The sequence below is a fragment of the Kribbella orskensis genome, assembly GCF_004342085.1.
GTDB classification, from domain to species: domain Bacteria; phylum Actinomycetota; class Actinomycetes; order Propionibacteriales; family Kribbellaceae; genus Kribbella; species Kribbella orskensis.
In genome coordinates this window covers 222,254-448,308 of sequence record NZ_SLWM01000001.1, presented here as the reverse complement: position 1 = coordinate 448,308, position 226,055 = coordinate 222,254, and the positions used below count along the sequence as shown (strand labels likewise).

General features: G+C 68.5%; 227 protein-coding genes, 1 tRNA gene, 1 other RNA gene, 4 pseudogenes and 1 riboswitch (2 of these 234 running past the window's edge). Of the genes and pseudogenes, 138 read left to right on the top strand and 95 right to left on the bottom strand.

From position 1 onward, the window contains the following. The 4 genes in view from EV644_RS02270 to EV644_RS02255 are tightly spaced (each overlapping or abutting the next) and all read left to right on the top strand, a layout consistent with a single transcriptional unit that may run on beyond the window. Positions 1–427, top strand: the end of a protein-coding gene (locus EV644_RS02270; protein WP_132187192.1) for an ATP-binding cassette domain-containing protein. It extends 461 nt beyond the left edge of the window; 427 of the gene's 888 nt are visible here — the last part of the coding sequence; the start codon falls outside the window, past its left edge; the stop codon is at positions 425–427. Beyond that, positions 424–1,434 (top strand): Gfo/Idh/MocA family protein, encoded by a 1,011-nt coding sequence (locus tag EV644_RS02265; protein ID WP_132187193.1) that lies wholly within the window; start codon positions 424–426, stop codon positions 1,432–1,434. Before EV644_RS02270 ends, EV644_RS02265 begins: the two co-directional genes overlap by 4 nt. After that, positions 1,431–2,297 (top strand): sugar phosphate isomerase/epimerase family protein, encoded by an 867-nt coding sequence (locus tag EV644_RS02260; RefSeq protein WP_132187194.1) that lies wholly within the window; start codon positions 1,431–1,433, stop codon positions 2,295–2,297. Before EV644_RS02265 ends, EV644_RS02260 begins: the two co-directional genes overlap by 4 nt. Next, on the top strand, positions 2,294–3,790 hold the full coding sequence (locus tag EV644_RS02255; RefSeq protein WP_132187195.1) for a CoA-acylating methylmalonate-semialdehyde dehydrogenase: 1,497 nt from the start codon (positions 2,294–2,296) through the stop codon (positions 3,788–3,790). The genes EV644_RS02260 and EV644_RS02255 overlap by 4 nt, the downstream gene beginning before the upstream one ends. On the opposite strand, the gene EV644_RS02250 is transcribed toward EV644_RS02255, so the two are convergent. The 3 genes from EV644_RS02250 to EV644_RS02240 form a co-directional block, all read right to left on the bottom strand. Beyond that, entirely contained in the window at positions 3,791–7,207 is a 3,417-nt protein-coding gene (locus EV644_RS02250) for a glycoside hydrolase family 84 protein (protein ID WP_132187196.1), read from the bottom strand. Between the two features lie 265 nt (positions 7,208–7,472). Continuing rightward, a complete protein-coding gene (locus EV644_RS02245) occupies positions 7,473–8,474 on the bottom strand; it encodes a Gfo/Idh/MocA family protein (protein ID WP_132187197.1) in 1,002 nt (333 codons plus the stop codon). A gap of 14 nt (positions 8,475–8,488) precedes the next feature. Then, entirely contained in the window at positions 8,489–9,628 is a 1,140-nt protein-coding gene (locus EV644_RS02240; RefSeq protein ID WP_132187198.1) for a phytanoyl-CoA dioxygenase family protein, read from the bottom strand. Between the two features lie 95 nt (positions 9,629–9,723). Here EV644_RS02240 and EV644_RS02235 point away from each other — a divergent pair, with 95 nt between their 5' ends. Continuing rightward, complete coding sequence (locus tag EV644_RS02235) at positions 9,724–10,767, top strand: LacI family DNA-binding transcriptional regulator (protein WP_132187199.1); 1,044 nt, start codon at positions 9,724–9,726, stop codon at positions 10,765–10,767. A gap of 601 nt (positions 10,768–11,368) precedes the next feature. Beyond that, a complete protein-coding gene (locus tag EV644_RS02230) occupies positions 11,369–11,668 on the top strand; it encodes a hypothetical protein (RefSeq protein ID WP_132187200.1) in 300 nt (99 codons plus the stop codon). A gap of 14 nt (positions 11,669–11,682) precedes the next feature. Here EV644_RS02230 and EV644_RS02225 read toward each other — a convergent pair whose 3' ends face one another. Next, the gene (locus EV644_RS02225) at positions 11,683–12,666 is read right to left on the bottom strand and encodes a LacI family DNA-binding transcriptional regulator (protein WP_132187201.1); all 984 of its coding nucleotides are present in this window, start codon (positions 12,664–12,666) and stop codon (positions 11,683–11,685) included. A 102-nt stretch (positions 12,667–12,768) separates the two neighbouring features. Between EV644_RS02225 and EV644_RS02220 the strand changes: the two genes are divergently transcribed. The 3 genes from EV644_RS02220 to EV644_RS02210 are packed head-to-tail and all read left to right on the top strand — an operon-like array spanning position 12,769 to position 15,373. Further along, on the top strand, positions 12,769–13,806 hold the full coding sequence (locus EV644_RS02220) for a Gfo/Idh/MocA family oxidoreductase (RefSeq protein ID WP_132187202.1): 1,038 nt from the start codon (positions 12,769–12,771) through the stop codon (positions 13,804–13,806). Further along, complete coding sequence (locus tag EV644_RS02215; protein WP_132187203.1) at positions 13,803–14,576, top strand: TIM barrel protein; 774 nt, start codon at positions 13,803–13,805, stop codon at positions 14,574–14,576. Before EV644_RS02220 ends, EV644_RS02215 begins: the two co-directional genes overlap by 4 nt. 53 nt (positions 14,577–14,629) lie before the next feature. Beyond that, positions 14,630–15,373 (top strand): GntR family transcriptional regulator, encoded by a 744-nt coding sequence (locus EV644_RS02210; protein ID WP_132187204.1) that lies wholly within the window; start codon positions 14,630–14,632, stop codon positions 15,371–15,373. 39 nt (positions 15,374–15,412) lie between these two features. Here EV644_RS02210 and EV644_RS02205 read toward each other — a convergent pair whose 3' ends face one another. Together EV644_RS02205 and EV644_RS02200 are read right to left on the bottom strand one after the other, a co-directional pair. Continuing rightward, entirely contained in the window at positions 15,413–16,669 is a 1,257-nt protein-coding gene (locus tag EV644_RS02205; protein WP_132187205.1) for a hypothetical protein, read from the bottom strand. Between the two features lie 24 nt (positions 16,670–16,693). Further along, entirely contained in the window at positions 16,694–17,194 is a 501-nt protein-coding gene (locus EV644_RS02200; RefSeq protein ID WP_132187206.1) for a SigE family RNA polymerase sigma factor, read from the bottom strand. A 287-nt stretch (positions 17,195–17,481) separates the two neighbouring features. Here EV644_RS02200 and EV644_RS02195 point away from each other — a divergent pair, with 287 nt between their 5' ends. The 8 genes from EV644_RS02195 to EV644_RS02160 all read left to right on the top strand — a co-directional run bounded on the left by EV644_RS02195 (position 17,482) and on the right by EV644_RS02160 (position 23,018). Continuing rightward, on the top strand, positions 17,482–18,759 hold the full coding sequence (locus EV644_RS02195) for a TadA family conjugal transfer-associated ATPase (RefSeq protein ID WP_132187207.1): 1,278 nt from the start codon (positions 17,482–17,484) through the stop codon (positions 18,757–18,759). Then, positions 18,759–19,619 (top strand): type II secretion system F family protein, encoded by an 861-nt coding sequence (locus EV644_RS02190; protein WP_132187208.1) that lies wholly within the window; start codon positions 18,759–18,761, stop codon positions 19,617–19,619. Before EV644_RS02195 ends, EV644_RS02190 begins: the two co-directional genes overlap by 1 nt. Further along, positions 19,616–20,554 carry a type II secretion system F family protein gene (locus EV644_RS02185; RefSeq protein WP_132187209.1) on the top strand — a complete coding sequence of 313 codons (939 nt, stop codon included), beginning with the start codon at positions 19,616–19,618 and terminating at the stop codon, positions 20,552–20,554. Before EV644_RS02190 ends, EV644_RS02185 begins: the two co-directional genes overlap by 4 nt. Before the next feature lie 14 nt (positions 20,555–20,568). Continuing rightward, positions 20,569–20,766 (top strand): hypothetical protein, encoded by a 198-nt coding sequence (locus EV644_RS02180; RefSeq protein ID WP_132187210.1) that lies wholly within the window; start codon positions 20,569–20,571, stop codon positions 20,764–20,766. Between the two features lie 80 nt (positions 20,767–20,846). Further along, positions 20,847–21,200 carry a TadE family protein gene (locus EV644_RS02175; protein ID WP_241997813.1) on the top strand — a complete coding sequence of 118 codons (354 nt, stop codon included), beginning with the start codon at positions 20,847–20,849 and terminating at the stop codon, positions 21,198–21,200. Continuing rightward, on the top strand, positions 21,197–21,685 hold the full coding sequence (locus EV644_RS02170) for a hypothetical protein (RefSeq protein ID WP_132187212.1): 489 nt from the start codon (positions 21,197–21,199) through the stop codon (positions 21,683–21,685). The genes EV644_RS02175 and EV644_RS02170 overlap by 4 nt, the downstream gene beginning before the upstream one ends. Positions 21,686–21,762: 77 nt before the next feature. After that, positions 21,763–22,161, top strand: coding sequence for a pilus assembly protein TadG-related protein (locus tag EV644_RS02165; protein WP_132187213.1), 399 nt, complete (start codon positions 21,763–21,765; stop codon positions 22,159–22,161). Positions 22,162–22,223: 62 nt separating this feature from the next. Further along, positions 22,224–23,018: an SDR family NAD(P)-dependent oxidoreductase gene (locus EV644_RS02160; protein WP_132187214.1), complete on the top strand. Its 795-nt coding sequence runs from the start codon at positions 22,224–22,226 to the stop codon at positions 23,016–23,018. A gap of 18 nt (positions 23,019–23,036) precedes the next feature. Here EV644_RS02160 and EV644_RS02155 read toward each other — a convergent pair whose 3' ends face one another. After that, the gene (locus tag EV644_RS02155; RefSeq protein ID WP_132187215.1) at positions 23,037–23,885 is read right to left on the bottom strand and encodes an NAD(P)H-binding protein; all 849 of its coding nucleotides are present in this window, start codon (positions 23,883–23,885) and stop codon (positions 23,037–23,039) included. Between the two features lie 69 nt (positions 23,886–23,954). Here EV644_RS02155 and EV644_RS02150 point away from each other — a divergent pair, with 69 nt between their 5' ends. From EV644_RS02150 to EV644_RS02140, 3 genes are all read left to right on the top strand, one after another. Next, entirely contained in the window at positions 23,955–24,590 is a 636-nt protein-coding gene (locus tag EV644_RS02150) for a TetR/AcrR family transcriptional regulator (RefSeq protein ID WP_132187216.1), read from the top strand. Between the two features lie 128 nt (positions 24,591–24,718). Continuing rightward, positions 24,719–25,840, top strand: coding sequence for a peptide chain release factor 2 (gene prfB, locus EV644_RS02145; RefSeq protein ID WP_132187217.1), 1,122 nt, complete (start codon positions 24,719–24,721; stop codon positions 25,838–25,840). Between the two features lie 31 nt (positions 25,841–25,871). Then, entirely contained in the window at positions 25,872–26,654 is a 783-nt protein-coding gene (locus tag EV644_RS02140) for a pentapeptide repeat-containing protein (protein ID WP_132187218.1), read from the top strand. Here EV644_RS02140 and EV644_RS02135 read toward each other — a convergent pair. Then, complete coding sequence (locus tag EV644_RS02135) at positions 26,651–28,078, bottom strand: MFS transporter (RefSeq protein WP_132187219.1); 1,428 nt, start codon at positions 28,076–28,078, stop codon at positions 26,651–26,653. The genes EV644_RS02140 and EV644_RS02135 overlap by 4 nt on opposite strands. A gap of 113 nt (positions 28,079–28,191) precedes the next feature. Here EV644_RS02135 and EV644_RS02130 point away from each other — a divergent pair, with 113 nt between their 5' ends. Beyond that, positions 28,192–29,046, top strand: coding sequence for a helix-turn-helix transcriptional regulator (locus tag EV644_RS02130; RefSeq protein WP_241997815.1), 855 nt, complete (start codon positions 28,192–28,194; stop codon positions 29,044–29,046). Between the two features lie 80 nt (positions 29,047–29,126). On the opposite strand, the gene EV644_RS02125 is transcribed toward EV644_RS02130, so the two are convergent. Further along, complete coding sequence (locus EV644_RS02125) at positions 29,127–30,035, bottom strand: LysR family transcriptional regulator (RefSeq protein WP_132187220.1); 909 nt, start codon at positions 30,033–30,035, stop codon at positions 29,127–29,129. A 73-nt stretch (positions 30,036–30,108) separates the two neighbouring features. Between EV644_RS02125 and EV644_RS02120 the strand changes: the two genes are divergently transcribed. Then, positions 30,109–31,011: an EamA family transporter gene (locus EV644_RS02120; RefSeq protein WP_132187221.1), complete on the top strand. Its 903-nt coding sequence runs from the start codon at positions 30,109–30,111 to the stop codon at positions 31,009–31,011. Between the two features lie 155 nt (positions 31,012–31,166). Here EV644_RS02120 and EV644_RS02115 read toward each other — a convergent pair whose 3' ends face one another. Then, positions 31,167–31,895: a TIGR03943 family putative permease subunit gene (locus EV644_RS02115; RefSeq protein ID WP_132187222.1), complete on the bottom strand. Its 729-nt coding sequence runs from the start codon at positions 31,893–31,895 to the stop codon at positions 31,167–31,169. Further along, positions 31,892–32,974, bottom strand: coding sequence for a permease (locus EV644_RS02110; protein WP_132187223.1), 1,083 nt, complete (start codon positions 32,972–32,974; stop codon positions 31,892–31,894). The genes EV644_RS02115 and EV644_RS02110 overlap by 4 nt, the downstream gene beginning before the upstream one ends. Positions 32,975–33,137: 163 nt before the next feature. Here EV644_RS02110 and EV644_RS02105 point away from each other — a divergent pair, with 163 nt between their 5' ends. After that, positions 33,138–34,310, top strand: a complete 1,173-nt coding sequence (locus EV644_RS02105) for a serpin family protein (RefSeq protein WP_132187224.1) — start codon at positions 33,138–33,140, stop codon at positions 34,308–34,310. Between the two features lie 20 nt (positions 34,311–34,330). Here EV644_RS02105 and EV644_RS02100 read toward each other — a convergent pair whose 3' ends face one another. Next, positions 34,331–34,870 carry a TetR/AcrR family transcriptional regulator gene (locus EV644_RS02100; RefSeq protein ID WP_132187225.1) on the bottom strand — a complete coding sequence of 180 codons (540 nt, stop codon included), beginning with the start codon at positions 34,868–34,870 and terminating at the stop codon, positions 34,331–34,333. Beyond that, on the bottom strand, positions 34,867–35,382 hold the full coding sequence (locus EV644_RS02095; protein WP_132187226.1) for an SRPBCC family protein: 516 nt from the start codon (positions 35,380–35,382) through the stop codon (positions 34,867–34,869). Before EV644_RS02095 ends, EV644_RS02100 begins: the two co-directional genes overlap by 4 nt. Before the next feature lie 162 nt (positions 35,383–35,544). Here EV644_RS02095 and EV644_RS02090 point away from each other — a divergent pair, with 162 nt between their 5' ends. The 5 genes from EV644_RS02090 (at position 35,545) to EV644_RS02070 (ending at position 39,733) form a co-directional block, all read left to right on the top strand. Next, positions 35,545–35,730 carry a hypothetical protein gene (locus EV644_RS02090; RefSeq protein WP_132187227.1) on the top strand — a complete coding sequence of 62 codons (186 nt, stop codon included), beginning with the start codon at positions 35,545–35,547 and terminating at the stop codon, positions 35,728–35,730. 181 nt (positions 35,731–35,911) lie between these two features. Then, entirely contained in the window at positions 35,912–36,754 is an 843-nt protein-coding gene (locus tag EV644_RS02085; RefSeq protein ID WP_132187228.1) for a nitrilase-related carbon-nitrogen hydrolase, read from the top strand. Between the two features lie 48 nt (positions 36,755–36,802). Further along, complete coding sequence (gene hydA, locus EV644_RS02080) at positions 36,803–38,209, top strand: dihydropyrimidinase (RefSeq protein ID WP_132187229.1); 1,407 nt, start codon at positions 36,803–36,805, stop codon at positions 38,207–38,209. A gap of 27 nt (positions 38,210–38,236) precedes the next feature. Continuing rightward, positions 38,237–39,229: a TIGR03842 family LLM class F420-dependent oxidoreductase gene (locus EV644_RS02075; protein ID WP_132187230.1), complete on the top strand. Its 993-nt coding sequence runs from the start codon at positions 38,237–38,239 to the stop codon at positions 39,227–39,229. A gap of 75 nt (positions 39,230–39,304) precedes the next feature. Further along, positions 39,305–39,733: a cytidine deaminase family protein gene (locus EV644_RS02070; protein ID WP_132187231.1), complete on the top strand. Its 429-nt coding sequence runs from the start codon at positions 39,305–39,307 to the stop codon at positions 39,731–39,733. Here the strand turns inward: EV644_RS02070 and EV644_RS02065 are convergent. Then, the gene (locus EV644_RS02065) at positions 39,726–40,262 is read right to left on the bottom strand and encodes a winged helix-turn-helix transcriptional regulator (RefSeq protein WP_132187232.1); all 537 of its coding nucleotides are present in this window, start codon (positions 40,260–40,262) and stop codon (positions 39,726–39,728) included. The genes EV644_RS02070 and EV644_RS02065 overlap by 8 nt on opposite strands. A 29-nt stretch (positions 40,263–40,291) precedes the next feature. Between EV644_RS02065 and EV644_RS02060 the strand changes: the two genes are divergently transcribed. Then, positions 40,292–40,699: a VOC family protein gene (locus tag EV644_RS02060; RefSeq protein ID WP_132187233.1), complete on the top strand. Its 408-nt coding sequence runs from the start codon at positions 40,292–40,294 to the stop codon at positions 40,697–40,699. Positions 40,700–40,719: 20 nt separating this feature from the next. Continuing rightward, positions 40,720–40,959: pseudogene (locus EV644_RS47630) on the top strand (YciI family protein); the annotation flags it as partial. A gap of 73 nt (positions 40,960–41,032) precedes the next feature. Here EV644_RS47630 and EV644_RS02050 read toward each other — a convergent pair. Then, entirely contained in the window at positions 41,033–42,391 is a 1,359-nt protein-coding gene (locus EV644_RS02050; RefSeq protein ID WP_132187642.1) for an FAD-binding oxidoreductase, read from the bottom strand. Positions 42,392–42,454: 63 nt separating this feature from the next. Between EV644_RS02050 and EV644_RS45965 the strand changes: the two genes are divergently transcribed. Further along, positions 42,455–42,637, top strand: coding sequence for a hypothetical protein (locus EV644_RS45965; protein ID WP_241997817.1), 183 nt, complete (start codon positions 42,455–42,457; stop codon positions 42,635–42,637). Positions 42,638–42,689: 52 nt separating this feature from the next. Here the strand turns inward: EV644_RS45965 and EV644_RS45960 are convergent. The 3 genes and pseudogenes from EV644_RS45960 to EV644_RS45950 form a co-directional block, all read right to left on the bottom strand. Continuing rightward, positions 42,690–42,905: pseudogene (locus EV644_RS45960) on the bottom strand (carbohydrate ABC transporter permease); the annotation flags it as partial. A gap of 69 nt (positions 42,906–42,974) precedes the next feature. Next, positions 42,975–43,229: a type 2 periplasmic-binding domain-containing protein gene (locus EV644_RS45955; RefSeq protein ID WP_241997821.1), complete on the bottom strand. Its 255-nt coding sequence runs from the start codon at positions 43,227–43,229 to the stop codon at positions 42,975–42,977. Then, a complete protein-coding gene (locus EV644_RS45950; protein ID WP_241997823.1) occupies positions 43,154–43,345 on the bottom strand; it encodes an extracellular solute-binding protein in 192 nt (63 codons plus the stop codon). The genes EV644_RS45955 and EV644_RS45950 overlap by 76 nt, the downstream gene beginning before the upstream one ends. A gap of 447 nt (positions 43,346–43,792) precedes the next feature. Here EV644_RS45950 and EV644_RS02035 point away from each other — a divergent pair, with 447 nt between their 5' ends. After that, positions 43,793–45,055 (top strand): MFS transporter, encoded by a 1,263-nt coding sequence (locus EV644_RS02035; RefSeq protein ID WP_132187235.1) that lies wholly within the window; start codon positions 43,793–43,795, stop codon positions 45,053–45,055. Here EV644_RS02035 and EV644_RS02030 read toward each other — a convergent pair. Together EV644_RS02030 and EV644_RS02025 are read right to left on the bottom strand one after the other, a co-directional pair. Continuing rightward, complete coding sequence (locus EV644_RS02030) at positions 44,997–45,437, bottom strand: SRPBCC family protein (protein ID WP_132187236.1); 441 nt, start codon at positions 45,435–45,437, stop codon at positions 44,997–44,999. The two genes, EV644_RS02035 and EV644_RS02030, sit on opposite strands and share 59 nt — an antisense overlap. After that, positions 45,434–45,754 (bottom strand): ArsR/SmtB family transcription factor, encoded by a 321-nt coding sequence (locus EV644_RS02025; protein WP_241997912.1) that lies wholly within the window; start codon positions 45,752–45,754, stop codon positions 45,434–45,436. Before EV644_RS02025 ends, EV644_RS02030 begins: the two co-directional genes overlap by 4 nt. Before the next feature lie 173 nt (positions 45,755–45,927). Here EV644_RS02025 and EV644_RS02020 point away from each other — a divergent pair, with 173 nt between their 5' ends. Then, positions 45,928–46,161 (top strand): PIN domain-containing protein, encoded by a 234-nt coding sequence (locus EV644_RS02020; RefSeq protein WP_369410480.1) that lies wholly within the window; start codon positions 45,928–45,930, stop codon positions 46,159–46,161. 10 nt (positions 46,162–46,171) lie between these two features. Here EV644_RS02020 and EV644_RS02015 read toward each other — a convergent pair whose 3' ends face one another. Continuing rightward, a complete protein-coding gene (locus tag EV644_RS02015; RefSeq protein WP_132187237.1) occupies positions 46,172–47,221 on the bottom strand; it encodes a carbohydrate kinase family protein in 1,050 nt (349 codons plus the stop codon). A gap of 167 nt (positions 47,222–47,388) precedes the next feature. Here EV644_RS02015 and EV644_RS02010 point away from each other — a divergent pair, with 167 nt between their 5' ends. The 9 genes from EV644_RS02010 to EV644_RS01975 all read left to right on the top strand — a co-directional run bounded on the left by EV644_RS02010 (position 47,389) and on the right by EV644_RS01975 (position 53,452). Continuing rightward, entirely contained in the window at positions 47,389–47,736 is a 348-nt protein-coding gene (locus EV644_RS02010) for a hypothetical protein (protein ID WP_241997825.1), read from the top strand. Then, positions 47,729–47,893, top strand: a complete 165-nt coding sequence (locus EV644_RS44355; RefSeq protein ID WP_158292718.1) for a hypothetical protein — start codon at positions 47,729–47,731, stop codon at positions 47,891–47,893. Before EV644_RS02010 ends, EV644_RS44355 begins: the two co-directional genes overlap by 8 nt. Positions 47,894–48,144: 251 nt before the next feature. Then, a complete protein-coding gene (gene ftsE / locus EV644_RS02005) occupies positions 48,145–48,834 on the top strand; it encodes a cell division ATP-binding protein FtsE (protein ID WP_132187239.1) in 690 nt (229 codons plus the stop codon). 22 nt (positions 48,835–48,856) lie between these two features. After that, positions 48,857–49,768, top strand: a complete 912-nt coding sequence (gene ftsX / locus EV644_RS02000; protein ID WP_132187240.1) for a permease-like cell division protein FtsX — start codon at positions 48,857–48,859, stop codon at positions 49,766–49,768. 223 nt (positions 49,769–49,991) lie between these two features. Beyond that, entirely contained in the window at positions 49,992–51,269 is a 1,278-nt protein-coding gene (locus EV644_RS01995) for a M23 family metallopeptidase (protein WP_241997827.1), read from the top strand. A gap of 21 nt (positions 51,270–51,290) precedes the next feature. After that, on the top strand, positions 51,291–51,761 hold the full coding sequence (gene smpB, locus EV644_RS01990) for an SsrA-binding protein SmpB (RefSeq protein WP_132187242.1): 471 nt from the start codon (positions 51,291–51,293) through the stop codon (positions 51,759–51,761). Between the two features lie 121 nt (positions 51,762–51,882). Next, positions 51,883–52,443 carry a DUF1707 and DUF4870 domain-containing protein gene (locus tag EV644_RS01985; protein WP_132187243.1) on the top strand — a complete coding sequence of 187 codons (561 nt, stop codon included), beginning with the start codon at positions 51,883–51,885 and terminating at the stop codon, positions 52,441–52,443. Positions 52,444–52,552: 109 nt separating this feature from the next. Continuing rightward, positions 52,553–52,931: a transfer-messenger RNA gene (gene ssrA, locus EV644_RS01980) on the top strand. Between the two features lie 335 nt (positions 52,932–53,266). Beyond that, a complete protein-coding gene (locus tag EV644_RS01975) occupies positions 53,267–53,452 on the top strand; it encodes a hypothetical protein (RefSeq protein WP_132187244.1) in 186 nt (61 codons plus the stop codon). A gap of 652 nt (positions 53,453–54,104) precedes the next feature. Here the strand turns inward: EV644_RS01975 and EV644_RS01965 are convergent. From EV644_RS01965 to EV644_RS01935, 6 genes and pseudogenes are all read right to left on the bottom strand, one after another. Next, positions 54,105–54,608, bottom strand: a pseudogene (locus EV644_RS01965) (transposase); the annotation flags it as partial. Positions 54,609–54,732: 124 nt separating this feature from the next. After that, a complete protein-coding gene (locus EV644_RS01960) occupies positions 54,733–55,314 on the bottom strand; it encodes a dihydrofolate reductase family protein (RefSeq protein WP_132187246.1) in 582 nt (193 codons plus the stop codon). A gap of 63 nt (positions 55,315–55,377) precedes the next feature. Beyond that, entirely contained in the window at positions 55,378–56,847 is a 1,470-nt protein-coding gene (locus EV644_RS45110; RefSeq protein WP_199239599.1) for a helix-turn-helix domain-containing protein, read from the bottom strand. Between the two features lie 257 nt (positions 56,848–57,104). After that, positions 57,105–58,283 carry an SGNH/GDSL hydrolase family protein gene (locus tag EV644_RS01945; RefSeq protein WP_132187247.1) on the bottom strand — a complete coding sequence of 393 codons (1,179 nt, stop codon included), beginning with the start codon at positions 58,281–58,283 and terminating at the stop codon, positions 57,105–57,107. Between the two features lie 166 nt (positions 58,284–58,449). Beyond that, positions 58,450–59,163 carry an SRPBCC family protein gene (locus EV644_RS01940; protein ID WP_132187248.1) on the bottom strand — a complete coding sequence of 238 codons (714 nt, stop codon included), beginning with the start codon at positions 59,161–59,163 and terminating at the stop codon, positions 58,450–58,452. Then, positions 59,160–59,732, bottom strand: a complete 573-nt coding sequence (locus tag EV644_RS01935; protein ID WP_132187249.1) for an ArsR/SmtB family transcription factor — start codon at positions 59,730–59,732, stop codon at positions 59,160–59,162. The genes EV644_RS01940 and EV644_RS01935 overlap by 4 nt, the downstream gene beginning before the upstream one ends. Before the next feature lie 159 nt (positions 59,733–59,891). Here EV644_RS01935 and EV644_RS01930 point away from each other — a divergent pair, with 159 nt between their 5' ends. The 3 genes from EV644_RS01930 (at position 59,892) to EV644_RS01920 (ending at position 63,922) form a co-directional block, all read left to right on the top strand. Next, the gene (locus EV644_RS01930) at positions 59,892–60,803 is read left to right on the top strand and encodes a nucleotidyltransferase domain-containing protein (protein WP_199239598.1); all 912 of its coding nucleotides are present in this window, start codon (positions 59,892–59,894) and stop codon (positions 60,801–60,803) included. Beyond that, positions 60,793–61,563, top strand: coding sequence for a nucleotidyltransferase domain-containing protein (locus EV644_RS01925; RefSeq protein WP_241997830.1), 771 nt, complete (start codon positions 60,793–60,795; stop codon positions 61,561–61,563). Before EV644_RS01930 ends, EV644_RS01925 begins: the two co-directional genes overlap by 11 nt. A 232-nt stretch (positions 61,564–61,795) precedes the next feature. Then, positions 61,796–63,922, top strand: coding sequence for an alpha-galactosidase (locus EV644_RS01920; RefSeq protein WP_132187250.1), 2,127 nt, complete (start codon positions 61,796–61,798; stop codon positions 63,920–63,922). Between the two features lie 122 nt (positions 63,923–64,044). Here the strand turns inward: EV644_RS01920 and EV644_RS01915 are convergent. The 3 genes and pseudogenes from EV644_RS01915 to EV644_RS44350 all read right to left on the bottom strand — a co-directional run. Next, positions 64,045–64,854, bottom strand: a pseudogene (locus EV644_RS01915) (IS630 family transposase); the annotation flags it as partial. After that, positions 64,855–67,101: a hypothetical protein gene (locus tag EV644_RS45105; RefSeq protein WP_199239660.1), complete on the bottom strand. Its 2,247-nt coding sequence runs from the start codon at positions 67,099–67,101 to the stop codon at positions 64,855–64,857. 194 nt (positions 67,102–67,295) lie between these two features. Further along, positions 67,296–67,442, bottom strand: a complete 147-nt coding sequence (locus tag EV644_RS44350) for a hypothetical protein (protein ID WP_158292717.1) — start codon at positions 67,440–67,442, stop codon at positions 67,296–67,298. A 319-nt stretch (positions 67,443–67,761) separates the two neighbouring features. On the opposite strand from EV644_RS44350, the gene EV644_RS01910 reads away from it, so the two are divergent. The 3 genes from EV644_RS01910 to EV644_RS01900 are packed head-to-tail and all read left to right on the top strand — an operon-like array spanning position 67,762 to position 70,206. Next, complete coding sequence (locus tag EV644_RS01910) at positions 67,762–68,283, top strand: DUF1707 SHOCT-like domain-containing protein (protein ID WP_132187251.1); 522 nt, start codon at positions 67,762–67,764, stop codon at positions 68,281–68,283. After that, positions 68,280–68,693, top strand: a complete 414-nt coding sequence (locus EV644_RS01905; protein WP_132187252.1) for a hypothetical protein — start codon at positions 68,280–68,282, stop codon at positions 68,691–68,693. Before EV644_RS01910 ends, EV644_RS01905 begins: the two co-directional genes overlap by 4 nt. Beyond that, a complete protein-coding gene (locus EV644_RS01900) occupies positions 68,686–70,206 on the top strand; it encodes a multicopper oxidase family protein (protein ID WP_241997832.1) in 1,521 nt (506 codons plus the stop codon). Before EV644_RS01905 ends, EV644_RS01900 begins: the two co-directional genes overlap by 8 nt. Before the next feature lie 118 nt (positions 70,207–70,324). Here EV644_RS01900 and EV644_RS01895 read toward each other — a convergent pair whose 3' ends face one another. The 8 genes from EV644_RS01895 to EV644_RS01860 all read right to left on the bottom strand — a co-directional run bounded on the left by EV644_RS01895 (position 70,325) and on the right by EV644_RS01860 (position 77,166). Then, positions 70,325–70,561, bottom strand: coding sequence for a hypothetical protein (locus EV644_RS01895; RefSeq protein ID WP_241997833.1), 237 nt, complete (start codon positions 70,559–70,561; stop codon positions 70,325–70,327). A gap of 211 nt (positions 70,562–70,772) precedes the next feature. After that, on the bottom strand, positions 70,773–71,867 hold the full coding sequence (locus tag EV644_RS01890) for a sulfite oxidase (RefSeq protein ID WP_132187254.1): 1,095 nt from the start codon (positions 71,865–71,867) through the stop codon (positions 70,773–70,775). Between the two features lie 118 nt (positions 71,868–71,985). Further along, the gene (locus tag EV644_RS01885) at positions 71,986–72,594 is read right to left on the bottom strand and encodes a response regulator transcription factor (RefSeq protein ID WP_132187255.1); all 609 of its coding nucleotides are present in this window, start codon (positions 72,592–72,594) and stop codon (positions 71,986–71,988) included. After that, positions 72,591–73,736, bottom strand: coding sequence for a sensor histidine kinase (locus EV644_RS01880; RefSeq protein ID WP_132187256.1), 1,146 nt, complete (start codon positions 73,734–73,736; stop codon positions 72,591–72,593). Before EV644_RS01880 ends, EV644_RS01885 begins: the two co-directional genes overlap by 4 nt. A 36-nt stretch (positions 73,737–73,772) precedes the next feature. Further along, complete coding sequence (locus EV644_RS01875) at positions 73,773–74,507, bottom strand: ABC transporter permease (RefSeq protein ID WP_132187257.1); 735 nt, start codon at positions 74,505–74,507, stop codon at positions 73,773–73,775. Further along, a complete protein-coding gene (locus tag EV644_RS01870; RefSeq protein WP_132187258.1) occupies positions 74,504–75,403 on the bottom strand; it encodes an ABC transporter ATP-binding protein in 900 nt (299 codons plus the stop codon). Before EV644_RS01870 ends, EV644_RS01875 begins: the two co-directional genes overlap by 4 nt. Positions 75,404–75,517: 114 nt before the next feature. Further along, entirely contained in the window at positions 75,518–76,372 is an 855-nt protein-coding gene (locus EV644_RS01865; RefSeq protein WP_132187259.1) for an EamA family transporter, read from the bottom strand. Between the two features lie 155 nt (positions 76,373–76,527). Beyond that, entirely contained in the window at positions 76,528–77,166 is a 639-nt protein-coding gene (locus EV644_RS01860) for a TetR/AcrR family transcriptional regulator (protein ID WP_132187260.1), read from the bottom strand. A 66-nt stretch (positions 77,167–77,232) separates the two neighbouring features. Here EV644_RS01860 and EV644_RS01855 point away from each other — a divergent pair, with 66 nt between their 5' ends. From EV644_RS01855 to EV644_RS44345, 3 genes are all read left to right on the top strand, one after another. Continuing rightward, a complete protein-coding gene (locus EV644_RS01855; protein ID WP_132187261.1) occupies positions 77,233–78,714 on the top strand; it encodes a flavin-containing monooxygenase in 1,482 nt (493 codons plus the stop codon). 68 nt (positions 78,715–78,782) lie between these two features. Beyond that, positions 78,783–80,096 (top strand): hypothetical protein, encoded by a 1,314-nt coding sequence (locus EV644_RS01850; RefSeq protein ID WP_199239597.1) that lies wholly within the window; start codon positions 78,783–78,785, stop codon positions 80,094–80,096. Further along, positions 80,093–80,233: a hypothetical protein gene (locus EV644_RS44345; protein ID WP_158292716.1), complete on the top strand. Its 141-nt coding sequence runs from the start codon at positions 80,093–80,095 to the stop codon at positions 80,231–80,233. The genes EV644_RS01850 and EV644_RS44345 overlap by 4 nt, the downstream gene beginning before the upstream one ends. Positions 80,234–80,302: 69 nt before the next feature. Here EV644_RS44345 and EV644_RS01845 read toward each other — a convergent pair whose 3' ends face one another. Further along, on the bottom strand, positions 80,303–81,058 hold the full coding sequence (locus tag EV644_RS01845) for a MerR family transcriptional regulator (protein WP_132187262.1): 756 nt from the start codon (positions 81,056–81,058) through the stop codon (positions 80,303–80,305). A gap of 103 nt (positions 81,059–81,161) precedes the next feature. Between EV644_RS01845 and EV644_RS01840 the strand changes: the two genes are divergently transcribed. The 6 genes from EV644_RS01840 to EV644_RS01815 all read left to right on the top strand — a co-directional run bounded on the left by EV644_RS01840 (position 81,162) and on the right by EV644_RS01815 (position 89,296). Further along, positions 81,162–82,967 carry a hypothetical protein gene (locus EV644_RS01840; protein ID WP_132187263.1) on the top strand — a complete coding sequence of 602 codons (1,806 nt, stop codon included), beginning with the start codon at positions 81,162–81,164 and terminating at the stop codon, positions 82,965–82,967. A gap of 70 nt (positions 82,968–83,037) precedes the next feature. Beyond that, positions 83,038–84,009, top strand: a complete 972-nt coding sequence (locus EV644_RS01835; protein ID WP_241997836.1) for an alpha/beta fold hydrolase — start codon at positions 83,038–83,040, stop codon at positions 84,007–84,009. A gap of 134 nt (positions 84,010–84,143) precedes the next feature. Next, positions 84,144–85,322: a CaiB/BaiF CoA transferase family protein gene (locus EV644_RS01830; protein WP_132187264.1), complete on the top strand. Its 1,179-nt coding sequence runs from the start codon at positions 84,144–84,146 to the stop codon at positions 85,320–85,322. A 242-nt stretch (positions 85,323–85,564) separates the two neighbouring features. Then, on the top strand, positions 85,565–87,139 hold the full coding sequence (locus tag EV644_RS01825; RefSeq protein WP_132187265.1) for a sugar ABC transporter ATP-binding protein: 1,575 nt from the start codon (positions 85,565–85,567) through the stop codon (positions 87,137–87,139). Between the two features lie 104 nt (positions 87,140–87,243). Next, positions 87,244–88,263 carry an ABC transporter permease gene (locus EV644_RS01820; RefSeq protein WP_132187266.1) on the top strand — a complete coding sequence of 340 codons (1,020 nt, stop codon included), beginning with the start codon at positions 87,244–87,246 and terminating at the stop codon, positions 88,261–88,263. A gap of 25 nt (positions 88,264–88,288) precedes the next feature. Then, positions 88,289–89,296, top strand: a complete 1,008-nt coding sequence (locus tag EV644_RS01815) for a substrate-binding domain-containing protein (RefSeq protein ID WP_132187267.1) — start codon at positions 88,289–88,291, stop codon at positions 89,294–89,296. Between the two features lie 83 nt (positions 89,297–89,379). Here EV644_RS01815 and EV644_RS01810 read toward each other — a convergent pair whose 3' ends face one another. Beyond that, positions 89,380–90,375 carry a LacI family DNA-binding transcriptional regulator gene (locus EV644_RS01810; RefSeq protein WP_132187268.1) on the bottom strand — a complete coding sequence of 332 codons (996 nt, stop codon included), beginning with the start codon at positions 90,373–90,375 and terminating at the stop codon, positions 89,380–89,382. Positions 90,376–90,494: 119 nt separating this feature from the next. On the opposite strand from EV644_RS01810, the gene EV644_RS01805 reads away from it, so the two are divergent. Genes EV644_RS01805 through EV644_RS01795 form a run of 3 tightly spaced genes read left to right on the top strand, consistent with a single transcriptional unit; the run spans position 90,495 to position 92,886 of the window. After that, a complete protein-coding gene (locus EV644_RS01805) occupies positions 90,495–91,925 on the top strand; it encodes an NAD-dependent malic enzyme (RefSeq protein WP_132187269.1) in 1,431 nt (476 codons plus the stop codon). An 11-nt stretch (positions 91,926–91,936) separates the two neighbouring features. After that, complete coding sequence (locus tag EV644_RS01800) at positions 91,937–92,332, top strand: VanZ family protein (RefSeq protein WP_241997838.1); 396 nt, start codon at positions 91,937–91,939, stop codon at positions 92,330–92,332. After that, a complete protein-coding gene (locus EV644_RS01795; RefSeq protein ID WP_132187270.1) occupies positions 92,329–92,886 on the top strand; it encodes a YqgE/AlgH family protein in 558 nt (185 codons plus the stop codon). The genes EV644_RS01800 and EV644_RS01795 overlap by 4 nt, the downstream gene beginning before the upstream one ends. A 683-nt stretch (positions 92,887–93,569) precedes the next feature. On the opposite strand, the gene EV644_RS01790 is transcribed toward EV644_RS01795, so the two are convergent. Further along, a complete protein-coding gene (locus EV644_RS01790; protein ID WP_132187271.1) occupies positions 93,570–93,833 on the bottom strand; it encodes a DUF3039 domain-containing protein in 264 nt (87 codons plus the stop codon). Between the two features lie 140 nt (positions 93,834–93,973). Between EV644_RS01790 and EV644_RS01785 the strand changes: the two genes are divergently transcribed. The 3 genes from EV644_RS01785 to EV644_RS01775 all read left to right on the top strand — a co-directional run bounded on the left by EV644_RS01785 (position 93,974) and on the right by EV644_RS01775 (position 96,853). Beyond that, a complete protein-coding gene (locus tag EV644_RS01785) occupies positions 93,974–94,546 on the top strand; it encodes a Uma2 family endonuclease (protein WP_132187272.1) in 573 nt (190 codons plus the stop codon). A gap of 60 nt (positions 94,547–94,606) precedes the next feature. Continuing rightward, entirely contained in the window at positions 94,607–96,400 is a 1,794-nt protein-coding gene (locus EV644_RS01780) for a DEAD/DEAH box helicase (protein WP_439649145.1), read from the top strand. Between the two features lie 102 nt (positions 96,401–96,502). Continuing rightward, a complete protein-coding gene (locus EV644_RS01775; protein ID WP_132187274.1) occupies positions 96,503–96,853 on the top strand; it encodes a hypothetical protein in 351 nt (116 codons plus the stop codon). 18 nt (positions 96,854–96,871) lie between these two features. On the opposite strand, the gene EV644_RS01770 is transcribed toward EV644_RS01775, so the two are convergent. The 3 genes from EV644_RS01770 to EV644_RS01765 form a co-directional block, all read right to left on the bottom strand. Then, positions 96,872–97,354, bottom strand: a complete 483-nt coding sequence (locus EV644_RS01770) for a cupin domain-containing protein (RefSeq protein WP_132187275.1) — start codon at positions 97,352–97,354, stop codon at positions 96,872–96,874. Positions 97,355–97,426: 72 nt separating this feature from the next. After that, positions 97,427–97,564: a hypothetical protein gene (locus EV644_RS44340; RefSeq protein ID WP_158292715.1), complete on the bottom strand. Its 138-nt coding sequence runs from the start codon at positions 97,562–97,564 to the stop codon at positions 97,427–97,429. Positions 97,565–97,582: 18 nt separating this feature from the next. Beyond that, positions 97,583–98,428, bottom strand: a complete 846-nt coding sequence (locus EV644_RS01765) for a helix-turn-helix transcriptional regulator (RefSeq protein WP_132187276.1) — start codon at positions 98,426–98,428, stop codon at positions 97,583–97,585. Between the two features lie 102 nt (positions 98,429–98,530). On the opposite strand from EV644_RS01765, the gene EV644_RS01760 reads away from it, so the two are divergent. After that, positions 98,531–99,256 (top strand): SDR family oxidoreductase, encoded by a 726-nt coding sequence (locus EV644_RS01760; protein WP_132187277.1) that lies wholly within the window; start codon positions 98,531–98,533, stop codon positions 99,254–99,256. 46 nt (positions 99,257–99,302) lie between these two features. On the opposite strand, the gene EV644_RS01755 is transcribed toward EV644_RS01760, so the two are convergent. Continuing rightward, the gene (locus EV644_RS01755) at positions 99,303–99,491 is read right to left on the bottom strand and encodes a hypothetical protein (protein ID WP_132187278.1); all 189 of its coding nucleotides are present in this window, start codon (positions 99,489–99,491) and stop codon (positions 99,303–99,305) included. A 113-nt stretch (positions 99,492–99,604) separates the two neighbouring features. On the opposite strand from EV644_RS01755, the gene EV644_RS01750 reads away from it, so the two are divergent. Further along, positions 99,605–100,840: an MFS transporter gene (locus tag EV644_RS01750; protein ID WP_199239596.1), complete on the top strand. Its 1,236-nt coding sequence runs from the start codon at positions 99,605–99,607 to the stop codon at positions 100,838–100,840. On the opposite strand, the gene EV644_RS01745 is transcribed toward EV644_RS01750, so the two are convergent. Beyond that, positions 100,841–101,584 (bottom strand): hypothetical protein, encoded by a 744-nt coding sequence (locus tag EV644_RS01745; protein ID WP_241997840.1) that lies wholly within the window; start codon positions 101,582–101,584, stop codon positions 100,841–100,843. Positions 101,585–101,640: 56 nt separating this feature from the next. Between EV644_RS01745 and EV644_RS01740 the strand changes: the two genes are divergently transcribed. Further along, positions 101,641–102,285 carry an IclR family transcriptional regulator gene (locus EV644_RS01740; protein WP_132187281.1) on the top strand — a complete coding sequence of 215 codons (645 nt, stop codon included), beginning with the start codon at positions 101,641–101,643 and terminating at the stop codon, positions 102,283–102,285. A 22-nt stretch (positions 102,286–102,307) separates the two neighbouring features. Here the strand turns inward: EV644_RS01740 and EV644_RS01735 are convergent, their stop codons facing one another. After that, positions 102,308–102,781 (bottom strand): Lrp/AsnC family transcriptional regulator, encoded by a 474-nt coding sequence (locus tag EV644_RS01735; protein WP_241997841.1) that lies wholly within the window; start codon positions 102,779–102,781, stop codon positions 102,308–102,310. 160 nt (positions 102,782–102,941) lie between these two features. Here EV644_RS01735 and hppD point away from each other — a divergent pair, with 160 nt between their 5' ends. The 6 genes from hppD (at position 102,942) to EV644_RS01705 (ending at position 108,909) form a co-directional block, all read left to right on the top strand. Continuing rightward, positions 102,942–104,144: a 4-hydroxyphenylpyruvate dioxygenase gene (hppD, locus tag EV644_RS01730; RefSeq protein WP_132187283.1), complete on the top strand. Its 1,203-nt coding sequence runs from the start codon at positions 102,942–102,944 to the stop codon at positions 104,142–104,144. 167 nt (positions 104,145–104,311) lie between these two features. Continuing rightward, positions 104,312–104,782 (top strand): hypothetical protein, encoded by a 471-nt coding sequence (locus EV644_RS01725; RefSeq protein ID WP_132187284.1) that lies wholly within the window; start codon positions 104,312–104,314, stop codon positions 104,780–104,782. Between the two features lie 43 nt (positions 104,783–104,825). After that, positions 104,826–106,199 carry an FAD-binding oxidoreductase gene (locus tag EV644_RS01720; protein ID WP_132187285.1) on the top strand — a complete coding sequence of 458 codons (1,374 nt, stop codon included), beginning with the start codon at positions 104,826–104,828 and terminating at the stop codon, positions 106,197–106,199. Positions 106,200–106,301: 102 nt separating this feature from the next. Further along, entirely contained in the window at positions 106,302–106,958 is a 657-nt protein-coding gene (locus tag EV644_RS01715; RefSeq protein ID WP_241997843.1) for a hypothetical protein, read from the top strand. 6 nt (positions 106,959–106,964) lie between these two features. Then, a complete protein-coding gene (gene cseB, locus EV644_RS01710; RefSeq protein WP_132187286.1) occupies positions 106,965–107,663 on the top strand; it encodes a two-component system response regulator CseB in 699 nt (232 codons plus the stop codon). Between the two features lies 1 nt (position 107,664). Further along, positions 107,665–108,909, top strand: coding sequence for a HAMP domain-containing sensor histidine kinase (locus tag EV644_RS01705; RefSeq protein WP_132187287.1), 1,245 nt, complete (start codon positions 107,665–107,667; stop codon positions 108,907–108,909). A 137-nt stretch (positions 108,910–109,046) separates the two neighbouring features. Here the strand turns inward: EV644_RS01705 and EV644_RS01700 are convergent, their stop codons facing one another. The 3 genes from EV644_RS01700 to EV644_RS01690 all read right to left on the bottom strand — a co-directional run bounded on the left by EV644_RS01700 (position 109,047) and on the right by EV644_RS01690 (position 115,045). Continuing rightward, complete coding sequence (locus EV644_RS01700) at positions 109,047–112,832, bottom strand: endo-alpha-N-acetylgalactosaminidase family protein (protein WP_241997844.1); 3,786 nt, start codon at positions 112,830–112,832, stop codon at positions 109,047–109,049. A gap of 159 nt (positions 112,833–112,991) precedes the next feature. Next, positions 112,992–114,194 (bottom strand): fumarylacetoacetase, encoded by a 1,203-nt coding sequence (gene fahA, locus EV644_RS01695; protein WP_132187288.1) that lies wholly within the window; start codon positions 114,192–114,194, stop codon positions 112,992–112,994. Then, the gene (locus tag EV644_RS01690; protein WP_132187289.1) at positions 114,191–115,045 is read right to left on the bottom strand and encodes a hypothetical protein; all 855 of its coding nucleotides are present in this window, start codon (positions 115,043–115,045) and stop codon (positions 114,191–114,193) included. Before EV644_RS01690 ends, fahA begins: the two co-directional genes overlap by 4 nt. A 101-nt stretch (positions 115,046–115,146) precedes the next feature. On the opposite strand from EV644_RS01690, the gene EV644_RS01685 reads away from it, so the two are divergent. Together EV644_RS01685 and EV644_RS01680 are read left to right on the top strand one after the other, a co-directional pair. Beyond that, the gene (locus tag EV644_RS01685; RefSeq protein WP_132187290.1) at positions 115,147–116,337 is read left to right on the top strand and encodes a homogentisate 1,2-dioxygenase; all 1,191 of its coding nucleotides are present in this window, start codon (positions 115,147–115,149) and stop codon (positions 116,335–116,337) included. 389 nt (positions 116,338–116,726) lie between these two features. Then, positions 116,727–117,353, top strand: coding sequence for a hypothetical protein (locus EV644_RS01680; RefSeq protein WP_132187291.1), 627 nt, complete (start codon positions 116,727–116,729; stop codon positions 117,351–117,353). Positions 117,354–117,428: 75 nt separating this feature from the next. On the opposite strand, the gene EV644_RS01670 is transcribed toward EV644_RS01680, so the two are convergent. Further along, on the bottom strand, positions 117,429–118,226 hold the full coding sequence (locus EV644_RS01670) for a polysaccharide deacetylase family protein (protein WP_199239595.1): 798 nt from the start codon (positions 118,224–118,226) through the stop codon (positions 117,429–117,431). A 174-nt stretch (positions 118,227–118,400) separates the two neighbouring features. Here EV644_RS01670 and EV644_RS01665 point away from each other — a divergent pair, with 174 nt between their 5' ends. The 5 genes from EV644_RS01665 (at position 118,401) to EV644_RS01650 (ending at position 122,538) form a co-directional block, all read left to right on the top strand. Further along, the gene (locus EV644_RS01665; RefSeq protein WP_132187292.1) at positions 118,401–120,278 is read left to right on the top strand and encodes a bifunctional metallophosphatase/5'-nucleotidase; all 1,878 of its coding nucleotides are present in this window, start codon (positions 118,401–118,403) and stop codon (positions 120,276–120,278) included. Between the two features lie 183 nt (positions 120,279–120,461). Continuing rightward, positions 120,462–120,596 carry a hypothetical protein gene (locus EV644_RS47050; protein WP_255511271.1) on the top strand — a complete coding sequence of 45 codons (135 nt, stop codon included), beginning with the start codon at positions 120,462–120,464 and terminating at the stop codon, positions 120,594–120,596. A 23-nt stretch (positions 120,597–120,619) separates the two neighbouring features. Further along, positions 120,620–120,970, top strand: a complete 351-nt coding sequence (locus EV644_RS01660) for a VOC family protein (RefSeq protein WP_132187293.1) — start codon at positions 120,620–120,622, stop codon at positions 120,968–120,970. A 117-nt stretch (positions 120,971–121,087) separates the two neighbouring features. Then, the gene (locus EV644_RS01655; protein ID WP_132187294.1) at positions 121,088–121,867 is read left to right on the top strand and encodes an SDR family NAD(P)-dependent oxidoreductase; all 780 of its coding nucleotides are present in this window, start codon (positions 121,088–121,090) and stop codon (positions 121,865–121,867) included. A gap of 92 nt (positions 121,868–121,959) precedes the next feature. After that, entirely contained in the window at positions 121,960–122,538 is a 579-nt protein-coding gene (locus tag EV644_RS01650; RefSeq protein ID WP_132187295.1) for an isochorismatase family protein, read from the top strand. Positions 122,539–122,684: 146 nt separating this feature from the next. On the opposite strand, the gene EV644_RS01645 is transcribed toward EV644_RS01650, so the two are convergent. Continuing rightward, positions 122,685–123,653, bottom strand: a complete 969-nt coding sequence (locus EV644_RS01645) for a hypothetical protein (protein ID WP_132187296.1) — start codon at positions 123,651–123,653, stop codon at positions 122,685–122,687. Between the two features lie 273 nt (positions 123,654–123,926). Here EV644_RS01645 and EV644_RS01640 point away from each other — a divergent pair, with 273 nt between their 5' ends. From EV644_RS01640 to EV644_RS01620, 4 genes are all read left to right on the top strand, one after another. Beyond that, positions 123,927–124,778 carry a phosphotransferase enzyme family protein gene (locus EV644_RS01640; protein WP_132187297.1) on the top strand — a complete coding sequence of 284 codons (852 nt, stop codon included), beginning with the start codon at positions 123,927–123,929 and terminating at the stop codon, positions 124,776–124,778. Between the two features lie 185 nt (positions 124,779–124,963). Continuing rightward, complete coding sequence (locus EV644_RS01635; protein WP_132187298.1) at positions 124,964–125,320, top strand: YciI family protein; 357 nt, start codon at positions 124,964–124,966, stop codon at positions 125,318–125,320. 75 nt (positions 125,321–125,395) lie between these two features. Next, a complete protein-coding gene (locus EV644_RS01630) occupies positions 125,396–126,040 on the top strand; it encodes a class I SAM-dependent methyltransferase (protein ID WP_132187299.1) in 645 nt (214 codons plus the stop codon). A 564-nt stretch (positions 126,041–126,604) separates the two neighbouring features. Then, positions 126,605–127,372, top strand: a complete 768-nt coding sequence (locus EV644_RS01620) for a sulfite exporter TauE/SafE family protein (RefSeq protein WP_132187300.1) — start codon at positions 126,605–126,607, stop codon at positions 127,370–127,372. A 41-nt stretch (positions 127,373–127,413) separates the two neighbouring features. On the opposite strand, the gene EV644_RS45100 is transcribed toward EV644_RS01620, so the two are convergent. From EV644_RS45100 to EV644_RS01605, 5 genes are read right to left on the bottom strand one after another with little or no spacing between them, the layout of a single operon-like run. Next, positions 127,414–127,623 carry a YdcF family protein gene (locus tag EV644_RS45100; RefSeq protein WP_199239594.1) on the bottom strand — a complete coding sequence of 70 codons (210 nt, stop codon included), beginning with the start codon at positions 127,621–127,623 and terminating at the stop codon, positions 127,414–127,416. Then, a complete protein-coding gene (locus EV644_RS45095) occupies positions 127,617–127,952 on the bottom strand; it encodes a hypothetical protein (protein WP_199239593.1) in 336 nt (111 codons plus the stop codon). Before EV644_RS45095 ends, EV644_RS45100 begins: the two co-directional genes overlap by 7 nt. Continuing rightward, positions 127,903–128,163, bottom strand: coding sequence for a hypothetical protein (locus EV644_RS45090; RefSeq protein ID WP_199239592.1), 261 nt, complete (start codon positions 128,161–128,163; stop codon positions 127,903–127,905). Before EV644_RS45090 ends, EV644_RS45095 begins: the two co-directional genes overlap by 50 nt. 39 nt (positions 128,164–128,202) lie before the next feature. Further along, positions 128,203–129,507 carry an ADP-ribosylglycohydrolase family protein gene (locus tag EV644_RS01610; RefSeq protein WP_132187301.1) on the bottom strand — a complete coding sequence of 435 codons (1,305 nt, stop codon included), beginning with the start codon at positions 129,505–129,507 and terminating at the stop codon, positions 128,203–128,205. Between the two features lie 58 nt (positions 129,508–129,565). Next, positions 129,566–130,564 (bottom strand): hypothetical protein, encoded by a 999-nt coding sequence (locus EV644_RS01605; RefSeq protein WP_132187302.1) that lies wholly within the window; start codon positions 130,562–130,564, stop codon positions 129,566–129,568. Positions 130,565–130,702: 138 nt separating this feature from the next. Between EV644_RS01605 and EV644_RS01600 the strand changes: the two genes are divergently transcribed. Beyond that, positions 130,703–131,938, top strand: a complete 1,236-nt coding sequence (locus EV644_RS01600) for a D-arabinono-1,4-lactone oxidase (RefSeq protein ID WP_132187303.1) — start codon at positions 130,703–130,705, stop codon at positions 131,936–131,938. Between the two features lie 3 nt (positions 131,939–131,941). Here the strand turns inward: EV644_RS01600 and EV644_RS01595 are convergent, their stop codons facing one another. Together EV644_RS01595 and EV644_RS01590 are read right to left on the bottom strand one after the other, a co-directional pair. After that, on the bottom strand, positions 131,942–135,628 hold the full coding sequence (locus EV644_RS01595; RefSeq protein WP_132187304.1) for an AAA family ATPase: 3,687 nt from the start codon (positions 135,626–135,628) through the stop codon (positions 131,942–131,944). Then, positions 135,625–137,094: a lipase/acyltransferase domain-containing protein gene (locus EV644_RS01590; RefSeq protein ID WP_132187305.1), complete on the bottom strand. Its 1,470-nt coding sequence runs from the start codon at positions 137,092–137,094 to the stop codon at positions 135,625–135,627. The genes EV644_RS01595 and EV644_RS01590 overlap by 4 nt, the downstream gene beginning before the upstream one ends. Before the next feature lie 137 nt (positions 137,095–137,231). Here EV644_RS01590 and EV644_RS01585 point away from each other — a divergent pair, with 137 nt between their 5' ends. Genes EV644_RS01585 through EV644_RS01575 form a run of 3 tightly spaced genes read left to right on the top strand, consistent with a single transcriptional unit; the run spans position 137,232 to position 142,443 of the window. Next, positions 137,232–138,284: a LacI family DNA-binding transcriptional regulator gene (locus EV644_RS01585; RefSeq protein WP_132187306.1), complete on the top strand. Its 1,053-nt coding sequence runs from the start codon at positions 137,232–137,234 to the stop codon at positions 138,282–138,284. Beyond that, the gene (gene yicI / locus EV644_RS01580; RefSeq protein WP_132187307.1) at positions 138,285–140,516 is read left to right on the top strand and encodes an alpha-xylosidase; all 2,232 of its coding nucleotides are present in this window, start codon (positions 138,285–138,287) and stop codon (positions 140,514–140,516) included. Further along, positions 140,509–142,443 (top strand): beta-galactosidase, encoded by a 1,935-nt coding sequence (locus tag EV644_RS01575; RefSeq protein ID WP_132187308.1) that lies wholly within the window; start codon positions 140,509–140,511, stop codon positions 142,441–142,443. Before yicI ends, EV644_RS01575 begins: the two co-directional genes overlap by 8 nt. Positions 142,444–142,638: 195 nt before the next feature. Here EV644_RS01575 and EV644_RS01570 read toward each other — a convergent pair whose 3' ends face one another. Both EV644_RS01570 and EV644_RS01565 read right to left on the bottom strand, forming a co-directional pair. After that, positions 142,639–143,181, bottom strand: coding sequence for a MarR family winged helix-turn-helix transcriptional regulator (locus EV644_RS01570; RefSeq protein WP_241997845.1), 543 nt, complete (start codon positions 143,179–143,181; stop codon positions 142,639–142,641). Continuing rightward, positions 143,178–144,467 carry a nicotinate phosphoribosyltransferase gene (locus tag EV644_RS01565; RefSeq protein WP_241997914.1) on the bottom strand — a complete coding sequence of 430 codons (1,290 nt, stop codon included), beginning with the start codon at positions 144,465–144,467 and terminating at the stop codon, positions 143,178–143,180. The genes EV644_RS01570 and EV644_RS01565 overlap by 4 nt, the downstream gene beginning before the upstream one ends. Before the next feature lie 173 nt (positions 144,468–144,640). Here EV644_RS01565 and clpS point away from each other — a divergent pair, with 173 nt between their 5' ends. From clpS to EV644_RS01535, 6 genes are all read left to right on the top strand, one after another. After that, positions 144,641–144,928 (top strand): ATP-dependent Clp protease adapter ClpS, encoded by a 288-nt coding sequence (clpS, locus tag EV644_RS01560; RefSeq protein ID WP_132187310.1) that lies wholly within the window; start codon positions 144,641–144,643, stop codon positions 144,926–144,928. Beyond that, positions 144,925–145,482: a DUF2017 domain-containing protein gene (locus EV644_RS01555; RefSeq protein ID WP_132187311.1), complete on the top strand. Its 558-nt coding sequence runs from the start codon at positions 144,925–144,927 to the stop codon at positions 145,480–145,482. Before clpS ends, EV644_RS01555 begins: the two co-directional genes overlap by 4 nt. 58 nt (positions 145,483–145,540) lie before the next feature. Next, on the top strand, positions 145,541–146,518 hold the full coding sequence (locus EV644_RS01550; protein WP_132187312.1) for an aldo/keto reductase: 978 nt from the start codon (positions 145,541–145,543) through the stop codon (positions 146,516–146,518). A gap of 70 nt (positions 146,519–146,588) precedes the next feature. Further along, on the top strand, positions 146,589–147,032 hold the full coding sequence (locus EV644_RS01545) for a M67 family metallopeptidase (RefSeq protein ID WP_132187313.1): 444 nt from the start codon (positions 146,589–146,591) through the stop codon (positions 147,030–147,032). A 52-nt stretch (positions 147,033–147,084) separates the two neighbouring features. Next, the gene (locus tag EV644_RS01540; protein WP_132187314.1) at positions 147,085–147,363 is read left to right on the top strand and encodes a MoaD/ThiS family protein; all 279 of its coding nucleotides are present in this window, start codon (positions 147,085–147,087) and stop codon (positions 147,361–147,363) included. Positions 147,364–147,376: 13 nt separating this feature from the next. After that, a complete protein-coding gene (locus tag EV644_RS01535) occupies positions 147,377–148,324 on the top strand; it encodes a PLP-dependent cysteine synthase family protein (protein ID WP_132187315.1) in 948 nt (315 codons plus the stop codon). Positions 148,325–148,358: 34 nt separating this feature from the next. On the opposite strand, the gene EV644_RS01530 is transcribed toward EV644_RS01535, so the two are convergent. Further along, entirely contained in the window at positions 148,359–148,724 is a 366-nt protein-coding gene (locus tag EV644_RS01530) for a hypothetical protein (RefSeq protein WP_132187316.1), read from the bottom strand. 180 nt (positions 148,725–148,904) lie between these two features. Between EV644_RS01530 and murI the strand changes: the two genes are divergently transcribed. From murI to EV644_RS01515, 3 genes are all read left to right on the top strand, one after another. Next, complete coding sequence (murI, locus tag EV644_RS01525) at positions 148,905–149,708, top strand: glutamate racemase (RefSeq protein ID WP_132187317.1); 804 nt, start codon at positions 148,905–148,907, stop codon at positions 149,706–149,708. Between the two features lie 63 nt (positions 149,709–149,771). Then, a complete protein-coding gene (locus EV644_RS01520) occupies positions 149,772–150,518 on the top strand; it encodes an MBL fold metallo-hydrolase (RefSeq protein WP_132187318.1) in 747 nt (248 codons plus the stop codon). After that, the gene (locus EV644_RS01515) at positions 150,518–150,895 is read left to right on the top strand and encodes an alpha/beta fold hydrolase (RefSeq protein WP_132187319.1); all 378 of its coding nucleotides are present in this window, start codon (positions 150,518–150,520) and stop codon (positions 150,893–150,895) included. Before EV644_RS01520 ends, EV644_RS01515 begins: the two co-directional genes overlap by 1 nt. Positions 150,896–150,982: 87 nt before the next feature. On the opposite strand, the gene EV644_RS01510 is transcribed toward EV644_RS01515, so the two are convergent. After that, positions 150,983–152,164 carry a Gfo/Idh/MocA family protein gene (locus EV644_RS01510; protein WP_132187320.1) on the bottom strand — a complete coding sequence of 394 codons (1,182 nt, stop codon included), beginning with the start codon at positions 152,162–152,164 and terminating at the stop codon, positions 150,983–150,985. 145 nt (positions 152,165–152,309) lie between these two features. Here EV644_RS01510 and EV644_RS01505 point away from each other — a divergent pair, with 145 nt between their 5' ends. The 4 genes from EV644_RS01505 to EV644_RS01490 all read left to right on the top strand — a co-directional run bounded on the left by EV644_RS01505 (position 152,310) and on the right by EV644_RS01490 (position 155,159). Continuing rightward, a complete protein-coding gene (locus EV644_RS01505) occupies positions 152,310–153,185 on the top strand; it encodes an SGNH/GDSL hydrolase family protein (RefSeq protein WP_132187321.1) in 876 nt (291 codons plus the stop codon). Between the two features lie 69 nt (positions 153,186–153,254). Beyond that, entirely contained in the window at positions 153,255–153,971 is a 717-nt protein-coding gene (gene rph, locus EV644_RS01500) for a ribonuclease PH (RefSeq protein WP_132187322.1), read from the top strand. Beyond that, positions 153,968–154,573 (top strand): RdgB/HAM1 family non-canonical purine NTP pyrophosphatase, encoded by a 606-nt coding sequence (gene rdgB / locus EV644_RS01495; RefSeq protein WP_132187323.1) that lies wholly within the window; start codon positions 153,968–153,970, stop codon positions 154,571–154,573. Before rph ends, rdgB begins: the two co-directional genes overlap by 4 nt. A 1-nt stretch (position 154,574) precedes the next feature. After that, positions 154,575–155,159 (top strand): bestrophin family protein, encoded by a 585-nt coding sequence (locus EV644_RS01490; protein ID WP_132187324.1) that lies wholly within the window; start codon positions 154,575–154,577, stop codon positions 155,157–155,159. A 198-nt stretch (positions 155,160–155,357) separates the two neighbouring features. On the opposite strand, the gene EV644_RS01485 is transcribed toward EV644_RS01490, so the two are convergent. The 3 genes from EV644_RS01485 to bcp form a co-directional block, all read right to left on the bottom strand. Continuing rightward, positions 155,358–155,438: transfer RNA gene (locus tag EV644_RS01485), tRNA-Leu, on the bottom strand. 67 nt (positions 155,439–155,505) lie between these two features. Then, entirely contained in the window at positions 155,506–157,104 is a 1,599-nt protein-coding gene (locus tag EV644_RS01480; RefSeq protein WP_241997846.1) for a substrate-binding domain-containing protein, read from the bottom strand. A gap of 447 nt (positions 157,105–157,551) precedes the next feature. After that, entirely contained in the window at positions 157,552–158,019 is a 468-nt protein-coding gene (gene bcp, locus EV644_RS01475) for a thioredoxin-dependent thiol peroxidase (RefSeq protein WP_132187326.1), read from the bottom strand. A 170-nt stretch (positions 158,020–158,189) separates the two neighbouring features. On the opposite strand from bcp, the gene EV644_RS01470 reads away from it, so the two are divergent. Genes EV644_RS01470 through EV644_RS01460 form a run of 3 tightly spaced genes read left to right on the top strand, consistent with a single transcriptional unit; the run spans position 158,190 to position 159,898 of the window. Continuing rightward, positions 158,190–159,233 carry a glucose 1-dehydrogenase gene (locus EV644_RS01470; RefSeq protein ID WP_132187327.1) on the top strand — a complete coding sequence of 348 codons (1,044 nt, stop codon included), beginning with the start codon at positions 158,190–158,192 and terminating at the stop codon, positions 159,231–159,233. 39 nt (positions 159,234–159,272) lie between these two features. Further along, positions 159,273–159,557 carry a DUF3618 domain-containing protein gene (locus EV644_RS01465; RefSeq protein ID WP_241997847.1) on the top strand — a complete coding sequence of 95 codons (285 nt, stop codon included), beginning with the start codon at positions 159,273–159,275 and terminating at the stop codon, positions 159,555–159,557. Then, positions 159,554–159,898, top strand: a complete 345-nt coding sequence (locus tag EV644_RS01460; RefSeq protein ID WP_241997848.1) for a GroES family chaperonin — start codon at positions 159,554–159,556, stop codon at positions 159,896–159,898. Before EV644_RS01465 ends, EV644_RS01460 begins: the two co-directional genes overlap by 4 nt. Positions 159,899–160,918: 1,020 nt before the next feature. Here the strand turns inward: EV644_RS01460 and EV644_RS01450 are convergent. Next, the gene (locus EV644_RS01450; RefSeq protein WP_132187329.1) at positions 160,919–161,296 is read right to left on the bottom strand and encodes a DoxX family protein; all 378 of its coding nucleotides are present in this window, start codon (positions 161,294–161,296) and stop codon (positions 160,919–160,921) included. 94 nt (positions 161,297–161,390) lie between these two features. Here EV644_RS01450 and EV644_RS01445 point away from each other — a divergent pair, with 94 nt between their 5' ends. The 9 genes from EV644_RS01445 to EV644_RS01405 all read left to right on the top strand — a co-directional run bounded on the left by EV644_RS01445 (position 161,391) and on the right by EV644_RS01405 (position 170,277). Further along, complete coding sequence (locus EV644_RS01445; RefSeq protein WP_241997849.1) at positions 161,391–161,927, top strand: MarR family winged helix-turn-helix transcriptional regulator; 537 nt, start codon at positions 161,391–161,393, stop codon at positions 161,925–161,927. Positions 161,928–162,038: 111 nt separating this feature from the next. Next, positions 162,039–162,635 (top strand): TetR/AcrR family transcriptional regulator, encoded by a 597-nt coding sequence (locus EV644_RS01440; protein ID WP_132187330.1) that lies wholly within the window; start codon positions 162,039–162,041, stop codon positions 162,633–162,635. Between the two features lie 45 nt (positions 162,636–162,680). After that, a complete protein-coding gene (locus tag EV644_RS01435; RefSeq protein ID WP_132187331.1) occupies positions 162,681–163,643 on the top strand; it encodes an alpha/beta fold hydrolase in 963 nt (320 codons plus the stop codon). Further along, entirely contained in the window at positions 163,640–164,749 is a 1,110-nt protein-coding gene (dapC, locus tag EV644_RS01430) for a succinyldiaminopimelate transaminase (protein ID WP_132187332.1), read from the top strand. Before EV644_RS01435 ends, dapC begins: the two co-directional genes overlap by 4 nt. Positions 164,750–164,848: 99 nt before the next feature. Then, the gene (locus tag EV644_RS01425) at positions 164,849–166,282 is read left to right on the top strand and encodes a M15 family metallopeptidase (protein ID WP_132187333.1); all 1,434 of its coding nucleotides are present in this window, start codon (positions 164,849–164,851) and stop codon (positions 166,280–166,282) included. Positions 166,283–166,299: 17 nt separating this feature from the next. Further along, entirely contained in the window at positions 166,300–167,049 is a 750-nt protein-coding gene (locus EV644_RS01420; protein WP_132187334.1) for a hypothetical protein, read from the top strand. A 43-nt stretch (positions 167,050–167,092) separates the two neighbouring features. Continuing rightward, positions 167,093–168,247 (top strand): amino acid deaminase/aldolase, encoded by a 1,155-nt coding sequence (locus tag EV644_RS01415; RefSeq protein WP_132187335.1) that lies wholly within the window; start codon positions 167,093–167,095, stop codon positions 168,245–168,247. After that, on the top strand, positions 168,244–169,545 hold the full coding sequence (locus tag EV644_RS01410) for a D-arabinono-1,4-lactone oxidase (RefSeq protein ID WP_132187336.1): 1,302 nt from the start codon (positions 168,244–168,246) through the stop codon (positions 169,543–169,545). Before EV644_RS01415 ends, EV644_RS01410 begins: the two co-directional genes overlap by 4 nt. A 9-nt stretch (positions 169,546–169,554) precedes the next feature. Then, complete coding sequence (locus tag EV644_RS01405) at positions 169,555–170,277, top strand: PIG-L deacetylase family protein (RefSeq protein ID WP_132187337.1); 723 nt, start codon at positions 169,555–169,557, stop codon at positions 170,275–170,277. 180 nt (positions 170,278–170,457) lie between these two features. Here EV644_RS01405 and EV644_RS01400 read toward each other — a convergent pair whose 3' ends face one another. The 4 genes from EV644_RS01400 to gnd all read right to left on the bottom strand — a co-directional run bounded on the left by EV644_RS01400 (position 170,458) and on the right by gnd (position 173,924). After that, entirely contained in the window at positions 170,458–170,871 is a 414-nt protein-coding gene (locus EV644_RS01400; protein ID WP_132187338.1) for a hypothetical protein, read from the bottom strand. Positions 170,872–170,980: 109 nt separating this feature from the next. Beyond that, complete coding sequence (locus EV644_RS01395) at positions 170,981–171,538, bottom strand: DUF6817 domain-containing protein (protein ID WP_132187339.1); 558 nt, start codon at positions 171,536–171,538, stop codon at positions 170,981–170,983. A gap of 261 nt (positions 171,539–171,799) precedes the next feature. Further along, on the bottom strand, positions 171,800–172,288 hold the full coding sequence (locus tag EV644_RS01390) for a DUF6319 family protein (protein ID WP_132187340.1): 489 nt from the start codon (positions 172,286–172,288) through the stop codon (positions 171,800–171,802). A 196-nt stretch (positions 172,289–172,484) separates the two neighbouring features. Further along, complete coding sequence (gnd, locus tag EV644_RS01385; RefSeq protein WP_132187341.1) at positions 172,485–173,924, bottom strand: NADP-dependent phosphogluconate dehydrogenase; 1,440 nt, start codon at positions 173,922–173,924, stop codon at positions 172,485–172,487. A 248-nt stretch (positions 173,925–174,172) separates the two neighbouring features. On the opposite strand from gnd, the gene EV644_RS01380 reads away from it, so the two are divergent. From EV644_RS01380 to EV644_RS01370, 3 genes are read left to right on the top strand one after another with little or no spacing between them, the layout of a single operon-like run. Further along, positions 174,173–177,406, top strand: coding sequence for a DUF2961 domain-containing protein (locus EV644_RS01380; protein WP_132187342.1), 3,234 nt, complete (start codon positions 174,173–174,175; stop codon positions 177,404–177,406). Beyond that, the gene (locus EV644_RS01375) at positions 177,406–179,061 is read left to right on the top strand and encodes a family 43 glycosylhydrolase (protein WP_132187343.1); all 1,656 of its coding nucleotides are present in this window, start codon (positions 177,406–177,408) and stop codon (positions 179,059–179,061) included. Before EV644_RS01380 ends, EV644_RS01375 begins: the two co-directional genes overlap by 1 nt. An 11-nt stretch (positions 179,062–179,072) precedes the next feature. Further along, on the top strand, positions 179,073–179,609 hold the full coding sequence (locus EV644_RS01370; RefSeq protein WP_241997850.1) for an isochorismatase family protein: 537 nt from the start codon (positions 179,073–179,075) through the stop codon (positions 179,607–179,609). A gap of 4 nt (positions 179,610–179,613) precedes the next feature. Here the strand turns inward: EV644_RS01370 and EV644_RS01365 are convergent, their stop codons facing one another. Then, entirely contained in the window at positions 179,614–179,964 is a 351-nt protein-coding gene (locus EV644_RS01365) for a hypothetical protein (RefSeq protein ID WP_132187345.1), read from the bottom strand. A gap of 148 nt (positions 179,965–180,112) precedes the next feature. On the opposite strand from EV644_RS01365, the gene EV644_RS01360 reads away from it, so the two are divergent. The 4 genes from EV644_RS01360 to EV644_RS01345 are packed head-to-tail and all read left to right on the top strand — an operon-like array spanning position 180,113 to position 182,420. Continuing rightward, positions 180,113–180,565 carry a hypothetical protein gene (locus EV644_RS01360; protein ID WP_132187346.1) on the top strand — a complete coding sequence of 151 codons (453 nt, stop codon included), beginning with the start codon at positions 180,113–180,115 and terminating at the stop codon, positions 180,563–180,565. Then, on the top strand, positions 180,562–181,791 hold the full coding sequence (locus tag EV644_RS01355; RefSeq protein ID WP_132187347.1) for an NRAMP family divalent metal transporter: 1,230 nt from the start codon (positions 180,562–180,564) through the stop codon (positions 181,789–181,791). Before EV644_RS01360 ends, EV644_RS01355 begins: the two co-directional genes overlap by 4 nt. Before the next feature lies 1 nt (position 181,792). Continuing rightward, positions 181,793–182,092, top strand: a complete 300-nt coding sequence (locus tag EV644_RS01350; RefSeq protein ID WP_132187348.1) for a hypothetical protein — start codon at positions 181,793–181,795, stop codon at positions 182,090–182,092. Further along, complete coding sequence (locus tag EV644_RS01345) at positions 182,079–182,420, top strand: PRC-barrel domain containing protein (RefSeq protein WP_132187349.1); 342 nt, start codon at positions 182,079–182,081, stop codon at positions 182,418–182,420. The genes EV644_RS01350 and EV644_RS01345 overlap by 14 nt, the downstream gene beginning before the upstream one ends. Before the next feature lie 15 nt (positions 182,421–182,435). Here the strand turns inward: EV644_RS01345 and EV644_RS01340 are convergent, their stop codons facing one another. Both EV644_RS01340 and EV644_RS01335 read right to left on the bottom strand, forming a co-directional pair. Next, on the bottom strand, positions 182,436–182,837 hold the full coding sequence (locus EV644_RS01340) for a VOC family protein (RefSeq protein WP_132187350.1): 402 nt from the start codon (positions 182,835–182,837) through the stop codon (positions 182,436–182,438). A gap of 39 nt (positions 182,838–182,876) precedes the next feature. Continuing rightward, a complete protein-coding gene (locus tag EV644_RS01335; protein ID WP_132187351.1) occupies positions 182,877–183,626 on the bottom strand; it encodes an SDR family NAD(P)-dependent oxidoreductase in 750 nt (249 codons plus the stop codon). Between the two features lie 92 nt (positions 183,627–183,718). Between EV644_RS01335 and EV644_RS01330 the strand changes: the two genes are divergently transcribed. Beyond that, a complete protein-coding gene (locus EV644_RS01330) occupies positions 183,719–184,315 on the top strand; it encodes a TetR/AcrR family transcriptional regulator (protein WP_132187352.1) in 597 nt (198 codons plus the stop codon). Between the two features lie 3 nt (positions 184,316–184,318). Here EV644_RS01330 and EV644_RS01325 read toward each other — a convergent pair whose 3' ends face one another. After that, a complete protein-coding gene (locus EV644_RS01325; protein WP_132187353.1) occupies positions 184,319–185,146 on the bottom strand; it encodes an NAD(P)H-binding protein in 828 nt (275 codons plus the stop codon). Between the two features lie 101 nt (positions 185,147–185,247). Here EV644_RS01325 and EV644_RS01320 point away from each other — a divergent pair, with 101 nt between their 5' ends. Both EV644_RS01320 and EV644_RS01315 read left to right on the top strand, forming a co-directional pair. Further along, on the top strand, positions 185,248–186,090 hold the full coding sequence (locus EV644_RS01320) for a class I SAM-dependent methyltransferase (RefSeq protein ID WP_132187354.1): 843 nt from the start codon (positions 185,248–185,250) through the stop codon (positions 186,088–186,090). A 281-nt stretch (positions 186,091–186,371) separates the two neighbouring features. Further along, on the top strand, positions 186,372–187,811 hold the full coding sequence (locus EV644_RS01315) for an HNH endonuclease signature motif containing protein (RefSeq protein ID WP_241997851.1): 1,440 nt from the start codon (positions 186,372–186,374) through the stop codon (positions 187,809–187,811). 224 nt (positions 187,812–188,035) lie between these two features. Here EV644_RS01315 and tyrS read toward each other — a convergent pair whose 3' ends face one another. From tyrS to EV644_RS01300, 3 genes are all read right to left on the bottom strand, one after another. After that, entirely contained in the window at positions 188,036–189,235 is a 1,200-nt protein-coding gene (gene tyrS, locus EV644_RS01310) for a tyrosine--tRNA ligase (protein WP_132187355.1), read from the bottom strand. Between the two features lie 166 nt (positions 189,236–189,401). Further along, entirely contained in the window at positions 189,402–189,632 is a 231-nt protein-coding gene (locus tag EV644_RS01305) for a hypothetical protein (RefSeq protein WP_132187356.1), read from the bottom strand. After that, on the bottom strand, positions 189,629–189,817 hold the full coding sequence (locus EV644_RS01300) for a hypothetical protein (RefSeq protein WP_132187357.1): 189 nt from the start codon (positions 189,815–189,817) through the stop codon (positions 189,629–189,631). Before EV644_RS01300 ends, EV644_RS01305 begins: the two co-directional genes overlap by 4 nt. Positions 189,818–189,898: 81 nt before the next feature. Between EV644_RS01300 and idi the strand changes: the two genes are divergently transcribed. The 3 genes from idi (at position 189,899) to EV644_RS01290 (ending at position 191,741) form a co-directional block, all read left to right on the top strand. Further along, positions 189,899–190,543 (top strand): isopentenyl-diphosphate Delta-isomerase, encoded by a 645-nt coding sequence (gene idi, locus EV644_RS01295; RefSeq protein WP_132187358.1) that lies wholly within the window; start codon positions 189,899–189,901, stop codon positions 190,541–190,543. 67 nt (positions 190,544–190,610) lie between these two features. Then, positions 190,611–190,760 carry a hypothetical protein gene (locus EV644_RS44335; RefSeq protein ID WP_158292714.1) on the top strand — a complete coding sequence of 50 codons (150 nt, stop codon included), beginning with the start codon at positions 190,611–190,613 and terminating at the stop codon, positions 190,758–190,760. Positions 190,761–190,835: 75 nt separating this feature from the next. Beyond that, complete coding sequence (locus EV644_RS01290; protein ID WP_132187359.1) at positions 190,836–191,741, top strand: GNAT family N-acetyltransferase; 906 nt, start codon at positions 190,836–190,838, stop codon at positions 191,739–191,741. A 10-nt stretch (positions 191,742–191,751) separates the two neighbouring features. Here EV644_RS01290 and EV644_RS01285 read toward each other — a convergent pair whose 3' ends face one another. Next, on the bottom strand, positions 191,752–192,759 hold the full coding sequence (locus EV644_RS01285) for a 2-dehydropantoate 2-reductase (protein WP_132187360.1): 1,008 nt from the start codon (positions 192,757–192,759) through the stop codon (positions 191,752–191,754). A gap of 321 nt (positions 192,760–193,080) precedes the next feature. Here EV644_RS01285 and EV644_RS01280 point away from each other — a divergent pair, with 321 nt between their 5' ends. From EV644_RS01280 to EV644_RS01270, 3 genes are all read left to right on the top strand, one after another. Then, positions 193,081–194,151, top strand: coding sequence for a sigma-70 family RNA polymerase sigma factor (locus EV644_RS01280; protein WP_369410479.1), 1,071 nt, complete (start codon positions 193,081–193,083; stop codon positions 194,149–194,151). 197 nt (positions 194,152–194,348) lie between these two features. Further along, positions 194,349–194,762, top strand: coding sequence for an SgcJ/EcaC family oxidoreductase (locus EV644_RS01275; protein ID WP_132187361.1), 414 nt, complete (start codon positions 194,349–194,351; stop codon positions 194,760–194,762). A 204-nt stretch (positions 194,763–194,966) separates the two neighbouring features. After that, positions 194,967–195,374 carry a helix-turn-helix domain-containing protein gene (locus tag EV644_RS01270; protein WP_132187362.1) on the top strand — a complete coding sequence of 136 codons (408 nt, stop codon included), beginning with the start codon at positions 194,967–194,969 and terminating at the stop codon, positions 195,372–195,374. Between the two features lie 134 nt (positions 195,375–195,508). On the opposite strand, the gene EV644_RS01265 is transcribed toward EV644_RS01270, so the two are convergent. The 5 genes from EV644_RS01265 to EV644_RS01245 are packed head-to-tail and all read right to left on the bottom strand — an operon-like array spanning position 195,509 to position 201,234. Further along, entirely contained in the window at positions 195,509–196,468 is a 960-nt protein-coding gene (locus EV644_RS01265) for an ABC transporter permease (RefSeq protein ID WP_132187363.1), read from the bottom strand. Positions 196,469–196,481: 13 nt separating this feature from the next. After that, entirely contained in the window at positions 196,482–197,405 is a 924-nt protein-coding gene (locus EV644_RS01260) for an ABC transporter permease (RefSeq protein ID WP_132187364.1), read from the bottom strand. Next, positions 197,402–198,451 carry an ABC transporter ATP-binding protein gene (locus tag EV644_RS01255; RefSeq protein ID WP_132187365.1) on the bottom strand — a complete coding sequence of 350 codons (1,050 nt, stop codon included), beginning with the start codon at positions 198,449–198,451 and terminating at the stop codon, positions 197,402–197,404. Before EV644_RS01255 ends, EV644_RS01260 begins: the two co-directional genes overlap by 4 nt. Beyond that, positions 198,448–199,428: an ABC transporter ATP-binding protein gene (locus EV644_RS01250; RefSeq protein ID WP_132187366.1), complete on the bottom strand. Its 981-nt coding sequence runs from the start codon at positions 199,426–199,428 to the stop codon at positions 198,448–198,450. The genes EV644_RS01255 and EV644_RS01250 overlap by 4 nt, the downstream gene beginning before the upstream one ends. 3 nt (positions 199,429–199,431) lie before the next feature. Continuing rightward, positions 199,432–201,234 carry an ABC transporter substrate-binding protein gene (locus tag EV644_RS01245; protein ID WP_132187367.1) on the bottom strand — a complete coding sequence of 601 codons (1,803 nt, stop codon included), beginning with the start codon at positions 201,232–201,234 and terminating at the stop codon, positions 199,432–199,434. 168 nt (positions 201,235–201,402) lie between these two features. On the opposite strand from EV644_RS01245, the gene EV644_RS01240 reads away from it, so the two are divergent. The 3 genes from EV644_RS01240 (at position 201,403) to EV644_RS01230 (ending at position 205,267) form a co-directional block, all read left to right on the top strand. Continuing rightward, positions 201,403–202,086: a response regulator gene (locus tag EV644_RS01240; RefSeq protein ID WP_132187368.1), complete on the top strand. Its 684-nt coding sequence runs from the start codon at positions 201,403–201,405 to the stop codon at positions 202,084–202,086. Between the two features lie 2 nt (positions 202,087–202,088). Further along, positions 202,089–203,504 (top strand): HAMP domain-containing sensor histidine kinase, encoded by a 1,416-nt coding sequence (locus EV644_RS01235; protein WP_132187369.1) that lies wholly within the window; start codon positions 202,089–202,091, stop codon positions 203,502–203,504. Positions 203,505–203,668: 164 nt separating this feature from the next. Further along, on the top strand, positions 203,669–205,267 hold the full coding sequence (locus EV644_RS01230; protein WP_132187370.1) for an ABC-F family ATP-binding cassette domain-containing protein: 1,599 nt from the start codon (positions 203,669–203,671) through the stop codon (positions 205,265–205,267). A gap of 770 nt (positions 205,268–206,037) precedes the next feature. Here the strand turns inward: EV644_RS01230 and EV644_RS01225 are convergent. Further along, entirely contained in the window at positions 206,038–207,606 is a 1,569-nt protein-coding gene (locus EV644_RS01225; protein WP_199239590.1) for a transposase, read from the bottom strand. A 577-nt stretch (positions 207,607–208,183) separates the two neighbouring features. Between EV644_RS01225 and EV644_RS01220 the strand changes: the two genes are divergently transcribed. The 4 genes from EV644_RS01220 (at position 208,184) to EV644_RS01205 (ending at position 211,985) form a co-directional block, all read left to right on the top strand. Further along, the gene (locus EV644_RS01220; protein ID WP_241997855.1) at positions 208,184–209,245 is read left to right on the top strand and encodes an RNA polymerase subunit sigma-70; all 1,062 of its coding nucleotides are present in this window, start codon (positions 208,184–208,186) and stop codon (positions 209,243–209,245) included. A gap of 385 nt (positions 209,246–209,630) precedes the next feature. Beyond that, positions 209,631–210,119 (top strand): hypothetical protein, encoded by a 489-nt coding sequence (locus EV644_RS01215; protein WP_132187371.1) that lies wholly within the window; start codon positions 209,631–209,633, stop codon positions 210,117–210,119. Between the two features lie 7 nt (positions 210,120–210,126). Further along, on the top strand, positions 210,127–211,347 hold the full coding sequence (locus EV644_RS01210) for a sensor histidine kinase (protein WP_241997857.1): 1,221 nt from the start codon (positions 210,127–210,129) through the stop codon (positions 211,345–211,347). Continuing rightward, entirely contained in the window at positions 211,344–211,985 is a 642-nt protein-coding gene (locus EV644_RS01205) for a response regulator (RefSeq protein ID WP_199239589.1), read from the top strand. Before EV644_RS01210 ends, EV644_RS01205 begins: the two co-directional genes overlap by 4 nt. Before the next feature lie 49 nt (positions 211,986–212,034). Here the strand turns inward: EV644_RS01205 and EV644_RS01200 are convergent, their stop codons facing one another. Further along, complete coding sequence (locus EV644_RS01200) at positions 212,035–212,310, bottom strand: DUF1905 domain-containing protein (protein WP_132187373.1); 276 nt, start codon at positions 212,308–212,310, stop codon at positions 212,035–212,037. Positions 212,311–212,403: 93 nt separating this feature from the next. Between EV644_RS01200 and EV644_RS01195 the strand changes: the two genes are divergently transcribed. Then, positions 212,404–212,928, top strand: a complete 525-nt coding sequence (locus EV644_RS01195) for a GNAT family N-acetyltransferase (RefSeq protein ID WP_132187374.1) — start codon at positions 212,404–212,406, stop codon at positions 212,926–212,928. On the opposite strand, the gene EV644_RS01190 is transcribed toward EV644_RS01195, so the two are convergent. The 9 genes from EV644_RS01190 to EV644_RS01150 all read right to left on the bottom strand — a co-directional run bounded on the left by EV644_RS01190 (position 212,882) and on the right by EV644_RS01150 (position 224,707). After that, a complete protein-coding gene (locus EV644_RS01190; RefSeq protein WP_241997860.1) occupies positions 212,882–213,940 on the bottom strand; it encodes a cation diffusion facilitator family transporter in 1,059 nt (352 codons plus the stop codon). The two genes, EV644_RS01195 and EV644_RS01190, sit on opposite strands and share 47 nt — an antisense overlap. Then, positions 213,937–214,347 carry an ArsR/SmtB family transcription factor gene (locus EV644_RS01185; protein ID WP_132187375.1) on the bottom strand — a complete coding sequence of 137 codons (411 nt, stop codon included), beginning with the start codon at positions 214,345–214,347 and terminating at the stop codon, positions 213,937–213,939. Before EV644_RS01185 ends, EV644_RS01190 begins: the two co-directional genes overlap by 4 nt. A gap of 97 nt (positions 214,348–214,444) precedes the next feature. After that, positions 214,445–216,760, bottom strand: coding sequence for a 5-methyltetrahydropteroyltriglutamate--homocysteine S-methyltransferase (gene metE, locus EV644_RS01180; RefSeq protein WP_132187376.1), 2,316 nt, complete (start codon positions 216,758–216,760; stop codon positions 214,445–214,447). 127 nt (positions 216,761–216,887) lie between these two features. Further along, a riboswitch (cobalamin riboswitch) is annotated at positions 216,888–217,099 on the bottom strand. A 95-nt stretch (positions 217,100–217,194) separates the two neighbouring features. After that, positions 217,195–219,363 carry a glycoside hydrolase family 31 protein gene (locus EV644_RS01175; RefSeq protein ID WP_132187377.1) on the bottom strand — a complete coding sequence of 723 codons (2,169 nt, stop codon included), beginning with the start codon at positions 219,361–219,363 and terminating at the stop codon, positions 217,195–217,197. A 1-nt stretch (position 219,364) separates the two neighbouring features. Further along, positions 219,365–220,492, bottom strand: coding sequence for a glycoside hydrolase family 15 protein (locus EV644_RS01170; protein WP_132187378.1), 1,128 nt, complete (start codon positions 220,490–220,492; stop codon positions 219,365–219,367). After that, positions 220,489–221,739, bottom strand: coding sequence for an ABC transporter substrate-binding protein (locus EV644_RS01165; RefSeq protein ID WP_132187379.1), 1,251 nt, complete (start codon positions 221,737–221,739; stop codon positions 220,489–220,491). Before EV644_RS01165 ends, EV644_RS01170 begins: the two co-directional genes overlap by 4 nt. Before the next feature lie 28 nt (positions 221,740–221,767). Continuing rightward, positions 221,768–222,628, bottom strand: coding sequence for a carbohydrate ABC transporter permease (locus tag EV644_RS01160; RefSeq protein ID WP_132187380.1), 861 nt, complete (start codon positions 222,626–222,628; stop codon positions 221,768–221,770). Continuing rightward, positions 222,621–223,502: a carbohydrate ABC transporter permease gene (locus EV644_RS01155; protein WP_132187381.1), complete on the bottom strand. Its 882-nt coding sequence runs from the start codon at positions 223,500–223,502 to the stop codon at positions 222,621–222,623. Before EV644_RS01155 ends, EV644_RS01160 begins: the two co-directional genes overlap by 8 nt. After that, the gene (locus EV644_RS01150; protein ID WP_132187382.1) at positions 223,499–224,707 is read right to left on the bottom strand and encodes an ROK family transcriptional regulator; all 1,209 of its coding nucleotides are present in this window, start codon (positions 224,705–224,707) and stop codon (positions 223,499–223,501) included. Before EV644_RS01150 ends, EV644_RS01155 begins: the two co-directional genes overlap by 4 nt. Before the next feature lie 306 nt (positions 224,708–225,013). On the opposite strand from EV644_RS01150, the gene EV644_RS01145 reads away from it, so the two are divergent. Then, on the top strand, positions 225,014–225,298 hold the full coding sequence (locus EV644_RS01145) for a hypothetical protein (protein ID WP_132187383.1): 285 nt from the start codon (positions 225,014–225,016) through the stop codon (positions 225,296–225,298). An 86-nt stretch (positions 225,299–225,384) separates the two neighbouring features. Beyond that, a protein-coding gene (locus tag EV644_RS01140) for an epoxide hydrolase family protein (RefSeq protein WP_132187384.1) crosses the window boundary here: on the top strand, positions 225,385–226,055 show its 5' portion. 499 nt of this gene lie beyond the right edge of the window; 671 of the gene's 1,170 nt are visible here — the first part of the coding sequence; the start codon lies at positions 225,385–225,387; its stop codon lies beyond the right edge, outside the window.

The following is a 226,055-nucleotide window of genomic DNA, read 5'->3' as shown; positions in this document are numbered from 1 at the left end:
GGTCGGAATGCTGTCCGGCGGTCAGCGCCAGTGCATCGCGATCGCCAGGGCGATCTACTTCGGCGCCAAGGTGCTGATCCTGGACGAGCCGACCGCCGCGCTCGGCGTGAAGCAGTCCGGCGTGGTGCTGAAGTACATCGTCAAGGCCCGCGACGCCGGCCTGGGAGTCGTCTTCATCACCCACAACCCGCACCACGCCTACCTGGTCGGCAACCACTTCGTGGTGCTGAAGCTGGGCCGGGTCTCGCTCGACACCCATCGGGCCGACATCAGCCTGGAGCAGCTGACCAACGAGATGGCCGGTGGGTCCGAGCTCGAGGCGCTCAGCCATGAGCTGCGCGGCGTCGACCCCGAGCTGGTCGTCGAGCGAGTCGAGGGCAACGGACAGGTCGCGGTCGAATCTCCACTGGACAAGGGGGCGGGATGACGGAGCTGAGAATCGGCATCATCGGCGTCGGGATGATGGGCGCCGATCATGCCGAGCGGGTCGCGCGGCGGACCTCCGGCGCCCGGCTGGTCGCCGTGTCCGATCCCGACGTGGCCCGAGCGACCACCCTGGCGACGGCGCTCGACGGCGTCCGGGTGATCGACGATCCGCTGGCCCTGATCGGCGATGCCGAGGTGGACGCGGTGATCATCGCGTCCCCCGGCTTCGCTCACGCCGAGCAGTTGATGGCGTGCCTGGAGCACGGAAAGCCCGTGCTCTGCGAGAAGCCCCTGACGATGGACGCCGAGTCGTCCTTGCGGGTGGTGGAGGCCGAGCACAAGACGGGCCGGCCGTTGATCCAGGTCGGGTTCATGCGCCGCTTCGACCCGGAGTACGCGGCTCTGAAGCGGTTGCTGGACTCCGGTGACCTGGGGCGGACGCTGTTGCTGCACAACGTGCACCGGAACAAGACGGTCCCCGAGACGTTCCGCAGCGAGATGATCGTGCGCGATTCACTGGTGCACGAGGTCGACGTGGCGCGGTGGCTGTTCGGCGACGAGATCACCCGGATCACCGTGCACGCGCCGAAGCCGACCAGCCTGGTCGGGGAAGGCGTGCTCGACCCGCAGTTCGCGGTGTTCGAGATGGCGAGCGGCGCGCTGGCCGACGTGGAGGTGTTCGTCAACTTCCAGGTCGGCTACGAGGTGCGCTGCGAGGCGGTCGCCGAGCGGGGCAGCGCGACCATCGGCCTGGGGGTCGACGTGCTGACCAGGGCGGCCGGACACTGGGGTGGTGCGGTGCCGGACGACTTCCGGGTCCGCTTCGGGCTGGCGTACGACATCGAGGTCCAGCGCTGGGTGAACGCCGCGGCGACGGGCGGGATCGACGGCCCGACGGCCTGGGACGGATATGCCGCCGCCGCGGTCTGCACGGCCGGCGTGCAGTCCTTGCAGGAAGGTCGCCCGGTGGAGGTCGAGATGGTCAGGCGTAGCGAGGTGCTCGGGTGAAACTCAGCCTCGACCCCTACATGTTCCGGCACGTTCCGCTGCTGGAGCTCCCCGGACTGGTGGCCGACCTGGGCTACCAGTGGCTGGAGCTCTCGCCACGGGACGACTTCCTGCCCTTCTTCAACCACCCGCGGGTGGATGACGCGAGGGTGGCGGCGTTCAAGGCCGAGCTGGAGGCGACAGGGGTCGGGGTCTCGTCGGTGCTTCCGTTGTACAAGTGGTCGGGGCCCGACGAGGACGACCGGCAGGCGGCGGTCCGGTACTGGAAGCGCGCGATCCGGATCACCGCCGAGCTCGGCGTGGACGTGATGAACTCCGAGTTCAACGGCAGGCCCGAGCAGGCGGCCAGGAGCGAGTCGCAGTTCTGGCGGTCGATGGAGGAACTGCTGCCGGTCTTCGAGGCGGAAGGGGTCCGGCTCGTCCTCGAGCCGCATCCGGACGACTTCGAGGAGGGCGGCCGCGCCGCGATCGACCTGATCCGCGGCATCAACAGCCCGCTGGTGAGCTTCCTGTACTGCGCGCCGCACACGTTCCACCTGGGCAACGACGCACCGGGGATCATCGGGTACGCGGGTGACCTGCTGACCAACGTGCACGTCGCCGACTCGTTCGACCACACCGGGTCGTCCGGTCTGCGCTACATCGTCAACCCGCCCGGCTCTACCGTCCGGGTGCACCAGCACCTGGATATCGGCCAGGGCGAGGTCGACTTCGACGAGCTGTTCGAGAGCCTGGCCGCGGTCGGGTTCGACGGCACCGTCACCGCCTGCGTCTTCGCCTGGGAGGAACGTGCCCGGGACTCGAGCACGTTCATGCGGGAGAAGATCACCGACTTACTGATGAAGCAAGGGATGCAGCTGTGAGCACTGAGCGAATCACCCATCTGATCGGCGGGACCCCCTGGACGGGCGTCTCCGAGCGCACCAGCAAGGTCTACAACCCCGCCACCGGCGAGGCCACCGGCGAGCTGGACCTGGCCTCGGCGGCGACTGTCGACGAGGCGGTGAAGGTCGCCCACGATGCCTCCAGGGCGTGGGGCCGGACCTCGCTCACCAAGCGTGCGCAGGTGCTCTTCGCCTTCCGCGAACTGCTGAACGAGCGCAAGGAGAAGATCGCCGCACTGATCACCGCCGAGCACGGCAAGGTGCTGTCGGACGCGCTCGGCGAGGTGACCCGCGGCCTCGAGGTGGTGGAGTTCGCCTGCGGCATCCCGCACCTGATGAAGGGCGGCTTCAGCGAGAACGTCTCCACCAACGTCGACGTGTACTCGATCCGCCAGCCGCTCGGGGCGGTCGCGGTGATCTCACCGTTCAACTTCCCGGCGATGGTGCCGTTGTGGTTCGTCCCGATCGCGGTGGCCTGCGGCAACAGCGTGGTGATCAAGCCGTCCGAGAAGGACCCGTCGGCGGTGAACGCGGTGGCCGCGCTCTGGAAGGAGGCAGGTCTGCCCGACGGTGTGATGAACGTCGTGCACGGTGACAAGGAGGCCGTCGACCGGCTGCTCGAGCACCCGGACATCAAGGCCGTCTCGTTCGTCGGCTCGACCCCGATCGCCCGCTACGTCTACGAGACCGGTACGGCGCACGGCAAGCGTGTGCAGGCGCTCGGCGGCGCGAAGAACCACATGGTCGTGCTCCCCGACGCGGACCTCGACCTCGCCGCTGACGCCGCGGTCAACGCCGGCTTCGGCTCGGCGGGTGAGCGCTGCATGGCGATCTCCGCGCTGATCGCGGTCGAGCCCGTCGCGGACGATCTGATCGAGAAGATCCGGACCAGGATGGCGACGCTGAAGACCGGCGACGGCACCCGCGGCTGCGACATGGGTCCGCTCGTCACCGGCGCCCACCGCGACAAGGTCGTCGGGTACGTCGAGGCCGGGGTGACCGAAGGCGCCGAGCTGGCCGTCGACGGTCGCGAAGGCCCGTTCGACGGCGGCGACGACGGCTTCTGGCTCGGCCCGACGCTGTTCGACAAGGTCACCCCGGACATGTCGATCTACACCGACGAGATCTTCGGCCCGGTGCTCTCGGTCGTCCGCGTCCCGTCGTACGACGCGGCGCTCGACCTGGTGAACTCCAACCCCTACGGCAACGGCACGGCGATCTTCACCAACGACGGTGGCGCCGCCCGCCGGTACCAGACGGAGGTGGAGGTCGGCATGGTCGGCGTCAACGTCCCGATCCCGGTGCCGATGGCCTACTACTCCTTCGGCGGCTGGAAGAACTCGCTCTTCGGTGACACACACGCACACGGCGCCGAAGGCGTCCACTTCTTCACCCGCGGCAAGGTGATCACCTCCCGCTGGCTCGACCCGTCCCACGGCGGGCTGAACCTGGGCTTCCCCACCCACGACTGATCACTGGGTGGTCGGGTAGGCCTCCAGTTCGTAGAGGGAGTAGCCGTAGGTGGTGGCTCGCTTGACGCCTTGCAGGCGGAGGTAGCGGCCGGTGGCGTCGAGCCAGACGGTGTCGACGCCACCGTCGCTGTCCGAGACCTCCGCGGCCGTGGTCCAGGTGTTGCCGTCATCGGACACCTGGACCTGGTAGGCCTTCCCATACGCCGTTTCCCAGCGGAGCACGACCTTGCCGAGCGCAGTGGCTGTGCCGAGGTCCACCTGCAGCCAGGACGCGTCGTCGTACCCGGAGGCCCAGCGGGTGGCCGGGGCACCGTCCACGGCGAACTCAGGCGTGTACGAGGTGCCGGGCTCGACGCCTGAGGCGGTCACTGGTCGCTCGAGTGCGGCGTTGGTCGTGGAGGTCTTCGGCCGGACCGAGAGAGCGGCACTGGTGGTGAACGTATCGCCGCCGGCGCTGAAGGCCACCGGAAGGACGACCGTACTCAGGGCCGCGTCGGCCGGCGGCGTCACGTTCACGGCGACCGACCGGGTGAAGCCCCGGGTCACCGTGACGCTGCTGCTGGACGGCGTCACAGTCCAGCCCGCAGGTGGAGCGATCGCGAGAGTGCCGGTGAGGTCCCCAGCTCCGGCGGGCGAGAGGTTGACGGTGATGGTCGACGCCTGGCCGCGCACGACATCGGCCTCAGCCGGATCCACACTGAGCGTCACCAACGGCGTATCGGCCCAGCGCGGTACCAGTTCGGCCACCTGCGGAGCAGGACTTCCGTCCTTCCAAGACAAGCGGACCGCCTCAGCGAGCTGGTCCTGGGTGTCGAACTCGGCATAGGCGGCGCCCACAGACCCGACCGAGCGCCACTCGCCACCGACCTGTACCTCGACCTGCGCCTGGCCGACGCCACCGGCCCGCTGGAGCACCGTGAGCGAGGCGAGCTTGCGAGGGGCCGACAAGGTCGCCACCAGGGCATCACCCTGCGCCGGAGCACCTGAAGCGATGTACGCCGTCTCGACGTTGCCATCGGCAGCCCGCTGGTACGACGAGTCCGTGGCGGGCGTAGGCGAGCCGGTGACGGTCAGCGTGGTCTTGTCGCTGCCGACGGTCTGGACGGCGAACTCGCGGACGACGAGCCAGAAGTCGTTCGTGGCGAGCGCGCGGTAGCGGACGTACCTCGCCTTGGTGCCGGCAGGTGCGGTAGCGCGGACCTCTGCGGTTGTCCCGCGCGCCAGTTCCGTCCACTGCGTGCCGTCGACGGAGTACTCCAGTGCTCCGGAGTGAATGTAGTCGTTCGGGCTGTTCGACTTGCCCATCAGCAAGGCGATGTCACTGATCTGAGTGCTCTCGCCAAGATCCACCCGTACTTCGGCGCCCGGCCCGGGGCTGCCGTTGCTCCAGAAGAAGGTGTTCGGATCGCCGTCGACCATCCGTGCCGGGACGTTGTCCTGGTAGGTGCCAAGCGAGGTCGTGGCAGTCCGGCCCGGCACCACGCCGAGCCAGCGGTCGTGCACCCTGCCGACCTCGGCCAGCAGTTCGTCGACCACCCGCTCACCGATCCGCGGGTAGGTTCCGTTGTGAGGTGCCCGGCTGTCCCGGATCGCCTTCGCCTGGTTGATCAGCGTGGTGAGCTGCTGTCGCTCGGTCCAGGCCGTCGCGCCATTGCCGGCGTCCAGCGCGGACAGCAGGACCAGCGCCCGCTGCATCGCCTGTCCCCACAGCTCCGTTGCCTTGAGCCACGACTCCGCCTCGTCGGAGAAGGCTGGATCGACCACGCCCGAACGGATCACGGCCGGCGCGGCTGCCACGGCGTTCACTTGCGGCCGCAGCATCTTCACCGCTCCAGACCGATCACCGGCGCGCCAGGTCTTCCAGAAGGCGTCCACCGCCGCTCCGAACTCAGGCGCGCTCTCCGAGTGCAGCGTGCCGTCGTACGTGTTCAGATCGGCGAACACTCGCAGAGCCCGAGCAGTCGCCTCGTCGCCACCGGCACGCTCGTCGAGTGCCCGCAGCCAGGAGGCCTGCTCGTCGTAGGTCGCCGGGTTCCAGCCCAGCTCGCCGAACGAGTACAGCGCGACCTTGCTGACAGCGGCCTGGTTCATCGGGTTCGAGATCACCCCGGCGACATGATCGGCGATGCCCGGCTCGCGTCCGCTGTAGTCGGCCAGCAGCAACCGCCCGGCCGCGTAGTCGTTGACCGGGTAGTTGTCCCAGATCAGGATGTCGTGCCCGAACACCGCCTTCGCCTGCGCGGCCTGGGCGGCAGTGATCGTCTGTGGCACCACCCCGATGCCGGTCCAGTGGACCACCACATCCGGGTCCAGCAACTCCCGCAATGCCTTCTTGTACGGCGTTTCGGTGACGTTGTAGTACTCCGTGGGCACCATCTGCAGGGGTGCCACGTCGGGCTTGGTCTCCACCCACTCGCGCTGCACGCGGTTCAGCAGATCACTCTGCGCCCGGCCGGCCGCACCACCGCCGGTCCCGTACTTCGTCCGGTCGGCGTCGCAGTGCCAGGTGTTGTAGTCGATGTCGTCGAGTGGCACGTTGAACGACCGGCCGCCGAGGGCGTAGAGCGCCTCGAACTTCGCCACCAGCGCCTGGAAGTCCGCCTCCGAGGTGTAGCAGATGTCGAGCCCGGGGGAGAGCGCGAAGGTGAAGTCCACCTTGTTCTGACGGGCCCGGGTCACCAGTTCGCCGAGCTGGGCCAGCTTGTCGGCGGGGTACGGCTCGCGCCATGTCTCGCGGTGGTACGGGTCGTCCTTCGGCGCGTACTCGTAGGTGTTCATCCGGTGTGAGCCGAGGTAGTCGAGGTGGTCGAGCCGGTCCGAGTGGGACCACGGAGTGCCGTAGAACCCCTCGATCGAGCCGCGGTACCGCATCGTCGGCCAGTCCCTGATCGCCACGCCAGGCATCCAGTCGGTGCCAGGCCGCGCCTGCACCAACTGGGCCAGCGACTGCGCCGCGTAGAACGTGCCGTCGGTGTCGACGCCGTCCAGGACGACGTGGCCGCGCCCCTCCTTGTCCAGCCCGGCGGCGAGCACATAGCCCTCTGCCGCGAGGCCCGCAGTGCCGTTGACGTGCAGTTGAGCCAGAGCAGCGTCGCCCTGGCCGAGCCAGAAGGTGGTCGGCGTGCCTGGGTCACTGCCGTCGGTGGTTCGCACTGTCATCACGCCGGCGCGTTGGAGCACCTGCCGCAGTACCCGCTCAGAATCGGCGTCCGAGTCCTTTCCCCGGACCAGCCCGACCACCGGGGTGATCGGGAAGCCATCGTGGCGCTGGGTCAGCTGCTGCGGTTCGGGTGATACCAGTGCTGCCTCGCTCGGTGAGGTTTGGGCGGCCGCCGCTCCCGGCGGGACCAGCGCCAGCGGTGCGGCCAGCGCGATGGCGCCGACTGTGGACAGGAGGGGGTGCGGGCGGAAGCGCATCGAGTCTCCTCAAGGCAGGGCGGATGCAGATAGTTAGCCACTGCGCATTAATGCGCGTCAAGGTGTCATCAGTGGCAACTTCAGGCAATCTGATTCACAACCCGAGGCCTGCACCCTCCGTTGTGGAAAGAGCTGTGCCGCTGACGTCTCCCACCGAGTACTGCGGCAGCGCGCGCGACCGCCCGGCACTCTTCGGAGGCCGGGCGGTCAGCCGCGGTAGCGCAACGCAGTACGGGCTAGGGGCGCGGCGCTAGCGGGGAACGGGCTAGATGGTGGTGACGGGGCGAGGCTGGAGGCCGGCTTCGCGGTAGCAGGCGTCGATGAGTTCCATCGTGGCGACGGCGTCATCGGCGTCGATGGGGAGCGGCTTGCCCTCGCGCAGGTGAGCGGCGAAGGCCTCGAGCTGGTAGGTGTACGAGGACTTGCGGCCCAGGTGCTCGACCCAGGTGTCCTCCTTCGTCGTCACCGTGATCCGGTCGTCCAGGTGCGGCAGTACGAAGGAGGGCGCGAAGGCCTCACCCCGGCTGCCGATGATTCGGCAGCTGAAGTCGACCTGCTCGGCGGCCATGCTTGTCCGGACCGCACCGGTCGCGCCGTTGGGGAAGACCAGGTCGGCGTTGAGCCACTCGTCGACACCAGGAAGACGCTTACGCTCACCGGCCCGGGCAGTCGCCACAGTCGGCAGGCCGCCGCCCCAGGGAGCCAGCATCCGCTGCGCGTGCAGGGCGTAACAGCCGACGTCCATCACCGCGCCACCGGCGAGCGACAGCGACCAGCGCGGGTCGTCGTCGGCCGGCGGCGGCATCACCATCGTGGTCTCGACGTGCTGCAGCTCGCCGAGCTCGCCCTTGCTCAGCAGCTCGTGCAGCCGTCGCGTGACCGGGTGGAAGACGTAGTGGAAGCCCTCCATCAGGACGACGCCCCGCTCGCGCGCTGCGTCCCGGACCTGCGCGGCCTCGGCGGCGTTGCTGGCCGACGGCTTCTCGGTCAGCACGTGCTTGCCCGCGGCAATGGCCTTCAGGTTCCACGGCCCGTGCAGCCCGTTGGCGAGCGGGTTGTAGATCACCTCGACGTCGGGATCGTTGATCACGTCGTCGTAGCCGGCATGGACCCGCTCGACACCGTGCTCGGCGGCGAACGCCCGAGCCCGTTCGGAGTCCCGGGCGGCGACCGCGACCAGCCGGGCGCCGGTCAGGCGGGCCGGTTCGACGATCGCCTTGCCCGCGATCCGGGCCGCGCCGAGAATGCCGATGCGAAGCGGTTCCATGCCTTCTCCCTTGCTCAGATGTCATCCGTACGGCGGCGTACGGCGTGCTCGTCGAGGGCCTGCTGCAGACGGTCGTCCGGCCAGTCCTCCGCGAGGGCCTGCCGGACCAGGTCGGCCTGGGTCGGTGGAGCGAGTCCGCCGATCGGCTGGTCCCGGTCCAGGTTTGTGGGGAAAGCGTATCCCTCGGCACTCGCGGCGATGACGTTGTCCAGATCGAAGGCGTCATCCTGCCGCAGCGTCCGCAGGACGGGATAGAGGGTGACCGCCATCCGGACCCGGTCGACGCTCTCCATCGCCCGCCCGAAGGCGGATGAGATCTGCAGCAGGTTCGCCATCCGCTTGATGTCGGTGGAGTGGTTGCTGCCGGCCGCGTGGAAGAGCGCGGGGTTGAAGAACACCGCGTCACCCGTGGCCAACGGCAACTGAACGTGATGGGCGACGAAGTGCTCGCCGAACTCCGGCCTGCGCCAGGCCAGGTAGCCGAGCTCGTACTTGTGCGAGTGCGGCAGATAGAGCGTCGGCCCGCTCTCGACGGGCATGTCACAGTGTGCGACCGCCCCTTGCAGCGTCAGCACGCTGGACAGTTTGTGCACATGAGCAGGGTAGGCAGCGGCGACCTCGTTCGACTGGAATCCGAGGTGGTAGTCGCGATGTACGGTCTGACCTTCACCTCCCGGATTCACCACGTTCACCTGCGAAGTCACCTGGTACGCCGGTCCGAGCCAGGCCTTCGCCGTGAGAGCCAGCAGATCGTTGGCGTAGTAGGCGGCGAACACCTCGGGGGCCCGGATCGCGAGCTTCTCCAGGGCGTTCCAGACCCGGTCGTTCGCGCCGGGCTTGGCGAAGTGGTCACCCGAGGCGGTGCCGGCCCGGTGCTGGTCGTCGATCATCCGGTAGAACTCGGCGCTGGTGGCCTCGACCACGTCCTTGCCGAAGGCCCCCTTCAGCACCACGATGCCGGGCCCCTCGCTGAACGCGCGGGCCAGCTCCGCCTGCACCTCCAGCGGATCCTCCTTGCGCAGCCGGGCGGCGTCGTACAGCGGGACCTCCTGCACGATCTCCTCCGCGAACGGATAGTCCGCAGGGTCGGTGTGGTCCTCGAGCACCTTCAGCAGGTCTTCCAGGCGAGCGTCCTCGGGGTTCAGCCAGGTCATCGGTGGCTCCTCTCGTTTGGAATTCAGCCTGGTGCTTCGGTGGTGGGATTGGTACACCTGGAATCCGTCAAAAACCCGTCTTTGGGGGTTGCCTCGTGGGACGTGCCTACCGGGTGCGGGACATCGCAGTACAGGCCGGGCTGAGCGAGACGACGGTCGACCGGGTGCTGAACGGCCGGGCCGGCGTGAGCGTCCGCGCCCAGCGCCAGGTCGAACAGGCGATCCGCGACCTCGACCGGCAACAGTCCCAGGTCCGCCTCGGCGGCCGCACCTTCGTCATCGACCTCGTCATGCAGGCGCCTGCCCGCTTCTCAAGCGCTGTCCGTTCCGCTCTGGAGGGCGAACTCCCCGGCCTCCGCCCCGCCATCATCCGCGCCCGCTTCGCCCTCGACGAGACCGCGTCAGCTCCCGCGATGGTCGAGACCCTGGATCGCGTCCGCCGCCGTGGCTCCCAGGGCGTCATCCTCAAGGCCCCCGACGAGCCCGAGGTGGTCGAGGCCGTCGACCTCCTCGTTGCCGCCGGCATCCCCGTCGTCACCCTGGTGACCGACCTTCCCACCAGCCGCCGCGCCGCCTACGTCGGTATCGACAACCGCGCAGCCGGCGCCACCGCGGCGTACTTCATCTCCCAGTGGCTGGGCGATGCCCCCGGCAACATCCTGGTCACCCTCAGCCGCGACACCTTCCGCGGCGAAGAAGAACGGGAAATGGGCTTCCGTGCGACGCTCCGCCGCCTCGCCCCACAACGATCCCTGGTGGAGCTCAACAACACCGACGGCCTGGACACCACCATGCACGGCCTGGCTCTGGCCGCCCTCTCCGCCGACCCCACCCTCAATGCCGTCTACTCGATCGGCGGCGGTAACCGAGCCATCGTCGAGGCATTCACCTCCCTCAACCGCCCCTACCGCTGCTTTGTCGCCCACGACCTGGACCCCGACAACCACGCCCTGCTGCGCACCGGCGCCCTGACCCTCGTCCTCCACCACGACCTCCCCACCGACCTCCGCCGAGCCTGCCAAGCCCTCCTCCAGTCCCACCACCTCCTCCCCAACGCCCCCCACTCGCTCCCTTCCAACATCCACCCGATCACCCCCCACAACCTCCCCAACCGAACACACCACGATCGGGTTGAATGAGGGTCCGGGAGGGGCATTGAACTTCTGTCGAGTTCCTGGAAACGGCTGGACCATCGAACTTCTGCTCAAGGGGGGCGAGAGCCCGGAGGACGTCGAAAACACTGATCGCTGGGCGACCGTGCACTCTGAAGGCCGGTGGGCGTTCACCCTTCTGACAGTGGCCGAACTGAACCGGCTGATGGCGCGGTGGCAACAGACCGGCGAGTACCACGGCGGCGCCTACTTCACCTGCCCGGAGCTTGTACTCCTGCGTCGGCCGGGGGTGGAGAGCCTCACGCCCGCGATCCAAGACCACGTGTCAGGCGGCGGCCCATTGGGGCCCCCGCACCCCACTCCGCGTCGACGGCCTCGCCGTAGCCAATCACCTCTTCGACAACGGCATCCACACAACAACCCCGATGGGACCGGTATCCGAGGGATGAGCATCGAGGGGATTCTGCGGCAGTGTGTGGCGCGGCACCTGGCGCCGCGGCGGCTGCATGGGGACGACAGCCTTCGGTTGGCGTGTTCTGTCTCTTTCAGGGAAGACGCGTCCTGGGCGCTTGACGAGGAGGTTCCTGCTGAGCTGAGGGAGCTCTGGCAGGCGTGCGGTGAGGCGAGGTTGTTCACGGATGTCGACTACGGCCAGCGGGGGCTGGTGTTGCTAGGCCCCGAGGTCAGTTGGCGGCGGACCTCGGACCAGCAGTACCTCCGACCGGCTGACCGGCGTCCGGGCGACGTCGTCATCGGCGAGTTCCTTGGCGACCTGGAGCTCCTGATCTACGCCGGCGAAGCGGGCGACAGCAGGATCCTGGTGAGCCTGCCATTGGACCCGCGCGAGGACTGGTACCGAGTCGGAAACAGCCTGGAGGAGTTCCTCGTGAAGTATGTCGAGCATCAGGGCAGGAAGTTCTGGGAGTAGACGGGGCTCCGGGCTCAAGTGCGGGGTGAGGTGGTGCTGCGGAGGACTAGGCGGGGGGCTACTACTTCTTCGGTGGGTGGGGTTTTGGTGGTGAGTCTCACCGTTGCTCGTTCTACGGCGAGTTTGGCGAGGGCGGGGGTGGGTTGGGCGATGGTGGTGAGGTCGATGTGGGTGAGGGTGGCGAGGGTGGTGTTGTCGTAGCCGATGACGGAGAGGTCGTCGGGGACACGGAGGCCGGAATCCCGGACGGCGTTGAGGAAACCCACGGCCGCTCGGTCGTTGAAGATGGTGGCGGCGGTGATCTCGCCGGGGTCCTTGAGGAAGGTCTGCGCGGCGTTGACGCCGGCGTCCTCGGTGGATCCGCCAGGGAGGACTGCCGGGGTCAGCCCAGCTCGGCGCATGGCGTTGCGATAGCCGGTACGCCGTTCCGTGGCTCCCGGCGCCTTGCCGCCATCCACGTGGAGGATGTTGCGATGCCCGAGGTCGATCAGGTGCCGGACGGCCTGGCGGGAGCCGTCGACATCGTCGGTCCGTACTACGTCGACGCCGGCGGCCTTGACCTTGCGGGCTACGACGACCACGGGTTGAGGCGTCGCCAGGTCTGCCAGCGCGGACGCGGAGAGTTGCGGGCCCAACAAGATCAGGGCTTCGCAGCGGTAGTCCAGCAGCGACTGGATCGCCAGAGCCTCACTACGGGTCCGGGCGACCGCACTGAGAGCAAGGTCGTAGCCGGAGGACTCGGCCGCGGCGTACAGAGCCTCGACCAGATCGCCTTGGAAAGGAGCCTGTACGTCGAAGGTGACGCCGAGCAGGCGGGTGCGCGTCCGGCCGAGCAACCTGGCGCGGTGGTCCGGGCGATAGCCGAGCGCGGCACCGGCCTCCAGCACGCGGGCCCGGGTGGCCTCGCTGGCGCCGGGGGCGTCGCGGTAGACGATGGAGACGAGGGCTCGGGAGACACCGGCACGGGCGGCAACGTCCTCCATCGTCGGACGGCTCATCCCGAGAACTCCTTCGGATCGACACTTGACGAGCCCTATCAAAGCAGTGTTCGCTAGCCGGTGACTAGAGCGCTCTAGTAATTCACGGGAGGCGGGGCGGCCATGCGGACAGACCACGGGTTGCAGGTGATTCGTACAGCGTTGATCGGTGCCGGGCGGATCGGCACAATGCACGCGGGCAACGTCGCGCGCCGGGTCGCCGGCGCCGAGTTGGCGGCGGTGGTGGACCCGGTGGAGGAGGCGGCCCAGCGGCTCGCCGCGAAGTACGGTGCCAGGGCAACGGGTGACATCGACGACGTGCTGAAGGATCCCGACATCGACGCGGTGCTGATCACCTCCATCGCAGCGGTGCACAGCGAGCTGATCGTGCAGGCAGCCGAGGCGGGCAAGGCGGTCTGGTGCGAGAAGCCCGCCTCTTTGACGCTCGAGGAGATGGACCGCGCGATCGAGGCGACCCGGCAGGCGGGGGTGCCGTTCCAGGTCGGTTTCAACCGAAGGTTCGCCGCGGACTTCGCGGCTGCGCGTAAGGCCGTCGTCGACGGCGAGATCGGTACTCCGCAGCTGATGCGCTCGCTCACCCGTGATCCGGGGTGGCCGGCGGGGCTCAGCAACGCCGCGAACGTGAAGCCCTGGACGATCTTCCGCGAGACCCTGATCCACGACTTCGACATGCTGCTCTGGCTGAACCCGGGAGCCGAGCCGATCGAGGTCTACACGAAGGCGGACGCGCTGGTCGCCCCGGAGTACAAGGACGGCGGTCTGCTCGACACCGCCGCCGTGATGATCACCTTCGACAACGGCGCGATCGCCACCGCCGAGGCCAACTTCTCCGCACTCTACGGGTACGACGTCCGCGGCGAGGTGTTCGGCTCGAAGGGCATGGTCACCGCCGGGCGGCACGCGAACAGCCCGATGCTGCACTACGGCGAGAACGGCATCCGGCAGCACACCTTGCGAAGCGACGAGGAGATGTTCGTCGACGCCTACACCCAGGAGCTGCAGGACTTCGCGGAGGCCGTTCGCAGCAAGGGGGTCCCGCCTGTCACTGGCGAGGACGCCCGCCGAGCGCTCGAAGTCGCACTCGCCGCGATGACGTCCCACGAAGAAGGCCGACCGGTCAAGCTGGGTGCCGCGGCATGAGGCTCGCCGCTTGTGCGGAGATGTTGTTCACCGACAAACCCTTCGTGGAGCGTGTCGAGCTCATTCACAAGCTGGGTTTCGACGTGGAGATCTGGGACCACACCACCAAGGACATCGACGCGCTGATCAGCACCGGAGCCACCTTCTCCTCGATGACGGGGTACGTCCGCGGTTCGCTCACGTTCGACCAGGACGAACTGCTGAAGACAGCCGAGCAGTCGATCGAGGTCGCGAAGGCCCTGAACTGCCCGCGGCTCAACCTGCACGGCACCGAACTGGGCGAAGGCGGCCTGCCCCGCGTACCGCAGTACGGGATGAGTGGGGAGATGTGGCTGACAGCAGCCAAGACGCTGACGCGACTGGCCGAACTCGCCGCTCGGCACGACGTGATGTTCGTGCTCGAGAATCTCAACACCGAGGTCGATCATCCGGGCGTGCCTTTCGCCAGAGCCGCTGACACCTTTGCCTTGGTGAAAGCCGTCGGTCATCCGAATCTGCGGATGATGCTGGACCTGTACCACGCGCAGATCGGCGAAGGGAATCTCATCTCCCTGCTCGAAAAGACGCTCCCTTATATCGGTGAGCTCCAGGTCGCCGACGTACCCGGGCGCTGCGAGCCGGGCACCGGGGAGATCAATTTTCCGGCGGTCGCCGCCGCGCTCCGCAGAATCGGCTATTCCGGCACTGTCGGTCTCGAGGCCTTTGCACAAAGCGATAGTGAGCTCGCACTGCGCCGGTTCCGGGACGCATTCACAAACGAAGAGATCTGATCAAATCCGCGCTCTGACTCGACGGTAAGCCCCTGACACCCCAAGATGTGCCCATGAGCACCGTCCAGGTCAGCGTTGATCGCACCAGTCGCACTCCGCTTCACGTACAACTCGCGCAGCAGCTCGAAGCGGCGATCCAGGGCGGTGACCTCCCGGTCGGTTCTCGGCTCAGCAACGAGGTGGACCTCGCAGAGGCCTACGGTCTGAGCCGCCCGACGGTCCGGCAGGCGATAGCCCGGCTGGTCGATCAGGGACTGCTCGTACGCAAGCGCGGCGTCGGCACGCAGGTGGTGGGCAACTCAGGCCAGGTGCGGCGCTCGCTGGAGCTCACCAGCCTGTACGACGACCTGTCGGCGGCGCACCGGAAACCGCAGACAGACGTACTGCGCTTCGGCATCGCGCCGGCGAGCGCAGTGGTGGCCACCGCCTTGCAGTGCGAGCAAGGAGACCGCGTACTGCGCCTGGAGCGGCTCCGCAAGGCTGACGGCGAACCGCTGGCGCTGATGCGCAACTGGCTGCCGCCGGAGGTGCTCGACACGGATCCGAACACTCTGGCCGAGCGAGGGCTCTACGAGTTGCTCAGAGCCGAGGGGGTCCGCCTGAAGGTGGCGCACCAGACGATCTCGGCCCAGCCCGCGACACCAGAGCAAGCCCGGCTCCTGATGGAGGAGCCGGGCTGTCCGCTGCTGGCGACCACGCGGATCACCTACGACGATCACGGGCGTGCGGTGGAGTACGGGTCGCACCTGTTCCGCGCTTCCCGCTACGCCTTCGAACACACCCTCGTCCACCGCTGATCCACCCCTCAGAGGACCAGCGACGGACGAGGGCGAGCCTTACTTGGTCCCGGTGCCCGGGAACTTCCAGGCCTTGTCCTTGGCCATCGCCATCAGCTCATCCGGAGTGAACGCGGGCGTGGTCCGGGTGTGCTTGGCGTCCTTCTCCTGCGGGCCGTTGTAGCTCGTCATGCCGATCATGCGGCCGTCCGGGTAGTGGATCTCGACACGGTTGGAGACGACCCCGTTGACCTTCTGGCGGGCGTCGGCGTACGAGGGTTCGTTCTTCACCCAGCCGACCACGGTACCGTCCGACCGGACCTGGCAGTGCGCGATGCCTTCCGGCCCGCACTTGGTGACGGGCTGCTCGTAGGAGACGAAGACGTCGATCCGCGACAACCCCTTCCCGTCGTTGATCACGTAGGCCGCACCGTTGTAGCCCCCGGTGCCGCCGCCCCACGTCTCCGGCCGGGTGAAGGTCAGGTCGCGCGGCAGCAGTTTCTTCAAGTTGTGCAGGGTTTGCTGCACCGGTACCGTCGCCTTCCCCGCACCTGGCGACTTCGGCTCGGGCTTGGTCGGACCGGAGGTCGGCACCTTCTGCTGCAACGGGAACCGCCAGGTCCGGCTGTCCGCGATCGTGATCAGTTGTTCCAAGGAGAGCGCCGGCTTCGCGCGGGACTTGTCGACACCCTTCTCCTCCGCGGCGTTGAAGCTGATCAAGCTGATCGACCCGCTGCCGGGCCGGACGATAGTGACCGAGTTCCGGATCACCCCGCCCGGATTTCCTTCCCCGTAGGTGGGTCCGTTGGCCTCCACGCTGATGAGTGATCCGTCCGGGCGGGTCTTGCAGGTCCCGGGCTCCATGATGCAGGTGCCGTCCGCACCGGGCGCGGTCACACCGAGCGAGATCTTGGACGGCCCCTGACCGTCGTCGACGACGACAGCGGCGCCATGGAAGCCGTCGTCGCCCCAGGTCTGGGGCTTGCTGACCTTCAGATTGGCCGGCAGGAGCTTCATCAGCGTCGCCAGCGTCTCCTTCTGGGTGACCGGACCTGTCGCTTCCTCCGTGACGGACTGGCCGGCCGTCCCGGCGGCGGGCGCCTCGCCAGTACCGCCGAACAGCTGGGTACCGCCGATGACGATGCCGGCGGTCGCCAGTACTGCGCCTGCGCCGGTGAAGCTGAGCAGGGCGGTCCGGCGGCGGCGCAGGGTGGTGCCCCGGCGCATACTGCGTTCGACCAGGTCGGTGGACTCGGGTTCGAGGTTCTCGGTGGCCCGGCGCATCAGGTCGGGCAGGGTGTCGTTCAAGTTGTTCATCGGGCTGTCTCCTGGGACGTCAGGTCAGAGTGCGATCAGGTGGACGGCGTCGTCACCGAGGACGGCCCGGAGCCGGTCCAGCGCCCGGGAGGTCCTGGTTCTGATCGCACCGGCGTTCTTGCCGAGATCGAGCGCGACCTGTTCGACGCTGCGATCTTCGAAGAACCGCAGCACCAGCACCGCACGATCGAGCGGGGCGAGCTCGGCCAGCGCCTTCTGCAGCGACAGCCGCAGTTCGACGTCGCCGGGGCGTTCGGCCCGGTCCGGCAGCGCCGAGGTGGGCTGTTCGGTCCAGCTCCGCCGGCGGCGCTGCGAGATGAACGTCCGCACCAGCACGGTCTGCGCGTACGCCGGCGGGTTGTCGATCCGCTGCAGGCCCCGCCAGGCGCGGAACATCTTGGCGAGCGTCTCCTGGACCAGGTCCTCGGCGTGGTGCCGGTCGCCCGCCAGCAGCCAGGCCGTCCGGTACAGATGAGGCGTGCGCGCCCTGGCGAACTCCTCGAAATCATCCGTCGTCGGTCTCATCACTGCCTTCCGTCGTGGTCTCACTCTCTACGACGCCCCGGCCGGACCTGCGTGTTACACCCCGGTCGGGACGATCAGGGGGACTGCGGGCGGTTGGCGGACTTGCAACAAGGTGCAATCGATTGGACCTGGACGTGAGCGAGTGGATACGTTCTGTGAGCCTGGGCTGCATCAGGGTTATCCACAGGCAGCAGGGACCGGGTTGGCGCCGGTACACCCTGGGTTGGGAGGATGGTCGCGCACAGTGACCAGTAGGGTCACCGGTCGAGACGTCAACTGGGGAGACGATGACAGCCGACAGACTTGCCGCGCGCCGGTCCGGCTGGAGTGGTGCGGTCGAACTCATCGACGCCCAGGTCCGCGAGGTGGTCCGGCGCGAGGGCATCGACCCGCTGCGCGACCCCGGCGCGGTGAACGCCATCGTGGCGATGGTCGTGAAGGAGTACGACGAGCGCAGCCTGACCGGGATCGTGCCGCCGATCGGTGACGTCGAGGCGGTCAGCCGCGAGGTGCACGACCGGGTGGCCGGCTTCGGCCCGCTGCAGCGCTATCTCGACGACCCGGCGGTCGAGGAGATCTGGATCAACGAGCCGAGCCGGGTGTTCATCGCCCGCGAGGGCCGGCACGAGCTGACCACCACGGTGCTGACCGAGGAGGAGGTCAGCGATCTGGTCGAGCGGATGCTGAAGACGACCGGGCGGCGGATCGACGTGTCCCAGCCGTTCACCGACGCGCGGCTGCCGGACGGGAGCCGCGTGCACATCGTGCTCGGCGGCATCACCCAGCGGTATGCGGCGATCAACATCCGTAAGTTCACCGTCCGCGCGACCAGGCTGGCCGACCTCGTCTCGCTCGGCTCGCTCACCCCGCACGCGGCCGCGGTGCTGGACGCGGCTGTTGCCTGCGGCCTCAATATCCTCGTCTCGGGCGGCACCCAGGCCGGAAAGACCACGATGCTCAACGCGCTGGCGGGTTCGATCCCGGGCAGCGAGCGGGTGATCAGCTGTGAAGAGGTCTTCGAGATCAAGCTGCCGATCCCGGACTGGGTCTCGATGCAGACCCGGCAGGCCGGCCTCGAGGGCACCGGCGAGGTGCGGCTGCGCGACCTGGTCAAGGAGTCCCTGCGGATGCGGCCGTCCCGGGTGATCGTCGGCGAGGTGCGCGGTGAGGAATGCCTCGACCTCCTGCTGGCCCTGAACAGCGGACTTCCCGGCATGTGCACGATCCACGCCAACTCGGCGCGCGAGGCGCTGACGAAGATGTGCACCCTGCCGTTGCTGGCTGGGGAGAACATCGGCTCACGGTTCGTGCTGCCGACCGTGGCGGGCTGTGTCGACCTGGTGGTGCACCTCGGCATCGCGGCCGACGGGCAACGGCGGGTCCGGGAGATCGTGGCCGTGAGCGGCCGGATCGAGGATCAGGCGATCGAGACCGAGACGCTGTTCGGCACCATCGACGGACACCTGCGTCGCGCCGAAGGACAGTTGCCGCATCCGGAGCGGTTCCAGCTAGCGGGATACTCGCCTGCCGGGTTGCTCACCGAGTTGCCGCGGGGTGTGAGCTGATGGGACTCCTTCTCGGGCTCTTCTTCGGTATCGGCCTGCTGCTGATCATCTGGACCTTCGTCGCGCCCGCTGACGCCAAGCCGCGCACCGAAGGCCGGCTGACCGCGCGGAGCCGGGAGTTGCTCGCGAGCGCCGGAGTCGAAGGCGTGACCCCTTCTGCCTTCATCGGCGCCTGCTTCATCACGGGCTTCATCGCGTTCGTCCTGATGTTCGTCGTCTCGGCGACGCTGCCGATCGGGTTGATCTTCGGGATCATGGCGGGTGGCGTGCCGGTGGCCTTGCTCAAGAGTCGCGCTCGCCGGAGGCTGGCCGAGTTCCGGGAGCTTTGGCCGGACGTGGTGGACAACATCGCGTCCGCAGTACGGGCCGGCCTGTCCTTGTCGGAGGCGCTTGCCCAGGTCGGCGAGCGCGGGCCGGTGCCGTTGCGGGAGCCGTTCAGGAGGTTCGGGGCCGACTACGCGTCGACTGGCCGGTTCGCCGATTCCCTCGATCGGCTGAAGGCGCGGCTGGCCGATCCCGTCGGCGACCGGGTGATCGAGGCGTTGCGGATCGCTCGCGAGGTCGGTGGCGGTGACCTCGGGCGGTTGCTGCGGTCGTTGTCGAGCTTTCTGCGCGACGATGCCCGCACCCGGTCCGAGCTGGAGTCACGGCAGTCGTGGTCGGTCAATGGTGCACGGGTCGCTGTGGCGGCGCCCTGGCTCGTGCTGGCGATGTTGTCGTTCCAGGGTGACGTGATCCAGCGCTACAACTCACCGATCGGCGCCTTGATCCTCGGGATCGGCGCTGTCGTCTGCGTCGTTGCCTACCGCGTGATGCTGCGGATCGGCCGGCTGCCTGAGCCCGAGCGGGTGCTGCGATGAGTCCGGTCCTCGTCGGCGGGTTGCTCGGGGCAACGTTCGGGGCGAGCCTGCTGCTGATCGTGCGGCGGTTGCCGTTCCTGCGGAAGCCCTCCGTGGACGACCGCATCGGCCCGTACCTGCGGGACATCGGCGGCTCGGACGTCTTTCTGGGCGTGGTCGACTCCGGCTCGCCGTTCTACGCGATCCTGCGGTTGTTCGGGCCGTCGCTCCGCGCCGGCGCGGTCCGCCTCGAGCGCATCCTGGGCGGAGCGACCTCCGTCCGGCGGCGACTGGCCCGGGCCGGGATCGACCGTACCGTTGAGGAATTCCGGATCGAGCAGCTGCTCTGGGGCGCCGCCGGCTTCGGCGGTGGACTCCTCATCGCGTTGGTCGCCCTGTCCCTCGGACTCGGCAATCCAGTCGGACTACTCGTCCTCTGCGGGATCCTCGCAGTACTGGGGGTGCTGTCGCGGGACACCTATTTGACCAGCCAGGTGCGGCGCCGGGAACGTCGCCTGCTCGCCGAGTTGCCTACTGTCGCGGAGCTCCTGGCGCTCTCCGTGGCTGCGGGCGAAGGACCTGCCGCAGCTCTCGATCGCGTGGCTCGTTCGTGCCGAGGTGAGTTGGCCGATGAGCTGCAGCGAGTCCTCTCCGAGACCCGTGCGGGTGATCCGTTGGTGCGGGCCCTCGACGCGCTGGCCGACCGGAGCGGCCTGCTGGCGTTGACCCGATTCGCCGACGGCCTCGCGGTTGCCCTCGAGCGAGGGACGCCGCTGGCCGACGTACTGCGGGCGCAGGCGGGGGACATCCGCGAGTCGAGCAGACGGGAACTGATCGAATCCGGCGCGCGCCGGGAAGTAGCCATGATGGTTCCGGTGGTGTTTCTCGTGCTGCCGGTGACGATCGCCTTCGCCTTCTATCCGGGTGCTGTCGGAATCCGGCTGATCGCCGGATGAACTGAGGAGATGCCATGTCACTGTTGCTGACCAGACTGTTCCTGATGCTGGTGGTGAAGCCCCGGCCGGCGCGCAAGGAACGCGGCGACGTCCCCGGCTGGGTCCTGATCACCGTGATGACCGCGGGCCTTGTCGTCGCCATCTGGGGCGTAGCCGGCAGACAACTACAAGACATGCTCGAAAATGCCCTGGACTCCGTATCCAACAAATGACCCCACCTCCCTTCGTGACTCTCGCCGCTGCCCGCGTCGCCGGATGGGCCAGGTCGCCGCGTGGCGAGCGAGGTGCGGCGGTGGTGGAGTTTGTGATGGTGGCGATGTTGGTGGTGCCGCTGTTTCTCGGCGTGCTGCAGGTGGGGTTGTTCCTGTATGTGCGGAACACGATCACGGCGGCTGCGTCGGAGGGGGCGCACTACGCGGCGGTGCTGAATCGTGAGCCGGCGGACGGCGAGGCACGGACGCGGGAGCTTGTCAGCGGCGTGGTCCGCAACGAGCTGATCGAGTCGGTCGACGGGCAGGCGACGGATGTCGACGGCCAGCCGGGCGTGCTGATCGTCGTGAAGGCGCACATGCCGCCGCTCGGGTTGTGGGGGCCGGGCGTCGAGTTCACCGTCGAGGGTCACGCCGTCAAGGAGACCGGCGAATGAGCCGCCGACTTCCGGGCCTGGTGGTGCGGCGGATGTCGCCGTACCGGCGGGAGGAGAGGGGGAATGCGGTCGTGGAGTTCTCTTGGTTGGCGTTGTTGCTGTTGGTGCCGCTTGTGTACGTGATGCTCGGGGTGTTCGACGTACAGCGCACCTCGTACGGGGCGACGGCGGCGACGCGAGCGGCTGGGCGGGCGTTCATCATCGTGCCGGCCGGGTTGACGGAGGATGACGCGCGGGCTCGGGCATTCGAGGCGGCGCGGCTGGCGATGAAGGACCAGGGGGTGGAGTTGAGCCCCGGGCAGTTGAAGATCAGCTGCAATCCGGCCTGCCTGGAGCCTGGATCCACCGTCACGGTCGAACTCGACGCCGAGGTGCCGTTGCCGTTCATCCCGGATGCGCTGGGTGGCGAGCGCCCGGCCGTCCACGTCAGCGCCTCGCACACCGAACCCTACGGCGACTACCGAGAAGCCAAGGGCAACGGATGACGACCGGTACTGCGTTCAAAGCGCGGCTGACAGCGCGCGGGCCAGGTCGACCCGGTCTGCGGAACGAGCGTGGGCAGATGACTGTGCTGATCATCGGATTCACCGCGGTGATCCTGATGATGATCGTGGTGGTGACCGACATTTCGAAGGTGTTTCTGGTGCGGCGGGATCTGGATGCGACTGCCGACGGGGCGGTGCTTTCCGCGGCCAACGGGTTGGCGGCTGTCTATGCGCAGGCCGGTGCGAGTGGGAATGCGGAGATCGATCCGGAGGAAGCCCGCAGACTCACCGCGGAGTACCTCGATTCCGTTGGCGCAGGCAACCGTTTCGACGGGCTGGACTGGTCTGCCGACGTCACCGGGACCACTGTCACCGTCCAGCTGAGCTCCTCGGTCGACCTCCCGTTCGAGCCACCCGGCTGGCAAGGCTCGGCAGAGATCGCGTCGGACGCGGCGGCCGTCGTACCAATTCGTTGACGGGCGCGTAGTCGGGGTGGGTGTGCCAGCGGGCTGTGCGGGTTGTCGTGCACGATGGGGTGATGGATATCGAGCTGGCGGGTCGGTGGGCGTTGGTTTCGGGGTCTAGTCAGGGGATCGGGCAGGCGATCGCGACCGAGCTCGCGCGGTCCGGGGCGTCCGTCGTCGTGAACGGGCGCAGCCAGGACAAGACCGAACGGGCGGCCGAGGAGATCCGGAAGGACGTGCCCGGCGCCGAGCTGATCCCGATCGCCGCGGACCTGGCATCGGCCGAGGGTGCCGAGCAGCTCGAGGAGCAGGTCGGCGAGCTGGACATCCTGGTGAACAACCTCGGCATCTTCGGCGCGAAGCCGGTGCTGGAGATCGACGACGACGAGTGGCGCCGGTACTTCGAGGTGAACGTGCTCTCGGCGGTCCGGCTGATCAGGATGTACCTGCCGGGGATGATGGAGCGCGGGTTCGGGCGGGTGATGAACATCGCGAGCGACTCGGCCGTGGTGACCCCGCTCGAGATGGTGCACTACGGGATGACGAAGACCGCGTTGCTGGCGGTGACGCGGGGCTATGCGAAGGCCGCGGCGGGGACCGGGGTGACCGTCAACTCGGTGATGGCCGGGCCGACGCACACGCCGGGCGTCGAGGACTTCGTCCACGAACTGGTCGCTGACGAACTACCCTGGGACGAGGCGCAGGCGCAGTTCATGAAGGAGCACCGCCCGTACTCGTTGATCCAGCGGCTGATCGAGCCCGCCGAGATCGGCAACATGGTCGTCTATCTCAGCTCGGAACAGGCCTCCGCGACCACCGGCGGCGCAGTACGGGTCGACGGCGGCTACATCGACTCGATCCTTCCCTAGGAAGCGCCCAGTCCTTCTCTAGAAGACAGTCGGGTTGTCCTTCAGCCACTGTTCGAAGGTGCGGCCGGCGTGGCCGGTCAGCAGTTCGACGGTGTGCTCGATCGGGTGCGGTGTGCCGACGCGGGAGGCCCAGTAGGACATCAGGGACTCGAGCTGCGCGGGATTGCGCATGGTCGCCGCCATCTCCTCGCGAGCCTCGGCCGGGGTCAGTTCGACCTGTTCGATCGGTACGCCGGTGAGCTCGGTGATCAGGTCGATCTGACGACGTCGGGTCATCGACTCGGGCCCGGTCATCGGATAGCCACGGCCGTCGTGCTCGGCGCCCGGGCCGTCCAGGAGCACCCTGATCGCGACGTCCGCGATGTCCTGCTCGTGGATGGGCGCTTCCTCGGCCTCGAGGTATGGCAGCCGGATCTGACCGGTCGCGCGGATCTGGTACGACCAGTAGATCGCGTTCGTCATGAAGGTGCCGGGCTGCAGCCGCGTGCTCGCGAACGCGCCGCCGAGGATCACCCGCTCGACTCCTGAGTGCGGATCAACCGCTCGGCCGCCGAGTGCGGATCCGGCCGCGGCGTCCTCGTGGCCGGCCTGGGACGACATCGAGGACAGCAGGACCACCTGTTTCACCCCAGCCGCCTCGGCCGCTTCGACGAACAACGCCGCAGTCAACGGATCGGAGTACAGGAAGACCTGGGAGATGTCCTTCAGGGCCGCGGACCAGGACGAGCCAGAGGCGGAGTCGAGGGCGATGGTGCCCAGGAGGTCAGGTTCGCGGCTGGCGACGCGGACCTCGCGACCGCTGGAGACCAGGCCGGCGCGGACTGCACGGGCGATCTTGCCGCGACCACCGGTGATGAGGATTGTCATGGACTAACTCCAAAGATGTAGTGACTACAAGAATGGAGGAAGTAAAGCATGCGGCTCTAGAGTGTGTCCATGCAGATCGAAGGGCGGCGGGAGCGGAAGAAGAAGCAGACGCGGCAGGCCATCTCGGACGTGGCGACCGGTCTGTTCATCGAGCGCGGGTTCGACGCGGTCACGGTGGCCGAGGTCGCCAAGGCAGCCGATGTCGCAGTGCAGACGGTGTTCAACCACTTCCCGACGAAGGAAGACCTGTTCTTCGACGACACCGACTGGTGGACCGGCCCGGCCGAGGCGATCCGGCTGACCGCGCCCGGAGACGATGTCGTCGAGGCGCTGAAGCAGCACTATCAGCAGCAGATCCGCGAGCGGCTGCGGTCGGGGCACCTGGCGACGTGGGCATCGTTCACCCGCACGCTCGAGGAGAGCCCAGCGTTGCTGTCTCGGCGGCGGAAGAACGCAGAGGAGATGGAGGAGTTGATGGTCGCGGCCCTGCTGGAGCGCGATGAGCAGCTTCGACCGCTGATGGCGCGGCTCATCGCCGCTCAGTACGCGGCCGCTCAGAAGGTGCTGGAGGCGGAGTTCGCCCACTTCGTGCCGGATCGGCCTTCGGGAGTCCAGGTGGCCCACGCCGACGGTGCGCTCGAAGAAGCCGTCAACACGGTCTTCGGGGTCCTGCACCACGGCCTGACCCCCAGAGCGCCGGCCTGAGGTCCTGACCAGGGGGAGTCGCTGACGGAGCTGGTGCCGGCGGGGCGGCTGTGGTGCCGAGTTCCACGCGGGACGCCTGAGGTGCTGAATTCCCAGCCAGAGACACGGAGCGGGTACGCTGCTTGGTTGTGGCTGGACCTGATTTCGACACTGACCTGAAGCAACTCGACGCAACCCTGACCTCGATCGAGAAAGTGCTCGATCTGGAGGGCATGCGCCGAGAGATCGCCGACCTCGGCGAGCAGGTGGCCGCGCCCGACCTGTGGGACGACCAGGCGAACGCGCAGAAGGTGACGTCCCGGCTGTCCAGCCTGCAGGCCGACCTGGAGCGGGTCACCAAACTGCGCAGCCGGATCGACGACCTCGGCGTGCTGATGGAGATGGGCCGCGAGGAGAACGACGCGGACACCCTGGCCGAGGCGGAGAAGGAGATCGGCGCGCTGACCAAGCTGGTCCAGTCGCTCGAGGTCCGCACCCTGCTGTCCGGCGAGTACGACGAGCGCGAGGCGCTGGTGACCATCCGGTCCGGCGCGGGTGGCGTCGACGCCGCGGACTTCGCCGAGATGCTGCAGCGGATGTACCTGCGCTGGGCGGAGCGGCACGGCTACGCCACCGAGGTGTACGACACGTCGTACGCGGAAGAGGCCGGGCTCAAGTCGACCACCTTCGGCGTCAAGGCGCCGTACGCCTACGGCACGCTGAGCGTCGAGTCGGGCACGCACCGGCTGGTCCGGATCTCGCCGTTCGACAACCAGGGCCGTCGGCAGACCTCGTTCGCCGCGGTCGAGGTGGTCCCGGTGCTCGAGCAGACCGACGAGATCGACGTGCCCGAGGAAGAGCTGCGGATCGACGTGTACCGGTCGTCCGGCCCGGGTGGTCAGAGCGTCAACACCACCGACTCGGCGGTCCGGATCACCCACATCCCGAGCGGCACGGTGGTCTCCTGCCAGAACGAGAAGTCGCAGCTGCAGAACAAGGCCAGCGCGATGGTGATCCTGAAGGCGAAGCTGCTCGCGCTGAAGAAGGCCGAGGAGCGGGCCGAGATCGACGCGCTGCGCGGTGACGTGCAGGGCTCGTGGGGCGACCAGATGCGCTCCTACGTGCTGCACCCGTACCAGATGGTCAAGGACCTGCGCACGCTGTACGAGTCGGGTAACACCAGCGGGGTCTTCGACGGCGAGATCGACGAGTTCATCGAGGCCGGCATCCGCTGGCGCCGCACCGGCCAGACTGCCGCCGAGCAGAACTAGTACTGCGCCGCCCGCGGTCGTCCAGGTAGTCGTGATCCGAGAAGATCTCCGCGCGGACTGCAGCAACTGCTACGGACTCTGCTGCGTCGCGCTGACCTTCTCGAAGTCCGCCGACTTCGCGATCGACAAGGACGCGGGCGAGCCGTGTCCGAACCTGCAGGAAGACTTCCGCTGCGGCATCCACAGCAAGCTCCGCCCAGCCGGCTTCCAGGGCTGCACGGTCTACGACTGCTTCGGCGCCGGGCAGAAGATCTCGAAGCTCGCCGGCAGCAGTTGGCGCGAGCAGCCGGGCCAGAGGATGTTCGAGGCGCTGCCGATCATGCGGCAGTTGCACGAGCTGCTGTGGTACCTGGCAGAGGCCCTCGAACGCCCGGAGACCAAGTCGATCCACCCCGACCTGCGAGCCGTGAGCGACCAGATAGAGAAGCTCACCCTCGAGCCTGATGTGACGACGGTCGACCTGCCCGGCGAGCGCGAGGCGGTCAACGAACTCCTGCTGCGGACGAGCGCCCTGGTTCGCGGCAAGCAGAGCAAGAAGAAGGAGCGCCGCGGAGCCGACCTCTTCGGGGCCAGACTCCGCGGCGCGGACTTCAACTCCGCCAATCTCCGAGGCGCTTACCTCATCGCGGCCGATCTCCGCGACGCCGATCTCCGGAAGGCCGACCTGATCGGCGCCGACCTGCGGGACGCCAACCTCGAAGGCGCGGATCTCAGCGGTGCCTTGTTCCTCACGCAGTCCCAGGTCAACGCGGCTCGCGGCAATCAAGCCACCAAGCTGCCCACCGCGCTGAACCGGCCGCCGCACTGGGACTAGCGCGTCCTGAGCTGGTGAGTCACCGGCGTCATCAGCAACGAGATCGCCGTGATCGCCAGTGAGACCGCGGCCAGCGCACCGCCCTGTCCCCACGAGGTCCCGGCCAGCGACAGGTACGCCGTACCGACCGTGGCCGCGCCGAGTGCCAAGCAGGTCTGCTGGCTCGTGAGCAGGATTCCGCTGCCGAGTCCGGCCTGTGCCGGTGGGACCTGGCCGACGACCACACCCATCAGCGGAACCATCACCAGGCCGCTGCCGAACCCAGCGATGAGCATCGGCACCGCCAGGGACCACGGAGTCACGTCAGGCCACAGCGTCAGAGCCACCACAGCAAGTACGGCGTACCCGACTGATTGCACGATCCAGCCGCGCAGGATCAGACCGGCACCGTACCGCTGCTGCAGGCGGGGACCGTAGATCGACGTGATCAGGAAGCCGACCGCCATCGGGAGCAGGCTCAGGCCGCCTTCCAGCGGGGACATCCCGGCCTCACCCTGGGTCGCCAGCGCGAAGACGAACATGAAGCCGCCGAAGGTGGTGAAGAAGCCCACGGCCAGCAGCAAGCCGATCCGCATCGGCCGCAAGCGCAGTACCGACGGCGGAATCAGCGGCGCCGAGCCGGCCCGCTCCGACCGATGTTGGTGTACGCCGAGCAGCCCGACGGCTGGAATCGTCGCGGCCAGCGAGATCCAGGTCCACGTCGGCCAGCCGAGCGGACGGCCCTCGGTCAGCGGCAGCAGCAGGAGTACCAGCGCGAGCGCGAGCAGGCCCGCACCGACCAGGTCGACCCGCTGGGCCTTCTCGGCGCGAGTCTCCGGAAGCAGTTTCAAAGCAGCAGCCAGCGCGACGAGCCCGACGGGAACATTGACCAGGAACACTGCCCGCCAGCCGAGGTCGAACACGTTGGCCTCGACCAGAACGCCGCCGAGGATCTGGCCCAGTGCGGCAGCCGCACCACCGGCCACGCCGAACATCGCCATCGCGCGAGCGCGGTGCTCGCCGGTGAGCAGGCTGCTGATCGACGCGAGCACCTGCGGAGTCATCGCCGCGGCAGCCGCGCCCTGGACGACCCGGGCAGCCAGCAGTACGCCGATCGTCGGGGCGATCGCGCAGATCAGCGACATCACGGTGAAGCCGAACAGGCCGAGCAGGAAGAGCCGCTTGCGGCCGAAGCCGTCGCCGAGGCGACCGCCGACCACGAGCAAGGTGGCGTTGGCGATGCCGTAGCTGCCGACGACGAGTTGGAGCTCGCCCGAGGTGGCCTGCAGATCGGACCCGATCGCGGGCAGGGCGACGTTGATGATGAAGAAGGAGAGCATCGGCAGGAAGGCGCCGAAGAGCAGAGTGGTGAGCGCCACCGGGCCGAGTGGTGACGCCGTGCGCGGCTCGGTGGCCACGCGGGCGGTCTGGAGCTGGTCTGTCATGTCACCCACTCTGCGCCGACTCCGAGCCTGGTGGTGAGAGCCTGTTTATCCTGGTATTGGCAGCACCTGGCACCAGCCTTTCGCCACCCGGGCAGACGGACCACCATGGAGATGTGAGCGTCCTGACCAGCATGCCAGCCACCACCGACAAGGCCGAGCGGCGGCGGGAACTGGCGGCGTTCCTGCGCAGCCGGCGGGAGCGGATCCAGCCTGAAGAGGTCGGCTTCGCCCCGGGCGGCCGACGCCGTACTCCGGGCCTGCGGCGCGAGGAGGTCGCCCAGCTCGCCGGAGTCGGGGTGACTTGGTACACCTGGCTGGAGCAGGGCCGCGACATCAACGTGTCGGCCCAGGTGATCGAGGCGATCTCGCGCACGCTCCGCTTGGACCGGCTGGAGCGGAACCACCTCTACACACTCGCGGGCATCGCCCTCGGCCCGGCGAAGGCTGCCTGCGCGGCGTTGCCCGCCTCCATCCAGAAGATGCTCGACAAGTTCTCGCCCTATCCCGCGCAGGTGATGAACGCGCGGTACGACGTCCTGGCCTTCAACGACGCCTATACCAAGGTGATCCTCGACATGGCGGCGGTGCCGTTGGAGGAGCGCAACCTGCTCTGGCTCACCTTCGTGTCCGACGATTGGCGGTGTGCGTTCATGGACGGCGATTCGATCAAGATGCACCTGGTCGCGGGATATCGTGCGGCGCTCGCCGACCACCTCGGCGAGCCCAGCTGGCAGGATCTCACCGATCGGCTGCTCGCGAGTTCTCCGTTGTTCGCCGAGCTCTGGGAGCGGTACGACGTGGCCGCGCCGAGCGCCAAGATCAAGCTGCTGCAGAACGAGAAGGTCGGCCTGCTGAGGATGGAGCCGGCCAATCTGTGGCTGACCCAGCTCGGTCAGGTCCGCGCCACCGTCTACACCCCGGTCGACGAGGAGACCGAGACCAAGCTCCACACCTTGGTCTACGGCTAGCAGGGAGGCCCTGGCCGGCGTAGGGGCGGAACGCCGGCCCGGGGGTTCAAAATCTTCAGCTCGGCCTTCGATCGCACGGATTAAGCGGTGTCCCGGTGCTGCCAGCCTGCTTTGAGGGCGGCCAGGGTTACTGCGATGGCGGGACGGCGGGCGGTGGCTGTGCGCCAGACGGCGTACAGCCGCCGGCTCGGGGCCGGCTGCAGCGGTACTGCGACCACTCCCTCGGGCAGGGGGCCGCGTCCGAGGCGGGGGAGCAGGCCGATACCGATGCCGCGGGCAAGCATCGCGAGTTGGGTCTGGTACTCCGCGACCGCGTAGGCGACATCCGGTTCCACTCCGGCCTTGCGCATCGTGCGGATCAGCCAGTCGTGGCAGATCGTTCCCGCCGGCTGGCAGATCCAGCGCTCGCCCACGAGGTCGTCGGCGCGCACGAACTCCTTACCTGCCAGGCGATGCGTAGCGGGTAGCAACACGTCGGCCGGGTCGGAGCCGAGCTTCACCCGGGACAGTTCGTCGGGCAGGGCGAGGGGAGTGTTGTGCCAGTCGTGCACGACCGCGATGTGGATCTCACCCCTCGCCACCGCGGCCACAGCCTCGAACGGATCGGTCTCGCTCACCCGCACGTCGAGTGCGGGGTTGTCACCGATCAGCCGCGGCAGTACGGCGGGCAGCAGGCCGCGGGCGGCCGTCGGGAAGGCGGCGATCTGGAGCGACCCGATCGCCTGGCCGTGCTGTTCCTCCAAGGTCAGCTCGGCAGCTTCGACGAGTTCCAAGACCTGGGCAGCCGTGGCCGCGAGCTGCTGGGCCGCGTCGGTCAGGACGATCCCCCGACCGCGTTTCTCGACGAGGACGGTCCGCGTCTCGCGCTCCAGCTTGGCCAGCTGCTGAGAGATCGCCGACGGGGTGTAGCCGAGCGCGCCGGCCGCGCTACCGACCGAGCCGTGGAGCGCGACGGCGTGCAGTGCCCGGAGCCTGCCCAGATCGATCATGTAGCACCTCTTCAGTGTCAGCCATAGCAATCTTCGCTGGTCCTTAACTGTAGACCAGCCCAGACTGGAGTCCATGAACCCGCGTCACATGCTCCTCGCGCTGGCCGTCGTGGTCGTCTGGGGCGTCAACTTCGTCGTCATCGAGGTGGGCCTGGAAGGTTTCCCGCCGCTGCTGTTCTCGGCCCTGCGGTTCTTCTTCGCGGCAGTGCCGGCGATCTTCCTGCTCGGCGGACCACGGGTCGCCTGGCGCTACGTGATCGCGGTCGGCCTCGCCCTCGGCATGGCGAAGTTCGGCCTGCTCTTCATCGCGATGGATCGCGGCGTGCCGGCCGGATTGGCGTCGCTGGTGCTGCAGTGCCAGGTGATCTTCACGCTGCTGTTCGCGGTACTTGTACTGCGGGAGCGGCCGCGCCGCACGCAGCTGGCCGGGATCGCGATCGCCTGCGCGGGCATGGTGCTGATCATGCTGGACCACGGGCTGGCGGCGCCGCTCGGAGCGCTAATGCTCGTGATCGCCGCGGGCGCGTGCTGGGGAGTGTCCAACATCGTCACCCGGCACGCCAAGCCGCAGGACACGTTGCGGTTCATGGTCTGGGTCAGCGCGGTCGCAGTACTGCCCCTGTTGCTGCTCTCCCTGCTGACCGAGGGAGCCGGCCGAGATTTAGATGCCTTGCGCAACATCAGCCTCACCGGAGTAGGCGCCATCGGCTATCTCTCGTTCATGGCCACCCTGTTCGGCTTCGGCGTCTGGGGCTTCCTGCTCCGCCAATACGACGCGAGCACCGTCGCGCCGTTCTCCCTGCTCGTCCCGGTGGTCGGGATGGCCGCGGCGTGGCTGCTCCGCGGCGAGGCGGTCGGCCTGCAGCAGGGGATTGCGGCCGTCCTGATCATCGGCGGCATGGCGTGCACCGTACTTCGCCGCCGAGTCCGGCCTGCCGCGAAATCGCCCGAGCAAGTGCTCACCGGAGCAGTCTGAGCCGGGCCTGCATCAGGGCGAAGCCGAGCGGGTTGAGGCAATGGCTGTTCTGGCCGAACTTGTGAACGTTGCCCTCGACAACCAGGTCGAAGCGGTGCTGGAGCGCAGGCCCGACGCCAGACCCTCGAGCAGGTCGGTCGTGCTGAGGGGCGCGGTCACTCGTACTGGTTGGCCGGCGGTGTCACGTTCCGCACCCCGGTGATGGTGAGGGCGGCGACGTCCCCGTCGGCGCGCTTCGTCGGCTCGGCCCACTCGCCGGTGACGGTGACCCACTGGTTCTTCGGCGGCGCGGCCTGGCCGCGGGCCTCCACCATGAACGCGGTGCCGTCGGCGACGCAGCAGGTCAGCCCGATCCGGGAGACGTACCAGGTGCCGTTCTTGCCCGGAGTCACGAACCCGGTCAACTGGAAGTTCCGGCCCTTCATGCTCTCCTTCTCCCAAACGGCCCAGACGGCGTAGTCGCGCACGGCCAACGGTACCGGGGTGCCGCCCTGGGCGCTGTCGGCGAGCCAGGAGTGGCCTTTGGGGGCGATCGGTTTCGCCGCGACCGGGGACTGCCGCTGCGCCGCATCCGCGCCGAGGGCGGGTGGGTCGACCACCAGCAGGGCGAAGATCGGGACCACCAGGAGCCAGGCGGCTCGGGGGAGGAGGTGACCGTGGCCGTGTCCGTCGTGGCTGTGGTCCGGGTTGGGTTCTGTGGCGGTTTTCTTGCGGGTGTCGGCGAGGACGTCGGCCACGGCGAGAATGATCAGGACGGCGCCGGCCGCGAGCAGCATCCAGCGCATCCCGGGCTTCACGTAGCGGAGGTAGGTGTTCGAGGTCGCCAGCTGCACGACCGCGGCCCCGACGAACACCACGACCAGTCCCGCGACATTGCGCCTCACAGCAGCCACCACCCGACGAGAAGACTGGACAGGATCGCCACCACGAAGGTGGCGGGCGCGAACCTGACCGCGAACCTCGGCCCGAAGGTCCCGGCCTGCAACGCGATCAGTTTCACGTCGACGATCGGCCCGACCACCATGAACGCGAGCCGGGCGGTCAACGAGAACTGCGTCAGGCTTGCCGCCACGAAGGCGTCCGCCTCGGAGCAGATCGCGAGCAGCACGGCCAGCAGACCGAGTACGACGACCGAGAGCAGCAGGGTGCTCGCGACATGGTCGAGCCACTCCCGCGGTACGACGACGTTCAACGTGGCGGCGGCTGCCGCTCCGATCACGAGGAACCCGCCGGCGTGCAGGAAGTCGTGCAGCATCGATGAGCGAAACACCTCGAGCTTGCCGGTGCCTTCGGCGTGCCGGCTATTCGGCAACTTCAGCCAGGAATCGCCTTTGCCGGTCAGCAGCCACAACCAGCCGAGCACCATCGACACCCCGAGCGAGGTGACCGCCCGCGCGACGACCACCTTCGGCTGGCCCGGGAACGCGACCGCCGTGGACGCGAGTACGACGGGGTTGATCGCCGGTGCGGACAGCAGGAACGCGATCGCCGCCGCGGGGGTGACGCCGCGATTCATCAGCGCGGCGGACACGGGGACGGAGGCGCACTCGCAGCCGGGCAGGATCACCCCGGACGCACTGGCCACCGGTACTGCGAGCGCCGGGTGCTTGGGGAGTGCCCTCGCGAAGAAACTGGCGGGGACGAAGGCGGTGAGCGCGGCGGACAGCAGCACGCCGAGCACGAGGAACGGCATCGCCTGGACCGTGACTCCGACGAACATCGTCGCCCAGGTCCGGACCCCGTCGTCGGTGAACAGCCCGGCGAAGATCCTCCGCCCGAACAACGCCAGCCCGACCAGCACCACCAACGTCGCCGTGAACGCGACCGACGACCCCATCGAGTCCTTGTCATCCGGGACAGGCGACGGGGGTTCGGGTGAGGGAGTAGAGGCGCCGGGAGTTGCCGGGGTGGTGGGGGAATCTGGGGGTTTGGTGGCCTCGGCGGAGTCGGCGGGCGTGCTCATGGGCGGCATCCTGGCACAGCGGAACGCGCCCGCACGAGCACGGACAGCAGCGGCGAAATGAAAATCAGCGTCATTCCGCCGAATAATCGCGATCGCCCCTGCCGGCCCCTGAAGACTCCCGTTCGACGGGTCCGATGACCCTCCACATGGCACTGTGGTCCGTATGGATGCCGACGTCGTGCAAGCCGTCAACAGCCTCACCTCCCGCTGGGCGCAGCAACTGCCGCCCGGCACCACCGTCGTGTCCGGGCTCGGCCTCTGGCCTCTGCTGGCACTCCTCGCGACAGCCGCCGACGAACCTGGCCGCTCCGAGCTCGCCGAGGCGGCCGGCGTCCCTGCCGACAGCGCCGCGACCAGCGCGGTCGAGCTGATGCGGACCGTCGACGAGTCCGCCGATCTGCACGCCGCACTCGGCGTCTGGGTCCACGAGCAGCTGAAGCTGAGCGAGTCGTTCGACACCGTCATCCCGACCGAGCTGACCGGCACCCTCACCGGCGATTCCTCCGCCGACAAGGCGAAACTCGACGCCTGGGCCGCCCGGCACACGGACAACCTGATCCGCGAGATGCCACTCGAGGTGACGCCGGACCTCTCGGTAGTACTGGCGTCTGCTCTCTCCCTGCGCACCACTTGGACGCGCCCGTTCAAGGAACAGATCAAGCGCCAGTACGACGGGCCGTGGGCGGGTGGCTCGTGGCACTGGCTCGAGCGGAGCGACCGGGAGCTTGACTCGGTACGGTTGTACGAGGGCGGGCTCACCGTGATCACCGTGCAGGGGGACGCGGATGTGGACGTGCTGCTCGGAATCGGCTCGCCCGGCGCGGCGCAGCCCGAAGTACTGGCTGGGCTTCTTGCTGCGTCAGTGAAGCCTGCGGGTGGGCAGGCGGGTGCGGCGTTGGTTCAGCAGGGACAGCCGGGGCAGGAGGTCGCGCCGGGGATCAAGATCGGGCTGACGACGTCGGCTGTGCCGGAGGTGAAGTTGTCGCTGCCGTCGTTCAAGGTCGAGATGGAACACGATCTGCTGGCGCAGCGGGAACTCTTCGGGCTCAGCACGGTGAGTTCACCGCCTGACGGGCCGGGTCACTTCAGCGCGATCAGCCCGGAATCCTTGGTGGTCGGACAGGCCAAGCAGACGGTGCTCGCCCGGTTCTTCGCCACCGGTTTCGAGGCGGCGGCCGTGACGGCGATGGGACTGATGCGCGCGTCGATGCCGACCAAGCAGGAGCGCCGGCTGGACGTCTCCCTCGACCGCCCGTTCGGCTTCGTCGCGGTGCACCGCGACTCCCGCCTCCCGGTGGTCGCCGGCTGGATCGCCGAGCCGACCGAACCGGAATGATCTTTGAGGCGTGGTAATCCTTACGGCGTAAAGAGTTTGTTGAGCAGGTCTGAGGCCGCGTCGACGCCGGCCCGGTCGCCGGTCAGCAGCAGGTCGAACAACAGGCCCCGCGACGCTGCCAGCCCGAGCCGCGCGTACGCCGGCGCCTCGTCCGGCGGGAGCCCCGCACGGACGCACAGGTCGATCAGCGGAGGTAGCCAGACGTTGATCAGGTCTGCCTTCAGTGCCTCGGTGTGCGGCAGATCCTGCATCGCGTGAGCGGACAGTTCGAAGAACAGCGGGCCGTAGATCAGCGCTGCCTCCGTGACGAGTCGCCAGAACTGCTCGGCCTGCTCCGCCAGTGGGAGATCCTTCTCGCTGAGCATGGCCAGCAGGTCGCGCTGTTGCGCCTCGACCGTGCGAACCACCTCGGCAAGCAGCCCCTCGCGCGAGCCGAAGTGGTAGATCAGCATCCGGTGGCTGGTGCCGATCGAGGCCGCGATACTGCGGAGGCTCGCGTCACCGATCCCGTTCTTGGCGAAGTGCTCGACCGCGCCGTCGAGGAGACTCTCGCGACTCACGCCGGCCCGGCAGCCGGCTCGCCCGACCCCGACCCGCCCGATCCCGACCCCGGCCCGGCGGCCCGGTTGCCCGGCTCTGGATCCGTGGCGGGCGTCGCCTGTTCGCTGACCTTCTTGAGGCTTTCGCCCTCGATCGCGATGTAGCGGCGGGTCAGGCCGGCGTAGAGCTTCCCGAACATCCAGCCGATCGGTCCCTCCTGGATGATCGTCGAGGTGGCGACCGTGCCTTCGGGTGTCACGGTGACGCGGTGGCCGCCGATCGTCTTGATGCCGGGAGCGCGCGAGACCCATTCGAAGTATTCGCCCTCGACGACCTCGGTCACCTCCCAGATCGCGACCGGGAGCTTCGGCTGACGGATCCGGGTCTTGGCGCCGACGTGGATCCTGCCCTCGTCGAGCCGCTCGACCGAGTCGATCGTCGAGGTCCATTCGGGCCACTTGGCGACATCGCTGAAGATCGCCCACACGCGTTCGGGTGGGGCCTGGACTGTGACTGAGTGATCGAAGCGCATGTACCAAATGGTACATCGATCTGGCCCGGCCGCAAACGGTTATCGGAGCGTGCGCGGGCGGAGTACGGAGGGTGAACACCGCGTGGAGGTGGAGCGTAAGAGTCCGGTCAGATCGGGCCGCGGTGGCTGGCGGCGGTCCGGGGCACCGGTAGGGTCTGCGCCATGGCTGAGCACAACGTCACGGACAACGACCAGGATCCGGGAGCGAGCACCCAGATGTTCCGCGCCTTCGTCAACGAGGGCCAGGTGTCCCCCACCGAGGAGCCGAAGGTCAACGGCCGCATGCTGGCCGTCGTCGGCGCAGTCGTGGTCCTGATCGCCGTAGTGGCCGCGGTCCTCGTCTTCTGACCCCTCCCCTCCGCCGGTCTTCCCGCCGACCGACGAGCTAGCCGCCGTGCGATCCCACCAACCCCGCCCGGCCACTCCGTCAACCCCGTCACCATCGCCGCCGAACTCCCTGGTGCCATCCCGTCGTTGACGGGGCTGGGGTGGCGGATGAAGGATGGGGGCTCGGCTAGGGAGGTTGGCTATGGCGGAGGTTGTCAGGGCGGCGCTGGTGCAGACCAACTGGACGGGTGACCAGGAGTCCATGGTCAAGGCGCACGAGGAGTACGCGCGGCAGGCGGCTGCGGCGGGGGCGAAGGTCATCTGCTTCCAGGAACTGTTCTACGGGCCGTATTTCTGCCAGTTGCAGGATCCCAAGTTCTACGAGTATGCCGAGTCCGTGCCCGGGCCGACCGTGGAGCGGTTCCAGGCGCTGGCCGCCGAGCTCGGCCTGGTGATGGTGCTGCCGGTGTACGAGCAGGAGCAGCCCGGCGTGCTCTACAACACCGCGGCCGTGATCGATGCTGACGGCAAGTACCTCGGCAAGTACCGGAAGAACCACATCCCGCAGGTGAACGGGTTCTGGGAGAAGTTCTACTTCCGCCCGGGCAACCTCGGCTACCCGGTGTTCGACACCGCGGTCGGGCGGATCGGCGTCTACATCTGCTACGACCGGCACTTCCCCGAGGGCTGGCGGGCACTCGGACTGGCCGGCGCCAAGATCGTGTTCAACCCGTCGGCGACCAGCCGCGGCCTCTCGTCGTACCTGTGGAAGCTCGAGCAGCCCGCCTCCGCGGTGGCCAACGAGTACTTCATCGGCGCGATCAACCGGGTCGGGATCGAGTCGGACTTCGGTGAGAACGACTTCTACGGTACGTCGTACTTCGTCGACCCGGAGGGGAAGTTCGTCGGGGACGTCGGCCACGACCACGACCCCGAGCTGATCGTCCGGGACCTCGATCTGGGGCTGCTCGACACCGTCCGGGACCGCTGGCAGTTCTATCGCGACCGCCGGCCGGACGCGTACGGGGACCTGACCAAGCCGTAGTAGACGAGACAAGCGCCGGAGCCGGGTTCGACAGAAGGAGCGTCGAGGATGTCGTTGCTGGTCAAGGGTGGAACCGTGATCGGGCCGACCGGTGCGCAACCGGCCGACGTGCTGGTCGAGGGCGAGAAGATCGCCGCGCTGCTCGACCCGTCGTACAGCCAGACCGTGCAGGCGGACGAGGTGATCGATGCCACCGGCAAGTACGTGATCCCGGGCGGGATCGACGCGCACACGCACATGGAGCTGCCGTTCGGCGGGACGGCGGCCAGTGACACCTTCGAGACCGGGACGCGCGCCGCGGCCTGGGGTGGCACCACGACGATCATCGACTTCGCCGTGCAGCGAACCGGTGAGGTCGTGCAGGACGGGCTGGCCGCGTGGCACGCGAAGGCGGAGGGCAACTGCCACATCGACTACGCGTTCCACATGATCCTGGGCGGCGTCGACACCGACGCGCTGAAGGCGATGGACCAGCTGGTCGCGGACGAGGGCATCACCAGCTTCAAGCTGTTCATGGCCTATCCGGGCGTCTTCTACTCCGACGACGGGCAGATCCTCCGGGCCATGCAGACCGCGCGGGAGAACGGCGCGATGATCATGATGCACGCGGAGAACGGCATCGCGATCGACGTGCTCGTGCAGCAGGCGCTGGCCCGTGGCGAGACGGATCCGATCTACCACGGGATCACCAGGCCCGCGGCGCTGGAGACGGAGGCGACCAGCCGGGCGATCACCCTGGCGTCCGTCGCGCAGGACTGCCCGCTCTACATCGTCCACCTGTCGGCGAGCGGAGCGCTGGAGGCTGTTGCGGAGGCGCGTGACCAGGGCCGGAACGTGTTCGCCGAGACCTGCCCGCAGTACCTGTACCTGACGCTCGAGGACCAACTCGGCGCGCCCGGCTTCGAGGGCGCGAAGTGGGTCTGCTCGACGCCGCTGCGCAGCAAGCACGAACCACACGCGAAGGACCTCTGGAAGGGGCTTCGCAGCAACGATCTCGCCGTGGTGTCGACGGACCACTGCCCGTTCTGCTTCAAGGACCAGAAGGAGCTCGGCGTCGGCGACTTCTCCAAGATCCCGAACGGCATCGGCGGCGTCGAGCACCGCGTCGACCTGATCTACCAAGGGGTGGTGGACGGCCAGCTGTCGCTGGAGCGCTGGGTGGAGACGATCGCGACCACCCCGGCCCGGATGTTCGGGCTCTACCCGCAGAAGGGGATCGTTGCCCCCGGCTCCGATGCGGACCTGGTCGTCTACGACCCGAACGGGACCACCCGGATCGGTGTCGAGACGCACCACATGAACATGGACTACTCGGCATACGAGGGCACCGAGATCGCCGGCCGGGTCGACACGGTGGTCTCGCGCGGCGAGGTGATCGTGGCTGATGGCAACTACCATGGCCGCAAGGGCCGCGGGAAGTACCTGCGTCGCGGGCTCTCGTCGTACCTGGTCTGACAATGCTTGATGGGGAGGGGAGACGCCGTGGACTTCGGAGTGGTGTTCCAGTGTGATCCGCCCGCGGCCGCGGTGGTGGACCTCGCGCGCAAGGCCGAGGAGGCCGGTTTCGACTACGTCTGGACGTTCGACTCGCACCTGCTCTGGCAGGAGCCGTTCGTCATCTACAGCGCGATCCTGGCGGCCACTCAGCGCGTCATCGTCGGCCCGATGGTGACGAATCCGGGCACCCGCGACTGGACCGTGATCGCCTCCCAGTTCGCCACGCTGAACGAGATGTTCGGCAACCGGACGATCTGCGGCATCGGCCGGGGCGACTCGGCGCTGCGCACGCTCGGCGCCAAGCCCGGCACGGTCGACCAGCTGAAGCAGTGCGTTGAGGTGGTCCGCGAGCTCGCGGCCGGCCGCACGGTCTCGTACCGCGGGAAGGAGCTCAAGTTCGCCTGGGTCGACAACGGCGCGCTCGAGGTCTGGGTCGCCGCCTACGGGCCGAAGGCGCTCGCGGCGACCGGTGAGGTGGGCGACGGGTACATCCTGCAACTGGCCGACCCCGACATCGCCGCGTGGATGATCTCCGCCGTACGCCGGTCCGCCGAACAGGCCGGGCGTGATCCGGCGAAGATCAAGTTCTGCGTGGCCGCGCCCGCGTATGTCGGTGACGACCTGGCGCACCAGCGTGACCAGACCCGCTGGTTCGGGGGAATGGTGGGCAACCACGTGGCGGACATCGTCGAGCGGTACGGGACCTCGGGGGAGATCCCCAAGGCGCTGACCGACTACATCGCCGGGCGCAAGGGCTACGACTACGCCGAGCACGGGCGGGCGGGTAACACGCACACCGACTTCGTCCCCGACGAGGTGGTCGACCGGTTCTGCATCCTCGGCCCGGTGGAGAACCACCTCGCCCGCCTCGAGGAGCTCAAGGCCCTGGGCGTCGACCAGTTCGCCATTTACCTGCAGCACGACGCGAAGGAAGACACCCTCGCGGCGTACGGCAAGGACATCATCCCGGCCTTCTGACCTGTACGCCGCGACGGAGTGCGGCGAAGCGGGAATCCGATGGCAGCGGCCTGGCGGGTGTGGGAGCGTTGGCGGATGACGATCGAGGTGCGGCCGCTGACCGCTGAGGATCACGAGCTGATCGAGCTGGCCCGGCGGACGGTGGACGAGAACACGGATGGCCCCGACGGCGTCTACACGATGGGTGCGGCCGTGCGCGCCGCCGACGGGCGGATGTTCGCCGGCATCAACCTCTACCACTTCACTGGCGGCCCCTGCGCGGAACTGGTCGCACTCGGCCGCGCCCGGGCCGAGGGTGCCCGCGAGCTCACCACGATCGTTGCAGTCGGCAACGAGGGTCGCGGCGTCTACGGTCCCTGCGGCCGCGACCGTCAGATCCTGTTCGACTACCACCCGGACATCCGCGTGATCATCCCGACGGCCCAGGGGATCGGCAGCGTCCGCATCAGCGACCTGCTGCCAGAGGCCTTTCCCTGGGCGCCGTCGGCCTCGGACGTCAGCTGACCGTCAGCCGACCGGCCGCCAGCGCAAGCGGTACTGCGCGAGCCGTGGTGCCGTAGTTGGTCGTCGGTGGGTAGCTGGTGGTCACCACCCGCGAGACGAGTCCGGCCGCTTCCAGGTCCTTGAGAGCGAGGGTGAGCGCGCGGGGCGTAGTACCGGGCAGGGCGTTGCGCAGTTCGGAGTACCGGAGTCGGTCAGCGGCGAGGGCGTTCAGGATCGGCAGGGACCACTTCCGGAGGCCGACCTCGGTTGCCTGGAGGTCAGCCAGGAGTTCGATCACGACGCGGCTGGGCTCGGCCAGGCGCTCGCCAGTCGCGGTCAGGAGGTACTCGGGGCGCAGCGGGTGGCCGTAGCCGGGGTTGCGGTGGATCAGGTCGTACGACTCCAACGCTATAAGGGTCCGCCGGAGGGATTCGCGGCTGACGCCCAGGCTGTGGATGAGATTGACGAAGCGCCCGCCGCCGGTGCGATGCAGTTCGGCGAGCACCGGGATGGCCCAGCGATGGTGGGCGAGTCGGACCAGCGTTGACACAGAAGTAAGCCTAGTATAAAAACGAGACTATGACGGATTCTCGGCCGGGTGCGTCGCGCGACGCACCGCGCATCGCTTACGACGGGCGGCTGGTCTGCGCTCTGGAGGTCACCGACCTCGAGCGGTCCCTCGACTGGTACCAGCAGGCGCTCGGCTTCGAGGTTGTGCACCGGCTGGACGCCTGGGGGTGGGCCGAGCTGAGCACGCATCTGCCCGGCGTGGGGATCGGCCTCGGTGAGGTCGAGCAGCCGCACATCGAGGGAGGCCCGGCGATCACCTTCGGCGTGACGGACATCGACAGCGCTCGCCGCCACCTCGAGTCGCTGGACACCCGCTTCGACGGCGAGACCCGACTGGTCGCCGACGAGGTGAGGCTGGCGACGTTCTACGACCCGGACGGCAATACCTTCATGCTGTCCGAGCGGGTGGCGTCGTGAGCGAGCCGCCGCGGCCGGGGATGGAGGGCCTGACGCTGGTGTTGCTGCGCCGGCGGCCGGACCGGCCGGACCTGCCCGAGGATGAGGAGGACCGGATCCAGCAGGCGCACCTCGACTTCCTGGACTCGCTGCGGAAGCGCGGTCTGATGGCAGCGGCCGGTCCGTTCCGTGACGGTCTGGACGCGATGCTCAGCGGTCTGTGCATCTACCGCGTCGGAGTGGAAGAAGCCAGGCAGTACGCCGCTGAGGACCCCGCGGTCCAAGCCGGCTGGCTGGACCCCGAGGCCTCACGTGGTGGTTCCGAGCGGGCGATGTACGGCTGCCTGGTGCCCCCTAGCTCGGCGGGCCGTAGGGGAAGAGCATGTTCGGGTCGTACGCCGCCCGGACCTCCGCGAGCCGCGAGAAGGTCTCGGCCGGCCAGGACGCCTCGTACGATCCCGGGACCGTCAGACCGCCCGCCAGGTTGACGGTGTTCTCGGCGGCGATCCACGGGCGCAGCGGCTCGACCAGCGCGTCGGCGGCCATGGGTAGCACCTTCTCGAACAGGCTCGGGTCGGGTACACCGACCATGAACAGCGTGTAAGCGCCGCCACGACCGCCGACCGCACTGCCCTCCGGTACGTCGCGCCGGGTGGCTCCGCCGAGGTGCCGTATCTCGATGGCGACGAAAGGCACCTGCTGATCCGGACCGGCCGCTGCGAGGAACGCCGCGACGTACTCGGCGTCGATCTCGTTCAGCAGCATGCCACGATCCCAGCCCGGCCCCGGGTCCTTGGGGTCGTTGTGGATCGTCGCGATCGCCGACGCCGGCATCTCGCCGACCGCGTCGATGAGGGTGGCGCCCACGTCGCGGATCGGCTGGAACAGGCGCTCACCCTCGGCCGGATCGCCGACGAAGGCGAACCGCACGCTGAGCACGGTCTTACCCCGCAGCGGTTCGGGAATGAACTCCAGCGGTGGCAGCCGGAGAATCACGGCCGACGAGGTCGCGGTCTCCGGCAGGGTCTTGGTCCAGTCGACCCAGGTGGACACCGCCGCGCCGATCTCGGGTCCGTCGAAGAACACCGAGCCGCCGTAGAGCGTCGTGAGTTCGACGAGTTCGAAGTCCATCGACGTGACGATGCCGAAGCCGCCCTTGCCGCCGCGCAACGCCCAGAAGAGATCCGGGTTCTCGGTCGCGTTGGCGGACACGACCTCCCCGGAGGCGACGGCGATCCGGAAGCCACGCGCCCAGTCGGAGGAGAACCCGTACGTCCGGGCGAGCGGGCCGAGGCCGCCGCCGAGCGTGTAGCCGATACACCCGACGGTGTCGGACGCCCCCGTGATCGGTGCGAGCCCGTGCTCGGCCGCGGCCGCGACCACCTCCGCCCAGCGGCAGCCCGCCGCGATGTGGGCGATCCGGTTCTCCGCGTCGATGGTGACACCGGTGAGCCGGGAAGTGGTGGCGAGGATGCCGCCGGTGACAGGCGTAGCGGAGCCGTGGCCGGTGGCGAGCACGCGGATCGGCGTACCGGACTCTGCCGCGGTGCGCACCAGGGCGGCGGCGTCGTCCTCGGAGGTGAGGCCGACGGCGACCTCGGGGGTGTGCTGGTTCGCGGTGTTCCAGGCCGCGATCTCGGTGGCGAAGTCGTCGTCTGCCGGACCGAGTACCGGGCCGGCCAAGCGACCGCGAAGGTTGTCGATCAATGTCACGATGCCTCTCTTTCGGTGCTGTTCGCTGATCCCTGAGCGTTCGACTCCCTCGACGATCCAGCGTTGGAGGAAGACGAACATCACCACCAGCGGCAGGATCGCGATGCCGGCGGCGAGGAAGAGTTGGGGCAGGTTGATGGTCTGCGCGGTGACGAAGGTGGAGAGCGCGATCTGAACCGTCCAGGAGTTCTGATCGGGGGCGATGACCAGCGGCCAGAGGAACGCGTTCCAAACCGAAGAAGGTGATCGTACCGATGGTGGCGACGAACCCCTTGGAGTTCGGCACGACGACCCGCCAGAAGGTTCCCCAGTACCCCGTGCCGTCGAGTTGCGCCGCCTCCTCCAGCTCCCGCGGGAAGTTCAGGAAGTACTGGCGGAACAGGAATGTCGCGAACGCCTGGAACAACCCGGGGATGATCAGGCCGCGCAAAGAGCTCACCCGGCCCAGGGTGGAGACCAGCACGAAGCTCGGCACGAAGGTCACCGCCGCCGGGATCAGCAGCGTCGCGACGATGAAGTAGGAGACCGCATTCGCATATCTGTAAGGGATTCGTGCCAGTCCGTAGCCGGCCAGCCCCGGAGATCACCAGTACCCCGACGGACTGCACGACTGCATCGCGGTCGGGCCCTGGGTGAACGCGGACGGGTCGGACCAGTCGGTCGGTGCCCCGAGCAACAACGCGTTGGAGGTGAAGAGCTCGCGCAGCTTGCGCAGCGACTCGACCGCGGCCGGGTCGTCGAAGCCGAACTTGCCATCGTCGGTCACGTAGTCGAGCCCGGCCGCCCAGAGCGCCGGACCGCCGAGGATGCCGACACCGCCGTCGTTGCCGACGAACAACCCCTGACCGTGTCGGTGGTCAGCTTCTTCGCGGCCGCGATCAACTCGTCCATCGTGGTCGGCGGCTGGACTCCGGCGGCCGACAGCAGGCTCTTGCGGTAGACGAGCAACTGCATGTCCGTGACCTGCGGAATCGCGTAAAAGCTTGTCCTGGTAGGTCATCCGGGAGATCCGCGACGGCGTGAAGACGGACTTGGCGTCGCCGCGCCGGAGTCCGAGCGACCTGTGTCGGAGCCACACCCGGCGACTGCCATCGCCGCCGGCCCGCCTCCTACTGCGAGGAATCGCCGCCGATCGAACCCGTTGCCTCCAGCACCCGACACCTCGCCGTACCTCCGCCGCTCGGGGGCGCGGTCCCACAGCCCGCACGCCGACCCTTCGACCCTACGACCGGTGGGTGTCTCCGGACCGCCTTTCCACCCCGTGAAAAACCCACGACTTCGAGCGGCGATCGGAGGTAGGCTGCGCGCGTGTCCGACCCCCGTGCCTAGAGAGCGCTCCCCGCGACGTCGACGTCGTCGTGGAGCCGAGCCCTGTCCTCTTACAGCTCTAGGAGCGTTCTCGTGTCCGGCACAACTCGTGCCGGGAGCTACCGTGATGTCCTGCTGCTGCCCTACGCGCTGCGCACGTTCGTGCCGGCGTTGTTCGGCCGGCTGTCGTACGGTCTGCTCCCGCTGTCTGCTTTGTTCACCGTTCAACAAGCTACCGACTCCTTCGCGACCGCCGGCTCGGCCGTCGCCGCGTTCGGCCTCGCCTCGCTGACGATGCCGTGGAAGGCGCGCCTAGTCGACCGCTACAGCCAACGCCGCGTCCTCCCACCACTGGCAGCCCTCTGCGGATCAGGCCTGGCCGCGACAGCCTTCACCCGTACTCCGAACGCGGCCGTGCTGGTGCTCCTGGTCGGCCTGACCGGGGTGTTCGCCCCGCCGCTCGGGCCGTCGATGCGCTCGACCTGGCGGCTCATCACCGACAAATCCGACCTGAAGCAGCGCGCCTATGCCCTCGACGCGATCTGCGAGGAATCGCTCTACCTCGGTGGTCCGCTCATCGCCGGACTCCTGATCAGCTTCTGGTCCGCGCCGGTCGCGTTGTCGTGCACGGCGGTCCTGATGGTCTGCGGGACCTTCGTGATGGTGACGACGCCGCTGGCTCGTCACGTCGCGGAACAACCTCCGACTCCGCGGAGGTTCCTGGATCCCGGGCCGCTCCGCAATGCGGGATTGCGGCGGGTTCTGGTCGTCATCTTCTTCGTGGCCGCCGGGGTGAGCGTCGCCTATGTCTGCGTGGCAGGCGTTGCGCAGGGCCAGGGTCGCGCTGGAGCGGCCGGGTTCGTCGAAGCCGCTATCGGCCTCGGCAGTGTGATCGGCGGGTTGGCCTGGGCCCGCCGTACCCACGCTCGCTCTCACTGGCAGCACCTGGCCGGACTGATCGCCTTGCTGGGCGTCGGATTCCTTGCTGCGTCGATGGCCGGCAACCTGATCGTGCTGAGTGTGGTGCTGGGGATCGGCGGACTCGCTGTGGCACCGCTGTTCGTCGTGTCGTACCTGGCCGCCGACGAGCTCACCCCGGCCCACGAGCGGACCGAGGCGAGCACGTGGATCAACACCATCAACAACCTGGGCAGCTCGGCCGGCTCGTCGCTGGCCGGCCTCGCGATCGATCGCACGACTCCCTCCCACGGCTTCCTGGCCGCGGGGCTGCTGCTCCTCGCCGTCGCGCTGGTCAGCTCTCTCAGCAGAGTCGGCGCGATCAGCACGGTCGGCAGGGTCAGTCTTGGGCGGCGAGCAGCTTCTCCATCGCGTCGAAGAAGCCGTTGTAGCCCATGATCGTGGCCTCGACCTGCTCCTGGGTGAAGTCACCGCGGAGCTGGGTCAGGGTCATCTCGGTGCCGCCGGGGACCTCCGCGAACACCACCACGATCGGGACGTCCGATGGGTTCGCGGGGTCGTCGGTCATCGTGAACGACAGCCGCTCGGGCGGGTCGACCTCGGTGTACTCGCCGACCCAGTGGATCTGGTTGCCGTCGGGCAGTTGCATCACGGCGTTCCAGGCGCCGCCGACCCGGACGTCGAGGCTGAGGGTGTCCAGCGGTACGTCGACCGCGTCGGTGCCGAACCAGACGGAGAAATGCTCGGGCTTGGTCCACGCCTCGTAGACGAGCTCGCGGGGCGCGTTGAAGGTGCGGGTGACGACTACGTCCTGGCTCATGGCCGTTCTCCTGGGGTGTCGTTGGCTGGGCTGTCGTTGAACTGGGTGTCGTTGGATGGCGTGTTGTGCTGCTGCAGCTTGTCGAGGTAGCTGCCGAGCGTGTCGAAGCTGTCGGCCCAGAACTTCTTGTAGTCGCCGATCCACTCGGACGCCGCGGCGAGCGGCCGCGCGTCCAGCCGGGCCGGCCGGTACTGCGCGTCGCGGCCGCGGGTGACCAGGCCCGCGGTCTCGAGCACCCGGAGGTGTTTCGAGACCGCGGCGAAGCTCATCGCGAAGGGTTCGGCGAGCTGGCCGACCGTCGCCTCGCCCTCCGACAGCCGCGCCAGGATCGCGCGCCGCGTCGGGTCGGCGAGAGCCGCGAAAGTGCGGCTGAGCTGGTCGGTCGGTATGGTCGCTGACTCCTATTCAACTACTTGGTTCTAAACCGATAAGTTGAATATAGCGCGGAAAGCGGGAGAGTCAAGCGACGATCGCCGCCAGGAGGAAGGCGTTGTACACGGTGCTTCCGGTCACTGAGGCCATCGCCGATCGGGCCCGCGAGGTCCAGCTTCGGATGGCGGCGCGGGGGCATCATCGCGCGGCCGGAGTGGTGGATTTGCTGACCGCCGCCGTCGCAGAAGAACACGATGCGGTGATCCTGCACTACGACGCCGATTTCGAGCACATCGCCGCAACCACGGGGCAGCCGCATCTGTGGGTGGCGCCGCGCGGGACTCTGGACTGATTCGCTGACATCAGGCGTCGGAGAGGCGGGCGATGGTGGCGCTGGCTCGGCGGACGATGGGGACCGGGCCTTCGGGAAGGACGTCGCCGATAAAGGTGTAGTGGCGCAGTACCTCGGGGTCGACGCCGCCTGGGCGGTGACGGCTGTGGTCGCGGACCCAGTCGATGATGTCGCCCCAGCCCGGCGCCGCCAGGGAGCCGCCGAAGTGCTGGACGGACAGGCCGGCGCACAGGTTGCCGAACGCGAGCCGGTGAGCCAACGGCCAGCCACGCAGCGTCCCCAGTACGAGAGAGGCAAGGAAGACGTCACCCGCACCGGTCGGGTCGTACGAGCGAACGGGCAGGGCCGGGATGTACTCCTCCTCGCCCGTCTCGGAGTCGATCGCCAGGACACCGTCAGACCCATTGGTCACGACAGCCAGCGGGACCCGCTCGGCCAGTTTGTGCAAGGCGGCCTTGGGGGAGTCGGTCCGGGTATAGGCCATCGCCTCGCCCGCGTTCGGCGTGAAGGCATGGAAGCCGTCGAGGACGTCGAGCACCGCGGGGGACCAGACGTCCGTCGGGTCCCAGCCGACATCGCCGAACAGCAGCGCTCCGGACTGGCGCGCCTCGGCGGTCCAGCTCGGCAGGTCCTCCGCGACCGGCACGATCGCGGATCTGGTCTTCAGCCCGGGCCCGACCAATTTGCTCGGATCGCCCGGCGCCTCGTGCGCGTGGGTGACCATCGCGCGGTCCCGGTCGATCGACATCGACACGGTGACCGGGGAGTGCCAGTGCCCGATCCGGCGCGAGTGGGACAGGTCGACCTTCTCCTGGTCGGCGAGCGTGCGCCAGCAGAAGTCGGCGTACACGTCGTCGCCGAAGACGGCGGCCAGGCCGCTGCGCAGGCCGAGGCGGCTCGCGGCGATGGCGAAGTTGGCGACACCGCCCGGGCAGGAGCCCATGCCCTCGGCGAAGATCTCGGTACCGGTGGTCGGGGCGGACTCCAGGCCGGTCAGCACGATGTCGAGGAACACGGTCCCCTGCACGAACACGTCGTAGCAGTCGGGCTCGCTGTCCATCACTGACACTGCTCCCTCGTTTGCTGTATCGACGATGAGTTGTCGGTGGCTGGTGGTGTGCTGTCCTTCGTAGCATCATCGACCGGCCATCACCATGGATTTGGAAGGACCTTGATGAGTTCTGGGGCGTGTCCGTGATTCCCACCTGGATCTCGGTGATCGGAGTCGTGATCACCGTGCTGAGTCCGTTCCTCGCGCTGGGCGGCGTTGCGCTGGGCGCATACCTGACGCGCAAGTCCGACCGTGAGCTGGACACCTGGCGGCACCGCGAGGAGACGATGCGGATGGTTCGCTGGTCAGTCGAGCAGATCCTGGACGGCGACGAGGCCGGCACCGACGCCGGGGTGGTGACGCTGCGCTCATTGATGAGATCGGAGCTGTTACAGCCCGAGGACTACGATCTGGTCGCCGCACTGACGGCCGCTGTAGCGATCGACCGGGTCGGTCCGGCCGCGTACGCTGATATTGCGGAAGCAGATGCCGATGTGGTCGAGGGAGACAATGCCGATGGGTGAGAAGAAGACCGTCAAGGTCTCCCGCCAGGCGGTCGAACTGGCCAGGTTGCACGTGGAAGCCGCCCGTAGGGCCGGCCGCAAACCCGACGCCGGCGTCGCCCGGATCGCCGGCGCCCGCCCCGAAAACGGCAACGGCCCGACTCCGGCCCCCGCCTGACCTGCTACTCCAGCCACTGCTGCGAGCTTGCTCGCGTACTCAGCCAGTGACTGGCTGTGCTGTGCTGTGCACGCACGCCTCAGCCGGCGCAGCGTAGTACGGCTATAGGACAGTGACGCCCGAGCCGGGACGCCTGCTCGGACCACGCCCGGGAAACCCCTACACTGATCGACGGCCGCTCCGGTGGCGTACGGTGCCTTGGTGGCTACCTGTGCGCTGCTCCCTGTTCCCGACCACGGCCGGAAGCTCCCGTGATCCGCTTCGAGAATGTTTCCAAGACCTTCGAGGGTCAGTCCAAGGCTGCCCTGCTGAACGTCAACGTCGAGATCGAGAAAGGCGAGTTCGTCTTCCTGGTCGGCACCTCCGGGTCCGGCAAGTCGACGTTCCTTCGTCTCGTCCTGCGTGAGCACCGGAGCTCCAAGGGCCACATCATGGTGGCCGGCAAGGACCTGAACCGGCTGGCCAGCTGGCGGATCCCGCAGATGCGCCGCCAGATCGGCACCGTCTTCCAGGACTTCCGGCTGCTGCCGAACAAGACCGTCGCGGAGAACGTGGCGTTCGCGCTGCAGGTGATCGGCAAGCCGCGGTCGCACATCCGCAAGACCGTGCCTGAGGTGCTCGAGCTGGTCGGCCTGGACGGCAAGGAGGACCGGCTGCCGGACGAGCTGTCCGGTGGTGAGCAGCAGCGGGTGGCGATCGCCCGCGCGTTCGTGAACCGGCCGATGATCCTGATCGCGGACGAGCCGACCGGAAACTTGGACCCCGGCACCTCGGTCGGCATCATGAAGCTGCTGGACCGGATCAACCGCACCGGGACGACCGTGGTGATGGCGACCCACGACGTCTCGATCGTCGACCAGATGCGCAAGCGCGTGATCGAACTGGAGAACGGCCATGTCGTCCGCGACGAGTCGCGTGGCGTCTACGGCTACCAGCACTGAGACCAGGGACTGAGACTTCGTTATGCGCTTGAACTACATCCTTTCCGACCTGGGCATCGGCCTGAAGCGGAACCTCTCGATGACGATCGCGGTCGTCGTCACCATCTGGGTCTCTCTGTCGCTGTTCGGCAGCGCCCTGCTCGCCCGCGAGCAGGTGGACCTGATGAAGGGGAACTGGTACGACAAGATCCAGATCTCGATCTTCCTCTGCACCAAGGACTCCGGCGGCCGCGGCTGCTCGGGCGCCGAGGTGACCACGGAGCAGAAGAACCGGATCAAGCAGGTGATCGAGTCGAACCCGGACACCTCGCCCGAGGGCGTCTTCGGCGAGTCCAAGAAGGAAGCGTTCGACCAGTTCAAGAAGCTCTACAAGGACTCGCCGATCGTCAGCACGGTGACCGAGGACCAGATGCAGGAGTCCTTCCGGGTCAAGCTGAAGGATCCACAGCGCTACCAGAACCTGGTCAGTGCCGTGTCGGGTCTGCCCGGCGTCGACAACGTGCAGGATCTCAGACAGCTACTGGATCCACTCTTCACCGCGCTGAACAAGCTCAGATGGGGAGCACTGATCGCGGCCGGCCTGCTGCTGGTCGCCGCCCTGATGCAGATCTCCAACACGATCCGGCTGGCGGCCTACGCCCGGAGACGGGAGATAGGCATCATGCGGCTGGTGGGCGCCTCGAACTTCTACATCCAGCTGCCGTTCTTGCTGGAGGCGATCCTGGCGGCACTGATCGGCGCGGTCCTTGCCTGCGGCACCTTGTGGCTCGGCGTCTACTTCTTGGTCACCAAACAGGCGGAGGAGACGTTCAGGGCCTGGGAGCGGATCGGCGCGCCCGAAACCTTCCGGGCCACCCTGATCATGGTGGTGGTCGGACTGGTGCTGGCGGTCGTCCCGACATTCCTGACAACGCGGAAATACCTCAAAGTCTGACCCGGGTGACTTATCGTGCAGGAGCACGACAACTCAACCCATAGCAAGGGGTCGAACTGTGGTCCCGCACTTCCCCGGTGCGAACCCGCTCAGGCGGGGGAGCATCAAGCGAGACGACAGCATCGGCACCAGCGCCACACCGAACCGACGGTCCCTCAGGCAACGCCTGGGCGGGTCGCCCGGTCGGCCGACGATGGTCGCCGCTTGCTGCGTTGTCCTGTCCATGTCCGCCGGAGTCCTGGCGGTGGTCCCGTCTGCCCAGGCGGAGCCACCGGATCCAGCCGCGAAGAAGAAGCAGCTCGACTCGCAGATCCAGGAGTCGCGCGCCGATTTACACGACTCGTACGACCAGCTCGCCAAGTCCACCGCCTCGTACACGCGCGCCGAGACGCAGTACAAGGCCGTCCAGGTCCGGTACGCCGCGGCGCAGGGCCGGCTGGCGGCCGCGAAAGCCGCCGACGTGGTTGCCGCGAGCAAGCTGAAGGCCGCCGAGGAGGCGCTGCAGACCGCGCTGTCCGATGTGGATGCCGGTGAGCAGGTGATCCTGGAGCAGAAGCACGTGGCCGGCCGCGCGGCGCAGTCGGCGTACCAGCAGCAGAACAGCCTGGTCGGGCTGTCGATCGTGCTGAACGGCGCGTCGCCGGCCGACGTCGCCACCGGGGTGCAGGTCCAGCGCAACGTGTTCGGCATCCAGGGCAACACGATCACCAAGCTCAACAACGCCCAGGCCCAGCTCGCGAACAAGCGCGCCAAGGTCTCCCAGGCGGAGAAGATCGTTGCCGCCCAGCGGGCCGAGGCCGCCCGGACCGTTCAGCAGGTCACCGCGCTCACGCTGCAGGTGGCCAAGGACAAGGCCGAGGCCGCGAAGCTGGCTCAGGCACGACTGGTCGCGTACAAGGCCGCCGAGAAGGACAAGAACAGCGAGTTGGCGCAGTACAACGCGCTGGTCGCCGAGCGGAACAGGGTGCAGGCGATCCTGATCGCCCGGGCCAAGGCCGAGAAGGCCGCGGCCGCCCGGCGGAAGGCCGCCGCGGAGGCCAGGGAGCGCGCGAGGGCGAAGCAGGAGCACCGGCCGCCGCGCGCCGTTGCGGACGACCCGGGCAGTTCCTCGGGGCTGAGCTACCCGATCAACACCTACATCACCTCGCCGTACGGGATGCGGTTCCACCCGGTGCTGCACTACTGGAAGCTGCACGACGGCACCGACTTCGGCGCCGGCTGCGGTACGCCGATCCACGCCGCCGCGAGCGGGGTCATCACGGACCGCTACTACAACGGCGGCTACGGCAACCGGCTGTTCCTGTCGAACGGGGTGATCAACGGCTCGTCGATCACGACGGTCTACAACCACCTGTCGCGGTACAAGGTGCGCGTCGGCCAGCGGGTGACGAAGGGCCAGGTGATCGGCTATGTCGGCACTACGGGCTACTCGACCGGCTGCCACCTGCACTTCATGGTCTACGAGGACGGCCGGGTGGTTAACCCGATGAAGTGGTTGTGAGCTATCTGGGATACTGGCGGGATGGTGAAACAGACCGGCCAGAAGCCGATCGCGCAGAATCGTAAGGCGCGACACGACTACCACATCGACGACGTGGTGGAGGCCGGACTCGTGCTGACCGGGACCGAGGTCAAGTCCCTGCGGCTGGGTCGGGCCTCCCTCGTCGACGCCTTCGCGTCCGTGCGGGGCAACGAGCTTTGGCTGCAGAACCTGCACATCCCGGAGTACACGCACGGCACCTGGACCAACCACGAGCCCCGGCGTACCCGCAAGCTGCTGCTGCACAAGGACGAGATGCAGAAGCTGATCAAGGCGGTCGAGCAGCAGGGCGTCAGCCTGATCCCGCTGTCGCTGTACTTCAAGGATGGGTACGCGAAGGTCGAGCTCGCCACCGGGCGCGGCAAGAAGGATTACGACAAGCGGCACGCCCTGGCCGAGCGCCAGGCGAACCGCGAGGCCCAGCGAGCACTGAGCGACCGCAGGAAGGGCTAGCGGTCACCCACGGCCGGACGGCTAGGGTCGCTCCACGGCCGGAAGGGCTAGGGGTCTCCCCAGGGGTGGTTCCGGGCGTCACCCGATGGGTTGCGGCGAGGTCCGGCGGCAGGCTGGGGGCATGTCCACTTCAGAGCTGCTGGTGACGCCGGCCCAACGGGACCGAGCGGTCGAGATCCTGCAAGAGATGTACGCCGACGGCCGGGTCGAGCGTGTCGAGTTCGACACCCGGCTGGAACTGGCGCTCAAGGCCCGCACCCGGGCCGAGCTGAACGGCACCTTCGACGGACTGGTGGCGCGCCCCGTCCCGACGTACGTGCCGGCGGCCTTCACCCGGCCCGCCCCGGTCAAGCGGTACGACAGCCAGGGCCGCGGCCTCGGCACGATCGCCCACTGGCTCGGGTACCCCACCTTCTTCGTCGGCCCGGCGCTGATCGTCGCCACCGCCGGCAAGGAGAACCCCGCGGTCCGCAAGCACGCGGTAGAGGCGTTGAACTTCCAGTTGAGCGCGTTGGCCGTCTTCGCCCTCCTAGGCGTCGTCACCGGCGTCACCGAAGGTTTCACCGGCTTCCTCTTCCCCCTGGTAGGCCTCGTCTGGTTCGTCCTCACCGGCATCGGCGGCCTGGCCACCCTCCTCGGCTCCAACTTCCGCTACCCCTTCACCCTCCGCCTGATCAAGTGACCCTCGGTGACGGGAATCTGTGGTGCGGCAGCCTTGTTGGACTTGATAGTGTGGACCTTCCGCGGTCAGTCAGAGCGCTACCGGACCACGGGAGATTGACAACTCAACAGGGGGTGAACGGTTTCGACTTTGGACGTACGTTCCAAGAGAAGCGGGCCGAGGATCCAGGGTTATCTCGTTAACGATCTCTGGAAAACAATAACTGCCAACGCTAATGCGCGCAGTAGCTTCGCTCTCGCCGCCTGACGGCCTGAGCTAAAAGAAGCGGTCAGCCCGGGGTTGCTTCCGACCCGGTTCCTGGCCTCAGCTAGGAAGCTTGCTTCGTTAACCCGGTCGCGGGGTTAACGCGGGACATTTACAGCGACTGAGTCTGTCGGCAACGTGTCTGTACGAGTGCTGGGACTGAGAAAACGACACAACAGACTGCGCCCGGAGAAGTCTTGGATCGACGCTGAAGGACGCGGGTTCGATTCCCGCCACCTCCACCCCTTGAGAACGCGCAGGTCAGAGCACGATTGACCTGCGCGTTCTGCTGTGCGCGACCCCTTTAGAACCAGTCTGAGCAGCGCCTTTTGGGGTGCAGCAGCAGACGCTGCGCCGCGTCCTAAGTCGACATCCCGGGTCATTGAGGGTTCTCGCGTGGACGAGATGGGTCGGCGATTTCACGAGTGCGCAATCCGGCCACGCCGGGCCGCGACGGCTTGCGGACGGTGTGATGTGAGCCGGCTGGGCGGATCCGTGGAGTGCGCCGGTCACGGGCTACGCTCCGCCGGGCCGCTCACGTGGGATACTGGGTGGCGGCAATCGAGCATGGAGGTGTGTCGTGACAGCTGACAATGCTGAATACTCACGTCGGCGGCGTAAGGCGGCCTCCGTCGATGAGCTTTTTCTGGGTTCTGCTCCGGTGCGTTCTGCGGAGGATCTTGCCGAGGACGGCGTGTTCGATGATGGAGAGCTGGAGGAGTTTCTAGCTGATCTGGGCGCGATGAGGCGGGCCGACCTGGCGTGAGCACGCGCAGGATCATCCTCGACACTGATGTTGCGTCGCTGAGTATCAAGAAACGCGCTGCCGCCTGCGCTGCTTCGCGGGCTACTCGGGGCCCAAATCGGCATTACGTTTGTCATGTTGGGGGAGCTGAGCCATTGGGCGCTCCCTCGCAACTGGGGCTTCCCAAGGTCGCTGGCCTTGAGGCGTGGCTCAGTACTCGCCCACCCTGCCGTACGACGATGCCGTAGCTCGGAAGTGGGGCGAGATCTCTGCCTATGCGACCAAACGCGGCCGGCCCCGTCCGCAGAACGATAGCTGGATCGCCGCCTGCTGCCTGGCGTATGACTTGCCGCTAGCCACGCTCAACATCAAGGACTTCGCCGACTTTGCCGAATATGAGGGTCTGCGCATCGTCGGACACGAAGACGGGTAGGGCGCCGAGCGGCGCCGTCGGTGCGGTGGTGCACGCAGTCCCCGAGTCGCCCGCCGCGCCGACCTTGGTCAAGGTCGGCGCGGAGCCGACCCTGCGGATCCGCGAAGTCGCAGCGAGTCTCGCGATCGAGCCCTCGCGGTCGTACATCATCTGACGCTGCCGGCCGCCGGTGTACGACGCCGGCTGACTGGTGCACCATGCGGTTCGGGCCACGAGGTGTAACGAGTTTCGGGAGCGCGACTCGTCTACCCCGATCGCGTTGACACCGTCGAAGCGGTTCTCGTCGTTGATCAGCACCCGCTTGCCTTCGGCCAGGACAGCGTCGTTGGCAGTGTTCCACGCGACCCCGAGTCCCTCGGCGACCCGGGCCACGGTCAGGTGCTGGCACACGATCGCCTTGAGTGCCCACCGCAGCCCGCGACGCGACAGCTTCGCTCGCGGCTCAGCCGCGAGGCTGGTGTCCTGGCGCCACACGTGACCGCAAGCGGTACACCGGTAGCGGCGCACGGTCACCACGAGCGTCGTCGGCCGCCAGCCCAGCGGCTCGTGGGCCAGCTCCCGGGTCACGGTGTCGCGCGGTACGCCTTCGCAACCACAGCGACGGCACCACTGGTCCGGCTCGACGACCCGGCATGCCAGCACCGCACGGTCGGGCCTGAGTCGTTGGCCGGTGACGGCCAAGCCGAGCTCATCGAGCCGGCAGAACTTGGTCAGGTCAGGGCAGGCAAAGGTAGCGTCAGACAAGTCGAGGTGTGCCAATCTGGAAGACCACGACTTCCGTCCCGGGGCAGCGATGCACAAACGCAGCCGGACGCCCGATCTCGTGTCACCGTCGCAGCGGACTTCTTCGCGTACCCACTCAGATCGGTCAACGGCGCACCCGATAGCGCAGGTGAAGCACCCGGTTGCCCTGAACAACTACGTCTGGGCCTTCCAGCAGGTGCTGCGCGTCGACGGAGCCGAAGTAACGCTTACCGGACCCGAGCACGACGGGTGCGACGTCCATGCGTACCTCGTCGACCCAACCTGCGGCGAGCGCCTGGCCGCCGACGTCGCCAGCACCGAACTCGACAGTGCGGTCACCCGCAAGCTCCCGCGCCTTGGCCACGGCCGCCTCGATGCCGTCGACAAAGTGGAACGGCGCCTGGAGGTCCCAGCCCTCGGGCGCACCACGGTGACTCACCACGAGCACATGGTCGATCCCACTCGGAGGCGTCCCATCCCAGCCGTCGGTGATGTCGAAGGCGTGACGGCCGGCAATGGTCACCCCGACCTCGTCCCAGTACGGCCGGACGTAGTCGAACGAAGCCTGCGACACCTTCAGAACGCCACTGTCGTCCAACGGCACGTCACCGCTGACCAGCCACTCGAAGATAGGACCGGGATCGTCGTTCTCAGCCGCGATGAAACCATCCACCGAAACCGACGCGTTCATGACCACTTTCCCCATGGATTCCTCCTCTGTTTGGAGTCCCAAGTCTTGTGCGGCGTGAGCTGTCGCTCTTGTACGAAATCAATCGGCTGGGAGCGGCCAGCCGTCCAGGACGTGGTCGGGATGATCGCGCAGGAATCGCCGCCGGACTTCGGCGTACCGGGTCGGCGTGAGCCCGGTGAACTCCCGGAACTCGCGCACGAAGTGGGCCTGGTCGAAGTAGCCCGCGCCAGCGGCAACGTCTCCCCAGTCGATCGGTGCAGCGACGTCGAGCGCCAACACGGTGGAGCTGAAGCGGTAGCTGCGAGCCAGCCGTTTTGGCGTGACACCGACTACGGCCTTGAACCGCTTCGCCAAATACGTGCTGCTGGCGCGGGCCGCCACACCGATGTCGCTGATCGGCACTGTCCCGCCTGTCGCCGCGACGGCGCTGCTCATTTGGCGGACCAGGTCAAGACCGTCGATCACCCGCAGCCGTCGCACCAGTTCCTCCTCGAGCAACATCAGCATCTCGTGCGGTGCGTCCGCCAAAGTCAGTCGGTGTCGCAATTCAGCGATAGCGGGCTGGCCCCAGATCTGCTCCACCGTCGCAGGTCGGTCGCACAACTCGGCCGCGGGCATCGGAAGGAACGGTGCCAGGCCCCACGGCCTGAAGTGGACGCCCACGGACCGGGTCGGGGTTGGGTAGCTGAACTCCCACGCACGCGTGGGCGTGGTGACCGCGCAGCCGTCGGCGTACTCCACGGCGTCTACGTCGGTGCCTGCGCGGATGAGAAACGGCGCCCCGAGGTTGACGATGAGCAATGGCGCGGGCGCCGCCGGCAGCATCAACCGGGAGTACGGCGGGGCGCCCTCCAGGTAGTAGAGGTCGTCGATCAGCCCGTCCAGCGGCGGACCGGGCACCCTGGACACATACTCCACGCCGACATCATGGCCGACGGCCCATCCGGCATCAAGCGCCGCCGCCAGCATCGAGCGGGCGCCGATCCCTGACGGGCGCCCCGGCGCATTTCGGTCCCCAACTACACCCCACGTTGTGAAGGGCCCTATTTGGAGCACATCGGTGGTGTCGTCATCCCTGGCTGCGATCTCGACTGCGGTCCACTCGTCGCCGCACCACCAGTAGGCGACCGCGTCGACGCCGGGCAGGCCCTTGTGGCGGGTCACGTCGTAGACGGCGACCGCGGGGACGGTCGGATACTTACACCACTCGTCGTGAGCGGTCAGCATCACGTCGAGATCGAAGCTCACGGTCAGGCCCATGAACGATGCCTTGATCTCTTCGTCCACGCCTGTCATCGCTTCGTCCAGCCAGACACAGCGCGGCGCGTGGTCGGCAGCGGCGTTGTAAGCGACGACCGCGGCCGCGAACAGCGGTTGCGACAGCAGGACAACCTTCTCGCCCCCTGATTTCGCTCCGTGCTTCGCTGCGTCGAAAGGCAGCCATCGGCTGGTCGCGCCAGGCCGGTACTGCAGCGAGATCTTCAGCCAGCTCCCATGGTCCAGCGCCGAGGAGACATCGAGGTCTCGGACGAGGATACCGGCGAGCACCTTTGCACCGCCGAGGCGTTCTGGCCCAACGGGTTGCAGGAAGGAATCGGCTCTCCGGTGGTCTTGGAACTGGACGAAGCGTCGGCCGAAGGGAGGTAGCCGCGCGCGGCTACCACGTGTTTACGACCGTGGAGGCGTTGAAAATGTACGTAGAACACGCGCGCTCCCAAGGATGAGCTTCGGCCCGTCCGCCGAGGCGAATTCGAGCCCGGCGGGCCGAGAAACCCAGGATCTCGCCCGCCCGACGCGAGCAGCAGCTAGTTGAGGGTCATCCTCGGTTCGCCGTTTTGGAGGCCTGTGCCGGAGATCGCGCAGCTGCCGCCTCGGCTTTGGGCGTAGGACTGGCGGAGGCAGGAGCGGAGGGCCAACTGGGCCCAGTAGTTGGGGTGTAGGGATTCTTGGATGTAGTGGTTGGAGCCGATGGTGGTGACGGTGCGGATCTGGTTGATCCATTCGGTTTTGTCGACCGCGGTGGGGGCGGTCCATGAGGAGAGGCCTACCTCTTCGTAGAGGCCTACTGTTTTTTCGCAGAGGCGGCGGCCGTTGAAGGTGGATTGGAGTTCCAGGAGGCGGGTGTTCGAGAGGCCTGATTGGGTGATGGCGGCTCGGACGGTGTTGTTGATGGTGGCGAGGGCCGTCGTGTTGGCCCAGTCGGCGTCCGCGTTCCAGAAGCCGCAGCCGCCGATGTTCTGGCGGGTGTAGCCGGTCTGGCCGTAGCGGAACCCGCTGGCCGGGGGGATCGGCGACGGGTAGGTCTGGATCAGCAGGTTCCACGCGTTGTCCGCGTAGCCCGCGTTGCGCATCGCCGTCCGGATGTTCTGGAACGACGTCGCGATCCGGCCCCGTACTGCGGTGACGTTGGCCGAGGTGAAGTTCGCGACCACCGACGAGTCGTCCTTGCAGTAGTCCGGGAACCATGAGGGCGACAGCAGGAAGTCCGTCACGCACGACGTCACGATCGAGGCGAAGTTGAAGTCGTTGCCGCCGATCGACGCGACTACCAGGTTCACGTTGTGGGTGGCGGCGAAGTGCTGCAGCATCTTCGCCTGGCCGAGGTGGCCCGCGCCGTCGTCGTAGAAGTCGAGGCCGGGTTTGAAGGTGTCCCCGGTCGTGGTGTTCGTGCGGGCGCCGGAGCACGCGAGGTTCAGCCCGCCGACGCCGCCGCCGATGAACGCCTCGGCGGATCTGCTGCGGTGGCACCTGGCGATCGTCTCCGCGGTGCCGGCCGCGTTGTCGTGGTACGCGTGGGCGCCGAGCGCGTCCGCCGGTGCCTCGGAGTTGTTCGAACTGCCCGCCCAGCGGCCGGCCTCACCCGAGATGTAGGAGTCCCCGACGGTCACGACGTACGGCGTGCCGGAGCCGGGGCCGTCCGCGTGGGCGGCGGGGGTGGTGACGACCAGGCTGCCGGCCGTCAGGACGAGAGTGGTGATGGTCAAGGACAAACGACGACTTCGCGGACTGAGCACCGGAAGGCCTCCTCGCCGAGGGTCGGTGACCCCATTTGGACCCCGTGGTGGTCACCGTGCAGCGAGAATGTACTCCCGGGTAACGTCGAAGGATAGACCGAGAGTGCTGGCACGTATGCGCCCTGTCACCACCGTGTCACTCGGTCGACGGATACCGCGGCGACCACCAGTCGCTCCACCGCTTGTCGGTCCCGGCAAGAGCGGCATCGTCCAGCCCATAAAACGTGAGAACGGCCATCGCCGCACCGTTCGGCTTCTTCTCGCCGGCGCCAACATGGCTCAACACGAGCAGTCCGTCGCCCCACTGGTCGACCGTCAGCCCCACCTGGTTGTCCGACCGGAACCACACCCGCCCGGTCGCCCGCTCGCCGACCAGGTCCGCCTCGTACTCCGAGCCGACGGCTGCGGTGATCCCCAGTTGCTCGGCCGGACCCGTACTGCGATCGCCGGTGCCCGAGTAGAACAAGGTCCGGCGGGGTTCACCGGGATGCCGTTCGAGAGCGAAGCGGAGTTGCTGGACGAAGGTGATCCAGCCCTCGGTGATGTCGTCGTAGTACGCGTCCCAGTCGGGGTCGTCGCCGTGCGGCGCGCGCGTCAGCGTGATCCTCGAACCACCTTCGACAGGTTCCACCACGAACCGGTCGCCGCCGTGGATCTCCAGCGTCCGGCTCTCGCTGTCCCCGGTGTCCTCGGTGTACCCGGTGAAGAAGATCAGGTCGATCTCGGCGTCCAGCCCCTCGTACTCCCATCCGTGCCAGTGGCGGATCTTTTCCTTGTCGCGGAGCGCGTCCCAGACCGCGTCGACGGGCGCGGCCACCGTCACCACGATCACCGGGGTCTCGTCACTCATGACTTCCCTCCTTCTGTACTGCGGGGTGCCGGGTGGCCGCCGGCGATCACCCGGTAGGGGCGGCCGCCTTCGGCGTCGAAGGCCTCGATGGTCTGCCGGACAGCTTCGGTCAGCGCATCCGTGAAGCGGTGCACGTCGCCGGGCTCGGTGAATCGCACCTCGGCTTCGAGCGTGAAGGTCAGCAGTCGCTTGCCGGCGGCATCGGCTTTGTTCTGCATCCGGGCCACGTCGCGAACGGTGCCAGCGGCAACTTCCACCAGGTGTTCGGCCGCGTACTGGTCGCCGATCCGGCTGAAGGTGCGCCCCATCACGGACGGGTCCACGACGAACGAGCCGGAGGTCGCGCGCAAGATCCGCTCGACACATCCCCGCCGCTGCCGCTCCTCGACCAATTCCACCAGCCCGGCCTTCTCGAGCTCCCGCAGGTGGTAATTCACCCGCTGCCGCGGCAGTTCGAGGGCAGCCGCCAACTGAGTCCCCGAGGCAGGCTCCTGGAGCAGATCAAGCAGCTTCCGCCGCAACGGCGACAGCGCAGCCCGCACCTTCTCCGGCTCTTCCAGCAACCTCATGCCCACCAGACTCTTATTGACAGTTTCATTTGTCAATAAGCCAGACCGGAGCTGCAGCACTCATCAATACGCTCCCCAATCGGGTGCTCACGCTCGGCGCGAGCGGCGGCGGGAAGTTGGTGAGTGGTGGCGGTCCGGGAGTGAGAGAGCATGGGCGGCATGTCTGTTGAGGGGCCGCTGTTGCCGGTGGGGACTCAGGTTGTATTGCGGGTGGCGCGGCCAGACGGCGAGGGTGGGATTGCGCAGCGCGGGGCGACCGGGCGGGTCAGTGGTGTCACCCCGGACGGCCGGTACGCCGTGAGGTTGGTTGATGGGCGGGACGCCACGGCTCAGCGGGATCAGCTCAGCCTGCGTACGGCGTACCAGGACGAGGCTGTTGCCGTGGATCAACCCGATGGCGACAAGTTGGTCCGAGAGCACACGATCTACGCGGCGGTGGTCGGTTCGCGCGCGTTCGGGTTGGACACCGACGCCTCCGACACGGACACGCGTGGGGTGTACGTCGCGCCGACCGAGGCGTTCTGGTCGCTCGCCAAGCCGCCGACTCACGTGGACGGGCCGGAGGACGAGTGGTTCTCCTGGGAGGTCGAGCGGTTCTGCGAGCTCGCGCTGAAGGCGAACCTGCTCGAGGTGCTCCACTCGCCGCTGGTGGTCCGCCAGACCCCGCTCGGCGAGGAGCTCGTCGGACTCCGCGAGGCGTTCCTGTCGCAGCTCGCGTACCAGACGTACTCCGGCTACGTGCTGAGCCAGTTCAAGAAGCTCGAGGCGGACTTCCGGCGGGACGGGGCGCCGAAGTGGAAGCACGTCATGCACCTGCTCCGGTTGTTGCTAGCAGCCCGTACTTTACTGAGCGAAGGCCGGCTGGTCGTCGATGTCGGTCCGCATCGCGACAGGTTGCTCGCGGTGAAGGCCGGGGCCGTGGAATGGCTAGAAGTAGAGCGCTGGCGGCTCGGCCTGCATGAGGGGCTCGACGAGGCGTTGCGGAAAACCGGACTGCCGGCCACGCCCGATGTCGGTAGGGTCGACGCCTGGCTCAGATCGGTCCGGCGGAGGAGCATCAGTGACGCGTGACATGCGGCAGCTCGACTACGACGAGCTGCGCGGCACCATCGCCGACCAGCCGTACCGGTTGCTCTTCGCAACGGTCTCCGGCGCTCACCTGTACGGCTTCCCGAGCCGGGACTCCCACGTCGACCTGCGCGGGGTGCACGTGTTGCCCGCCGAGGAGGTCGTCGGGTTGACCACTGGCCCGGAGACGCTCGACCGCACCTGGTTCCAGAACGAGGCCGAGGTCGATCTCGTCACCCACGACCTGGCCAAGTTCGCCCGGCTGATGCTGCGGCGCAACGGTTACGTGCTGGAGCAGGTGCTGTCGCCGCTCGTCGTCGCCACGACCCCGGAGCACGAGGAAATCGTCGCTCTGGCGCCGGGCTGCCTGACGAAGTGGCACGCGCACCACTATCGCGGGTTCGCGAGCACCCAGTGGACGCTGTTCGGGAAGTCGGGCGAGCTGAAGCCCCTGCTCTACACGTTCCGGGTGCTGGTCACCGGCATCCACCTGATGCGCGCGGGCGAAGTACAGGCTGACCTGCGCGAACTGCAGACGATCGGCGCCGAGGTGCCGGGGTATCTGGGGGAGTTGATGGCGGCCAAGGCGGAGGCTGAGCATGGGCCGCTGACCGGGCCGTCCAGGGACCTGCTCGAGCGGGATGTCGTCGCGCTCCAGGCAGTACTCGACGAGGCCGAGACCGACTCGAAGCTGGCCGATCGACCGACGGCCGACGCCGCACTTCACGACCTCCTCGTACGCACGCGGCTGCGCTCAGCCTGAGCCGTCCCGCGAGGACGCGGCTGTGCTCAGCCAGAGCCGTCCCGCGAGGTGACCGGATAGCGGTCAATCGGTGGCCGGCTCTGCGCTGAGCGTGGCCGCATCAGGCACGGCCCTGTGCAGCGAGGGAGGCGGGCTCTAAGGTATTTACTTAACCGCGTGAAGCTATTGACACCTGTCGCGATTGGGTAAATAGTTCCGTCCTGAAACAATCAGAAAGCAGAGTGAATCAACAGTGTCGAACATCAAGGTGCTGCAGCTCCGCTCGGCGGGTGTCAGCCTGGTCCTGGACTGCTCCGGTCCTGCCCTGCCGTCCGTCCTGCACTGGGGTGCCGACCTGGGGGCCCTGGACGAGGCCGCGCTGGCCGATCTCCGCCGGGGCGCCGGCGCGGTCCAGGCCGGCAACGGGCTCGACGACAACCTGCCGGTCGCGATCATCCCCGAGTACTCCGCCGGCTGGTTCGGTCTGCCCGGGCTCAACGGGCACCGCGACGGCCACGACTTCTCCGCGTCGTTCCAGCTGACCGCTGTCGAGCAGACCGGGAACACGCTCAAGGTCCAGGCTTCGGACCAGCAGGCCGGCCTCAAGGTCGACCTCACCATCGAGCTGACGGACTCCGGCCTGGTCCGGGCGAAGGCCGAGCTCACGAACACCGGCGTGTCGGCGTACACGGTCGACGGGCTGGTGCTCGCGCTGCCGGTGCCGACCGAGGCGACCGAGCTGCTCGACATGACCGGCCGGCACATCGGCGAGCGCGTCCCGCAGCGGCACGCGTTCACCCAGGGCGCGCACATCCGCGACAACCGCCGCGGCCGCACCGGCGCCGACGCCACTCTGCTGCTGATCGCCGGCACCCGCGGCTTCGACTTCGGCACCGGCGAGATCTGGGCCGTGCACACCGCCTGGAGCGGCAACCACCGCTCGTACGCCGAACGTGGCATGAGTGGGTACGCCGTGATCGGCGGCGGCGAGCTCCTCCTCCCCGGCGAGGGCCGCCTTGAAGCGCAAGGCTCCTATGCCACCCCCTGGATCTACGGCTCGTACGGCGTCGGCCTCGACCGGGTGTCGACGCGATTCCACGAGTACCTGCGGGCGCGGGAGACGCACCCGAAGACCGACCGCCCGGTGGTGCTGAACACCTGGGAGGCCGTGTACTTCGATCTGGACCTCGACAAGCTGAAGGCACTCGCCGACGCTGCGGCCGAGGTGGGAGCCGAGCGTTTCGTGCTCGACGACGGCTGGTTCCGCGGCCGCCGCGACGACCACGCGGGCCTCGGCGACTGGTACGTCGACGAGGGGATCTGGCCGAAGGGGCTGCACCTGCTGGTCGACCACGTCACCGGCCTCGGCCTCCAGTTCGGCCTCTGGGTCGAGCCGGAGATGGTGAACCCCGACTCCGACCTGGCCCGTGAGCACCCGGACTGGATCCTTGCCACCGGCAACCGGATGCCGCCGACCGCACGGCACCAGCAGGGGCTCAACCTGGGCATCCTCGAGGCCTACGACTACCTGCTCGAGCGGCTGGACAGCCTGCTGAACGAGTACGACATCTCCTACCTCAAGTGGGACCACAACCGCGACTTCGTTGACGGGGGCAACCAGCAGACCGGCACCGCCGGGATCCACGAGCAGACGCTGGGCGTGTACCGGCTGCTGGACGAGCTCAAGCGCCGCCACCCCGGCCTGGAGATCGAGTCCTGCTCGTCCGGTGGCGCTCGCGTCGACCTCGGCATCCTAGAGCGGACCGACCGGGTCTGGGGCAGCGACAGCAACGACGCGCTGGAGCGGCAGAAGATCCAGCGCTGGACCCAGCTGCTGCTGCCGCCGGAGCTGATCGGCTGCCACGTCGGCCCGCCGAAGGCGCACACGACCGGCCGGACCCAGAACCTCGCGTTCCGGGCCACGACCGCGCTGTTCGGCCACTTCGGCATCGAGTGGGACATCACCGCGGCGACTCCTGAGGAGCGCGCCGAGCTGGCAGGGTGGGTCGCGCTGCACAAGGAACTCCGGCCGTTGCTGCACACCGGCCGGGTGGTCCGGGCCGACCGTGGTTCGGACGACTTCCTGCTGCACGGCGTCGTCGCGCAGGACGGATCCCGCGCCGTCTACTCCGCCGTACAGATAGCCCAGTCGGTCACCTCCGACGTCGGCCGCGTCCGGCTGCCCGGGCTCGACCCGAACCGGACGTACCGGGTGGGCAAGGTCGCCACGCCCGGCCCGGAGCCGCGTAACTCGGCGCCGTGGTGGGTCGACGGCGGCCGGGTGGAGCTCAACGGCGCAGCCCTCGCTGCGGTCGGCGTGCAGGTGCCGGCGCAGTGGCCCGAGAACGCGATCCTGCTGGAAGTTCACGCCATCGACTAGGAGTCGACCAGATCCTGTCGACCGGCTCCTAAGTCCAAGCCCCTAAGAGGCCGCGCGGATAGGCGTGGTGGGGGACCTTGGTGGCAGAACGGCCACAGGTCCGGTTGATCTGGTGGTGTGTCTCAGTTTTGAGGAACTGCTTGTAGAGCGACGCGTCCTCTGGCGACCTTGGCCAGGATGTCCTCGGGGGTCGCGGTCCAGACGAAGGGTTTGGGGTCGTTGTTGTGGGCGTCGAGGTAGACCTCGATCGCGGCGATCAGGTCGGGCACTGAGTGGAAGACTCCGCGGCGCAGGGCTTTGTCGGTCAGTTCACGGAACCAGCGCGCCACCAGGTTCAGCCACGACGACGATGTCGGCGTGAAGTGCAGCTGAACCGTGGGTGTTTGTCCAGCCAGGCTTGGACATTCGCGTGCTTGTGAGTCGCGTAGTTGTCCAGAATCAGATGCACCTCCAGACCCTCGGGCACCTCGGCGTCGATGACCCTTGAGGAACTTCAGGATCTCGCTGTGGCGGTGCTTGGGCAAGCACGAGCCGATCACCTTGCCGGTCAAGACGTCGAGGGCGGCGAACAACGTGGTCGTCCCGTGCCGCTTGTAGTCACGGGTCATCGTGGCCGCCCGACCCTGACCAGCGGCAACGACGGCTGGGTCCGGTCCAGCGCCTGCACCGAGGACTTCTCATCCAGGCACAACACCACCGCTCTGTCGGGTGGACTCCGCGCGCGGACCAGACCCGACGCACGGTGTCCTTGGAAACCCCCACCCGGTCGGCCATCGCGCGGGCGCTCCAATGGGTTTCGCCTTCAGGCGTGGAGTTCTGAGTCAACTCGAGGATCCGATCGATCACCGCCTGAGGGATCGTCGCCGTCCGGTCCCGCCCGGCTGCGACCATGCCGAACTGACCAGCCCCTCGGCCTCGAACCGCGTCCGCCACTAGCTGGGCGAGGCGGTCTCCGGCGTGCTCGGCGGCACCAGCTCGTAGACCTCGACGGCGCCGGAGCTATAGCGGTGCGGCGCGATGCGCTCGAGCTGGGCCGACGGGCGGTTCAGGTTCGTGTCGAACACGAGCCAGCGGACGTTGTAGGTCGTACGCAGATAATTCAGGTCCGCTGCCGTCGGGTCGCGGAAGGCCCGGTCGTTCGCCGCGAGGAGCCGCTGGTCCCAGAAGGGTCCATTGATGGCGCCCTTGCCGTCCTTGCGGCTCTGCGCGGTTGGGGTGTAGGCCCAGCCTTCCACCAGCACCCGGCGTTCGGCGTACCCGGAGAGCCAGAAGTTGCGGGCGTCACATTGTTTGTCGCCGTACACGGGGGTGCAGTGGGAGTTGGTGGCCAGCCGGTCGGTGACCGCCGAATGGTCTCTGATGTACTGGGCCGCCTGGGCGCCACCTGCCGGGATCTGTCGTCTCGTATGCCTGCACTCGGGACGCTCCGGGCCGGACACGCACACCTGGTCAGTGAGAGTTGTCACTGCGGTCCGCGGGATCCACGCCGAGCCCACGCCGAACACAACGAGTACGCCGAGGCCGAGGGCCAGGGCGCGTTCTCGAGTCTTGCGCAGGATCAGGGCGGCGGCCGCTGCCACCAGGAGGACAGCCAGCCAGGGCCAGATGACCTGGATGCTGACCAAGAGCAGGCCGTCCTTCTTGGTGGGCCTGTCCGGCGTCACCGCGCGGAGGATCTTCGCCATCAGCATGCCCGCAGCCAGTGCGATGGCCATCCTGGGCAGAAGCTCCCGCAGTCGGACCTTGTCGAGCAGAATGGTCAGGCCCCAGGCAGAGGCGGCTATCGCCACTGGAAAGCTGGCCCGGACGAAGTAGAGCTGGCTGAAGCCAGGGTGGCGCAGCAATACGCCCGCTGCCAGACCAGCCACGAGGAATCCGGTGAGAAACACCGCAGCCGGGTCCTTCCACATCCTCTTCGTGAGAAAGCCGAGCATCCCGGCTCCGGCCATTGCCCAGGAGACCAGCAGCGTGGCGCCCGTAGTACTCAGTACGGCTATGGCGGCTACGGGGCTGTGATAGTGACTGCCGAAACCAACTCTGCTTGCGAGCGCGCGGAGGCTCTGGCCGGGCTCCAGCGCAATACCGGATGAGCCAGTGCTGAACAGGACGACCTGCGCGAAGACGAGCGCCACTAGAGCCGATGCGGCCAGGCCGACGGTCACACGGTCGACTTTGCGGTCGGTGACGAGCTCGACTGCGATCACCAGGACTGTGGCGGCCAGCAACATCGGGACGAAGGATGCCTTGGCGTCCACGAGTGCTGCGAGACCTACTGCCAGCAGGACCCAGTTGCCCTTCCGCGTGTCGTTGCGGAGGAGGCAGACGATCACCCAGACCACCGGCAGGGCGAGGACAACCGCGAAGGCGTGGGTAAGGCTGTACATGAGGACGCCGCTCGAATACGCCGCCTGGCTGATCAGTGCGCGCCCACCCCAGCCGTAGACGTCGAAGCTGGTGACCGTGATCAGCAGCCAGGCTGCCAGCGGGCCCGCCCACGAACGGCGGGCCAGGCGGGTGGTCAAGGCTGCGACCGAGAGGATCGGCAGCAGCGCCGCCATGACGGGGAAGAGGCGGCGCAGCAGCAGGTCCAGCTCGATTCCGGTCTGCCAGTTGGCCGCGGCTACCTCGGCATGCAGGAACCAGTGGTAGTTCAGCGACTCGCCGATGACGAAGGGAATCTGGCCGGGCATGTGGTGCTTCACCTCACCTGCCAGGGCGAGCTGGTACGACATGTCGCTGTACTGGAACGCCGCGTCGGGGAAGCCGATGGGCTCGATCTCCAGGCCGTAGCGGGTGATCACCCACAGGCCCAGCACTGCCGCCGCAGCAACGGAGTACGACCACCACAGCGGCATGGGCGCCCTGTCACTGCGCCAATGACGCCTTCTGAGCCGCGGCACTACGAGGAAGGCCACGAGCGTGGCGATGGGGACGATCAGCGGCAGCACCGGTACGCCGATCGCGCGGCCGGGGACGTACGTCAGGATCGAGAGGGCGAACCCCAGACCCGTGCCGAAGGCGAGATCAACCGCGAAACCGTCCACGTTGCCACGGAGCCAGCGCCACACCAGCACGCCTGGCAGCATGACGCCGACGCCGAGGTAGAGCGAGAAGAGCAGGATCGCGGACCACTGCGTACCGTATCCGGCCAGTAGCAGGCAGGCTCCGCCCCAGATCATTGCCCCGGGAACCGCTCTGACCCACCCGCCGGTCGCTGTCCATCTATGTTTTGTCACAAGGAGGATACGTAAGCGACCTGGCGAAAGGTTGCTTGGACAGGTATCTGCAAAACTGGTCCAGCCCGGCACTGGAACACCGGCGGCATCAGCAAACGATCACTCACCGCCTACGACCACTGATCACCTTCAAGGAATCAACCATCTAGGCGTTCCCGCCTGTCGGGGCGGAACAGGCCCTTCAGAGCACCGGTCAGCCCGGGGCTCTGCTCGGTGTAGCGGTAGGTCTTGGTGAGTCTCTCGGCGCGGATCGCCGGCTCGCCGGATTGGGCATGGGGCGCCATCCGTTCCGCGATCCACGCAGACTGGGGGAGTCGCCTCACTGGATAGCCGGAGTCTGCCGGCGGCCGCACGGATCGGCGCGACCGCTGTCGACCCTAACCCGAGCAGCGCTTCCGGATCCTCCGATTCTCGCCCGCTGGGGGTTCGACCCTGGCCCGGTCCCTGGTACGGCATACCCCAGCGGGAGTACGTCGAACTGCGTCCAGGGGTGCAGGGTGCGTCGGCTGGAGTAGCCGAGGTGTAGCCGCCGAGGCGACGCGGTGAGGGGGACCCGGAGGACACGATCGGTGCAGTCGGAAATCGCGAGCATCGAGGAGTGTCATGAACGAGGAGAGGCCGGGCGGAAGCATCCGCATAGGCGACCAGGAGAGGGAAGACGCGGTCAAGCGGCTCGGCGCTCACTACGAGGCCGGCCGGTTGAGCGCGGAGGAGCACCACGAGCGCGTCGGCGAGGCGTTGCAGGCGAAGACCCAGGAGGACCTCGTGGGGTTGTTCGCGGATCTTCCCGGCGAGCGGCCGGCCGCTGAAGATCAGGCGGAACAGGGTGCGCCGTGGGGTTGGACGCGGCCGCCGTGGACCGCGCCGCAGGACGCGAACGCCGCTCGTCAGGGCGGTCCGGGTGGTCCCGGTCAGGGGCAGTGGAGCGGCGCCAGGCCGCCGTGGGTCGCGAAGGGGCCGTTCGGGAAGATCCCGTTCCCGCTGCTGCTCGCGCTCGCCGTGATCGGAGTGCTGGCATCGATCGGTTGTGTGGTCGGCGGTGGGCACCCGCCGGTGCTGCCGCTGCTGCTGATCGTGGCCGGCGTCGTGATCTACAAGAAGCGCAACCAGGAGCGTCGGGCATGAGGGCGGTCTACCGGGTGCTCGCGTCCGCGATCGCGGTGGCGGTAGTGCTCCAGGTCGCGTCGATCGCGCTGGCCGGGTTCACCATCGCCAGCGACGCCGAGGACGGGACCACCATCGGCGCGGACTACAGCAACTTCGGGCAGAGCTTCCACAGCATCGCCGGTACGGCGATCGGGCTGCTCGCGCTGGTGTTCCTGATCGTGTCGTTCCTGACCGACGTACCGCGCGGCCGCATGCTGGCCGGGATCGTCGTCGGTCTGGTGGTCCTGCAGTTCCTGCTGGCGATCGTGTCGTTCGGGGTCCCGGCGCTCGGCATCCTGCACGGCATCAACGGGCTCGCGATCGCCAGTGTGGCCGGCGCTGCGTCCCGACGGGCCGCCACCGTGGCCCAGCCCGCGACTAGTGGCTAGGTGGAAGGGGCGGCTGGTCGCCCTCGGGGTGGCGCTGGCGGTACTCGTACCGCTGGCCTATCTCTGGGCGACCAGCCTCGTCCCCGGCAACTACTCGGCGATGGACATGGGGTACGCCGACTACGGCGGCGGGCCGTCGTCCGCGGAGCACATGCACCACGGCGGGAAGAGCGTGGCGGACCTGGTGGGTCCGACCACTGGTACGCCGGATGTCGCGGTGACGCTGACCGCTCGGAAGCAGAAGTTCACCCTCGCAAGCGGGCAATCGGTTGACGGGTTCACCCTGAACGGCAGTTCGCCGGGGCCGCTGATCGAGGCGCGCCAGGGTGATCTTGTCGAGGTGACCCTGGTGAACGAGTCCGTGCCGGACGGGGCCACCTTGCACTGGCACGGCATCGACGTACCGAACGCGGAGGACGGGGTCGCCGGAGTCACGCAGGACGCAGTACCGGTCGGGGGGAAGCACGTGTACCGATTCCAGGCGGAGCAGGTGGGGACGTACTGGTACCACTCGCACCAGGTGTCGAGCGAGGAGGTCCGCGGTGGTCTCTTCGGCACGATCGTGATCTCACCGCGCGGTACTGCGGCCGGCGGTCGTGAGGCTGGTGCTCGTGCGACCGGTGCTCGTGAGGCTGGTGCTCACGAGGCCGGTGCTCACGAGGTGGTTGCCGCGATCCACACGTACGACGGCAAGCGGACCATCAACGGCCGGACCGGGTCTCAGCGAGTGGATGCGCCTGCCGGGACATCGGTCCGGGTGCGGGTGATCAACACGGACAACGCGATCGTCCGGACCGGGTTGGTCGGGGCGCCGTACAAGGTGATCGCGGTCGACGGGCGCGAGGTACACGGGCCGACTCCTGTGACTGCTGGGTATGCGTTGGCCGCTGGCGCTCGGGTGGATCTCGAGGTGGTCGTTCCTGCGCGGGGTGCCTTGCGGTTGGATGCTGGTTCTGCTGCTGTGTCGATGGCGATCGGGCCGGCTGATGCTGACGTACCTGGGGAGGCGCTGTCGTCGGAAACCGTTGATTTGTTGAGCTATGGGACTCCGGCGCCGCTGGGGTTGGACCCGGCGAAGGCGGATCGGTCCTTCGAGTACCGGATCGGCAGAAGGCCCGGGTTCCTGGACGGCGTACCGGGGTTGTGGTGGACGATCAACGGCCACAAGTTCCCCGACGTACCGATGTTCATGGTCGCCGAGGGAGACGTGGTGCGGATGAAGATCAGCAACACCAGCGGCCAGGCACACCCCATGCATCTGCATGGCCACCACGCCGTCGTCCTCTCCCGCAACGGGGTGGCCGCCACCGGCTCCCCCTGGTGGATCGACACTCTCGAGGTGGGCGACGACGAGACCTACGAAATCGCCTTCCTCGCCGACAACCCAGGCATCTGGATGGACCACTGCCACAACCTCCCCCACGCCTCCCAAGGCCTGATGACCCACCTCGCCTACGAAGGCGTCAGCACGCCGTACCAGATCGGCGGTGCCGTAGGCAACAAACCGGAGTGACCTGTACTCCGGCCCCACCCCACACAGCCAGCCAAGTCCGTACCGCGGCCAGGCGCCGAGCTGACTTTGTGCACCGCCTGAGCGGTCTGCGCTCGGCAGGATGCTCGGAGCGGCCACCTCACCCGATGCTTGCCAACGACAACAACTGTTGGCTGATGCGTTCGGCTCGGGCTCGGTTGAAGGCGGCCATGCGTTCGCAGGCGGCATCGATGGCGGCTCGCTGGGTGTCGTAGTAGCCGTACCAGAAGGGGTCGTCCGGTTGTGGGTCGAGATGGTCGTCGATGTCGGCGTACCAGTCGCAGCCTGCTCGGAAGACTCTTGCGTGCAGGTGGATCTCCGTGCCCGGTGTGTTCATCGCCCGCATCCCCGTGAGGTGAGAAATCGTGCGTTGCCCACTTCCCATCATGAAACCGCCGGGCGCCGATTTCGCGACCCGACACGCGGCTGGTCGCGAAGATGCGAAAGAGTGGGCGTACCCGACAGCTGGCCTGGCGCCGTCTGACCGCCTGGCTGGTCGATCCTCCTACCGCGAACTCCGTACGACGTATTGAGTGGCACCCAGGTGATTACCTCACCAGCACGGTGATCCGCTGGGCCGAGTTGTTCGCGAAGCCGCCACGGTTCCACGGTGCCTCGATCGGTTGCACCCGGCCACTCTCGTCGTACGCGCGGACTGTCAGCACGTGCTCGCCCGGACGCGCATCCCAGTCGTACTCGAAGCCGCGCCACGCGAGGTCATTGCTCGCGGCATCGAGTTTCGCGTCCTGCCAGCTGACTCCGGCGTCGACGCTGACCTCGACCCGCTCGATCGGCGCCCACCCCGACCAGGCCCGGCCCTGCAGCGTGACGGTGCCTGCGGCAACGATCCGGTGGCGGCTCATGAAGTCCGGGTGGCCGGGCGGGATGAGCAGCGCGCGCGGCTCGATCCGGGTCACCGCGACGCCGTCCTCGTTCGACTCCTGGCGGAAACGGTAGGCGACCGCGTTCTGGTACCCGGCGAACTCGTGGTCGATCACCTCGATCGACCGCAACCACTTCACGCTCGCCATCCCGTACCAGCCGGGCACGACCAGCCGCAGCGGATACCCGTGCTGTGGCGGCAGCGGCATACCGTTCATCTCCCAGGCGATCAGCGCGCCGGCATCGAGTGCCTCGGCGACGGTCAGCCCGCGCTGGTAGTCCTGCTCGACCCCGCGCTCGAACCCATGGTCCGCGCCGGTGAAGACAACGTCCACCGCGTCCTCGCGCAGCCCGGCCGCGCGGAGCAGGTTGGCCAGCGGCGTACCTGTCCACTCGGCCGTGCCGACAGCCTCCATCAGCCACGGCTGGCTGATCGGCCGCGGATGCAGCCCGGCGCGCCCGTTGCCCGCGCACTCCAGGGTGACCCGCACGGTCTCCCGCCCCATCGCTCGCAACGCGGTCAGCCCGAACGACAGTGGTTGCTCAACGCAACCATCGACCGTCAGTTGCCAGGTCGACGCGTTCGTGGCTGGGATGTCGTAGTGCACCAGGACGTAGTGCAACCCAGGCGGCGTCAGTTCGTACCGCAGCGCTTCCAGCGGGATCCCGTGATTCCGGGCCGCCAACTGCAACTCGTCCCCGGTGATCCCCTCACCCGTGTCTGCCAGCCGCCCCTTGGCACTGAAATGCTCGATCGACATCAGATCCCCTTTCCCCCACCGGCCAGCCTAATTCAAACCCAACCACCAGTCATCGCCCGGACCACCCGCCATCCGACCAGAATCAGCCGATCAGAGCCAGTCGGCAGGAGCCAGCCGCTCAGAGCCAGCCGTTGTCGTTCGCGATCCGGACGGCCTCGGCCCGGGTCCGGGCGCCGGTCTTGCCGATGGCCGCGGACAGGTGGTTACGGACGGTTCCCTCAGAAAGGTGAAGCTCCCGCGCGATGTCCGCGACAGTGCCGCCTTCGCGGGCGGTTCGCAGTACGTCGGACTCCCGGGCGGTCAGCGGGCTGGTGCCGGCCACGAGGGTCTCAGCGGCCAGCGACGGATCGACCACCCGGAGCCCCTGACTGACCCGCCGTACAGCATCGGCCAACTGCGCAGCAGGAGTGTCCTTGACGACGAATCCCGCAGCGCCGGCCTCCATCGCGCGGCGCAGATACCCTGGCCGCCCGAACGTGGTCACCATCAGCACCCGCACCCCCGGTACTGCGGACCGCAGCGCGGCGGCTGCCTCGATCCCGTCCAGCCCGGGCATCTCCACGTCCAGCAGAGCCACGTCCGGCTTCGACGTACGAGCGGCTTCGACGACCTCGTCGCCCCGACCGACCTGGGCCACCACCTCGAGATCGGGTTCCAGGTCCAGCAGCGCGGCCAGGGCTCCCCGGACGAGTGCCTGATCGTCCGCGATCAGCAGTCGGATGCTCACGGGTCAACTCTGACAGCCAGCCGGAACCCACCGTCCGGCGCGGTCCCGACGGTCACGGTCGCGCCGGTCTGGTTCGCCCGCTCGCGCAGCCCGATCAGCCCGTGCCCGGACATCTCGCCGCTGGGAGTCGGTCCCTTGCCGTCGTCGATCACCTCGATCGAGGACTTGCCGAGCTCGATCCGGCACCGCTTGGCGCCCGAGTGCCGGATCACGTTCGTGACCCCCTCGCGCACCACCCAGGCGAACAGCTCGCGGTTCTTCTCCGGCACCTCGTCGACCGTCGTCGGGAGGTCCGCCTTGATCTCGGCCGCCTGCAGCGCCGCCCGCGCAGCGACCAGCTCCCCGGCCAGACTCAGCTCGCGATACCCCGCAACAGCCGCCCGTACGTCGGCCAGCGCCGCCCGTGCGAGTTGTTCCACATCGGCGACCTCTGCTGCCGCACGGTCCGGATTGGCCGGGATCAACCGCCCGGCCAGCTCGGCCTTCACAGTGATCACCGTCAGCGAGTGCCCGAGGATGTCGTGCAGATCCCGCGCGAACCGGTTCCGCTCCTCCTGCACGGCCAGCTCGGCGAAGTCCTTCCGGGCCTCGGCGAGTTCGACGCTGCGCAAGATCGCCCGCCGCAGCCCGAACACCGCCAGCCCACCGAGCACGATCGAGAATCCGTACGTGCCGTCGTCGTGCCAGCCCGGGACCAGCCGCAGGGAGATCTCGACGAGCGCCAGCAACGACAGCCCGAGGAACACCCCGGCCCGCAGGGGGAGCAACATCATGCCCAGCGCCTCGACGTACACGAGGGTGGTCAGACTGCTCTCGCCCGCGGCCGGAATCATCAGCGCGGTCATGGCGAGCAGGGCGACGAGGAAGCCGATCCGCACAACGACCGGCAGCTGCGTGCCCTGACGGTTCTGGTAGCGGGCCCAGCCGAAGAATCCGAGGTAGCCGAGCGCGAAGAGCACCAGCGCGGCGATCCCGAGCACCCGCTCGGCCATCTCCCGGTGCTTCAGGATCTCGCCGAGCGGCTTGCTCAGGAAGACCAGCCAGATCCCCGCGAACAGCCAGCCGATCCCGGCGCGCCGGCGGACGTCCCCGAAGGGTCCTGGCACCGGCCCGTCCGGGATCGGCTGGTTGATGAACGTCACGCTGTCACGCTATCTGTCGGGGTCGAAGGACCGGAGTCAGGCGCGGGCAGTGTCGGCGCGGAAGCGGCGCAGGCCGATGGCGCCGAGCACCACGGTCCAGCCGAGCACCACCAGCAGGGCGTGCATGTCGAGGCCGCTCTGGGACAGCGCGCTGCGGGAGCTCAGCCCGGTCCAGTACGCCGGGGTGAACTCGGCGATGTGCTTCATCAGCGACGGCATCGACTCGACCGGCAGCCACAACCCACCGAAGGCGGCGATCAAGATGGTGGTCAGACCGGTGATCGGCTGGACACTGTCGGGCTTCGCGACGTACCCGATGACCAGGCCGAGACCGGCGAACGGCAGGGCGCCCAGCCAGGAGACGAGCGCCACCGAGGCCCACTGGCCGGCGCTCAGATGCACGTGGCCGAAGATCATCCCGGCCGCGAACACGACCACCAGCGGCGGGATCGCCAGCAGTAGCGACAGGATCACCTTGGTGACCACGTAGGCTTGCGGCTTCAGCGGGGTGAGCCGCAGGGTGCGGTTCCAGCCGCCGTCTCGTTCCATCGCGATCACGCCGCCGCTGCTCATCGCGGCGGACAGCGAGCCGAACATCGCCATACTGACCATCACGTAGGCGATCGCGGAGATGCCGGCCTCGGTGTCGGTCTGCTTCAGGCTCATCCCGAAGATGACGAAGAGGATCAGCGGCATCAGGATCGAGAAGATCAGCACCCGGCGGTTGCGCAGCGTGCGCTTGATGTCGAAGAGCAGGTAGTCGAGGTTCATGCGAGGGTCTCCTGTTCGGCGCTGATCGCCAGTACGGCGTCCTCGAGGTCGGCCGAGGTCACCTCGATGTCGTGCGCGGAAGTGTTGGTCAGCAGGTAGCGCAGGGTGTCGTCGGAGTCGGCGCACTGCAGCAGTACTACGTCGCCACGCGTCTCCACCGTCCGTACTCCGGGGAGCGCGGCGAGGGTGGCCAGGTCAGCGCCGGGCACGGTGGCCCGGATGGTCCGGCCGGACACGCTGGCCTTGATCTGTGCGGCGGTGCCGTCTGCGGTGATCCTGCCGTCCCGCATCAGCACCACGCGGTCGGCGTACGCGTCGGCCTCTTCGAGGTAGTGGGTGGCGAACAGCACGGTCCGGCCGCGCGCGGTCTCGGCGTGCATCGAGGCCCAGAAGTCCCGGCGCGACTCGACGTCCATGCCGGTGGTCGGCTCGTCCAGCACGATCAGGTCGGGTTGCGGGATGATGGTCATCGCGAACCGCACCCGCTGTTTCTGACCGCCGGACAAGCCCTTCATCTTGCGGTCGGCCAGGTCCGCGATCCCCGCGCGGTCGAGCGCCTCGTTCACCGGCAGCGGCTTGCGGTGCAGCCCGGCGACGAGGTTCAGCAGCTCGCCCACCTTGGCGTCCTCGATGATCCCGCCGCTCTGCAGCATCACGCCGACCTGGCCCGCGGCGATCGCGTCGACGGCCGTCGTGCCGAAGACCTGCACGCTGCCCTGGTCGGGCCGGACCAGGCCGATCAGCATCTCGATCGTGGTCGACTTGCCGGCGCCGTTCGGGCCCAGCAGCGCCACCACTTCGCCCGACCGGATGGTGAGGTCCACCCCGGCCACGGCCTGGACTGTGCCGTATTTCTTGGTCACGCCGCTCAGGGTGACCGCAGTCGTTGTCGTCATACCCAGAAGCTTGCTGGCGCACGGCGTACCGGCCCTGGTTCGGCCGTCACGACGTACCCATGACATCCGTCAGCCGCACATCAGGGTCGCCCGTCAGGGCTGTCCTCAGGGATGTCAGATGTCGGGTGCTTCGGAGCGGGGGGTGCGGGTGATGGCGATGGAGGCGCCGACCACGCAGGCCATGCCGATCAGCTGGATGATCGTCAGGCGCTGGTCCAGGATCAGGTAGCCGGCGATGGCGCCGACGGCCGGTTCGAGGCTCATCAGGATGCCGAATACGGCCGGCTTCATTCTGCGCAGGGCGAGGGTCTCCAGGGAGTAGGGGAGAACCGAGGAGAGCAGGGCGATCGCGAGTCCGAGGGTGAGGGAGTGCCAGTGCAGGAGTTCGGCGCCTGCGCTGGTGATGCCGATGGGTACGGTGATGAGCGCGCTGACCACCATCGCGAGCGCCAGACCGTCGAGCTGGGCGAACCGGCGGCCGGTCTCGGCGCTGAGCAGGATGTAGCAGGCCCAGAGGGCGCCGGCCAGCGCCGCGAAGCCGATGCCTACCCAGTCGACGGCCTCGAGCTCTTGCCCGTTCACCAGTACTACGCCCAGCGCGGCCGCCGCGACGGCGATCAGGTCGCGGCGCTTCCGGGACAACGCGGCTGCGAGTCCGAGCGGCCCGATGAACTCGATGGTGACGGCGACGCCGAGCGGGAGCCGTTCGAGCGACAGGTAGAACGACAGGTTCATCAGGCCGAGCACGATGCCGAAGGCAACCACCGCGAGCAGGTCCCGCTTCGTCCGGTTCCGCAGCGACGGGCGGGCGATCAGCAACAGGATCGGGACAGCCATCGCGAGCCGGAGCGCAACGGTGCCCGGGGCCCCCAACGTCTCGATCAGCTTCGCCGCCAGCGCCCCGCCGAACTGGACGGAGACGATCCCACCCAGCACCATCGCCGTCGGTGGCACCCGCAATGTACGCACAAATCGATCAGATCACGCCGCTCCGGTGCCGCCGTGCCGGGCCCGGTGTGCGGACGCCCAGCCCATCAATCAGCAGGGATCGGCCGGAGGAGACTTCCGTGTCGAGCACGGACGGTGCTGGGTGGGCGCCGATTGATGGGGTGGGGGCCCGCGGATCAGCCGCGGAGGGCGTCCAGTCCTCGCCAGAGGAGTTCCTGCAGGGTGGTCGCCAGTTTCTCCGGGGTGGGGGAGCCGCCGTTCTGGGTTCGCCAGATGGCGAGGCGTTCGGTGGCGCCGGAGATGGACTGGGCGACGATCTGGACCTGCTCCTCGTCGATCGCCCGGTCCGCCGGCAGGTTGAGCCGGACCATGGTCGCGATCAGTCCGACGAAGTCGGCCCGGACCTCGTCCGCGGCCTGTGCGGCGGGACCTGCCGAGAGCATCCCTTCGTCGACGATCACCGACCACGCGCGCGGATGCTCGTCGAGGAACGTGAACCAGGCGACGAACCCGGAGTACATGGCGTCCTCCGGGTCGCTCGCCCCGAGCACCGCGTCGGAGACGGCGTCCAGGAGTTGCGCCCGGAGTCGGGACAGGCAGGCGAGGAACAGCCCGTCCTTGGAGCCGTAGTACTGGTAGACGAGCGGTTTGGAGACGCCGACGGCGGCCGCGATCTCGTCCATCGAGGTGCCCTGGTACCCGCGCTCGCCGAAGATGTGCTCGGCCGCGTCGAGGATCTCCCGCTCGCGGGCCGCGCGGTCGCGGCGGCGCTTGACCGGTACTGCGCTGGCAGCGGCCGGGGTGGTCGAGGTCACTTGCGCAGTCTAACTGACTCCGAGTAACTTACCGGGGGTAAGTTCACTCTCGCCCCGGAGGTTCCGATGGCAGCCGCGCAGGATCACCAGCCCCGCACCGACGCTCGGAAGCACCGGATCGTGGTGATCGGGACCGGGTTCGCCGGGATCGGGATGGCGGTCCGCCTGAAGCAGGCCGGCTACCACGACTTCGTCGTACTGGAGCGGGCCGAGGATGTCGGCGGCACCTGGCGCGACAACACCTACCCGGGCTGCCGGTGTGACGTGCCGTCGCACCTCTACTCGTTCTCCTTCGCGCCGAACCCGGACTGGTCGAGCACGTTCTCCCCGCAGCCCGAGATCGAGGCGTACCTGCGGAAGGTGACGGACAGGTTCCGCGTCCGGCCGCACATCCGCTTCGGCCACGCCGTCGAGTCCGCTCACTGGCAGGGCGACCACTGGCTGATCCACACGAACCAGGGCGACTTCACCGCGGACCTGCTGCTCTCCGGGATGGGCCCGCTCGCCGAGCCCTCGTACCCGAAGCTTGCGGGGATCGAGTCGTTCGAGGGTGAGATCTTCCACTCGGCGCAGTGGAACCACGACCTGGACCTGAGCGGCCGCAAGGTGGCCGTGATCGGCACCGGCGCGTCGGCGATCCAGTTCGTGCCGGCGATCCAGCCGGACGTCGAGGAACTCCACCTGTTCCAGCGCACACCGCCGTGGGTGATGCCGCGCCCGGACCGCAGGATCAGCGGCGTCGAGAAGGCGATCTATCGGCGGTTTCCCCTTGTGCAGAAGGCCGTCCGGGCCGGCATCTACTGGGGTCGTGAGTCGCTCGTGCTCGGGTTCGCCAAACTGCCGGCGATCATGAAGCAGGGGCAGAAGATCGCCGAGCGGCACCTCCAGCAGCAGATCCGCGACCCTGAACTGCGGGCCGAGCTGACGCCGGACTTCACCCTCGGCTGCAAGCGGGTGCTGATCTCCGACGACTACTACCCGGCGGTCGCGCAGCCGAACGTCGAGGTGGTCACCGATCCGATTCTCGAGGTCACCCCGACCGGCATCGTCACCGAGGACGGCGTGAAGCACGAGGTCGACACGATCATCTACGGCACCGGCTTCCGGGTCACCGACCTGCCGGTGATGGACATGCTGCACGGCCGCGACGGGCGGACCCTGCGCGAGGCCTGGGCGCACGGCATGGAGGCCCACCTCGGCACGGCGATCGCCGGCTTCCCGAACTTCTTCCTGCTGATCGGCCCGAACACCGGCCTCGGTCACAGTTCGATGGTGTTCATGATCGAGTCCCAGCTCGCCTACATCCTCGACGCGATCCGGACGATGGACGCGAACGGTCTGCGCGAGGTGGAGGTCCGCCCCGAGGTGCAGCGCGAGTTCGTCGACGGGGTCCGCGCGTCGATGCGCAACACGGTCTGGACCCGCGGCGGCTGCACCAGTTGGTACCTCGACTCCGAGGGCCGCAACACCACTCTCTGGCCGACCTTCACGTTCCGCTTCCGCCAGTTGACCAGGCACTTCGACCGGAGCCAGTACCTGACCCGCTGAGGTCCTGGCTATGTGACATCGATCGTGTTACATTCGATCGGTCAGATAGCGAGCTGATCGGAGGCGCCGTGGCGCTGCTGATTCCGTTGCACGGTATCGGCGGGCGAGGGGACCTCCCGGTGCCGTTGTGGCTGGCGGTCTACTCGGCGGCCGCGGCGGTAGCGGTCTCGTTCTTGGCCCTGGCGGCCTTCTGGTCCCGGCCGCGTTTCGAACTCACCGCCGGTACGCCGGTCTCCTGGCTGACGTGGATCGTCGACGCTCGCGCGACCCGGTGGTTCCTCAAGGTCATCGGGCTGGCGGCGCTCGCGCTGCTGCTCGGCTCGGCGTGGTTCGGCAGCAGTTCGCCAAGCCTCAACCCGGCGCCGACCTGGCTCTGCGTCTGGATCTGGGTCGGCACCATCCCGCTCTCGCTGCTCTTCGGCCCGATCTGGCGGCTCGCCAACCCGCTGCGCACTCTCGCTGCGTTCGTCTCGCGCAAGACCTACCGCGACCTCCCCGACGGCATCGCCTACTGGCCGGCGGTCGCGGGACTGGCCGGCTTCCTCTGGCTGGAACTCGCCTACCCGGACGGCTCCGAGCCGCTGGTGGTCGCGATCTTCGTGACGACCTGCACGCTCGTGAACGTTGCCGCCGGCATCGTCTACGGCCCGCGCTGGTTCGCGATCGGCGACAGCTTCGAGGTGTACGCCGAGGTGCTCGCCAAGCTGAGCCCGATCGGTCGCGACGACCAGCGCCGACTCGTACTGCGGAACCCGCTCGCCGGACTGGCCACGATCCCGCAGGAGCCGGGCATCGTCGGACTGCTCTGCTTGTTGCTCGGGTCAACCGCCTTCGACGGCATCAGCAGATGGTCCGCCTGGACGAACCTGACCGGCGAACTCAGCCGCACCGGACACATCGCGGTACACACGGCTGGTCTGCTCGCTGCAGTCGCCTTGGTGTCCGGGTTGTTCGTGCTCGCGGCGCGGGCGACCGGTACCGCGCGGGTCCGGGCCGGGGCCGTGGGCAATGCCGGACTGCCCGGGGCGTTCGTCCACTCGCTGGTGCCGATCGCGATCGGGTACGCGGTGGCGCACTACTTCTCGTTCGCGATGTTCCAGGGCCAGGAAGGGGTGCTGCTGGCAACGGATCCGCTCGGCCGCGGCTGGGACCTGCTCGGCATCGGTGACGCGCGCATCGACTACGCCTTCCTGGGTACCGGGCTGATCGCGGGGGTCCAGATCGGCGCGATCGTGCTCGGACACCTCACCGGGGTGGTGTCCGCCCACGATCGCGCCGCCGGGCTCTTCCGGCGGCGGCAGCTGCGGCGCGCGCAGTACCCGATGCTTGCGGCGATGGTTGCCTTCACGGCCGGTGGGATCGCGCTGGTGACGGCCTCATGATCGTCTTGCACCTGGGTGGCATTCCCGAGACCGCGATGTTCCTCGGCCCGATCCTGCTGATCATCGCCTTCCTGAAGATCGCCCGCCGCAACGAAGCCGACGCGGTCGACGACGAGGACGACTGGGATACAGAGTAGACAGCGGTTCAGCGGACCTTTACGGCGGCGGCTGCGATAACTGGCCGCTCAATTCTCTGGAGCGTCGGGTCAGCCGGTGGAGGAGGCGGTGTCCGGAGGGAGGCCGAGTTCTTGGTAGGCGGCGATCTCGATCTCGCGGCCCATCGCCTCGCGGAAGGCGGCGACGAGGGCCTGGCCGGCCAGCGGGATGATGTTCTCCAGGGTGCGCTGGATCTCGGGCCAGCCGTCGGCCGGCATCCCGGCGTCGGCGAACTGCCGCCAGACCGTACCGCGGAACAGCTCGACGTAGATCTTGGCGACCTCGTCGGCCTGGTGGAACAGCTTCGGCAGCATCTCGAAGATCGCCTCCAGCGGGACGCCGAGCTTGATCACCTCGAGGCCGGTGCGGAGGAGATCCGGGTTCGGGATCCGCAGCCGGCCGTCGTCCTGCCGCTCGGCGATGCCCAGCTCGACCAGCTTGGCGATGGTGGCGGCGTTGTGCGGGATGCCCGCGCGCTCGGCCAGCTGGAGCTCGGTGATCACCTCGGGCTCGGTCGGCGTCCACGGGCTGACCAGCGTCTCGAAGACCCCCAGCGCGAGTGCGCCGTCGGGGAGCTCGCTCATCATCCGCTCGACCGCGGACAGCGTGTAGCCCTTGTCGAGCAGCTCGCGGACGAGCGTGAGCCTGGCCACGTGGTCGGCGCCGTAGTACCCGGTGCGGCCGACCAGGCGGGGCGGCGGGATCAGCCCGCGGCCGGCGTACGCACGCACGTTGCGGACCGTCATGCCCACCTTGGCGGCGAGCTGGTCGACCGTGAACTCCTCGCTGGCCGACTCCGCCGGCATCTGTCCTCCCACCCTTGACAGTGTTGCAGACTCCACGTTACATATCTTATGTAACATCAGTCATGGCGCATGCCGACTGTAGGACCTAGCGAGAGGAGTGCCGATGTCCGTCCCGCTGGCGGCTTCGACCGGAACCGCGACGTTCGACCAGATCGCGATCGTCACCGGGCTTGTCTCGCTGCTGTACCTCGCACTCGCCGTGCTGCTGTGGCGCGAACGCACCGGACGGTCCACGCTGGTAGGGAGACTTGCGGACACCATCGGGAGACTGGACGGAGTCCCCCGATGGGCCGCGATCACCCCGTACCTGCATGCGGTCTCGCTGCTCGCCTGCGCCTTCGGGGTCTGGTGGGACATCGCGGTGCACATCGACAAGGGCCGCGACATCGGCCCGTTCGGCACCCCGGCGCACTACCCGATCTTCTTCGGCATCCTCGGCGTGATCGTGTCCGGCGTGCTGCCGATCGCGCTCGCCCGCAAACCGCTGCCCGCCCGGACGATCAAGCTGACCAAGGGTTGGCGGATCCCGTGCAGTGCGGCGCTGGTCACCTTCTGCGGCATGTTCGCGCTGGTCGGGTTCCCGATGGACGACGCGTGGCACCGGCTGTTCGGCGAGGACGTCACCCTGTGGGGTCCGACGCATCTGCTGATGATCGGCGGCGTGGTGCTGTCGATCTTCGCCCGGCTGCTGGCGTCCGCCGAGGTCGAGCAACTGGCCGGCATCAACCTGCGCCGCCGGTTCCAGGAGATCGTTGCCGTCGGCGCCTTGCTGATCGCCTGGGACCTGTTCAGCACCGAGTTCAACTACGGCGTGCCGCAGTTCCCGTTGATCCTGCAGCCGATCCTGATCGTGTTCGGCGCCGCGCTGGCGTTCGCGCTGCTGCGTGCCCGGCGCGGTCCGGGTACGACGTTCGGCGCGCTGGCCGTCTACCTGATCATCCGCGGCGGTATCGCCTGGGCGGTGAACCAGCCGCTGGGGGAGATCCTCAGCCACTTCCCGCTGCTGATCGTCGAGGCCGTCATCGTCGAGGTCGTCGCGCTTGCCCTGGGCAACAAGAACCGCTTCCGCCTGGGCCTGGTCTCCGGCGCGCTGATCGGGACCGCCGGCGTGCTCGCGGAGTACTGGTGGAGCACGGTGTGGATGCCGATCCCGTGGCCCTCGTCGATGATCCCGTCCGCCTTGGGTTTCGGGGTGGTCGCCGGGATCGGCGCGGGTCAGGTCGGCGCGTGGCTGGCCACCCGGTACGCCGAGGTCGCGGGCGAGGTCCGAGCCACCCCGTCGGTACGCCGTACTCACCAGCTCGGCGCGATCGGGCTCGTCGCAGTACTGGCGGTTCTCTTCTTCTGTGTGCCGCGGTCGGCTGATCCCGGCGTGAGTGGGACGATCACGCTCGACCGGGTGGCCACCGGTGCCGAGCCGACGGCGTACGTGACGGTGAAGCTCCAGCCGGCCGACGCCGCGGTGGATGCGCGTTGGTTCGAGGCGATGTCGTGGCAGGGCGGCGGGTTCATGACGCACCGGATGGTGAAGGTTGCCGACGGCAGCTACCGGTCGGCCGAGCCGCTTCCGATGTACGGCAAGTGGAAGTCGATGGTCCGGCTGCACCAGGGACAGCGGGACATGGTCGCGATGTGGGTCTACGCACCGGAGGACCTGGCGATCCAGAAGCCGGCGGTGCAGGTTTCCGACGGGCAGATGGTCGAGTTCATCGGCGAGCAACAGGTGCTGCGCCGCGAGGAGCGGACCGACGTACCGCGGTGGATGTGGAACGGCGGCTACGCGTTGCTCGCGGTGGTCGGGTCGGTGGAGATCCTCGGGATCGCCTGGCTCGTCGGCCGAGGTGCTCGCGGTGGACGGATGCGGGCCGCGCACCTGGAGTCGCAGGAGCGGGCGAGGGAGATCGCGTGACCGGCTTGCGGACCAAGCAGCAGCGGCGCGAGGGTGGACTGGGCGAGTGGACTGACAAACTGGGGAAGATATGACGATTCAGGCGGACCGTACGGGGGTGGTGACTCCGGACGGCGTGCGGTTGCACGTGGAGACCAGTGGGTCGGCGGATGCGCCGGTGACCGTGGTTCTCGCGCACGGCTGGACGTGTTCGACCCGGAGCTGGCACCACCAGCTCGAAGGGTTGCCGCGGGTGGTCGGCTCGTCCGCAGTACGCGTCGTCGCGTACGACCATCGCGGGCACGGGCGGTCCGATGCCGCACCGGTCGGGACCACCCGGATCGAGCAGTTGGCCGATGATCTCGTCACCGTGCTCGACGAAGTAGTCGGGGACGGGCCGGTCGTGTACGCCGGGCACTCGATGGGCGGGATGACCTTGATGGCGCTGGCGGACCAGCATCCGGAGTTGTTCGGCTCGCGGATCGCCGGTGCGGCATTGGTGAGTACGTCGTGCGGGCGGATCTCATCGCGCGCATTCGGGCTACCCGCGCGGTTCGACGGTGCCACGGCGGTGGTCGCGCCGCGGGCGATGAACCTTGCGGGCGAACGGATCGAGCGCCGGGCTCTGCGTCGGGCCACCCGGGGGTCCGAAGCCGCTGTACGGGCTCAACGAGCCGCCTGGGTGGAGTTGGCGTCGACGCGGATGCGACGGCCCGCAGTACGGCAGTTGGTGTTTGGCAAGAAGGCGGATCCGGCCGAGGTGGACATCCTGATGGCGGATCTGGCGCACACGCCCGGGCGGTCCTTCAGCGGCTTCTTCGAGGCGATCACCCGCCACGAGCTCGGGCATGCGTTGAAGGCGCTCGAGGGGATCCCGGTGGAGATCATGCACGGTACGCGGGACCGGCTGTTGCCGCCGCGGCACGGCAACCGGATGGCGCACGAACTGCCATCAGCGCGGCTGTGGATGTACCCGGGCGCCGGGCACATGCTCATGCAGGAGCGGCCCCGGGACGTGACGCAACGCCTCGCCTCCCTGGTACGCCGTACCGCCGCCGCCTAGCCGCGTCCACCCGCCGTGAACGCACGGGCCACGCGTGGTCCGCCATCACCACCCGGTACGCCGCCGCGGTTGGTTCGTCGGAAATGAGTAACGCGTCACGGCCGACAGGTGCGCCACTCGCCTAGTGTGGCGAGGTGCAGAATCTGCTTTCGGATGTCCTGGTCGTGGACCTGACCCGAGCGCTCGCGGGACCGCAGGCAGCCATGATGCTGGGGGACCTCGGGGCCCGGGTGATCAAGGTCGAGTCGCCCGACGGTGGCGACGACAGCCGGGGCTGGGGGCCGCCGTTCGTCGGGCCCGAAGGCGAGCAGGAGTCGACGTACTTCCTCTCCGCCAACCGGAACAAGGAATCCGTCACCGCGGACCTGAAATCGGCCGAGGGCAAGGAGTTCCTGACCGCGCTGGCCCGCAAGGCGGATGTGCTGATCGAGAACTTCCGGCCCGGGGTACTCGACCGGCTCGGGTTCTCCGTCGAGCGGCTGCACGAGCTCAACCCGGGGCTGGTGATCCTGTCGATCACCGGGTTCGGACACGACGGACCCGAGGGCGGACGCGCGGGGTACGACCAGATCGCGCAGGGCGAGGGCGGGCTGATGAGCATCACCGGCGCGGTCGAGCCCACCAAGACCGGAGTACCGATCGCCGATCTGCTGGCCGGCATGTACGGCGCTTACGGGGCGCTCGCCGCGCTCCATGAGCGGAGCATCACCGGCAAGGGGCGCGTGGTGCGTACGAGCCTGCTGGCGTCGGTGGTCGGGGTGCATGCGTTCCACGGCACGAAGTGGACGGTGGCGGGTGAACTGCCCGAACGCGTGGGGAACCACCACGCGCAGATCGCGCCGTACGGGATGTACCACACGGCCGACGACATCATCCAGGTCGCCGTCGGCAGCGAAGGGCAGTGGCGCACCTTCGCCCCCATCGTCGGGCTGGACCCCTTGGACGAGCGCTTCGCCACGAACTCCTCCCGCGTAGCCCACCGCGACGCCCTGACCGCCGCCATCGAGTCCGCCTTCGCCGAGGCTCCCGCCGACGTGTGGCTCGCTCGCCTGTCGGAGGCCGGAATCCCCTCGGGCAAGGTCCGCGACTTCCAACAGGTCTACGAGTGGGACCAAACCCTCTCCCAGGGCCTCCTCATCGAAGTCGACCACCCAACCCTCGGCCGCATCAACCTCCCCGGCCCACCCCTCCGCTTCGACAACAACCCCCACGCCGGCGCCCGCCAAACCAACCTCCCCCCACCCCGCCTGGGCGAACACAACACCTCCGTCAGAGCCTGGCTCGACGAAGGCCCGACCGCCAGCACTCAGTAAGCGGTGCCGTCGGGCTGGGCTCACGCGTGGCGGCCCGGTCCTGGGGCGGCAGTTCGGGGGTTGGTGAGTGGTGGCGGTCCGCGACCCCTCGATGGGCTGCGGCGACCTGGTCTCGCGAGGGGTGCGCGGGTGGTGGTTAAGGGGTCACGGTTGGGGGTGGGGTGGGGGTGAGGGGTTGACGGGTCGAGGAGCTCGGGTCTAGCGTCCGGGAAATCGATTACTCACCCGATCGCGGAGGTGCCATGGCCGAGGTCGCCGACCTGGTCCGGATGTCCCGGATCGGCAAGCGGTACGGCGGTGTACAGGCCTGCCGGGAGGTCGACTTCACCCTGGGCGCGGGTGAGGTGCACGCCTTGCTGGGGGAGAACGGCGCCGGCAAGAGCACGCTGATGAAGATCCTGTCCGGCGACGTCACGGAGTACGACGGGCAGATCGAGATCAACGGCCGGAACGTCAGCTTCGCCGGCCCGACAGACGCGCAGGCGGCCGGGATCGCGATGATCCACCAGGAGCTCGACCTGGTCCCCGGTCTGTCGGTCGCGGACAACATCTTCCTCGGCCGCGAGCTCCGCACCCGCTGGAAGACGGTCGACCGCCGCCGGATGGAACGCGAGGCGCGCACCCTGCTCGAACGCAGCGGCGTCAACCTCGACCCCCGCCGCCCGGTCGGCGAGCTCCGCGTCGGCGAGCAACAACTCGTCACCATCGCGAAGGCGATCTCGCTCGACGCGCGGGTGCTGATCATGGACGAGCCGACCTCCGCGCTCACCACCTCCGAGGTCGAACGCCTCTTCGTGGTGATCCGCGAACTGCGCCGCGGCGGCGTCGGCATCGTCTACATCTCGCACCGGATGGAGGAGATCGCGCAGGTCGCGGACCGCGCGACGGTACTGCGCAACGGGCAGTTCGTGTCCAGCTTCGACCCGCGCAAGCTCAGCACCGCGGAGGTGGTCGAGGCGATGGTCGGACGCCCCGTGCAGACCATGTTCACCACCCCCGACGCCGCCACCGGCGACGAACTCCTCCGCGTCGACAACCTTGTCCTCAAACCACGCCGCCCACGACCGGGTCGCCGCGACCCCGACGGCATCTCCCTGACGGTCCGCTCCGGGGAGATCGTCGGCCTGGCCGGGCTGCTCGGCGCGGGCCGCACGGAGTTGCTCGAGACCCTGTACGGCGTTGCGCCGGGCGGGGCACGCTCGGGGCGAATCGTCCTGCAGGGCAAGGAGATCCAGCCACGCAGCCCGCGGCACGCGTTGAGCCAGGGGATCGGGTTCGTCCCGGAGGACCGGCGCACCTCGGGGCTCGTGCTCTTCCACTCGATCCTGGCGAACACGGTGGTCTCCAGCCTCCCGGCGTACGGGCGGCTCGGGGTGATCGCGCGGCGGATGGAGCGCGCGGCATCCGTGCGGATGGCCGATCGGTTGCGGCTGAAGTTCGGCCGGCTGCAGGACGACGTGGGGACGCTGTCGGGCGGGAACCAGCAGAAGGTCGTGTTCGGGCGGATGCTGCTGACCGAGCCGCGGCTGTTGCTGCTCGACGAGCCCACCCGCGGCGTCGACATCGGCGCCAAGTCCGAGATCTACCGCCTGCTGGGCGAACTGGCCGGGCAGGGCATCGGAGTACTGCTGGCTTCGTCAGAGCTGCCGGAGCTGGTCGGTGTCTGCGACCGCGTGGTCGTACTGCGGGACGGGCGCGACGTGGCGTCGTTCAGTACGGCCGATTCGAGCGAAGGTGATCTGCTCGCCGCCGCGATGGGAGACCGTGCCGTATTTGAAGGCAGGGCCGTGTTCGAAGAGGTCGGAGGACCGCAGTGACCAACGCTCAGGACAGATCGGCAACGGACTCGGCAACGGCGCCGGCGGAAGTCGACCGGCCTACGGGCGCTGTTCCGTCGACGACGGCGGCGGGGGCGACGGCCGTGAGCGCTGCGAAGGCGCCGACGGCAGTCGCCGAGACCTCGGGTGGTGTGGTCGCGACACTGTTCCGGTTCCAGAGTGTGTTCGGGCTGCTCGCGGTGTTCATCGCGGCGATCATCTTCTCGCCCCGGCGCGACGGCGAGATCCTCTTCCTCAGCGCGGACAACCTCGCCAACGTCGTCCGCGCGGTCTCCGAGATCGGCATCATCGCCGTCGGGATGACGTTCGTGATCCTGATCGGCGGCATCGACCTCTCGGTCGGCGCCGTGCTCGGCCTGGCCGCGGTCGGCTCCGCAGTACTGATGGTCGAGAACGACTGGGGTTTCCTGCCGTCGATCGTCGTGGTGCTGGCGATCGGCCTGGTCTTCGGCGCGCTGCAGGGCATGGCGACGGCGATGATCGGGATCCAGTCCTTCATCGTGACGTTGGCAGGCCTGCAGATAGCCAGAGGTCTGGCCCGGATCTGGTCCGACGGCCAGGGCGTGGCCATTGCCTACGGCAACGGTCCGGACGAGGCGCCGGACTCGTTCGCGATCCTGGGCGAACGCACCTTCGGCGGCCTGGTCCCGATCCCGGTGCTGATCTTCGCGGTGGTCGCGATCGCCGCCATCGTCTTCCTCCGGGTCAGCGCCTTCTCCCGGCACCTGTACGCAGTCGGTGGCAACGAGAAGGCGGCTCGCCTGTCGGGTGTGCCGGTGATCCGGGTCAAGATCGCGGTGTTCGCGATCTGCGGGCTGCTCGCCTCGCTGGCCGGCATCGTGCACGCGGTCCAGCTGAACCAGGGCGGCCCGAACGACGGCATCGGCTACGAGCTCGACGCGATCGCCGCGGTGGTGATCGGTGGGACCAGCCTGGCCGGCGGCCGGGGATCCGTCGCGGGCACGGTGGCCGGCGCGCTGCTGCTCGGAGTACTGAACAACGTGCTCGCCCTCAACAACATCGACTCCAACATCCAGCTCCTGATCAAGGGACTCGTGATCGTCGCCGCGGCCGCGCTGCAACGGCTCCGTCCCGCTTCGTGAGGCTCCGCCCAGAGAAAGGCTCGACATGCGAAACCTGAAAGCCCCGCTGGCCGCCGCGGCCGTTGCCGCCCTGGTACTCGCCGGCTGTGGAACCACCAGTGAACGAACCTCGGCCGAGCCGCAGGCCGGCAGTTCCAAGGAGTGCAAGGGTGCCGACGGCAAGTACACGATCGGGATGAGCCAGGCGAACGTCGCCGAGCCCTACCGGCAGCGGATGGACGACGACATCAAGGCGGCGGCCAAGGACGTGCCGCAGTTCGAGGTGAAGTTCGCCGACGCGGCGCAGGACAACGCCAAGCAGGTCGCCGACGTGGAGAACTACCTCACCCAGCAGATCGACCTGCTGATCATCAGCCCGAACGAGGCCAAGCCGCTCACCGCCGTGGTGAAGAAGGCCTTCGACAAGGCGATCCCGGTGATCGTGCTGGACCGCAAGGTCGAGGGTGACGCGTACACCGGCTTCATCGGCGGCGACAACGTCGAGATCGGTACCGCGGCCGGCAAGTTCGTGGCCGAGAAGCTGCTGCCGAGCGGCGGCAACGTGGTCGAGATCAAGGGCCTGGCCGGCGCCACCCCGCAGGCCGAGCGCAACCAGGGCTTCGCGGCCGGGATCAAGCCGAACCCGAAGATCAAGATCATCGCCACCGCCAGCGGCGACTGGCTGCGCGAGAAGGGCCAGGCGCAGATGGACGCGCTGCTCAAGGCCAACCCGAAGATCGACGTGGTCTACGCGCACAACGACCCGATGGCCGAGGGTGCGTACCTGGCGGCGAAGGCGGTCGGCCGGGAGAAGGAGATGAAGTTCATCGGCATCGACGCGCTGCCGATCCCGTCCGGCGGCATCAAGGCGGTCGAGCAGGGCCGCCTGAGCGCCACCTTCACCTACCCGACCAACGGCAAGGAAGCGATCGCCGCGGCGAAGAAGATCCTGGTCGACTGCGGCACCATCGAGAAGACCCAGACCCTCCAGACCCGCCTGATCGACAAGTCCAACGCCGCCTCCATCTACGCCGAAGAAGACCCCACCGGCTGACCCACCCGCTGACCCACCCGCGACGCCCTTGCGTCCGAAGAAGTGCGGAACCCGCTCCGCGCTTCTTCGAACGCAAGCCGTCGTCAGCCGCGGTGGGAGGAGCCGCGTTCGATCAGGCGGGCGCCCAGGGTGGTGGTGGTCGCAGGGCGGCTGCTGTCGGCGATTCTTGCCAGTAGCAACCTCGCGGCCACGGTGCCGATCTCGTACGCCGGCTGGGCGACCACCGAGAGCGGCGGATCCACCAGCTCCGCCCAGGGCGCGTCGTCGAAGGCAACCATCCCGACATCCCTGCCCGGCCGGATCCCGTGCTCCTGCAGCGCCTGCAGAACACCCACCGCCATCGCGCTGTTCGCGACGAGCAACGCGTCCGGCGGCTCGGCCTGGTCGAGCAGATCCTGCGCCGCCCGCCGAGCCCCCACCGCCTTGTACTCCGTACGCCGTACCAGCTTGGTCGTACTGCGAAGTCGGGCGGCCTTGAGCGCGTCGCGATACCCCGCGAGCCGGTCGTCCGCAGTACGGACGCCGAGTGGTCCGGTGATACAGCCGATCCGGTCGTAGCCCTGGGCAATCAGGTGCGCGGTGGCCTGCCTCGCGGCGAGCCTGGTGTCGACCAGCACGACGTCGCTCTCCTGCTCCGGCAACGGCCGGTCCACCGCCACGAACGCAGTACCGCGGCTGGTCAGCTTCTCGACGCTGGTCGTCGTACCACTGGGGGACAGGATGACGCCCGCGACGCGTTCCTGGATCGCGATGTCGATGTAGCGGTTCTCCTTGTCGGCGCTCTCGTCGGAGTTGCACAGCACCACGGAGTAGCCGACCTGGTGCGCGACGTCCTCGACGCCGCGGGCGATCGCGGTGAAGAACGGGTTCTCGACGTCGGAGATGATCAGCGCGACGACCGCGGCCTCCTGGCGGCGCAGGTTCCGCGCCGGGCCGTTCGGCTGGTAGCCGAGCTCCTCGGCGGCCTGGCGGACCCGGGCGGCCAGGTCGCGATCGACGGTGGACTTGCCGTTCAGCGCCCGCGAGACGGTGGCCGTGGAGACCCCGGCCCGGGCCGCGACATCACTGATGGTGGCCACGTCCGCCCTCCCTTCGACGCCTCAGGGTAGCTTGCGAGTAAAGGATTACCCAGCCGATCCGGGTGGACGCAATGTACGGAACCTGCGGGCGGTCCGGGCGTCGTGAGAAGATCGCGGGCGTGACAGCCTTGCCGAGCGTTTCCTACTCCATCACCGTCCGCCTCGAGGTCCCTGCCGGTGGCTCGACGGTGAGCAAACTGACGACCGCCGTCGAGCAGGCCGGTGGCCTCGTCACCGCCCTCGACGTGACGGCCTCCGGCCACGAGCGGCTGCGCATCGACGTGACCTGCGCGGCCGCCGACACCGAGCACGCCGGCCGCCTGGTCGAGGCGATGCGCGCGGTACCGGGCGTCGAGATCGGCCGGGTCTCCGACCGGACGTTCCTGATGCACCTCGGCGGCAAGATCTCGATGGAGGCCAAGCACCCGATCCGCAACCGTGACGACCTGTCGATGATCTACACCCCGGGGGTGGCGCGGGTCTGCCTGGCGATCGCGGCCAACCCCGACGACGCCCGCCGGCTGACGATCAAGCGCAACAGCGTCGCCGTGGTCACGGACGGCTCCGCGGTACTCGGACTCGGCAACCTCGGACCGAAGGCCGCCCTGCCGGTGATGGAAGGCAAGGCTGCCCTGTTCAAGCGGTTCGCCGGGATCGACGCGTGGCCGTTGTGCCTGGACACCCAGGACACCGAGGCGATCATCCAGGTGGTCAAGGCGATCGCGCCCGGGTTCGCCGGCATCAACCTGGAGGACATCTCCGCGCCGCGCTGCTTCGAGATCGAGGCCCGGCTGCGCGAGGAACTGGACATCCCGGTCTTCCACGACGACCAGCACGGTACGGCGGTCGTCGTACTGGCCGCGCTCCTCAACGCGCTGCGGGTGGTCAACAAGGAGATCAGCAACGTGCGGGTGGTGCTGTCCGGCGCGGGTGCGGCCGGTACGGCGATCCTCAAGCTGCTGATCGCCGCGGGCCTCAAGGACACGATCGTCGCCGACATCGCCGGGGTCATCCACCTGGAGCGCGACGGGCTGTCCCCGGAGCTGCGCTGGATCGCGGAGAACACCAACGCCGCGAAGTACAGCGGAGACCTGAAGGGCGCGCTTTCCGGAGCCGACGTGTTCATCGGCGTCTCGGCGCCGAACATCCTGAACGGCGACGACATCGCCACCATGAACGAGGACGCCATCGTCTTCGCGCTGGCGAACCCGGACCCCGAGGTCGACCCGGCGGCGGCGCACGAGCACGCGGCCGTGGTCGCGACCGGCCGGAGCGACTTCCCGAACCAGATCAACAACGTGCTGGTCTTCCCGGGCGTCTTCCGCGGTCTGCTGGACGCGCAGTCCTCCTCGGTGTCGATCGAGATGGAACTGGCCGCCGCCCGTGCGCTGGCCGGGGTGGTCACCGACGACGAGCTGAACGCGGACTACATCGTGCCCAGCGTCTTCCACCCGGAGGTGCACACAATGGTCGCGCACGCCGTTCGCGACGCCTGCGGAGGCAAGGCGCCGGCGGCGGAAGTGTTCCCGGACGACTCCCCGTCACTTTGAGCACGAGCGCTGTGAAGTCGTCCGGCCCACGTGCAGTCTGGCGGGTCCGGTTGTGGCGGACCGCGTTCGTACTGGCCTGCCTGATTCACCTGTACGGGCTGTACTCGCCGCACCAGGCCGGACCCGAGGCGAGCTTCCCGCTCGAGGACAAGCTGGCCCACCTGCTGCTGTTCGGCTCGGTCGCCTACCTCGGCCTGCGCGTCGGCGTACCGGCTCGGTGGTTGCTTCCGGTGCTGGCCGCGAACTCGGTCGTCAGTGAGTTGGTCCAGCACTTCCTGCTGCCGCAGCGCAGCGGGGATCCCCTGGACACGGTCGCGGATCTCTGCGGGCTGGCGCTGGGTGCCTGGCTGGGCTTTCGGGCTCTGCGGGCCCAAAAGGTTGCCGGGCACGACATGATGGGTGCATGACGGCCTCGACCCTGACCGGTTCGCTGCTGGTGGCGACCCCGTTGCTCGACGAGCCGCCCTTCCGCCGCTCGGTGATCCTGCTGCTGGACCACGACGAGGACGGCGCACTCGGGGTGGTGGTGAACCGTGCCGCCGACCTGGAGGTCGACCGGGTGCTGTCCGACTGGTCGACCACCGTCAGCGAGCCGGGCGTGCTCTTCATGGGCGGCCCGGTCGGCACCGACAGCGCCCTCGCGGTCGCCGAGGTGATCGAGTCCGCCGACCCACCGGGCTGGCGCGGATGCTTCGGCCGCATCGGCCTGATCGACCTGGACGTCCCGCCTGCCCTGCTCGAGGGTGCGATCCAGCGAATGCGCATCTTCGCCGGCTACGCGGGCTGGAGCAGCGGCCAGCTCGAAGGCGAGATCACCGAAGGCGCCTGGTATGTCGTCCCCTCGGAGCCCGACGACGTCTTCAGCCTCCACCCCGACAGCCTCTGGCGCCGAGTCCTCCGCCGCCAAGGCGACCAAATGGCGTACCTGGCGACCTATCCGGACGACCCCACGCAGAACTAGCTGGTACTGCCCCACGCGGCTCCTACGTCGCCGCTCAGCGAATGCCAGGCGGTCGCAGTGGAGCGAACAATCGCCGGACGGGCCCGGGGTGGTTCGCCGTTACGCCCCGCGTACTTCGCGCCGCAGTGCGAGGCGGTCTCGTCCCAGGCCGCCGCGAGGCTGTCAGGCGTCCGGCTCGTCTTACAAGAAGTCCACCTCGAGCTGCTGCTTCGGCACGCCTGTACCGATCGACAGGAAGAGGTCGCTCGCGAGGTCAACCTCCACACCTATCGACGCGGTTGAGGGGCGCAGTGAACGCAGTACTCCCTGTCGTTGCGTACGCCGCTTGCCCGTCCTCGCCAATTGCCGGGCACGCTTCCACCTTCCAGCCCGCTTCACCCACCCAGAGGAAAGCCCACCCCCACGGCTTGCCCGAGTCGTTGAGACTCATCCGCCATCAGCTCGCACCCACCATGCCCCGCGACTCCTCCGTCGGCCACGCAAGTTACTAGGCAGGCGTCCTCAGCCCGGGTATGCGGAGTACGGCGGAGCGGTTGAGAACGCGCAGTACGAGCGGCGGCCGGGAGCGCGCAGTACGAGCGCTGGCAGCGGCCGAACCCGCCCCTACAACTGCTGGCGAACTTGCTCGCGTGCCCGGCCAAGCACGCGAGTTTCTCGGCAGGCGACCTCAGGCTGGTTCGGCGCTACTCGTCGTTGTCGTCGTCGCCGGGGTTGAGGGAGTCCCAGATTTCCTTGCACTCCGGGCAGACCGGGAACTTCTGCGGGTCGCGGCTGGGCACCCAGACCTTGCCGCAGAGGGCGACGACCGGCGTGCCCATCACCATCGCCTCGGTCAGCTTGTCCTTCGGCACGTAGTGCGAGAACCGCTCGTGATCGCCCTCGTCCAGCGACGGCTTGGTGCGCTCGTCGATGACCGTCTCTGCGCCGGGGCTCAGCTGAGTACTCATGCCCAAGAGTGTAGGTCGCCCCGTCCACCAACACCCGCACTTTGTCCACAAGCCCGCACCAGAAACATCCCTGTGGACAACCGGGGCAGCCGGGGGCAGACGACGGCACGTTGTAGGCATGGACTACCGAAGGAGGCACCATGGGGCTCGTGGATCCTGTGCAGGACGACTACACCGTTCCCTGGCCACCCAACCGGCCGCTGACCAGGCACGACCTCGACCGGATGCCCCGTGACGGGCACCGGTACGAGCTCGTCGACGGCGCGCTGATCATGACGCCCGCGCCCTCACGCCTGCACCAGCGAGCCGTCGCGGCGGTCTACCGCGCGCTGTTCGCGGCCTGTCCCTGCGAGTTGGAGGTGCTATTCGCTCCACTTGATGTCGTCATAGCGCCCGACACCGTGATTCAGCCTGAGGTCCTGGTCGCTCGTCGCGAGGACTTCACCGAGCGGGATCTGCCCAAGGCGCCGTTGCTCGCGGTTGAGGTGTTGTCGCCGAGCACCAAGCGGGTCGACCTGATGCTGAAGTGGTCGCGGCTGGAGGCGGCCGGCTGTCCGGCGTACTGGGTGGTGGATCCCGACACGCCGAGCCTGATCGCGTGGGAGATGCGGGATGGGGCATATGCGCAGGTCGCGAAGGTCACCGGCGATGAGGTGGCGCGTCTGGAGGTGCCGTTCGCGGTGACGGTGGTGCCTGCCGATCTGACCTCGTAGGCGTTGTCGGGTAACGTTCCTGCACGGCCGACAGTCGACTATCGGGGGAGTATGCCGTCCGTGGATTCGCACGCGCCCGCACCACCTGCCGTGCTTCCTCCGGCCTATCCGGACCGCGCTGCTTGGGGTACTGCGAGCAAGCTGCGGGCCTGGCAGGCGGAGGCGCTCCAGCTGTACCTGGACCAGCAGCCGAAGGACTTCCTGGCGGTCGCGACGCCAGGCGCGGGGAAGACCACCTTCGCGCTGACGGTCGCTGCCGAGTTGCTGCATCGCCGGGTGATCGAGCGGATCACGGTGGTGACGCCGACCGAGCACCTGAAGGTCCAGTGGGCTGACGCAGCTGACAAGGCCGGGATTGCCATCGACCCGGCCTTCGCGGGTCGCCGGGGCCGGACGAACAAGGACTTCCAGGGCGTCGCGGTCACCTACGCGGGCGTGGCGGTGAACCCGCTCGCCTTCCGGGTCCGGACGGAGAAGTTCCGCACCCTGGTGATCCTCGACGAGGTGCACCACGGTGGCGACGCGCTGAGCTGGGGTGACGGAGTGCGGGAGGCGTTCGATCCCGCCACCCGGCGCCTGGCATTGACCGGTACTCCGTTCAGGTCAGACGACAACCCGATCCCGTTCGTCACGTACGAGCACGGCCACGACGGCGCCGCACGGAGCAAGGCGGACTACACGTACGGCTACGGCCACGCGCTGCGCGACCACGTCGTACGGCCGGTCATCTTCATGTCCTACTCGGGTGAGATGCGCTGGCGCACCAAGGCCGGCGACGAGGTCGCGGCGCGGCTCGGCGAACCGTTGACGAAGGACCTGACTGCCCAGGCCCTCCGTACTGCGCTCGACCCGACCGGCGAGTGGATGCCTGCGGTGCTGGCGGCTGCGGACAAGCGGCTGACCGAGGTACGACGGCACATGCCGGATGCGGGTGGGCTCGTCATCTCGGGCGACCAGAACACGGCGCGGGCGTACGCGAAGGTGCTCCGCGAGCTGACTGGCCAGGCGCCGACCGTCGTACTGTCCGACGAGAAGGCGGCGAGCAAGAAGATCGCCGCGTTCTCCGAGGGCGAGCAGCGGTGGATGGTCGCGGTCCGGATGGTGAGCGAGGGCGTCGACGTACCGCGGCTCGCGGTCGGGGTGTACGCCACGCCCACCTCGACTCCGTTGTTCTTCGCGCAGGCCGTCGGGCGCTTCGTGCGGGCGCGCAAGCGGGGTGAGACGGCATCGGTGTTCGTGCCGTCGGTGACCCGCCTGCTGAGCTTCGCGGCCGAGATGGAGGTCGAACGCGACCACGTCCTCGGCCGGAAGAACTCGAACGAGGACGGCGACATCTTCGCGCTCGAGGACGACCTGCTGGAGAAGGCGAACCAGGCCGAGGGAGCCAGCGACGACCTCGAGGCGAAGTTCGAGGCGCTCGGGTCGGACGCGACGTTCGACCGGGTGGTCTTCGACGGCGGCGACTACGGCACGGGTGGTGACATCGGGTCCGACGAGGAGCTCGACTTCCTCGGTCTGCCGGGGTTGCTAGAGCCCGACCAGGTCCGTGAGTTGCTCCGCAAGCGCCAGGCGAAGTCGCTGGCGGCGCAGAAGCGCTCGCGGCGCGGCGACCCGTCCGAGGACCGGGACCCGACGCCGAAGGAACTCGCCACCCACGAGCAGGTCTCCCTGCTCCGGCGCGAGCTCAACGGCCTGGTAGCCGCCTGGCACCACCGCACCGGTCAGCCGCACGGAGTCATCCACAACGACCTCCGCCGCAAACTGGGCGGCCCCGCCGCGGCCCACGCCTCCTCCACCGAACTCCGCGACCGCATCGAGCTCATCCGAGACTGGGCCACCCAACGCCGAGCCTGACCCACACCCGGACGCCGACCTCCTGGGCGCTGGTGGCTGCTGACGCCGCGCCTGGGGGTGGGATTGTTTGGGGGTGGGTGGTTGAGGTGGCAGGATCCGGTGATGAGTTATGACTTGGTGGTTTGGGTGGGGAAGCGGCCGGCGGATGCAGCCGAGGCTGATGAGCGGTATGAGGAAGTCATGGACCTGCTCGAGTCGAACGCCGACAACACACCACCCAACCCGCGCCTGGTGGCCTACGGCGCCGCCCTCGTTCGCCGCTGGCCGGAGCTCGACGATGCCTTCGACAGCCCGTGGGTCGTCTCCCCCCTGCTCGCCGACGCGGTCGGCGACGTCTTCCCGTTCAGCATCGACTCCAGTCGCGCCGACGAGGTCGCCCCGTACGCCGCCCGCCTGGCCGCCGAGCAGGGCCTGACCTGCTACGACCCCCAGGAAGGCGCCCTCCGCCCCTGACCACAACCCAGCCTGCGGTTACCGAGCTGGTGCGTTGGTGGCGGTGATCGGCGGGCCGAGGGTAGGGGACTTGTACCGCAGGCCCAGCGCGTCCAGCAGTGCCTCGTCGGGTGGACCGGGGCTGGACAGGACTTGCCCTTGTTCAGCGAAGAGATGCTCGATGCCCCCGGGAGTTGCGAAGGCGATGACGTGGAGCGGCGCGTCGGAGGCCGAGGCGAAGGTGTGAGGAGTCCCTTGGGGGACCCAGGCGAAGTCGCCTTCGCCGGCGAGGATCCGCTCGGCGCCGAGCTGGAACTCCAGTCGGCCGGATACGACGAAGAAGCCCTCGTCGACCTCGTCGTGCGAGTGGAGGACAGGACCCGAGGACCAGCCGGGCAGGGTGAACTCGCAGATGCTGAGTCGCCCGGCCGAGTCGCTGGCCACCAGCTTGAACGGCAGCATCGCGTTCTCGATGCGCGTCTCTCCGGCCGCCAGTACGAACGGCTCCGCCCGATCTGCCATCTCAGTCCCCCCGGTTCAGAAGCCCCTCGGCCTCAGTGTCGGCGAAGGGCGAATCCCTGTGAACAGGCCGTACTACCAACGGCAGACGCGGATGTGGTCGAGTTGCATCGACTCCTCGTGAACCGCCGGCGGGATCGCGGCGGACACGAACAGGTCGAGGATGAGGACGTGGTTGTTCGTCAGGTACACGGAGCGGAAATGTCGACTCACGCTGTGTGCCTTTAGGGCTCAAGAATCGGCCAGCAGCGACTGGGTCCCCACGACGTCGAGAAGCCGGAGAGCCTCGTCCGAGGAGGAGCCGGGCGCGGCGGTGTAGAGGATCACCCGCTGGTCGCGCTCGGGGATCACCAGCACCTCGCAGACCACGTCGATCCGGCCGACCGTCGGGTGGAAGATCGTCTGGCACATGCTCTGCTGGTTCGCGACCTCGTGCAGCGCCCAGATCCGGGCAAACTCCTCGCTGCCCCCGAGCAGATCCGCCACCAGCGCCGAGATCGCCGGATCGTCGGGATACCGGCCGGTCGCAGCGCGCAGATCGGCCGCCGTCTCCCGGGCGAACTCGGTCGTCGCCTCCTGCCCGAACCGCTCCCGCTGCCGGTCGCCGGAGAGGAACCGCAGCCGCAACAGATTCCGCTGCCGCGGCGGCATCGCTGAGAAGTCGGCGATCAGTGCGGCCGCCAGCGGATTCCACGCCAGCACGTCGTACTTCGCGTCGAGCACCAGAGCCGGTACGTCGAGCCGCGCCAGCATCCGCAGTACTCCGGTCCGCACCTCGGCTGGTGGTCCCGGCGGAGGCGCGGGCTGTTCGCCGGCCAGCCGGAAGAGGTGATCCCGCTCGGCGTCGGACAACCGCAACGCCCTGGCCAGTCCGGCGAGCACCGGCCGGGAGGGACGCGGTCCACGCCCTTGCTCCAGGCGCGTGTAGTAGTCGGTCGACATGGTGGCGAGGCTGGCGACTTCCTCGCGCCGCAGGCCCGGAGTACGGCGCCGGAGGCCTGCGGGCAGTCCCACATCGGCAGGGCGGAGGCCCTCCCGCCGGATGCGGAGGAACTCCGCCAACTGTGCCCTGTCCATGTCTCCAAGGATCTCAAGCGCGGAAAATCCCAACCAGGGACCGCCGATCCCTGGTTCGGCTCGCTCTGCCTGGACGCCGGGATCCCGCCCAGCCTGGAGCGCATGAAGAAGAAGATCGCGCTGGTCACCGGCGCCAACAAGGGAATCGGCAAGGAGATCGCCAGGCAGTCGGGCGAACTCGGCTACACGGTCCTGGTGGGCTCGCGGGATCTCGCCCGCGGTGAGGCCACCGCCAAGGAACTCGTTGCTGCCGGCATCGACGCTCGGGCGGTCCAGCTCGAGGTCACGGACGAACGGTCCACCGGCGCCGCGGCGGCCGCGATCGAGCGCGAGCACGGGCAGCTCGACGTATTGGTGAACAACGCGGCGATCATCCCTGAGGGCGACGGGCCTGTGTCCGAAATCTCGGCGGACGCGCTGCGGGCGGGGTACGAGACGAACGTCGTCGGGCTGGTCCTCACCACTCGGGCGATGCTGCCGTTGCTTCGCCGGGCGGACGACGCGCGGATCGTGAACCTGTCGAGCGAGCTGGCGTCGCTGACCCGGGTGGGGGATCCGGAGTCGCGGATGTCGACCGTGCTGACGCTCGCCTACAACTCGTCGAAGGCCGCGGTGAACATGGTCACGGTGATGCTGGCCAACGAGCTGCGAGGCACCGGCATCCTGGTGAACGCCGCTGACCCGGGCAATTGCGCCACCGACATGGGCGGCTGGGACGCCGCGCGCACGCCGTCCCAGGGCGCGGCCGTCGCCGTGCGCCTAGCCACCCTCACGCCCGGCGGCCCCACCGGCGAGCTCCACGCCGAATCCGGCCGCCTGCCCTGGTGAGAGCAGCCCTCGGCCTCGGCCGAGGGCAGTCAGGTCGGCGCGAGTGTCAGTCGAAGTCGAAGATCGAGTTCTTGTCGTAGAAGTGCAGGACGTAGCGGCAGTTCTGGCAGATCAGCAGGGTCATCCGGTGGGAGGTGAAGCCCCAGCGCGAGTCGCTGCGGGCCTCCTCCTGCTGGAACTGCGGGCAGCTGCAGAGTGGGCAGGTGAGCGTCGGTGCTTGCGGCTGGTTCGTCATAACGGGTACTGACGCACGCCGCCCGTCCGCGGTGCCCCCGAACCAGATGGTCCGCCAAGCGGTGCCACCCGGCCGCTATAACGAGCGAGTTGGTCGTGACATAGGTTCTGACCGTGGCCCGCCTGCTGACTGATGTCCGTCCGCTCAAGGAGTCGGCCGATTTCCGGCGGTTGTGGATCGGGTCCACGGTTTCGCAGCTCGGGCAGCAGATGACCGCGGTGACCGTCTCGATCCAGGTCTACGCGCTGACCCGCTCGACGTTCTCGGTCGGCCTGGTCGGACTCTGCTCGCTGGTGCCTCTGGTTGTCTTCGGCCTGTACGGCGGGGCGATGGCTGATGCCGTCGACCGGCGACTCCTCGCGCTGGTCTCCTCGGGCGGTCTCTGGTTGCTGTCGATGCTGCTGGTCGTCCAGTCCGAGCTGCACTGGAACCAGGTCTGGGTCCTGTACGCCGTGGTCGCCGTCCAGTCGGCGTGCTTCGCGGTGAACGGCCCGGCGCGCTCCGCGATCGTCCCGCGGCTGATCCGCCCGGAACTGCTGCCGGCCGCGAACACCCTCAGCCAAGCGGCCTTCAACCTCGGCTTCACCGCCGGGCCACTGCTCGGGGCCGCGGTGATCGCCTGGCAGGGGTTCGGCGCGGCGTACCTGGTCGATGTCATCACCTTCACCGCCGCTCTGTACGCGCTGTTCCGGCTACCCCCGGTCCCACCGACCGGTACGGTCCGGCGCGCGGGACTCCGCTCGGTGCTGGAGGGGTTCACCTTCCTCAGGGCGGCCCCGGTCCTGCTCGCCACCTTCGTCGCGGACATCCTGGCCATGGTCTTCGCGCAACCCCGCGCGCTCTTCCCCGCGGTGGCGGGCTCCTTCTTCGGGGGCGGCGTACGGACCGTCGGCCTCCTGCAGGCGGCTCCCGCGATCGGGGCGCTGGTGGGAGTGCTGTTCTCGGGCTGGGTGAGCCGGGTACGCCGCCAGGGCGTGGCGATCGTTGCCGCGATCACCGTGTACGCCGCCGCGGTCGGCCTGTTCGGGTTGTCCCGCACGATCTGGCTGGGTGTCGCCCTGCTCGCGCTGTCGGGTGCCGCCGACATGGTGAGTTCGGCGTACCGGAACACCGTCCTGCAGTCGGCGGCGCCGGACGCGATGCGCGGGCGTCTCCAGGGCGTGTTCATTGTCGTCGTCGCGGGCGGTCCGAGGCTCGGGGACTTCGTCGCCGGCACGACCGCCTCACTCACCACGCCCACGATCGCGCTGCTCGGCGGAGCGTGCGTGTGCATCGTCGGCCTGTTCATCCTGCTCGCCTGGAACAAGCCCTTCCGCCGCTACGACTCGCAAGTCCGCGCCCTGCGCTGATCAGCCGCCGGTGGCCAGCTTCTTGAGCACGGTGGGCCAGGAGTCCAGGTCGGGGTTGATCCGGGTCATCGGCTTGTCGCCGACGGTGACGATCTTGCGATCGCCGAGCGGCTTCTTCAGCTTGACCGGGGTGAGCGAGATCGCGTCGTCCGGCGGGCACGGCTCGGTGGAGTCGAACAGCACCGAGATCTTCTCGTCGGTCTGCTGGATCTTCAGGTCGATCGTGCAGTCCGCACCCACGCCGACCAGGAAGTCCGCATCGTCGTAGTCAGGCCTGTTCTGGATCCACTTCAGGTACTTGGGCTTCTTGCCCTCGACCAGCTGGTACGCCGGAACCGGCTGCTGGGTCTTCTCGAACGCCTCGCCGCTGCCGCTGTTGAAGAACTCGCCGAAGATCATGTTGATGCACGGATCGGCCATCGTCTTCTTGTCGTCCACCGCGCCCCACGCCTTCGCCGCCTGGTAGCAGCCGTTCGCCTCCCGGTTCAGCGAGACGTTGAACCCGATCAGCGCCAGCGCGGCGATCACCAGGGTGCCGGCGAGCATCCGCCGGGACCGGATCTGCTTGTCTCCGAGGCGATCGGCGTCCTCGACCTCCTCGGCCGTCGCGTCCGTCGGCTGTTGCCGGAACAGCCCCAGAACGTTGCTGGTCCAGCGCGGATTGATCAGCGTCGGGACGGCGTAGACGAGGATCAGCACGACGCAGACGGCGATGGCGGGGAGGAGCGCCCAGTAATTTCGCACGGCAGCAAGATACGGGGCCATCGGGCCGCGGCCGAAAAAACGGATACGCTTCGCCTGTGCCCGCAGAGACGTCCCAGACTCTCGACCGGGGACTCACCGTCCTCGAGTTGCTGGCGGACGCCCCGGACGGCCTGTCCATCACCGAACTGGCCGCCGCGCTGAGCGTCAGCCGGACCGTCGTCTATCGCTTGGTGAACACGCTCGAGCTGCACCGGCTGGTCCGGCGCGACAGTGAGGGCAGAGCCAGGCTCGGGCTGGCCGTGCTGCACTACAGCCGCCGCGTCCAGCCCACCCTTCGCGACGCGGCCCTGCCGGTACTGCGCTCGCTGGCCGAGGACACCGGCGCGACGGCACACCTGACCGTGGCTGACGGTGATGAGGCGCTCGCCATCGCGGTGATCGAGCCGAGCTGGACCGATTTCCACGTGTCGTACCGGATGGGATCGCGGCACGCGCTCGACCAGGGCGCCGCCGGCAAGGCCATCCTCGCGGGCCGCCGCAAGCCGGATCCGGCCGGTCGCCCCTTCGTCATCACCGCCGGCGAACTCCAGGCCGGCGCCCAGGGCGTCTCCTCCCCGGTGCTCGGTGTTCCGGGCGTCGAAGCCTCGATCGGCGTCGTTGTCCTCGGCAAGCTCGACCGCGACTTCGTCGGCCCCCGAGTAGCCCGCGCCGCCGTGGAAGTGGCCAAACGCCTCGCGTGACCGCCCGCGACACGCCCGAGAATCACGGTTTCGTGGCGGCGTGCAGGAGCGGGAGGACTCGGTGGGGGATCTGTTCGGCCAGGGCAATGACGGTGGAGGCGCGTTGGATGCCTTGGACGATGACCACCTGGTCGATGACGCGTTGGAGGTCTGCGTTGGAGCGGGCGACTATGCGGCACCAGAGGTCTTCGGCGCCGGTGATCGTGTGGACCTCCAGGACCTCGGGGATCGTGGCCAGGGCGGCTGCTACCGCGGTGTGGCCTGAGCCCTGTTCGATCTGCAGGGTCGCGAACGCGGTCACCGGGTAGCCGATGGCGGTGGTGTCCACGTCCGGGCCCCAGCCGCGGACCACGCCGTCGCGCTGCAACCGGTCCAGCCGGGCCTGCACGGTCCCGCGGGCCACCCCCAGCCGGCGCGAGGCCTCCAGTACGCCGACCCGCGGCTCGGCGGCGAACAGGTCGAGGATGCGCGCGTCCAGCGCGTCCACTCCAGTCACTGGCTTCCTCCTAGTCATGGTGACCAAATAGCCCAATAGAACCTAGAGAATACTGGTCAACCTGCGCAGTCAAACAGAGAACTGTTGCGCAACCTGTCCGCCTGCGGCCAAGCTCACCACCAAGCCGAACCCGACCGCCCCACCGACCGGGAGGACCCCGATGACCAGCACCGACCTCACCCCCGCCGAGCTCGACGCCGATCTCGACCTCGACCAGCTGAAGCAGCTCGTCGGACTGGTGCCCTACGACGAGAGCACCGACCCGTTCCCGGTGACCGCGATGGACGCCGTGGTGTTCGTCGTCGGCAACGCCACCCAGACCGCGAAGTACTACCAGCTCGCCTTCGGGATGGATCTGGTCGGCTACTCCGGCCCGGAGACCGGCAACAAGGACAGCAAGGCGTTCGTGCTGAAGGCGGGGTCGGCGCGATTCGTCATCACCGGGGGCGTGCACCCGGCCAGCCCGCTGCACGACCACCACCGCAAGCACGGCGACGGCGTCAGCGACATCTCGCTCGAGGTGCCGGACGTGGACAAGTGCATCAAGCACGCGCGGGCCGCGGGCGCCACCGTGCTGGAGGAGCCGCACGACGTGACCGACGAGCACGGCACGGTCCGCCGCGCCGCGATCGCGGCGTACGGGGACACCCGGCACTCGCTGATCGACCGCAGCGGGTACCACGGCCCGTACCTGCCGGGGTTCGTCGAGGCCGAGACCTCGGTGGTCCGGCCCGAGGGGCACCCGAAGCGGCTCTTCCAGGCCGTCGACCACGTGGTCGGCAACGTCGAGCTCGGCCTGATGGACGAGTGGGTGACGTTCTACAACAAGGTGATGGGCTTCGTGAACATGGCGGAGTTCATCGGCGACGACATCGCCACCGACTACTCCGCGCTGATGAGCAAGGTGGTCGCCAACGGCAACCACCGGGTCAAGTTCCCGCTGAACGAGCCGGCCATCGCGAAGAAGAAGTCGCAGATCGACGAGTTCCTGGAGTTCTACGACGGCGCCGGTGCCCAGCACATCGCGCTGGCCACCAACGACATCCTGCGCACCGTCGACATCATGCGGTCCAACGGCGTGGAGTTCCTGGAGACGCCCAACTCCTACTACGAGGACCCGGAGCTGCGGGCCCGGATCGGCAACGTGCGGGCGCCGATCGAGGAGCTGCAGAAGCGCAAGATCCTGGTCGACCGGGACGAGGACGGCTACCTGCTGCAGATCTTCACCAAGCCGATCGGGGACCGGCCGACGGTGTTCTACGAGCTGATCGAGCGACACGGCTCGCTCGGCTTCGGCAAGGGCAACTTCAAGGCGCTGTTCGAGGCGATCGAGCGCGAGCAGGAGCGCCGCGGCAACCTCTGACCGCCCGACTGATCGGTAACTTCGCGACACGCACGGTGACGCGCCCGGGACACTCCGTTCCGGGCGCGTTCATTGTCCGATTACCGGATTGACTGTCAGGTCAGGGGAGGTTCGCGTACCCTGCCCACTGAGTGTGCGTCGGGGCGTACGCTCAGGAAGGGTTTTCGATGAAGACACTGGGCATTCTGCTCAGCACCGCGGGCCTGGCCGGAGTGGGCGTTCTCGCCGTGGCCACGCCAGCTCAGGCGGCCGAAGCCGCCAGTTGCTCGGGTGCGACCTCCATCTCGTCCAACAGGATCCTGCGCGACCACAAGCCACCCGGCTTCGGCAGCGTCCGACTGGTCCGGGACAGCTGTTCGCGGTACTGGGCCGAGATCACGATGATCTCGCGGCTGCCGAAGAACGCGAAGGCGAACGTGTACCTGGTCCAGTACGGCGGCGCCAACGCGGGCCGGACGTTGTCGTGCGACAGCGGCGGCGGCACCGACGCGGTGATCGCCGGGCAGCGAACGTGCCGGACGCCGAAGGTGAAGTCGACCGACCGCCGGGTCACGTTCGTAGCGGTCGCGCGCGAGTTCCACAACTACGGTGGCGGCTTCGAGGAGATCTCGGAGAACGCGACCAGCCGGACCCGCTGACAAGGCCTGCCACATCCCCGTGGGCGCACTAGGCTCAACTGGTATGAACGATCTAGTCGAGCGTCTCCGGAAGGTGCTGCCGCCGGAGGCGCTGGTAACCGATCATGACCGGATCCAGAGCTACCGCTACGACCGGGCGATGTTCTGCCCGGCCGGTGAGCCGATCGCGGTCGTGCTGGCGCGCGAGACGGCGCACGTCCAGGCGGCGGTGCGGATCGCCGCCGAGGCGGGGGTGCCCGTCGTGCCGCAGGGCGCGCGGTCCGGCCTGTCCGGTGCCGCGAACGCGCTGGACGGCTGCATCGTGGTGTCCCTGGAGAAGATGGACAAGATCCTCGAGATCCAGCCCGTCGACCGGTACGTCGTGACGCAGCCGGGCGTCTTCAACGCGGTGCTGTCGCGCGCCGTCGCCGAGCAGGGACTCTTCTACCCGCCGGACCCGTCCAGCTGGGAGTTCTGCTCGATCGGCGGCAACCTGTCGACGAACTCGGGCGGCCTGTGCTGCGTCAAGTACGGCGTCACCACGGACTACGTGCTCGGCCTCGAGGTCGTCCTCGCCGACGGCCAGGTGCTGCGGACCGGGCGCCGTACCGTCAAGGGCGTCGCGGGCTACGACCTGACCAAGCTGATCGTGGGCAGCGAGGGCACCCTCGGCATCATCACCGAGGCCACGCTGGCGCTACGTCCGGCGGCGGCCCGGCCGCGCACGATGGCGGCGCTGTTCGACTCGGGCGTGACGGCCGGCAACGCGATCATCGAGATCATCCGCAGCGGCGTCTCGCTGTCGTTGCTGGAGATCATGGACCGCACCACCATCTCGGCGGTCAACGACTACAAGCGGATGGACCTGCCGACCGAGGCCGCCGCGATGCTGATCGCGCAGTCGGACGCGGGCGGCGAGGCCGGTGCCGCGGACGTGGCGACGGTGGCGAAGCTCTGCCGCGAGTACGGCGCGATCGAGTGCATCGAGGCGGACGACCCGGCCGAGGGCGAACTGCTGCTCGAGGCGCGCCGGGTGGCGCTGACCGCGCTGGAGACGCTGGGCACCACGATGATCGACGACGTCTGCGTACCGCGGTCGCGGCTGGCCGACTTCATCGGCGCGATCGAGGAGCTCTCCGCCAAGCTGGACATCACCGTCGGCGTGCTCGGCCACGCGGGGGACGGCAACATGCACCCGACCGTGGTCTTCGACGCGACGGACCCCGAGCAGGCCCGCCGCGCCCAGGTGGCGTTCGACCGGATCATGGAGATCGGTCTGGAGCTCGGCGGCACCATCACCGGCGAGCACGGGGTGGGCGTGCTGAAGCGGGACTGGCTGGTCCAGGAGATCGGTCCGGTGGCGGTCTCGGTGCACCACGCGATCAAGGCCGCGCTGGACCCGAAGAACATCCTCAATCCCGGCAAGGTCGTGACGTGAGGGTTCTTTCCGGTTCTGTGATTCAACCGCAACGGAACTGCCGCGGTCACAGGACGTTCATGGCCGTCGAATGTGACGTGCCGCCCGCACTATGGAAGGCAGTTGACTGAACCAGCGGGGGAGATTTTGAGGCAAGGCAGGAGGAGACCCAGGCGCGCACGGCAGCTGATCCCGGCTGCACTGGCCGCAGGGAGCCTGCTGGCCCTGGCCGGTTGTGCGAACGGCAGCGGGCTGCGGGTCGAGGACTCCGACGTGCCCGCCCCCGCGTCGACGCCGTCGATGTCGACCAAACAGGGGTTCGTGCCGAACGAGGAGCCGACAGCGAAAGCCGTCCCGGCCGTCACCCTGAGCCTGGACCAGGTCCGCAAGATCCTGCTGGCAGACAAGAAGCTGGACGAGCAGTCGCGCAAGGTGCTGGACAAGTGCACCGTGACCACGCGCTGCCTGAAGCCTGGCCCCACCGTCGACGCGATGCACACCGGCCGGCCCCAGCAGGTGGTGCTGATCCAGACGTTGGACCCCTTCGTCTTCGGCGCGTTCCTGATCGCGCCGGAGCCGTCGCCGCCACGCCGGGTTTGGAGTATCGCGGCTCAACAGTTGAAGATCAATGCCGGTAGGCAAGGCGAGCTGATCGTCCAGTCGGAGATATTCGACCTTGACGACAAGCCCTGTTGCCCGTCTGGAACCCGGGTAGAGGTCTACCGTTGGCTCGGCGGCCAGATGACCAAGGTGAGCTCGCAGGATCAAAAGGGAGACTGAACTTCGGTGGTACCGGAAGAACCGGCAGCGCACATCCTGATGGTCGAGGACGACGCGGTGATCCGTGAGGCGACCCAGTTGAGCCTTGAACGCCACGGGTACGACGTCACCACGGCCGAGGACGGCCTGGAGGCGATCGGGAGTTTCGAGAAGCTGCACCCGGACGCGGTGATGCTGGACATCATGCTGCCCGGTCTGGACGGCATCTCGGTGTGCCGGCGGATCCGGGAGTCCAGCACGGTCCCGATCGTGATGGTCTCCGCCCGCGGCGACGCGCTCGACGTGGTCCTGGGCCTCGAAGCCGGCGCCGACGACTACGTCACCAAGCCGTTCGACACCCAGGTCCTGGTGGCCCGGCTGCGCGCCGTGATGCGCCGTGCGGTCGCGGACCCGGAGCGGCCCGCGCCGTCGACGGGCGCGAGCATCGAGTCGTTCGGCGACCTCGAGCTCGACCGCGAGGCGCTGGAGGTCCGCCGGGCCGGCAGCACCGTGCAGCTCACGCCGACCGAGCTGAAGCTGCTGATCGAGTTCGCGAACAACCCGGGAGTGGTGCTGAGCAGGTCCACCCTCTTGCAGCGGGTCTGGGACTACGAGTGGGGTGGCGACGGCCGGCTGGTCGACGTCCACCTGCAGCGGTTGCGGACCAAGATCGGCGCGGACCGGATCGAGACGGTACGCGGATTCGGGTACAAGCTGCGGGGTTGATGTGGGCCTCCGCAGCAAACTGGGCCTGATCATCCTGCTCGTCTCCTCACTCGCGATCCTGGTGCTCTGCGTCGCGGTCTACACCCAGGCACAGTCGTCCCGGCTGGACCGGACCCGCAGCTTCGCCGACGAACGGATCCAGTCCGCCGCGGAGATCTACAACCGCACCGACGTGCAGGGCCTCGGCGCCCGGCTGGACGATCCGGACCTGCCGCCGCAGTTGCGGGAGGCGGTGCTGGAAGGCAAGCGGGCCACCTTCAAGACGGCGTCGCCGAACGCGAAGATGTGGGCCGCCGTCGGGGTCAAGGACGGCCGGATCCTGTCGATCGTGCAGGACTACGACACCGACGACGTGTCCATGAGCGCGCTGCGCCGCGCCCTCATCCTGGGCGGAATCGGCACGGTGGCCCTGGTCGCCCTGGTCAGTGTCGTCGCGGCCGGCAGCCTGTCCCGCCGCATCGTCGCGGTCGCCGGTACCGCGCGTCGCATCGCGGGCGGTGATCTCGATGCCTCGGCCGCGGAAGCGGCTGGCAAAGGCAAGGACGAGGTGCAATCGCTGGCCACAGCGCTGGACACGATGGCCAGTTCCCTGCGGGGCCAACTGGAAGCCGAGCGCCGGTTCACCGCGGACGTCGCACACGACCTGCGAACGCCGGTGACCGGCCTGCTGACGGCCGCTGAGCTGTTGCCGCCCGGCCGTCCGAGTGAACTGGTCCGGGACCGCGCGAAAGTCCTGCGGCGGCTGGTGGAGGATCTGCTGGAGATCGCGCGGTTCGACTCCGGTGTCGAGCAGGCCGATCTGGAACACGTCGGCCTCGGCGCGTTCGTCGGCTCCGCGGTCGGCCGGCTTCGGATGCAGCAGTCGCTCGCCCCGGACAGCGTGGTCGTGCACCGGGTCGACCCGGAGGAAGTGGTGTCCACCGACTCCCGCCGGATCGAGCGGATCCTGGCCAACCTGATCGTCAACGGTCTGCGGCACGGACGGCCGCCGATCGAGGTGACGGTGGAGGGCCGGACCATCGAGGTAGTCGACCACGGCAACGGTTATCCCGAAGAGTTGATTGCCGAGGGCCCCCGTCGGTTCAGGTCCGGGATGGCCGAGCGTGGGGTCGGCCACGGCCTCGGCCTCACCATCGCCGCCGGCCACGCGAAAGTCCTCGGCGCGGAACTCACCTTCGGTACGGCGCCCGGCGGCGGCGCCTGCGCCCGGCTGGTTCTCCCCGGCAATCCTCAGACGGAGTCGTAACACAACTAATCGCCTAGGTGACCAGCCAGGCCACCTACTCGGTCAACGTCGTCAAGTAACCCAGTACAGCTACTAACCCAGGACAGCGGCGCCATTCCCGGGGGAGATGGCGCCGCTGTCTGCTGTTCGGGCAGTTCCTACCGGGTGCCGTAGACGTTCAGTTCCGCGGCCGATCCGAAGACCGCGCCGTTCAGCGAGCTGGTGCCGACGAACTTCACGTAGCGGCCGGCCTTCGCGGGGAAGTCGACCCGCTGCACGGCGATGGAGTTGGGGAACTCACCGGTCTTCACCGGCGCACCCCAGTCCTGCCCGTCCGTGCTCACGTAGATCTCGTAGCCCTTGAACATCCCGTTCGTGCCACTCTGCCGAGGCAGGTAGCCGAACCCGTCCACCTGGTACGTGGTACCGAGGTCCAGCGTGATGTGGTGCGGATACGTGGCCGGGGTGGAGACCTCGGACCAGGCGGAATGCCAAAGGGTGCTCGGGTTTCCGTCGAGTGCGGCGGTCGCCGGACCGCCTGTGGCGACATCCTCGCTGCTCACGTCGGCCACCTTGATCCTCGACTGCGGCACGATCCCGGGCGGCAGGAGGGTCGCCTCGGCCGTGGTCGTCGCCGTACCACCGGTTGCCGTGAGCACGTACTTGCCCTCGGGTGTTCCGGCCGGTGGGGTGACGTTCCAGGTCGTGATGACACTGGTGCCGGCGGCAACCGTCGGGTGGGTCGCCGGAGTGGTTGCCTCGACGGTCCACCCGGTCGGAGCCGTGAGGGCCAGCGTGATGTTGCTGACGGCAACTACGTCGTTGTTGGCGAAGGTGGTGACCACCGTGTTCGCCTCGCCCGAGACCATGCCGTTGAGGCCCGCTCCGGACAGGCTCAGCGAAGTACAGTCGGCGGCTTCGCTGGACGCGCCCAGGTCGGTGACGGCGAAGTTGTCCATGATGAAGTCGGCCTGGTCGCCACCGGATGACAGCTTGCGGAGGCCGACCCAGTAGTCGCCGCCGCAACCGGCCACGAACTCCTGGTCGAAGGTCGCCTTGGTCCGCTGCGCGCCGATCGGGGTGGACTTCACCTCGACGGACTGCGGGCGGTCGACACCCTGCACCCAGGTGTACTGGCCGGCCTGGCCGCTCTCGTAGTCGAAGCTGACCTTGTACTTGTGGCCCGGCTTGAAGTCGACCGTCCACGGTGCGGTCCGGTAGACGAGGCCCTCGTTCTCCTCGTGCGACTTGAGCGACCAGTCGCCGTCGAGCACGTCGTCGACGAGCTTGCCGTTCCAGCCGGCCTGCGTGTACGGCGCGTGCTTCTTCAGCAGGCTGGTCCGCGGGTCCGTGGTGCCACCCGCATCGCCCTTCACAAACGGTCCCCAGCCCTGGTCGACGTTCTCGAAGTCGTCCACCAGGCCGGCGCTCGGCCGCTTCGTCTCCACCACCCGGACGTCGTCGATGCGGACCTTGGTGTTGCCGGCCGCGGCTCCGATGCTCAGGTCGGCGGTGGAGCCGGTGGCGTCGAAGAGCACGCGCGCCCGCTGGTAGTACAGGTCTTGCTTGTCGTCGGACGCGACCTTGTTCTGTGCCGTGGAGCGGCTGAGCGAGGTGTTGACGCCGTTCACCGAGATCGTGGTCCTGCGGGACTTGCCCGGTTCGACCTCGATCCACGCGGAGGCGCTGTACGTTCGGCCGTTGGTGAGCCCGGTGATCACCTGCTTGAGGGCGGTCTGCTCGGGTCCGAGGACGGCGACGTGCTGTCCGTTGGCCAGGGTGTCGAGCTTCGCGGAACCGGTCGGGCTCCAGGCCTTCAGATCACCCGCGTTGAAGCCCGGGTCCTTCAGGTGGCTGCCCTCGCCCCAGTTGGCCGCCTGCGGAGCCGGGGCCTGGTCGGGGTACAGGACGTACGGCTGACCAGGCTCGGCGTTCAGGGTCACGACGCCCTTGCGGACGGGTGCCGTGGTCACCTTGACCCGGCCGGTGTCGGTCAGTTTGTAGACGGTGAACTTGCTCGTGCTCGCCAGCGCCGCCGGCACCTGCCATGCAGTCGGGCCGCCCTCAGGGTTGTAGTGGTAGAGCTTCTTGTCGTTGTCCCACGGGAGCAGGTACTTGTCGCCGTCGAGCACCTTGGCCGCACCGACGTACAGGCTGCGCTTGCCGTTCTCGACGGTGCCGCGGACGCCGCCGGTGAAGGCGATCTCGTTCGGGTTCCAGTCGCTGATCTGCTGCTGCTGGAGGAACTTGGCCGGCAGGTTGCGCTGCCAGACGTTGGCGTAGAACTTGTTCCAGTCGGTCTCGCTGGTCCAGCCCTCGAACTCGACGATCGACGACTGGCCGAGGATCGGGTCGGCGTTCCAGACGTCCTTCTCATGGTTGCGGACGAACCGGATGATCTTGCTGTTGAGGCCCTTGTTGGTGGCACCGCCGTAGTCGAGGTCGTTGGCCCAGTGCGACCACAGCGAGGTGCGCTCGTGCCTGTCCGCCCACTCGGTGGCGACCTGCCAGCCCTGGTCGGCGAGCTGCCTGGTCAGGCCGTCCGCCAGCCAGCCGGACTGGTAGTACACGTCGATGTAGAGCTCCTGCAGGTTCTGGTCGGTCTCGTCCCGCAGTTGCTGGAAGCGCTTCACGATGTTGCCGGTGGCAAGGTCCGGGCGCTGCTTGATGTAGTAGCTCTGGTTCAGCCAGTTCCAGCCCTTGCTGGACTTGTCCACCAGATCCTCGCTGAACGCGTTCGCCTCGGGGTACGACTCTGTCGCGTTCACGTGTACGCCGAACGCGGCGTTCCAGTCCTTGCCCTTCTTCAGCAGCGTGTTCAGGTCGGCGAGACCGCCGGCGCGAATGTTGTAGTTGCCGCCGTAGTCGGGGTGCGCGGAGTCGTGACCCTCGGAGCCGTAGCCCTTCAGCAGCGCCATCTGGCCGAGTCCGTCAGTGGCCAGCGAGATGCGCTTCACGTCGTCGAGCGTTCGCAGGAACGGGTGCGTCGCCTGGCTGGCGAAGTTGAACGGGATGTGCGTGACGACCCGGTTCTTCACCTGGTCGCCGCCCTTCGGCTCGGTCATGATCGAGCGGAACGCGATCGCGCCGTCCTGCCAGTCGACGGTCTTGTCGTCGTTCGCGTCCGGCGTCACGACGACCTTCGCCCAGGGGAGCGGCTCGGTGTACGGCGAGGTGTCGGCGCGGTACGTCCACTGGCCGCTCCACACGCCGACCCGACTGGTCCCGTCGGCGGCCTTGCGAGCGCGGTGCCAGAAACGCGCACCGTCGTCCACGGACTGCCCGGACGGTTTGTCGTAAACGGAGTTCGATTCGATCCCGGCGGCCAGCTCGTTCGTGTTGACCAACGCGTACGCCGCTCCGGTGGCCGCGGGCTCGGCCGGAGTCGTCGGGGTGACCGGGCTGATCTTGTCCGCGGTACGGGTGGAGTCCGGGTCCAGCGTGGTGAAGGCGGTGGTCGCGCCGGCGTCGGTGCTGGCGACGGAGACCAGGTCGTGGTCGGGGATGTCGATCGTGTTCACCCGGCTGGTCTCGGTGTCGCGGATCGCGTCGATGCTGAACGTGGTCACCCGGCCGGTCACGGCCAGGCCGGCGTCGAGCTCGACTCCGGGGAGCGCGTCGAAGGCCAGCTTGTACGACGCCCGGCTGCTGGTGATCGTCGGTGGGCCGGCCAGGTGCGCGGTCCGGGCGGTGCCGTTGATAGTGATCGTGGAGATGGCGTCGGGCTGGCCGCCGAGGGTCTTGCCGGACGCGTTGTCGGCGTACCGGATGACGCGCGGGAAGTCGGCGCCGACGGTGACGGTCAGCTCGTTCGAGCTGAGGGTGGGCGGGTCTGCCGCGGTCGGGGCGGCCTGTGCGGGGACGGTCAGTGCTGGGGCGGCCACGAGAAGGCCGCCGGTGAGGGCGAGAGCGGCGGTCAGAGCCGCTGGGCGAATGGGAATCACGGGTGCACTCCTGGAAGGACGGAAGGGGTGTCGATCCGGATTCTGTGCGCAGGAACGAGCATCAGTCAAGAGAAACGAACAGTTATGAACAGGATTGGTGGTTTTGACAGCACAAAGCCCGCCTCCGGTCGGTCAACCGGGGACGGGCTTCGAGGGGCTTCAGATGGCTGGGAGGATGCGGCCGGTGACGGAGCCGAGGCCGATGAGGGTGCCGTCGGCGGCGGTGGCGTGGGCGGTGATGGTGACCTCGTCGCCGTCCTGCAGGAAGGTGCGCTCCTCGCCGTTCACGGTCAGCGGCTCGCGACCGCCCCAACTCAGCTCGATGAACGAGCCGCGTTGATCCTTCCTGACCCCGGAGACCGTGCCGGAGGCGAAGAGGTCGCCCGTGCGGACAGAGGCGCCGTTCACCGACAGATGAGCGAGCATCTGGGCCGGCGACCAGTACATCTCCTTGTACGGCGGACTGCTGACGAGCTGGCCGTTCAGGTACACCTCGAAGGTGATGTCGTAGTTCGTCAGCCTGTCGCCCGCGAGGTACGGGAGGACGGGCGGTTCCTGCTTGCCGAGCGGGACGGCCGCGGCCTCGAGTGCCTCCAGCGAGACCACCCAGGGGGAGATCGAGGTGGCGAACGACTTGCCGAGGAACGGCCCGAGTGGCACGTACTCCCAGGCCTGCAGGTCCCTGGCGGACCAGTCGTTCACCACGACCACGCCGTACACATGGTCCCTGAAATCGTCAACGGAGACAGGCTTTCCGAGCTTCGACGGGCTCCCGACGACGAAGCCGAGCTCCACCTCGATGTCGAGCCGCTGCGACGGCCCGTACGTCGGGGCGTCGTCGGCCGGGGCCTTCCGCTGCCCCGAAGGGCGGACGATGTCGGTGCCGCTGGCAACCACTGTGCCGGCGCGGCCGTGGTAGCCGACCGGCAGGTGCTTCCAGTTCGGCAGCAGCGGTGCGGAGTCGGGCCGGAACAGCCGGCCGAGGTTCGTCGCGTGCCGCTCGGAGGCGTAGAAGTCGACGTAGTCCGCGACCTCGAACGGCATCAGCATCGTCACCGCGGACTGCGGGATCAGGTGCGGCTCGACCGCGTCCCGTTCGTTGGAGTTCCAGACCAGTTGCAGCAGCCACCCGCGGGTCGCGTGCCAGGTCCGCGGGCCGCGCGCGAGGAACGCGTTCAGCGTCGGCTCGGCGAAGACCTGCGCGCCGTCCAGCATCTGCGCCGACGCGACCAGCGCCAGATCGATCACCTGGTCGCCGATCGCGGCGCCCACCCGGGGCTCCTCGTCCCCGACCCGGAAGATGCCGAGCGGCAGGTTCTCGGGTCCGAACGGGGAGTTCGCGGGGATTTCGATCCAGGTCACTTGGACTCCAGCAGGCCGAGTTCGGTCAGGTCGTGACGGGGTTCGTCGATGCTGCACGAGCCGAACGAGGTGAACCACTTCCTGGTGCCGACGGCCTGGGCTTCGGACAAGGTCCTCGCCTGTGCGGCGAGTGGTTCGCCGTCGCGATTCTCCAGCAGCGCGGCCATCTCGTCCTGGGCGGCTCCGTCGAGCGAGGCCCGGGTGGCGAGCAGGACGTTGAGGAAGCCGTGGTGCTCGAATCCGGTGTCGGCCGCGGTGTGCCGGACCGCGTTGTGCAGGCCGGCGGTGCACTTGAACGCGACCTCGCGGTCCAGGCAGGCGGTGATGAACGCCGCGACCTGGTCCGCGTTCGGGAACAGCGAGGCGTCGAGGCCGCCGGTGCGCAGTTTGGCCGCGTATCCCGCGTCGGCGACCACGTCGAGCGCCCGCTCCCAGGCGCCGTCCAGGCCGATCTCGACGAAGGCGTTCTCCTCGTCCAGGCAGTCGTCGCAGACGCGGACCACCCGGAGCGCGTTGCGGGACAGGTCGTCCTCGTCGCGCAGACGCACCTCGACCGACTTGACGACCACGTCGGCCGAGCGGTCGCCGTACCGGACGGCCGGCTCGATGCCGCCGGCGCCGCCGATGATGACCACGCTGACCTCGAGCGGGCCGCCGCCGGTGCGGGCCCCCTCGGCGGCGACCTTCATCAGGTCGTCATCGGTGCACACGAACGGGCCGACGAGGTCTGCGTGGTCCGACTTCCGGTGCGCCCGGTGCGCGGCCACGGCCTCGACCAGGGGCAGGTCCCCGGGCGGGAACATCGCCGCGTCGTCGACCAGGTGCCGGAACAGGGCAGGGATGGTTGACATGCTGGTGAGCCTAACGGATGCTTTCGGTAAGCGGACACAAGCGTCCGATAAACGTACGACACCGGTCGGTCACCGGTGTGTTCCGTCCGGAAGAAGGAGCCATGGCGCACTACCGGCAGGTCGGGCAGATCCCGCCGAAGCGACACACCCAGTTCCGCAAGCCCGACGGCGGGCTGTACTACGAGGAACTGATGGGCGAGGAGGGGTTCTCATCCGACTCGTCGCTGCTGTACCACGCGGGGGTGCCGTCGGCGATCGTCGATTCGCAGGTCTGGGAGTTGCCGGACCTCTCGACCACGCCGAACCATCCGCTGACACCGCGTCACCTGAAACTGCACGACCTGTTCAAGGCCGGCATCGACAACAACCCGGTCGAGCACCGCCGGCTCGTGCTGGGCAACGGCGACGTCCGGATCTCGTACGTCGTGGCCGCCGAGCCGTCGCCGTACTACCGCAACGCGATCGGCGACGAGTGTGTCTACGTCGAGCGGGGCTCGGCGACCGTCGAGACCGTGTTCGGCGTGCTCACCGCGGCCGAGGGCGACTACGTGATCATCCCGCGAGCCACCACGCACCGCTGGCTGCCGGGCGCGGACGGAGTACAGGCCTACTGCATCGAGGCGAACAGCCACATCGCCCCGCCGAAGCGTTATCTCAGTCGCTTTGGCCAGTTCCTCGAGCATGCGCCGTACTGCGAACGCGATCTGCAGACGCCGGGTGGCGTCTTCGTTGTCGAGGGCAACGATGTGGAGGTGCTCCTCAAGCACCGGGGCAACGGGCCGAGCGGGATCGTCGGCAGCCGGATGACCTATGCGACCCACCCCTTCGACGTGGTCGGCTGGGACGGTTGCCTCTACCCGTACACCTTCAACGTGAGCGACTACGAGCCGATCACCGGCCGCATCCACCAGCCGCCACCCGTGCACCAGGTCTTCGAAGGCAACAACTTCGTCATCTGCAACTTCGTTCCGCGGAAGGTCGACTACCACCCGCTGTCGGTGCCCGTGCCGTACTACCACTCGAACGTGGACTCCGACGAGGTCATGTTCTACTGCGGCGGCGACTACGAAGCTCGCAAGGGTTCAGGCATCGGCCTCGGCTCCATCTCCCTGCATCCCGGTGGCTACGCGCACGGCCCGCAACCGTCGGCCATCGAGGCGTCTCTTGGTGCGGACCGGTTCGAGGAACTGGCGGTCATGGTCGACACCTTCCGTCCCCTGGAACTCGGCGAGGGCGGCACCGCGGTGGATGACGGCGTCTACGCCTGGACCTGGGCCGGCCGCCGCGTCTAATCCCACGCCCCTCCTGCGTCGCGGCCCACCCGATGGGCGCGACAGCGGCTCCTGCCTGCAGACGGTGGCGTTCAGCGGGCGACTGTACGAACCTGACTGCCAGTAGCTGCCGGATGCGGGGGCGGCGTACCGAGTGGCAGGAAGTTGGCGGGAAATCGGTCGTGCTGGGGGAGTTGCGAGGCGGGGCTGGGAGCCGATGGGTGGAGTACCTCCTGTCCTTCGGTACGCCGACCTGGGGCGGACGCCAGGGAGTGCCAGACCGGGGCGGTTTTGCTGCCCGCTGTGTGGTTGCTCCCGTCAGGCTTCCGGTCGGTCGGCGCGTGGGGGCGGGGCGGAGTACTGGGGGGTGTGTCGCTGCGGGGGAGCTGGGGGGCTGCGATTGTGTACCTATGAGTGAGCGGGCGCCGGTGCAGACGTTTGTTGTCGGCATTGATCGGGAGGTTGTGCTGCGGCGGCGGGGTGTGGTCAGCAGGGCGCAGCGGCGGGGGGCTTGGGTCACGTTGGTGATCGGGGCCTTGGGCATCCTTGTGGCGCTGGCCGCGTTGCTTGCCTTCCGGGGTGCGGGGTTGTGGCCGTTTGCGTTGCTGCTGATCGCGGCGATGGTGCCGTTGGTGCTCAGTACCGTGCTTGCGCTGAGGCTGGAGAAGGAGCGGCAGCAGTGGTACGCCGAGAACGAGTTGCCGCCGGTCGCGATGCGGATGTCGCCCAAGGGGCTCGAGTTGGCGGTTGAAGGGGCTGCCTTCCCGGTGATCCTGCCATGGAAGACGGTGAAGGGCTTTCGGCAGGCGAAGATCTTCCGGCAGTTCGTGCTCGAGTTGCAGTTGGCTCCGGGGATCGGGGCCACCACAGCCGGAGTACGGGGGCTCGACCAGCCGGCCGTGCGCGCTGTCATCAAGCCGAGTCCGCTGCTGAAGCCGACCGGGCTGTACCTCGTGAACGCGCTCGATCAGCCGGTCCACGTGATCGACCAGGCGCTCAAGCACTTCTCCGGCGGCACGGCCGGCATCGAGCACTGAGAACGCCTCTGCACGGGAGACGCCTCAGCAGCGGGGAACGGCTCAGCAGCGGGAACGGCAGCAGGGGAGAACGGCTCAGCAGCCCAGGGCTTGGTAGGTGTAGCCCTGGGCGGTCAGTTTGGTGAGGGCGTGGTCCAGGGCGGCGACGGTCTGGGCGCGGTTGCCGCCGCCGTCATGCAACAGGATGATCGCGCCGGGGCGGGCGCCCTGGAGGATCGCGCGTTCGATCTTCGCCGTGCCGGGCTTCTCCCAGTCGAGGGTGTCGACGTCCCAGAGCACCTGGCGCTGGTGGTACGACGCCGCGACCGCCGCCACGTGCGCGTTGGTGTCGCGGTACGGCGGACGGAAGCACTTCGACGGCACCCCCGACGAGATCTCCTGCTGGATCTCGGCCGGCGGCAGGTGGGTCAGCATCGGGTGGTCCCAGGTGTGGTTGCCGACGTGGTGCCCGAGGCGCTTCTCCAGCGCCACCAGGTCCGGGTGCGCGGCCGCCTCACGGCCGAGCACGAAGAACGTCGCCTTCGCCTGGTGCTTGGCGAGCAGGCTCAGCACCCGCGGCGTCCACTCCCGCTGCGGCCCGTCGTCGAAGGTCAGGTAGAGCACCTTCCCACTGGGTGGCACGGTCCCATGGGGCTGCGCGTTTCCCTGATGCGTGACCGGGTGGGACGTTTGCCCGGTCCGCCGCGCCGGCGGCGTCGTACGGCGGCCTTCCGGTACGACGGCCAGCGGTCCGTGGTTCGCGGCGGGTCTGACGTCGGCGTGCACGACCGGGCCCGCGGTCGCGTGGTCGGAGGAGGGCTTTGCAGCTTGGGCGAGGGCGGCCCCGAACAGGACGGCAGCGACGAGCAGGAGTCTGCCGGGCGGCAAGGTCATGGGCGGCATCTTCTCGCGGGCAAGGGGCCATCCCGTCACCACCCCCGGGGTGTGTCGCACGTATCGTGCAGCCCAGGCCGCGTCCTCCCCGCCCGGGAACCAGAGGACAAAAGTCCTCCCCGCCCGGAAGGACAGCGCCCCGAAGCCAGAACCCAACGATGCGTGAGGCGGACCATGACGGACAGCAGGAGCGAGGACCAGGCGGTTGACCGGAGCATGGGCAGGCGAACGGTGATCGGGGGCGCCGCTGCGACGGCCCTGGCCGCAGCCGGCTTCCAGGCGGTCCCCGCGTACGCCGGCGGCTCGCAGGGCGGGGGATCCAACGGCCGGACGGTTCGGCTCAGCGTGATGGGCACCACCGACCTGCACGGCAACGTCTTCAACTGGGACTACTTCAAGAACACCGAGTACGACGACACCGCGCACAACGACATCGGCCTGGCCAAGGTCTCGACCCTCGTCAAGGCTGTCCGCGCCCGGATCGCCAAGGAGCGCCGTACTCCGGCCCCGCTGATGCTCGACGCCGGGGACACCATCCAGGGCACCCCGCTGGCCTACTACTTCGCCAAGATCGAGCCGATCACGGGCGGCCACGTGCACCCGATGGCCGCGGCGATGAACGAGATCGGGTACGACGCGGCCGCGCTCGGCAACCACGAGTTCAACTACGGGCTCGACATCCTCCGCAAGTTCCAGCGGCAGTTGCGGTTCCCGCTGCTCGGCGCCAACGCGCAGGACTGGACCACCGGGCTGCCGGTCTTCCCGCCGTACGTGCTCAAGCGGGTGCACGTACCGGGCGAGAAGCCGATCACCGTCGGCATCCTCGGTCTGACCAACCCGGGCATCGCGATCTGGGACAAGGCGAACGTCGAGAACAAGGTCAAGTTCGGCGGCATCGTCGAGCTCGCCAAGATCTGGGTACCGCGGGTCCGCAAGGCCGGCGCCGACGTGGTGATCGTGTCCGCGCACTCCGGCATGGACCTGTCCTCCTCGTACGGCGACGCGCTGCCGGTCCCGGAGAACGCCTCCGCCCTGATGGCCGAGGAGGTCCCGGGCATCGACGCGGTGCTCGTCGGGCACGCGCACCTGGAGATCCCCCAGCGCCTCGTGACGAACAAGGCGACGGGCGAGTCCGTAGTACTGGTCGAGCCGCTCAAGTGGGGCATGCGGCTCGCGCTGATCGACCTGGACCTGCAGAAGGTCAGCGGCCAGTGGAAGGTGGTCGGCCGGCACAGCCAGGTGCTGAACGCGAACACGGTCGCCGCCGACCCGCAGGTCACCAAGCTGCTGCAGAAGGACCACGACAAGGTCGTCGAGTACGTCAACTCCAAGATCGGCACCTGCACCGAGGCGATGTCCGCGGCGACCGCGCCCTGGGAGGACACCGCCGCGCTGGACTTCGTGAACTTCGTCCAGGCCGACGCGGTCAGCAAGGCCCTCGCCGGTACTCCGGAGGCGGCGTTGCCCGTGCTCGCGATCGCGGCGCCGTTCAACCGGGCGGCGGCGATCCCCGCGGGTGACGTCTCCGTGCGGGACGTCGCCGGGCTGTACATCTTCGACAACACCCTGCTCGCGGTGACGATGACCGGTGCTCAGGTGAAGGACTACCTCGAGTTCTCCGCGCAGTACTTCAAGCAGGTCAGCGGCCCGGGGCCGTTCACGCCGGACCAGGTGACGAACGCGCCGACGCCGACCGCGCCGGGTGGGACGCCGGACTACAACTACGACATCCTCGGCGGGCTGGCGAAGCCGCTGGCGTACAAGATCGACATCGCGAAGGCGGTCGGGGCGCGGATCAGCGACCTGACGTACGGCGGGGAGGCGGTGACGGCGGACCAGCAGTTCGTCGTCGCGGTGAACAACTACCGCCAGTCCGGCGGCGGCAACTTCCCGCACGTCAAGACCGCCCCGGTGCTCTACAACCGCCAGGTCGAGATCCGCCAGCTGATGATCGACTACGTCACCACCACCGGCGAGGTGAACCCGAACACCTTCCACACCACCGACTGGTCCCTCACCGCCAACGGCGCCCCCGTCGTCATCACCCCCTGATCCACCACCCCTCCTCCCCACCCCGGCTCACACCTCCGCGCTGCTCGACATGCGCGAGAGGTGTGAGCCGGCGCTCATTCGTGGATCAGCGTTCTCTGCAAGCGCGTGCATTCCCCGAAATCCACGACTCGGCGGATCGCGGTCAGGCGCCGGCGCCCGGGGATGCCTGTGGAGGAGGTGGTGGTGGCTGTTGGCAAGGATCAGTTGGTTGCCGAGATCACCAATCGTCGAGGTGATGGCGCAGCGGTGGTGCCTGGATCGAGGTACGGGTTGATCGGGATGAAGGAGCTCCTCATCCACGACACCGGTCTCGCCTGACCTCAGACGGCTATCGTGCCGACATGGATAGCCCTCAGCTGACACACGTGCGAGTCAATGTGCGAGACCTCGCCAAGGCGGCCGCGTGGTACGAGCGGCTGCTCGGCGTGCCGGCGGAGGGCCACTGGCCGCCTGACAACCCCACCTACGTCCACTTCACTCTGGGGCCCGCGCAGTTCGCTCTCGGGCAGTACGAGCCGGCGCCGGCCACGGGTGCGCGGTTCAACTTCGAGGTCGCCGACGTCGACGCCTGGTGGGCGAGGCTCGCCCCGGACGCAGACGTGGTCGAGCCGCTCTTCGACACCCCCTACGGCACGCGCAAGTTCACGATCCGCGACGTTGACGGCAATGAACTGGGGTTCGTGCAGAAGTAGTCAACCCGCCGGGCGTGGTGCTCGGCCGGGTGCAAGAGCCTGGGTCCACGAGCCTGGTTGCGGGCTGGTGATTAGTCGGCTAAGTTTTTGGTTAGCCGACTAAAGGATGGAATGGTCATGGATCTGGGATTGCGCGACGCGGGCGTGTTGGTGACGGGTGGGTCATCGGGGATCGGGCGGGCGACGGCGGTCGGGTTTGCCCGGGAGGGGGCTCGGGTGGCGATCACCTACAACTCCCGGCAGGACGCGGCCGAGGAGGTCGCCGGGGAGATCAAGGCCGCCGGCGGCGAGGCGTTCGTCGTACCGATGGATCTGCGGGAACCCGAGTCCGTCGAGGAGGCGGTCGGGGCGGTTGTCGCCGCGTGGGGCGGGCTCGACGTGCTGGTGGGGAACGCGGTGAACTGGGGGAGCGGCAGCTTCCACGACCGGCCGACCCGGATCGAGGATGCGAAGGCCGAGCAGTGGGTGCCGGTGATGCGGGCCAACCTGGAGGGCAATTTCCACCTTGTCCAGCAGGCGGCTCCGGCCCTGCGGCAGTCGAACCAGGGCCGGCTGGTGTTGCTGTCGACGGATCTGGCCGAGCGTGGCATGGCCGGTTCCTGGGCGTACGGCGCGGCGAAGGCCGGGTTGCACGGCATGGTGGCGAGCCTGCAGCACGACCTCGGCCGGGACGGCGTACTCGTGAACATCGTGATGCCCGGCATCACCCTCGAGAACGGCGAGCACCGGGTGATCCCGAAGCCCGCGCTGGCGGAGATCGCGCAGCAGTTCACCGCGCGGCGGCTCCCCGAGGCGGCCGACGTCGCGGCCGCGATCGTCTTCCTCTGCTCGCCGCGGACCACCGCCACGCAGGGCGAGATCATCCGCGTCAACGGCGGCTCGCCGATCCCGGCCTGACCGATCGCGCCACATCGGCGACACGGCAACGCCCGGAGATCGGGCCTGAGGCTTGTACCGTAGCTGTCAGGACACTCTGAAGGAGCGTTGCGATGACGCGGGCGTTGATCGTGGTCGATGTGCAGAACGACTTCTGCGAGGGCGGGAGCCTGGCCGTCCGCGGCGGCGCCGACGTGGCGTTCCGGATCGGGCAACTGCTGCACCAGTGGCACGAGGCCGACGAGAAGGACCGGGAGTACGCGTACGTCGTCGCGACCCGGGACCACCACATCGACCCGGGCGACCACTTCTCCGCGAATCCCGACTTCGTCAGCTCCTGGCCCCGGCACTGCGTGGCCGGCACGGACGGCGTCGGCTTCCACCCGAACCTCGACCCGCAACCGTTCGACGCGATCTTCGACAAGGGCGAGCATGCCGCGGCGTACTCCGGGTTCGAGGGGAAGTGCCAGGACGGCCAGGGGCTGGCCGCGTGGCTGCAGGAGAAGGGCGTCACCCAGGTCGACGTGTGCGGGATCGCCACCGACTACTGCGTCCGCGCGACCGCGCTCGACGCGAACAAGGCAGGCTTCGGTACGACGGTGCTGGCCGGGCTCACCGCAGGGGTGGCCCCGGCCAGCTCCGAGCAGGCCATCACCGACCTGCGCACCGCGGGCGTGACGGTCACGGCCTGATGCGTACTACCTGACTGGTGCGCCGGGACCAGGCCTGCGCGGCGCAGCCCGATGATCGGGCTGGCGTCGTGCCCGGAGGCGATCGCGGTGTACGCGACCACGATGCCGAGGCTCGGTCAAGACCCCAACTGCCTCCTCCTACCCGTTCACAGGAGAAGAAGGCCCAGCAGGGTGGGGTGCGGAAGCCGAGAACGCGTCCACAGGTCCGCATCGGTGGCGGTGCGGGCTCCCAGGACGACGCGCCGCAGCCCGGCTCTCCGCTCCGCCGCATAGGCGGTGTCCGACTCGTTCGTCCGGGACCACGCACCCCCGGTGACGATCACTGTCACGCCGGAACGGTGCAGAACGTACCCTTCGGCGTCATCACGGGTGCCGCGGTACCAAAGGTTCGGTGCTTCCTGCACGCACGGGGGCGTTGCGGTCCTGCTTGCGTCCCCCTCCGCGATCAGCACCGGCCCGCACGGGTCCACGTATCCCGACTGCGCGGTCTCGGCGCCCAGCCACGCGTTGGAGGGGCCTACCGGGAGGCTGAACATCGCTGTCAACGTTCTTCCGTCCCAGCTATACGGGTCCTGGGTCATCCCCGGGAAGGTGACGACTTGGGCGATCGACCGTGATGGTAGGCCCGTCGCCCTCGCCCACTCCCGCGTCGCGACGTGTTGCTGCAGCACCTGCAGCGGGGCGGCGAGCGAGAACAGGGCGGCGAGACCGACGGCCGCCATCAGAACGGCGGTACGCGACCGCAGCAGGGCGGCAGCAGACACGAGCAGCGCCGGCGCGCAGTACAGCAGACAGCTGAGGAGCCCTGCGCGGAAGGGGAGAACCCAGGTCAGCACCAGCATGGCCGCCGCGTCGGCCACGAAGACCGCCGCCAGCGCCGCCTTCGGATGCCGGGGCCACGATTCCCGCACTGAGCGCAGCCGGCTGATCAGCACCGGAACGGCGACCAGCAGTCCCAGGACCGCGACAACCGCCGCCTCGAACGCGCGCACCCGATCGCCGGGCGTCCTTTCCGACCACATGACGACGCCTGTGACAGGCAGCGCTGCCGCGACCGCTCCGGCGAGGCCCAGCCACAGCACACCGCTCCACCGAGCGGGTCCGGGCCGAGGCATGTCTCCTGGGTCGCGAACCCCCTCGTAATCGATTTCGCTCTCCTTGAACATGCGGTGTGGCTCGGTGCTCGCCGACGATCGTCTCATGGCGTGTGAGTGGGAGCGCGCGCCGCACGCCACGGGCGTTGCCAGTCATGATCAGCCGTGTGTGCGGGGTGGCTGCTCGCCGAATTAATTGCCCCCGCCGCGGCATGAACGCTTGGTATGGTGCCCAGGTTTGTAACCGCTCAGAGCGATTCGGCGGCTCTCAAAGGAGAGGGGCAAGGCGAAACCATGCAGGCGTCAGAGGCCCAGCGGGCGGTGGCTGCGGCCATGTCGATCGCCTCATCACTCGGTCTGCCAGTCGACGACGCGATCGTTCTCAATGACTCGAACAAGCTCACTCTGCGTCTCCTGCCTTGTGACGTCCTGGCCCGGGTGGCACCTGTCGCCGAGCAGGTCGCACAGTTCGAGGTTGAGCTTGCTCAACGCCTCGCCGAATCCGGGAGCCCTGTGGCTGCTCTCGAGCCTCGAGTGGAACCGCGTGTCTATGAGCGTGATGGCTTCGTGGTCACGCTGTGGACCTACTACGAACCCGTGACGCCTGACGTGGTCGCACCAGCCGACTACGCCAGTGCACTCGAGCGGCTGCATGCGGGCATGCGAAAGCTCGATGTCCCGACGCCGCACTTCACAGATCGAGTTGAGAGTGCCCAACAACTCCTGGCAAGCCGTGACCACACCCCAGCGCTTGCCGACGCGGACCGGGAGCTCCTCAGTAACACATTGCGAAGCCTGAGACGATCGATCCACGAAAGCGGCCCCGCCGAGCAGCTTCTGCACGGCGAGCCTCATCCAGGCAATGTGCTCACCACGAAGAACGGGCTGCTGTTCATCGACCTTGAAACGTGCTGCCGTGGGCCTGTCGAATTCGACCTCGCCCACGCACCCGAGGAGGTCAGTGAGAACTATCCAGGTGTCGATCAAGACCTGCTGCGCGAGTGCCGGATCCTTGTGCTGGCGATGATCACGACGTGGCGCTGGGATCGAGGCGACCAACTCCCCAACGGGCGCCAACTGGGCACAGAGTGGCTCGGCCAGATGCGAGCGGCGCTCGGTCGCAAGGCGCCGGATATCCGCAGCTGATCGCGGGCCATCGAGGTCCTGGCCGGCATTCAATTGATGTCGGGATCTACCGCGATCCGGGTGAGCACCAAGGGGCGTCCTCGGTGATGGCGCTGTTGCACCCGCTCACGGAGTCCCCGGTGGGCACCGGCCGCCAGCGCGGCGTACCGCCCGTACAGGCTGACCTTGTCACTTAGGCTTGCGGCATGAAGTTCGACCAGCACACTCTCGTTTTGTTGGTGCGGCCAGAAGACGCGCCCGAGCTGAGCGAGCAGGAGGCTGACGCGCTCCAGGACGCACACCTCGCCTTCCGCGCGGACCTGCGCGAGCAGGGCTATCTCGTCGCCGGCGGGCCGTTGCTTGGTCAGGATGACGAGCGCTTGCGCGGAGTTTCGGTGATGTCGGTCGACCCGGAGACCGCGCGCGAGTTGTGCAGTGCCGACCCGGCGGTCCGGGCCGGGCGCCTCGAGGTACAGGTGATGACCTGGATGGTGCCTGCGGGCAACATCCGCTTCGAGAAGGTTTCCGCTCCGCGTTCGGTGGCCGAAGTAGACGCGGACTAACGCCGTCGCGCCGCCGTTCGCCGCCCTGCGCGCCGCTCGGCGTGCCGGGGAACTCGGTCAACTATGGTTCCGTCCGTGGATGCCAAGACTGATGAGCTGAGGGTCGCGCACGATGTGCTTGCGGAGTGGTATGCCGAGCGCCTGGTGGGAGCGCTGGACGCGATGCCCATCGAGCGGGCGGTGCTTGGGATGTTCTGTGAAATGACCCTTGCCGCAGACCTCGGCACCGACGTCGCGGACATCGGTTGCGGGACCGGCCGGCTGGCTCCCTTTCTGAAGGGGCACGGTGTGACCCCACGCGGGGTCGATCTCTCGCCCGAGATGGTCAACGTGGCCCGGCGTGACTATCCGGACTTCACCTTCGAGGTTGCGGACCTGCGGGACCTGCCCTTCGACGACGCCTCGCTGGCAGGGGTGGTGTGTTGGTACTCGCTGATCTTCCTCGCGCCCTCCGACCGACCGGTCGCGTTCGGCGAACTCGCCCGCGTCGTGAAGCCCGGGGGTTATCTGGTCACCGCCTTCAAGGACGGTGACGGCAAGCTCCGGCGCGGCGGCCGCAGCGCCGGGCTCGGGGTCGAGTTCGACGGGTACTGGCTGTCGGCGGACGAGATGCAGCGCCGGCTCGCCGACGCCGGGTTCGCGACGGCGTTCTGGGCCGGCCGGCCCGCCGAGGAGCAGGAATCCACTCCGCAGGGTTACCTGCTCGCTCGGAGAACCTGAATCCAAGGCGGACCGGCAGTTACGGACGGCTCCTGGCCAACAGCCTCAGAAACTGACCGCGCTGACTACTTACGCCCCTGCTTCGTGGGCGGGATGATCGCGCTGTCGCTGGAGTTGGCTTTCGGCTGTTTGGGTTGCTTGGGTTTGCGGACTTCGCGTCCGCCCTTGTTCTTCGACATCTCGGGCTCCGGGGCTCGGTTCGGATGGGCTGGGTTCGCTGGGCGAACCTCGTACGCCGCGGTACTCCTGGGCCTCGGTGGTTGCACTTGACGGTACACCTCTGGGGAGATGTTCAGCTGAGATCGGCCAGTTGTTTGCGAAGGCGATCGGTGTACGGCGGGAGGAGGCGGGCCGCAATCTCGAGGGCCGGGTACGGCGCGATCGAAGTGCCGCGTTGGCGCGGCGCGGCTCACTGGCCTACCCAATAGCTCAGTGACCCAATGATCAATAAGGTGGTCTCATGGCCGACGACCGCTTCGCCGCGGGGTACCCGGACGCGGCGGCCCAGGCGATGCACGACCACGTGATGCTGGTCAGCGACGTCGCGCTGCTGCGCGAGCAGCCGTGACGGGGCTCGAACAAGTGGCGATCCTGGCGGCCGGGCTCGTCGCGGGCATCCTGACGTCGACGGTCGGTGTCGCCTCGCTGGTGAGCTTCCCGGTGCTGCTCGCGATCGGTATCCCGCCGGTGGTCGCGAACGCTTCGAACACGGTCGGCCTGATCCCGGCCGGGCTCAGCGGCTCGCTGGGCTACCGCCGCGAACTGCGGGAACAGCCGCGCGTCACCTGGTCTGTCGTCGCCACCTGTGCGATCGGGTCGATCGGCGGAGCGGCCTTGCTGCTCTGCCTGCCCGCCGGCGTGTTCGAGCTCGTCGTACCGTGGCTGATTCTCTTCACCTGCCTGATCGTCGGCGCGCAGCCGTGGATCTCGCGCTGGTTGCGGTCGCGGCACGAGGATCCGGACTCGCTCGAGCCACGGACGACGATGTCGCCGGTCACCACCTTCTTCGCTGCGCTGACCGGCGTCTACGGCGGGTACTTCGGAGCCGGGTCCGGGGTGATGATGATGGCGGTGCTCGGGCTCGGCCTCGACCTGGAGTTGCGGGTCGTCAACGCACTCAAGACGCTGGCCGTGCTCGCCGCGAACGTCATCGCCGGGCTGATCTTCGCCTTCGTCGCCGACCTCGACCTGACCGCGGTCGGTCTACTGGCTGCCGGTTCGGTGGTAGGCGGCTACACCGGAGCCCACATCGGCCGCCGGCTCCCACCCACCCTCCTCCGCATCCTGATCGTCCTCGCCGGCATCACCGCCGCCATCGTGATGCTCCGCTAGCTGTTGCCGCGTGCTCGTTGACCTGGACAAGCGATCGCCCATCAGATGACGGGCAGGAGGGCGTGGGCGAGGATCAGCAGGACGATGATGGTGTTGGCGAGGCGGTGCTCGGCGAGGATGGCGATGAACTCGCGGATGGTTGCGCTCGGCCAGTAGTACGCGGCGGTAGGGGAACCGATCACCTGGCCGTTGACCTTCGCCTTGCGGGCGATGAGGGCGGCGCGGAGGGCGTGGAAGTTGTTCGTCACCACCAGACAGCGCTACTTCGGGACCAGGCCGACCATGATCTCGCGGCTGAAGGTGAGGTTCTCGAAGGTCGAGGTCGAGCGGTCCTGAAGCGCCCGTAGACGAAGGCGTAGAGCAGGAAGCAGACGAACAGGAACGACACGTAGGTCAGGACGCCGATCAGCACGCTCCGCACGATCTCCAGCGGTCGCCAGCCGATTTGCTGCACCAGCACGCTGAACACGACGAACCCGATGAAGCCCAGCCCGGCCAGCAGCGACAGCAGGTTGGCCAGGCGGCGGCCTTCACGCCGCAGCATGACCACGCCGTTGGCGATCAGGAACACCGCCAGCACGGCGATGCTCAGCGGGATGCACGAGGACGGCGACGACGAGCACCTTGGCCGCCGACTCCGAGACCTTCTCGAGGGCGAACACCACGCCGAGGCCCGCGAACAGCAACGTCAGGACGAGGTACACCCCGTTGCGCAGCAGTCGCTGATCGCGCAGGAAGCTCACCAGGAACAGCACGAACCAGACCCCGGCCATGCCGAACGAGATGATCACGCCGGGTATCAAACCACGGGCCGAGCACTCACCGCCGGATCACGAGGGCGGGTTGCCGGACTGCAAGTCCTGCAGGACCGCCTCGGTCCGGGTGACGAGTTCGTCGATGGTGATCCGGTCGAAACCACGGACCGCGCTGCGCACGATGCCCTTGCCAGGGGCAACCAGTTCCGCGGGGATCGCGGCCGAGCCGTGGAGAGCGCCGAAGACGCTGCCGGCGGTGGCGCCGTTGGAGTCGGTGTCCCGCCCGGCGCCGACGACCAGTCCGAGTGTCCGCACGTAGTCGTCCGCACCCCAGAGCAGCCCGGCGCTGATGATCGCCGCGTTGTTCAGAGTGTGGACCCAGTTGTAGTCGAGCTTGTGATCGATCCAGTCCAGTGCCTCGGCCGCGGTCGCGCCCGCCTCGGACAGGTCGAGCAGTTTCTGCTGGCTCTCGGCCATTCGCGAACGCGACGGAACCACCGACAGCGCAGTACGGAGTGCATCGGCGGCGGTGTCGGCGACGAGAGCCTGGGCGACCAGCGCGGCCGCCCATTGGGCGCCGTAGATGCCGTTGGCCGTGTGGGAGAGGACCGCGTCGGTGCGGGCCATGCGTGCCGCACTGGTCGGGTCGCCCGGGTTCACGTAGCCGTAGGTGTCCACCCGGATCAGGCCGCCGATCCACTCGCGGTAGGGATTGCGGTTGGTGGCGGTGTTCGGTGGCTTGAGGCCGCTGACCAGGTTCCGGTACGCGACCCGCTCGGCGGTGTACGTCTGGGTGAACGGCATCCGGTCGAGCCACTCACGGGCGATGTCCTCGGTCGACAACTCGGCGCCGTAGGTCTCCAGCAGATGCAGCCCGAGGATTGTCCAGTCGAGATCGTCGTCCCGGGGGATCGCGTCGAACCGGCCGGCCGAGGCCTCCGCCGCCGACGGGTGCAGCGAACCGATCCCCTCGGGGAGCGGGTCCAGCAACGGGACGAAGCCGCTCAACGGCCAGTCGCCCGCGGCACGCAGGTAGCGCTCCACCTCGGTGTGGCTGAGCCCTTCGACCGGCTTGCCCATGGTGTTGCCGATCGCCCGGCCGAGCCAGGCGCCGCGGATGCGGTCCGGTACGTCGTCGCCGGCCGGGGTGACGGCCGCCCCCGGGCCGAGGGAGGACAGGTCCGACGGCTCGTCGAACGGCCAGTCCTCCCGGCGGCGCAGGTCGCGCAGCGCGTACTCGATGGCGGCCAGTTCGTGCGGGTCGTCCGCCGCGGCCGCCGCGCGGGCCCGGTCGAGCAGGTTGCCGGCCGGGTACCCGGCGCTCAGCAACTGCTCGGCTTCGTCGGGAACGAGGTCGCGGGGATCCAGGACGTTGTGCACGGGTGCTCCTTGAACTGACCGCCATCGGGCGGAGGTGTCAGGCCGGACTGCGGTGGCGTCAGGCCAGACCGGTGAGGGACGAGATCGTGGCCTTGTGCAGGCGGCTGATCACGTTCAGGGTCTTCGGGTCCGAGCGGTAGACGTGCGAGCCGGACTCGAACACCAGGTACGCGCGCCCGCCGTACTCGGTGATGCCCTCCGACATGCTCGGGGCGCGGAAGCAGCTCAGCTTCGCCTTGTCCAGATCCGGCTGGCCGCGGCGCACGACGTACAGGTTGCTGCGCTTGTCCCGACCGTACGACGTGCTGAAGACGAAGTGGCTGCCGGTGACGAGCAGACCTTGGGTCTTGGTCGGCACCTCCCACGCCTTGTTGATGGTGGTCAGCGAGCCGTTGCTGTTGATCTTGTACTGGTACATCTTGTCGCGGCCCTTGTCGTTGAACTTGCCGGACCAGACGTAGCCGCCGTAGCTGGTCAGGAAGGACGCGCCATACACCTTGCGCTCGGTGCCGACCGCCTTCAGGTATGGCGTGCCGGCCGCCTTCATCGCAGACTTCAGCGAGGACAGCTTGTACTTGCGGATGCCGGTGGTGCTGCCCTGGACGAACGCCCAGCCGTTGCTGGTGGTGATGCCGCCGCCGTGGGTCGCGGCGATCGCGACCACGCCGACCGTCTTGTTGGTGGCCGGGTCGATGCCGATGATCTGCGAGTTCGCGCCCGTCCGGTACGCCGTGACCAGCAGCAGGTCCTTCGAGCCGTCCCAGTTCCACCAGGTGCCGATGCCCTGCGGGGTGTAGCTGCCCAGGTTCGGTACGGCGGCGCTGTTGCTGAAGCGGGCGTCGTAGACCTTCGAGGCCGACGGCCCGTCGTAGAACGGCTTGCCGCCGGTGGCGGTGCTGCAGCTGATCGCCGCCGCGGCCGCGGTGCTGCTGGTGGCCGCCTGGGAGGAGTCGGACCCCTTGACCGCCACGGTGACCGCTGTGCCCGCGGCGAGCACGCTCGCGAGTCCGATCGCGGTGGCGACCCGGTGCCGGCCAAGGATGGTGATGCGACTCATGGATTCCTCTCTCGATCGTTCAGGTCCTTCGACCCTAAGTGCCGATCGGGTCGACCTGGGGACCCGTGCCGCGGTGGGTTGTGTAAGGCTCGACACGGGAGTGCCGGTCGGTCGGTGCGGGATGAAGGGTGTGTCGGAATGGGCGAGCTGACGAACTGGGCCGGCAACGTCACCTTCTCCACGGAGGTCCGGCGGCCGGAATCCGTGCCGGAGCTGCAGGAGCTGGTCAGGGACTCGGATCGGGTCCGGGTGCTGGGGACCGGGCACTCGTTCAACCGGATCGCGGACACCACCGGCACCCTGGTCTCGGTGGCCGACCTGCCGCGGGTTATCACCGTCGAGGGCGACTCCGTCACGGTCTCCGCCGGCCTCCGGTACGGCGAGCTCACCGCCGCGCTCCAGGCCGAGGGGCGAGCCCTGCACAACCTCGGGTCGTTGCCGCACATCTCCGTCGCGGGCGCCTGCTCCACCGGCACGCACGGATCCGGCGACACCAACGGCACCCTTGCCTCGGCGGTCTCCGCGATCACCTTCATCGGCGCGGACGGCGAGCTCGTCACGCTCACCCGCGACGACCCCGACTTCCTCGGCTCGGTGATCTCGCTCGGCGCCCTCGGGGTCACGGTCCGCCTCACGCTCGACACCCGGCCGGCGTACGAGATCAGCCAGGTCGTGTACGACGGGGTCCCGGTCGGGCGGCTCGGCCCGGACTTCGAGGAGATCTTCGCCAGCGCGTACAGCGTCAGCGCCTTCACCGACTGGCTCGACCCCGACGTGATGGTGTGGCGCAAGCTGCGCGCCGGCACGCCCTACGAGTCCGAGTGGTTCGGCGGGCGGATCGCGGATGGGGCCCGGCATCCGATCAAGGCGATGCCGGCCGACTTCGCCACCCAGCAGGGTGGAGTGCCCGGACCGTGGAACGAACGGCTGCCGCACTTCCGCCTCGAGTTCACCCCGAGCAACGGCGAGGAGTTGCAGTCGGAGTACTTCCTGCCGCGCGCCGTGGCCGGTCAGGCGTTCGAGGAGCTGCGGACCCTCGGCAAGCGCTTCGAGGGGCTCCTGCAGATCTCCGAGGTGCGGACGATCGCCGCGGACGACCTCTGGCTGAGCCCGAGCCAGGGCCGCGACACCGTGGCACTCCACTTCACGTGGATCCAGGACGAGGCCGCCATCCGCCCGGTGGTCGAGGCGCTCGAGGCCGCGATTCTTCCGCTCGGCGCCCGCCCGCACTGGGGCAAGGTCTTCACCACCGACGCCGCCACCCTCCGCGAGTGCTACCCGAAGGTCCCCGAGTTCATCAGCCTCGCCGCGAAGTACGACCCGACCGGCAAGTTCCGCAACGACTACCTGAACACCTACCTGCCGTCGGCCTGAGGGCTAGGACGCGTAGTACTCGCTGCCTGACTGCGGTTCGAAGGTTTGCGCGAGGGGCAAGGCTTCGGTCAGCGCGGCGATCTCGACCGTCGGCGCAGCTCCCACCAGCCGTGCAAGCAGCGTGTCGAGCGCCGTGGGATTGCTGAGGGCAACGGGCACGAGGCGGGCGATGAGTGCCGTTGTCTCGATCTCGGGCAGGTTGGCGGCCAGGACCTCGGCGGACAGCCACGTGGCCATCATCGGCGCGAACGCCGGGTCCGGTACCACGACCCAGGAGCCGTCCGGCAGGACGTCGGAGCGCGAGTGACCGGGATTGGCGTATGCGAGGGCCGCGATGGGCAGGTGGAAGACGTCGAGAGCGAGGCGCTCGAGCGTGTTGGCCTGGGAGACGACGTCCATCGCGACGTGGTCCTCGCGCCTGCGGAGGAAGAACTGCTCGCCGACCCTGTGCATGCTGCCGAAGTCGGCTGCTCGCGCCGAGGGTGAGGAGACGAAGTTCTCGACCTGCGTAGGGAGGTCGGCCGGCGGCTCCAGCCGCTGCGCCAGGCAGTTCACCATCGCCGTCATCCGGGCGGCGAACGGTGGATCCTGGATGTTGTGCGCGGCCAGCCGCGCCAGCTCCAGACAGCGGAGCCTTCGCTGCGGGAGCTCAGGCCGTACGACGAGGTTCGCCTCGGCCAGCGTGAGGAATGCGGGCGCCCTGAAACCAGCGAAGCCGAGCCGGAGACCCGCGGCCTTGTCCAGGAGCCGGCCGGCCGTGACCGGATCGCCGGCACCAGCGAGCGTCTCGGCCATCGCGGCCATGCGGCGCCGGTGGAACGACCAGAGATCGTTGCCACCGGAGTGGTGCGGCGTGTGCTGGCCCTCGGCGTGATCGAGCAGATAGTCCGCCGTGCGCTCGAGATCCTGCGCCGTCGCGGTGAGATCCGGCCGGGCGGCGGCGCCGGCCCGTCGGTCGACGCTGAACCGGAGAGAGTCGCCGAACCGGACCGGAGACGGGTTCAGCGCGCTCTCCACCACGTGGACGATGTGGAGGCGCGCCGGGGCCGGGTCCGGGAGCAGCCGGACGATGGCATCGAGGAGCACCGCGAGCGCCCGGTTCCGGTAGTCGGCGTACGGGTTCGCGCCTTGCAGGTCGATGTACGCGTCCAGCAGCGCGTCGCCGTGGCCCGGGTTCGCGAGCGCCGCGTTCACCAGCACCTGGACCTCGGCGTCGACGCTGAATTCCGGTGACTGATCGGGACCCTCGCTATAGCTCGACGCCCGGGAGCTCAGACCCTCGAGGTTGCTGCCGGCCGACAGCGCCGTGATGATCTGCTGCGCCTCGTCGAGCAAGACGTCATCGGCCCCCGGCGAGGGCACGGCAGGCTGGGGATCCCGTGCCATCGCCCCGCGGACTCTGGCAGTCAACTCCCCGAGCAGGGACAAGCCGCCACCGTCGTCGTCCAGCAACCGCCCCACCTCGTCGCCGGCCTGATCCACCGCCAGCCAGGCGATGCACAGCCGGGCGGCGGTCCGCCACAGGTCTCCGGCCGGAAGCAGCTCGAGACGCCAGACGGCCTCCTCCCAGCGCCCGCGCCGGGCCAGGTCGAAGACGGCGGCCGGCTGCAGCCAGCGAGTACGGGCGTCGACGAACTCCAACGACATGGTCGCGAGCGTGCTGACGTCGATGGGCTCGACCTCGGCGAGCCCCGCGGCAAGCCGGTTCATGTCGGCCACCAGGCCGGCGCCGTCGCCGACCTTCTCGACCCGCGCCGTCTGGTAGTCGTGGTTGCGGGTGAGCTCGACGATCGCGCGTAGCCGGGCCCCTTGGTCGGCGGGCGGTGTGTTCGCGACCTCCTCCAGATGGTGGCTGACCCCTTTGGCCAGGGCATACCGGCAGTGGTGCTCACGCCAGCGGTCACACCACGACAGGATCGCTTCCCGCGCCTGCCGGGTGCCCTCGATGCCCAGCCCACGGGAGACGTAGTCCTTGAGCCGCCAGTGCGCGAACGCGATGCCCACCTCCTCGAGATCGCCGCGGACATAACGCTTCACGGTGTTCAGGGCCGGTCCGAAGGAGAAGAAGTCGAGCCCGTCGGTCCCACTGATGTCGATCAGCTCGGCCTGCGTCATCGGCGCGAGCGCGACGGTGAGATACGACAGCAGAGTCCGTACTTCGGCGTTGGGCGCCGATCGGGTCAGATCGGCCCACCATGCCCCGATGTAGTCCCGCAGGCCGTGCTCGACCCGGGCGAGATCGCCGAGGTTGTCGATCTCGTGGTCGACGACCAGGTCGCAGAGCAGCCGGACGTAGAACGGATCGCCCTGGGCGCGCTGGGTGAGCACTTCGAAGGCTTCCGGTTCGAGTAGCCAGGCGGGCGCGCCGGCGCCTTCGAGGATGGCGCGTACCGCGGTGTCGTCGAACGTTCCGAGCCGCAGCACCCGGGGGTTCCGCAAGCCGAGTTCCCTGGGCCAATCGGTTCCCGCGACGGATCGCGCGGAGAGCACGACGTGTACTCCGGCGGGCAGTTCCCGCGGGAGGGTGGCCTTCGACAGGGACCATCCCTCGATCTCGTCGACGCCGTCGATCACGATGACGACCGGAGCCGGCGGCGGCCGGCCGGCATCCAGCAGATCCAGCCAGCTCGCCTCCAGGATGCCGAGCGACCCGGTCGCGTTCACCGGCCGGCCCCACGCCCAGGAGGCCTGCTGCAGCAGCGATTGGAAGAAGTCGAACTGCCGGTCGGCCGTGCCGTACTGCCTGCTGATGAAGTGATAGACCGGGCTGACGTCGACCCGGTCGGTGAGGCGCCGGAGCCACTCGGCCAGCAGCGCCGTCTTGCCGGTGCCCGCGTCACCGGTCACCAGGCAGTAGCCCGACGGCTCGTCGGCGATGAAGCGGTCGAGGGTGCTGAGTTGTTCATCCCGCCCCGCCACGAACGAGTACTCGTCCATGAGTTGGCGATAGCGCAGCCGCAGGTCCGCGTTGATCCGCTCCATGCCGTCCGGCTTCGGGTCGTAGACCTCGATCCCGACGATGTCCTGCAGATAGGCGACGTCGATGGCGAACTGGAACTCCCTCCCTGGGAAGGCCAGTTGCTCCAGTCCGGCCTCGGTCGCGCGGTCGTACGACATCAGTCCGTCCGTTCGCCCGCTGCCCTCGGGGGTGGCCGGATTGATGGCGTCCCTGGCCATCGCGAAGCCGGTGCACTCGACCAACGTGTACTCGCCTCGCATGACCAGTTCGCGCAGTACCTCGCTGTCCGTCAACAGCCCGTCGGTGAACGCGCCGCCGTTCTCGCGCTGCCTGCGGACTCCGCTGTCCGCGCGACGCCTGTCGGTACCCGTCGACACCGCGATGAGGGCGTGTCCGTCGAGCACCACGACGACGGGAAGCAGGTCCTTGCCCAGGGCCGCTCCTGCCAGCAGCAGGGCCAGATCCAAACAGGTGCCGTCACCCGCACCGCGCAGGATCGCGTCGGGCGGACGCACTTCCTGGCGAGCCTCGTCGGCGCGGTACATCTCGCGGGACCAGCGGATGTCCATCGCCAGCAGTGCCTCGTACAGCTCGCGAAGGATCAGGCTCAGGTCTCCCGCGGCGTGCGCGTCGGCGGTCGGGGACGCGAGCCGGACCGAGCCGGCCGTGCTCGCGAGCACGTAGCCCGCCAGAGCCTTCTCGTTGCCCTTCGGCCAGACCGGCCAGGTCATCCGGCCACCTCGAACACGTCCGTCACCGGAAGGGCCTGGTACTGCGGACCCGCCACCCCGACGGTCGCCCGGTACTGGCCTGGCGCGAGCTCCCCCAGCTCGGCGACGGCGTAGTCGTCCGTCCTGGGGAGCACGATCTGCGTGGTGACACCCGCTCCGCCGGTCGGCTCGACCACGACCCGCAGTACGGACTGGACGGGGTGGTTCTCCCTGTCGACCAGCCGCGCGCGCAGTACGACGGGTTCGTCCGGCAGGAACACGTCGTCGACGACGAGATCGACGGCGGTGATCCCTGGCGCGTAGCTGCCCTGGATGTCCCGCATGTGCCTGCTCTGCGACTGGCGGAGCCGTTCGACCAGGTCGTCGAGCGCCGACGCGCTGTTCTGCAGACCGCTGTGCCTGGCCCCGACGAAGGTGGCTCCGAAGGCGGACTCCATCTCGATCGGGATGGCCGATACCCGGGGCACCGTGCCGTCACCACCGGAGATGTCGTCCTCGATCCACCCCGGCAGCTCGTTGGTCAGCGTGAGTCGGTTGTCCTGCAGCAGAGCCGACTGCTGCGTCTCCTGGTAGACGCCGACGAAGGGCACGACGGCGTACGCCTTGTTGTACGCCGGGTCGTTGGCGTGCTCGTCGACCTTCGAGCGGATCTCGTCGTGGAACTCCGCGGCGGCCACGACATAGCCGGCCGCCACCTCTTCGAACCCAGGATCGACGACTGGCAACCGAACCTCGCTCGGGCGCATCCACTGGCCGTCCTGCTGCACCGACCTGTAGATCGGCAGGAGTTCGTAGACGGACGGGCAGCTGAGCAGCACCGCGGTCAGGTCGACGAAGGCCCTCTTGTAGCCGTTGGCCAGATAGCCGACCGCGTCGAGCGACCCGCGGTACGGCGTACCGAACGTCACCAGGGCTTTGGTCTCGCGCCATCCCTCGAGTACTTCGAGCCAGTAGCGGGCCACCAGCCCGCCCATGCTGTGCGCGACCAGGATCAACCGCGCCTCGGGCTCGCCGGAGTGGTCGCGCCAGGCGGCCAGCTTGTCCCGGATACCGGCCTCGAAAGCCTGTGCGCCGGCCCGGTTGCTCAAGCGCCAGTCGTAGGGAAACGTCAGCAGATTCGCCGGCCGCGGGTCTGGCCAACTCCCGGGCGTGACGTCGAACCTGCTCTTCAACGCGTCGTAGATCGGCTTGTAGCCGTCGATCTTCGCCAGGCCGAAGACACCGTGGAAACCGTCGACCAGTCCGGTCGCGGCGACATCGGTCGCGGGAGGGTCGGACCGGGGATCGTGCTGCGGTACGGCGAGCTGCTGAAGGCTGTCGCCGCGGGAGCGGAGATAGGACCACAGCGCCCGGCCGGACACGTCCCACAGGTCGCGGCGGTCGCCGTTCCCGGTCGCTTGCGAGAGCACGCTGCCGGTGATTCCGGGCAGCACGACGATGACGTCACGCATCTTGAGCTTGGCCATCGGACCGGCCCCCCTTGCACCCTGAGGCCAAACAATCACTGCCCGCTGTGCAGGTCAACTGTTGACGCCCCGGAGACCTTGGCCTAGCTTTGTCGAAACGCTTCGACGAAGCGTTTCGATGATCGTCGGAGGCGGACATGGCGACGATGACCGACGTGGCTCGGCGAGCCGGGGTGTCGGTGAGCACGGTGTCCTACGTGCTGACCGGGACGCGGCCGATCTCCGAGGCGACCCGGGACCGGGTGCTCGCGGCGATGGCCGAGCTCGACTACCAGCCGAACGCGATGGCGCGCGGGCTGGCCAGCCGGAAGAGCAACATCGTCGGCCTGCTGCTGCCGCTCACCGGGCGTGGGCTGGGTGCCACCGAGACCGCGTTCGTCACCGGTGCCACCGAGGCCGCGCGCGAGGCCGGGTATCACCTGATGCTGTGTCCGGTCGGCGCCGCTGACAGCGACGAGCTGCAGTCGCTGGCGACCCAGCGGTTGCTGGACGGGTTCCTGGTGATGGAGGTGCAGCTGACTGACCGCCGGGTCGAGCTGCTCCAGAAGCTGGAGTCGCCGTTCGTGCTGATCGGGCGGACCGAGGACGGCGCCGGACTGGCCTGTGTCGACATCGATTTCGAGCAGACCGTGGACGACGCGGTCGCGCACCTGGTCGAGCTCGGGCACGAGACGATTGCCTACATCAACCATTCGCCCGCCAGCCTGGCCAGCGGTTACGGCCCAGCCAAGCGGACCGAGGCGGCCTTCCAGGCGGCACTCGAGCGGCACGGGATCACCGGTGTGATGGTGCCGACCGAGGACACCGCCACCGGTGGCCGGGCCGCGATCCAGCGGGCGCGCGAGGAGCGCCCGGCGTTGACCGGTGTGCTGGTGATGAACGAGAACGCCGCGCTCGGGATCCTCGCGGAACTGCGCGAGGCCGGCCTCGATGTACCGGGTGATGTCTCGGTGGTGTCGATGGTGACCTCGGAAGTGGTCGCCGACCTGGCGAGTCCCGCGCTGACCGCGATGACCTCTCCGGGGGCCGCGCTCGGCGCGGCGGCCACCCGGGTGCTGCTGAAAAGGCTCGCCGAGGACGACGGTTCTACCTACCAGGAGTTGTTGCCGTGTGCGCTGGAGGTCCGGGGGACCAGCGGCAGGGCGAAGAAGGGGAAGGCGGCCAGGAGTGCACGAGCAGAGAGGCAGTAGATGAAGTTCACTGACGGCCACTGGCAGCTTCGCGAGGGCCTGACCAGGCTCCGGCCGGCCGAGGTGGAGAGTGTCGAGGCCGGCGAACGCTCGCTCACCGTCTACGCACCGGCCAAGCGGATCGTGCACCGCGGCGACACCCTCAACCAGCCGCTGTTCACGATCACCTTCAGCTCGCCCGCGCTCGGGATCATCGGCGTCCGCGTCCGGCATCACAGCGGCGGCCGGCCACCGCGTCCGGCGTACAAGCTGAACGAGGGTGACGAGCATCCGGTCAAGGTGGAGGTGGATGCGGAGACCGCGAGGCTGACCAGTGGTGGGCTCACCGTGGTGATCGCGCTCAACGGACCTTGGAACGTGCGGTTCGAGCGGGACGGACGGTTCGTGACCGGATCGGCCGCGGGCAGCGTCGGGCTGATCACCGATGTGGCCGGGCGGACCTACGTGCACGAGCAGTTGGCGTTGGGCGTGGGTGAGACGGTCTACGGTCTGGGCGAGCGGTTCGGTCCGCTGGTGAAGAACGGGCAGGTCGTCGACATCTGGAACGCCGACGGCGGCACGTCCAGCGAGCAGGCGTACAAGAACGTGCCGTTCTACCTGAGCAGCGCAGGGTACGGCGTCCTGGTGGACACGCCGGCGCACGTATCGTTCGAGCTCGGGTCTGAGGTGGTGTCGCGCAACCAGTTCAGCGTCGAGGGACAGGAGTTGAGCTACTACGTCATCGACGGGCCGACGCCCAAGGAGGTGCTCACCCGCTACACCGGGTTGACCGGGCGGCCGGCTCGGGTGCCCTCGTGGTCGATGGGGTTGTGGTTGTCGACCTCGTTCACCACCGACTACAACGAGCCGACGGTGACGAGCTTCGTCGACGGGATGGCCGAGCGGGACCTGCCCCTGAGCGTGTTCCACTTCGACTGCTTCTGGATGCGGCAGTTCCACTGGTGCGACTTCCTCTGGGATCCCGCGGCGTTCCCGGACCCGGCGGGGATGCTCCAGCGGCTGAAGGCGCGGGGCCTGCGGATCAGCCTTTGGATCAACCCGTACATCGCCCAGCGCTCGGTGCTCTTCGAGGAGGGTCGCGAGCTCGGCTATCTGCTGAAGCGTGCGGACGGCTCGGTCTGGCAGTGGGACATGTGGCAGGCAGGGATGGGGATCGTCGACTTCACCAATCCGGCGGCGACCGCGTGGTTCCGCTCGAAGCTGCAGGCCTTGATCGATATCGGAGTGGACTGCTTCAAGACGGACTTCGGTGAGCGGATCCCGACCGAGGACGTGGTCTGGTCCGACGGGGCCGATCCCGGGCGGATGCACAACTACTACCCGCACCTCTACAACGAGGCGGTGTTCGACCTGTTGCGGGACAACCGCGGCGAGGGCGACGCACTACTGTTCGCGCGGTCGGCGACGGCCGGTGGGCAGCAGTTCCCGGTGCACTGGGGTGGCGACTGCGAGTCGACGTTCGAGGCGATGGCGGAGTCGCTGCGGGGCGGATTGTCCTTGGCCGCTTCGGGTTTCGGCTACTGGAGCCATGACATCGGAGGCTTTGAGGGGACGCCGGACCCGGCTGTCTTCAAGCGGTGGGTGCCGTTCGGGCTGCTGTCGTCGCACTCGCGGCTGCACGGCTCAGGGTCCTACCGGGTGCCGTGGGCTTTCAACGACGAGGCAGTCGACGTACTGCGCTCGTTCACCAAGCTGAAGCTGTCCCTGATGCCTTACCTGGCGGTGGCGGCCTCCGAGGCCCACACGGCTGGTACGCCGATGATGCGGCCGATGGTGCTGGAGTTCCCTTCAGACCCGGCGGTCGCCTATCTCGATCGGCAATACATGCTCGGGCCCGAGCTGCTGGTGGCTCCGGTGATGAGTGCCGAGGGGGAGACCAGGTTCTACCTGCCGGAGGGTCTTTGGACGGACCTGCTGACCGGGGAGCGGCTGGCCGGTTCTCGGTGGGTTACTCGGACCTACGGGTTTGACAGGCTGCCGCTGCTGGTCCGGCAGGGGGCGGTGGTCGCCTTCGGGTCCGTGGACGATCGGCCTGAGTACGACTGGGTGGAAGACGTGGAGTTGCGCTGGTTCGAGCCGGTCGAAGGCGAGGTAGGCCGTGTCCGTCTCCCCGGGCCGGACGGGGAGACTGCCGCGGTGATCGAGCTGACGTTGGTGGATGGTGCACCGCAGAGCCGGGTGGTCGAAGGTGTCTGCGAGCGGTACGAGGTGAAGGTCGTGCTCGGTGGCTGAGCTGTACTTCGGGGGCGACTACAACCCGGAGCAGTGGTCCCCGGCGGTGTGGGCCGAGGACATGGCGTTGATGCGGCAGGCCGGGGTGAACCTGGTGACCGTCGGGGTGTTCTCGTGGTCGAGCCTGGAGCCGGAGCCCGGCCGGTACGAGTTCGGCTGGCTCGACCGGGTGTTGGATCTCCTTGCGGGTAACGGGATCCGGGTGAATCTGGCGACTCCGACAGCCTCTCCGCCACCGTGGTTCAGCCTTGCCCACCCGGAGGCTCTACCCGTCACGGCTGACGGCGTACGGCTTCTGCATGGCAGTCGGGACACGTACTGCGTGTGCAGCCCGGCGTACCGGGAGGCCGCTGTCGGGATCGCCCGGACTCTGGGGGAGCGGTACGGCAGCCACCCGGCGCTGGAGATGTGGCATGTGCACAACGAGTACGGCACCACCTGCTACTGCGACCAGGTGTCCGTGTCTTTCCGGCGGTGGTTGGAGGACCGGTATGGCGGGTTGGCCGCGCTGAACGAGGCGTGGACGACCGCCTTCTGGAGCCAGGGGTACTCCGCTTGGGAGCAGGTGTTCCCGCCGCGGCGGACCCAGTACCTGGCGAATCCCGCGCAGGTGCTGGACTTCCGCCGATTCTTCTCGGACGAACTCCTTACGGCGTACAGAGAACAGAAAGCGGTACTGCGGTCGCTGAGCCCGGGGATCCCGATCACGACCAACTTCGTGTTCGGGTCATGGGTGCCGGTGGATCACTGGCGCTGGGCCCGCGAGGTGGATCTGGTTGCCATCGACCACTATCCGGAGGGTGCGGGGATCGAGGCCGAGCAGCAGACCGCCTTCGGTGCGGACCTGGCGCGGTCCTGGGCCGGTGGTGGTTCGTGGCTGCTGATGGAGCAGGCGGCCGGCTCGCTCAGCGACGGCGGCCGGATGCATGCCAAGGAGCCCGGTCGGATGACCCGGCACAGCGTCTCGCACATCGCTCGGGGTTCGCGGGGATCGCTGTTCTTCCAGTGGCGTGCGTCCCGGGGTGGGTCCGAGCGTTTCCACACCGCGATGGTTCCGCACGCGGGTCCGGACAGCCGGGCCTTCCGCGAGATCACCGCGCTGGGTGAGGCGTTGCCGAGGCTCGCGGAGGCCGACGAGGGTGCGGTCGACGCCGAGGTGGCGATCCTGTGGGACGCCGAGTCCTGGTGGGCGACCGACGGCCCGGGTCTGCCGTCGCCCGAGATCGACTATCTGGCCGCCGTACGAGCGGCGCACCGGCAATTGTGGTCGTTGGGTGTCAGCGCCGATTTTGCCCACCCCACAGGAGATCTGAGCCGGTACCGCGCCGTCATCGTGCCGAGCCTCTACCTGGTCTCCGACGAGGCCGCCGCCGCGATCAACCGGTACGCCGAGGGTGGTGGGCAACTGCTGGTGACCTCGTTGAGCGGGATCGCCGACGCCACCTCGCAGATCCGCCTCGGCGGCTATCCCGGTGCCTTCCGGGACGTCCTCGGTCTCCGGGTGGAGGAGTTCCTGCCGGTGGACTCGGTCGACCTGGACACGGGTGATCGCGGTACAGGCTGGAGCGAGCGCCTCCGCCTCGAAGGCGCCGAGGCCCTCGCCCGCTACCAGGGCGGACCACTCGACGGTTTGCCCGCGATCACCCGTCACCACAACGCCTGGTACGTCTCCACCTGGCTCGACGACCCGTCGTACAAGTCCCTTGTAGACAAGGTGATCCGCGCCGCCGGCATCACTCCACCCGCCCTACCGGAAGGCGTCGAGGTGATCACCCGAAGCTCCGGCAAAACCCGCTGGCGCTTCATCCTCAACCACACCTCGCACCCCGTCGCCCTACCCGGCAATGGCGTCGACCTACTAACCGGCGAGACCTTTGGCGACGAATTCACGGTGCCGGCCGGAGCCTGGGCGGTCCTAAGAGACTGACCGCCATCACCAGCGCCACGACCCAGTCAGCGATTCGTCCGGCAAGGAAGTGGCTGCCGCACTTTGTGCATCGACTGAGTCTCCGGATCGCCGGGATCTGCTCGGATGGTGCACAAAGTGCCGGTTTTCGGGGGACGGCCATGTGGGTTGGTCGCTGCCGGTCTGACTTCGCGGAGCCGCGCGGGGGAGGCGGTTCTAGCCGGGGAGTTCGTCGATGTTGGCGGTGATGGTCCAGAGGAGGTTGCGGAGGACGCGGCGGTGTTCGGGGGAGATGCCCTGGAGGGCGCGGTCGCCTGCTTGGGCGTGGAGTTGCTTGACGGTCTTGGCCAGTTCCTTGCCGCGGTCTGTGAGTTCGATGCTGACCTGGCGGGCGTCGGTGGTGTTCTTCAGCCGGCGGACCAGGCCGGCTGCCTCCATCCGCTGGGTCGTGCGGGTGGCGGTGGGGACCTCGACGTCCAGGACCTTGGCCAGCTGGGCGACCGGGAGCGAGCCGAGGTGCAGCAGCTTGGCGAGCACGATCTCCTGGCCGGTGTGGACGCCGGTGCCGGTGAGCTCGTCGCTGACCGCCTTGCGGGCCGCGCGATCGGCGAACCGCAGGGCGATCAGGATGTCCCCGCCGCTGGCTGGAGCATCGGGGTCCCACCGCGACGGCTCGCCGGCCGCGGCGGGCTGTCCGCGCTCCGCAGTACCGTCGCCTGCGTTCACCTCGCGCTCCGCAGTGCCGTCGGCTGTGGTCACCTCGCGCTCCGGGAGGCGAAGGGATTGCGGGCGTTCAGGTCGCCGATGTACTCAGTCGGGATGGCCGGCTCGCCGCGGCTGAGCTGGCTCGCGCTGCGGGGGAGTTCGTCGCGGACCTTGAGGTGGTGCGCCTGCGACTCGTCCGGGGTGGTCCGGCCGACGATCTTGCCGGCCTCGACCAGCGGCTTCAGCAGGTCACGGTCGTCGCCGTCGTCCACCGGCGGCTCGCCGACGCCGATCAGCTCGACCTCGGCGACACCCTTGGCCGAGCGGCGGCGCAACGCGTACTTGCGGCCGCCGATCGAGATCTTGTCCGGGCTCTTCTTGGCCACCGGCAGCAACGCGCCGCTGGAGTCCTCGCGAGCGACCAGCTTGTAGACGAACCCGCAGGTCGGATAGCCGCTGCCGGTCACCAGCGACGTGCCCACGCCGTACCCGTCGACGGCCGCGGGCGCGAGGGCCGCGATCTGGTACTCGTCGAGATCGCTGGTCACGATGATCCGGGTCTTGGTGGCGCCCAGCGAGTCGAGCTGGTCGCGGACCTGACCCGCCAGCGACGGCAGGTCGCCGGAGTCCAGCCGGACCGCGCCGAGGTCGGTACCGGCCACGTCGATCGCCATCGCCACAGCCTCGGTCAGGTCGTAGGTGTCCACCAGCAGCGTGGTTCCCTTGCCCAGGGCATCCACCTGGGAGATGAAGGCGTCCCGCTCGGTGTCGTGCAGCAGGGTGAACGCATGCGCCGCAGTACCGGCGCTGGGGATCCCGTACCGCCGGGCCGCCTCCACGTTGGAGGTCGTCGCGAAGCCCGCGATGTACGCCGCGAGCGCCGAGGCGACGGCCGCCTCCTCGTGGGTACGGCGCGAGCCCATCTCGATGCAGGGGCGGCCGCCGGCCCACCAGGTCATCCGGGACGCCGCGCTGGCGACGGCGGAGTCGTGGTTCAGGATGGACAGGAACACGGTTTCCAGCAGCACCGCCTCGGCGAAGCTGGACTCCACGATCAAGACCGGCGATCCGGGGAAGAAGATCTCCCCGTCGGCGTAGCCGGAGATGTCGCCGGTGAACCGGTAGTCCGCCAGCCAGTCGGCCGCCGCCTGGTCGACGATGCCCCGGTCGGTCAGGAAGGCGACCGTCTGCTCGTCGAACCGGAACCGCTCGAGGGCGTCGAGCAGCCGGTTCACGCCCGCGACCACGCCGTACCGGCGCCCGTCGGGCAGGCGGCGGGCGAACAGCTCGAAGACGGACCGGCGATGCGCCGTGCCGTCGGCGAGACTGGCCTGCAGCATGGTCAGCTCGTAGTGGTCCGTCAGCAGCGCTGTCGTAGCGTTCACAGATGTAGTGTCCTCCGTCGGTCGTTCGTGCACATCTCCGGTGCCCAGGCACCGGAGCTGAAGCACGAACGACCGCGGAGGACACTGCCTCTTGCGAGGCGGGAACCGATGATGGAGAGAATGGGTAAGTGACCACCGCACCGAGCGAGCTCGAGAGCCCCGAAGTCGACGAGGCGATCGAGTTGAGCCCACCGTGGGTGACCATCGTCTGGAACGACCCGGTCAACCTGATGGACTACGTCACGTTCGTCTTCCAGACGTACTTCGGCTACTCCAAGCAGAAGGCGGAGAAGCTGATGATGCAGGTCCACCAGGAGGGCAAGTCCGTCGTGTCGAACGGCAACCGCGAGGCGATGGAACGCGACGTCGAAGCCATGCACAGCTACGGCCTCTGGGCCACCTGCGAGAAGTCGTGACGAGGTTCCGCAAGCGCAAGAAGACCGTGATCGTCAGCTTCGCCGAGCACGAGGCCGACATCCTTGCGAACCTGCTCCGCAACCTGGTGGAGCTGCTGTACGACGGGATGCCGCCGCGCGTGAGCGAGTCGAGCGACCCGCTGGCGGCCCTGCTCGACAACGACGGGCCCACCTCGCCGCCGGAGGACGTGGTACTGCAGCGGTTGCTGCCGGACGCGTACAACGCGGACGACCAGGCGTCGTCGGAGTTCCGGCGGTTCACCGAGCGCGGATTGCGCGACGGCAAGGCGTCCGACGCCAAGCGGGTCCTCGCCGCGCTGGAGGACGCCGACGCGGTGGAGGACGGGATCGTGCTCGAGGGCGACGACCAGCTCGCCTGGCTCCGCGCGCTGAACGACCTCCGGCTGGCGATCGGCACCCGCCTGGACATCAAGGAGGAGGACGACTACTCCGTCTGGGAGAAGCTGCCAGACGACGATCCCCGGCGCCTCACCTACGACCTCTACGACTGGCTCGGCTACCTCCAGTCCGCCTTGCTCCACAACATCCGCTGACCGCCGATCATCCGTACTCCGGCCGCCGCGCCGCGAGCCCGGCACTAGTGTTGGCGGCATGGAGAAGCGGACGTTGGGTCGGACCGGTCGGGATGTCGGTGTGGTCGGGCTGGGGGCCTGGCAGCTCGGGGCGGACTGGGGCGAGGTGGACGAGAGCGACGCGCTCGCCGTCCTGAACTCGGCTGTCGAGGGCGGCGTCACCTTCATCGACACCGCCGACGTGTACGGCGACGGGCGCAGCGAGCGACTCGTCGGCAAGGTGCTGAAGGAGCACCCGGAGCTGACGGTGGCCACCAAGATGGGCCGCCGGGTCGAGCAGATCCCCTCGAACTACAACCTGGACGCCTTCCGCGCCTGGAACGACCGCTCCCGGGAGAATCTGGGTGTCGACACGATCGACCTGGTCCAGCTGCACTGCCCGCCGACCGAGGTGTACTCCACCGACGCCGTGTTCGACGCGCTCGACACGTTGGTGCAGGAGCGGCGCGTCGCGGCGTACGGGGTGAGCGTGGAGACCTGCGCGGAGGCGCTGACGGCGATCGCGCGGCCGAACGTGGCGTCGGTGCAGATCATCCTGAACGCGTTCCGGCTGAAGCCGCTCGACGAGGTGCTCCCGGCCGCTGAGCGGGCCGGTGTCGGCATCATCGCCCGGGTCCCACTGGCGAGCGGCCTGCTGTCCGGCAAGTACGACGAGAACACCACCTTCGGCGCGGACGACCACCGCAACTTCAACCGCAAGGGCGAGGCCTTCGACGTCGGCGAGACCTTCTCCGGCGTCGACTTCGGCACTGGCCTGCAAGCGGTGAAGCGGCTGATCCCGATCGTCCCCGAGGGTGCCACCATGGCCCAGTTCGCCCTCCGCTGGATCCTCGACCAGCCCGGCGTCTCGGTCGTCATCCCGGGCGCTCGCAACCCGTCCCAGGTCCAGGGCAACCTCGGCGCCGCCGCCCTCGCACCGCTCACCGTAGGCCAACTGAAGGTCGTCCAGACCGTCTACGACGAGCTGATCCGCCCTCAGGTCAACAACCGCTGGTAGCACCTGTCCGCATATTGGACCGACCTCGCTGTTGGCGGGGTGGGTGCGGCGGTCGCCGTACCGTGGGGGCGTGCTGATCATCGACACCGCGACGTACGAGGCGATCGTGGACCATGCTCGCCGGGACCACCCGGACGAGGCGTGTGGCGTGGTCGCCGGGCCGGAGGGGTCGGACCGGCCGGCGCGGTTCATCCCGATGCTGAACGCGGCAATGTCGCCGACGTTCTACGAGTTCGACTCGGGCGATCTGTTCCGGTTGTACAAGGAGATGGACTCCCGCGACGAGGAGCCCGTGGTGATCTACCACTCGCACACCGCCACCGAGGCGTACCCGTCGCGCACCGACATCAACCTGGCCCAGGAGCCCGGCGCGCACTACGTGCTGGTCTCGACCCGGGACGGCGCCGACTCCCCGTCGTACGACGGACCGGTGGAGTTCAGGTCGTACCGGATCATCGACGGCGAGGTCACCGAGGAAGAGGTCCAGGTGGTCGCCGCCTACCCGGCGGAATGAGCCGGAGTGCGGCGGATGTTGGTTACAGGTAAAGACCGAGGAGAGAACTGATATGGCGATCGAACTGCGGGTTCCGACGATCCTGCGCACGTATACCGGCGGCGAGAAGGCGGTGAATGGGGCGGGTAGCACGCTTTCCGAGTTCATCGACGACGTGAACGGCAGCCACCCGGGCCTGAAGGAGCGGATCGTGGAGGGCCGGCCGGAGGAGCTTCGCCGGTTCGTCAACGTGTACGTGAACGACGAGGACGTGCGCTTCACCGGTGGCCTCAAGACCGAGGTGAAGGACGGCGACGTGGTCGTCGTACTGCCCGCGGTCGCCGGCGGCTGACGGAGCCCCGGTCATGCGCTTCGACAGTCTGCTCGACTCCGTCGGCGGTACTCCGCTGGTCGGCCTGCCGCGGTTGTCCCCGACCGCTGACGTGCGGTTGTGGGCCAAGCTGGAGGACCACAACCCGACCGGCTCGATCAAGGACCGGGCCGCGCTGCGGATGCTGCTGGACGCCGAGAAGGACGGCCGGCTGCGACCGGGCAACACCATCCTCGAGCCGACCTCGGGCAACACCGGGATCTCGCTCGCGATGGCGGCCAAGCTGCGCGGCTACCGGATGGTCTGCGTGATGCCGGAGAACACCTCCGAGGAACGCCGGCAGATCCTGCGGATGTGGGGGGTCGAGATCATCTCGTCCCCGGCCGCCGGTGGTTCGAACGAGGCCGTCCGGGTGGCCAAGCAGGTCGCGGAGGAGCACCCGGACTGGGTGATGCTCTACCAGTACGGCAACCCCTCGAACGCGGCCGCGCACTACGACGGCACGGCCCGGGAGATCCTCGCCGACCTCCCCTCGGTGACGCACTTCGTCGCGGGCCTCGGCACCACCGGCACGCTGATGGGCGCCGGGCGGTTCTTCCGTGAGCACAAGCCCGAGGTCCGGATCGTCGCCGCCGAACCCCGGTACGGCGAACTGGTCTACGGCCTGCGCAACCTCGACGAGGGCTTCGTCCCCGAGTTGTACGACGAGACGCTGATCGACGCTCGGTTCTCGGTCGGCCCACGAGACGCCGTACGCCGGGTCCGGGAGCTGCTGGACAACGAAGGCATCTTCGCGGGGATCTCCACCGGGGCGATCCTGCATGCGGCCCTCGGCCAGGCGGCCAAGTGCGTCCGCGACGGTCAGACCGCGGACATCGCCTTCGTGGTGGCCGACGGTGGCTGGAAGTACCTATCGACTGGTGCCTACGAGGGCACGATCGACGAGGCCGAGGACCGTCTCGAGGGCCAGCTCTGGGCCTGAGGTTCCTTGACCTGCTGACGGGAACGGCCCTGGATCAGGGGGTCCTGAAGAGCACCTTGCGTCCTAGTCGGGGATGCACACCGCGACCCTTGCAGCTGTTGCAGGGGCGCTGCGCGTAGCTGAAGAACGCGCCTTTGTGCCGTCCGGCGCCCTTGCAGCGGTTGCACTTCCGGTTCGGGTGCAACGACAGCGAGACGACGTACGCGGCGAAGACGGCGACCGCGAGGAGCAGCAGCATGCCGGTCGGGCCGAGAGTCGTCGCGACGTCCGCGCTGGTGCTGGACGCGTTCGTTTCCGCAGCCTGACCGGCGGCCGAGCCTGCTGCCGCGGCGTTGGTGGGATGCGGTGTCGGTGCGGCGGTGGAACTCAGGGCCACCGCGAGGTGGACTGCCAGATTCATGGCATCGCTGAGGGCGGTTGCAAACACATCCGTCAAGAGTGGCCTGGGTCACGTCAGATTGCAATTCCGCCGGGTAAAGATGTGGATAACTCCGGCGTGTCGTCAATCCCGTTCAGGTAAGGGTTACTTCAGCCCTGCCCGCTACCGGACTTGCCGGCTCGCACGGCTAAGGTTCGACTCGTGGCAGACGCACCGATCGGCATCTTCGACTCCGGCTTCGGAGGACTCACCGTCGCCCGCGCGGTGCTCGACCAACTCCCGCACGAACCGATCCTCTACCTGGGCGACACCGCCCGCCAGCCGTACGGTCCCAAGCCGATCGCCGAGGTCAGGGAGTACGCGCTGGAGTGTCTCGACCACCTGGTCGAGGCCGGCGTGAAGACCCTCGTGATCGCCTGCAACTCGGCCAGCGCCGCGATGCTCAGAGATGCCCGAGAGCGGTACGACGTACCGGTGGTCGAGGTGATCCTGCCGGCGGCCCGTCGTGCGGTCGCCGCCACCCGGAGCCAGCACGTCGGGGTGATCTGCACGCAGGCGACGGCGACCTCGCTGGCCTACGACGACGCGTTCGCCGCGGCGCCGCAGGTGGATCTCCTGACCCAGGCGTGTCCGCGGTTCGTGGACTTCGTCGAGGCGGGCGTCACGTCCGGTCCCGAGCTCCTCGCGGCCGCTCACGAATACCTCGATCCGCTGGTGGAGGCCGGTGTCGACACGCTCATCCTCGGCTGCACGCACTACCCGCTGCTGACCGGCGTCATCTCGTACGTGATGGGCGACAACGTCACCCTGGTCAGCAGTGCGGAGGAGTGCGCGAAGGACGTCTACGGCGTGCTCACCAAGAGCGGCCTGCTCCGCGCGGACGACCTGCCCGAGCCCCGGCACCGTTTCGTCACCACCGGGAGCCCGGCCGAGTTCGCGGCGATCGGCTCACGCTTCCTCGGACCGGTGATCTCCGGCGTCGACCAGTTCGCCTGGGTGCGCTGAGTAGTTGCCCGCACCACACAACGTTTCCTGCGAAGCCGGCAACCCGCCGGTAATGTTCCAGTCATGAAGCTCACCGTGCTCGGCTGCTCCGGGTCCGTCCCCGGGCCCGACTCGCCCGCCTCGAGCTATCTGGTCACCGCGGACGGGTTCAACCTCGTCCTCGACCTCGGCAGTGGTGCGCTGGGAGCCTTGCAGCGCTACCTCGCCGTCAGCGAGATCGGCGCGATCGGCCTGTCCCACCTGCATCCTGACCACTGCATGGATCTGTGCGGCCTGTACGTCGCGGCGAAGTACTCGCCGACGTCACCGTTGCCGAGGATCCCGGTCTACGGTCCACCCGGCACGGCCGGCCGGATGGCGCTTGCCTACGACCTGCCGGAGGATCCGGGGATGCAGGAGGAGCTGGAGTTCCACACCTGGCAGGCGATCCAGCGGATCGGCCCGTTCACCGTCCGGACCACCGCGATGGTGCACCCGGTCCCGGCGTTCGCGATCAGGGTTGAGCACGGCAACAAAGCACTCGTCTACACCGGCGACACCGGCCCGAACGACGGGCTGGTCGAGCTGGCCCGCGGCGCAGACCTGCTGCTCTGCGAGGCCGCCCTGCGCGACGGCGACCCGAACAACCCGCACGATCTGCACATGACTCCGGCCGATGCCGGCGAACACGCCAAGCGCGCCGAGGTCAAACGCCTCGTCATCACCCACGTGCCGCCCTGGTTCAACCGCGACACCCAGGCAGAAGGTGCCCGCCGCACCTTTCCCGGCGACGTCCAGGTGGCCACCCCGGGCAAGCTCTTCGAGATCTGATGGAGTTCGTCGCACTCCCAGACGGCACCCGCCTGCGCACCTGGACAACCGGTACTGCGACCGCCCGTCCGCCGGTGATCCTCGTGCACGGTGGTCCAGGGCTGTGGGATTACCTCGAGCCCGCTGCCGCGCTGCTGGGCGACCTGACGGTGGTGCACCGGTTCGACCAGCGGGGCTGCGGTGGTTCGGATCCTTCGGACGAGCAGACGCTGCAACGACTCTGCGACGACATCGACGAGCTACGCCGGCACTGGGGTCACGAGCAGGTCGTTGTCATCGGTCACTCGTTCGGTGCGACCTTGGCGCTCAGTTATGCAGCGGCCTGTCCCTCGCGCGTGGCTCGGGTGGGTTACCTGTCCGGTGTCGGGCTCGGCTGACCACGAGGGTGCACCTGATCGAAGGCGCCGGCCACTCCCTCTGGCGGGAGCGGCCGGACGCGCTTCGCGAAGTACTGCGGGCCTTTCTCAGCTAGCTGTCTGGCCGCGGTCGAAGTACTCGACCAGGGCCGGATCGAGCGCCGGTACGTCGATCGGGGTGCCGTTGGCGCGCAGCGAGGTGGTCGCCGCGTAGCCGGCTGCCACCGCCGCGCGGGCGGCGACCGGCGAGGTCAGGGTGGCGCCGCCGTCGCGCACGAAGCGGACGAACTCGGCCACCAGCCGGGGGTCGGCGCCGGCGTGACCGCCTTCTGCCGCGGGGATCTCGACGACCTGGTCGGCGTCCTCGCGATAGCCGGAGCGGCGGCTGTTCCACACCTTGACGGTGTCACCCGGACCGTCGCCGAAGTTCTCCAGCCGCCCGGCCGTGCCGATCACCGTGTAGTTGCGCCAGTAGTCCGGGGTGTAGTGGCACTGCTGGTAGGTGAGGTAGACACCGTTGTCCAGTTGGAGATTCGCCATCGAGAGGTCCTCGACGTCCATCACCGGCGCCATCCCGGTCTGGCTCAGCGGCGGCCAGTTGTCCTCGGAGACGAAGTCGGCGAACCGCTCCCCGGAACGATCCATCCGGTCCTCGATCCCGCCGTACACGGTGAGTCCGCCGAAGGCGTTGGCGCGGGTGGTGTAGCCGCCGGCCAGCCAGTGCATCACATCGATGTCGTGGGCACCCTTCTGCAGCAGCAGGCTGGTGGTCCGGCGACGATCGGCGTGCCAGTCCTTGAAGTAGAAGTCGCCGCCGTGCCCGACGAAGTGCCGGCACCAGATCGCCTTCACCTCGCCGATCGCTCCGGAGGCGATCAGGTCGCGCATCGTCAGCACCACCGGCATGTGCCGCATGTTGTGGCCGACGTACAGCCGGGCGCCGCTCTCGTACGCCGCCTGCAGCACGCGGTCGCAGCCGGACGTGGTGATCGCCAGCGGCTTCTCCACGAACACCGGTACGCCGGCCCGGAGGAAGTCGATCGCCGGGTCCTCGTGCAGGTCGTCGGGGGTGGTCAGGAAGACGCCGTCCAGCTTCAGGTCGAGCATCTCGCGGTGGTCGGCGTATGCCGTTGCGTCCGGCAACTCGTCGAGCGTCGCCTTCCGCTGCACCTCGCTCGGGTCGCAGACCGCGACGAGGCGGGACCCCGCACCGGGCAGGTGCGCGTGCCGCGCGATCTTGCTCCGGGCCCCGAGGCCGACCACACCGAACCGTAGGTCTTCAGTACTCATGCACCAGGCTCCTGCACGTAGATGATTGAAGAAGCCTATGTCCGAACACTTCCGACCTTCAATACCCGTCCGCTCCGGAGATGTCCACCAGGCTGTCACCTGCGTCTCACCCTGGCATCGACCAGTCACGTCACCATGACGGAATGTGAGCCTCCACTATGTGGCACTGGGCGACTCGACCACCGTTGGTGTCGGGGACCCGCTGAATGGCACGACGACCGACCTTTCCGGTGCCGGAGCGCGGCCGGGGCAGGGGTGGCGAGGCTGGGCCTCGCTGCTCGCGGATGCCCTGGGCAGCTCCCACCGTGTGACGTTCTCCAACCTCGCGACCAGTGGCGCCACCGCACCGATGGTGGCGGCCGACCAACTCCCCGGCACGGGCACCGGCCCGATCGACCTCGCCTCACTGATCGTCGGGGTGAACGACACGCTGCGCTCGACCTTCGACCGCAGCGAGATCCGCGACTGCCTGCAGTACTGCGCGGAGCACCTGACCGCCCGCGGCGCGTTGCTGCTGACCGTCCGCTTCCACGACCACGGCCAGGTGTTCGGCCTGCCGTCCTGGTTGCGCCTGCCGCTGTGGCAGCGGATCGAGCAGGTCAACACCGTGTACGACGACCTGCACTCGCGGTTCGGCGGGATCCGGATCGACATGGCGGACTACCCGGAGGTGTACCGCCGGGACTTCTGGAGCGTCGACCGGCTGCACCCAGGGGAGCGGGGACACCGGCGGCTGGCCCGCGCCTTCTCCGACGAACTCCACCGGCGCGGGACGCGGATCGCGGTACCGCCTGAGCTCGACTGTGCGGGGGAGCCGCCGACCAGGTGGGCGGACGCCCTGTGGATGGTCCGCGAAGGCGTCCCCTGGCTCGGCCGGCGAGCCGGCGACCTGACCCCCTGGGCCGCCCGCATGGCCCTCAGCCAACTACGCCCACCCACCCCACGCTCAACGACGACCCCCTCTCTCACCCGGACAGCGGTCCCGTCGGCCGATGCGGAGGTGCAGCGCGTTCGGGCCTAGTGGTCCGCAACCGGCGGCCGCCGGCGGTAGGCGACGGACACCCGGTGCAGACCACGTAGGGTTTCCCGCATGGCTCGTATCGATGGACGTACCCCTGACCAGCTCCGGCCGGTGACCCTGACCCGGAACTGGCTCGAGCATGCCGAGGGATCGGTGCTGGTCGAGTTCGGCAAGACGCGGGTGCTCTGCGCGGCCAGTGTCACCGAGGGAGTGCCGCGGTGGCGCAAGGGTTCCGGCCTGGGCTGGGTCAGCGCGGAGTACGCGATGCTGCCGCGGTCCACGAACACGCGCTCGGACCGGGAGTCGGTGAAGGGCCGGATCGGCGGCCGGACCCACGAGATCTCCCGGCTGATCGGCCGGTCGCTGCGCGCCGTGATCGACTACAAGGCGCTCGGCGAGAACACCATCCTGCTGGACTGCGACGTGCTCCAGGCCGACGGCGGTACCCGGACCGCCGCGATCACCGGCGCGTACGTCGCGCTCGCGGACGCAGTGTCGTTCCTGCGCGACCGCAAGGCGCTGAAGGGCGAACCGCTGACCGGCTCGGTGTCCGCGGTCTCCGTCGGCATCATCGACGGGACTCCGATGCTCGACCTCTGCTACGAGGAGGACGTCCGGGCCGAGACCGACATGAACCTGGTGCTCACCGGCGACGGCAAGTTCATCGAGGTGCAGGGCACCGCCGAGGGGGCACCCTTCGACCGCGCCGAGCTGGACAGCCTCCTCGAGCTGGGGACGGCGGGCTGCGCCGAGCTGACCAAGCTCCAGCAGGAGGCGCTGGCATGAGCAAGATCCTGCTGGCCTCGAACAACCAGAAGAAGCTCGAGGAACTCCGCCGGATCCTCGCCCCGATCGTGCCCGGTATCGAGGTGCTCGGCCTGGCCGACGTCGCGCCGTACGTCGAGCCGGCGGAGACCGAGCCGACCTTCGAGGGCAACGCGCTGCTGAAGGCGAAGGCGGCCCTGGCCGCGACCGGGCTGCCGTCGATCGCGGACGACAGCGGGATCTGCGTGGACGCGCTGAACGGGATGCCAGGGGTGCTGTCCGCGCGCTGGTCCGGCCCGGCGAAGGACAACCACGCGAACAACCTGTTGCTGCTCGGGCAGCTGGAGGACGTGCCGGACGAGCGCCGGGGCGCGTCGTTCGTGGCGGCGGTCGCGTTCTGCCGGCCGGACGCGGAGGACGTCATCGTCCGCGGCGAGATGCCGGGCTCGGTGATCCGCGAGCTGCGCGGTACCGGTGGCTTCGGGTACGACGTGCTCTTCCAGGCGGAGGGGTACGACCGGACCACCGCCGAACTGTCGATCGAGGAGAAGGACGCGATCTCGCACCGGGGCAAGGCCCTGCGCGAGATCGCCACGATCGTCGCCCGAGCGCTGGAGGCCTGAGATGTTGTTCGCCGGATCCGATCGTGACGGGGTCGCCGAGGGACGGATCACCACCGCCTACCGGCGCTGGTCCGAGGCCCGGGTGGTGGAGGGCCGGATCTACCGGACCAACGCCGGCCGGATCGAGATCGAGAGCGTCCGCCAGGTCAACCCGGACCTGATCGCGGACAACGACGCCGACGTGATCGCGGCGGACCGGCAGAACGCGAAGGACGTCCGCCGCCGGTTGCGCGGCAACGAGGACTGGCCGACGTTCCTGGTGAAGTTCCACCTGGTCGAGGGCCCGGACCCGCGCGAGGAGCTGGCCGCCTCCGCGGACTTCTCGCCGGAAGAGCTCGAGGACCTCAAGTCCCGGCTCGCCAAGCTGGACGAGCTCAGCCGCCACGGCGCCTGGACCACCGACACGCTGCGCCTGATCCAGTCCAAGCCGGCCGTCCGCGCCGGCGACCTGGCCGCCGACCTGAACCGCGAGACCCCCGCCTTCAAACTCGACGTCCGCAAACTGAAGAACCTCGGCCTCACCTACAGCCTCGAAACCGGCTACGAACTGAGCCCCCGAGGCGCGGCGTACCTCGCGACTCTCTGACCCACGGTCACAGTTCGTACCAACGGAAGCGCCGGCATCGGGATCGCCATCTTCGCCGCGTACTACGTCGCCTGGGTGCTGACGTTGGTCATCATCGGCTTCGTCCTGGTCCCGGCCATCTGGGTCTGGGAATGATCGACGCCTACCAAGGCGCCAGGAGCTGGAACACCAGACACGGGATCATCAGCTAGCGAAGGGTGCCAGAGGCGGGACTCGAACCCGCACACCCGAAGGCACCGGCACCTAAAGCCGGCGTGTCTGCCGTTCCACCACTCTGGCAACGAGGAACCGCGTTCCCAAGCGCCATCTTAGGGACTTGGGAACGCGGTTCGCCCGGTGGTCGTGCTCAGCGGTTCTGCAGCGCGTCGATGAAGACCTGCTGGAGGTCCGACGGGTTGCGGGCCACGTAACTCTGGCCGCCGGTCGCCTGGGCCAGTTGGCGCAGTTCCCCGGCGTCGGTGTCGGGACCCATACCGAGGGCGATGATCCGGACCGGCCGGGCCGGGTCGCGCAGCGACTCGAGCGTCTGCACGGCGCGCGCCAGGCTGAGGCTGCCCGGGTCGTCGTTCTTGCCGTCGGTGAACAGCAGGACCGAGTTGACCGCACTCGGGTCGTAGCTGCTCCGGACCGCCCGGACCGCGGCGATAGCCGTGTCGTACAGACCGGTGCCGCCGTTCGGGATCGCCGTCTGGGTTGTCAGGCTGCCGAGCATCCGCTGCCGTTGGGCCGGCGTCAGCTTGGCGATCGGGACCAGTTCCCGGAAGTCGGCACCGAGGTCACCGATCTTGGTCGAGAAGGTCCACAGGCCCAGCGCCGCGTTCTCCGGGAAGAGCTTCAGACCGCTGGCGGCGGCATCGATGGTCAGCTGCATCCGGGTCTTGTTGCCGACCTTCTCGGCCATCGAGCCGGACACGTCGATCACCGCGAGCGAGTGGGCCGACAGCGACAGCTTGGTCCACTCGAGCAGGCCCTTGTTGATCGCCGCCGTGGTCGGCTTGGTCAACTGGGTGACATCGCCGACCCCACGCCCGCCGCCGAGCGGGCTGAGCTGCGGGTCTCGGAAGCCGGCGTCGTCGCGAGCCTGGCCGGCCGCGTCGGTGAGCATCTCCGCCGCGAGCGCCTTGCCCGCCTCGGTGACGGCTTCGCTGTTGGACTTCGCGGTGACGACGACCGGGTAGTCGAGCACCAGCGTTCCGGTGCGCGGCAGGATCGCCTTCAGTTGCGCCTCGGGGTGCTCTTCCTGGTACCTGACGAAGCTCGCCTCCGACGCCGGGACGACGACGTTGCTGCCGTCCTGGTTGGCCCGGCCGAACAAGCCGTTCACGTCCGTGTACGGCTTGGCCATCGAGCCGAGCCGCTGCGCCAGCGGGATCAGGACCCCGGCGGTCTGCAGGTCGGTCGCGCTGGTCTTCGCCCGCTCCGACGCGATCGACAGCAGGGCCAAGGTGCCGGGCGACTGGGTCAGCGGGTCGAGCAGCGCCGGCGAGGTCGGTGGCGCGAACGAGCTGAGCCACGACGACGTGTTCGCGAAGTTCTCGCCCCGGCCGACCAGCACCAGGGGAGAGCTGGCGACCGACGGCACGGCGATAGCCGGCACCGTCTGCCCGTCATCGGCCTGGGCGATCCAGAGCGAGGAGTCCGGCACCCAGAGGTCGGGCCCGTTGTCATTTCCGTTCTTGACCTCCTGGGCGACCTTCGCCGAGGGAGCCGCGCTGATGGTGAACTGCAAGCACGGACCGTCGTTGTTGTCCTTGTTGGCCAGCGACTTCGCGGCCGACTCCAACTGCGGCTGGAGCTCGGGTGTCGTACTGAGCCGGATCTGGGTGGGGTCGTCGCACGACTTCCCGCCCAGGAACCCGTCGGCACCCGATTCCGATCCGAAGGAGCGGACCACAAAGACGGCGCCCAATGACAGCACCAGTAGGCCGACGGCGGTCAGATACACCGGACGACGGTTGTTGTTACTTTTCGTCACCGCAGAGGAATGTTTTCCCATCGCGGCAGGTCCCTCCCTCCCAGAGGCAGACTGCGGGCGCAGATTACCCGCTTTGCACTGGTCAGGGCGAAGTTGGCGACCTTTGTTCACGCCGTGGACCAGGGGTTGCATCTGGACGCCGACTGCGCGGCTGGTACCGGTCGTCCCTGCGGAGGCTCGAAATATCACGGAGGGTATCTAGGCAACTCCGGTCTGGTGAGATCGGTGTGTGATCCAAATCACAGTGGCGGGTCGCTCGAGCGGCCGTTGGATGCACCACGCCCATGAAACGGTTGCGGGTTTCCCTTCGAACCTTGACACGACAACGACCGCAGCCAGTAGACCCCGACGTACCGAAAGGTTTGTCTTTCACGATCACGCGGGCCGGCTTCACGGCCGCGGCGACCCGAGGTCAGGTCAGAGGCCGAGGTCGCGGCGCAGCTTGGCGACGTGGCCGGTGGCCTTGACGTTGTACTGCGCGACGGCGATCTTGCCGTCCGGGGCGATCACGAAGGTCGAGCGGATCACGCCGGTCACCTTCTTGCCGTACATCGTCTTCTCCCCGAACGCCCCGTACGCCGACAGGACCTCCTTGTCCGGGTCGCTCAGCAGCGGAAAGGTCACCCCGTCGCGCTCCCGGAACTTCGCCAGCTTGGCCGGCTTGTCGGGGGAGACCCCCAGTACGGCGTATCCAGCGGCCGCGAGCGAGTCGAGGGAGTCGCGGAAGTCGCAGGCCTGCTTGGTGCAGCCGGGCGTCATCGCGGCCGGGTAGAAGTACACGATCACGTTCTTGCCGCGCAGGTCCGCCAGGGAGACGTCATTGCCATCGGCGTCGGGAAGGGTGAAGTCGGGTGCGGCATCGCCGATCGACAGACGTTCGGACATCAGAGCCCCTCCTCGGATCGGTTGATTGTCAGACATTCTGCCGTACGCCGGTTCGCGAGGCGGAAGTGGCTCCTGGTGCCTGTGTTATCCCCTCGCCTGACCCGATTGCCGGGAGGCGGGGAACGGCGGGGTGACTTGCGTGTCGGGGTGGGGCGGGGTGGAGTGGAGCCATGCGGGCGATGACGGTGATGCCGGGCAAGGCTGACTCTGCCGCTGTCGGCGAGGTGGCAGAACCGCCTGAGGCGGACGGCTCGGTCCTGGTCGAGGGACTCCTCACCGGCATCTGCGGCACCGACCTGGAACTCGTCTCCGGCGCCTTCGGCAGCGGCCGCCCGGGCTCGGACAAGCTGGTGATCGGCCACGAGTCCCTCGGCCGGGTCCTGGACGCTCCGCTCGGCTCGGGCTTCAACCCCGGCGACCTGGTGGCCGGAATCGTCCGCAGGCCCGACCCTGAGCCGTGCCCGGCCTGCGCCCGGGGAGAGTGGGACTTCTGCCGCAACGGCCGCTACACCGAGCGCGGCATCAAAGAGATGGACGGGTATGGCGCTGAGCGCTGGCGGGTCGACCCGTACTTCGCCGTACCGGTTCCCGCGGAGCTCGGGCGCCTCGGAGTACTGGTAGAGCCCACGAGCATCCTCACCAAGGCCTGGGACCAGGTCGACCAGGTGGCGGCGCGATCCTGGTTCGCCCCGGAGCACGTGCTGATCACCGGTGCCGGGCCGATCGGTCTGCTGGGGGCGCTGATGGCTCGACAGCGTGGGTGCACCGTGCACGTGCTCGACCGGGCGACGGACGGGCCGAAGCCCAAGCTGGTGCGGGACCTGGGTGGTGAGTACCTGACCAGCCTCGCCGACCTCGACGTAGTACCGGACGTGGTCATCGAGGCCACGGGCGCCGGACAGGTCGTGGTGGACTGCGCGAAGCTGCTGGGCTGGGCGGGCGTGATGTGCCTGACCGGGATCTCGCCGGGCCCGGCGTCGATCGACGTACAGATGGACGCATTGACACGGCAACTGGTGATCCGGAACGCGGCGCTGGTCGGCTCGGTCAATGCGGCGAAACGGCACTACGCGGACGCCGTGGACGTGCTGCTGGCGGCAGACCGGGAGTGGGTGGACAGGTTGATCACCCGGACCGTGCCGCTGTCGGACTGGCCCACGGCATTGGTCAAGGAGCCGGACGACATCAAGGTGGTCGTCGACCTCCGCGCCTGACCTGCAAGGATGTGATCAAACACAGTGAAGGGAGCCCTGGTGTCGGACACGCAGGCTCAGAGCGCCAAGCAGCAGGTTCGGAGTACCCAGCAGATCGAGGCGGACATCGCCGCCACCCGTGCGCGACTGGCCTCGACCGTGGACGAACTGGTCGACCGGGCGCACCCGAAGAACGTCGTCAAGCGGCAGGTCGAGCAGGCGAAGGCGCAGGTCTTCGACGAGCGCGGCGAGTTGCGCACCCAGAAACTGATCGCGGTCGGCGGGGCCGTGGTGGGCGTCGTCGGGATGCTGCTGATGATCCGCCGCCTGGTGGGTCGCCGGTGAATCCTCGCAAACGTCTCTCCGACGACGACAAGCTGCCGATCCGGATGCTGCACGACCGGGTGCTCGTCTCGCTCGACCCCGAGGTCGGCGAGCGCAAGTCCTCGGCCGGCATCCTGATTCCCGCGACCGCGCAGATGGGCCGCCGGCTGGCCTGGGCGAAGGTCGTCGCGGTCGGCGCGAACGTCCGGACCGTCGAGGTGAACGACCGGGTCCTGTTCGACCCGGAGGACCGCGCCGAGGTCGAGGTCCGCGGCGACGACTACGTGTTGCTGCGCGAGCGCGACCTGCACGCGGTCGCCGCCGGCCGCCTCGAGGACGGCCAGACCGGCCTCTACCTCTAGCGGTGCTTGGCCGCTAGGTGTGTGGCGTTTGTCGTGTGTTTTCAGGCGCCTTTGCGAGGTGTTGGTGGTCGATGCGGCTGCGGACGTGGCGGTCGGTGGTGGCCAGTGCTGGTCGGATCTCGGTGGGGGCGGGGGGTGGTCGGCGGCGAGGAGGGGGCTGAGGAGGCGGTCGTGGACTTTGGTGGAGAAGATCGCGACTCGTTGGCCGATCAGGGAGAGCACCGTGCCGATCGGTCCGTCGGGTGTGAGGTCGTAGGTGTTGGTTCCTTGCCGTCGCTGGCTGAGCCGGTTGAGGCGGAGGCGGGCTCGTTGACCGTCACCGTCGCCATAGCCCTGGCTGTCCCGCGCCATGACACCCACGCCAGCCCCACACTCGGCGGTCAGAGGCGAAGCCTCACTGGTGCTCTGGGGGTTCGCTGCCTCCTCTGGGGGTTACCCCACTGCCCTGGGGGCTACCCACTGCTCTGGGGGGTTACCCCACTGTTCTGACAGTGGGCGAACCCCCGCGGCGCGGGCGGAGCACACTCTGCGGCTGCGCGGGCGTGGTTTCGCGTCCTCCGGGGTCCACTGGTGCTCTGGGGGTTCGCTGCCTCCTCTCGGGGTTACCCCACTGCTCTGGGGGTTACCCCACTGTTCTCACAGTGGGCGAACCCCCGCGGCACGGGCGGAGCACACTCTGCGGCTGCGCGGGCGTGGTTTCGCGTCCTCCGGGGGTCCACTGGTGCTCTGGGGGTTCGCTGCCTCCTCGGGGGGTTACCCCACTGCTCTGGGGGTTACCCCACTGCTCTGGGGGTTACCCCACTGTTCTGACAGTGGGCGAACCCCCGCGGCACGGGCGGAGCACACTCTGCGGCTGCGCGGGCGAGGTTTCGCGCCCTCCGGGGGTGCGCTAGCGATGCTTGTTCCGTACTACGCACGCAGCCGCCGCGGCAGATCTCGTCTGCCGCGGCGGCTGCTTTGTTGTAGCGCTTTAGAAGCTGCCGGACTCAGATGCTGCCGACTCTCAGAAGCTGCCAGCCCTCAGAAACTGTTCGGGCCGAAGCGGAAGACGGCGACGATCAGGGCCAGGATCAGCAGCACGGTGTTGATGCCGATCTGCGGGTACTCCTTGCGGCGGGCGTGGGTGACGATCGCGCCGAGCATGATGATCGCCAGTCCGGTCGCGGCCAGCGGTACCAGGATCGTTGCGACGTCGAGGATGCCGGGCAGGATCAGGCCGAGAGCGCCCAGCACCTCCATCGTGCCGATCAGCTTGAGCGTGCCGGCGGAGAAGTCCTCGGTCCACTTCATCTGCGGGTTCGCCTCGAGCTTGGCCTTGGACTGGGTCAGCTTGGTCGCCCCCGCGGCGAGGAAGAACGCGGCCAGGACGCCGGCGACGATCCACAGGAAGACATTCATCAGTGACGGTCTGCTCTCGAATAGTTAGTTGATGTTTCAAGTCAGACGCTAACCCGAATGACTTGAAGCGTCAACTAAACGGTAGACTGGCGGCATGACGGGGGAAGATGACGGCATGGCAGCCGAGGGTGCCCGCACCGCGGAGGAACCTCGCCCGGCGGACGAGGATGTTCGCTGGCTGGAGCCTGCTGAGCTGGAAGCCTGGCTGGCGCTGGCCGCGTTGCTGTTCAAGTTGCCGGGTGTGCTCGACTATCAGTTGCAGCGCGACTCCGACCTGACCCACTTCGAGTATCTGGTGATGGCCGGCCTGTCGGAGTCGCCCGGGCACTCGCGCCGGATGAGCGACCTGGCCGGCTTCGCGAACGGCTCCCTGTCGCGTTTGTCGCACGTGGTGAAGCGCCTCGAGAAGCGCGGCTTCGTGGTGCGTCGTCCTTCCGAGGAGGACGGCCGGATCACGGTCGCCACCCTCACGGCGGCCGGCTATGCCCAGGTCGTCGCCGCGGCGCCGGGCCACGTCGCCACCGTCCGCGAGTACGTCATCGACGCTCTTACGCCCGAGCAGTTGGCCCAACTGAAGGCCATCGGCGCCGCCATCCACCAGAAACTCGATCCGAGCGCCGGCCCCTGCTGACCTCAAGCGCCAGTCCCTGCTGCCAGCGCCGGTCCCTGCTGACTGGATCTGGTCGTCGCCCGGCAGAAAATGTCTTGCCGCGAATAGAACGATCGTGCTCTTATGGCTGGTATGAGCAAGGGTGAGGAGACGCGAGCCGCGGTGCTGGACGAAGCCACGCGGCAGGTGAGCCTGGTCGGGATGAACGGCCTCACCATCGGTCTGCTCGCCGAGCGGACCGGGCTGTCGAAGAGCGGGCTGTTCGCCCACTTCAAGTCGAAGGAGCAGTTGCAGGTCGCGGTGATCGACAGGGCTGTCGAACTCTTCGCCGAACGGGTGATCCGGCCGGCCCTGAAGACGCCCCGTGGGGAGCAGCGGCTGCGGGAACTGTTCGACCGCAAGCTCCGCTGGGACAGTGGGGACCTTTCCCTGCCTGGTGGTTGTTTCTTCGCCAGCGTCTCGGCCGAGCTGGACGACGCTCCGCCGGGCCCGGTCCGCGACCGCTTGGTCCAGGTCGAGCTCGACTACGCGGACACGCTCGCCACCGTTTTCCGGACCGGCATCAGCGAAGGGCAGTTCCGCGCCGACGCCGACCCCGAGCAATATGCGTTCGACATCAGGGGAGTGCTGCTCTCCTGTCACCACGCCAGCCGGCTGCTGGCTGACCCGAAGGCCCAGGATCGGGCGCGCACCGCTTTCGAGGCGCTGATCCGAGCGGCCAAGAAGTAGAGCCTGGAACTGAGCTTGAATCCCCTGTGAACGAGGAGCATTCCCGTGGTGGCAAAGAAAAGCACGAACGGTCGGTCTTTAATCAGAGCCTTCCGGATTCTCGAGAAGATCGCGCCCGGGGTCGGGGCCGAACTGCTGGACCGCGCCTGGTTCCGCTTCCCGCCGATCTCCGAGAAGGCGCGGCGGCTCCGCGTCGAACTCCCCGCGGCAGAGCCCTTCGAAGTCCCCTTCCAGGGCGGAATGCTGCGCGGTCAGGCCTGGGGTGAAGGTCCGACGGTCTACCTCGTGCACGGCTGGGGCGGCTGGGGATTGCAGCTGGCCGCGTACATCCCGCCCCTGGTCGCCGAGGGATTCCGCGTCGTCACGTACGACGGCCCGAGCCACGGTGCTTCGGACGCCGGGCGGGACGGCCCGACCCGGAGCTCACTCCCCGAGCTCGCGGAGGCCTTCCAGGCGGTGGTGGCCGCGCAGGGTCCGGCGTACGGGGTGGTGGCTCACTCGCTCGGGGCGGCGGCGACCGCGTTGGCGCTGCGGAGCGGGTTCGCGCCGCGGCGGGTGGTATTCCTCGCGGCGGCCACGGACTTCGTGCACACGCTCGACATGTTCCAGACGGCCTTCGGGTTCGGGCCGCGGGTCCGGGCGAGCTTCCTGCGCCGGTTCACCCGCAAGTTCGGCACGATGGAGAGCTACCGGATGGACCTGGTGATCGACGCGCTGGCTGAGGAGCGCGAACTGCCTGCACTGCTGGCGATCCACGACCGCGCCGACCACGAGACGCCGTACCAGGGGACCTTGGCGGCTGCCAAGGTGTGGCCGGGCGCGACCGTCCAGCTCACCGACGGGCTCGGCCATCACCGCGTGCTCTGGGACAAGGAAGTCGTCGAGTCCACCCGGCGGTTCCTCGCCGCGGGCCACCCGTATGCCAGAGCCGGTCACGGCCCCCAGGTGTCCGGGGAACGGGCGGCCGCCGATGGGGCGTTCGCAGTACGGGAGACAATGCAGGGGTGACTTTCGCAACCACCTCCAGCCGTCTGCCCGACTTCCCCTGGGACAAGCTCGCCCCCTTCAAGCAGAAGGCGGCCGCGCATCCTGACGGCATCGTCGACCTGTCCATCGGCAGTCCGGTCGACCCGGTGCCGGACCTGGTGAAGAAGGCGCTCGCCGAGGCGGCCGACGCACCGTCGTACCCGACCACGATCGGTACGTCGACCGCGCGGCAGGCCGCCGCCGACTGGCTGGCCCGCCGGCTGGAAGTGCCCGGGGTGGATCCGCTGGATGGCATCCTCCCGGTGATCGGCACCAAGGAACTGATCATGCTGCTGCCGACGCTGCTCGGCATCGGCGCCGGCGACACCGTGCTCATCCCGGACCTCGCCTACCCGACGTACGAGGCGGGCGCGGCGCTCGCCCGGGCGACGAGCATCCCGGTCGCCGACCCCACGCAGTACGACGGTGGTCCGGTCCGGGTGGCGTACCTGAACTCCCCGCGGAACCCGTCCGGCGAGATCACCTCGGCGGACGACCTGCGCGCGGCCGTCGAGTGGGCCCGCGCCAACGACGTGCTGCTGGTCAGCGACGAGTGCTACGCCGAGTTCGGCTGGGACGCGAAGCCGGTGTCGGTGCTGCACCCGGACATCTGCGGCGGCTCCTTCGACAACCTGCTCGCGGTGCACTCGCTGTCCAAGCGGTCCAACCTGGCCGGCTACCGCGCTGGTTTCGTCGCCGGGGACCAGGCGGTGGTCGCGGAACTGCTGGCCGTCCGCAAGCACGCCGGACTGATGGTGCCGTCGCCGATCCAGGCGGCGATGGCGGCCGCGTTCGCGGACGACGCGCACGTCGACGAGCAGCGCGAGCGCTACCTGCGCCGCCGGTCCGTCCTGCGGCAGGCACTCACGGACGCCGGCTGGACGATCACCTTGTCCCAAGGCGGGCTCTACCTGTGGGCCGAGCACCCGTCGTACGATGCGTACGGATCCGTCGCAGCACTGGCAGATCGAGGCATCCTGGTCGCTCCGGGGGCGTTCTACGGAGCAGCGGGCGACCGGCACGTCAGGGTTGCTCTCACCGGTACCGACGAGCGGGTGGACGCAGCGGTGAAAAGGTTGCAGGACTAGGCGAACCTTTCGGGGTCGGTGTGACGTCTTCCTTGGTGACTGCCTCTAGTAGGTAGTGGGGGTGCCAAAAGGGCTCTCCTGGGGTGGAGAGGACTGGCCATGAAGTTTCGTAGCCTCGGCTCGGCCGCTGTAGCGGCGGCGCTGCTTTTAGGACTGGTTCCGGGAGCGGCCCTCGCCGCCTCTCCGGAGCCGACCGACTCACCTGCCGCGGTCGACACCGGGTCGCCGGAGGCGGGCGCTGCCTCGGACGACCCGACTACCGCGCCTCCGGCGACCGTCACCCAGTCCGAGGCCGGTGCTGCCGCCGACGACCCGACGCCGCCACCGACGACGCCACCTCCGACGACGCCGCCACCGACGACGCCGCCACCGACGACGCCGCCACCGACGCCGACCGCGGTGCCGTACGCGCTGACGCTGAACCAGCCGGCGACAGCGTGGGAGGACCGGCCGATCACCTTCACCGGCAAGGTGCTCAACGGCTACTACGGTCTCTACCTGACCCTGTGGGAGAAGGTCGGCACGACCTGGGTGATGCGCTCTCAGACCCGCTCGACCACCGGTGGCGCCTACCAGTTCGTCTACATCTCGCCGAACCCGTCGAGGAACCTCTTCCGGGTTAACGTCGGCGTCCTCTTCCCCAGCTCGAACGGCGGCTCACCCGACCGCACCGTCACCGTGCTCAACCGCACCCTGGTGATGAACAAACCGGCCGCGTCGTACGTCGTCGTGTCCGGCGTGAAGATGACCGGCCGGCTGACCCCGGCCGAGCCCGGCCAGAGACTCGTCGGCCTGCAGTACCGGTACGGCACTGGATGGCGGACCCTGACGAGCGCGTGGATCGCCCCCAACGGGACCTTCGCGGTGCCGGTCCCGGACAACCTGCCGACGACCAAGACCGTCCGGGTGATCACCCTCGGAGTCGGGGCCGCCTCGGTCGAAACGTCGGCGTCCGCGGTGATCACGATCAAGGCGCTGGTGAACGCGAGGGTCTTCGCGGTGACCACGTGGCTCGTGTCGAAGACCTATCGCGCGGGCTGCCCGGTCCGGCCGTCCTCGCTGCGCCGGCTGCTGGTGAACTACTGGGGCTTCGACCACGTCGTTCACCGTGGTGAACTGATCGTCCGCGACGCCGCGGTGGCGAAGATGATCTCCGTCTGGACCGCCTCCTTCAACGCGAAGTTCCCGATCCGGCGGATGCAGCGCGTCGACGTCTTCGGCGGCAGCGACATCCGGGCGATGGCGGCGGACAACACCTCGGTCTTCAACTGCCGCCAGGTGACAGGCAACCCGTATGCCCTGTCGCCGCACTCCTACGGCTTCGCGATCGACATCAACACGGTCGAGAACCCGTACCTCGCGGCGAACAACGTCTGGTACCCGTCGAACGGCCTGGCCTACCGCAACCGCAGCGTGTCCCGTCCGGGCATGCTCTACAGCACCAGTACGCCGACCCGCTGGCTGCGCAGCCTGGGCTTCTTCTGGGGTGCCGGCTGGAGCAGGCCCGACTACCAGCACTTCCAGCCGAAGTGAGGCTCGCAATAGCGGCCGTGGCTGTTCTCGGACTGCTGGTGGGTTGCAGCAGTTCCGAGAAGCCCGCCGCCGCGCCCACTCCCGCGCCCCCGGCCAACGCGGGTGGAACGGTGCCCGTTCCGACGATCACCCTGAGCACGGCCAAACCCACGGATGCTGCCGAGCCTCCGCAGATTCCGGAGCAGGCCACGGCACCTCCACCCGCCGCGGCCGGTCCGGTGTCGGCCAAGAACCTGCCGGCCGCGGCGAAGCTCGGTGCCGGTTGGAAGACCTACACGGATCCCGGTGGGGCTGAAGCGGGGTTCCAGGGCAACGAAACCTGGACGCGTCGCCGGGAGGCTCACCAGGCCGCGTTCGAGGCACTGCCCATCGGTTGCGCCAAGCAACTGCCGAAGGACTCGCTGCCTGTCCCGCAGCACGCTCTGCAGGGCTCGTATCGCACTAGTCGCGCCACGCCCGCCACTGCGCTGGTGCTTCGCTTCGGAGACGCGGACAAGGCCACCACCTACTACCGCGGCTACCAGGCACGCATGACCGCTTGTGGGAACGACGCCAACGCCCAACTCGCAGTACAGAGTCTCTGGTCTGAGGACACGGCTGCTGCATCGGTACGCCGGTACGCCGGGGCCGAAGCGTTCGTGGAGGTCTCGGTGGTTCAGGGGGCCACGGTGGCGTTGCTGGCGGCGGAATCGGCCGCGCCTGCTGGGGAAACCGCCTGGGCGCGGAGCGTGGTACCGGAACTTCGGGCTGTGATCGATTCGCCGTAAAGATGTACTACCTTTCAGTATTTGTTGCCCTTAAACTCCTGACATGAGTGACTTCGACAGGTATGAGCGGCTGACGGCTGACCTCGAGCCGCCGTACGCGGTGGTCGACCTGGCGGCCTTCCGGCGGAACGCGGACGATCTCGTGCGTCGCGCCGGAGGGACGCCGATCCGGGTGGCGTCGAAGTCGGTGCGCTGCCGGGCGCTGATCACGGCCGCGCTCGCCCGGCCCGGCTTCCACGGGGTGATGAGCTACTCGCTGCCCGAGGCGCTCTGGCTCGCGCGCAACGGGGTCGACGACATCCTGATGGGCTACCCGACCGTGCACCGCGGGGCTTTGCGCGAGCTGGCCGCGGATGCGGAAGCGGCCGCGCGGATCACCCTGATGATCGACGACTACGAGCACCTCGCGCTGATCAAGGCGGCGACCGGAGGAGGCGAGCGGATCCGGGTCTGCCTCGACGTGGACGCCTCGCTGCGGATCCTCGGCCAGCACCTCGGCGTTCGCCGCTCGCCGCTGCGGACCCCGGAGCAGGTGCTCGCCCTCGCCCGCCAGGTGGTCGCGGACGGCGCCTTCGAACTGGTCGGCGTGATGTTCTACGAGGCGCAGATCGCGGGCCTGCCGGATACCTCGCCGGCCGTTCGCCTGGTGAAGCGGTTGTCCGCCTCCGAGCTGTCGGACCGCCGCGGCGCGGTCGTCGACGCCCTCAAGCAGGTGGCGCCGCTGCGGCTGGTGAACAGCGGAGGCACCGGCAGCATCGAGGTCAGCAGCGCCGACCCGGCCGTCACCGAGGTCACCGCGGGCTCGGGTCTCTACGGCCCGACTCTCTTCGACAAGTACGACGTCTTCCAGCCGGAGCACGCGGTCGCCTACGCGCTCGGGGTGGTTCGCCGCCCGACGCAGCGGATCGCCACCCTGTTCGGCGGCGGGTACATCGCCTCTGGGCCGGCGAAGAAGTCGCGGCTGCCTTCGCCCACCTGGCCGCTCGGGCTGAAGCTGCTCGGCACGGAGGGCGCGGGCGAGGTCCAGACTCCGGTGCAGGGCGAGAACGCGCGGGGCCTGCGGATCGGCGATCGAGTGTGGATGCGCTATGCCAAAGCGGGCGAGATGCTGGAACGATTCGATCGACTGCAGGCGATCGACGGCGACGAGCTGACCGAGCTCGTGACATACCGGGGTGAGGGGAAGAACTTCGGATGAGCACCTGGCGCAACTGGGCCGGCACCGAGTCGGCGACCGGGCTGGAGGTCCTGCGGCCGTCCTCCGTGGACGAGGTCGCGGCAGCGGTCAAAGCCGCCGCGGAGCGGGGCAAACGGCTGAAGGCGGTCGGCGCCGGCCACTCGTTCACCGGATGCTCGGTGCCCGAGCAGGTGATGGTCCGGCTCGACCGGCTCGCGTCGATCACCTCAGCCGACTCGGTCTCCGGCAAGGTGACCCTCGGCGCGGGCACCGGCCTGGCCAGGCTCAACGCGGGCCTCACGTCCTTCGACCTGGCGATGGCGAACCTGGGCGACATCGACAAGCAGACCATCTCCGGGGCGATCTCCACCGGCACCCACGGCACCGGCGCCAAGCTCGGTGGACTCGCCACCCAGATCGTCGGGCTCGAGCTCGTCACCGCCGATGGCTCGGTGCTGAACTGCTCGGCCGACGAGAACGCCGACGTCTTCAACGCCGCCCGGGTCTCGGTCGGCGCTCTCGGTGTGATCACGTCATTGACGCTGCAGACCGTTCCCGCCTTCCTGCTCCGCGCGCAGGAGATGCCGCTGCCGCTCGGCGAGGTGCTCACCGGTTTCAATGAACTTGCCGACGGCAACGACCACTTCGAGTTCTACTGGTTCCCGCACACCGAGATCGCGCTGACCAAGCGGAACAACCGGGTCGCGCCCGGCGTCGGCCCGTCCCCGGTCGGCCGGCTCCGCGGCTGGGTCGACGACGAGCTCCTGTCCAACCGGGTCTTCGAGCTGACCAACCGCCTGTCCGTCCGGCGACCCGGGCTGGTGCAGCGGATCAACCGGCTCGCCTCCCGGGCGTTGTCGGCCCGCGAGTACGTCGACTCGTCGTACAAGGTGTTCTGCTCCGAACGGAACGTGGTCTTCCGCGAGTCGGAGTACGCCGTACCGCGGGACCACGTGCTCGAGGTGGTGCGGCAGTTGCGGGCCTGGATCGACCGGTCGGGCGAGCGGATCCCGTTCCCGATCGAGGTGCGGGTGGCCGCCGCCGACGATATCTGGCTGTCCACCGCCTACGGGCGCGACACGGCGTACGTGGCGATCCATCAGTACCACCGGCTCCCGCACGACAAGTACTTCGACGCGTTCGAGCAGATCGTCGCGCCCTTCGGCGCCCGGCCGCACTGGGGCAAGCTGCACAAGCTCGGCGCAGACCAGCTCCGCGAGCGGTATCCGCGGTTCGACGACTTCCTCGCGGTCCGGGACCGGCTCGACCCGCGGCGGGTCTTCGGTAATCCGTACACACGGCGAGTGTTCGGGGCTTAGCCTTCGGGCATGACTGCACCTGAGCCGCTGGAAGCGCTGCCCGAGGACTGGACCAAGGCCCTGGCCGTCGTGGCGCACCCCGATGACCTGGAGTTCGGCGCCGCCGCCGGGATCGCCCGCTGGACCGCGCAGGGCAAGGAGATCATCTACTGCCTGCTCACCTCCGGCGAGGCGGGCATCGACGGCATCCCGCCGGCCGAGTGCGGCCCGCTGCGCGAGGCCGAGCAGATCGAGTCCGCCCGGATCGTCGGCGTCCCTGTGGTGGAATTCCTCGGACAACCCGACGGCACCATCGAGTACGGCGTGGAACTGCGCCGGCTGATCGCGGGTGCGGTGCGGCGGCACCAGCCGGAGATCGTCATCACGAACAACTTCCGCGACACCTGGGACGGCAACGCGACGCTGAACCAGGCGGACCACATCAACACCGGCCGCGCCACTCTCGACGCGGTCCGCGACGCCGCGAACCGCTGGATCTTCGAGGGCGACGGCGAGCGCTGGAACGGAGTACGCCAGGTCTGGGTCGGCGGCTCCCCCCTTTCCCGGCACGCCGTAGACACCACCGACACCTTCGACCTGGGCGTCCAGTCCCTGAAGGCCCACAAGGCCTACATAGAAGGCCTCAACTGGCCCCACTTCGACCCGAGCGAATTCCTCGAAGGCATCTCCCGCGCCGCCGGCACCCGCCTAGGCACCACCTACGCAGCTGCCTTCGAAGTCCTCACCCCCTAATTGCCCACTCCACCCACCGCAGGGGATTCGGCTGGCCGCGCCGCTGCCCCCCGTCCACTCCGCCCACCGCCGGGAATTCTGCTCGCTCCAGTCCACTCCCCGTGCCTCGCGCGCTTTTCCGACTCGCCGGGTCGAGGAAGGATGGGGACGCCGTGCCGGGCGGGGTCGGATTGGAGAGTGTCAGTCCCAGGGGAGGTCGAGGGAGACTTCGAGGTGGGGTGGGCTCGGGAGCGGGTTGCGGGGCTCGCGGTCTCCGGCGGAGTCCGGGCCGGGTGGGTTGTCTGGGCCTACCCAGGAGCGGACGAGGGTGCGGCCTTTGCGGGTGAGGCGGAGGAGGTCGATCTGCTGGACCTGGGCGGCGGGGATGCCGAGTTGGGCGAGGCTGCGGTTGGCCATTCCGGCGGCGGCGTCGTGCTTGCGCTTGCTGAGGTTGTGCTGCAGGACGACGGCGATCCGGCCGTCCGGCAGGTCCTCGATCCGCTGCAGGCGCATGCCCTTGTCCAGTAACTGCGACATCAGGGCCAGGTCGATGTAGGTGGAGTTGGACAGGCGCCGGTCGACCTTGGCGCGGGCGATCACTTCGTAGCGGGCCATGGTTCGATCATGCGTCGCCCGGGGGTCGATTTCCAGGAATTCCGGCCAGACCTCGTAGTGGCGTGAGGAGGTGGCGCAGGCCGTGACGGAGAAGGTCGACGCGTGGCTGTCAGGCCGGGTGGACCTGGGGCTGGACGTCCAGGACGCGGTGAGCGTCGGCCAGGACGGCGGGGGAGGCCAGGGACTGCCAGCGGGGGATCTGTTCCTGGAGGAACGGGCGGAGCTTGGGCTCGAGCTTCGGGGCGTGCTCCAGGACGTCGAGTTCGTTGACGATGGTGAGGTCGACGAAGTCGCGGAGTTCCGCGGTCGTCAGTTCTTCCGAGGTGCCGGTGAAGCGGTCGGTGACGGTGTTGTGCTCGGCGAGGTCGCGCCAGGTGGTCTCGCGCTCGCAGGAGCCGTACCGGTAGACCAGCAGTTCCGCGTCGGTGCCGATGACGGCTTCCAGGACGGGGCGTTCCTGCTGCCAGTCGAACAGGTGGGTCGGGAATCCGTCCGTCCCGTACGCCGCGTGCGCGAGGCCGGCGATCACGAGGGTCTCGGAGGCGCCGAGCGTTCTGAGTCGCTTGGCGACCCGGTGGAGGTGCACGTACAGGGTGCCGCCGGCGTGGTCCAGCTCGTCCGCACCGCGAACCAGCAACAGCGATCCCAGGTCTTGGAATGTGCTCATCTGACCTCTTCTGTTCGGAGCGGTCAGGGCCCTACGGGACCGGCCCAGGCCAACACGGTACGACGCGCGACACCACCTCGCCCAGGGAAGCGGCGTGCCGGATCGGTCACACTGTGGATCACCACAGGTCACCGATCCGGCACCTCCTCATTACCTTCTCGACCACTCCGCGCCGGACGCCTCGGGCCCGGACCGTCGAGAAACCAGCTGAGAAACCGACCGAGAAGCCGGTCGGGGTGTTGCGAGAAACCGATCGGGGAACTACTCGGCGAGCTCGGCGAGGGCCTTGCGGGCTGCTTCGAGCTCGGCCTCCAGGGCGGCGACCTTGGCGGCCTGCTGCTCGCGGGCCGCGTCGATGACCTCGTCGATCGGGCCGGACAGGTCCTCGTGCAACTCCTTGGCAGCGCGGGAAACCGCGGCGGCCGCGACTGCGAGGTTGCGGGCGAGGTAGCTGCTGCCCTGCTTGAGCTCGGCGTGCCACTCACCGTCGGCCGTGCCGGTCACCGTCAGGGTGAGCTCGAGCGTCTTGGTCTTCTTCGCGGCCGGTGCCTTCTTGGCGGCGCGCTTGGGCTTCTCCGCGACGACCTCGGCCGCCGGGGCGTCCGCGGCTGCCGAAGAGGTGGCGGCTGCCGAGTCGTCCGAGGTTGTTTCCACGGCAACGGAAGAGTCGGCAGAAGTGGTGACACCTGCGTCGTCGGGAGTGTCGGCGACGTCGGTCTGCGGTTCTACTGCCAAAGTGTCTACAGTCATCGTTGCGGCGATCTCCCTGGGTGACATGTCCCCGCCGAAGCGGGCTGGCGCTGAGAGTGTATTAGAACACACGTTCGACCAAGAAAGCCAATCACGTCACGCGACGAGCCCTGCCCGCTCGGTGAGAACGGACAGGGCTCGCCCACAAGATCACCCTCGGAAGAACACCCAAGAAGATCAGGAAGACCCCGGAAGATCAGGCCTGGTGTTCCTTGCGGTCGCCGGACCAGTCGAGATGGAAGGTGCCCTCGCGGTCCGTACGGCGATACGTGTGCGCACCGAACAGATCGCGGAGCCCCTGGATCAGCGCAGCCGGCAGTCGCTCGGCCCGCAGCCCGTCGTAGTACGACAGGGCGGCCGAGAAGCCAGGAGCCGGTACGCCGACCGTGGCCGCGGTCGCGACCACGCGACGCCAGCCGTCCTGGCCGCTTGTGACGGCGTCCTTGAAGTAGTCGTCCACCAGTAGCGACGGCAGGTCGGCGTCCCGGTCGTACGCCTCCTTGATCCGGTCCAGGAAACGGGCCCGGATGATGCAGCCGCCGCGCCAGATCGTCGCCATCGCGCCCAGATCGATGTTCCAGTTGTACTGGTCGCTGGCTGCGCGGATCGCGTCGAAGCCCTGCGCGTAGGCGACCAGCTTCGACGAGTACAGCGCGTGCCGGACGTCGTCGATGAACGCGTCCCGGTCCACGTCGGCCTTCGCCTCCGACGGCCCGGGCAGCACCCCGGCCGCGGCGGTGCGGCGTACGACGTCGCCGGACAGGGAGCGGGCGAAGACGGCCTCGGCCATGCCGCTGACGGGGATGCCGAGGTCGAGCGCGACCTGCACGGTCCAGCGGCCGGTGCCCTTCTGCTCGGCCTGGTCGAGCACCACGTCCACGAACGGCCCGCCGGTGGACTCGTCGACCTGGCTGAGCACCTCGGCGGTGATCTCGATCAGGAACGACTCCAGGTCGCCCCTGTTCCACTCGAGGAACACGTCGGCGATCTCGGTGGCGCTGAGGCCGAGCACGTGCCGGAGCAGGTCGTACGCCTCGGCGATCAGCTGCATGTCGGCGTACTCGATGCCGTTGTGCAGCATCTTCACGAAGTGGCCGGCGCCGTCGGGGCCGACGTGCACGCAGCACGGCTCGCCGTTCACGTGCGCGGAGATCTTGGTCAGCATCGGCTCGAGCGCGGCGTACGACTCCGGTGAACCGCCCGGCATGATGCTCGGGCCGTTCAGCGCGCCCTCCTCGCCGCCGGACACACCGCTGCCGACGAAGTGCAGGCCCTTGGCCTTCAGCGCGTCCTCGCGCCGCCGGGTGTCGGCGAAGTGCGCGTTGCCGGCGTCGACGACGATGTCGCCCTCGTCGAGCAGCGGCACCAGGTCGTCGATCACGGCGTCGGTCGGCTCGCCGGCCTTGACCATGATGATGATCTTGCGCGGCTGCTCCAGGGCAGCGACCAGCGCGGGCAGGTCGGCGGCGGGGGTGAACTCACCTTCGTGGCCGAACTCCTCGATCAGCGCGTCCGTCCGGGCCTGGGACCGGTTGTGGACGGCGACGCGGAACCCGTTGCGCGCCAGGTTCCTGGCCAGGTTGCGGCCCATCACCGCGAGACCGGTGACGGCGATCTGGGCTGGGGCAGAACTCATGGAATTCTCCTGCGGGTGAGTGCTGGGAAAGAGTGCCGGGACCCAGTCTGGCGCTGATGGCGACGGCCCGGTCGACCGGGTGCCAACTCGTGGACAACCGGTCCGATTCCGGTTCTGTCGCAACTGCGCGAGGGCGCGCGTAATAGCAGCTCGCGTGCATGAAGTAAACGCCTTCGAACTCTTCTCAAGCACCGCGCTCCGATGGTAAATATCTGAGAAATCGATTTCCCAGATCGTGAGGTCCGCCCATGACCAGGTTGCTGAGAGGCACTGCCACGGTGCTGCTCGGAGCAGTTCTCGTGCTCCCCGCCGCCGCCCTGACGACCGCCACCGCCATGCCAACCGCCCGTACTGCAGGCGCCACGCAAGCCCGTATTGCGGACGCCGCGTCCCTGGCAGGGGGCAACGGCCCGGTCGGGTGGGACGTCTACCGCCGGCTCGACCGCCTCCCCGAACTGCCGACGGCTGTCCGCAGCAAGCAGTTCTCCAGCTTCGGCCGCGACGGCACCAACAACGACGGCTTCGACGGCAAGTACTCGTGCCTCAGGACGACCGCCGCGGGCTGCGTGCTCGCCGAGGACGCCGGCCCGGGGGAGATCGCCTCGATCTGGTTCACCCGCGACGAGGGTGACGTCCGCAAGACCGGCAAGCTCACCGTCGAGGTCGACGGCAAGAAGGTCGTGGACGCCAGCCTGCAGGATGTCGTGGACGGCAAGCTCGGCTCGCCCTTCGTCTACCCGCTCGTCGCCAACGCCCTGGAGACGAGTGGCGGCGTCTACCTCCGGGTGCCGATGCCGTACAAGAACTCGATGCGGGTGACGGTCCAGAACAACCCGCTCTTCTACCACGTCGACTACCGCGAGTTCCCGGACGCGAGCGGCGTCAGCACCTTCGACCCGACCGACAAGGCCGCGGACGTCGTCGCGCTGCTGAAGTCGTTCGGCACGAAGGATCCGAAGCCCGCGAAGCCGGGTGCGAAGATGACCGCCAAGCCGGTGGACCTTGCCCCCGGCAAGCAACTCACGTTGGCCGACAACCAGGGACCGGGTGAGCTGAGCGCGCTTCGCCTGAAGCTGCCGCAGATCGTCGGGCTTGACCTGCAGTCGTTCGCCGACGACGGTCGCGCCTTCCTCGGCGGCAGCCAGTTCACCCTGAAGATCGACCCGGCCAACACCGGCGTCAAGCTGATCCGCCGGATGGATCTACGGATCGGCAACCAGCGCGCGAAGGTATTCGTCGACGGCGTCCAGGCCGGCGAGTGGACGCCGCTCCCGGCCAATGGCGCGCAGTGGGCCGACCAGGTCGTCGACCTCCCGGCGAGCGCGACCGCCGGCAAGTCGCAGCTCCAGCTCCGGAACGAGTTCGTCTCCTCCGACCTCGACTTCAACGAGTTCACGTATTGGGCCGACTCGATCGTCGGCGGCACCGCCAAGCGCACCGACACCCTCGACGTCGGACCCGCGCACGTCGCCGACGAGCAGGCGCACGGCTACACGATCACCAAGCAGAACTGGGAAGGCTCCCACTCGATGCCGTACGCCGCCACGGCGGAGGACGCGGCCCGGGTGAAGTCCTCGGACGCGCTGCTCTCCGGCGTGCGGGTCCAGGTCACCGTGGACGGCAAGAAGCGGGTGGACTCGCCGATCGGCGAGTTCTTCGGCTCCGGCCTCGGCGAGAACGAGGTCCGCTCGCTGTTCTTCGCGATGGACCCGGGCGGCTGGTACTCCTCCTGGTGGCCGATGCCGTACCTCGCCCGCGCCACCGTCACCCTGGTGAACACCTCGCAGTACATGCTGTCGGGAGGTCAGGCGGAGGTCACCTCGGCGGGGGACGCCAAGGTCGCGGTCGATCTGGAGACCGGCAAGAGCGGCTACTTCACCACGAGCTCGCACCGGGCCGAGCCTGCGATGGGCAGCGACTGGACCATCGCGAACACCACCGGACGCGGCAAGTTCGTCGGCGTCTCGCAGACCATGGAGGGCCTGCAGCCCGACGGCAACACCCGTGGGTACCTCGAGGGCGACGAGCGCGTGTACGTCGACGGCGAGCGCACCCCGGCGATCCACGGCACCGGCACCGAGGACTACTACGAGTCCGGCTGGTACTTCAACCAGGGCACCTACTCGACGCCCTTCCACGGCAACTCCGGCCACGAGGTCCAGGCCGGTGAGTGCAAGAACGAGTGCGACAGCGCGTTCCGCCTGCACATCACCGACGCCGTCGACTTCCAGAACCAGCTCACCTTCGGCATCGAGCACGGCCAGCAGAACGACCACCCGGCCGTCTACGGCTCCACCGCCTACCTGTACTCCGCGGGGCAGTTCGGCGCCCGGGAGACCGACCGGATCGACGTCGGCTCGGCGCAGAGCCGCCAGCAGCACGGGTACACCGACGGCCAGGCGACCCAGGCCGACCTCACCAGCGTCTACGAGGGCGATCACGACGACACGGTGCTCACCGACCAGGTGCGCGCCACGAGCTCCCCGATCCGGTTCACCGTCGAGGTCGATCCGGTCAACCGCGGCGTGGCGCTACGCCGTACCAGCGACCAGAACGTCGGCTGGCAGTCGGCCAAGGTGGTTGTCGACGGCAAGGAGGCGGGAACCTGGTTGCAGCCGCTGGGCAACGACCGGCAACGCTGGCTCGACGACAACTTCCAGTTGCCAACGGCACTCACCTTCGGCCGGACCGAACTCACCGTCGAGTTGCAACCGAGCGGCCCGAGCTGGACGGCGGCGAGCTACGTGGTCCAGTCCTCCGTCATCCCGTACTCCGACCGGCAGGCTCCGGGGCAGGTGCAGAACCTCACGGCCACCGGGCGCACCGACAACGCCATCGCTCTCACCTGGTCCGACACCGCGGACGACAGCGGCATCGCGAAGTACCACGTGTACGGCGCGAAGTCCGGGGCGGCCGAGAAGCTGATCGGCACCAGCAACACCCCGGGATTCCTGCACAAGGGAATCGGACTGAACGAGACCTGGGAGTACCGGGTCTCCGCGGTCGACCTCGCCGGGCACGAGGGCGGCAAGTCCGCAACCGCCCAGGCGACGTCGGGCAACACGGTCCGGGTCGAGGCGGAGACGTTGCTGCCAGTGGTTTCCGGGACGGTTCCGGCCGATCGGCAAGGCAACTGCTGCGGGGTCAGCTGGTCCGGCGGGGCGCAACTGTGGGTGCACGGCACGAAGGCCGGCGACAACCTGGTTCTCGACTTCTCCGTACCGAGTGCCGGGAACTACAAGTTGTCGACCGTGCTCACGAAGGCGGCGGACTACGGAATCGCTGACCTCAGTGTCGACGGCAACAAGCTCGCTTCGTTCGACGGTTACGCCGCCGCGGGTGTCTCCACCCAGACGGTTGACCTCGGCAACGCAACTCTTGCGGCGGGCAAGCATCAGCTGAAGATCACCATCACCGGCAAGAACCCGGCCGCGATCGGCTACCTCGTCGGTGTCGACCTGCTCGATCTGGAGGTGAACTGATGACCCCGCGGTGGAACAAGTTCGTCGCCGCGCTCGCGGGACTGATGCTGGCGGCGGTACCGCTCTCGGCGGCTGCCACCAGCAGGCCGGAGATCAAGAGCGTGCCGTTCGTCAAGGTCGACAAGGTGGTCGCGGCCGGCAAGTTCGTGAAGGTCTACGATCCGAGCGTCGGGGAGACCAGTCCCTGGTACTACAACGACCACACCCTGGTGCAGGACCGGAAGACCGGCACCTGGCACGTCTACGCGATCACGCACGCGGAGCCGGCGAACCCGCTCGACGAGAAGAGCTTCGGCCACGCCACGGCACCAACGCCGAACGGTCCGTGGACGAAACAACCACCGGCACTGGTCGCGGATCCGGCCGCCGGCGAGAGCCACATCTGGGCGCCGTACGTCACGTATGACGCCGGCACCTACTACATGTTCTACGCCGGTGGGACGCCCGACCACACGGCGTACCGGATGCACCTGGCGACGTCGACGGATCTGGTCAACTGGACCAGGGATGCCGCCAACCCGTTGTTCACCGACGGGTTCGACGGCCGGGACCCGATGGTGCACAAGGTCGGGAACCAGTGGGTGATGTACTACACCGCCAACTCGACCCCGAGCGGCGGCAACCACATCGTTGCCTACCGCACCAGTCCGGACCTCCGGCACTGGAGTGACCGGCAGACTGCGTTCCAGCACCCGGCCACCGGCACCTTCGGAGGACCGACCGAGTCGCCGTTCGTGGTGCAGCGCGGCACCGACTGGTACCTGTTCATCTGCTGCGACGGCGGGTACGAGGTCACCAAGGTCTACAAGAGCAAGGACCCGCTGCACTTCACCATCGATCAGCAGGTCGGCACGATCGCGGCCCATGCTGCCGAGGTGGTCCAGGACGGCAGCAAGTGGTACGTCACGGGCGCGGGCTGGGGCAAGGGCGGCCTGTACCTCGCGCCGCTCGACTTCGACTCGCTGCAGATCACCAAGGGCAGGGTTATCAGCAGCAAGTACTACCGGGCGACTGTGCAGAGCCAACCCAGGGCCGCGTTGACCAAGCTCGAGGTGGACCCGTCCGGCCGGGGTAGCTACAAGCCCGCGCTGGACTCGTCCTCGCGATCGACCGCGCCCTACCTCGCGGTCGGAACGTTCGGTGCCACCGACACCGCCGGCGCCGCGGCCCGGATCATGGCGAAGTCGGCGAGTATCGAGCTGAAGGGCATCCCGTTCGGCGACGAGCCGGTCACCGCCGACTGGTCGTTCTCCTTCGGCACGAAGACGTTCGACACCAGCCTCCGGTGGAACGTGGCCGGCCAGACCACGGCACCCGTCTGGGAGGTCGCGCTCAACGTCGACTCGGCACTGGGCGACCAAGGCGATCCCGGCGGCTTCGGGCGCAACGGCGACGTCGCGGGACTCCCGGACTGGTCGATGGCGACCGGCTCAGGTCTCAGCGTCGTCACCGCCTACAAGCAGGGATCGGCCTGGGCGGCGGACAACCACTGGTACGACCCGCCCAACGGAGCCGTTGCCTGGCAGCCCCTGTGGCAACCCGGCGGCCGCGCGCTGCCCCCGGGCTCGTACTCCGGTGGCACCTGGCGCTTCGGCTTCTCCGGTACCGAGAAGGACACCACCCTCGCCAACCGATTGGCCGACGACCTCAACTAATGTCGGCAGACGTGACCACTCTCGAGCTGGAACCGCGTCGTACCGCACTTGTCCTCATCGACCTGATGCCGCGGATAGTGGCGCTGGAGACGGCGCCACTGTCCGGGCCGGAGGTGCTGGAGCGGTGCGTCGCGCTGGCCAAGGCGACCCGGTCCGTCGGCGGGCTGGTCGTCAACGTCAGGGTCGAGCGACCGGGAGTCGACGTCCAGCCCGAGGGCAGCGGACTCGCGCCGGAGCTCGACCCGCAGCCGGGTGACGTGGAGATCGTGAAGCACACGGTGGGCGCGTTCCACCAGACCGGCCTGGACGATGTACTGCGGTCGCGGGACATCGAGACGGTCGTGCTCGGCGGGATCGCGACCAACTTCGGCGTCGAGTCGACCGGGCGCGCCGCCGACGAGCACGGCTACACCGCGGTCTTCGTCACCGACGCGATGACCGGCCTGAACGGAGCCGCTCACGACTTCGCGGTCAGCTACATCTTCCCGCGCTTCGGCACCATCTGCACGGGCACGGAGTACATCGCCGCCTTGAGTCCACAGCAGTGAAGGCTTATGGAGTATGGGTATCCAGATAGCGAAGCCGCCGGCGGATCGCCTCGGAGACCTCGGGTAGCAGCTCGTTCGCCTGCTGGTTGAGCTGCCAGTTCGGGTTGGCCGCGCGATCCACCGCCAGCTGGCAGTCGCGCATCCAGTTCTCGGCGCTCTGCTCGGCGGCCCGGGGGAGCGAGGTGTACATGGCGGCCAGGCTGAGCAGCACGCTGTCGCCGAGCACGCGGTCGGAGAGATCCATCCCGGTCATCGCCTGGTACTCCGCGATGAACGGCGCCAGCACCGCCAGCGCTCGCGTACGGGGGCTCCGGGACAGCCAGAACAGCCGTACCCGGTCCAGGAACTGGTTCACCGCGCGACCTCCTCGGCTGCTCATACCCCTGCGACGCTACCTGCTTCCACCGCCGCCCGGGTAGGAAGTAGACCCTTAGTCCACGATTGCCGACAGGACCCGTGGGTACCGGTGCGCCGCCCGACTATCGGACCCGGGAGGGGCGGAGATGCGGCGGAGACTCGCGGCATTGGGAATGACGGCCGGCTTGGTTCTGAGCCTGATCCTGGGCCTGGCCGGCTGCGGTGATCCGGACCAGCAGATGCTGTCCGAAGGTGCCCGCTCCGCGCGGGAGGCGGTGTCCGGAGTCAGGACGGCGCAACTGGCGGCGCAGTCCTTGCTGGACGGCAGGCTCTGGGCCCAGCCGGCGACCGTGATGGTCACCGACGCCGAGGACGCCCTCGGCCAGGTCGCCACCACCTTCGACGCGCGGCAGCCGGAGACCGACGAGTCCCGCCAGACCTACGACCTGTACTCCGAGGCGCTGGCGAACGCCGCGGACGGCGTGACCGAGCTGCGGATCGCGCTGCGCAGTGGAGACCTGGAGGCCGTGCGGCAGCAGGTCGGGCAGCTGGACAAGACCGCCGAGCAGTTGGAGCAGCTGGGGGAGCGCGCCCAGTGAAGCGGCTGTTCGCGGTCACCCTCGGCATCCTCACGGCCATCGGTGGCTTCGTCGACATCGGCGACCTGGTCACGAACGCACTCGTCGGCGCCCGCTTCGGGATGCGGCTGGCCTGGGTGGTGGTGGTCGGGGTGATCGGCATCTGCCTGTACGCCGAGATGTCGGGCCGGGTGGTCGCGGTGTCCGGGCGGCCCGTGTTCGACCTGATCCGCGAGCGGCTCGGGCGGCGAGCCGGCCTGTTCGCGTTGATCGCGTCGTTCCTGGTCACGCTGCTGACGTTGATCGCGGAGATCGGCGGTGTCGCGCTGGCGTTCGAGCTGGCCAGCGGGGTGAACTACCTGCTCTGGATGCCGCTGGCCGCGTTCGCCGTCTGGCTGGTGATCTGGCGGGTGAAGTTCTCGCATCTGGAGCAGGTGTTCGGCCTGCTCGGCCTGCTGCTGATCGTGTTCGCCGTCGCACTCTGGAAGCTCGGCCCGGACTGGGGCGACCTGATGCAGCAGGCAACCAGTCCCGGCCCGATCGGCCACGAGACCTGGGCAACCTACGCCTACTACGGGATCGCCCTGTTCGGAGCCGCCATGACGCCGTACGAGGTGTTCTTCTTCTCCTCCGGTGGGGTCGAGGAGAAGTGGGGCCGCCGCGACCTGATCACCGAGCGGTCGAACGTGTTCATCGGCTTCCCGCTGGGCGGCCTGCTGTCGCTCGCGATCGCCGGGTGCGCGGCCGTGCTCTACCTGCCGATCGGGGTCCAGGTCGAGACGCTCGGTCAGGTGACCCTCCCGGCGGCGGTCGCCCTCGGCAAGCTCGGGCTGGCGATCGTGCTGCTCGGGGTGTTTGCCGCGACCTTCGGCGCGGCGCTGGAGACCTCGCTGTCCTGCGGCTACACGATCGCGCAGTACTTCGGCTGGCAGTGGGGCAAGTTCGTCCGGCCGCGGCAGGCGTCCCGCTTCCACGTGGTGATGATCATCTGCCTGATCCTGTCGATCCTGGTGCTGATGACCGCGGTGGACCCGGTGATGGTGACGGAGTACTCGGTGGTCTTCGCGGCGGTGGCGCTGCCGTTGACCTATCTGCCGATCCTCATCATCGCCAACGATCCCGACTACATGGGTGAACAGAAGAACGGCCGGGTGCTCAACCTCTTCGCCCTGGTCTACCTCGGGTTGTTGCTACTGGCATCGATCGCGGCGATCCCGCTGATGATCGTGACGAGAGCGGGGCGTTGAGATGGCCGCCGAAGGAAGGGTGCTGCACGCACAGCTGCATCTGCTGGACCGGCAGCTGATCCACGAGCGGACCGGGGAACTGCTCGGCAAGGTCGACGACGTCGAGCTCGACCTCGACGCCGGGATCCCGGTTCTGACGGCGCTGATCTCCGGGCACCACCGGATCCCGGCCACCCAGATCGTCGCGATCGACACGGCGATCAAGATCCTGCCCGGCGACCTGGACCTGACCAAGGGCGACGACTGGGTCGAGCAGCACATCATCGACAAGATTCCAGGAGCCGGCGATGCGACTGAATGAGCTGCTGGGCCATCGGGTCCTCGACCGCGCCGGTGACGACATCGGCGGCGTGGCCGACGTCCGCCTGGTCCAGGACGGACCGCTCCAGCCGTCGATGCAGGCCGCCTTCCGCGTGGACGGCCTGATCGTGGTGGAGAAACACGCCACCCGCCTCCTCGGCTACGAGCGCCACGTCGGCCCTGCCCTGCTCCGCTGGCTGGTCCACCGCCGCCTCGGTGCCGTCTGGTACCTGCCGTGGCAGGACGTTGCCGCCGTCACGGACGGCACCGTCCAAGCCAGCTCGGGCCGCGAAGACCTCAAACCCCTTGAGGAGATGCCCCGCTACTAGGCGAGCGGCCGGTCTCTAGTGGAGGTGTGGCGGCCACTCGACGAGGGGTTTGCCGATCTCCCAGTGGTGGCCGAAGGGATCGCGGACCCGGCCCAGGCGCCAGCCGTGTTCATCTGTCACCTGCGCCACCTCGGCCGCACCGGCCGCGACGGCCTGCGCGACCGAGGTGTCGGGGTCAGCCACGATCAAGAGCATCCTGACGGTGCCGCCTCCGATGGACTCCGGGCTGAAGTTCTCGTGCTCAGGTGACTCGTCGGAGACCCAGAAGAGGTCCTCGCCGATCCTCAGCTGCGAGACCACCTCCGGGTTCTCGTCCGTGCCGCCGACGCGGTAGACCTCGATCGCGCCGAAAGCCTGGCGGTAGAACTCCACCGCCGCCCGGCCGCGACGTACGGACAGCTGAGGCTGAATGCCCATCGGGTGGTCCTTCCCTCACGGAGGACACCCAGTCTGGCATCAGACGGCGAGGCGGCCGCCGTCGATCGGGAGGGTGGTGCCGTGGATCATCGCGGCGGCGTCGGAGGCGAGGAAGACGATGCCGGTTGCCACCTCGGCGGCGGTGCCGACGCGGTTGAGCGGGCTGTTGGCGGCGAGGTCGCCGAGAGCATCTCCCATCTCCGCGGTCCCCTCGGTGTGGGTCGGGCCGGGGCTGACGGCGTTCACGCGGACGCCGTACGGGCCGAACTCGGCTGCCCAGGACTTGGTCAGTAGCTGCAGCGCCGCCTTCGACGAGCCGTAGAGCGCCATCCCGGCCTGGCCGTAGTACGCCACCATCGTGGTCAGGTTGATGATCGAGCCGTGGCCGCGCTCGGCCATCAGCGGCGCGAGCTCGGCAACCAGGTAGAACGGCGCCCGGACGTTGATGGCGAAGACAGAGTCGAAGTCGTCGGCCTGTACTTCGGCGGTCGGTGCGAACGGGAACACGCCCGCGTTGTTGATCAGTACGTCGACGTGCCCGCCACCGAGCGCGAGTGCCTCTTTGGCGAGTGCGCGCACGCTGGTCACGTCGTCCAGGTCAGCACGGACGAAGTCGGCCGTGCCTCCGGCCGCGCGGATCGCTGCCACCGCTGCGGCGCCACGGTCGGCGTCCCGCCCGCTGATCACCACGTGCGCGCCCCGCTCGGCGAGCTGGGTGGCGACCTCCCGGCCGATCCCGCTGTTGCCGCCGGTCACGAGTGCGGTCCGGCCGACGAAATCCTGAGTCATAGCTGAGTCACTTCCCACTGGTTGGAGTAGATGCTCCAAGAGTGGGGAGCCAAAATTGGAGTATCAACTCCAAAATCAGTACGCTGAAACGCATGGGACTCACGCGCAAGGGGCAGGCCACCCGGGAGCGGATCGTCAGCGCCGCCTCACGGTTGATGCTCGAGCAGGGCGTCGCGCGCACGACGATCGAGGACATCCAGAACGCGGCCCAGGTCAGCCCGTCGCAGCTCTACCACTACTTCCCCGGCAAGCACGCGCTGGTGCTGGCGGTGATCGACCACCAGACAGGCCAGGTGATGGACGTACAGCATCAGGGGCTCGACCAGTTGGACAGCTTTCCGGCACTGAAGAGCTGGCGCGACCTGATGGTAGGGATCCTGACGAAGGTTCAGTGTGCGGGTGGTTGCCCGCTCGGCTTACTGGCCAGCGACCTGGCCGAGGCCGATCCGGTCGCCCGGGTGCAGTTGGCCAACGCCTTCGCCATGTGGGAAGGGCTGCTGCGCGAGGGACTCGAGCAGATGCAGGAGCGCGGTGAGCTGAGCAAGACCGCCGACGCCGAGGAGTTGGCACTGGCAATGCTCGCGGCCGTGCAAGGCGGCCTGTTGCTCAGCCAGGTCCGCCGCGACCCGAAGCCGCTGGTGACGGCCGTCGACACGATGATCGCCCATCTCCGCACACTGGCCGCCTGAGGGTCAGGCGAACAGGCCGGCGTTCTCGCGGGTCCAGTCCTGCAGCGTGCGCGCCGGATGACCGGTGACGGTCTCGACGGTCGGTGTCACGCTGGTCTCGTCTACGATGCCGTCGCCGAAGAAGCTCTCGATCGCGCTCGCGTACTGCGGAGGCATCGCGGCGGCAAGGTCGTCGTGGGACTCGGACCGGCTCAGCTCGTAGGCGGTGAGCGACCGCCCGATCGCCTGGCCGAGGATCTCCACCTGCTCGGCCGGCCGCAAGGCGACCGGCCCGGTCAACCGGTACGCCGTACCCGCGTGGCCGTCTTCCGTCAGGGCGGCGACGGCGACGTCCGCGATATCGGCCGGGTGGATCGTGGAGATCGGCACGTCGGGGAACTGGACGCGAACCACGTCACCCGCCCGGAGTTGGTCGAGCCAGCGCAGCGTGTTCGACATGAAGGTGTTCGGCCGCAGGAAGGTCCACTCCAGGCCGGAGTCCTGTACGGCGGTCTCGGCAGCCAGGTGGTACTCGGCGATCGCGTTGGCCGTGTCGGTCCCGGTCACCGCACTGCTCGACAGCAGCACGATCCGCTCCAACCCGGCGGCAACGGCGTTGGCCAGCAACACGTCGGTCCGCTCGTACCCGCTCATCAGGAAGATCCCGGACACACCCTGCAGCGCATCGACGAAGGTGTCGGGCCGGTTGAGGTCCCCCAGCACCGGCTCCACCCCGCCTGGCAGTTCGACCTCACGGCGTACCAGGGCTTTGGCAGCAACGCCCTTACTCGCAAGAGCCCGGACCACCGCACCGCCTGCGTTGCCCGTCGTGCCGGTCACCAGCACAGTCATCGCTTCCCCCTCTGGTCATTGGTCGCCACCCTGCCAGATGGTGGGGGTGAACCGGTTGAGAGTGGGTCGGCGTAGTGGGTGGGGACGAGAGGGGAATCATCATGAGTGACGTGGCCTGGATCGATCCTGGGAATGCGGATCAGCTTCGGGCCTGGGATACCGCTGAAGGTGTCTTCTGGGCCGAGGAGGCTGAGTTGTTCGAGCATGCGCTGCACCGATACGACGACGCGCTGCTGCGCGCGGCGGGGATCCGGGACGGCGACCAGGTGCTCGACCTCGGCTGCGGAACGGGCAGTACGACGAGAGCCGCGGCCTGGCTGGCCGGTTCCGGTACTGCGATCGGGGTGGATCTCTCGTCGCCGATGCTGGCGATCGCCGAACGAACGGCCGCCGCGATCGGCTTGCCCAACGCACACTTCGCGCAGGTCGACGCGCAGGTCCATCCGTTCCCGGACGACGAGTTAGACGTGGTCCTGAGTCGCACCGGCACGATGTTCTTCGCCGATCCCCGGGCTGCCTTCAGCAACCTCGCGCGGGCGACCAAGCCCGGCGGACGGCGCGTCCTGCTCACCTGGCAGCCGCCCCCGCGGAACGAGTGGTTCAGCTCATTCACCACCGCACTCGCCGCCGGCCGGCAACTGCCTGTCCCGCCGCCGGACGCACCCGGGCCGTTCTCGCAGTCCGACCCGGACGTGGTGAGCCGCATCCTGGTCGACGCCGGATTCGCCGCCCCGACGTTCGAGGCCCACGCCGAGCCGATGTACTTCGGCCCCGACGTCCGCACCGCCGAGCGCTTCGTCCTCGGCTGGTTGCTGGCCGATCTCGACGACACCGTTCGCAAGCAGGCGCTAGATGCCCTGTGCAACGATCTCGCCGAGCATCAGACGGCGGACGGAATCGCCTACGACTCGGCCGCTTGGCTGATCACCTCGCACGGACCTTAGTGGAGCGTGTCGTTGATTAGGTATCGGTTCGTGCTGGGTCGGATTGGCCTATGCCCGATAACCGGAGTACGACCGTGCGAGCCGGGCTGGCGCAGCGGGCGAAGCTTGTGCTCCTTGCGGCCGAGGGCGTCACCCAATCTCAGGGACGGCCACTAGCGTGCTTCGTCCACAGTTCTGTTGCCGTTGTGGACAAGGTGACCAGATCCGTCCGATCACGAATTCCCTTGAAAATAAGGACTTTCGGTCGGAAATTGTCGGAGCGGGGTTGTAGTGTCATCGGCATGGAACTCGTGGAGATGCGGCCGGCGTGGTCGATGAGTGGCAGCCAGCAGCTGGCCACTCTCGACGCCGTGCAATCCACGATCGCGTCACTGCAGACCTATTGCCTGCAGCTGATGGCGGAGCTCGAGAAGTCCGGGTATGCCAAGGAGATCGGCGCCCGTGACACGGTCCGTTTGCTGTCTTTTCGGCATCGCCGCGATGCCAAGGAGGTCCGGCGCGACCTGAAGCTGGCCACCAAACTGTCGAAGTACCCAGCCGTCGCGGCTGCCCTGCCTGATCCGCTCGCTGATCCGGTCGCCGACCCGCTCGCCGAGGAGGCGGCTGTGCTGCTGCACCCGGCGCAGGCCGAGGCGATCGTCAGCGCCCTGGAGCAAGTCCCCGACACCGTGCCCGTCGATGACCTGGTCGTCGCCGAGGAACAGATGATCCAGGCCGCCCGGCACCTGTCGCCGTCGGACCTGCGGAGCCTGGGGAAGAAGGTCCGCGACACCCTCGACGCCGATGGTCTGGAGCCGGCCGAGGACAAGGCGGCCCGGCGGGAGAAGCTGTGGTTGAAGAACGCCGACCAGGGGGTCGAGTTCGGTGGCTTCCTGGCCAACGAGAACGCCGAACTCCTCAGAACCCTGATCCACGCCGGCGCGAAACCACACAAGACAGTCGACGGTCAACTGGATCCGCGGTCCCGCGACAAGCGGCAGGCCGACGCCTTGGTGGTGGTGCTCGAACTGGCCGCCGGCAGCAACGGCATTCCTGGCCGCCCGCGGCTGGTGGTGACCATCGACTACGCCGACCTGCGTGATGCCACCGCCGGTGCGACCAGTGACGTCGTCTTCGGCGACGGCCTGTCCGCCGCGGCCGTCCGCCGACTGGCCTGTGACGCCGGGGTGATCCCGATCGTGCTCGGTTCCAACTCCCAACCGCTGGACGTGGGCCGAGAGGAACGGTTCGTCACCTCCGCGATCCGCACTGCCCTGATCAAGCGCGACGGCGGTTGCGTCATTTGCAAGGCACCGCCTCCGAACTGCCACGCTCACCACCTCGTGCCCTGGTACGAAGGCGGCAACACCAGCCTCGACAACCTGGTGTTGCTGTGCGGCGCCAACCACGCAGACGTCCACGCCGGCCACTGGACCATCCGCATCGCCGACGGCGTCGTCCATGTGTCCCGGCCCACCTGGGCCGAACCATCTCCGGGCAGCCGGTTGAACCTCAGACTGAACCGCCCATCATCCGCGGCCGACCCACAGCGGCCGCCTACCACTTGGCCATGGACCGGTGACAACACCTGGCCCACCTCTGCGGAGTCCGCCGCGCTCAACGCGTGGGGCGATGACCCCAACCCCGAAACCACCACACGAACCCTGCATCACCCAACCAACCACCCGGCTCCCGGCTCATCCTGGGCAGACGACAACACGACCCCGGCCCAAGGCCCGTAGCAGGAGCCGAGACGCAGGCCCACACGCCTGCGCCTGGATTTTCGAAGACCACGCCGGACCCCGCCTCGCGGGAGCCCGCCCTTCGCCATGCCCGCCGCCCCATGCCCGCCCGCCTCTATGCCCGCCCGTCTTCACCTCGTCAGTGTGGAGTCCGCCCGGACCGCCGCCAACCGGGTTTCCCGCTCAGCCATGAGAGATAGGCAGCTCCGCTCGACAGTCAGGTATCAGGCCCGGGGAACCAGACGGTGCCACGTACGACGGCCCGAGCGGAGGGTCATTGGCCCGGTCAAGGTGATCGGCTCGTTCGGGTCGCTGAGCTTGCGGCCGTCGAGGGATACCGCGCCCTGGCTGATCAGCCGTCTCAGCTCGGATCTGCTGTCGCCGGGACGTGCCACCAGCAACAGCTCGAGCACTGTGGCGTCCTCGACTATCACCTCGGGCAGATCTGTCGGCTGACTCGCTTCGCTGAAGAGCTGGATGAACGTTTCCCGCTCGGCCTTCGCGATGTTGGCGCCGTGGTACCGCGTGACGATGGCCGATGCGAGCCGGAGCTTGGCCTCGCGCGCGGGTGGACCGCCCTGCGTCGCTGCCTCGCCCAGACCGGCGACGACATCCAGCGGGAGTTCTGTGTAGACGTGGGCGTAGGTCTGGACCAGCGAGTCGGGCAGGCTCATGACCTTGCCGAACTTGTCCCTTGGTGTGTCGGTCAGCCCGATGTAGTTGTTCCGCGACTTCGACTGCTTGGGGCCGCCGTCGATGCCCGGAGTGATCGTGCTGGTGATCACGACCTGCGGAGCCGCCCCGAGCCGTTGCTGGAAGTGCCTGCCCAGCTGCTCGTTGAAGAGCTGGTCGGACCCGACGATCGTGAGGTCGCTGTTGATCGCGAAGCTGTCGTATCCCTGCAGCACCGGGTAGGTCAGCTCGTGCAGCGCGATCTCCCGGCCCGCGGCGACCCGCTCCCGGAACATATCCCGCGCCATCAGCTGGGCATGGGTCACCTGGCTGAACAACCCGAGCAGCGTCGCCACGTCCATCGCGTCGTACCACTCGGAGTTTCGCCGTACCTCGAACACCTCAGGCTCGGTCCGCAGTACCAGGGAGACCTGTTCGAGGAAGGACCCGGCGTTCGTCTCGATCTCCTCGGGTGTCAGCACCGGCCGGGTCTCGGACCGGCCGGTGGGATCGCCGATCCGGGTGGTCAGGTCGCCGAGCAGGAATACCACCTTGTGGCCGAGATCCTGCAGGTGCCGCATCATCCAGAGGTTCACCGCATGGCCGAGATGAAGGTCGGGCGCGGTGCAGTCGACGCCGTACTTGATCCGCAGCGGGCGGCTCGAGGCCAGTCGTTCGGCCAGGTCGGTCTCGCCGACGATGGTGTCGGTCGTCCGGCGCAGCCGCTCGAGCACGGCGCTCACTTCAGTCATCGTTGACCTCTCGGGGAATCAGGGGAGAGGCACCCAGCTCGATGCCTCCGGCAACGGAAAGAGGCAGGAACCATGACGGGTTCCTGCCTCGGAGGCTCTGGGGTGGAAGCGAACTACAGCAGGCCGGCTCGTCCCAGAGCCGGTCGATACTGTGCGGGTCGCTTGATCACGCGGTCAGGCTAGCAGCTCCGAGCCCGACCAGATACCGAGTTGGCTCCAGCCGCTTCGCAAGCATCGCTGCGAGTTCGTCAGTCAGCGGCTCGGCCAACTTGTCCAGCGGCACCGACAGAAACGCGTTCCGCGCGATCGGTGAACCGTCCAGCCCAGCCCGTACGTCGTCCTCGTCGATGTCCGCGCGTCCTTCGGAGACCAGGCCGGCGTGGTAGCGGCCGATCACCAGTTCGCGCAGGTCCGCGAACTCCGGGCGCCGAGCTCGCCGGAGTGTGCGCGACCGATCAGCAACTGGCCGAGGTCGTCCCCGGCGGCGACCAGTCCGCTCGCGGTCCAGTCGATCGCGACGAAGCCGTCCGGCTGATCGGCCGGGACCAGCAGGTTCTGCGGACACGCGTCGCCGTAGCTCATCAACTGCGGCCCCTCTAGGCGGCCGCGAGGGTGGTCGGCATCGGTAGTGATTGCCTATGTCTGAGCGGATACCCTCGGTCGGTGACGACGGAGAAGGTGGTGCTGGTCGATGAGACCGGCCGGGCGATCGGCAGCCAGGACAAGGCGACGGTCCACCATGCCGCGACCCCGCTGCACCTGGCCTTCTCCAGCTACGTGTTCGACGAGGCCGGCCGACTGCTGCTGACCCAGCGCGCCTTCGGCAAACGGACCTGGCCGGGCGTCTGGACGAACAGTTGCTGCGGGCACCCACTCCCGGGCGAACCGCTGGAGGACGCCGTACGCCGGAGGCTGTCCGACGAGCTCGGGCTGATCGCGACCCAGGTGGACCTGGTGCTGCCCGCGTTCCGGTACCGCGCGGAGATGCCTGACGGGGTCGTCGAGAACGAGCTGTGCCCCGTCTACCGCGTCACCTCCAGTGGGGAACCCACCCCCGACCCCGACGAGGTCGCCGCCTTCCAATGGACCGCCTGGGCCGCTCTCGACGTACAGCTTGATGCCGATGGATCGCCCCGGGTCGCCGCGGCGCCCGGGTCCGACGTACCGGCTGGGCTTTCGCCGTGGTGTCTGCTGCAGGTGGCCGAACTGCGGCGGCTGGGGGACCCGCCGGGTGACTGGCCGGTGGCGGATCCGCGGTTGCTGCCGCCTGCGGCCCAATTGGGCAGCCCTGGGCAGGTTGATAGGTAAGGGCTTGCCGATGCCCTGCCCACCCCGTCGCCCCAACTCTGGAGAGGACACCAGAAGAGGGTTCGGAATGACACCGGAGGAGACACCGCCACGGGACGAGGCGTCGCTGGGCGCGCGGTTCCAGGGAAGCGAGGACGACGCGCTGCCCGAGCTGTACCGCCGGTACGCGGGGCCGATGTTCGTCACCGCGATCAGCCTGCTGAGCGATCGCGAGTAGGAAGAGCCGTACTTCGCGGAGCCGGCAAAATACCGCGCCGATTCCGGGTGGCTGGGGCAAGCTGAGGAGGTGACCATGATGATCCGGATCCGCGAGGCGATCACTGACGCCGACTACGAGGCGTGGCGCGGCGTGCGTCTCGCAGTACTGCCGAACGAGCGGTGCCCGACCGTGCTCGAAATGCGCGAGATGGACCGGCCGGGACGGCTGCTGCTGTTGGCGGAACTCGGTGACGAGGTGGTCGGCAGCGGTCTCTCGGACAGGTCTGACGAGGCCGGCCGCGCCGGGCTCGCGCCACGGGTGATCCCGGGTGCGCGCCGCCGGGGTATCGGGACGAAGTTGCTGCTGGCGCTCGCCGAGCACGCCGCCGAGCAGGGCTATGACCGGGCTGGTTCTGGCGTGGAGGACGCCGGCTCGCTCGCCTTCGCCGAGCGCTTCGGCTTCGTCGAGACCAACCGGCAGGTCGAGCAGGTCCGCCGCATCGGGGTCGAGCCGTGGCCGGATTCGCCGACCGCGTTCGAGGTGTTCACCGTCGCCGAGCGGCCTGAACTCTGGCCGCTCGCGTACCACCAGGTCGCGCTGCCGACCTTCCCCGACATGGACGTGCCGAGCCTGCTCAACGTGTCCGCGGTGGACTGGGAGAAGGAGTGGATCAACGACCCGGCGGCGATGTTCGTCGCGGTCGATGGCGACCAGGTGATCGGCGTGGCCGGAATGATGCTCGACGAGGATCGGCCGGAGCACGCTGAGGTCGCCTACACCGCGGTACGGCGGGAGTGGCGTGGCAAGGCGGTCGCGTCGACGCTCAAGCGGATGAGCCTGGCCTGGGCCGCGGAGCACGGCATCACCGACATCTACACCTGGACCCAGCGCGGCAACGACTCGATGCGCCGCCTGAACGAACACCTCGGCTTCACCTACGGCGCCGTCAGCATCGACGTCCGCGCCGCCCTGCCGCTCACCTTGCCGATGGGCCTCTGAGTCCGCTTGGTCAGCGGGCCGAGGTGAGTTCTCTGAGCAGGTCGGGTCCGGTCATGCCCCTTGCGCGACCTGACTCGACCGCACGGATCAGCTCGATCAGCTTGGCGTTCACCGGCGCCGTCCGCCCGAGCGACTCCGCCAGCCGGACCACCTCGCCGTTGAGATAGTCGATCTCGGTACGACGGCCCGCCTCCAGGTCCTCCCACATCGACGTACGGGCGAGCGGATCGATCGCCAGCATCTTGCTCGCGAGTCGCCGGAAGAGGAAGTCCGGCAACCGCAACAGCATCGGCAGCCGGCCCGGCGGCACGACCATCAGCCGCGCGGGCGTGATGCCGGCCGCGGTGAGCAGTTCGAGGGTTTCGGCCTGCGCGGCGGCCAGGCAGCGCCGGTACGCGCGCTGGGCGAGCTCGTCGCGCAACGGCAGGTCCGAGAGCGCGTTCACCGGGTTGTTCAGGTTCAGCAGCAGCTTCGCCCACTGCACCGGGAGGATGTCGTCGTGCTGGGTGAGTGGCAACCCGGCGCACGCGAACGTCTCGACGTACGGGCCGAGCGCCGGGTGCCTCGCGATGTCGAGACCGCCTTCGGTGCCTTGGTGGAAGGCGCCGCCGCCGCGGTTGAGGACGTTGAACGGGACCATGCCGGTCAGCACGACCCGGTCGGGGAGACGCTCGCGCAGGATCTCGCCGTTGCGGATGCCGTTCTGGAAGCTCACCACGACAGCGCCGGGCTTGAGCACCGCGGCGAGTTCGTCCGCGGCCGTCGCGGTTGCGGCGCTCTTCACCGTCACCAGCACCAGGTCGGCCTCGGCGGCAGCGTCCGGTGTTGTCTCGAAGTGGACCTGCTCTGTCGGCACTCGGAGGTCCGCGCCGAGGTAGTCGGTGAGGTGCAGCCCGTGCTCAGCCAGTTCGTCGGCCAGCCGTTGCCGTCCGATCAGCGTCACGTCGGCACCGGCCGCAGCCAGCCGACCGCCGACGTAGCACCCGATCCCGCCGGCGCCGTGCACCACGATCCTCACAACTACCTCCTCGTCGCCACGCGGCCTCTGTCCGTACTGGCCCTCCGTGCGTCACTCCCCATCCAAGCGGATCAGGCCGCGGTCGGGCCATGTACGGGCACGTGGTGCGCCAGAGTCCGTGGCGCGGGAAGTAGTGTCAACGCTTCGCGAAATGGACCCCTTGGGTGGTTGTTCCCTGGGTCGGCGCCCGGCTGGCGGGCATCGGGGGTCTTGCTACAGTCGGTCCGGTGAAGGCACTGCTCATCCCCGTGGAGAGTGGGCCAACGGTCATCGAGATCCGTGGCGCGGCTCCGGGGTTTCCTGCGTGATCTCTGTGCCGCAGTGGCCGCCGTGGCAGTCGAGGCCGTGTCCTTCACCGATCACTGGGTCGCCTGGGTCGACGAGGAGCGCGTGGGAGTGACAGGGAGAGAAGAAGGCTTCGATCGCCTGGTCGAACCGTTCCGAGCGGAGCTGCTGGCGTACTGCTACCGGATGCTCGGCTCGGCTCACGACGCCGAGGACTTGGTCCAGGACACGTACTTGAGGGCGTGGCGGGCGCGGGAGCAGTACGACGCTACTCGCAGCTCACTGCGTACCTGGCTCTACCGAATCGCGAACAACGCCTGCCTGACCGCCTTGGAGGTTCGCGGCCGCAGACCGCTGCCGTCGGGGCTGGTGGCCGCGTCGGACCCGCTCGGGCCGCTCGTCCAGGGAGAGAACGCCGCCTGGCTTCAGCCCTTGCCGGACTCGTTGCTGGACGCGGGCGATCCGGCTACGGCGGTGATCGACCGCAGCAGCCTGCGCTTGGCGTTCGCCGCCGCACTGCAGCACCTGTCGGCGCGTCAGCGCGGTGCGCTGATCCTGCGTGACGTACTCAGCTTCTCCGCCTCCGAGGCGGCGGAAATCCTCGGTACTACCGCCGTATCGGTGAACAGCTCCCTGCAGCGGGCGCGTACCCGGGTGAAGGAAGTCGGGGTCCGGCAGGAACCTCTCAGCGAGCCGTCAGCAGCCGAGCAGCGCGCCTGGGTCGATCGCTACATGAAGGCGTTCGAGCACGCCGACGTCGAGGGTCTCAAGCGGCTGCTCACCGAGGATGTGCTCATGGAGATGCCGCCGATGCTCAACTGGTTCGTCGGCCGCAACAACTACGGCCTGTTCATGGAGTGGGTCTTCGGGGCGGCCGGGAAGGACTGGCTTCTCAAGGAGGTCGCGGCGAACGGCGGCCAGCCCGGATTCGCCGCCTATCGGCGCGTCGGTGGCGGATACGAGCTGCACACGCTCCAGATCTTCACCGTCACAGCCGAGGGCATCAGCCGGAATTCGGTGTTCCAGGATTCCGAGGTCTTCGCGTCTTTCGGTCTGGCGGCCGGCCTCGACGCCCAGGGGCTTGTCAACGGCGGGGGTGGTGTGTAGCCGGGGCTCGACGATCCGTCGTCGACACCGACCCCGCAACCTGCGTAGCCGTTGCTGGCTCGGCGACCGCTACGGCAGCCTGTCGAGCACGCCTCGAGATCTCTTTCCGCGGGCGCGATGAGTTTCGACCCCGCCGCCGGTATGTATTGACGAGTTCGCCGGAACACCCCGGGCGAGCCGATCACAAGGGAGATCCGATGTCGAACAGTCGTGCGGAAGACGAGGCTGCGATCCAGGCCGTACTGGTTGATTCCTACCAGGCGTGGGCGGCCGGCGACGCCGACGGCATGGTCGCCAACTACACCGCGGACGCGACCGCCATCATGACCGGCTCGCTCCGCGACGGCCGTGACGTGATCCGCAAGAACATGGCCCTGGGCTTCGAGGGGCCACTCAAGGGCAGCTCGACCTACAACAAGCAGCTCAGTATCCGCTTCGTCGGCAGGGACGGCGCGATCGTCATCAGCGAATCCGGCATCCTGTTCGCCGGCGAGACCGAGGTTCCGGACGACCTGCGCAAGGTGAACGCGACCTGGGTCTTCGAGAAGCGGGACGGCCAGTGGCTGATCGCGGCCTATCACAACAGCCCGGTGCTGGCGCCTGGGCAGTGAGCCGCGGCGCGAAGTGAGCCCCGGGACGTTCGATACCGAGCTGGTCTTTGAGCGTCTCGATCACCGATTCCACACGCGGGCGCAGCCACATCGGGAACGTGGCGGGATCCACCTGTCCGCTGTCCGCCAGGGCATGGCTGAGAGCTTTGCGTCCTGCCTTGAGGGCAGCACGAGCGTCGACAAGCTGGAGAGCATACGTTTCCTGTGCGAGACCGAGGCCCCCGCGGATTCGCGCTGAGCAGACTGAGCCTCGTCCTGTCAGGCAGGACGGGGCTCAGTGCGCTCCTCGACATCGCGTACTGCGCGGTGACGTCGGCGAACGCCCGCAGTACGTCGCGCGCGTGCTCGATCGGCCACAGCATCCGGCCGCCCTGGATCTCCGGCGCGAGCCGCAGCCGAAGCTCGGCGCGCTGGCGGACGAGAGCATCGGGACCGCTGGACTACCTGGCCCGCTGGCGGATCCGGGCCGCCGGACGCGCGCTGCGGTCCACCGATCGCACCGTGTACTCCGTGGCGACCGAGTTCGGCTACGGCTCGGAGAGCGCCTTCAGCACCGCCTTCAAGCGGGTCACCGGCCAGTCGCCCGCGCGGTACCGCCAACTCGCCCGCTGAGCAGAATCGCCAGCTCGCCCGCTGAGCTGTCCCATCAAAGCTCAGCGGACGAGCTGACTTTCATATGGGCGCCTGACCCCTCGGGCGCCTCCCCCTGGTACCGCGGTTCCCCAGTACCGCAGCCCGGGGGCTGTTTAGTGCAGCCGCACCCTCGGATCGAGTACGGCGTAGACGATGTCGACCAGGATGTTCGCGGCCACCACACAGGCGGATGCGAACAGCACGATGCCGATGATCACCGGGAGATCCTGCTGGTTGATCGCCGTCACCGCGGTCTTGCCCAACCCGGGAAGGCTGAACACCGACTCGATCACGACCACACCGCCGATGAGCTGGCCCAGGTCGATCCCGAACTGGGTGACCACCGGCGTCAACGCGCTCCGCAGACCGTGCCGCACCACCACCCGGCTCTCCCGGATCCCCTTCGATCGCGCGGTACGGATGTAGTCCTCGCCCAGGACGTCGAGCATCGACCCGCGGGTCAACCGCGTGTACGTCGCCGCCAGCAACAGCGCGAGCGCGATCCACGGCAGCACCAGATGCTGCACCCAGGACCCCAGGCCCTCGGTGATGCCGGTGTAGCCGCCGGCCGGGAACCACTCGTACCCGGCGAGGGTCAGCCGGAAGTACAGGAAGTACAGCAACAGCAGCCCGAGCAGGAACGACGGGAACGAGTAGAAGAACAACGAGAACAGGGTCAGACCACGATCGGCCAGCGAGCGCGGATGCACCGCCGAGATCACCCCGTTGAACACCCCGAGGAGCAACCACAGTACGGCGGCGCCGAGGGCGAGTGACACCGTCACCGGCAGCGCCTGCGCGATGATCGTCGTCACCGGCACCTGGTGGTAGTAGTCGTAGCCCAGGTTGCCGTGCAGGGCGTTCTCGAGGAAGTTGAGGTACTGCCGCCAGATCGGCAGGTCGAGGCCCAGCCGGTGCTTGACCAGGGCGATCGTCTCGGGGGTCGCCTGCCGGCCGGCCAGCGACTGCGCGACGTTGCTCGGGGCAACGAAGAACAGGCCGAAGACGGCGATGGTGATCAGCCAGAGCACCAGGATGCCGTGGCCGATCCGGCGGATCAGGAAAACCAGCACGTCGGAACCTCCCTCACCGGAGCCGGTCCGCCCGCGGGTCGAACGCGTCCCGGACGCCGTCGCCGAACAGGTTGAAGGCGAGCGTCGTGATCAGCAGCGCGAGGCCGGGGAAGAGGATGAACCACCAGGCGGTGGTGTAGTAGTTCTGCGAGGCGCTGATCATGCCGCCCCAGTCGGCCGTCGGTGGCGGCAGCCCGAGTCCCAGGAAGGACAACGTCGCCTGGGTGACGATCACCACCGGGATCAGCAGCGTGGTGTAGACGATCACCGGCGCGAGCACGTTCGGGAGCACGTCGACGAACATGATCCGGGTGTCCCCGGCGCCGAGCGAACGCGCCGCCTCGACGAACTCCCGCTCCCGCAGCGACAGCACCTGGCCGCGGACGATCCTGGCCACCGAGGCCCAGCTGAAGAACCCGATCACCAGCACGGTGATCGACAGGCTCGGCCCGGTCACCGACACCAGCGCGATCGCCACCAGCAGGAACGGCACCGACAGCACCACGTCGATCAGCCGCGCCAGGATGGTGTCCACCACCCCGCCCAGGAAGCCGGCCGCCAGCCCAAGCACGATGCCGACGGCAACGGTGATCGCCGTCGCGGCGACGCCGACCAGCAGCGAAACCCTTGCTCCGTAGGCGATCCGGACCAGGATGTCTCGGCCGAGATCGTCGGTGCCGAGCCAGAACGTCCCGTTGGGTCCCCGCGGCAACCCGTCGGGCGTCAGCCCGATGTCGCGGTACTGTTCGTTCGGCGGGTGCCCGGTGATCTTCGCGAACAGCGGCGCGAAGACCGCCATCAGCACGATCAGCACGATCACCACGAGCGAGACCATCGCCACCTTGTCCCGGCGCAGTCGCCGGAACGCCAGCAGGAAGGGACTCCGCCCCTCGATCGCCGGCGCCGACGTCTCGAGCATCTCCAGGGACGCCGTCATGACGCCTTCAGATCCGGTACGGCGGTCGACAGGTCCTCGCCGATCGTCAACGGGAAGAAGCAGGCGGTCCGGTGCGCCGGGCCGTCGTCGAGCACCGGGTCGAGCCCGGGTTCCCCGGCGGCGCAGGTCGCCCGGGCCTTCGGGCACCGGGTGTGGAACCTGCACCCCTGCGGCGGGTTCGTCGCCGACGGGATGTCACCGGCGAGAATGATCTGCTCGCGGCTGTCGGCGGTGTCCGGGTCGGCGACAGGGAGCGCCGAGAGCAGCGCACGGGTGTAGGGATGGCGGGTCTGCTGGAACAGCTCCTCGGTCGGCGCGACCTCGACCAGCTTGCCCAGGTACATCACCGCGATCCGGTCGCTCACGTGCCGGACCACCGACAGGTCGTGCGAGATGAACAGGTAGGTGAGGTCGAACTCCTTCTGCAGGTCGGCGAGCAGGTTGATGATCTGCGCCTGGATCGACACGTCCAGGGCTGACACCGGCTCGTCGCAGATCACCAGCTTCGGCCGCAGCGCCAACGCCCGGGCGACCCCGATCCGCTGCCGCTGGCCGCCGGAGAACTCGGCCGGGAACCTGTTGTAGTGCTCGGGGTTGAGCCCGACCACCTCCATCAGGTCCTGCACCTTCCGCTTCCGCTCCGCCCCGGCGGAGATACCGTGGATGGCGAACGGGTCACCGATGATGGAGCCCACCCGGCGGCGCGGGTTCAGCGAGCCGTACGGGTCCTGGAAGATCATCTGGATCTCGCGGCGCAGCGGCCGCATCTCCCGGCGGGACAACCCGGTCAGCTCGGTCCCGTCGAACTCGACCGAGCCCGACGTCACGTCGTACAGGTGGGCGATGCAGCGGGCCAGGGTCGACTTGCCGCAGCCGGTCTCGCCGACCAGGCCGAGGGTCTCGCCCTTGCGCACCTCCAGCGAGACTCCGTCGACTGCCCGGACGACCTCCCGGCCGTGTGTCGCGAACTCCTTGCGGACGTCCCGCACCCGCAACAGTGGTTGTGTCACGGGTTGGGTCACGGTTTGTGTCAGCGCCTCCGTCATGAAGCCACCGCCTCGGTCACGTTGTGGTCCAGCCAGCAGGCCGACTGGTGCCGTGGATCCCCCTGGACGTCGGTCGCCGGCGGGGTCTCCACCCGGCAGCGGTCGAACACGTGCGGGCACCGGGGGGCGAACGGGCAGCCCTTCGGCAGGTTGATCAGACTCGGCGGGCTGCCCGCGATCGGGGTCAGCCGCTTGCCGCTCTGCGCCGGCAACGAGGCCAGCAGTCCTTGGGTGTAGGGGTGATGGTTGCGGTAGAAGATGTCCCGGCGTGGCGCCCGCTCCATCATCGCGCCCGCGTACATCACGATCACCTCGTCCGACATCTCGGCGACCACCCCGAGGTCGTGGGTGATCAGGATGATCGCGGTGCCGAACTCCTCCTGCAGCCGGCGCATCACGTTCAGCACCTGGGCCTGGACCGTCACGTCCAGTGCGGTGGTCGGCTCGTCCGCGATCAGCAGCGCCGGGTCGAGCGCCATTGCCATCGCGATCATCACCCGCTGCCGCATCCCGCCGGAGAACTGGTGCGGGTAGTCGTCGATCCGCTCTGACGCCCGCGGGATGCCGACCAGCGTGAGCAGGTCGGCGGCCCGGCGGCGGGCCGCCCGTTTGGAGATCTCGTGGTCGTGCGCCTGGATCATCTCCACGATCTGCCAGCCGATCCGGTAGTGCGGGTGCAGGCTGGACAGCGGGTCCTGGAAGATCATCCCGATCTCGGCCCCGCGCAACCGCCGCAACGTCGCGGCGTCCGCGCTGATCAGGTCGGTGCCCTCGAAGTACGCCGTCCCGGAGATCTGCGCGCCGCGGGTCAGACCGGTGATGGTCTGGGTGGCGACGCTCTTGCCCGAACCGGACTCGCCGACCACGGCCAGGGTCTGGCCGCGGTCCACGCTGAAGGACAGCCCCCGGACGGCGCGGACGGTGCCGTCCGGGGTGTCGAACGAGACCCGAAGGTCCTGGACTTCCAGCAGAGCCACCGATCAGCCCTGCTTGTCTTTCGTCAGCCAGACGTTCGTCGGGTCGAAGTTCTGCAACGACGGGATGTAGACCGCGTTGTTCACCTGCGACGCGTGGTAGTTCGCCTGCTTGTTGTTGGTGAGCGGGTAGAACGCCGCGTCCGCCATCACCTGGGCGTCCGCCTTGGCCCACAGCGCGGCCGCTGCGTCGGTTGTCGGTGCCGCGACCGCCTGAGCGATCAGGGCGTTGGCCGCCGGGTTGTTGTAGAGGCCGAAGTTGCTGCCCACCGGCGGGAAGGACGGCTGGCCCGAGAACAGCGGGTTGAAGAAGGACACGGCCGCGTTGCCGTACCAGTCGGCTCCCCAGCCGGCCAGCGAGACGTCCCAGACGCCGCGCTGCGCGACGCTCGGCACCTGCAGGTACTTCACGTAGAAGTCCGCGTTGGGCGACGGTACGCCGACCACGGTGATGCCCACCTTCGACAGGTCCTGCTGGATCGTCTGGAAGGACTTGCTGCTTCCCTCGGTGGCATTGCGGTACAGGAACTTCAACGTCAGGTGCGGGAAGCCGGCCTCGGCGAGCAGTTGCTTGGCCTTGTCCGGGTTGTAGGGATACGGGTCGATCTGCTTCGAGCCGACGATCACGTCCGGCAGCACGTGGGTCAGCGGCGGGTTGAGCGTCGGGCCGCCGAGCACCTGCAGGATGTGGTCACGGTTGATCGCGAAGCTGAGCGCCTGCCGGACCTTGGGGTTGGCCAGCGCCTTGTTGTTGTTCGGCGAGGCCGTGTTGTAGACGACGTACGGGTTGCTGCTCGCCGTGTCGCCCAGGTTCAGGTTCGGGTCCTTCTTCGCCTGCAGCGCGGGGATCTGCGACGCCGGCGGCGCGACGTCCCACTCGAGGTCGGCGCTCGGCGTACCGGTCTGCAACTGCTGCTGGACCGAGTCCTGGCTGGTCGTCTCGTTCACCACGATCTTGTCCACGTAGGCCTTGCGGACCGGGTCGGTGGAGGCGTTCCAGGCCGGGTTCCGCGAGTAGTTGACCGACTTCGTCGGCACCCAGGAGTCCACCTTGTACGGGCCGTCGGAGGGGAAGTGGTTGCCGAGTTCGGTGCTGGCCGGCAGGTACTTGAGCACCTCGACCGGAGCCGGCGAGAAGGCCGACAGCGTCAGCATGTCGACGAAGTAGGTGGCCGGCTGGGTGAGCTTGAAGACCACCGTCGTCTGGTCCTTGGCGACCACGCCCGGCAGCGGCGTCTTGTTGATGTAGTCCGCGATCGCGGCCGGCGTCTTCGCCACCTTGGTGAAACCGTCCGCGAACGCCTTGTAACCGACGATCAGGTTCGCGAAGTCCGGGGTGCCGCCGAACGGCTGCACCGGGTTCGCGGTCCGCTTCACGCCGAGCACCATGTCGGCGGCAGTGACCTGGCGGGCCGGGCTGGTGTTCCACTGCGCGCCGGGCCGGATGTGGATCGTGTAGGTCTTGCCGTCCGCGCTGATCCCGCCGTTGTCCGCGGTCGGGATCGTGGTGGCCAGGTCCGCCACCGGCGCGGTGTTCTTGCCACCCGGCTCAGCCGGGTAGGTGAAGAGCTGACGGCTCCACATCCGCAGGTTCAGGTAGCCGACGGAGTAGTAGCTGATGTTCGGATCCATGTAGTCGACGTCACCCGCCCCGAGCATGTTCAGGGTGCCGCCCGCGACCGGGTTGCCGGTCGTACCCCCGCCCGCCGCGCCGGCGGTGCCGCTGTTGCCGGCGTTGCAGGCTGCCAGCGTGAGACCCACGACGGCAACTATGGTCGCGGTCGCGAAGCGTCGGGTGGAACTGGCCATTGGTCCTCCTCGGAAACTCGATGAGGCCGAACGTAGGAGCGGCCGGACCGGAACCGGAGGTCGTTCACGGAAGCGTCAAGACCTTGTCATCGGCGCCCCGCGGGCAGATGACGAAGTCATGACAGAAGTCACCTTCCGTTCGCCCTTTTCCGAGCAACACTGGGGGACGTGGCGCACAGCTTGCTGTTGGTCGACGACGAACCGCGGATCCGACGGGTGCTGCGGCTCGCGCTCGAGGACGAGGGTTACCAGATCTCCGAGGCGGCGAACGGGTTCGATGCCCTGGCCGCCCTCCGCCGGGAGCCGCCGGACGTGGTCCTGCTGGACCTGATGCTGCCCGACCGGGACGGATTCACCGTCTGCCGGGAGATCCGCCGGAACAGCGACGTCCCCGTGATCATGGTGACGGCCCGGACCGACAGCCACGACGTGGTCGCGGGGCTGGAGGCCGGCGCGGACGACTACGTGACGAAACCCCTGGTGGCCAAGGAGCTCTCGGCCCGGATCCGGGCCCTGCTCCGGCGGGTGGAGCCGGCGAGCACCCGGACCTCCGACCTGTACGTCGTCGGCGACCTGGAGATCGACCTGGCGGCCGCCGAGGTGGCCCGCGACGGCGCGGTGCTGCCGCTGACCCGGACCGAGTTCAAGCTGCTCGCCGAGCTCGCGGGTGCCGAGGGCAAGGTCTGCAGCCGCGAGCACCTGCTGTCCCGGGTCTGGGGCTACGGATACTTCGGCGACAGCCGGATCGTCGACGTCCACATCCGCCGGCTGCGGCTGAAGATCGAGCACGACCCGGCCACTCCCAAGCACCTCGTCACCGCCCGTGGCCTCGGGTACCGACTGGTGAGCTGACGTTGCGGCGGCGGTTCGGCCTGCGGGACCGGGTGATGCTGGCGTACGGCCTGCTCGCCCTGGGGTTGTCGGGCGCCCTCGCGCTCGTCACCTTCAACGTGGTCTCGGACTACCTCACCGAGCAGCGGATCTCGTCGGCGTTGGTGGAGACGGCCGACAACGCCGCGGCCCTGCACTACGGCCTCTTCGACGCTGCGCCACCCTGCCGGCCGAGCCGTGACAACCCGGCCGAGTGCACCACTGTTCCGGCCTCGCGCCCGGCACCGGACGTGATGGCACTCCTCGACCAGCTGCCCTCGACCGACTCTGCCGCCTCGCTGCTGTTCTTCCACGACCGTTGGTATTCCGCGGTCGGGCGGCCGGTCGATCTTCCGGCGGACCTGGTGAACGCCGCCAAGTCCGGGACCGAGGTGAACCGCCGGATCGAGGTGGCGGGTCAGCAGGTGCTGGCGGTCGGCGTACCGCTGACCAGGTCCGGTGAGGCGTTCTTCGAGTGGCATCCGCTGACCGGTCTCGACAAGACCCTGCGGATGCTGAAGATCACCCTCGTCGTCGGCGCCCTCGTGACCGCCCTGCTCGGCTTGGCCGTCGGCAGGTTCGCCAGCACGCTGGCCTTGCGGCCGTTGGCCGAGCTGACCCAGGTCGCGGCGGCTGTGGCTCGTGGCCGGCTCGATGCCAGGTTGCAGGCCGAGAACGACCCGGATCTGGGTGGTCTGGCGCGGTCGTTCAACCAGACCGCCGCAGCCCTCGAGCAGCGAGTGGTGGCCGATGCCCGGTTCGCCGGGGACATCAGCCACGAGTTGCGGACACCGCTGATGACGATGATGAACTCGATGCAGTTGATCCAGAACCACCGGACCGAACTGCCCCCGGCGGTGCGGGAACCGGTCGAGTTGCTCGGCGACGACCTGGACCGGTTCCGCCGGCTTGTGATCGACCTGCTCGAGATCTCCCGCGACGACGGCGGCGACCAAGGCCTGCGGGAGACCGTCCGGATCGCCGATCTGGTCCGGGCCGCCGCGGACGCGACCGCCGGCCGATCGATCACGGACGTCGCCGAGGATGCGGCCGACCTGACCATGGAGGCCGACAAGCGACGACTCGAACGGGTGATCGCGAACCTGGTCGAGAACGCCGAGGACCACGCCGGCGGCTGCAAGGGCGTCACCGTCCAGGCCGGCGGCCGCGGCGTCATCGTGTACGTCGATGACGCCGGCCCGGGGATCCCCGAGGCCGACCGGGAGCGGATCTTCGAGCGGTTCGGCCGGGGTGGCGGCGACGGCCAGAGCCGGGGGATCGGCCTCGGCCTGGCGATCGTCGCCCGGCACGTCGAGTGGCACCACGGCCTGATCGAGGTCACGGACCGCCCCGAGGGCGGCGCCCGCTTCATCGTCGAACTCCCCACCAAGTCCCGCTGAGCCCGCCTCGGCACGGGCTGACCGGTGGGCGGCCGGAAAATCACCTGACGTGCCCTTGGGGCCGGATCTACTCTGGGGCCATGGCTACTTGCCTCTGTGTCTAGCTGCGCGACCCGCTTCCACACCAGAAGTGCGTCCACCAGCTACCACGGAGAGTAACCATCATGATCACCGTCCGCGGTGTCGACATCCGCGTCGGCGCCCACCTGTTGTTGTCCGACCTGTCCTTCCACATCAGCCCCGGTGACCGCATCGGTCTCGTCGGCCGGAACGGCGCGGGCAAGACCACCCTGCTGAAGACCCTGGCCGGCGAGGAGCGCCCGGCGGTCGGCTCCATCAGCGCGACCGGTTCCATCGGCTACCTGCCGCAGGACCCGCGCGCCGCCGACCCCGACGTCACGGTCACCGCCCGGATCCTTTCCGCCCGCGGCCTCGACGTCGCAGTACAGCGGCTCCGCAAGGCCGAGGCGGCGATGGGCCACGCCGTCGGCGAGGCCCAGGAACGTGCGATGGCCGCGTATGCCCGCGCGGAGGCGCAGTTCCAGGCCGGTGGTGGCTACGCGGCCGAGGCCGAGGCGGCCCGGCTGGCGGCCGGGGTCGGTCTGCCGAACCGCGCGCTCGAGCAACCCGTCGGGGAGCTCTCGGGCGGCCAGCGTCGCCGGGTCGAGCTGGCCCGGATCCTGTTCGCCGAGCACGACACCCTGCTGCTCGACGAGCCGACCAACCACCTGGACGCCGACTCGGTCCTGTGGCTGCGGTCGTTCCTGCTCGGCTACCACGGCGGCCTGGTCGTGATCAGCCACGACCGGGACCTGCTCGCCGCCACGGTCAACCGGGTGTTCCACCTGGACCCGCAGCGCACCACGATCGACATCCACAACACCGGCTGGAAGAAGTACCTCGACCAGGTGGAGACCGACGAGCGCCGCCGCGCCCGCGAACGCAGTACGGCTGAGCGGAAGGCGGCGGTGCTGCACGCCCAGGCGGACAAGATGCGCGCGGGAGCGACCACAGCCGTGGCCGCCCGGAACATGGCCCGTCGCGCGGACAAGCTGCTCTCCGACCTGGAGCCGGTACGCCGGGTGGCGCGGGTGGCCCGGATCAGGCTGCCCGACCCCGCGCCGTCCGGACGGACCCCGCTGGGCGCGATCAGCCTGACCAAGGCGTACGGCGGACTCCAGGTGCTCAACGGCGTCGACCTCGCCGTCGACCGGGGGAGCCGGCTGGTGATCCTCGGGCTCAACGGCGCGGGCAAGACCACGCTGCTGCGGATCCTGGCCGGCCGGGAACAACCCGACTCCGGCCGGGTGGTCCACGGGCACGGGCTGCGGCTCGGGTACTTCGCGCAGGAGCACGACACGCTCGACCTGGCCGGCACGGTCCGGCAGAACCTGGCGTCCGTGGCTCCCGGGCTGACCGACGGGGAGGTCCGGAACGTACTCGGGTCCTTCCTGTTCAGCGGCGACGACGCGGACAAGCCCGCCCGGGTGCTCTCGGGCGGCGAGAAAACCCGGCTGGCCCTGGCCGGCCTGGTCCACTCGGGCGCGAACGTGCTGCTGCTGGACGAGCCCACCAACAACCTCGACCCGGCCTCCCGCGACGAGGTACTCGGAGCCGTCGGCAACTACCCCGGCGCGATCGTCATGGTCACCCACGACGAAGGCGCCATCGAGGCCCTCCGCCCCGACCGGGTCCTGATCCTCCCCGACGCCACCGAAGACCTCTGGACCGACGACTACCTGGACCTGGTCTCCCTGGCCTGACCCGCCACCCACGGACCGACGTACCTCGCCACTCCGCGAGTACGTCGGTCCGTGGCTCGGTGGGTACGTAGGTTCACGGGATCGGCTGGTACGTCGGTACGTAGGGCAGGGGTGGTCATCCCGGCGCTAGTGCGGGTGCTCGTTCGGGCCATGGGTGCGGGTGCTCGTTCCGGGCATGGGGGCGGGTGGTTCCCCGGGTATGGGTGCGGGTGGTTGGCGGTCTCCGCTGCGTGATGGTGCTAGTCGGGATGGGGTGCGTCAAGAGCGCTTCGCGTCCCTTCGGGATCGAAACAAGTTTCGACTCTTGACCCACCCCATCCCGACCAGGGAAGGACGCAGCTACGCGGATCCCGCGGAGGGGTCTGAGCCGGGTCCGGGGTGGTGTTTCGGGGTGGGGTGTACGGACCGACAGGTAGTGCTGGCGTGGTCGCGGAGGTTCCAGGCGTGGGTGGCCTGCCGGGGTGGGGTGTGCGGCGGGTACTTCCTGTCCGTCGGTACGCCGGCGGCTCCGGGGGCGCGGGTTGGCCCCGGTGGGCGGTGGTTGCGCCGGTTCGGGGCAGGGTGCTGGCTGGTTGTTTGACCGCTGGCAGGTTGTTCGACGACTGGCGGGTTGGTCGGCGGCCTGTGGCTCGTTTCGGGGTCCGCTGGCAGGTTGTTCGCTGGCTGGCGGCCAGTAGAGCCTGTTGGGAAATGGTTTTGGGTGGCCGGGGTCGGGGTGGTGCGGGTGTCGGCGCTGCCGGGGCGGGGCCCGGGTGGGGCCCCGTGGGGGGTTAGGTGGTGCGGAGGCGGTGGAGTTTGAGGAGGTTGGTGGTGGCGGCGGCGAGGTGGAGTTCGCTGGTGGCGGCGGTGAGGCCGCGGCGGCTGAAGGTGCGGAGTCCGATGAGGTCTTTGAGGTGGCCGATGACGGTTTCGACGGTGGCGCCTCGGCGTTTGTAGGCCTGGTGTCCTTGGGGGGTGTGGAGCCGGTGTCTCATCTGGTCGATCGCGGTGGCGTTGCCGGGTGGTGGTGGGTTGGTGGGGCCGGTGACCGCGCGGTTCGGGTCGCGTGTTTTGCCGAGTGCGATGAGCCGGTCGGGGCCGGGGGCGGCGAGGTTGTCGTTGCTGAGGTAGCCGGCGTCGAACAGGATCAGGTCGATGCCGTGGTGGGGGTGGGGATCGCCGCCGCCTGCGGGTGCGGGTCGGTGTGTTTCGACCAGGGCGGCGGCGTTGAGCGCGGCGGTGATCATCGGCACGCATTGGTCGGTGTCGGTGGTGTCTTGGGTCAGTGTGGCGGCGAGGATGAGATGGTCGTCGGTGACGGCGAGTTGGGCGTTGTAGCCCTGGATCCAGCCTTTCCTGGTGGGCATGATCCGCGAGTCGGGATCGGTGACGTTGCGCCGCGGCCGGCCCTTGGACGGCTTCTTCGCGGCGGCCTGTGCGATCGCGCGGAGCCTGGCCTCGCGCTCGGCGTGGCGTTGTTCGGCATTGACCAGGCGGGTCCGGGCGGCCTGGACGGCCTTGCTGTCGTCCACGGCGACCGGGGGCCGGCCGCCGGGGCATTGCCCGGTCGCGGCGCGGCGGGCCTGGTAGTCGCGCACCGCGGCGCGGGCCTGAGCCTCGGCGCGTTCCACCCGGGCCCGCGCCGCCTCAAGGGTGGCCGCCGCCTTGGCGTCGGCCGCGGCCTTTGCCGCGGCCCGCTCGGCGGTCTCGGTCTCGATCTGGGCCAGACACTCACCGATCCGGGCGCGGCGCCCACCACCACGGCCCGACATCGACGGCGGCAACTCATCACCACGCTGGTCACCGAACAATGCGTCCTCGGCGGCATCGGCCGCGGCCGCCGCACCAACGATCCGCTCCACCTCCGACCGCAACCGCTCCTCGGTCCGGTTGGCGTCGATCGAGGCGTTCGCGGCGATCTTCGTGCCGTCCACCGCGATCGACCCGACCCGGCCCAGACCCGCCCTCGCGCACACGATCAGCACCTGCCCGAACAAGGCCTTGAACGCTGCCTCGTGCTCGGCGCGGAACCGCGCGATCGTCGAATGATCCGGCACGTCTTGGGCGCAGATCACCCGGAACGCCACATCCACCGTGCACAACCGCTCGATCTGCCGCGACGAATGCACCCGGTGCGCATACCCGTACAGCAGCAACGTCACCAGCATGTCCGGATCGAACCCGGCCCGGCCCTGCCGGGCCCGGGCCTTGGCCTGCCGGGAATGGAACGCCGAGGTGTCCATCTCGGCCACCACATCGATCAGGAACCACGCCAGATGATCCTGCGGCAACCAGTCCGCCATATCCGGCGGCAACAGAAACGCCTGATCACGATCAACCGGCCGATACGAATTCGCCACCACCCAATCCTCGAACCCCCACCCCGCCCCAACCGCCAACGCCACGCCCCATTTCGCAACAGGCTCAGTAAGGCGCCAGCGGCCGAACAACCCGTCATCAGGAGGCCAATCACCGGCCTGACAGCCAGTGCGGGTGTGGTTGTCCCCGCGGACCTTCCGGGCAAAGGAACACCCCGACCGAGTAAGCAACTCCCCGAGCGTCCGGGCGGAGGAGCTCCCGATCCTTGTCGCCACACCTCCCAGCGGCTCCGGGATAGCTGCGTTCCTTCCCTGGTCGGGCTGGTGTGGGTCAAGAGTCGGAACTTGTTCCGATCCCGAAGGGACGCGAAGCGCTCTTGACGCACGCCGGCCCGACTAGCACCATCACGCAGCCCGGGGACGCAACCACCCGCGCTGATGCCGGCGACAACGCCTCCGCCCGTTCCGGTGGGACCACGTCCGCCTGTACCGGGGGCAGCACCCTCGCTTGTGTCGGCGGGTCCACCTCCGCCTGCCTCGCGGGAGCGATTCCTTTCGCGCCTGGATCTGGTCTGTCTCTCGACGGAGGTTCTGGAGAAAGGGAGGCAGACTGGTGCAGGTGGCGGTTTCGGAGGAGTTTGTCGGGGCGACCGAGTCGTTCCGGCGCGAGTTGGTGGCGCACTGCTATCGGATGGTCGGGTCGGTCGAGGATGCCGAGGATCTCGTGCAGGAGGTCTATCTGCGTGCCTGGCGGGCTTGGCGGAAGTTCGAGGGGCGGGCTTCCGTGCGGACGTGGCTCTATCGGATCGCCACCAACGCGTGCCTCAGCGCACTGCAGCACCGCGACCGGCGGTACGTGCCGTCCGGGCTCGGCGCGCCCGGGGATGATCCCCACGCGCCGGTCGAGCTCGCCGCGCCCGGCACGAAGTGGGTCCAGCCGATACCCGATGCGATGGTGGATCCGGCGGAGATCGTGGCTGAGCGCAACAATCTTCGGCTGGCGCTGATCGTCAGCCTGCAACACCTTCCGCCGCAGCAGCGCGCAGTGTTGGTACTGCGGGAGGTGCTCGCGTTCTCCGCAGCCGAGGTGGCGGAGATGCTCGAGTTGAGCGTGCCCGCGGTGAAGAGCAGCCTGCAGCGGGCCCGGGCCACCTTGGCCGAGTTGGAGGCCGACCGCGAGACGATCACCGAGCCCACCGACGCTCGCGCGACCGAGCTCCTCGATGCCTATCTCGCCGCCTTCGAGCACTCCGATCCAGCGGAACTGGAGAAGGTCCTGCGCCGCGACACCGTGCTCGAGATGACCCCGGCACGCACCTGGTTCAAGGGACTCCGGACCTGTATGCCGTTCTGCGCCGCCTCCGCGCTGGGCTCGCCCGGCGAGTGGCGGATGCTCCCGGCGAAGGCCAACGGACAACCCGCGGCGGCGGCGTACCGGCGTACCGAAGCAGGGGTTTACGAGGCCTTCGGGATCGCGGTGCTTGAGGTTGCGGAGGACGGGATCGCCCGGATCACCGTGTTCGGTGACCCGGGCCTGTTCCCCGTCTTCGGCTTCCCCGCGATCGCAAGCCCAGGCCCAGCTAGCCCCGGTCCAACTAGCCCCGGTCCAACTAGCCCCGGTCCAACTAGCCCCGGTCCAACTAGCCCCGGTCCAACTCGCCCTGGTCCAGCTGGTCGGTGAGCCAGGCGAGCCTGTCGTCCTTGGCCTGCTGGTTGAGGAAGTGTTCCGCGGTCTCCTAGAGGCTGACGGTCGCCTTCGGGTTGGCGGTGCTGAAGGCGGCCCGGATCTCCGGCGAGACGACGATGTCGCGGCCGGCCCACTGGAAGTAGACCCGCTTCACGTGCCCCCTGGCTGTGGCGTCGCCCGACGCGCACGCGCGAGCGATCGCCGAGGGCCCTCGGCTGGCGGCGGGACGACTATGGACGCGACCCGGCCTTCGTCTGGCCGGACGCGTCTCAACCCGTGGGTTGAGAACGGGATCCATCCGGGTCCAACCCGAGGGCCGACGTCCGGTGCGGTGCTTCAGGCGAGTCTGGAATCACCAAACTCGTCGGAAGGAACTGTGATGTCGGTCAACCTCCTGCTGGGCATCCTGATCGGGGCTCTCGTCGTGGTCCGGGTGATCGGCCGCCAGGTGCGCGGCTCGATGGTGACCCAGAAGTCGCTGGTGGTGATGCCGCTGATTCTGGTCGCCGTCGGCCTGCTGACCGCGCGGGACGCATTCAGTACGGCGACGCCCGGCGAACTCGCGTTCTTCGTCTTCGACGTGGTCGTACTCGTGCTGATCGGCTTCGCCCGCGGTGCCAGCACCCACTTGTCGCAGCGGGCGGGAGGCCTGTACCAGAAGGGCACCGGCCTCACCCTCGCGCTTTGGCTGCTGACCATCGCCATCCGCGTCGGCGCCGGCCTCCTCGGTTCCGCGATGGGCCTCAACGGCCCGCTCACCACCACCGCCCTGCTGCTGACCTTCGGCCTGACCATCGCGGCCCAGAACGTGGCGGTCTACCTGCGGGCGCAGCGCCTGAACATCCCACTGGCAGTCGAGCGGGCATGATGACGGTATGACGGATCTGCCGCATCCAGACCTCGAGCGAACCGTGCGAGAGGGCTGGCTGCAGCAGACGTGGCACCGGCTGGTGGCGTTCTGGAACTCGCCCGTTCCCGGGACCGTGCTCCGGCTGGTGCCGACCGGCCTGGTGATCGCGACGCTGATCCTCACGGCCGGTTCGCCGGATCGCCGCCGCCAACTGCCGTTGCCGATCATCTTGCTGCTCGCAGCAATTGTTGTGCTGGGCAACCTGGCGATGCTCCCACTGCGGTACGGCGAACCACTCGGCCGCCGCCGCGCGATCAGCCTGCTGGCCTTCGTGATCGCCGGATCGCTGCTCTGGTTCGCCTTACCCGACAGCGTCCTGGTGGTCCTCCCGTTCTGGGCGGTCCGGACAGCCGTCCGCTATCGCAGGCCCGGCCCGGTAGAGATCATCGTGGTACTGCTCGGGATCGTCGGTGCCAGCCTGCCGATCCTGCTCAACCACGGCTCACCTGGTGGAGCCGTCGGTACTGCGGTAGGCGCTGTCGCGCTGCTCCTCGCCTCCATCAACCGCCGGGTCCGGGAGCAGCAACTGGACGACCTCCAGGTATCCCTTGCCCGCAAGCAGGCCGCGATCGAGGAGCACAGCCGCGCGGCCGCTCTGGCGGAACGTGCCCGGATCGCCCGCGACGTGCACGACGTACTGGCTCATTCGCTGGCCGGGTTGTCGCTCAGCCTGCAGGGTGCGCGGCTGATGCTGGTCCGCGATGGCGCATCGGAGGAGGCGATCGGCCAGGTCACCCGGGCGCAAGGTCTGGCGGCGGAGGGGCTGGCCGAGGCAAGGCGTGCGGTGGCGACGTTGCGCGAGGACTCCGTTCCCGACGTCCGGGCGCTGTCCGATCTCGTCACGGCATTCAGGCTGGAGGGCGGTGGCGCGGCGATCTTCGAGGTGGAAGGGGAGCCGAGGGCCCTGCCGGCCGAGGCGATGACCGCGTTGTACCGGGGGTTGCAGGAGGCGCTGACGAACACCCGCAAGCACGCGCCGGGCGCAGCGGTCGAAGTACGGCTTGCGTATGAGAGCGGGCGGACTGCGCTCACGGTGGAGGACCATCCCGGTAGGCCTCCCGCGCGTGGGGTCGGGGGCGGCTACGGTTTGGTCGGGATGCGGGAGCGTGCCGAGTTGATCGGTGGCAGCCTGGAGGTCGGTCCGACGGAGGACGGGTGGCGAGTTCGGTTGGTGGTGCCGGCGTGAGCGATCTGCGGGTGGTGGTCGCGGACGACCAGACGGTGGTCCGCGACGGCCTGGTGACGCTGCTGCGCCTGCTGCCTGGGATCGACGTTGTCGCCGCGGCTTCGGACGGGCAGGAGGCGGTGGACCTGGTCGCCGCGCACAAACCGGACGTGCTGCTCGTCGATCTGCGGATGCCCCGCTGTGACGGGGTAGAGGCGACCCGGCGGGTGCGCGCGGAGTACCCGGGCACAGAGGTCGTCGTACTGACGACGTACAGCGACGACGACTCCGTGCTGGCCGCGCTGCGGGCCGGAGCGCGCGGGTTCCTGACGAAGGACGCCGACGCAGAGTCGATCGGGCGGGCCCTGCACGCGGCCGCTGCCGGCCAGTCGATCGTGGATGGTGACGTCCAGCGCCGCCTGATCGAGGCGAGCACCGCAGTACCGACCCCGCGGGATGCGGCGGCGGACGGGCTGACGCCCCGCGAGACCGAGGTACTGCGGTTGATCGCGGCCGGGTTGTCGAACACCGAGATCGCGCGGCACCTGGTGGTCAGTGAGGCCACGGTCAAGACCCACATCAACCACCTCTTCGCCAAGGCGGGCCTGCGGGACCGCGCGCAGGCCGTCGCCTACGCCTACCGCCTCGGCCTCGGCTAGAGCCGCCTCCACCTGCTGGCTCGGCTAGTGCCGCCTCCACCTGGCTGAGCTAGAGCCGCTCCTCCAGGTGGACGGTGATCTCCTCGCCGGGCGATTTGCCGATCAGCTTGCGGAGCTCGCCCTTCACCGGCAGCTTGTGGGTGCCGTCGCCGATGGCCATGAACGAGCTCTCGAACGGGTGGCCGTCCATCGTGCCGCGGACCTTCACCAGCCCGCGGGTGCCGAAGTACTCGGCCGAACCGGGCATCTTGACGTAGGTCCAGCCGCCCTTGGCCGGGCTCTGCAGCAGTGGCGCCGTGAACTGCTTGTCCAGCTTGGTGCTCATGGTGGTTCCTCTTCCTGGCCGGGTTTCAGTGTGCCTTCACCCAGTACGTAGAAGCCACCGGCCCGCTTTCGACACGAGTGGAAGGATGGGCCGGTGACTACTTCTTTGACGGTACGACGGGGCGCCCGGGCGGACGTGGACGCGGTGCTCAGGCTCCTCGACGGGGCGACCGAATGGCTGGTGGCGCGAGGGCGGACCGATCAGTGGGGGACCGAGCCGCACTCGACCAATCCGCGGCGGATCGAGCAGATCAACGGCTTCGTCGATGACGAGGGTTTGTGGGTCGCGGAAACCGCGGACGGACGCGTCGTCGGTGCGCTCGCGGTGGGGGCGGCGATGCCCTACGTGCCGCCTGCGACCGAGCCGGAGCTGTACGTCCGGCTGCTGGTGACGGACCGCGCCTCCAGCGGGACCGGCATCGGAACCGACCTGCTGGAGCACGCCCGCTCACTGGCCCGCGGGCTCGGTGTGGACCTGCTCCGGGTGGACTGCTTCGCCGGTGGCGACGGCGCCCTGGTCCGGTACTACGAGAAGCAGGGGTTCACCCGCGCCGAGCAGTTCGCAGTACCGGTCAATGACTCGGAATGGCCTGGTCAGATTCTGTTCCAGCGGCTGTGATCGTGCCGGTGGCGGGGCGGTGGACCACGCCGTGCGCGTCGCTGCAGTGCACGTCCCACTCGTCGCCGGAGGCATGGTCGACCTGGAGCGTCGAGTGCGTCAGCTGGTGCCGCTCGGCGAGGACCGCCTCGATCTGACTGCGGATCTGGTGACAGTCCAAGCCCTCGCGGACCAGGATGTGCGCCGACGCGGCCGGCTCGCCCGAGGTGATCTCCCAGACGTGCAGGTCGTGCACCTCGACCACCCCCGGTACTGCGCACAGCTCGGCGCCGACCGCGGCCGGATCGAGGCCCGCGGGTGCAGCCTCGAGGAAGATCCGGCCGGAGTCGCGGACCAGGCCGATCCCCGCCTTGAGCATCAGCGCGGCAACGATCAGCGCGGCGATCGAGTCGGCCTGGGCGAAGCCGGTGAGCAGCACGACCAGACCGGCGATCGCGGTCGCGACGAAGGCGAACAGGTCGTTCAGGATGTGCTGGAAGGCGCCCTCGACGTTCAGGCTCGAGCGGTTCGCCTTGCTGATCAGCCAGGCCGCGATCAGGTTCACCACGATGCCGACCACACCGGTGATCAGCACCAGTGCGCCTTCCACCTCGGGCGGGTGGATCATCCGGTTGATCGCCTCGTACACGAAGAACGCCGCCAGCAGCAGCAAGGTGATCCCGTTGGCCTGCGCGGACAGGATCTCGACCCGCTTGAGTCCGTAGGTGAACCCGCCGGTCGGGGGCCGTGCGGACAACCGGATCGCGATCAGCGCGAGGGCGATCGCCGCGGCGTCGGTGAGCATGTGCGCCGAGTCGGTGATCAGCGCCAGCGACCCGGCGGCGAACCCGACGATCACCTCGGCTGCCATGAACGCGAGGATCAGCGCGAGGGCGCCACTCAGCAACTTCCGGTCGGCATCAGCCTTGACGCCGTGCCCATGGCCGTGACCGTGGCCGGCGCTTGTGGTGGGGCCCTGCCCGGTGCTCGATGCGGCGCTCTGGGCGGCGTGGTGGTCCTGGCCGGTGCTCATGAACTGCGCTCCGGGTGGATGGCGTCGGTGTGCTCGGTGTGGGCGACCGCGAGGTCGACGAGCATCCGGACATGGGCGTCGTCGAGCCGGTAGTAGGCCATGCGCCCGTCCCGGCGGACCGAGACGACGCGATGGGCCCGCAGCAACCGCAGCGCGTGGGAAGTCGCGGACTCGCTCATCCCCGTCACCGCGGCGAGATCGCAGACGCACAGCTCGCCGTCCAGGAGCGCGACCAGCAACTTCAGCCGCCGCGGGTCGCCGAGCAGCCCGAACACATCGGACGTGTCGACGACATCCTGCTCCGAAGGCATCCTGGCATGGACGGCCGCCACCCGCTCCGGATCGACCAGCCGCACGTTGCAGGCGTCGATCGGGGCTGGAGCGTGCACATCTGCAGAACTCTTCATACGTCGACGGTATCCGATCCGCCCGCCCCGCGCGAGTCTCCGCGGCGAAGACCGGGACCCGCCTTCCGACGAAGACTGGTCCCGGCCGGCCGTGGGGTCAGGACGGGAGGGTGCCCCGTACCTCGTGGGCCGCGTTGACCAGGTGCTGCAGGGAGTCGCGGACCTCTGGCCAGCCGCGGGTCTTCAGGCCGCAGTCGGGATTGACCCAGAGGCGTTCGGCGGGGATCGCGTCCAGGCCCTTCCGGAGCAGGGAGACGATCTCGGAGGTGCCGGGCACGCGGGGTGAGTGGATGTCGTAGACGCCGGGGCCGACCTCACGGGGATAGCCGGCGTCGCCGAGTTCGTGCGCGACCTGCATGTGTGACCGGGCCGCCTCCAGGCTCGCCACGTCGGCGTCCATCTCGTCGAGCGCGTTGAGGATGTCGCCGAACTCCACGTAACACATGTGCGTGTGGATCTGCGTGTCCACGCGGACGCCACTCGTCGTCAGCCGGAAGGCCTCGGTACCCCAGGCCAGGTACGCCGCACGATCCGCCTTCCGCAGCGGCAACGTCTCGCGCAGCGCGGGCTCGTCGACCTGGATCACCGAAGCGCCGCCCGCCTCCAGGTCATTCACCTCGTCCCGCAGTGCGAGTGCGACCTGACGCGCGGTCTCGCTGCGCGGCTGGTCGTCGCGGACGAACGACCAGGCCAGCATCGTCACCGGCCCGGTCAGCATGCCCTTGACCGGCTTGTCCGTCTGGGACTGCGCGTACTGCGTCCAGCGGACCGTCATCGCCTTCGGTCGGGAGATGTCGCCGGCGAGCACCGGCGGCCGCACGTACCGCGTGCCGTACGACTGGACCCACCCGTGCTGGGTCGCGACGTACCCGTCCAGCTGCTCGGCGAAGTACTGCACCATGTCGTTGCGCTCCGGCTCACCGTGCACGAGCACGTCCAGCCCGGCCTTCTCCTGGAACGCGAGCACCTCGCGGATCTCCGCCTCGATGCGCTCGTCGTACTGCGCCGCGTCGATCCGCCCGGCGCGCAGATCCGCCCGCGCGGTGCGCAGCTCGGTGGTCTGCGGGAACGAGCCGACGGTGGTTGTCGGGAGCAGCGGCAGGCCGAGTCGCGCCCGCTGGGCGGCTGCCCTTTCCGGGTAGGCCACCGAGCGGCGGCTGTCCGCCTCGGTCACGGCGGCGACGCGAGCCCTGACCTCCGGATCGTTCGTCAGCGCCGAACCGGCTCGTGCCTCCAGCGCCGCCCGATTGGCGGTGAGTTCGGCCTCGATCGCCTCCGTGCCCTCTGTGATCCCGCGGGCGAGCGTGACGATCTCGGCGGTCTTCTGCCGGGCGAACGCGAGCCAGGCAAGGACTTCCGGGTCGATGTCGTTCTCTGCCGCGACATCCAGCGGGACGTGGAGCAGCGAGCAGGACGAGCTCACGTCCACCTGCCCGGCCAGCCCCATCAGCGTCGCGAGGGTGGACAGCGACCTGGAGAGGTCGTTGATCCAGATGTTGCGGCCGTTGACGACGCCCGCGACCAGCCGCTTGTGGCGCAGCCCGGCCACCGACGCGAGCGCGTCGAGGTTGGCCGCGGCAGGCCCGGTGAAGTCGATCGCCAGGCCCTCGACCGGCGCCTTCGCGAGCACGGGCAGCGCCTCGCCGAGGCGATCGAAGTACGACGCGACCAGGAGCTTCGGACGATCCGTGAACCCACCCAGTACTGCGTACGCGCGGGCGGCAGCGTCCAACTCGTCGGCCGTGCGGTCCTGGACGAATGCGGGCTCATCCAGCTGCACCCACTCGGCTCCCGCTGCACGCAGGTCCGCCAGGATTTCTCCGTACGTCGTAAGGAGTTTGTCGAGCAGCGACAGTGGTTCGAAGCTGTCAGGAACCCCTGGTGCGCGTTTCGCGAGCAGCAGGTAGGTGACCGGGCCCACGAGAACCGGACGGGCCTTGAGGCCCAGCGCGACGGCCTCCTGCAGTTCGGAGACCTGCTTGGTGGAGTCAGCGGTGAAGACGGTGTCCGGGCTGAGCTCGGGGACCAGATAGTGGTAGTTCGTGTCGAACCACTTCGTCATCTCCAGCGGCGCGAGCTCCTGCGTCCCGCGCGCCATCGCGAAGTAGCCGTCCAGCGGATCCGCCTCGACGGCATCGCGGTACCGGTCGGGGATCGCGCCGAGCATGACGGTGGTGTCGAGCACGTGGTCGTAGTACGAGAAGTCACCGGTCGGGACCTCGTCGATGCCGTCGGCGGCGAGCTGCTGCCAGTTGGCCCGGCGAAGCTCGGCGGCGATCTGCCGGAGGGCGTCCGCGCTGGCGGTGCCCTTCCAGTAGCCCTCGATGGCCTTCTTCAGTTCACGGTTCTGACCTTGCCGGGGGTAGCCGTACACGGTGGCCCGTGCTGCCGTGGGTGCGGACTGCGTAGTCAAGCGTCTCTCCTTCGCGAGCTCGTCTCGAAAGACCACGGGCCTCGAAGGGGACAGCCGGCGCGCCCCCGAGAATGGGAGCTGCGCACGCCGACCTTCCCACGAGGTCACCGAGATCACCACGGGCGATGGGCGCACGTGGGCAGTGGCAGGTCTTCGGACTCGCGAGCACGTCTGTCGCCAGACACCTACCGACCGTCGCTTCCCAGACCCGGAGGCCCAGTGCGGATGACGGCTTTCGTTCCCACTCACCGCTGCGGGGCAGTCCCGGAATTCCACCGGGTTCCCTCTTACGACATCCCACCTGGCGGGCAGGACGAACCAGCTGCAACCACCACCCTACGTCCCCGCCTCAGCGTCAGCGAAGATTCACCGCGTTCGTGGACGACCTCGCGGCGGACGAGCTGGTAGAACCGACGCAGCCGAGATCGGATCGGTCAGGCGAAGTAGCTCGCGACCTCAGGCCAGGCGGTGGTTCGGCAGTAGACGGGGACGATCTCCAGGGGGACGTCGCGCGTGGTCAGGCCGTGCGGGACTTGCTCGCCAGTCCAGACGTCTGTCCAGTCGCCCTCTGGCAGGTACGTCGTCCAGGTGGTGGCGCCGGGTTCCAGGACCGGGTTGACGAGGAGGGCGTCGCCGAGGAGGTACTGGTGGGGGTGGTTCCAGATCTCGGGGTCCTCGGCGTAGTCGAAGAAGAGGGGGCGCATGAGGGGGCGGTCTGTGGTGATGGTGTGCGCGGCCTGGGCGGTCAGGTAGGGGACCAGGCGCTCGCGGAGTTCGGCGAAGGAGCGGAAGAGGGGGATCACGCGGTCGTCGCCGGTGGTCTCCGCCACGTGCCAGGGGGTGCGGTCGCGGAGTGGGAGTTGGTGGTGGTTGAACTCCGAGTGGTACTGCATGATCGGCATGAAGACCGACGCCGCCGCGGCGCGGAGGTAGAGCTCGGCGTCGGGTACGGGCCCGGAGAAGCCGGCCAGATCCCAACCCCAGTAGACGATTCCGCACGAGGCGGCGGTCAGACCGGCGGTCACCGAGGAGCGGAACGCCTCCCAGGTCGAGTCCTCGTCTCCGGCCCAGAAGATGCCGTGCGCCTGGGATCCGGTGAACCCCGAGCGGGAGAACGTCACCGGCGCCTTGCCGACGGACCGCAGCAGGTCACCGAAGGTCCTGGCGTAGTGCACCGGGAACAGGTTGTTGCCCTCGTCGCCGAGCTTGCCGTCGGCGTAGACGAGGTCGTGCCCCCAGGCGTGCTCGCCGCCGTCGGTCTTGAACCCGTCCACCTCCAGGTCCTCGACGAGGTAGCGCCGCTTCGCAGTCCACCAGTCGCGGGTCCGTCGCACGGACAGGTCCGGCATCAGCGCCTTCGGGAACCACCAGCCGCGGTTGTGGTACGCCGTACCGTCCACCCCGAGCACGGCATGTCCGTCCCGGACCATCGCCTCGGCATCAGCGGCCACCTGGCCGGTGCTGAACTCCGTTTTCTGCAAGGGGATCTGCCACAGGATCACCTTGATCCCGCGCGCGTGCAGCTCGTCGATCATCGCCTTCGGATCGGGCCACGCGCCGTCAGCGCGGTACTCGAAGTCCCCGGCCTGGTGCGCGCTGCCGTCGGCGGTCACCTCGTACCGCGCGTCGCGCCAGATGGTGATTCCTTCTTCGTCGCTCCACGCCTCGATCACCACCGCGCCGACCGGGATCGCCAGGTCGCGGTGTGCGTTCATCCGCGCCATCACCAGATCCTGCGTGTTCCACTCGTTGCCCGAGGCCCACAACCGGAACACCCACGACGGCAGCTCCTCGGCCCGCCCCGCCTCGTCCAGGAACGCCTTCAGTACTGCGGTCGCCGACCCCTCGTAGATGCCCAGGTCGACCACAGACTCGTCGCCAAGGGCCACCTCGACAGTGAGCTTGCTGTCATCCGACGAGTACCACGTACGCCGAGACGTCCGCACGTGGAATCCCCAGCCATCGCCCGATCCGTTCACCACATGAGCGAACGGCATCGGCAGATACGTCCGCCCGTGCACGCCCTGGGACTTGTACTGCTCGAACACCACGGCATCGAGTGATCGGCCCCGCTGATCGAGCGCGTCATACCGCTCCCCGAAACCCACCAGATGCTCGTCCGGCCGCAACAACATGCTGAACCTCGCCCGGTGCACTCCAGCAGCCGACACCAACCACTCGACACCCTCCACGCGACCCTCGCCCCCGCGCAGCTCACCACCCTCAGGAGCCCAGGCAGCAGGTGCCACCTCGAACCACTCGGTGGTGTCGACCGTGGTGCCGTAGGCGCGGAAGCGGTACTTGGTGGGCTCGGTCACCGGTGGGGTGACGACCGACCAGCCACCGTCTGCGCCGAGGGACGTCGCCTGGGCTTCGGCGAGGTGGCCTTCTCCGCCCGCGAGCGCGGCGGCATCGGCGGTGTCTGCCTTGGCCGGAGTCAACGTCAACTCGGTGGCGCCCCATTCACAGACCACCCGCTCGACGTCGGGTGACACCACGACACCGAGTTGGACCTGCTGTCCGACCAATGGCAGGACCGGAACGCGCTGGTCCGGGGAGACGGCGTACGGGTGCTCGATGCCGAACGGGCGGTGCGTGATCATGTCAGTCAACCCTGTCGGTGATGCCGAGTTCGTCGGCGAGGATCAGGTACATGGCGTGGGACCAGAGCAACGGGCTCGCCACGGTTCCCCAGCGCGCGATCCACTCGTCGCGCGAGCCGGGGTGCAGCAGGTGGTGCGGGACCTGCTCGGGCAGGTCGCCCTGTTCGTCCGCCTGGGCGGCGATCCACCTCAGGTGGCGGAGTGCGCCCGACGTGTCGCCGGCCGCGGCCAGGTTCCACCCGAGCAACGCGGACAACAGGATCCACTGCCCACCGCCGTAGAACACGTCCGCGGTGAACCGATGCACCCCGCCGTCGACATCTAGATCCCGGGCCACTGCCGTGAGCGTCTCACTCGCGACGTCGGAGCCCCTGGCAACCAGCCCGAACGGAACGATGCATGAGGGCAACGACCCGTCCACCGCCGAATCGCCCAGCCACTTGGTCAAATGCGCGTCCTCGATGCCCTCCGCATCCACCAGGCGACGGATGCGCTCGGCAACCTCCAGCACGGGCGCCGAAGTATGCGGTGCGATCGCAACCAGTCCGCCGTAGATCGCCCCCAGGGTGGAGACGTGTCGATGCTCGACGTGCTCCTCCCACCAGTCGTAACAAGGCCTGTCCCAGAACGCGACCAGATAGTCCACCGCCACGTCGATCCCCGGCCGCCACCGCGACAGGTCCAGCCCGTACCGCGTTGCGTGGGTGACCACCGACCACAGCCACAGGCCGTACCCGTCGGTCTGGAAGTCCCACCACGGATCGGACCCGTCCTCGCCGGCGAAGGTGAACCTGGTCGGCAGCATCGCCTCGTTCGACGGCACTTCGCCCCGGCCGATCGCCGCGCGCAGGTCGTCCACCTGCGCGCGGCGGCGGCGCAGTACGCCGTCCACCCAGTCGTGGAACCGCCCGGCCGAGGTGACATCGCCGTACCGGGAGACACCTTCGGCCGTGAACGAGCCGTCCCGCAGCCAGGCATAGCCCCGGTACGCCGAGAACGTCGGCGCGGCGGGATACGCCCCGCCGGGATCCTGGTGCTCGGTGATGACTGCGTGGCTGCCCCGGGCCAGCTCGCGGAGGCGGGTCAGTTCGGTCAGGTCCGGAGCGGAGGTGATCAGCGGGTCGGTCACTTCTTGAGCAGGCCGTTCACCTTGGTCTGGGCATCGGCGAGGGCCTTCTCGACCGGCTTCCGGCCGGCGGCGGCGGACGTGAGCTCGGTGGTGACGAGGTCCTGCATCTCTTGCTGGCGCTCGATCACCGGCGGCAGCACAGTCTCCTCCAGCGCGGCGAAGACGGCCTCACGGTTGGCCGGCTTCGGCTGGTCCAGGTACGGCGCCAGCTTGGCTTCGTCGGCGACCGGCGGCAGCTCCCACGAGGTCGCCAGCCGGGTCTTGGTGGTCTCGTCGGAGGACGCCAGGAAGGTGACCCACTTCTGCGCAGCCTCGGCATTCTTCGACGCGGCCGAGACGACGAGTCCGTTGACGAACATCGCAGACGCCTTCTGGGTGTTGCCCGGCTCGACCGCGACGTCCCAGTCGAACGGCGCGTCGGCCATCCCGGCGAACATCCAGATGCCGGTGTGCCACATCGCGAGCTTGCCGGACTTGAACAGCTTGGAGTCGAAGTCCGGAGTGCCGGCGCCGTCGGCCTCGGTCGGCATCGTCTTGCCGACCTTGTCGATCAGGAACTTCGCCGCCTCGACGCCCTGCGGGGAGTTGAAGGTCGCCTCGGTCCGATCCGCGTTCAGGAACTCGCCGCCGTTCTGCGCGAGCACCTTGTAGAACTCGTTGTACGAGACGGGCTGGTAGTCACCCCAGACCTTGGCGCCCTTGTCGGTCAGCTTGGCGGCCGCGGCCTGCTCGTCCTTCCAGGTCCACTCGGCCGTCGGCTCCGCCACGCCCGCCTTCTTGAAGAGGGCCTTGTTGTAGAAGAGCACCACGTTGGAGAACGACTCCGGTACGCCGTACTGCTTGCCGTCGGAGGTGAACGCGTCGTACAGGGACTTCTTGTACGCGGCCGAGTCGACGTCCTCGAGCTCGGCGAGCGAGCCGTTCTTCGCGTACGTCACGAAGTTCTCGTAGTTCAGCTCGAAGGCGTCGGCCGCGGTGCCACCAGCGACAGCGGTCTGCAACTTCGTGAAGTAGTTGGCGTACGGCACCGTCTCGACCTGGACGGTGATGTTCGGGTTGGCGGTCTGGAAGGCGTTGACGATCGCCGTCAGGTCCTTCTCGTGGCCGTCGTTGCTGGAGAAGTTCATGTAGCGCACGACGGACTTGCCTTCCGGCGCCGCGACCTCCTTGGTTGCCGAGCCCTGCCCGCAGGCCGTCAGTGCGAGCGCGGCGGTCACGCCGATCGCTCCGAACTTGAGTAGACGCATGATTGTTCCCCTCACTTGATGCCGGGCCTTACTTGATTCCTGTATGGGCCACACCGGCGATGATGTGGCGCTGCGCGAGCAGGTAGACGATGGCGATGGGCACGATCGAGACGACAGAGCCCGCCATCACGACGTCCCACTGGGTGGTGAACTGGCCCTGCAGAGTGGACAGACCCAGCGGAAGCGTCATGAACTCCGGCGACCGGATCACGACGAGTGGCCAGAGGAAGCTGTTCCAGCTGCCCATGAAGGCGAACACCGCGACAGTCGCGAGCGCCGGCCGGATCAGTGGCAGCACGATGGTGGTGAAGATGCGCAGGTGCCCCGCGCCGTCGATGGTGGCCGCCTCGTCCAGTTCCAGCGGTACGGCGGTGACGGCCTGCCGGAGCAGGAACACCCCGAACGCGGAGGCGATCGTCGGCGCCAGGAGGGCGAAGTACGTGTCCTGCAGGTTCAGCGTCTTCATCTCGATGAACAGCGGGACGACGAGCACCTGCAGCGGCACCATCAGGGTGGCCAGGTAGAACCCGAACACCACGTTCTTCAACGGGAAGTGCAACCGCGCGAACCCGTACGCCGCCATCGACCCGGTGACGAGCTGGAACGCGGTCGAGGCGACGGCGACCCCGAGCGAGTTCAGGACGATCCGCCAGATCGGCAGCGCGTCCACCAGCGTCCGGTAGGCGCCGAGCGTCGGGTTGTCGACGATCAGCGTCGGGCCGTCGGCCAACGATCCCTCGGGGGTGATCGAGGTGATCACCGTCCACAGAAACGGGAAGAGCATGATCGCGGCGCCCACCAGCACAGCGGCGTACAGGGCGAGCCTGGCGGGCAGCGACCGGGTTTCAGGACCGCTGTACTGCGTTCTCCGGCGCCGGCTGTCATGCATAGTGCACCCACCGGCGCTGGCCGCGGATCTGGACCACGGTGATGACGAGGATCAGTGCGAACAGGATCCAGGAGAGCGCGGATGCCTCACCTGCACGGCCGTAGCGGAAGGTCAGGTCGTAGATCTGCCCGACCACCACCTGGCTCGACCCGGCCGGGCCGCCGGCGGTCATCACGTAGACCTGGTCGAACACCTGGAACCCGTTGATCAACGAGATCACCACGACGAAGAAGGTCGAGGGTGACAACAGCGGCAGGGTGACCCGCCAGAACCGCTGCCACGCGTTCGATCCGTCCACCTTGGCCGCTTCGTACAGGTCGCCCGGGATGGACTGCAGGCCGGCGAGCAGGATCACCATGACGAAGCCGAGGTCCTTCCAGGCCGACGACAGGATCACCGCCGGCAGCGCCCAGTGCGGGTCGGTCCACCAGCCCGGCTCCGGCAGCCCGATGGCCCCGAGCACCTGGTTGACCAGACCGTTCGTTGGATTGAGCAACCACTTCCAGACGAGCGCGACCACCACCCAGCTGGTCACCACCGGGAGGAAGTACGTCGCCCGCAGGAACGCGCGTCCTTTGAGCCTCTGGTTCAGCGCCAGCGCGAGAGCCAGCCCACCGGCGTACACGATCGGCAGGTAGCCGACCACGTAGATCAGGGTGTGCAGGAAGACGCGCCGCGTCATCGGGTCGGTGAGCAGGTTCGAGTAGTTGCTCAGCCCCACCCATTCCATCGGGGAGATCAGGTTCCACCTGTGCAGGCTCACCCAGAGCGAGGAGATCATCGGGACCAGCGTGAAGACGAACAGCGGGATCGCGCTCGGCAGCAGGAAGAACAGCACCCAGCCGAGGTTCCGCCACCTCGCGGGTCGGCTCATCTGGCGCCGAGCTTGGCCCGGACCAGACGGCTCTGCTCGCCGCCGTTCCCGGCGGAGTCGAACGGGGACGACAGCACCAGCGATGCGGCCCCGCGGGCCCACTGGTCCTCCGTCCACGGCTCCACCACGACCGGTACCTCCTTGCGGGCCGGTAGCAACGATCGCCGGAACGACGGCTCGAACCCGGTCTGCCAGAACTCCCATCCGTCTACCCCCTCACCCATCAGGACGACCACCTCGGGGTCGACCGTGTGGATCACGCCGGCCAGCGCCCGTCCGAGCATCGCGCCGGCCTCTGCGAAGATCTGCTGTGCCTTGCCGTCCCCGGTCATTGCTGCGTGCAACAAGGTGGAAAGGGTGCCGCGACGGCCGATCACCGCACGGTCCCGGCCGGTCCGGACCAGTCCGGCGGCGCCGATGTAGGCCTCCAGACAGCCCGTCGAACCGCAGGTGCAGGGCGGCTCGTCGCCGTCGGGGTGCCAGCTCGGGATGTGCCCGATCTCGCCGGCGCCGCCGTTCGCGCCGCGGTAGATGCCGCCGTCCACGACGATGCCGCAGCCGATACCACGCCCGATCGTGACCACCAGGTACGCCGAGTGGTCCCGCCCGATCCCGTACAGCCGTTCGGCGGCGGCCAGGGTGTTGACGTCGTTGTCGACCAGAACCGGGGTCCCGATCGCCGCGCGCAGGGCCGGTCCGACCGGAGCCGCCTGCCAGCCGAGCGTGGGGGCGTCGACGATGCCGGACGCCTGCGAGTCGACCGAGCCCGGTACGCCGACGCCGACCCCGAGCAGGCGATCGTCGAGCCCGGCGATCTCCTTGGCCAGGATCCGGCTCAACCGGCCGATCGCGTCCTCGGCGGTCGGGTCGTACTCGTGCTCCACCGACGACCGCACCGTGCCGTCCAGCTCGACGGTGACGACGGCGACATGGTCTGCGGTCACCTTGGCGCCGAGTGCGACACCCGCGTCGGTGACGAGGCCGAGCAGCCGGGCCGGCCGGCCACCCTTCGACGGCACGGACTCGAGTTCCTCGACCAGGCCCCGAGCGATCAGGTCCTTGGTGACCTGGGTGACGGTGGCCGGGCTGAGGCCGAGCGCGCGAGCGATCTCGGTCCGCGAGGTCGGGCCCTGGGTGCCCAGCAACCCGACGATTCCCGACGGCACCAGATCGCCGCGGGGGATCGGACCTGGGGAGTTGACCACGGGCACGCTCCTCGGAGACTTACTTCGGCACTAAATTTAGTAGAAAAGTAAGCCCCGTCGCAGTCGCTGTCAAGAGTCGGCCGGCAGGTCGGCGTCGTGGCACGGTGATGCCACTGTCACCAACGGTCGTGGGGTCTGAGACGAGCGTCACGCGGAAGTATGTCCTGAGTAAGGACTGTGTGAAGAATCGCTGCTGACGGCTCTGTGGATGTGGCCCGGAGGGCTGAGAACCGTAGGTTCGGAGAGGTGTCAGTCGAAGTCAGGAGTGAGCGGAGTGCAACGGGGCAGTCGGGTCATGCCGTCGGCATGCCCGCGGAAACCGGCGTCGGCGTGACGACGGTCAACAAGATTCTCGCGGTCGCGGGAGTGGTTCTGCTGCTGGGCGGTCTGACGCTCGGCTTCCGGTCGATCGCGGCCGTGGGGACGAACTGCGGTTCGGTGTTCCAGCCGGCCGCCGGTATCACCCCGATGGCGTGTGACGGCCGGCTGAACAGCTCGTCCACCATCGTGACGCTGGTCATGGTCGCTGGCGCCCTCTGCCTGGCGACCGCTCTCGCCATCAAGGTCCTCCGCGACCGCGTCCGGGTCTGACCGCGACGAGGCCACCCGGGGGAGCCGGACGCGGTCAGGAGGAAATTGCCTGCAGCGGGCGACGACTCTGGGGCAAGGTAGTCGCGATGACCATCGAACCGTTTCGTCTCGACATTCCCCAGCCCGAGCTCGACGATCTGCACGCCAGGCTAGAACGGGTGCGGTGGCCGGACGAGTTGCCCGGAGTCGGGTGGAGCTACGGCGTTCCGCGCGACTACCTGAAGGAGCTCGTGGCGTACTGGCGGGACGAGTACGACTGGCGGGCGGAAGAAGCGAAGCTCAACGACTGGCCCCAGTTCACCACCACGATCGACGGCGCGACGGTGCACTTCGCGCACCTGCGATCGCCCGAGCCGGACGCCACCCCGCTGCTCATCAGCCACGGCTGGCCCGGGTCGATCGTGGAGTTCCAGCAGGTCTCCGGGCCACTGTCGAACCCGCGCGCGTACGGCGGCGACCCGGCGGACGCGTTCCACCTCGTGATCCCGAGCATCCCGGGCTTCGGCCTGTCCGGGCCCACGCGGGAGACCGGCTGGGAGCTCTTGCGAGTCGCCCGAGCCTTCGCCGAGCTGATGGATCGCCTCGGCTACGACCGGTACGGCGTACAGGGTGGTGATTGGGGCGCGGGGATCCTGCGGGAGCTCGGGCGGATCCACCCCGAGCGCGTCGTCGGAGTACACCTGAATCTGATTCCCGGGGCCGGAGCGACAGCGGAGCCGACGGAGGACGAGCTGGCGCCGCTGGAACCATCCGAACG

Bases quoted from the DNA above. Each gene is read 5' to 3' on its own strand.
- EV644_RS02265 (WP_132187193.1), top strand. From the start codon at position 424: ATGACGGAGCTGAGAATCGGCATCATCGGCGTCGGGATGATGGGCGCC.
- EV644_RS02250 (WP_132187196.1), bottom strand. From the start codon at position 7,207: ATGCGCTTCCGCCCGCACCCCCTCCTGTCCACAGTCGGCGCCATCGCG.
- EV644_RS02245 (WP_132187197.1), bottom strand. From the start codon at position 8,474: ATGGAACCGCTTCGCATCGGCATTCTCGGCGCGGCCCGGATCGCGGGC.
- EV644_RS02240 (WP_132187198.1), bottom strand. From the start codon at position 9,628: ATGACCTGGCTGAACCCCGAGGACGCTCGCCTGGAAGACCTGCTGAAG.
- EV644_RS02225 (WP_132187201.1), bottom strand. From the start codon at position 12,666: ATGAGCCGTCCGACGATGGAGGACGTTGCCGCCCGTGCCGGTGTCTCC.
- EV644_RS02220 (WP_132187202.1), top strand. From the start codon at position 12,769: ATGCGGACAGACCACGGGTTGCAGGTGATTCGTACAGCGTTGATCGGT.
- EV644_RS02215 (WP_132187203.1), top strand. From the start codon at position 13,803: ATGAGGCTCGCCGCTTGTGCGGAGATGTTGTTCACCGACAAACCCTTC.
- EV644_RS02210 (WP_132187204.1), top strand. From the start codon at position 14,630: ATGAGCACCGTCCAGGTCAGCGTTGATCGCACCAGTCGCACTCCGCTT.
- EV644_RS02205 (WP_132187205.1), bottom strand. From the start codon at position 16,669: ATGAACAACTTGAACGACACCCTGCCCGACCTGATGCGCCGGGCCACC.
- EV644_RS02200 (WP_132187206.1), bottom strand. From the start codon at position 17,194: ATGAGACCGACGACGGATGATTTCGAGGAGTTCGCCAGGGCGCGCACG.
- EV644_RS02195 (WP_132187207.1), top strand. From the start codon at position 17,482: ATGACAGCCGACAGACTTGCCGCGCGCCGGTCCGGCTGGAGTGGTGCG.
- EV644_RS02190 (WP_132187208.1), top strand. From the start codon at position 18,759: ATGGGACTCCTTCTCGGGCTCTTCTTCGGTATCGGCCTGCTGCTGATC.
- EV644_RS02185 (WP_132187209.1), top strand. From the start codon at position 19,616: ATGAGTCCGGTCCTCGTCGGCGGGTTGCTCGGGGCAACGTTCGGGGCG.
- EV644_RS02180 (WP_132187210.1), top strand. From the start codon at position 20,569: ATGTCACTGTTGCTGACCAGACTGTTCCTGATGCTGGTGGTGAAGCCC.
- EV644_RS02170 (WP_132187212.1), top strand. From the start codon at position 21,197: ATGAGCCGCCGACTTCCGGGCCTGGTGGTGCGGCGGATGTCGCCGTAC.
- EV644_RS02165 (WP_132187213.1), top strand. From the start codon at position 21,763: ATGACTGTGCTGATCATCGGATTCACCGCGGTGATCCTGATGATGATC.
- EV644_RS02160 (WP_132187214.1), top strand. From the start codon at position 22,224: ATGGATATCGAGCTGGCGGGTCGGTGGGCGTTGGTTTCGGGGTCTAGT.
- EV644_RS02155 (WP_132187215.1), bottom strand. From the start codon at position 23,885: ATGACAATCCTCATCACCGGTGGTCGCGGCAAGATCGCCCGTGCAGTC.
- EV644_RS02150 (WP_132187216.1), top strand. From the start codon at position 23,955: ATGCAGATCGAAGGGCGGCGGGAGCGGAAGAAGAAGCAGACGCGGCAG.
- EV644_RS02135 (WP_132187219.1), bottom strand. From the start codon at position 28,078: ATGACAGACCAGCTCCAGACCGCCCGCGTGGCCACCGAGCCGCGCACG.
- EV644_RS02125 (WP_132187220.1), bottom strand. From the start codon at position 30,035: ATGATCGATCTGGGCAGGCTCCGGGCACTGCACGCCGTCGCGCTCCAC.
- EV644_RS02120 (WP_132187221.1), top strand. From the start codon at position 30,109: ATGAACCCGCGTCACATGCTCCTCGCGCTGGCCGTCGTGGTCGTCTGG.
- EV644_RS02110 (WP_132187223.1), bottom strand. From the start codon at position 32,974: ATGAGCACGCCCGCCGACTCCGCCGAGGCCACCAAACCCCCAGATTCC.
- EV644_RS02105 (WP_132187224.1), top strand. From the start codon at position 33,138: ATGGATGCCGACGTCGTGCAAGCCGTCAACAGCCTCACCTCCCGCTGG.
- EV644_RS02095 (WP_132187226.1), bottom strand. From the start codon at position 35,382: ATGCGCTTCGATCACTCAGTCACAGTCCAGGCCCCACCCGAACGCGTG.
- EV644_RS02090 (WP_132187227.1), top strand. From the start codon at position 35,545: ATGGCTGAGCACAACGTCACGGACAACGACCAGGATCCGGGAGCGAGC.
- EV644_RS02085 (WP_132187228.1), top strand. From the start codon at position 35,912: ATGGCGGAGGTTGTCAGGGCGGCGCTGGTGCAGACCAACTGGACGGGT.
- hydA (WP_132187229.1), top strand. From the start codon at position 36,803: ATGTCGTTGCTGGTCAAGGGTGGAACCGTGATCGGGCCGACCGGTGCG.
- EV644_RS02070 (WP_132187231.1), top strand. From the start codon at position 39,305: ATGACGATCGAGGTGCGGCCGCTGACCGCTGAGGATCACGAGCTGATC.
- EV644_RS02060 (WP_132187233.1), top strand. From the start codon at position 40,292: ATGACGGATTCTCGGCCGGGTGCGTCGCGCGACGCACCGCGCATCGCT.
- EV644_RS45950 (WP_241997823.1), bottom strand. From the start codon at position 43,345: ATGCAGTTGCTCGTCTACCGCAAGAGCCTGCTGTCGGCCGCCGGAGTC.
- EV644_RS02030 (WP_132187236.1), bottom strand. From the start codon at position 45,437: ATGAGCCAGGACGTAGTCGTCACCCGCACCTTCAACGCGCCCCGCGAG.
- EV644_RS02015 (WP_132187237.1), bottom strand. From the start codon at position 47,221: ATGGACAGCGAGCCCGACTGCTACGACGTGTTCGTGCAGGGGACCGTG.
- EV644_RS44355 (WP_158292718.1), top strand. From the start codon at position 47,729: ATGGGTGAGAAGAAGACCGTCAAGGTCTCCCGCCAGGCGGTCGAACTG.
- ftsX (WP_132187240.1), top strand. From the start codon at position 48,857: ATGCGCTTGAACTACATCCTTTCCGACCTGGGCATCGGCCTGAAGCGG.
- EV644_RS01995 (WP_241997827.1), top strand. From the start codon at position 49,992: ATGTCCGCCGGAGTCCTGGCGGTGGTCCCGTCTGCCCAGGCGGAGCCA.
- smpB (WP_132187242.1), top strand. From the start codon at position 51,291: ATGGTGAAACAGACCGGCCAGAAGCCGATCGCGCAGAATCGTAAGGCG.
- EV644_RS01985 (WP_132187243.1), top strand. From the start codon at position 51,883: ATGTCCACTTCAGAGCTGCTGGTGACGCCGGCCCAACGGGACCGAGCG.
- EV644_RS01960 (WP_132187246.1), bottom strand. From the start codon at position 55,314: ATGGGGAAAGTGGTCATGAACGCGTCGGTTTCGGTGGATGGTTTCATC.
- EV644_RS01940 (WP_132187248.1), bottom strand. From the start codon at position 59,163: ATGAGTGACGAGACCCCGGTGATCGTGGTGACGGTGGCCGCGCCCGTC.
- EV644_RS01935 (WP_132187249.1), bottom strand. From the start codon at position 59,732: ATGAGGTTGCTGGAAGAGCCGGAGAAGGTGCGGGCTGCGCTGTCGCCG.
- EV644_RS01930 (WP_199239598.1), top strand. From the start codon at position 59,892: ATGTCTGTTGAGGGGCCGCTGTTGCCGGTGGGGACTCAGGTTGTATTG.
- EV644_RS45105 (WP_199239660.1), bottom strand. From the start codon at position 67,101: ATGATCTGGGGCGGAGCCTGCCTGCTACTGGCCGGATACGGTACGCAG.
- EV644_RS44350 (WP_158292717.1), bottom strand. From the start codon at position 67,442: ATGGCGCCCCATGCCCAATCCGGCGAGCCGGCGATCCGCGCCGAGAGA.
- EV644_RS01910 (WP_132187251.1), top strand. From the start codon at position 67,762: ATGAACGAGGAGAGGCCGGGCGGAAGCATCCGCATAGGCGACCAGGAG.
- EV644_RS01905 (WP_132187252.1), top strand. From the start codon at position 68,280: ATGAGGGCGGTCTACCGGGTGCTCGCGTCCGCGATCGCGGTGGCGGTA.
- EV644_RS01895 (WP_241997833.1), bottom strand. From the start codon at position 70,561: ATGAACACACCGGGCACGGAGATCCACCTGCACGCAAGAGTCTTCCGA.
- EV644_RS01890 (WP_132187254.1), bottom strand. From the start codon at position 71,867: ATGTCGATCGAGCATTTCAGTGCCAAGGGGCGGCTGGCAGACACGGGT.
- EV644_RS01875 (WP_132187257.1), bottom strand. From the start codon at position 74,507: ATGAACCTCGACTACCTGCTCTTCGACATCAAGCGCACGCTGCGCAAC.
- EV644_RS01870 (WP_132187258.1), bottom strand. From the start codon at position 75,403: ATGACGACAACGACTGCGGTCACCCTGAGCGGCGTGACCAAGAAATAC.
- EV644_RS01855 (WP_132187261.1), top strand. From the start codon at position 77,233: ATGGCAGCCGCGCAGGATCACCAGCCCCGCACCGACGCTCGGAAGCAC.
- EV644_RS44345 (WP_158292716.1), top strand. From the start codon at position 80,093: ATGATCGTCTTGCACCTGGGTGGCATTCCCGAGACCGCGATGTTCCTC.
- EV644_RS01845 (WP_132187262.1), bottom strand. From the start codon at position 81,058: ATGCCGGCGGAGTCGGCCAGCGAGGAGTTCACGGTCGACCAGCTCGCC.
- EV644_RS01840 (WP_132187263.1), top strand. From the start codon at position 81,162: ATGTCCGTCCCGCTGGCGGCTTCGACCGGAACCGCGACGTTCGACCAG.
- EV644_RS01835 (WP_241997836.1), top strand. From the start codon at position 83,038: ATGACGATTCAGGCGGACCGTACGGGGGTGGTGACTCCGGACGGCGTG.
- EV644_RS01825 (WP_132187265.1), top strand. From the start codon at position 85,565: ATGGCCGAGGTCGCCGACCTGGTCCGGATGTCCCGGATCGGCAAGCGG.
- EV644_RS01815 (WP_132187267.1), top strand. From the start codon at position 88,289: ATGCGAAACCTGAAAGCCCCGCTGGCCGCCGCGGCCGTTGCCGCCCTG.
- EV644_RS01795 (WP_132187270.1), top strand. From the start codon at position 92,329: ATGACGGCCTCGACCCTGACCGGTTCGCTGCTGGTGGCGACCCCGTTG.
- EV644_RS01790 (WP_132187271.1), bottom strand. From the start codon at position 93,833: ATGAGTACTCAGCTGAGCCCCGGCGCAGAGACGGTCATCGACGAGCGC.
- EV644_RS01785 (WP_132187272.1), top strand. From the start codon at position 93,974: ATGGGGCTCGTGGATCCTGTGCAGGACGACTACACCGTTCCCTGGCCA.
- EV644_RS01775 (WP_132187274.1), top strand. From the start codon at position 96,503: ATGAGTTATGACTTGGTGGTTTGGGTGGGGAAGCGGCCGGCGGATGCA.
- EV644_RS01770 (WP_132187275.1), bottom strand. From the start codon at position 97,354: ATGGCAGATCGGGCGGAGCCGTTCGTACTGGCGGCCGGAGAGACGCGC.
- EV644_RS01765 (WP_132187276.1), bottom strand. From the start codon at position 98,428: ATGGACAGGGCACAGTTGGCGGAGTTCCTCCGCATCCGGCGGGAGGGC.
- EV644_RS01760 (WP_132187277.1), top strand. From the start codon at position 98,531: ATGAAGAAGAAGATCGCGCTGGTCACCGGCGCCAACAAGGGAATCGGC.
- EV644_RS01755 (WP_132187278.1), bottom strand. From the start codon at position 99,491: ATGACGAACCAGCCGCAAGCACCGACGCTCACCTGCCCACTCTGCAGC.
- hppD (WP_132187283.1), top strand. From the start codon at position 102,942: ATGACCAGCACCGACCTCACCCCCGCCGAGCTCGACGCCGATCTCGAC.
- EV644_RS01725 (WP_132187284.1), top strand. From the start codon at position 104,312: ATGAAGACACTGGGCATTCTGCTCAGCACCGCGGGCCTGGCCGGAGTG.
- EV644_RS01720 (WP_132187285.1), top strand. From the start codon at position 104,826: ATGAACGATCTAGTCGAGCGTCTCCGGAAGGTGCTGCCGCCGGAGGCG.
- EV644_RS01690 (WP_132187289.1), bottom strand. From the start codon at position 115,045: ATGTCAACCATCCCTGCCCTGTTCCGGCACCTGGTCGACGACGCGGCG.
- EV644_RS01685 (WP_132187290.1), top strand. From the start codon at position 115,147: ATGGCGCACTACCGGCAGGTCGGGCAGATCCCGCCGAAGCGACACACC.
- EV644_RS01680 (WP_132187291.1), top strand. From the start codon at position 116,727: ATGAGTGAGCGGGCGCCGGTGCAGACGTTTGTTGTCGGCATTGATCGG.
- EV644_RS01670 (WP_199239595.1), bottom strand. From the start codon at position 118,226: ATGACCTTGCCGCCCGGCAGACTCCTGCTCGTCGCTGCCGTCCTGTTC.
- EV644_RS01665 (WP_132187292.1), top strand. From the start codon at position 118,401: ATGACGGACAGCAGGAGCGAGGACCAGGCGGTTGACCGGAGCATGGGC.
- EV644_RS01660 (WP_132187293.1), top strand. From the start codon at position 120,620: ATGGATAGCCCTCAGCTGACACACGTGCGAGTCAATGTGCGAGACCTC.
- EV644_RS01655 (WP_132187294.1), top strand. From the start codon at position 121,088: ATGGATCTGGGATTGCGCGACGCGGGCGTGTTGGTGACGGGTGGGTCA.
- EV644_RS01650 (WP_132187295.1), top strand. From the start codon at position 121,960: ATGACGCGGGCGTTGATCGTGGTCGATGTGCAGAACGACTTCTGCGAG.
- EV644_RS01645 (WP_132187296.1), bottom strand. From the start codon at position 123,653: ATGCCTCGGCCCGGACCCGCTCGGTGGAGCGGTGTGCTGTGGCTGGGC.
- EV644_RS01640 (WP_132187297.1), top strand. From the start codon at position 123,927: ATGCAGGCGTCAGAGGCCCAGCGGGCGGTGGCTGCGGCCATGTCGATC.
- EV644_RS01635 (WP_132187298.1), top strand. From the start codon at position 124,964: ATGAAGTTCGACCAGCACACTCTCGTTTTGTTGGTGCGGCCAGAAGAC.
- EV644_RS01605 (WP_132187302.1), bottom strand. From the start codon at position 130,564: ATGAGTCGCATCACCATCCTTGGCCGGCACCGGGTCGCCACCGCGATC.
- EV644_RS01600 (WP_132187303.1), top strand. From the start codon at position 130,703: ATGGGCGAGCTGACGAACTGGGCCGGCAACGTCACCTTCTCCACGGAG.
- EV644_RS01595 (WP_132187304.1), bottom strand. From the start codon at position 135,628: ATGACCTGGCCGGTCTGGCCGAAGGGCAACGAGAAGGCTCTGGCGGGC.
- EV644_RS01590 (WP_132187305.1), bottom strand. From the start codon at position 137,094: ATGGCCAAGCTCAAGATGCGTGACGTCATCGTCGTGCTGCCCGGAATC.
- EV644_RS01585 (WP_132187306.1), top strand. From the start codon at position 137,232: ATGGCGACGATGACCGACGTGGCTCGGCGAGCCGGGGTGTCGGTGAGC.
- yicI (WP_132187307.1), top strand. From the start codon at position 138,285: ATGAAGTTCACTGACGGCCACTGGCAGCTTCGCGAGGGCCTGACCAGG.
- EV644_RS01565 (WP_241997914.1), bottom strand. From the start codon at position 144,467: ATGCTGCAGGCCAGTCTCGCCGACGGCACGGCGCATCGCCGGTCCGTC.
- EV644_RS01550 (WP_132187312.1), top strand. From the start codon at position 145,541: ATGGAGAAGCGGACGTTGGGTCGGACCGGTCGGGATGTCGGTGTGGTC.
- EV644_RS01540 (WP_132187314.1), top strand. From the start codon at position 147,085: ATGGCGATCGAACTGCGGGTTCCGACGATCCTGCGCACGTATACCGGC.
- EV644_RS01535 (WP_132187315.1), top strand. From the start codon at position 147,377: ATGCGCTTCGACAGTCTGCTCGACTCCGTCGGCGGTACTCCGCTGGTC.
- EV644_RS01530 (WP_132187316.1), bottom strand. From the start codon at position 148,724: ATGAATCTGGCAGTCCACCTCGCGGTGGCCCTGAGTTCCACCGCCGCA.
- EV644_RS01520 (WP_132187318.1), top strand. From the start codon at position 149,772: ATGAAGCTCACCGTGCTCGGCTGCTCCGGGTCCGTCCCCGGGCCCGAC.
- EV644_RS01515 (WP_132187319.1), top strand. From the start codon at position 150,518: ATGGAGTTCGTCGCACTCCCAGACGGCACCCGCCTGCGCACCTGGACA.
- EV644_RS01510 (WP_132187320.1), bottom strand. From the start codon at position 152,164: ATGAGTACTGAAGACCTACGGTTCGGTGTGGTCGGCCTCGGGGCCCGG.
- rph (WP_132187322.1), top strand. From the start codon at position 153,255: ATGGCTCGTATCGATGGACGTACCCCTGACCAGCTCCGGCCGGTGACC.
- rdgB (WP_132187323.1), top strand. From the start codon at position 153,968: ATGAGCAAGATCCTGCTGGCCTCGAACAACCAGAAGAAGCTCGAGGAA.
- EV644_RS01490 (WP_132187324.1), top strand. From the start codon at position 154,575: ATGTTGTTCGCCGGATCCGATCGTGACGGGGTCGCCGAGGGACGGATC.
- bcp (WP_132187326.1), bottom strand. From the start codon at position 158,019: ATGTCCGAACGTCTGTCGATCGGCGATGCCGCACCCGACTTCACCCTT.
- EV644_RS01470 (WP_132187327.1), top strand. From the start codon at position 158,190: ATGCGGGCGATGACGGTGATGCCGGGCAAGGCTGACTCTGCCGCTGTC.
- EV644_RS01450 (WP_132187329.1), bottom strand. From the start codon at position 161,296: ATGAATGTCTTCCTGTGGATCGTCGCCGGCGTCCTGGCCGCGTTCTTC.
- EV644_RS01445 (WP_241997849.1), top strand. From the start codon at position 161,391: ATGACGGGGGAAGATGACGGCATGGCAGCCGAGGGTGCCCGCACCGCG.
- EV644_RS01440 (WP_132187330.1), top strand. From the start codon at position 162,039: ATGAGCAAGGGTGAGGAGACGCGAGCCGCGGTGCTGGACGAAGCCACG.
- EV644_RS01425 (WP_132187333.1), top strand. From the start codon at position 164,849: ATGAAGTTTCGTAGCCTCGGCTCGGCCGCTGTAGCGGCGGCGCTGCTT.
- EV644_RS01415 (WP_132187335.1), top strand. From the start codon at position 167,093: ATGAGTGACTTCGACAGGTATGAGCGGCTGACGGCTGACCTCGAGCCG.
- EV644_RS01410 (WP_132187336.1), top strand. From the start codon at position 168,244: ATGAGCACCTGGCGCAACTGGGCCGGCACCGAGTCGGCGACCGGGCTG.
- EV644_RS01405 (WP_132187337.1), top strand. From the start codon at position 169,555: ATGACTGCACCTGAGCCGCTGGAAGCGCTGCCCGAGGACTGGACCAAG.
- EV644_RS01400 (WP_132187338.1), bottom strand. From the start codon at position 170,871: ATGGCCCGCTACGAAGTGATCGCCCGCGCCAAGGTCGACCGGCGCCTG.
- EV644_RS01395 (WP_132187339.1), bottom strand. From the start codon at position 171,538: ATGAGCACATTCCAAGACCTGGGATCGCTGTTGCTGGTTCGCGGTGCG.
- EV644_RS01390 (WP_132187340.1), bottom strand. From the start codon at position 172,288: ATGACTGTAGACACTTTGGCAGTAGAACCGCAGACCGACGTCGCCGAC.
- gnd (WP_132187341.1), bottom strand. From the start codon at position 173,924: ATGAGTTCTGCCCCAGCCCAGATCGCCGTCACCGGTCTCGCGGTGATG.
- EV644_RS01380 (WP_132187342.1), top strand. From the start codon at position 174,173: ATGACCAGGTTGCTGAGAGGCACTGCCACGGTGCTGCTCGGAGCAGTT.
- EV644_RS01375 (WP_132187343.1), top strand. From the start codon at position 177,406: ATGACCCCGCGGTGGAACAAGTTCGTCGCCGCGCTCGCGGGACTGATG.
- EV644_RS01360 (WP_132187346.1), top strand. From the start codon at position 180,113: ATGCGGCGGAGACTCGCGGCATTGGGAATGACGGCCGGCTTGGTTCTG.
- EV644_RS01350 (WP_132187348.1), top strand. From the start codon at position 181,793: ATGGCCGCCGAAGGAAGGGTGCTGCACGCACAGCTGCATCTGCTGGAC.
- EV644_RS01345 (WP_132187349.1), top strand. From the start codon at position 182,079: ATGCGACTGAATGAGCTGCTGGGCCATCGGGTCCTCGACCGCGCCGGT.
- EV644_RS01340 (WP_132187350.1), bottom strand. From the start codon at position 182,837: ATGGGCATTCAGCCTCAGCTGTCCGTACGTCGCGGCCGGGCGGCGGTG.
- EV644_RS01335 (WP_132187351.1), bottom strand. From the start codon at position 183,626: ATGACTCAGGATTTCGTCGGCCGGACCGCACTCGTGACCGGCGGCAAC.
- EV644_RS01330 (WP_132187352.1), top strand. From the start codon at position 183,719: ATGGGACTCACGCGCAAGGGGCAGGCCACCCGGGAGCGGATCGTCAGC.
- EV644_RS01325 (WP_132187353.1), bottom strand. From the start codon at position 185,146: ATGACTGTGCTGGTGACCGGCACGACGGGCAACGCAGGCGGTGCGGTG.
- EV644_RS01320 (WP_132187354.1), top strand. From the start codon at position 185,248: ATGAGTGACGTGGCCTGGATCGATCCTGGGAATGCGGATCAGCTTCGG.
- EV644_RS01315 (WP_241997851.1), top strand. From the start codon at position 186,372: ATGGAACTCGTGGAGATGCGGCCGGCGTGGTCGATGAGTGGCAGCCAG.
- tyrS (WP_132187355.1), bottom strand. From the start codon at position 189,235: ATGACTGAAGTGAGCGCCGTGCTCGAGCGGCTGCGCCGGACGACCGAC.
- EV644_RS01300 (WP_132187357.1), bottom strand. From the start codon at position 189,817: ATGAGCTACGGCGACGCGTGTCCGCAGAACCTGCTGGTCCCGGCCGAT.
- EV644_RS44335 (WP_158292714.1), top strand. From the start codon at position 190,611: ATGACACCGGAGGAGACACCGCCACGGGACGAGGCGTCGCTGGGCGCG.
- EV644_RS01290 (WP_132187359.1), top strand. From the start codon at position 190,836: ATGATGATCCGGATCCGCGAGGCGATCACTGACGCCGACTACGAGGCG.
- EV644_RS01275 (WP_132187361.1), top strand. From the start codon at position 194,349: ATGTCGAACAGTCGTGCGGAAGACGAGGCTGCGATCCAGGCCGTACTG.
- EV644_RS01260 (WP_132187364.1), bottom strand. From the start codon at position 197,405: ATGACGGCGTCCCTGGAGATGCTCGAGACGTCGGCGCCGGCGATCGAG.
- EV644_RS01255 (WP_132187365.1), bottom strand. From the start codon at position 198,451: ATGACGGAGGCGCTGACACAAACCGTGACCCAACCCGTGACACAACCA.
- EV644_RS01245 (WP_132187367.1), bottom strand. From the start codon at position 201,234: ATGGCCAGTTCCACCCGACGCTTCGCGACCGCGACCATAGTTGCCGTC.
- EV644_RS01230 (WP_132187370.1), top strand. From the start codon at position 203,669: ATGATCACCGTCCGCGGTGTCGACATCCGCGTCGGCGCCCACCTGTTG.
- EV644_RS01215 (WP_132187371.1), top strand. From the start codon at position 209,631: ATGTCGGTCAACCTCCTGCTGGGCATCCTGATCGGGGCTCTCGTCGTG.
- EV644_RS01210 (WP_241997857.1), top strand. From the start codon at position 210,127: ATGACGGATCTGCCGCATCCAGACCTCGAGCGAACCGTGCGAGAGGGC.
- EV644_RS01200 (WP_132187373.1), bottom strand. From the start codon at position 212,310: ATGAGCACCAAGCTGGACAAGCAGTTCACGGCGCCACTGCTGCAGAGC.
- EV644_RS01190 (WP_241997860.1), bottom strand. From the start codon at position 213,940: ATGAGCACCGGCCAGGACCACCACGCCGCCCAGAGCGCCGCATCGAGC.
- EV644_RS01185 (WP_132187375.1), bottom strand. From the start codon at position 214,347: ATGAAGAGTTCTGCAGATGTGCACGCTCCAGCCCCGATCGACGCCTGC.
- EV644_RS01175 (WP_132187377.1), bottom strand. From the start codon at position 219,363: ATGATCACGCACCGCCCGTTCGGCATCGAGCACCCGTACGCCGTCTCC.
- EV644_RS01165 (WP_132187379.1), bottom strand. From the start codon at position 221,739: ATGCGTCTACTCAAGTTCGGAGCGATCGGCGTGACCGCCGCGCTCGCA.
- EV644_RS01160 (WP_132187380.1), bottom strand. From the start codon at position 222,628: ATGCATGACAGCCGGCGCCGGAGAACGCAGTACAGCGGTCCTGAAACC.
- EV644_RS01155 (WP_132187381.1), bottom strand. From the start codon at position 223,502: ATGAGCCGACCCGCGAGGTGGCGGAACCTCGGCTGGGTGCTGTTCTTC.
- EV644_RS01145 (WP_132187383.1), top strand. From the start codon at position 225,014: ATGCCCGCGGAAACCGGCGTCGGCGTGACGACGGTCAACAAGATTCTC.